This is a genomic window from Mesorhizobium sp. WSM4807 (assembly GCF_055811615.1).
Map to the genome: position 1 here is coordinate 1 of NZ_JBVVQY010000007.1, position 225,669 is coordinate 225,669.

Consider the following 225,669-nt stretch of genomic DNA (forward strand, 5'->3'; position numbering starts at 1 on the left):
CGCCTTCAACAGGAACAGGATCCGCGAAGCGGTCACTGCAAAGGTCTGTTGCGGTCCAATGGAAGGACGGCGTCATTATGCGAAGCGAGCGATACGGCGCGCCGGAACATCTCGATCCGCTCGAGGGATGGATCGCCGATCCATCCCTCCGCGAGATCCAGGAACCCGTCGGTCCGGCTCCAGCCTGAACCCGGCGCCTCATCGGCTCGGCGTCTACTCGGCTGCGCCGCTCTCGGAAGCTAGGGTCGGGCCGGCTTCAGGCCGCCTGCGCCGGAATGTCCTGCGCAGAGCAACGTAGAAGACCGGCGTCAGGAAGAGGCCGAACAACGTCACGCCCAGCATGCCGGAGAACACGGCCGTGCCGAGCGATTGGCGCATTTCCGCGCCAGGCCCGCTGGCGATCACTAGCGGCACCACGCCCAGGATGAAGGCGAATGCCGTCATCAGGATCGGCCGCAGCCGCAGCCGGCAGGCCTCGACAGCCGTCTCGACGGCGTCAAGGCCGCGCTCCTCACCTTGGCGCGCGAACTCGACGATCAGGATCGCGTTCTTCGCCGCCAGGCCGATGAGCACGATCAGCCCGATCTGCACGAGGATGTTGTTGTCGAGACCGCGGAAGGCGACGCCCAAGAGGGCGGCCAGCACGCTGAGCGGGACGATAAGCACGATGGCGAAGGGGGTAATCCAGCTTTCGTATAGCGCGGCGAGCGCCAGAAAGACGAACAGAACCGACAGGCCGAAGATGAAGACCGCCGTGTTGCCGGTCTGCCGCTCCTGGAAGGCGAGTTCAGTCCATTCGAAGGAAGTGCCCTGCGGCAGCGATTCGGCTGCGATCCCCTCCATCAGGTCGAGCGCGGTGCCCGTGGCGACACCCGGCGCTGCATTGCCCTGAAGCGGCACGGAGACGTACATGTTGTAGCGTTGCACGAGCGAGGGACCGGTGACGTCGCGGATCTCGATCAGTGTGCCGAGCGGCACCAGGTCGCCGGCCGCCGAGCGCACCTTCAGCTTCAATATGTCGTCGCGATCGATGCGGAAAGCCTGGTCGGCTTGCGCCCGCACCTGGTAGACGCGACCGAAGGCATTGAAATCGTTGACATAGGCGGTGCCCAGATTGATCGACAGCGTCTCGAAGATGTTGGGGATCGGCACGTTCAGCATGCGCGCCTTGTCGCGGTCGATCGCCAGGAAGAATTGCGGGCTGGAGGCCGAGAAGGTGGTGAAGACGCCCATCAACCCGGGCGTCTGGTTGGCCTTGCCGGCGATTTCGTTGGCCAGCGCCAGAATCGGCCGCATGTCGGCGCTGTTGCGCTCCTGGAGCATCATCTTGAAGCCGCCGGAGTTGCCGATGCCCCGCACTGGCGGCGGCGGCAGCGCGATGATGAAGGCCTCCTGGATGCTTTGCAGGCTGCCAAACAGCGTGCCGATGATCTTGTCGGAAGTATCGCCGCTCTCGAGCCGTTCCTCGAAGCTCTTGAATGGCGCGAAGATCACGCCGGAATTGCTGGCGTTGGTGAATGTCGCACCGTTGAATCCTGCGAAGGCGACGGCGTTGGCGACCCCCGGCGTCTCGCGGATGATATCCGACGCCTTCTGGATAACTGCGTCCGTTCGGGCGAGCGAAGAGCCATCCGGCAATTGCACGACGACGATCGCATAACCCTGGTCCATGTTCGGGATGAAGCCGCGCGGCACCGTCTGCAGCATGTGATAGGTCGCGTAGAGCAGGCCTGCGAAGACGAGCAGCATGGCGGCAAGCGCCAGAGTCGTGCCGACCAGTCTGTGCACCAGCCACGCATAGCCGTCCGCCATCCTGTCGAACCCATTGTTGAACCCGTTTGCCAGAGCGCGGCCGAACCTTGCCAGAAAGAAGTTCGAATGTTGCTCGATGTGCGGCTTGAAAAGCACGCCAGCGAGAGCCGGCGAAAGCGTCAGCGAGTTGAATGCGGAGATCGCGGTGGAGACCGCGATGGTGATGGCGAACTGCAGGTAAAACTGGCCGGAAATCCCGGGAATGAAAGCCGCAGGAACGAAGACGGAGATCAGCACCACCGAGATCGCGAGGACCGCGTTTCCCACTTCATCCATGGTCTTGTGCGCAGCGGCGCGCGGAGCGAGCCCCAGCCGGATGTTCCGCTCGATATTTTCCACAACCACGATGGCGTCGTCGACAACGATGCCGACCGCCAGCACCAGCCCGAACAGAGTGAGCATGTTGAGCGAGAAGCCGAAGGCGAGCAGCACGGCAAGTGTGCCGATCAGCGAGACCGGTATCGCCACGATCGGCACGATGGCCATGCGCCATGACTGCAGGAACACGACGATGACGATCACCACCAGCAGGATCGCCTCGGCGATGGTGACATAGACCTCGTTGATAGATTCGGCGATGAACTCGGTCGGATTGTAGATGATCTCGTAGGCCAGCCCCTCCGGGAAATCCTCCGAAAGCTCCGCGATGGTCTTCTGGATTTCTTCCGCCGAGGCCAAGGCATTGGTGCCCGGCCGCTGGAAGATGCCGAGCGCCACCGCCGCCTTGTTGTTGAGATAGGAATTGGTGATGTAGTCCCTGGCGCCGAGCTCTATGCGCGCCACATCCTGCAGGGAGATCAAGCGGCCGTCCTCGGTCGACTTGACTATGATGTAGCGGAATTCGCGCGCGTCTTCGAAGCGCCCTTGCGTGGTGACCGTATACTGGAAGGCCGAGCCGTCGCCAATCGGCGGCGCGCCGATCGAGCCGCCCGACACCTGGACGTTCTGGTCGCGCAGCGCCTGGACTACGTCGCCTGCGGTCATGCCGTAGGCGGACAGCTTTTCCGGGTCGAGCCAGACGCGCAGCGAATATTCGCGCTCGCCGAAGATCTGCACGTCGCCGACGCCGTCCAGTCTCAGCAGGACGTCGCGCACGCGCGAACGCGCATAATTCGAGACGTAGAGCTGATCATATGTGTCGTCGGGCGACAGCATATGGATGACCATCATCAGGTCGGGCGAACTTTTCGCCGTGGTGATGCCGAGCCGGCGCACCTCTTCCGGCAGGCGCGCTTCGGCGATCGAGACGCGGTTCTGGACCAGCACCTGCGCCGCGTCGAGGTCGGTGCCGGGGCGGAAGGTGATGGTGAGCGACATCGAGCCTTCGCCGGAGGAATAGGACGACATGTAGAGCATGTGCTCGACGCCGTTGATTTCCTGTTCGATCGGCGTCGCCACGGTCGCGGCGACCGTCTCGGCGTCGGCGCCCGGATAGGAGGCGCGCACCACGATGGTCGGTGGCGCGATTTCGGGATATTGCGCGACCGGAAGCTGCGTATAGGCGATGCCGCCGACGAGCACGAGCACGATCGACAGCACCGCCGCGAAGATCGGGCGGTTGACGAAGAAATGGGCGAAGTTCATTGCGTCTGCCCTTCGGCTTCAACCTTGGGCGGCAACGTGGTCATCTCGGACTTGACGGTGACGCCCGGCCGCACTCGCACCAGCCCGTTGATTACCACGGTCTCTTCGCCGGTGAGGCCCTCGCGGATAACGCGATAGCCGTCGATGCGCGGGCCGGTGCGGACCGGCTTGGCCGAGATCAGGCCTGCCTCGTCGACAACGAAGACGATGCGGCGGTTCTGATCGGCGCCGATCGCCTCGTCAGGCAGAAGCACGCCCGGATGCGGCAGCGAGCCGGGCACGTTGATGCGGCCGAACATGCCCGGCTGCAGCACGCCGTCCTTGTTGTCGAAGCGCGCCCTGGCCCGCATCGTGCCGGTAGCTTGGTCCAGACGGTTCTCGGCGAAGTCGAGCTTGCCCTTGAACGTCGCTACATCACGGTCGGCGACACGGACGACAACTTCGACGCCGCCGGCGCCCTCCTGCATGACGCCGCCGCGCTCGCGGGCGTCGCGCGCATAAGCGAAGTAGGTCCGCTCATCGATGTCGAAATAGAAGTCGATCGGGTCGATCGAGACGATGGTGGTCAGCACGGTCTGGTCGGCCTGCACCAGATTGCCCGGCGAGATGAGCCGGCGGTCGACCCGGCCGGAAAACGGCGCCTTGATCTCGGTGAATTCGAGATCGAGACTTGCGTTTTCAAGTGCCGCCTCCGCGCCGTCCAGTTGCGCCTGGGCGGCGAGATATTCGCGGCGGCGGTCGTCCAGTGTCGAAACCGGTATGTTGCCTTCGCGCGACAGGGTCTCGGCGCGCTCGAACTGCATCTTGCTGAATTCGACCAGGGTCTTGGCCGAGTCGACCTGCGCCTGCGCCTGGTTCAGCGCCGCCTTGAACGGCCGCTGGTCGATGGTGAACAGGAGGTCGCCCTGCTTGACCAGCGTACCGTCCTGGAAATGGACCTGGTCGAGATAGCCGCCGACGCGGGAGCGCAGCGAAACCTGGTCGACGGCTTCGAAACGGCCGACGAACTCATCGTCCTCGACGATATCGCGCACCAGCGGCTTGGCTACCGTGACGACGGGCGCGGGAGGCGCTTCCTGCGCCTGTGCGGCCAGGGCCGCGAGCAAGCCGATCGCCGCGAAGGCCGCGGCGGCGAGCCATTTTGCAGGGACGTTTCTCATGGAGGGGGCGGCCAGAGAATCGTGGCGGAGGCGTGCAGTGTGAACCATGGTTACCCCTCGTAATCGGCTCTTCATGCGAAGTCCGTAACATCTAGGCAGCGGGTGTGCCGCACAAATCAATTTTTTGAACTGACCACCACAACCGACAGCTTGCTATAGAACAAACATCATCAACCTTGACAAGGACGCGGCTACCGGGCAGCGCGAACATACATCTCGCGTTTATCCGCTGCGCAGGCATCGCCATGCGCTCGAGCTAAAGCGGATCTGACAAGCCATTGCGCATCCCGACGTGCGGCGGTTCTGTCGGGAGGAACAGGGAAGCTCTCGCATAGAGGCCCGACCTGATTCTCATTCTGACGAGCGGCGAGGTCGCCTGGGTTCTCCGGTCCTAAATGGGGATCATCTATTCGTCGAGCGCGATGCTCGCACCACTATCGTCGATATCTTCAAATCCCGGCATGATGTCACCAGCCAGCAGCTTCTTCTTCGACAGCAGCCCGGCATCTTCAAAGCGCCTCGAAATCCGGCAAATCCCGCAGCGTGTCGAGGCCGAACTCCAGCAGGAATTCTTTTGTCGTAACGTAGGTGTATGGCGCGCCTGGCGTCGGGCTGCGCGGGCCCGAAGCGATCAGCTTCGCCCCGCGCAGATGGCCGATCAGATCGCGAGAAATCTCCTTCCTGAAGAAGGACGACAGTTCGGCGCGCGTAATCGGCTGAAAGTAAGCGATGCACATCAGCACCAGCACGTCCCCACAAGCGGCGTGATGCGAATTCAATGGCAAGACGTCTCATGGTTTCAAGGTCCCACCGGTGTACTATGTCGACCCCAGCTACTTTGCCGATGTCCGTGACCTGATGTACCAAGTCTTGAGGTCGGACTGGACTTCTGTTCTGGCCACCGAACTGCTGAAAACGTCACGCGTCAGGATCATAAAGCAGGCACGCTTCCAACGTGGCCTGATGATGACGGTCGTGTCTTTCATCGTGCTGGGAGGCGAGCAGTTTTTGCGCAGCGTCGCCGTCGTTCAATGAGAAAGTGTAGCGGGACGAAGTCCCAGAGAATGGTGAAGGCCACCCGAGTTTTGTCGGCGGAAAGCCCCCGCTCCTCCATCCAATCAGACAGTTGGGCATGCTCACTCCGCGCCCGAGAAACTGAATTAACCACATTCGAAGAAGGCGGAGGGCGGTTGGGTTTGTCACCGATCCGTCTCGCGTAACATGTTACTGTTGGAATTGGGGCCATCCGCAGCACGTCCAGGCGCAAAGGCAAGGAAGATGCCGACCTTAAGCAATGGCAGTGAACTCATCGTATGGAACGAACCCGAGAATCCCAATCCGACCCCTGACTCGGTCCTTTTCAGCATTACGGAAACAGACGGCGACGTAATCGGACCGATAGGCGCAAAGCCGGATTTCCCTTTCGGTGGGATCGAACTAGCTTCGGTCGATGTCTTCGACGGCTTCTTCACCATCACCAGTTTCACCCACGAGGGCAGGACCGAAACCTGGACAACTGTGGAAACGCAGGTCTTCGACAACGAAGGCAATTTTCTCCGCACCGTGTCCGACCAGGCGGCCTTCCAGTCGGTCCGGATCGTCTCGATCAGCGCCGACAGCCCCGACGACCTCACGGTGACATGGATCGGGGCGAACGAATATTTCGGCGGCGAAAACACCCAATACGGTCAGCACCAGATCATCTTGAAAGGGGGCGTGCTTCAGTCCGACACCTTCGTTAATCACGCGCCCACCGTTGCCGACCTGGAATTGTCGATTTCGCAGGCGCAATCTCTCGACGACGTCAAGTTCAGCGCGACAGATGCCGACTACGATCTCTTGAACTTTATCGTCTTGGACGGGCCGGACAGCGGCACCCTAGAGCAGGAGACGAGTTTCGACGGTAACTACTACCCGTTTCACCAGGGTCATTATGGCACTACCCTGCACTATCATGCGGATTTTCTGAGCGGAAACCTGTTCGACTACACACCGGAGGCCGGCTTCATCGGCACCGACAGCTTTACGGTTTACGCTACGGACGGCCAGGGCAACAGCAATGTGGCGACGATTACGATCACCGTCACTCCGCCGGCCGAATCCATTACCCTGACCGACGCCAAAAACATCGCGAGCTACGCAAGCCATGATCATGCCGTGCTCATCGCCGCGCTGGGCGGGGGCGACCGCATCAGCGGCACCCCGTTCAACGATACGCTCGACGGCGGTGCCGGCCACGACCAGCTGTTCGGCGGCGCCGGCGCCGACGACATCATTGGAGGCGCGGGCACCGATTGGCTGAAGGGCGGCGCTGGCGATGACGAGATCAGCGGTGGTGAGGGCGCAGACGGCGTCCGCGGTGACACTGGCGACGACGTCCTCGACGGCGGCGCCGGCTCCGACGACATGCGAGGTGGTGCTGGCGACGACATCCTCAATGGCGGCGCTGGCCGCGACTGGCTGGCCGGCGACGCGGGCAGGGATGTCTTCGTGTTCGACGCACTTGGGCCGGCGAACTACGACGGGCTAGAAGACTTCAATGCGCTCGACGATGTGTTCTGGCTGGACAGCTCCGCATTCGTCGGGCTGTCGGCCGGCTCGCTTTCCGCTGCGGTTTTCGTTGTCGGCAAGCACGCCATCGATGACAATGACCACATCATTTACGACAAGCAGACCGGCGATCTGCTGTTCGATGTGGACGGGGCAGGAGGAGCGGCGACTGTCAAGTTTGCCGCCCTGGACCCGAGCACATTCCTCACAGTGGACGACTTCTTCGTGTCATAGGCGCGCATGGTGGGGGCGCAGCTACATAGACCGGGCGTGATCGCGCCCATGCGCAGGATTTCCCTTCCCATTGCGCAGTAAGGGGCGTCAGGGCTCATCGGAGCCCTTGATGCTGGTGTCTGCAACGGTGAGGCATGATTTCGACGAACGCGGCTATCTTTTCATCCGCATTGAGAAACCTTGCATTTGACGGATGCAGTGGTGCCACGCGGCAATCCATCGTCGTGAGCCAGCCGATGCTATTGTGCTAGTTTCGCCGCACTGCGGGTGGCTATATCATCCAAGACAGCATGAAGAAGCGTTCCGACTTCCTGTTCGGCCAGCCCGGGTGCAATTCCTGATTCGGATAGTTGAACGAGAATTGCCTTGGCGGTGTTGCGCCAGAAGGCGTTCGCGTCCTCCCCGTTCTTGGTTTCCAGGACCAGGGCGATCCCTTCGACCAATTTCCGCCGCCGATGCAGCGGAAATGCGCTTATGTTTGAATCGCACATCGATCACCTCACCCCTTCAGTCGCGCGAATAAGCATTGGCGGGTTAGAAAATTTGGTTAACAGCGCTCTTTTTGACGGTGGTCAGCAATGGAACTAAGCGTCCGCTGGGCTCGATGGTCGGTGCCGCGAATAGCGGCTGGACGCAGCGGCATGGCGAGTTCGAGTCCCTGTTGAAGTATTACGGCCTAGGCCTGACGGCGCAGGAGTCCGGCATGAGTGCCAGCATGCGGCTCAGCTGGCGGCCGATCGACGCCTGAGGCTTACCGGATCGGCGTCTCGCCGCGAAACAGCGGCTGGTGCGCCCGCATCAAGGCGGTAATCCGGTCGGCGACTTTTCGTACCGGCGGCGAGTGACGTTCCTCGTGATGGGTGACGATCCATTGGTCGGTTTCGAGTTCGGGGATAGGCTGAGCGACGCGAACCAGCCGCGAATCGCTGTCACCGACGAAGCACGGAAAGATCGAAAGGCCGGCGCCGGCGGCCACCAGTTCGCGCACCGAATGGGTGTTGTTGCCGCGCACGGCGATGCGGTCGCCGTGATGGGCACGCAGCCAGCGCGCCGAGGCAATGTTTGCCGCTTCGCCGGTGACGCCGACGAACAACCCGGCGGCGATGCCGTTGATCAGGTGGCGTCCGGAATAAATGGCGTGGGCGACCTTGCCGCTCTGACGGCTGGCCAGCCACTGCTCGGTCGGGCGCTCGCTGCGGATGCCGATGTCGGCGGCACGGCGGCCGATGTCGACTCGGTCGGTGGTGGTGACGAGCTCCACCCTTATGCCGTCATCGACCGTCCAGATCTCGCCGATATGGGCGGAAACGAAGGCTGAGGTCCATGGCCCGGCCGACACGCGGACAATGCGGTCGGGCAGGTTCCCCTCGCGCCAGCGGGTCAGCGACTGCATTGCTGCCTCGACGTCTTCGGCGCGCCGCAGCAGTTCTTCACCGACCGGGGTCAGCCGGTAGCCTGTCTGCTGGCGCACGAACAGCGGTTCGCCGATCTGCTTTTCGAGCGCGGTGACGCGTCGTCCAAGGGTGGCTGCGCTGAGGCGCGTGGTTCCCGTCGCTGCGCTCAAGCCACCCAGCCGCGCAACGTCGAGAAACAACCTCAAATCGTCCCAGTCGATATCCATTTTGCAGAAATGAAAAACTCGTTGCGACCGTGGCTGTAGCGCGAAGCGGGCATCACGCGCAAGTATGCAGGCATTGGAGGCGTTGGACAATCCTGCTTGGAGCGACAGTGACAAGCGCCTCGGCTGGCGAAGAAGCCAGCGCAATCCTTTCGATCGCGCAGCGCTTCGCGCAGATGCTTTGCGCTTTCGATCAACCCAAGCGCGCGGGCATTCTGCGCGCCAAAGGAGACGATCATGTTGTATAAACTTCGACACCGTTTCGCCCGCTGGCTTGCCTATCGCCAGACGCTTGCGAGCTTGAGGCAGGCCCCAGACAGCACACTGGCGGACGCTGGCATTTCTCGCGAGGAGATCCGCGAGCATGCCCGCAACGCCAGCCTGCGTCGTTGAGAGAGGCGGGGCATGCAGATGATGGAGCAGCCCTCGCCACGACTTTGCCCCTCTTACCAACTTAGCGCTGAAGCCGGCCAATCGAGCTTCGCTAGCGCTGCAGCGCCCAGTTTGATTGTTCTCGCACGAACGCGATCCAGGGCAATGCCGGGACGCCCAGTCATCGTCCAACGCCATCCTGGACGGATTAGCCGACTTCTAACTCACAGCGATGCGCACGCCGGTGCTATCGAAAAGATGCAGATGGCTGGTATCGAACTTCAGATCCACCGTATCGCCTGAAGCCACCGGACATTGTCCGGCGACAACCGCGAGCATGGTCTGGCCGCCGCTTGTCTTGGTGTGGACGATTGTCTCGGAGCCGAGGGCTTCGACCAGCGCGACGCGCGCCGCAATGTCTCCCTTGCCGGCGTCGGCGAGGCCGATGTGATGCGGCCGCAGCCCGAGCGTCACGTCGCCATTGGCCGCGCTGACAGTCCCGTCGATCTCGAATCCAGCTGAACCGTCCAGCGTGAGGCTTGACCGGCCAGTGCGCCCGGGTGCCACCTTTACCGGCAGGAGGTTCATACGCGGTGCACCGATGAAACCGGCGACGAACACATTGGCCGGATGATTGTAGAGGTCGAGCGGCGTGCCAATCTGCTCGATGCGGCCGGCGCGCAGCACGACGATGCGGTCGGCAAGCGTCATCGCCTCGATCTGGTCGTGCGTGACATAGACCATCGTCGCCGACAGCCGCTCGTGCAGCGCGGCCAGTTCGGCGCGTGTCGAGATGCGCAGTTCGGCGTCGAGATTGGACAGCGGCTCGTCAAGCAGGAAAGCGGTTGGATTGCGCACGATGGCGCGGCCGATCGCGACGCGCTGGCGCTGGCCGCCGGAGAGCTGGCCGGGGCGCCGGTCGAGATACGGCGCGATTTCCAGCATCCGCGCGGCTTCGGCGATGCGCGCATCGATTTCGGCACGCGCCATACGGGCGTTCTCCAGTCCGAAGGCCAGGTTCTGGCGCACGCTCATGTGCGGATACAGCGCGTAGGATTGGAACACCATCGCCAATCCCCTGTCGGCGGCCGGAACGGTGGTCACATCCTTGCCATCGATCGCGATGGCGCCGCCTGTCGGCCGGTCAAGCCCGGCGATGAGCCGCAGCAATGTGGACTTGCCGCAGCCGGAGGGGCCGACGAAGACGATCAGCTCACCGTCAAGAATATCGAGATTTATGTCGTGCAGCACGCCGATCTTGCCGAATGCCCTCGATACGCCGGTGAGTGTGATCTGGCTCATGCTAGCCTCTATTTCAGACCGGAGCCGGCAATGCCGGTGGTGATGAAGCGCTGAAGGAAAATGAACACCAGCACGACCGGGATCATGGTGACGACAGTCATGGCCAGGATGTAATGCCACTGCACGTTGAGTTCGCCGGCATAGGTGTTGAGACCAACCTGCAGCGTATAGACCTCCTTGCGCGACAAAACGATCAATGGCCAGAGGAAGTCGTTCCAGCGCCAGACGACGGAAAAGATCGCGAGCACCGCCAGCGCTGGGGCGGTCAGCGGCAGGATGATGCGCCAGTAGATCTGCCATTCGGACGCTTTGTCCATGCGCGCTGCCTCGATCAGTTCGTCGGGTATAGTCAGCATGTACTGGCGTAGCATGAAGACGCCCGTGGGCGTCGCCACTGTGGGCAGGATCACGCCCCATAACGAGTTGAACAGTCCCATTGCCGAGATGACCGAATAGAGCGGCACCAGAATGACGGAGAGCGGCACCATCAGCGTCGCGACGATGAGCATCATCACAGCCGAACGTCCCCGAAAATTGTACTTCGACAGTGCGAACGCAGCCATCGAATTGGTCAGGAGCGTAATCAGGGTCGCGACCACGGTGACGAAGACCGAGTTGCGCAGGTAGAGGAAGAAGTCAAAGGCGAGGAAAGGCTGGACATAATTATCGAGCGCGAAGGCGATGCTGCGCTTGGGCGTACGGTTCCGGATGTTGACGCGTATGATCTCGCCCGGGTTGGCGGGATCGACCATCTGCGCGACGGTGCCGAGGCGGCGCACTTCGGCGAGCACGCGCACGCTGCCATCGTCATTGCGCACTTCGAATAGCTGCAGCGGCTTCTCGTAACCCTCCACGATCGCTTCGGCGGTGACATAGGGCAAAATAGTCGGCGGGAACTCCGCCAGCGCCGCAGGCGTCTTGAACGACGAGTTGACCAGCCAGAGCGCCGGGCCGAACATGACAAGCAGCCCGCCGATCAGCCAGAACCAGGTGAAAACGTCCGTCCAGTGCCAGCCGGCGCCGCCGCGCCGGCGGAACAGAAATTCCGCAACCCTGCTCATCGCATTTTGCCCCGCTGCTCGTTGCGCCTTGCGATGCCCAGCTGGATCAAGGTCAGCACGACCAGCACCGCTCCCATGAGGATCGAGGCTGCGGAGGCGAGCCCCGGATTGCGCAGCAGCGAGGCGAAGCCGACCTCGTAGATGTACTGGGTGAGGAACAGCGTGCTGGTGCCGGGACCGCCGCCGGTCAGCACATAGACCTCGTCGAATATCTGCACGGCGCGGATGAGTGTCAGCACCAGCACGACCAGCAGGTTGGGCGCCAGCAAGGGCAGCGTTATGCGCCAGAAGACGCGCATCGGCCGGGTGCCGTCCATCTCGGCGGCTTCATAGAGGTCTTTCGGAATGGCCTGAAGCCCGGCGAGAAGGATCAGCGCATAGAAGCCGACATGGGCCCAGACCGACACCATGATCGTCGCCGTGAAGGCCCAGTTGCGCTCCACCAGCCAGTTGACCGGGGTCCCGCCGGCCTCGAACACCATCAGGTTGAGCAGTCCCTGCCGCTGCAGGATCCAGCGCCAGATGAGACCGACCACGACCGGCGACAAAAGCACCGGGAAGAAGAACACGGCGCGCCAGAAACTGCGCACACGCAACTCACGGTTGAGCACGAGCGCGGTGACAAGCGCTACGGCGACCATCATCGCCACTTGCAGCACGACGAAGGCCAGGGTGTTCCAAACCGCGATCCAGAACAGGTCCTCGGTGCAGCTCTTCGGATCGAGATAGCTGCCGCAACTGAACAGCCGCCCATACTGATCGGCGCCGACGAAGGTGCGGTCGCCGAGGAACAGCGCCCCGCCACCGGTCATCGAATAGAGGATGTTGATGACCAGCGGAAACAGCACGAATATGCCGAACACCAGCATGTTCGGCGCCAGGAAGAACACGGCCATGCCATTGCTGCCCGTGCGCCGCTGCAACATGCGCAGTGGCGCATCGAAAATATTCGCAAGCCAGCCGACCGGCGCCAGGATCATGGCGCCGGCGCGGGTTGCTATGCCGTTTCGGACGTCTGCCATGACACTGCCGCGACGCTACTTCGATGCCTCGGCCACCTGTGACTTGATGTCCTCGTCGATGCGGACGAAAGCCTCGTCGAGCTTCAGCTCGCCGGCCATGACCTGACTGATGCGGGTCACCAGCGCGCCATAAACCGGAGTTCCCCATTTCCATGCCGGCAGGGCGGCGGCATTCGGCGCGATCTTGCCCGACGCCCCCAGGAAGGCTTCGAGCGACGCCTTGACGTTCTCGTCATCGGTCTTGTAATCGATCTTGCCGGCGAGAACGCCCTTGTGTGCGGGCAGGAACAGGGTGCGCTCGGTGAATTCGCGCATGATGTCCTCGCGGCCCAGGAAGTCCATCACCTTGCCGACTTCAGCGGCGTTCTTCGTGTATTTGATGGCGACCAGCGCGGCGCCACCCGGCATGCCGGTGCAGGCGGCGGTGCCGCACGGCGAGCCCGTCGCCACCCAGTCGAAGTTCTTGCCGATCTTGCTGGCGAGGTTGGCGACCTGCCAGCTGCCCGAATAGTAGTAGGCAATCTGCCCATTGATGAAGTCGTCGGCCCCGGCGCGATAGGTGGTGCCCGACGCCGACACCCAGATCTCCTTGTTCATGCGGCCGTCGGCAACCCAATTGACCAGCTTTTCGGCGAACGCTTTCGTGCCGGCGTCGATCGGCGCCGGCAGTCGATCACCGCCGATGTAATTGGCGCCATAAGAAATGTTCGCCGCCGAGATACGATGGCCGCTGCGATCGATGGCAAAGGCAGCATTGAGCTGCTGGCTCTGCTGCACCTTGCCGGCGGCATCGATCCATTCGTCCCAGGTTGCGGTGTCGGCCGGGATCGGCACGCCGGCCTGTTCGAAAAGCGTCTTGTTGACGAAGCCGCCGGTCAGCGTGATCTGGGTCATGAAGCCCGGAATGACCTTGGAACCGTCAGGGCGCATCCAGTCGAACTGGTCGCCGAAATTCGTCTGCCAGTATGCTGGATCGGCAACCACAGGCGTCAGGTCGAGCCAATGATCGGCGAGTTCCTTGATGTTGGTGACGCGGGCGATATCGGGACCCCGTTCTGCCTCGAGTTCGACCGGAAGCTGCTCCTGGACAACCTTGTAGGCGACGTTGTCGAGAATGACGTTGATGTCCGGATTGTCTTTCATGAAGCGGTTGAGCAGGTCCTGTATCACCTCGCCCTCGACACCGTCCGAGTACCACATCACCCGAACGTCGCCTGCGAACGCGGTCGACGACAGAAGGCCAGCCGAAAGGCCCAGGATTATCGAATTCATTCTCATGGTTCACTCCTCCGCTTTTGCGGTCTTCACCGCTTGATTGTCGCTGTCCGAACTGCTTGTCGGGCTCCTTTTGATCCGATCCTCACCTGGTTGCGATGGCGCCGGCTGTGAAGAACGTGGCTTCGCCCGTGACCTGCCAGTCGGCCGGATCGATGACACGATCCTCAGCCTCCATGCGGCCATCCGGATGGAACAGCACGTCGCCGTATTCCGGGTCATTGACATGCAGAAGGTCGTTTTTTCCATGGCCGAGCGCGAGCTGACAAAACTGCGCCTCGAATTCCTCCAGCGACCCATATTGCCGGCGCCGGCCCAAGCGGATGATCCATGCGGCTTGATGGCCCGGCACGCGCAGCTCGTTTCCAGCGGTCGGCCCGCGGCCGACGAGCTCGAAGGCGCTGTCGGCCTTCAGCATCGCGAACCCATCGCCGCCGCGCGCCGAAGCGATATTTTTCTTGACCCACACTTCGTCGAACGCGCTCTGTGGGAACCAGGCATGGGTAAAATCGGGTTGCTCGGCAGCGCAGCTGAACAGCACAACCGCCAAGTCGCGGTATTGATGCACGCGCGGCAGAGATCCGGAGCCGCCCCAGTAGGATGGCCGGCCATAGCCCGAATGAATCGTCTCGCCCGGATGGTTGATCCATATCTGCGCGTCGGGATTGCCGCCGAGGCGCAGGTGCAGCACCGTTTCCTGATAACCCCATTCGTTCCAGCGATAGGCTGCCGCGCTTCCCATGGCGAAATCGCGGGTCTTGTAGTGGTAGAGCTTGGCGATCCGGTTCTGGCCCTGCGCGAAGCACCATTCCTGCGCGTCGTCGCCCGCCATGCAAGCGATTCCGGTCAGTTCTTGCGGGACGTCGAGCCCATGGTCGCGCAGGCAGAGCGCAAGCTGCGGCAGGGCATGGAAGCGCATGCCGTAGAAACCTTTGCCCCACAGCATGCGTGCAATGCCGGAAAGTTCCAGCGAACGGGCGGCGCGCAGCGTGTGTTCGTAGGAGCGTCCCTGCGCGCCGGTAAGCATGCCCTGCTGAGCCGAGCGGGCGACGATCTCGAGCAGGCGGTTGATCGCAGCCCCAGCGCGCCGGCGGACGTCGGCATCTGGCCCAAGCGCGTATAGGATCGTCAACCCCTTGAGATCGATCGGGAAATAAGGGGCGGAGTTGAATTCCGCCATTTCCCATTCCTCGAAATGATCGAGCCAAGCGCGCACGCGCGCAAGGCCCACGGTCGACTGCTCCGCGCCGGTGCGCCCCGGGCGGACAAAGCGGGCATCGGGCAAGAGATGGCCGCCGAGATAAGCCGCGGTGTGAAACAGAAGCGCATGGTTTTCGGAGAAGTACCACTGCACGTCGTTACCCCGCTCATCCATCCAATAGCGGTAATTGAGGATCGCCTGGTCAATGCGGTGACGGAGATCGACCGCGATCGAGTCGCCATAGGCACGACGGCACCAGAGCAGTGGAACCAGGATGAAATCGGCGCAGTCGTGGCAATCCTCGATCGCCGGCAGTGCAGCAGCAATGATGGCGTCGGTTTCGACGCCGCCGCGGCCCGTCGCCAGCCGCGCCAGCGCCCGCACGGTATCGGCCTCCGCGAAATTGGAGACCTGTTCCAGGGCTTCGCCGATCCTGTCGGCAAGGATGGCAGGCGCGCGACCCTGACGCGCCGCATGACAGATCTCCACGCCGAAGACCCGCTGGGCAACAAAGCCTGAAGATGAGAGCGATACGGCAAAATGCCGGAAGTCGGCGGGAAGGTCTTCCGTGGCGGCAATAGTGATGCGTCTTGCCCCCGCTTCGATGCGGCGGCGGAAGATCACGGGCGCTTCGATCGACATGAAGTCGCCCTCGATCACGATCGCTACATCCACGGCAACCGGCAGCGCGACATCCGTCACCAGCGCCACTTCGCCGCCGGAATAAAATGGACGCTCGAAATGCATCGCCTCAAGAGCGGCTTCCATGGCCGCCGCGACGTCGCCCTTGACGGTCGTGGGCAAGACCTGTTCGGCAGTTGGGCCCGACAGATAGTCGAGTTGGAAGAAGTAGCGTGCGTCACGCTCGGCGAGATCGTCGAACCAGATGCTGATCTCGTTGGCGCCGGCGACGAGATCGACCTCGAAATCCTGAGAAGCCTCGAGATTGCGCCCGTAGGGCGCCATCCAGCCGGCTTCTATCCCGTTGACGAACAAAACCGCGCCGCCGCAGGTGCGCAGCCGCAGCCGCGCCCGGCCGTCCGAGCCTGCGTCGAGCACGGTATTTGCCCAGGTGGCGATCACGGTCGGGCGGAACCAGAAGCCCGACAGGTCGACGCGCGGCGAGCCGAACGGAAGCCAAACACGGTCCGGCTCGAACACTCCCTGCGGCTTAGGCCGTTTCCCGCGGCGTTCGGCGGCAAACTCGGTTCGGCAGGGATATTCGTGCGGGATGAAATTCTTGTGCTTGGTCAGGAAGAAGAAGGGATCCATCTCCCCTTGCATCGGCTGATCTGCAACATCGTAGCGCTGCTCAGACGTCGGGCCGATGAGCCAGTAAACGACGGGGCCGCCGAATGCGAGCGGCCGGCGCAGCGTAAGATCGTGCTTGATCGGTTCCACGGTGTTCATCGCAGCGTCTCAACAGGCACGGGCGACACGTCGTTATAGGCCTGGTTCTCGCCCGTCATGCCCCAGACGAAGGCGTAGGGGCCGGTTCCGCTGCCCATATGGATCGACCAGGCCGGCGAGATGACACAGTCGCCATTGGCCACGATCAGATGGCGGGTATTGTCCGGCCGTCCCATCAGATGGACCACCCGATCTTCCGCCGCGAGATCGAAATAGAGATAGGCTTCCATGCGTCGCTCATGCAGGTGAGGGGGCATGGTGTTCCAGACGCTGCCCGCAGCGAGATCCGTGATGCCCATCAGCAGCAGACAGGAAGGCGCGACTTCCGGATGAATGTACATGCGCAGTGTGCGCTTGTTGGCGCGTCGCTCCTCGCCGAGTTCAAGCGGCTTCGCCTCGGATTTCGCGATCAGCCGATGCTTGATGTCTGCGCCGGCCGGAACCGAGTTCATATAGAACCAGGCGGGGTTCGCGGCGCTGTCGCTTTCGAGCGTCACTTGTTTGGCGCCGCGCCCGACATAGAGCACATCGCGGTTGGCCAGCGCGAAGCGCTGCTGGTCGACACTCACCGTTCCTGCGCCGCCGAGATTGGCGATGCCCATCTCGCGCGCGGTGAACAGATGCAGCGTGCGACGTCCGCGCCATCGCCGAAACTCAGCGGCTCTCCGGTTGGGCACGCGCCGCCGACGATCATGCGGTCGACATGGGTGTAAGCGAAGGCGATGCGGCCGGGCTCGAACAGCCGCTCCACCAGAAACTCGGCGCGTAGCCGCTCCGTCCCGTAGCCATCGATTTCGCCCGGACCGGCGCCGTAGAGAACGCGCATCGTCATGCCGCCGCCTCGGCAGCTTCGGCGTGGATCATCCCCTCTGTGAGGCAGAGGATCGCCAGGGCCTGGCCGTAGCCGGTAGGCTGGATCGGGATGTCGCGGTAGAACTGAAGATCATGGCCCATGCGGGTGCCATAGGAAACGTTTCCGAGCACGCCGTTCTCGTCGATGCTGGCCAGCACCGCGTCGAGTGCGCGCCGGCCCGCTGGACCGCACGCCTTGGGTCCGAAGCCTAGGCGCGCAGCTTTCATGAGACCATAGCCGATGCCGGCGGTGGCCGACATCTCCTCATAGGAGGTCGGGTCATCGAGCAAAGTGTGCCATGCTCCCGACGGCGCCTGCAGGCGCAGCAGCGCTTCGATCTGCGCTTCCAGCACGCCGAGCAGATAGGCTTCGACTGGCTTGCCGACACCGCCATTTTCGATCAGGTCGAGGATGCCGACTGTGATCCAGGCGTTGCCGCGGGCCCAGAGAGCGCGGGCAAAATTATGTCGGCCGGCAAATGTCCAGCCATGGAACCACAAGCCCGTTTTCGGGTCGGCGAGATAGCGAGCATGGACGAGGAACTGGCGAACAGCTTCGTCTATGTAAGATTGCCGGTCGGCCGCGCTTCCGTGGAAAGCGAGGAATAGGCCAGCCATGAACAACGTGTCGTCCCACAATTCGTCGTCGTTGATCTTGTCTGAGACATTGTGCTGGAACCCGCCCTCGGGCGTGCGAGGCATGTCGCGCAGCAGCCTTTCGGTCCATTGGCCGAGAGGCGTTTCCCAGCGCGGATCGCGTGTCTCGCCCCAGAGCAATGCCAGCGCCATCATCGGAGCGGTGGTGTTGATGTTCATCGGCGGCAGGCCCGCCCTTAAATGGCGCTCGTACCAGTCTTCGATTGTCTTCAGAAGCTTGGGGTCGCGATTGTGCCGCCAGAGGCAAACGAGGCCGTAGAGCCCCACACCCTGCGGCCATTCCCAGGAATCGAAGCTGATGTAGTCGCCGGCCGTGCCGTCGAGGTTGGGCTCGTCGAAACGGCCGTCATGGCGCAGGCCCGTCATGCCGCGCACGAGCAGGTCGAGCTTTGAGCGCATATCTCTCGTTGACGACGCCACTACTCCTCCCAGGTTTTGCGCGATGCCGGGCAAATGGGTGCCACAGGCATTTCTGTTGCGCAATCTGAAATTTTTTTGCAGCATGAAGGTCTGGTGAGGAAACAGCCGATGGTCGTGAAGGTCGCAAGCGGGAAGCGCGGCACGCTCAGCCGGCGCGTGCGGCTCGAAGACATCGCCGCGCGCTGTGGCGTTTCCGTCAGCACGGCGTCGCGGGCGCTTGCCGGCGGCAAGGGCGTGCGCGGCGACCTCCGGTCGATGATCATCGAAACCGCCAAGAAGCTGAACTACACGGTCGCGACTTCGATCGCCGGCCGCAAGGTGATCCTCGCCGCAAGCAACGCTGCCAGGATCGACTATGGCCGCAACCAGTTCACCTTCTATGTGCTCGACGGACTGAACGAGCGCGCACGAACTCTCGGCGTCGAGCTGGTGTCGCGCTCCATCGCCGACGCCGGTGAGCAGATCGCGCTGCTCAATGAGGCCAGGCAAGACAAGAGCGTCGTCGGCTGCCTGTTTCTGACGCTTGACGACGAGGCGGTGCTGACGCTGACCGGCGGTTTCGGCAAGCCGATCGTGCTCATAAACGGCGACGACCCGGCGATGCACCATTCGAGCCTGACGCCATGCAACCGCTCGGCGGCGCATCTCGCGACGCAGCACCTGCTCGACCTCGGTCACCGGCGCATCCTGTTCCTGATGCGGCGCGGGCGGCGCACGATCGAGCGTCGCTTCGAGGGCTGGCAGGACGCACTGCAAGAGCGCGGCCTGGCGGCCGGCGACCTGGCTGTGGAGGTGGCGGACTGGCTGCCGGAGCTTGCGGCCGAAGCGATCGCGCGGCGCATTGAGGCTCGTGGCCTCGACTTCACAGCTGTGCTCGCCGCGGGCGACAGCCTCGCTATCGGCGCGATGATGGCGATCCGCAAGTCGGGTTACGAGGTGCCTGCCGACGTGTCGGTCATGGGCATGGATGACCTTCCGCAGGCGGCTTTCCAGAACCCGCCCCTCACGACGATGCATATCCCGATGCGCGAGATCGGCGCGGCGTCGCTCGACCTCCTGCTCGCCGATCTCGGCGGGGACCTGCCGCCGCGCCGTATCGAATTCGCCTGCCATATCGTGCAACGCCAGTCGACCGGCCCGGTTCACGCCTGAGACGTATGGTTCACACCGCTGTCCGGGCCAGGCCATCACTACATCGATGGGGTCACGTTCGAACCGTCTTCGAAGCGTCCGTAACCTCCGCCGAAGAAAAGCAGAGGTTCGCCGTCTCGCAAGGTCGCGGCGGTTACGCGGGCAACGACGATCAAATGGTCGCCGCCCTCATGCCCGGAGATCCGCACGCATTCGAACCGCGACAGGCAGCCACCCAGCAGCGGCACGCCGGCATCGTTCAGGTCGTGCGGCAGGCCGTCGAAGGCTTGACCGACGCGAGCGAAGCGCTGGCTCAGCTCCATCTGCTCCGCGCCCAAAACATGAACCGCGAAATGCTCGCAACCTGCGAAGGCGGCAAAGCGCCTCGAATGCCGGCCGATCGACCAGAGCACGATCGGCGGGTCGAGGGACACCGATGCAAAGCTGTTCGCTGTGATGCCGACGGGACCATCAGGCGTCATCGTGGTGACGACGGTGATACCGGTCGCAAACCGGCCGAGCGCGTCGCGGAACTCGCGCTTGCGGTCGGGGCCGGGCACGAAGCTTTTCATCGGTTGCTGCTCGGGGTTGAGGAAGTGGTACATCAGGCGCCCTCCTGGCCAAGGGCTGCGGTGGAAGCTTCAATCTCGTTGAGGCGCATTCGCAGCATCATCATCGCCGCTCCCCGGTTCCGAGCGGAGTCGGCGGGGTGATTTCCGGCACCCGGCCATAGGCATGCGGCAGCGAGCAGGTGTTGATGTTCGGCAGCACGCGCTTGCCGAAGGACAAGGCCTCGTCGATATGCGGATAGCCGGAGAAGATGAAGGCGCGGATGCCCATTTTCCGGTATTCCTCGATCTCGCCCATGACTTGATCGGTCGAGCCGACGATCGCGGCGCCGCAACCGGAGCGTGCGCGGCCAACGCCGGTCCACAAATGCCGTTCGACATAGCCGTGTACGTCGGCGCCGGCGCGGTTCTTTGCCTGGTGCGCGACGCCCAGGGATGTCGCGTCCAGTGCGCGGGCGCGGATAACTCTGCCCTGCTCGTCGTCGAGTTTCGAAACCAACTCCTCGGCATATTCGCGGGCTTCGGCTTCGGTGTCGCGCACAATCACGTGGACGCGCAGGCCATAATCCAATGTGCGGCCATGGGCGGCTGCACGCTCGTGAACATCACGCATGCGGTGCGCCAACACGTCCTTCGCCTCCGGCCACATCAGATACACGTCACACTGTGCGCCGCAGAGTTCGAGCGCGTCGGGCGAATAGCCGCCGAAATAGAGTAGCGGCCCGCCATTCTGTTGGTAGGGCTTTGCCGGGTCGGCGGTTACTTTCCCGAATTGGTAGACTTCGCCCTGATGGTTGATTTCGTCGCGCGTCCAGGCCTGACGCAGGATCTCGATGACCTCGCGCGAACGCTGATAGCGGAAGCGGCTGTCGGCAAGTTCGCCGGGAAAGTCGGAAGAGATGACGTTTACAGTCAATCTACCCTTCAGCATGTGGTCGAGCGTTGCGAGCGTGCGCGCCAGCATGATCGGTTGCATTTCGCCGCAACGCACCGCCGCGAGAAGGTTGATCGAATGGGTTATCGGAGCGCAGCCCGCCACGAAGGACAGAGTATCCTGGCCAACCTGATAGGACGAGGGACACAGGATATTGCGAAAGCCCAGTCCTTCGGCTGTCTTGACGATATCGGAGCAGTGCTCCCAACTCGACCGAAGCGCGCCATCCGGTACGCCGAGATAGCGGAAGTCATCGGAGCACAAAGCGGAAAACCACGACACTTCAGCAGCGTCGAGATCAGCGGACGTCACCGGAACGACCGTCAATGTCCGCACTCCTTTCGTCAATTGCTGCCGCGACTGTCTTTCCCTGTTGAATATCATTCGTTTTTGTGTAGATCAATAGTGTATCAATTTTGCGTTTGGAGACACTTTGAGCACGTCCAGAAACGCCTACGCGCTTCCGATGCATCAGCAGGTCAGCGAAATGCTCATTCGCGAGATCGCGGCTGGGCGGATGATCGAGGGCGAGAAGCTTCCGCCGGAGCGCGACATGGCGGCGGATCTCGGAATAGCGGTCGGTACATTGCGCAAGGCGCTCGGCGATCTCGAGCGCAAGGGCTTGCTCAGTCGCATCCAGGGATCCGGCAACTACGTACGTTCGCAACCCGACGTGGCCAGTGTCTATTCCATGTTCCGGCTGGAACTCCTGGAGGGAGGCGGGCTGCCGACGGCGCGCGTTCTGTCAGTCGATCGGCTGGCGAAACCGATGGACCTGCCGGTGTTCGGGTCGAGCAGCGAGGCCCATAGAATAAGGCGGGTGCGGAGCCTCGGCGGCAAGCCGGCGGCGCTGGAGGAGATCTGGCTCGACGGTTCCCGTGCGGAGACGATTGCTATCGAAGAACTGTCGGATTCGCTCTATCTCTACTACCGCAAGGCGCTCGGCATCTGGATCTTGCGTGCAGAGGACCGCGTCGGGGTCGGCCAGGTGCCGGGATGGGCGCTGCCTGAGTTCGGCCTCGCGCCGGGCGCCGCCGCCGGCTTCATCGAGCGTACCGGCTGGATGCAGGACGGCGCCAGCGCGGAGTTTTCCAGGACCTGGTTTGATCATGGCGTCGCGCGCTATGTCGCGCGGCTGCGATAGGGAACTGATATGGCGAAGCACATTTCCTACGGCATCATCGGCTGCGGCATGATGGGGCAGGAGCATCTTCGCAATATCGCGCTGCTGCCCGATGTCGGCGTCGCGGCGATCTTCGAGCCCGACGCAACGATGCGCGCACGCGCGGCAGGCCTCACCCCGCAAGCGTCGATCGCCGGCTCGGTCGCGGAGGTGGCGGCCGATCCGCGCATCGACTGCTTGCTCATCGCCAGTCCGAACTATGTGCATTTCGCGCAGCTCAAGGAAATCGCTGCTATCCGTGCGCTGCCTATCCTGGTCGAGAAGCCGCTTTTCACCGATCCGGTCGACGCAGCCGCGGTGAAGGCGTTCGCCGCGACCTATGCCGCACCAGTCTGGGTCGCGATGGAATACCGCTATATGCCGCCGGTCGCTCGATTCATCGAGCAGGCGCAGAACGCCACCGGCGGCATCCGGATGCTGACAATCCGCGAACATCGCTACCCGTTCCTGGACAAGGTGGCCCACTGGAACCGCTTCAACCGTCGATCGGGAGGCACCTTCGTCGAAAAATGCTGCCATTTCTTCGATCTCATGCGGCTGATTCTGAAATCGGAACCGGTAAGGATCATGGCGTCGGCCGGACAGGAAGTGAATCATCTCAACGAACGTTATGATGGCGAGACACCCGATATCTGGGATTGCGGCTACGTGCTGGTCGACTTCGCCAGCGGCGCGCGCGCCATGCTGGAACTGTGCATGTATGCAGAGGGCAGCCGCTATCAGGAGGAGATCAGCGCCGTCGGTGCGCAAGGTAAAGTCGAATGCCTGGTGCCGGGTCCCGGCCGCTTCTGGCCAGCTCATCTCGGCGCCGCGCCGACGCCGCAGTTGATCGTCAGCCCGCGCTTTCCGCAGGGACCGTACACCGTCGAGATCCCGGTCGACCCGCAATTGTTGACGGCCGGCGATCACAACGGCTCGACTTTTTATCAGCATCAGCGGTTCTGCGCCGCCGTGCGAGGCGAAGGGCAGGTTGAGGTGACATTGGATGATGGCTGGAAAGCTGTCGCCATGGGTATGGCCGCACAATTGTCGGCAAACCAGGGCACGGCCATTTCCAACCCACTCGATGCCTGCGAGAGCGCAAGATCCACGGCGTGAGCCGCCTGATCAGTCGACCTTGCCTCCGATTGCCGCTATGGTTCGGACCAGCCTGTCCGCGACACAGGTCGATGCTCCAGCCGCCATGAGCATCTGCGGCAAGATCAACCATTCCAGCGTCCAGGCTGCACCAGAGCGCTCTTGCTCATGGATCAGCGCATGATGCATTCCCGACAATTGGACTGCGTTGTAGCGGGCAAGCGTCACCAGCATCTCGGCGTCGATGGGATTGCGCTTGTGCGCCATGGCGGACGATGAACCGCCGTCCGCCCGTTGGAGCTCGTCGCCTGCCTGCGCCATCAGCGCAATGTCCTGCCCGAACTTGCCGAGGCCGCCCGTCACAAGCGACAGCCAGTTGGCCAGCTCAGCGATGCGGTCGCGCTGGCTGTGCCATTGCGGCGCGTCGCCGAGGCTTAGCCGCCGGGCCAGCGCGGCACGGATGGCGGCGCCCTTGTTTGCGAACTTCTCTAGTGTCCCGACGGCGCCGCCGAACTGGATGACGAGAACCGATCCTCGCACCGATTGAAGCCGCTCGTGGTGGCGCACGAGCGGTTCGCGCCAGCTTGTGACGCGGTCGGCTACGGAAATCGGAATCGCTGCCTGCATTCGGGTTCGGCCCATCAGCGGGCGATCGCCAAACCGATGGCCGAGATCGGCGAAGGCGACTATCAGGGCCGAAAGCCGTTCTTCCAATAGGTCGATACAGGCGCGAATTCTCAGGATCATGGCCGTGTCGATCACGTCCTGGCTAGTCGCACCGAAATGCACATGCTCCGAATGCGGCTCTCCCACAGCATGCCTGATCTGCCGCACGAGCTCCGGCACCATGACGCCGTCGCGCTCCGTTCCGTCCTTCAGGGCCTGGATTTCCGGCCGGAAGTTGTCGAGGACGCGTCCGATTGCGCTTGCTGCAGCCGCCGGGACGATGCCGAGTGCACCTTCTGCGTCGGCGAGCGCTTTCTCGAATTGCAGCATCGTCGCAAGTTCGGCCTCGACGCCGAGCAGCGTCGCCATCTTCTCATCGCCGAGAAGCCCGGACAGGAGGGGATTGTCGAACGCTGCGATCATATGTCGAAGAAGACCGTCTCGTTGATTCCCTGGAGATGAATGTCGAACTTATAGATGTCGCCATCGCGCGGCGCGACCAGCGTTGACACGCGCTCTCTTTGCTCAATGCGCATCAGGACGGGATCCTCGGCGATGGCCGTTTCCTCGTCGCTGAAATACATGCGGGTGTGAAGGCCAATGTTGATTCCACGCGCGACGATCCAGACCGTCAAATGCGGCGCCATCTTGCGGCCGTCAAAAAAGGGCACGCGGCCGGGTTTGATGGTTTCGAACATGCATTCGCCCGTCGTCATGTCGGCGGGCAGCCGACCCCAGCCGGTAAAATTCGGGTCGGCGGAGCCGCGCAGATCCGAGGGCGAATTGTAGATGCCGGCGGCGTCCGCCTGCCAGATCTCCACAAGCGCGTCCTTCAGCGGCGAGCCGGCGCCGTCGATCACCCGGATGTTGACCCTGATGCGTTCGCCCCTGGTCTTATCGTTGACCATCGCGGTGCCAAGGTCGCGTTCATAGACGCCCGAGATACCGGCAAAGTTGGGCGTCAGCCCTATATGGACGTAGGGTCCCGCGGTCTGCGAGGCGCTTTCCTTCAGCCGACCGAGAGCCTGGACCATCAGTTGCCCTCGATGCGGTTTTCGAACAGCGTCGAGCGGCGGCCGCGTAGTACAATGTCGAATTTGTATGCCCGCGCATCCATCGGTATCGTTGCCTCCATGTCGAGCGCGGCGGTGAGGCCTTCAATAGCACGGCGATCGTTGATGGTCCGCACGATCGGGCACCTCCAGATCATCGGGTCGCCCTCGAAATACATCTGGGTGATCAAGCGCTGCGCGAAGCCGTGCCCGAAGATCGAGAAATGGATGTGAGCTGGACGCCAGTCGTTGGGTCCGTTTGGCCAGGGATATGGCCCCGGCTGGATCGTGCGGAAACAATAGGAGCCATCCTCGCCGGTGATGGTGCGGCCGCAGCCGCCGAAGTTCGGATCGAGTGGCGCGAGGTAAGTCTCCTTCTTGTGTCGATAGCGTCCGCCGGCGTTGGCTTGCCATACCTCCAGCAACGCACCGGCGACGCCGATGCCGCGCTCGTCGAGCAGGTGGCCATAGACGAGGATGCGCGGCCCGATCGCGCTTTCGCCCGGCCCGGCAAAATTGTGTATGAGGTCATTGTCCAGTTCACCGAGAATATTGTGGCCGAAGACCGGCCCCGTAAGCTCCGACAGGGTGTTGTCGAGGGAAAGAAGCGGCCGTTGCGGCGAGCGCAGCACGGAAGTCTTGTAGGCCGGCGTGAGGGCCGGCGGATGCCAGTTGCGGTCGCGCTGAAAGAAGGCGCCGATTTCCGGCGTGCGGTTGGCGGGAGGGCGCGCGTTGGTCATGATTAGCCGGCTTGAGCGTCGATTTCGTCGAACGTCTTCCTGGCGATCTTCATCGCATGATTTGCCGCCGGCACCCCGGCATAGATTGCCACATGCAGCAGCGCCTCGCGTATGTCGTCGCGCGTCGCCCCGGTATTGACGCTGGCGCGGATATGCATCGCAACCTCTTCGTCCTGCTTCAGCGCGGCGAGCAGCGCGATGGTGATCATAGAACGCTCGCGCTTGGTGATGTTCGGCCGCGACCAGACATGGCTCCATGCAGCCTCCGTGATCAGTTCCTGGAAAGGAATGTCGAATTCGGTCTTGGCCGCCTCTGCGCGGTCGACATGGGCGTCACCCAGCACCGAACGGCGCGTCGCCATCCCTTCGACGTATCGGTCGCCATGTTGTGATTTGCTCATTTACGCTCTCTTTGCATGTCGTTCAGAAAGCCACGGATCAGCTCTGCGAGCCTTTCCGGCTGCTCGACGCATGGGATGTGGCCTGCACCGGCGATGACCTCGAACCGTGCGGCGGGGATTGACCGAGCCAGCGATTCCACCAGTTCAGGCGGCGTCGATCCGTCCTGATCGCCGACAATGCAGAGTGTCGGCACCTTGATCGCGGCGGTCGTCGCGGTGAAATCGGCGTCGCGGATAGCTGCGCAGGCAGCGGCGTAGCCGGCCGGATCCTGGCGCGTCAGCATCGTTTTATAACCCGCCAGTTCCTCGCCGCGATTCTTATGGAAATCCGGCGTGAACCATTTTCGCATCACGTCGTCGGCAAAGCTCGCGATGCCCTCCGACAGGGCCGCGTTGATGCGCCCGTCCCACATCTCGGCCGTACCGATTTTCGCTGCCGTATCGCAAAGGATCAACCCCTCGATCAAATCCGACCGCGTCTTGTAAAGGCATTGCGCAATGACGCCGCCGATCGAAAGCCCGCAGATCACCGCGCGCTTTACGCCAAGATGGTCGAGCAGCCCTGCAAGGTCCGTCGCATGGGTCTCGATTGTTTGCGGCGCACCACCCAGTTCGCTCAGGCCGTGTCCGCGCTTGTCAAACGCAACGAACGTACAGTCGTCGGCGAGCCTTCGCTCGACCTCGTTCCAGATCCGCATATCCGTGCCGAGCGAGTTCGCGAAGACGACCGTCGGCCTGCCAGCTGTGGGACGATGCCGGTAGTGGATCGTCGCGCCATTAATGCGAGCAAAGTTCATACCCGTCATACCTTTGGCATTCCTTTAGGCCGCATCAGCCGTTTTTGCGCGGCGATGCGGAATGGTGCATTCGGCGCACCATATCCTGCATACGCGCCGTTCCGTTCAACGAACTCGATAATGAACCCCTCTCCGAATGTCGGCGCATAGAGCTGGAAAAATTCGCCGTTGTCGTCGCGGTCGTAAAGGATGTTGGCTGAGCGTAGCCGATCGGCGACCTCCGGATCCAAACCGAAGCGCGCTTCTACGTCGTCGTAGTAGTTCATCGATATCTGAAGTGGTTCGAAGCCGTTGGCCTGCAGCTTCGCCGCCGTCGCAAAGATGTCATCCGTCGCGAGTGCCAGATGCTGGACGCCGGAACCAAAGGTTTCTGCGATGAAATGGCCAGCCAGGGTGCGGTGACTCTCGGCGCCGTTCAGCGTGAGGCGGAAGCGTTTGTCCAGACCTTCGATCACCTGGCTACGCACGAGGCCGCCCGGATCGACGATGTCGACCATGGGGGTCTTGGTCGTTCTGAAGATCGAGACATAGAACAGCAGCCAACTCGGCATCTCCTCCTGTGCCATGGTCTGCCCGACATGATCGATACGGGTGAGGCCGACGCCATTGCCGGAACTTGCCGGCGTGACCGGCGTGAACTCTATATCCCAGACCTTCGCCAGGTCGGTCTTGGCATCGAGGAAGTAGATCAGTCCGCCGCCGACGCCGCGGATCGCCGGGATCGACAACTCGCCGGGCCCGACCCGCTGGTGAAAGATCTCCGCGCCCAGTGCCTCGGCGCGCGCAACCGTGGCGGCGGCGTCCTCGACCTTCAGGCCCATCGCGTATGCCGACGTGCCATGGACAACAAAGGAAGAATGGGCAAAGCCCTGCCGCTCGGTATTGATGACAATATTGATCTCGCCCTGGCGGTAGAGCGTGACCTCCTTCGAGACGTGCCGACCGGCCTCGACAAAGCCGAGCATGCGCAACAGCGATCCAAGCTGTCCGGCGTCCTGGCGATCGGCCGCGAACTCGATGAACTCGACCCCTCCAACCCCGATGCGGTCGGGCATGGGCGGGATTGCCATCTCAAGTGCCGGTTCTTCACGCCGCACCTGATCCATCAACCATACGAGCGAACGCCGTCCGTCGACGGAAATCGCCTTTGCCGACCCGCCACGGAACTGGTCGTTGAAAATCTCGAGCGACAGATAGCCGTCATAACCGGTTACCGCGACCGCCTGCATGAACTGTCGCACCGGCAGATCACCTTCGCCTGGCATGTTGCGGAAGTGCCGGCTCCAATAGAGCAAGTCCATTTCGATCAGCGGCGCGTCGGCGAGTTGGACAATGAAGATCTTGTCCGCGGGTATCGAACGGATGGAGCCGAGTTCAATCCTGCGGGCCAGCGTGTGGAAGGAATCGAGAACCAGCCCGACGTTCGGATGGTCAGTCCTGCGCACGATTTCCCACGCATCGCGATGATCGTTGACGTGACGCCCCCAGGCCAATGCCTCGTAGCCGACGCGCAGACCGCGCTTGGCGGCGCGCTCGCCAAGCTCGTGAAAATCCTTGGCCGCCCGGTCGATCCCGCCAAGCGAGACCGGCGACACCGACGAGCATACCAGTATCAGGTCGGTGCCGAGTTCCTGCATGACGTCGAACTTGCGCTCGGCACGATCAAAGGCGCGGTTGCGCTGGGGCTCCGGCAAACCCTCGAAGTCCCTGAACGGCTGGAAGAGCGTTATGGTCAGACCTGCGTCACCAGCCATTCGGCCGACGTCGCGCGGTGAGCCGTCAAAGGCGAGGAAATCGTTCTCGAAGATTTCAACGCCGTCGAAGCCCGCGGCGGAAATTGCCGCGAATTTCTCCGCCAGGTCACCGGCGATCGACACCGTCGCGATCGAAGTCTTCAAACGCGCCTCCTCCCTGGTTTGTTGTGAACGAACCAGTTCGTACATAACTAAGGCAACGCTGGCAGCACCGCAAGTTTCGGCGCGCTCAGCGTTCTGCGGGAGCTTCGTCCTTGGCGACAAAACGCAACAGCATTTCCACGCTGTTGCGTTTGAGCCGCTCGAGTTGTGCCGGCGCGCCGAAGTCGCGTCCGAAGATCATCGAAAAGGTGGTGCGATTGGAAACGTTGAAGAAGCACAGCGCGCTTACCTGCCAATGGAGTTCGACCGCGTCGAGTCCCGGCCGGAAGACCCCCTCTTCGACACCGCGTGAATAGATGCGAGAGATATGGTCGATCGCAGTCACGTTCAGTTCGCGGATAGCATCCGATTGTTCGAGGTATTGGCCGTGATGGATGTTCTCGATCATCACCATGCGGATGAATTCCTCGTGTCGGTGATGGTGGTCGAACGTGAACTCCACTAGGCGTGCCAGTGCCGCCACGGGGGTCAGACCTTCGATATCAAGTTGAGCCTCGCCCTCGCGCACCTGGCGATACGCGTTCTCGAGCGCGCGCAGGTAGAGACCCTCCTTGTCGCCGAAGTAGTAGTAGATCATGCGCTTGCTGAAGCGCGTGCGCGCTGCAATCTCGTCTATGCGCGCGCCCGACAAGCCGTTCAGGGCAAACTCCTTGGAGGCGATCTCCAGGATGTTGCGGCGCGTGCCCTCAGGGTCCTGGATACGCGTCGTGCTCGCGTCCGGCTTCGGCTTTCGTTCTTTCTTGATAACGGCCATGCAGTTTGAGTTCCCGCCCGGCGCAGCCGGCATTTGACTAAACTAACCAGTTAGTACATCATTCGCAAATCGCGACGGACTCATTTACCGGCGCGTTTGGCGTGAACACAAGGGCGATCCAGGAATTGCCGCATTTGGGCTGGGAGGCGGCCCGCCACAGGGAGGAATTTCGGGAGATGGGCGACAGCCTTGTCGACCTCCTTTGCCGTCTCGCGGACGAGCATAAGGGCGCCGCCAGCGGCGACAGCGAAAAGGTCGTGATTGGCCTCGTCGGACGCGGCATTCAGTCCTCGCGCACTCCCGGCATGCACGAGCGTGAAGCCCGGCGCCTTGGCATCGGCTATTCGTACCTTTTGCTCGATTTCGACCGGCTCGGATTTCCGGACGCGGCGATCGGCGACTTGATCGCGGCGGCGGAAATTGCAGGCTTTCACGGCCTCAACGTCACTCATCCGTTTAAACAGGCTGTTATGCCCGTCCTGGATGCGCTGTCGCCGGCAGCGCGCGCAATAGGCGCGGTGAATACGGTCGTCTTCGCTGGCGGACGCAAGGAAGGCCACAACACCGACAGCTGGGGTTTCGCGGAAAGTTTTCGCGAGGCGATGACAGGCGCATCGATGGGCTGCGTCGCAATGTTCGGCGCCGGCGGAGGGGGCGCCGCAGTCGCAAACGCCCTGATGGAAATGGGCGTTGGCCGGCTGTTCGTCCTCGACAGCCAACCCAGCCGCGCCTCGGATCTTGCGTCGCGCATGGGCGCCTTGTTCGGCGGTCGCGTCGAGACGTGGCCGGACCCGGCCGCAGCCGTGCGCATGGCAAACGGGATCGTCAACACAACCCCGGTGGGCATGGCGAAATACCCCGGAACACCGTTCGACACGGCTCTTCTGACAGCCGAAAAATGGGTCGCCGACATAATCTACTTTCCGACCGAAACAGAGTTGTTGGTCGCGGCCCGTACGATCGGCTGCAGAACGCTGCCGGGCATCGGCATGGCGATCTATCAGGCCGTCCGCGCGTTCGAACTCTTCACCGGGCGCAAGGCCGACCGCCGCGCCATGGCAGATCATTTCGAGGCCGCCGCATGAAGGCAGTGACGCCTATAACCATATGAAGACCATAGGGAGGAAATCGACATGAAAGCTGAAATGAACCGACGCCTGTTTATGGTCGCCGCCGGCGCACTCGCCGCCGGGACCGCCGTTCCCGCCTTCGCGCAGGACAAACCGAAGCTGCGTTTCTCGGCCGTGTTCTCGGAACAGGACATCCGGGCCGAGATGATGAAAATGTTCGCCGACGCCATCAAGGACGACTTTGCCTTCGAGGGCTATTACGGGGGGAACCTTTTCAAGCAGGGCACCGAACTTGTCGCCATCCAGCGCGGCAATCTTGAGATGGGCAACGTTGCCCCGCAGGACATCTCCAAGCAGATTCCGGCGTGGTCTATCGTCACCGCCGGCTACCTGTTCCGTGACGCCGCGCACGTGAAGGCCTTCTTTGCCAGCGATGCCGGTGCGGAGCTGAAGAGGATGACCGAGGACCAGCTCGGCGTGAGGGTGCTCGGCCCCACCTATTTCGGCCTGCGCCAGGTCGGTCTGAAGCCGGACAAGGAAATCAAGACTCCCGCCGACATGGCCGGCATCAAGCTGCGTATGCCGGGTGGCGACGCCTGGCAATTCCTCGGCCAGGCGCTCGGCGCGAACCCTACGCCCATGGCATACGCCGAGGTCTATACCGGCCTGCAGACAGGCGCAATCGACGGGCAGGACAACCCGTTGCCCAACGTCGAGAACATGAAGTTCTACGAAGTCATGTCGCAGATCGTACTTACTTCGCACCTTGTCGGTTTCGACCTTCTCAGCATCTCGAAAAAGGTGTGGGACGAGATGGGGGCCGAGAAGCAGGCAAAGGTCCAGGCCGCGGCGGACAAGGCGATCGACTTCTCGACAGAGAAACACCTGACGCGCGAGAAGGAACTCGTTGAAACATTCAAGGGCAAGGGCCTGAAGATCTACGAGCCCGATGTCGCAGCATTCCGCAAGCATGTGCAGGAGCAATATCTTGCCTCCGACCTGGCCAAGGAATGGCCTGCCGGGATGGTCGACAAGATCAACGCGCTTTGACCCGACAAAACTCGCCGGCCGGTCCGCTTGCGACCGGCTGGCCGGTTTGGCCAGGCGCCCGCCAGGGAGGCATCATGAACCCGGGATTGAGAAAGGTCGGCGGCTGGCTCTACCGGCGCGCCGAGAACGCCATCGCAATCGCAATCGGCGCCATGTTCGCCGCGTTTCTGCTCCAGGTTGTTTTTCGCTATCTTCTCAACTGGCCGACGGGCTGGAGCAACGAGCTCACCGTCGTGCTCTGGATCTGGGTTGTGCTGTTCGGCGCAGCGTTCGTCGTTCGTGAAGAAGAGGAAATCCGCTTTGATCTCCTCTACGCCACAGTCGGTCCGGACATTAGGCGGGTAATGACGCTTGCCTTCGCAATCGCTCTCGTCGCGCTCTATGGCTGGTCCTTTCCGGCCGTCTTCGACTACGTGACCTTCATGAAGGTCGAGAGCACCGCCTACCTCAAGATACGCTTCGACTGGCTGTTCTCGATCTATCTCGTCTTCGTGATCGCCGTGATCGCCCGTTACCTGTGGCTGGCGTGGCGTGCTCTCCGCGGCGAAGCACCGGCGGAATTCGACCCCACGAAAGCGAGCTCCGGCGTATGAATCTCGCGAGTCCCTTTTCGCTGTCAGTCGTTGCGATCACAGCGCTGGCGTTGCTTGGCCTGCCGATCGGTCACTCGATGATCGCCGGGTCGATTCTCTATCTCTGGCTTGCAGGGCTGGACATGGGCACCTCCGCCGAGCAGCTGCTCAACGGGCTCTACACAAGCTACATTCTGCTTGCCGTACCGATGTTCATTCTCGCCGCGGAGTTAATGAACGCCGGAACAATGACCGACCGGCTGCTGCAATTCTGCAACGCCGTCGTCGGCCGTTTCCGCGGCGGCCTGGCGCAAGTCAACGTGCTGCAGTCGATCATCTTCGCCGGCATGTCCGGCTCAGCCATCGCCGACGCCGCGGGCACCGGCAAGATGATGCAGCAACTCATGACTAAGGATGGCAAGTACCCGGCGAGCTATGCCGCTGCGCTGACAGCCGTCACCTCCGTCATCGGCCCGATCATTCCTCCGTCAATTCCGCTGGTCATCTACGCGCTAATCTCGGATGCATCCATCGGCTACCTGTTCATTGCTGGTATCGTGCCGGGCCTTCTTCTCGCCCTGACGCAGATGATCATCGTCGCCATCGACGCGCGCCGGAAAAACTTTCCGGTCGAGAAGCCGGTGCCGCTCAGGGAACTTCCGGGGATCACCTCGCGCGCATTTCCGGCGCTGATGCTGCCGGTCGTTCTGCTGGTCGGCATAAGGGGCGGCGTGATGACCCCGACCGAGGCTGCGGCGGTCGCCGCCGGCTACGCGCTGCTCATCTCGGTCGCGATCTATCGCAGCGTGACGCCGGGTCAGCTCTACCATGCGCTTCTCAACAGCGCCCGCACCACGGCCTCGATCGGCATGCTCATCGCCGGCGCCCTGGTGTTCAACTACGTCGTCACTGTTGAGAACATTCCGCAGTCCCTGTCTGTGATCCTGCAGTCCTGGGATCTTTCGCCGATGGGTTTCCTGATCCTCGTCAACATCCTGCTGCTGCTACTGGGCTGCGTGCTGGAGGGGACGACTATCCTGCTGGTAATCGTGCCGGTGCTGATTCCGACGGCGAAGGCGCTCGGCGTCGACATGGTGCATTTCGGCGTGATGGTCGTCGTCAACATCATGCTCGGGCTCGTCACCCCGCCCTACGGGTTGCTGCTGTTCATCATGACCCGCATCGCAGAAGTGCCGCTGCGCGACCTGGTGCACGATGTAATGCCGTTTCTCTACGCCATGATTGCCGCTCTGATGCTGATCACCTTCTTCCCATCGCTGGTGTTGTGGCTGCCGCGCCTGCTGGGCTATCAAGGATAGGACCATGATCAAGCCAATCTTCGTTCTCAACGGCCCAAATCTCAACCGGCTCGGCATGCGTGAGCCGGAGATCTATGGGAGGACGACACTCGCAGAAATCGAGGGGATGTGCCGTGACGCCGCCGGCGACCATCCGATCCGTTTTCACCAGTCGAACATTGAGGGCGAAATCGTCAACTGGGTCCATGAGGCGATCGACGAAGGCGCGGGCATTCTGATCAATCCCGCGGGTTTGAGCTTCATTTCGATCCCGGTGCTCGATGCGCTCAAAATGTTTCCGGGCCCGATCGTCGAACTGCATATCTCGAACATCCATCGCCGCGAGGAGATCTATCATCGGTCGCTGGTATCGAAGGTCGCCACCGGCGTGATCGCTGGGCTTGGCGCCAAGGGATATCCGCTCGCGATCCGGTGGCTCATGGACGAGGTCGACCGATAGTGTATCGCCATGCCTGAACCCTGTATCATCGCTGTTGCGATCACCGGCTCGCTGCCGCGCAAGGAAGACAATCCTGCGGTGCCGATCAGCGTGGCCGAGCAGATCGAGTCGACCCAGGAAGCCTTTGAAGCAGGTGCGTCACTGGTGCACATCCACGTGCGCAATGACGATCAGAGTTCATCGTCTGAACCAACGCGCTTCGCTGCCGTTCAGGCGGGGGTGCGTAGGCACTGCCCCGGCATGATCGTCCAGTTCTCGACCGGCGGGCGCGGTCGTGATCCTGCCGCGCGTGGCTCGGCACTTTATCTGAAGCCGGACATGGCCTCGCTTTCGACCGGTTCGGTCAACTTCCCATCCATAGTCTACGAGAACCATCCCGCCCTGATCGTTGATCTCGCAACCGCGATGAAGGCAAATGGCGTGCTGCCGGAGATCGAAATCTTCGACCTGTCGCACCTTCACACTGCCAGGCGGCTGGCCGACGGCGGACTTATAGGTGAGCGCCCGCACATCCAGTTTGTCATGGGGGTGCAAAACGCACTGCCTGCGGAGGAGAGATTGCTCGACGTGCTCCTCAGGGAAGCGAAACTCCTGTTTCCACAATCCACCTGGACAGCGGCCGGAATAGGCCGCAACCAGACGATCGTAATGCAATGGGCGTTGGCGCGCGGAGCAGACGCAGTGCGTACCGGACTTGAGGATAATATCAGGATCACTAGGGAACGCCTGGCGCGCAGCAACGCCGAGCTCGTCGAACTCGCGGCGGCCTCAGTCGAGAGGCTTGGCCGGCGTGTGGCCACCGTCAACGAGGCGCGCCAAACGCTTGGTCTGGCCTCAGGATCGTAATTCCCGGCCGCAGCTTCGCGCCGCGCTGTCGGAGCTGTTGCGCCTTGGCCACCGTCCTCGTCGATCCTTCGGACATCGCTAACCGCGACAACGAGGAAGCTCGACATCCTGGCGCACTCGGACATCAATAAGGCCGGCTTTTGCCACCGAGCATGGCAAAAAGCGCACTGTCACCGTAATTCCGTAATTCAAACGCATCCGCGAACTGCCCATCACACCGGACAGCTGCTCTGACAGGCACGCTGCCAACTCATCCCAGCCAATACCTCGGCCCCGGCCCCTTGCGACCTGCCATATCGGCAGGGTTCGCAAGGCTGCACCGGTCGATCGACAGGCAGCCGCAACCGATGCACTCGGTAAGCCCGGACCTCAGACGCTGCAACTCGGCGATCCGCTGGTCGATGCGCTTGGTCCACCGGCCCGACAAACGCGACCAATCCCGACGTGACGGCACGCGATCGGCTGGCAACTTGGCGAGCTCGGCGCCAATCTCCTCAAGCGTCAGCCCAATTCGCTGCGCGAAGACGATGAAGGCGATCCGGCGCAGCACCGAGCGCGGATAGCGCCTATGCCCCGAGCCGGCCCGCTCGGAAGCGATCAGCCCGCGCTCCTCGTAGAAACGCAATGCCGATGAGGCGACGCCGCTGCGCCGCGACACGTCGGTGATGGTCAGCATGGATTCCATGCATGAACGAAAGCACAATTCCCGCTTGACTTCAAGTTAACTTGAACTTGTAGCAACGGCAGTACAGATTGAAGGAGCACCGGCAATGCAGACGAATATCGATCTTCAGGGACTTCGCGTGGCGGTCACGGGCGGCACGTCCGGCCTCGGACTGGCGCTTGTGCGGCAGCTAGCCGAGCAGGGTGCGTCCGTCGCCTTCGTTGCCCGCACCACCGCGGACGTCGAACGCATCGCCGACGAGACCGGCGCGCACGGGATTGTCGGCGACGTCGGCAAGAAGGAAGACATCTATCCGATCGCGTTGCAAGTCACCGCCAGCCTCGGCGGGCTCGACGTCCTGATCAACAATGCGTCGAGCCTCGGACCTGTTCCTCTGGCGCTTCTTGCCGATACCGAGTGCGAGGAGTTGGAAAAAGCGCTCGCGGTCAATCTCGTCGGCGCGTTCCGGCTAACGAAAGCCCTGTTCGGTGCGCTTGCCGCGTCCGCACGCGAGGGCCGTGGCGCGCTGGTGATCAACATCTCCAGCGACGCAGCGGTGAACGCCTATCCCGGCTGGGGCGCGTATGGTGCGAGCAAGGCTGCTCTTGCCCATCTCACGGCGATTTGGGACGAGGAGGCGAAAGCCGACGGCATCCGGCTCCTCGCGCTCGACCCCGGCGATATGGACACCCCGCTGCACGCGCTGGCGCTTCCTGACGCCGATCCGTCGACATTGAAGCGCCCCGAAGTGGCTGCTGCCGAAATCATCGAAAAGACGCTCGACGCGCTGCCGGTCCGCGCAACGATTCTCGCCGGGACACACGAATGATTGCCGCCGACCGTCCCGATCGGCGCTCCGCCAGGCTGCTCGTCGTCGAGGCAGGCGGCACGATGCGTGACCTGCCGCGCGCTGGACTCGCGATGCTATTCGATCCCGGCGATCTGGTCGTCGGCAACGACGCCGCGACCTTGCCTGCCAGCTTGCACGGAACGCATGTCCCCAGCGACGAGGCGATCGAGATTCGCCTGGCAGGTTGGCTGTCACTTCCCGATCCAACCCGCTTCGTGGCTATTGCCTTCGGCGCGGGCGATCACCGCACGCGCACCGAAGACCGGCTGCCTCCGCCGCCGCTGTCACCCGGCGATCGCCTCCGGCTCGGACCGCTGGAAGCCGTCGTAGAGCGCCTTATCGACCATCCTCGCCTTCTCGAGCTGCGCTTCCCAGGCAACCGCACAGTGGTGCTTGCAGGCCTGGCGCGGCACGGCCGGCCGATCCAATACGCGCATGTTCCCGAGCCGATGGCACTGTGGGATGTCTGGACGAAGCTTGCCGCCGGGCCGGTCGCGTTCGAGGCGCCATCGGCAGGCTTTGCACTCGATTGGCGCACGCTCCAAGCCTGGCGTCGGCGCGGCGTCGGCTTCGCAACAGTCACGCATGCCGCAGGCGTTTCTTCCACCGGCGATCCCGCGCTCGACCTGCGCCTCCCTTTCGACGAGCCGTACCGCATCCCTGAGCGCACCGCGGCACAGGTTGCGCGGACGAAGCTCGGCGGCGGCCGCATCATCGCGATCGGCACGAGTGTAGTGCGCGCGCTTGAGGCGGCCGCCAACCCCGATGGCAGCGTGCGTGCAGGAAATGGCATTGCGACGGGCCGCGTCGCGCGGGGCACGCCGCATGGCGTGGTCGATGCGATTCTCACAGGCGTCCACCAGCCGGGCGAAAGCCATTTCGAGCTCCTGCGTGCCTTTGCCGACGATGCTCTGCTCGCCAAGGCCTCCGCAGCCTTCGCCGCGCGCCGATACCGCACGCATGAATTCGGCGATTCCATACTGCTCAATCGCCAACCGCTGCATCTATAGCGCGAACAGGACCGGGGCAGGGGTGCTCGAGGCGAAAAGGCGCTGCGCGGGCCGGTGGATCTCGGGCCCATCGAACTGCCCTGATACGGAAGCACGAGCGAAGGTCTGAAGTCCTCTCGGCGTCGCACGCGGTCCGCTCCGGCACGCCGTGCACGATCTGGTGGAGCGTATCGCGGAACTTGTCGGAGGTCGCGAGCATCCAACGGCTTGCAACTTTCACCCGCGTCAGCCTGGCGAGTGGGATCTCACGGCTCGCCCAGCACATCGGCAGCCCAGGCCCGCTCAAACCTGGCTTCAGCCTCGTGCTGGACGTTTCTAACGCTGGCGATATCAGCGGCTTCGTATTCGCAGATCATGCGCAGCCGGTCGGATGACCAGTAGCTACGGATCCAGCGGACATCGTAGAGGTCGAGGCACGGCGCCATCCGCGCCTCTACCGCGTCGAGTTCTTGCTGGGTGAACGGGGCTTCAAACGTCCGCTCGACGATTATGCGAGGCATGGTGCTCTCCTGTTCGATGGCTCGTTCAAGTCTGAAGGCCCGGCGTGGGTGCGGCCGTTGGAACGCTGCGCGCCGGTTCGGCAGGATGGCGCAAAACTGCTCGCGCCCTCGCGCTGAAATCCTCAAGCTCGATCGGTGCCCGACAATCGTCGTCGATTTCCGGTGCCGAAGAACTGTTCGCGGCCGCGCTGAGCAGGGCATTGGCAATGGCGATCTCGCAGCGCCGGCGGATCTTGGAGGCGACTGTCAGTGCCTCGCTGGCGTGGAGTCGGACTTGCTCCATTCGGCCGGCACGACAGTAGAAACTCGCCGCGCTGTTGAGAGCGTAAGCCAGGTAAGACTTGTCGTCGGCGGCACGAAGCCGCGCCAAGGCGCTCTCCAGCGCCTCGTCGGCTGCATCATCCGCCGTCATGAGGGCAGTAAGCGCCTGCAGGGCATCGACGAAAGGCGTCTCCTCCCCAATCCTTGCGGCAACCGACCGTAGCTCCTCACAGCGGGCGTGCATGTCGGCATATCGTCCCATTTCGAAATGAAGCGTCGCCAGCCAGGTCAGGCATTTGTACTCGCGCCAGCGGTCTTCGCTTCGGCGCGCCAGGGCAAGAGAGCGAGCAAGATACACGGCGGCTTGACCCTGCCGACCGTCCCATCGCTCCAGCAGACCGCTGGCCCAATGCAGTTCGCACAACTCTGTGCCAAGCGACTGCGCGATATCGCCGGCCTCCGCGATCAATTCGTGCGCGCGCGCAATTTCTGTCTCCAGCTCAAGCAGGCAGCGAGCCGTATTGGCGAGCTGATGCGCCTGGATTTTGCGGTCAGCGTTGCGCCCTATCTCGGCCGCACGAAGCGTGCTTGCCTCGGCCTGCTCTACTTGTCCGGCCTGCTGATGGAGAATGGAAAGCAGATAGTGCCCTGTCGCCGCGGCAGCCTGCAGCCCCTGTTCCTCCGCTGCGGTGGTCGCGTCGGCGATCGCCTCTTCAATGGGAGGAAGTGATCGCAATCCGGGACCAGTCGCCGCAAGAACGCGGATCTTGAGCAGCGCAATCCGGGAAACCAGCTTCTCCGGCGCTTCCGGCAGCCGCGCGACATGCCGTAGCCCTCGCTCGGCCAAGCCGGCGGCCTCGGCATTGGCGAAGAGCCGAAGGGCCCGCTCGCCGGCGACGATGCAAGCTCGTGCGGCCATCTCGTCATCCTCGGCGAGCACGGCGTGATGAACGAGATCGGCCGCAGCTTCACCGCCGCGCTCCGCCGCCGGTCGAAGCGCGCGCGCGATATGTCGATGCAACAGCTTGCGCCCGGGATGGGACAAGCTGCGGTAGGTGACTTGCCGGACGAGGTCGTGGGTGAAGTCATAGGCGTCGCCGCCTGCCGGCCGCACCAGCCCGCGCCGCTCAAGCTCCCCCAGTGCCATCACAAGCCCCGCAACATCAAACGGCGCCAAGCGCGCGAGATCCTGCGGCGTGAAGGTGCGGCCATGCGCTGCAGCCCAGACCAGCGTTTCGCGCACCTGGTCGGTCAGCCCAGCCAGTTGTCCTTCTATCAGGGCTTTCACGGTACGGCCGGGGCCGGGATCTCCACGCAGGTGAGCGCGGGCAAGTTCAAGCGCAAACAGCGGATTGCCATCGCTCGCGGCGATGATTTGAGCTGCGTCGAGAGCCGGGTCGAGCCGCCGGACGAGCTCTGCCGTGTGCTCGGCGCTCAACGTATCGAGCTCGATCTCCGTCAGTCGGCCATCGCGGGAGAGCGAGCGCAGCACCCGCGATACCGCGATATTGTCTTCGACTTCTCCAGAACGCGCTGCGCAGGCGATGACAAGACCGGGGGCTGCCTCGGTCCGGCGAGCAACATAGTGAAGCAGCGACGCGGACGCGTCGTCGATCCACTGGACGTCGTCGAGGGCAATACCTACCGGCTCGTCGGCGGCGAGCCCGTGAAGCACGTCGACAATGGCGTCGAACAGCTGAGTGCGATCCCCGACCCCGCCTTCGCCGCCTCCAAGCTCGGGGAGCAGCGGGCCGAGAAGCGAAGGCAATCCATGGCGCGGTCGCTCCCGCTGGACCGAGCGCAGGAGATCGATCCAGATGCCATAGGATCGTGCCGTCTCGGCTTCGAATGCGCGCGCGCTGAAGGCGCGCCCGCCGGCAGCGGCCATCCGTTCGCTGAAATAGCCTAGCATGTGGCTCTTGCCGATGCCCGGCTCCCCAGTCACGAGGATGACATCCGGGCTGGTGTCGGCTGCCATCGCGACGAGGCGATCGATGGTTGTGCGCTCGGCGTCGCGCCCAACCATGGGCCCGGAACCCCCAGGCCGCGGAGCGTCATCCAGGGTTCCCCTGGCTGCACCGGAAGGTGCGGCTCGGGCACCTGCGATTGGGCTCGGTCGCAGCGCCTGCCTCGCCGCCTTCAGTCCCTCGCCTGGCGGCGCGCCGAGCTCGGCTTCGAATATGCGATGCGCCCGCTCGTAATGAGCGAGCGCGTCGTTGGTCCGGCCCATCTTCCCAAGCATCCGGACCACCGCAGCATGACCGGCTTCGGATAGTGGGTCGGCCGCAACAAATGCGTAGGCATAGGGCAGGGCATCCGTCGGGACGTCTTCCAGTCGCGCGATAAGCGCGGCGAGAACCCTGAACCGGAGCTGGCTCATCGCCTCCCGCTCCGCTATGCACCATTCCTGGTAGCGGTAACAGAGCGGCAGATCGAGCCCGTCGAGGAACTCGCCTCCAAACAGCGCCACAGTCTCGGTCAGCACCTCGGTGGTCGCGGCGGCGACGCTGCTTGCGGCAAGCGAGCGCACGACCGCATGGTCGACCAGCGCATCGCCAAGCTCGATGCCGACCCGCTCACGATCCGCCACGAGCCGAGCTCTGCTGCCGTCGCCGAGCAGCGCGCGGATCTTGCTGAGGCTCCAGCGCAACTCGGCTCGCGGATCGTCCGGTCCGTCCCAGAACAGATCGCAGAGCCGTTCACGCCGGTGCACCTGACCGGTGGCAATGAGATAGCCAAGAAGCGCGCGCGTTTTGCGAGAGGCGGGTAAAGCAAGGGCCTTCCCGTCGGCGCCGACAAGCTGGAGCTCGCCGAGCAGACGTACCCGGAGCGGGATAGGACGTTGCATTCCTGGCCTGCCTGCTCTGCCTTCGAGATAATTCGACGCCGGTTTCCACGGGCGCTTCCACGATTGTCCGCAAGCTTAGCTGTGAACACGGTCTTGCGAAACAGCCTTGAGGAGCCAGCCGATGACAACGACAACGGCGACGAAACCATTCGATCCTGCCCAATACAAGGAGACGACCCACGACCAATGGCGGGCTGCCGCCGCCGCCAACCGCGAAGCTACCATCAACAAAGCGATCGAAGCCGTGAATGTGGCGCCACACTGGTCGTCTTTCCTGAAGCATGGATACCGGGATGTCCGACTGGGGTGTCGAGGCTGGGGGGACTGAACATGAGATTATTCGCATCCGCCATCGCATTGGCGATTGCAGAAGCTGCTGCCGTCGCTGAAAGCCGGCGGCTATGTCTTCGTGTTACGGCACACCGACACCGACAGAAGTGCTCACAAAAAACCATTGCAGCTGAAGTGTAGTGGGAACATGCATCGGGAGTAGAGGAAACCGCCATGCCCGCAAAAATTGCCGTCGTTCAGAAGCCGCCGGTCTTTCTCGATCGCGAGGCGACCATCGCCAGAGCCGTCGAGGCGATCAACGAAGCCGCCGATGCCGGCGCCACCCTGGTGATCTTCCCTGAAGCCTGGATTCCCGGATATCCGACGTGGGTCTGGCGGCTGAAGCCCGGCACGGATATGGCGTTGTCAAGCGAGCTTCACGCCAGGCTGCGGAGGAACGCCGTCAACATCGAGCGAGATGATCTTGAGCCTCTGCAGCAGGCCGCCAGCCAGCGTGCGGTGACGATTGTCGTCCGCCTGAACGAGATCGACAGTCGATTCTCCGGCACAACGCTGTTTAACACCGTGGTCGTGATTGGACCGGATGGCACACTCCAAGACCGACATCGCAAGTTGATGCCGACCAACCCCGAGCGCATGGTCTGGGGGACGGGCGACGCGAGCGGCCTCAGAGTTGTCGACACGCCGGTCGGCCGCCTGGGGTGCCTGATCTGCTGGGAAAGCTATATGCCGCTTGCGCGCTACGCTCTCTACGCCCAGAACATCGACATTCTCGTCAATCCGACGTGGGACAATGGTGAACTCTGCCTCGCCACATTGCGCCACATCGCCCGCGAGGGCGGATGCTGGGTCATCGGCACGGCGACGGCCATGCAGGGCAGCGATCTGCCGGCCGACTTTCCCGATCGCGACCGACTGTTCAAGGCCGATGAGTGGATCAACGACGGCGACGCCGTCGTCGTGAAGCCGGGCGGCGCAATCGCGGCCGGACCGCTGAACCGCGACAAGGGAATCCTTTTCGCCGAAATTGATCCGGGAGCGGTCGGCCGCGCCCGGCGGTCGCTCGACGTCGCGGGGCACTATTCCCGGCCGGATATTTTCTCGCTGTCGATCAGCCGGAAACCGCTTACACCCGTTGTGTTCACCGACTGAGCCGAGAAGGGCTGACGACCCCGCCGGCGCTGGGCGGAAGCCGGAATGTCGTGGAGCGCGTCCGCCATGACGCCGGTTAGCCCGGCGGGCATTACGGCGGCTGACGCTTCGCTCGTCTGCCCGACCTGGCTCAACGCGGTCGCCGCAGCATCGGGACGAGCGTCGGCGACGAACCGACCTGGATCGCGCCGAGCGGTTCGAAGCCGTGGCGCCGGTAGAAAGGAATGTTGCGCGGGTTCGAGGATTCCAGATAGGCGGGCGCGTGATCGCGATCGCACCGCGCGAGCGCGTACGCCATCAAGGCGTTGCCGTGACCTTCGCTCTGATGCGCCGGGTCGACGCCGATCACGGGCAAGTACCAATGCGGCTCGGTCGGGTGGTACTTGGCCATCTGTTCGAATATAGCGGCGACTTCAGGGGCAAAAGAGGGCGCAACCGTGCTCTCCACAACAGCACCAAGCCCTTCCTCGTCGGGACGCACACCGGGCGACAGCCACAGCGCCGCCCCGGCGTAGCCATCGGTGCAAAAGGCGCTTCCGTTTGAGAATGCCCTGGTCCCGAACGCGCGGACCAGTCGCGGCATGGCCGCAAGGTACTGGTGTGCATGCGGCCAGGTCCATCGCGCCATGGGATCCTCTGCAAACGCCAGCACGATTGTTCCGACCGCCGGATCTTCATCGGCCGCGGCCATAACTCTCACTGTCGGCGATTTCATGCTGCCCTCCAAGTGACGCAGGTGGTTCGACGAGGCGCCCGCGCCCTCAACGGGCTCAGCATCAAGCGGGCAGGAGTCCCCTCAGGCAAATTGCGCCGCTCGCCCTGTGTTCGCTTGATGAACTCCATCATGAGGGAGAGCGCCGGTTCGGCGTGCGTCTCAAGCAGGAAATGCCCGCCGCGAGGGAACATCAGCACCTTCGCCTTGTGACTCCGTCCTTCTTTTTCAGCCCGCGGTCCGCAACGCATCGAGCAGAGGTGTTCGAGCGGGAGCGCTATCCATTTCCAGCTTGTAGTCTTCGAAGGCCAAGGTGACATCATTGGCGACCGTGATCAGGGAATCCATCGGAAACCCGCCCCACATCTGGCTACCATGTTTCGCCTCCGGCGTTAAGTTTATCTCCTGACGCAACAAGTTGATTCGAGAAATGGAAAGGAAACCCCCGAGGAAGGAGACAGGAGCGATGACGAAACACAAGACCGGAACACGCGAGGAATGGCTGGGAGCGCGGCTCGAACTGCTCGAGGCGGAGAATCGGCTCATGCGGCAGAGCGACGAGTTGGCGCGACAGCGACAGGAGTTGCCGTGGGTTCGGATCGATAAGGAGTATCTATTCGAGACCGAGGAGGGAAGCGCCTCGCTCGCCGACCTTTTCCAAGGGCGCTCGCAACTCTTCGTCTATCATTTCATGTTCGGCTACGGATACCGGCTCACCGATGCGCGCCAAGGATGCACCGGATGCTCCTTGATCGCCGATCACTTCGACTGCGTCATCCCCCACTTGAACGGCCGCGACATTACCCTCGTTTGCGAATCGATCGCCCCGTTGCAGGAGCTCCAGGATTACAAGCAACAAATGGGCTGGCGCTTCCCGTGGGTTTCGTCGCTCGGGAGCGATTTCAAATACGACTTCGGCGCCGCCTTCACCGAAGAGCAGCAGAGAGACGGCGCCGACTACAACTATCAGCATGTCGACAGGGCCGAGCCACAGAAGGAGGGAATGAGCGTCTTCGCGCTCCAGGACGGTGCCGTCTACCACACCTACTCGACCTACACACGTGGCACCGAGATGTTTATGGGGGTCTACCGTTTCCTCGACCTGGCTCCGTGGGGAAGGAACGAGAACGGGCTCGAGTTCCCCCAGGCGTGGTGGCGCCGCCATGACGAGTACGGCAATCGCTGAGCGGTGAGGGTCATGGGCACAACCGCGAATTGCGGTGACAGCGCACTATTTTCCTTTCTGCTGCCGTGCCTTCCCGATTTCCCACATAGCGACAGCCAAGCACGGCAAAAAGTGCACTGTCACCATAATGCACGCGAAACCACGTCAGCCGACCCGCGCCCGCGGTGGGCGCAGGTGATCCGCTTCCTGAAGATAGGGAGCGCGTCGGCTATGCCGCCGGGCCGGTCAGCCTGATGGCATCTTCTCGAACGTCTTCAGCCCGGTTTCCATCTTGTCCCAGGTGAGGGCCCGGATACCGTAGGTGACGACGGTCGGATTGAACCGGCCCGGATCGTCGAGACTTCCGGCATAAACCGCGATCGGCTCCGGCATGGCGGCGAATGTCAGGTAGACCGGCGTTCCGCAGACCGGGCAGAACGAATGGATGTTATCGTTGCCGCTGTCACCCGCAATGCGCCAGTCCGTCGCTGTGCCGGTGATCTTCACGTCTGCCCGCGACGGAAACGTCAGATAGGATTGGTGACCGGTGCCGCTTCTTTTCTGGCAATCGCGGCATTGGCAGTGGTTCTCGAAGATCGGGGCTGCCTTTGCCTCGTAGCGGACCGCGCCGCACGCGCATCCGCCGGTGTAGAGAGTGCTCATCTGCTCGGCTCCTAGTTCCCGGGTTCAGGCCGCCAGTTCGGACGCGCGCGGCTTGGCGAAGACATCGATCGCCTGACCCGTTTCGAGGAAGGATTTCAGGCTGGAGAGGACGATCGGCCAACCGCGCTTGATGCCGTTCGCCATGCCGCTGCCGGCTTCGAGTTCGTCATGGGTGACGGTCAGCCGGACCATGGCCTCGTATTCCTCGAGCTCGAAGGTCACCCGGCTGTAGCTCGCCGGATCGGACGCCTGCGAAGCGTTTGCCCAGGTGATGACGAGACGGGTCGGCGGGGAGACCTCGACGACCTTGCCGACGAGTTCGACGGTCCGTTCATCATTGGCGCGGATATGCTCCCAGCTCGAACCGGGCTTCCAGTCGGAGACGTTCTCGTGGCCCCAGTAGCGCCGTGCGAGGTCCGGCTTGGTTATGGCCTCGAACACCTTTCCCGGTGTCGAGACGATATAGGTCGTGTAGATAAAGCTGATCGTTTCCATGGTCATTGCTACGCTCCTTGTTGTTTCGCGAGCATAGGTAGATGGGGAAACCGGACCCGTGTGAGTGACAATCGTGTCGCGAATGGCTTCTGATATGACAAAAGGTTGACGCATGACGCGCTGGCAGCTTGCTCATGGACGGCATCTCGATCTTGGCGCGCAATCGTTGCTGATGGGGATTTTGAACATTACGCCGGACAGTTTTTCCGACGGCGGAGAATTCGATCGGCCGGAGCGGGCGCTCCAGCAGGCGCGGCGCATGATCGGCGAGGGCGCGGCGATCATCGACGTAGGCGGCGAGTCCACCCGGCCCGGCGCCGGCGCCGTTTCGGCGCGCGAGGAACAATCGCGCATCCTGCCGCTGATCGAGGCGCTGTCGTCCGACGGCGGCAGCCTGGTTTCGGTCGACACCTATCGGGCCGAGACGGCGCGTCTGGCGGTCGCGGCGGGCGCACATATCGTCAACGACGTGCATGGCCTGCAGCGCGAACCCGACATCGCCCACGTCGCGGCGGAAACCGGCGCCGGCCTCGTCATCATGCACACCGGGCGCGACCGTGAAAAACTGGCGGATGTGATCGCCGACCAGTTCCTGTTCCTGAACAGATCGCTGGAGATCGCGCGCGACGCCGGCATCCCGGACGACCGGATCGTGCTGGACCCGGGCTTCGCCTTCGCCAAGGACGGAGAGGAAAACCTTGAGCTTATGGCTCGCTTCGGTGAATTGCGCGCTCTCGGTTTTCCATTGCTGGTCGGCACGTCACGTAAGCGTCTTGCCCGTCACCTGGTCGGCGGAACTGACGAGGGGCGGGATGTCGGCACAGCGGCGACCAGCGTCATCCTGCGGTTGAAGGGCGCTTCGATCTTCCGCGTGCATAATGTCGCGGTTAATCGCGATGCACTGGCTTTCGCCGACGCGGTGCGCGAGCGCGAGACCAGGGAATAGAACAACGCGTCAGGCGGGCTCGGTGACGACGCCGATCCGTCGGTAGACGAATTGTTCGTCGTGCGAAGGAACTGCCGCAGCACGCTGGGCTTCGTCGATCAGCATTGCCATGCGCGCATGGATCGGCGATTTCGCGCAAGCCGGGTCCGTGGCGGCGGCATCGCCGGCAATCGCCATCGCCTGGCAGCGGCAGCCGCCCCAGTCGATCTCACGCCGTTCGCAGCTGCGACAGGGCTGCTGCATCCAGTCGGTGCCGCGAAAGGCGTTGAATGCCGGCGAATCCGTCCAGATCTCGGCCAGGGTGCGCGGTCCGAAACGCTCAAAACTGAGCGACGGGATGGTCTGTGCGGCATGGCATGGCAGTACGGTGCCGTCCGGCGTCACCATGAAGGCGTCGCGCGCCCAGCCGCCCATGCACGGCTTGGGATAGATGGCGAAATAATCCGGCGGGACGAAATCGATGTTCATGATGCCGGTGAGCCGTTCGCGCGCCGTCGCGACGATCTCCGCCTGCCGGTCGACCGCAGCACGCTCTGGCATCAGTTGATCGCGATTGGTCAGCGCCCAGCCGGCGTACTGCACGTTGGCGATCTCGAGCCGCTCCGCGCCCAGCGAAAGCGCCAGATCGATGAATTCCGGCACCTCCTCGATGTTGTGGCGATGGATCGGTGCGTTGATGGTAAGCGGCAGGCCGGCCGCGCGCGCGCGGCGTGCCGTCTCCAGCTTCTTTTCGTGACCGCCTTTGTGATTGCCGATGCGGTCGGTGGTCGCCGGACGTGCGCCTTGAAAGCTCAGCTGCAGATGGTCGAGCCCGGCTTCGGCAAACGCCTCGATGCGGCCTTCGGCAATGCCGACGCCGGCGGTGATCAGGTTGGTGTAGACGCCGCGCGCCGAAAGCCCGGCGATCAACTGCTCGAGGTCGCGGCGCAGCGTCGGTTCGCCGCCCGACAGATGCACCTGGAGAACGCCGAGATCGGCAGCCTGCGAGAACAAGTCGAGCCAGGTCTGTGTATCGAGTTCGCGATTGGCCTTCAGCAATTCGAGCGGATTGGAGCAATAAGGGCATTGCAGCGGGCAGCGATGCGTCAGTTCCGCCAGCATGCCGATCGGAGGGAGAAGGGGCTCGCTCATAGCTTCACCAGCAGCTTGTCCGACCATTCCTGCAGGAAGGCGACGACGTCGGTCGCCACCGCCTCCTGTCCGGCGTCATAGTCCGCGGCAAGGTCGGCAATGATGTGGCCGACCGTGGACCGTCCATCGCAGCGGCGCAATATATCGAGGCTGATATCGTTCGGCCAAAATACCTTTTCCGGCGAAAGCACGGCGAACGCCTGCCGCACGGGATCGTACTGTATGCGCACGTGCTTCGGCAGCGACGGCACCGATTGCGGCGACACCAGGGCTCTTTCGCGCAGCGCCATCATCGGGTTGCCTCCGGGCGGAAGGCGCCGGGCGGGATGTTTCCCGGCTCGGCATAGGCGTGTTGAAGCGCGTCGAGCATGGCCCACAGTATATCGCATTTGAATACCAGCGCATCGATCGCCTGCTGCTGGCGTTCCGCCGTGTCGGCATGGCCGAGCACGTAGGCGAGGGCGAAGTCGGCGTCGCGCGAGGCCTGTTCGGGCCGTCGGGTGAAGTAGGCCAGCGTATCCTCGGTGATGTAATCGTATTTGGCCAGCATGGCCGGGACCCGCTCGCCGATGATGAGCGGCGAGAACATTTCGGTCAGCGACGATGCGACCGCCTCGAACAGCGTCCGGTTCGTGCAAAAGGAGAGGTAAGCGCCGACCGCGAAACGTGTCGCCGGCAGCGCCAGCCTTTCGCTCTTCACCGCATCGGCATCGAGACCGAGCGAGGTCGCCAGATGCAGCCAGCGCGCGATACCGCCGCTCCAGCCGTCCTCGCCGTCATGGTCCTCGATGCGTTTGCGCCAGGCGGCGCGAAACGCCGGGTCTTCGGCGTGTGCGAGGATCATGGCATCTTTGCGCGGGATGACGGCCTGGTAGCAATAGCGGTTCAGCGCCCAGGCCTGCATCTCGGTCCGCGACAGCGCACCGCTGGTCATCCTGTGATGGAAAGGATGGCGGTTGTGATAGCGCTCGGCACCGACCTGACGCAGCACGGCTTCGAGCTCGCTGGAGGACAGGCCGTTCCTGGCCGCGTCGTGGAAATCACTCAAAATTCCATCTCCATCCCGTCGCGAGCGACTTCCCAGCCGGCGGCTTTCACCGCTGCGTATTCGGCGGAATTCTCGTCCAGAACAGGGTTGGTGTTGTTGATGTGGACGAAGACACGGCGGCCGATCCTCACATCGGCCAGGCCGGCGATCGAACCTGTGTCGCCCGACATTGCCAGATGCCCCATGCGCGCCCCGGTTTTTTGTCCGACGCCGGCAGCAATCATCTCGTCGTCGGTATAGACCGTGCCGTCGAACAGAAGGCAGGCGGCATCGGCTAGACGCGTGCGCAGGGCCGCATCGATGCGCGCGCAGCCCGGGATATAGAAGACGGAGCTGCGACTGCCGGCACTAGTGATGCGGACGCCGACCGTGTCGCCGGACTCGGAGCTGAAATTGGCATCCGGCTGGCTTCTTTCCTCGAGATAGAGCGCTATCTTTCCGGGCACGGGAAAGCTCTCGACAGTCACGCCGGTGTCGTGGCCGTCTGCATCGCAGATCGCCAGTTCTTCAGCCGGCGGCAAGATGCGCCGCGGCACGAGCGCCGGATCGAGAACGTTGAAAATCGAATTCGCCTCCAGCGTCGCCAGAACCTGTGTCGTTGCATAGATGGCGAAGGGCTGCCGCTCACGCAGGCTGAGCAGGCCGGCGACATGATCGACATCGGCATTGGTCAGCACCACCGCACGGATAGGCGTCGAACGCAGCGGCGCATCGTGTGCGGGCTGCAATTCAGGCGTTTGCGCAATCTGCTGGCGAATATCGGGCGAGGCGTTGAAGAGCACCCAGCCGGCTCCATCCACTGACGCGGCGATGCTTGATTGGGTTCGCGAATGCACGCCAGCCATCCCGGTGCGAGCCGCGCGGCTCAGGCGATAGTTGCAATTCCATTGCGGAAAGCCGCCGCCTGCCGCCGAGCCGATGATTTTCAAGCGCATTGCAATGCCCGCTCTGCGGCTCATTCAACCAACAGCAAGTTTTGGACCGCGAATTGCTTCGCGCCCGTATTGAACGCGCCAAAGCCTTTCCCGAAAACCTCGCGCGGCAAGGCAGTGCGTGCCCCCGTTGCCAGGGACACGCACCTCTGCGGCCTACTTCTTGGGAGGAATTTCAGCAGGCAGATACCGCGAAATTTCGAAGCCCGCAGCAACCTGGCACATGGTCGGTTTCGTCCAGCTCTTCTTCATGGCATTTCTCCTCTTCTACCAGCCCGAAGGGGCCGATCTTTTTCTCAGTCAACCATTGCTGGGCACCATTGCAATGGCTCGTCCATCAGCTCTCAAAATGGACAAATGAAACGGTAGGTTCTGAAAACTCGAAAAACAAGACGATCGAAAATAACAATGCTCATGCTTCAATTGCTGATCACGTAAGGCTTCTTCTCCTCCAGCGGAAGGTTTGCACCTTCCCATCCATCGGCGCCGGGCGGATACCAGATCACCGATCTGTAGCCCCATTCGACGGCCCGTTTCGCGGCATTCCAGGACATCCAGCAATTCGTCATGCAATAGAACAGAATAGCGCGCGACTTGTCGGGACCGGCTTCGGCCGCGAGGCCTTGGCGAAAATAGCTGGCGGTCTCCTCGGAGATGGCGCCGTAACCGACATTGGCGAGCCAGGTGCTGCCTGGGATATCCTTTCTGATCGTGTCTCTCCAGATCGTTCCCGCCGGCAAATTAGCCGGCTTCGGCGTGTTCGGCATGACGTCGAAGAACACCGCCTTCTTCTCCCGCCACAGCGCCTCCGCCTCTGCCGTCGTCACCACGCTTGCGCCCCGCAGCGTCTGCGGCACCGGCGCCCGATAGTCGTCCATCCGGTAGCCGCCGGGCTCGGCGACATCGCCAGCCCACATCGGTTGGGTCAGACCCAGAAGGCCCGCAGCGACCAGCAAAATCGTCTCCTTTCCCGTCATACCGGCATCGTCATTGCGTGATCGGATTATCGTGTTCGTCGATCAGCGGCACATTGTAGTCCAGCAGGATCCTGTTGATCTCCGCCTGGTTTCCCCTGATCACCCGGTTGAGCGTCCGCTTCCATTCCTGGTCGGATGGACGCACGCCCATGGTGATGCGGTAGGACATGCGCGAGCCGGTTTTTTCCTTCACCAGCGGAACGATCGTAAGATCGGCGCCGAGTTCCTTGGCATAGTAGCCTGCCATCGGTCCCCACATGACAGCCGCATCGATCTTGCCGGCCAGCATGTCCTTGATCATGACCTCCCCCATGGAAGGGGTGAGGCGCGTATCCACCGCCAGCGGATAGATCTTTGCCGTTCGCAAGAGCTTGTTGGCGGCCATATTGGCAGTCGGCGGCGTGCTTTCGACGACACCGATCCTCTTGCCGGTGAGTTTCGGATCCTCGATCGTCTCGACGCCTTCCATGCCGTTGCCCTTCGGGTGCACCAGCACATAGGAGGAGCGATAGTAGGCGTTGGTGTTCTGCACCAGCTCATCGCCCTGGGCGTAACCCATGATGATGTCGCATCGGTTGGCCGCCAGCGTGTTGCGCACGAAGCCGGCGACAACAGGAAACCAGGTATAGGCGACGGACTTCCGGCCGGTTTTCGCGGCAACCAGTTCAGCCAGCCTGTTTTCGAAGCCTTCGCCGCTCTTGTCGGTGAAGGGCATGTTTGAAGGATCGGCGCAGACGCGCAGAATGTCAGGGGCGACCAGTTCTCCCGCGGCACCAAGGCCGGCGTCCTGCGCCTGGGCGTTCGGAGGCAGCAAGGCGAGTGCGCCGAGCATCGGCAGGACAAAGCGCAGCTTCAACGCATCACGGCCAATCATATCATCCACCCATACAGGATGCTTCGGCATCCTTCGCTGCCTGTGGCTTGTTTGATTTCTTCGGCGGCCTGCCGCGGGGCGCCGCACCGTCGGCGCGGGCACGCAGATAGACGTAGAGATCATCCATGTAGCAATAGACGTTCTTGTTGTCGCCAAAAGCGGGCATGACGTTCTCCTTGCCGCCGCCGACGTTCTTGCGGCCTTCGGCGACGATCGAGAGGAACGTCGCGTAATCCATGGTTTTCAGGCTGTTGACCAGGGCCGGCGCATAGCTCGAACCTGTGCCGTCCGGTCCGTGACAGACATGGCAATCGGAGTGATACCGGCGGTAACCGCTGAACGTATACCAATCGACGGTTCCTTTTTCGATCTTGTAGGTCGGATTACCCTCCGCATCCAAATGCTTGCCGTCCTCTTCCGTCACCGCCTTGGCTTTTTCCGCGCTGTCCGAGGCCTGCGCGAGACTTGAGCTTGCCAGAGGCAGCAGAGCCAGAGCGAGAGCGGAAATTACAATGCGAACGGACATTCAGACTCTTCCTTCATTTGCCACGGACACGGGTTTGCAGTCGTGAAGCGGCATTGATCGATGTTTTGGGTGCGCGGCGAAATCGAGAGCCCGGTCCTGGCTTCCCGGTGATCCGGGCTCTCGCTTTTCAAGCCTTGGTCTTTTTCACAAGACCCGAGGCGTGCCTAAGGTTCCCGTGTATCAGTCCGGGAGACCGAAGACGGTGAGCTGGCCGCCGAGCGTCGTGTAGTCGGCAAGTGCTGCGTAGCCACCGACCGCTCCCAGACCAGCAGTCCCAACGACCGCGGTCTCGTCGCCTTGCTCACGGCCCTGATCGACGGCGCCATGCCAGGCAGCGGCGTTTTCGGGCGAAAGCAGTCCACCTGCCAGACCGATACCGGCCCATCCGCCGACGCCGGACAGAACGGCGATGTACTGCTTGCCGCCATGCTCGTAGGCCGTGATGTTGCCGATGATGCCGGACGGGGTCTTGAACTTGTAGAGTTCATTCCCGTCATGATCGACCGCCTTGATGTAGCCCTCGAGCGTGCCGTAGAAGACGACGTCGCCGTCGGTCGCCAGCGCGCCCGACCAGACCGAGAACTTCTCAGGCTTAGACCAGACGATCTCGCCCTTGGCAGCATCCCAGGCAATGAAGTTGCCCATGTGGTCGGCTCCAGGGGGAGGATACATCGACACGGTGGCGCCCACGTAAGGCTGACCGGCGGTGTAGCTCACCTTGTAGGGCTCATAGTCCATGCAGACATGGTTTGTCGGCACGTAGAACAGACCGGTCTTCGGCGAATAGGTCGCCGGTTGCTGGTCCTTGGTTCCAAGCGCGGCCGGGCAGATGCCCGTCGAGTTGGTGTCTTCGCCGTTCGCCTGGGTCGAATATTTGGCCACGACCTGCGGGCGGCCATACTGGTCGCTGCTGGGGTCCATGTTGACTTCCGTCGCCCAGTTCACTGCCGGATCGTATTTCTTGGCGACGAGAAGCTCGCCATTGGCGCGATCCATGGTGTAGGCAAAGCCGTTGCGGTCGAAGTGCACCAGCACATCGCGCTTGGCGCCTTTGATGTCCATGCCGTCGACAAGGATCATCTCGTTGACGCCGTCATAATCCCACTCGTCATGCGGGGTCATCTGGTAGAGCCACTTGGCCATCCCCGTATCCGCATCGCGAGCCATGATCGTCATCGACCAGCGATTGTCGCCCGGCCTCTGGACCGGGTTCCAGGTCGAGGGATTGCCGGTGCCGTAGTAGATCAGGTTAAGCTTGGGATCATAGGCGTACCATCCCCAAGTCGTGCCGCCACCGGTCTTCCACTGCTCGCCTTCCCAGGTGTTCGTGCCCGAGTCCGCGCCGACTGGTTTGCCGAGATGGGTGGTCTTTTCGGGATCGATCAGGGTTTCTGCATCGGGTCCCGTCGAATAGGCCCGCCAGGCAAGCTTGCCATCCGTCAGATTGTAGGCCGAGATGTGGCCGCGAACACCATATTCGGCGCCGGAGACGCCGACGATAACCTTGTCCTTGACGACCACAGGCGCTGACGTGCCGGATTCGCCCTTTCCGCCGTCGATCTGATCGCCGTTCTTGACCGACCAGACGACCTTGCCGGACTTGGCATCGAGCGCCACGACGGTGGTGTCGGCCTGGTTGAGAATGATCTTGCCGTCACCATAGGCGACGCCACGATTGACCGTGTCGCAGCACATGATCCCAATGACATTGGGGTCTTGCTTGGGTTCGTATTTCCAGAGGATCTTTCCATCATTGTTGAGATCGAGAGCATAGACGGTGTTCGGGAACGGCGCGTGAACATACATCACATCGCCGATGATCAGCGGCCCGCCTTCATGGCCGCGCAGCACGCCAGTGGAGAAGCTCCACTTGACCTGCAGGTTCTTCACATTGTCCTTGGTGATCTGGTTAAGTTTGGAAAAGCGGGTGTTGGCGTAGTCACCCGTCTGCATCACCCAGTCCTTGGGATTTTCGGCCATTTTCATCAGTTCTTCATTGGCCGACGTCATGTGGACCGCGCCGAACGACATGAGCGCCGCGGTCGTTAGTAGGTAGGCAGTTTTCGCAAGTACACGCATCAAAGTCCTCCCAGGGTTCACAATGACGAATCGTCCGTCGAGCCCACGAGGGCTTGCCCAAGCGATTCATGTGGGGGAAGTATTTCCGGCAGCGTGTCACGACCTAAGCCGAATGAGCAGAGGGCACCGTTACTGCCCATCCCACTTGGCCTACGAAAGACTGTCGCCGCTCCCTAATGACGGTGACGCCCTTGAAGCCGGAAACAGGATGAAGCTATGTCATCCCCAGGCGGAAGGCAAGAAAAATCACTTCCGTCTATGTTGCACTGCAATATAGAGAAATAAATATGAAAAAACCCAGACAGAAAGCTATTCTTCGACTGTGAATGAAGCGAGATTTATATAAGTTGCCAAATTTTGCGTATTTTTTGGGCAAAATGTATTGATTTCTATTTGGAAATATTCCTTAGAGCATATGGGTTTAAGTATGCGCGCGTCGCTCCGGGTGCCGATAGTGAAGGAGACATGAAATGAAGGTCAGCACCAGGTTTCGGAGCGGATGTTCGTGCTGTCGGGGAGGCCTTTTGCCGACCGGTACGGCCTTGCTCCTTTGGTACTATATGGCCTGTATGAGAACTTGACTGGGGTGGTGGCACGAGGCCAACTGGGTGCGGTGATCTGTCTCGATCCATCGGGCTCGATCTGTCACGTCCGCGCCAATCGGAGGGTTCCCCATGCTCAGATATGTCGGCTTTTCGACCTTGCCGCTGTTGCTTGCATCGGCCCTGGCCTTCGCAAATCCGGCCGGCGCCGCCGGAGATTATCCGACGGCTACGATTGTCGACTATGTGCTCGGCTGCATGCAGACGAATGGCCAGACACGTCAGGCGCTGGAGAACTGTTCCTGCTCGATCGACGTCATCGCCTCGATCCTTCCATTCGAGGATTATGAAAGGGCCGAGACCTTCAAGAGCATGTCCCTGACAACAGGGGAGCGTTCGGGACTGTTTCGCGAAAGCGCGCCGGCAAAAGCCGCAAGCACGGAATTGAAGCGCGCGCAGGCGGAAGCCGACGTGCGCTGCTTTTAGGCGATACCCCGCTAAGAGCGCAGACGGCGGCGGTACAACCGCTGCATGCGGTTTCGAGGCTTCAGAGTCCCGTAGCCTCCAGTGGCCATTGATTGTGAAATATCTTGCCATCCGTATCGATCGCTTCGACCTGGATGTCGCCGGTGCCGTGCGCGGTGAAATCGAACCGGAAATTGGGATCTTCCGAAATCGATATTCCACCTTCCATCGAGAGGATCGGCCGGTCTGCCTGCGAGATCGACAGTTTCTGAACAAAATGCGCGGGGATGAAATACTGGGTCAGTGGGTTCCGCTGCAGGCCCGAATTGTTCGGGTGCCGGATCATCAACTGCAATTCCTGCGCCTTTGTCATCGTCTCTTGCGGTGGGAATTGGCGCAGCTTCATCTGCCCCATCGTCGCTCTCGCCTCGTCCTGGTTCTTGACCGCCGGGGCGGAGCATCCGCCTGACGCCTTGACGAAGGTCTGCGCCATGTGGAGTTCGCCGCCCTGCGTCTCTGCTATGGCGCGCAAATAGGAATAGTCGTTGACGCGCACGCGCGTCGACAGATGCGTCACGCCGGCGTCCTTGCCGATCTGGAACGTCGCCGCCACCGGTGCCGGATTGACGTCGATGATCAAGGTGACGGATTTGATGCCGTCGGGCGCCTTGGACGGGTCGATATAGATGTCGACGGGCACGATCGCGGCGTCCTGCGCCCGCTTCGGGGCCTCGACCCTGACGACGCCGGTATCGATCAGAATTGCCCGATCGCCGAACACGTCGCCTTTCAAATCCTGCCAGATGCTGTCCGAAGACGCGGCTGTTTGCTGCGCGTTGGCGGCTCCGGAGGAGCCAAAGAGCGTGCCGACGCCCAGGATGATCGCGGCAAAGATGGCTGCGAGCGGCAAGACGAGCTGCCGGCTCGTGTAAGCGTGGTTCTGCATTTCGATGCCTCCACCAATATCAGAGAGGTGGTGCCCAGGCCGATGTCGAGGATAAGCCTTTGACGATGCGTTTGGCAAATCGGTCCACCTGATCACGTCCAGCGCTTGTCGGTGTGATCTATTCCCATTCGAGTTCGGCAAAGGCGGCCGTTGCATTGCGCTCGTTGTAGTCGTCGAACAGCCGCCAATTGCCCCGTTCGCTTCGGCCGGCGGTCTTGACCGCCTCGCTGAGCGGCACCCCGTCGGTGATCGCCTTGCGAATGTCGCGCGCCAGAACCTCGAAATAGCGCCGCTCCGAAGTCAGCGCCTCCGGCCAGTCGACGGGCACCGGGCCATGACCCGGCACGACGCGCGCGGCGCCGATCGCGGCCAGCGCATCCATCTGGCGCAGCCAGCCGAGCAGCGATCCGTCGAGCGTCGGCAAGGAACCTATGAAAACGAGATCGCCGGCAAACAGCGTGCGGGTCGCGCTGTCGAAGACGGTCAGGTCGTTGTCGGTGTGAGCCGCCTTCCATGCCTGCAATTCGAGCACGCGTCCACCGAGGTCGAGTTGCAGGCGATCATCGACCAGCATCGTCGGCGGGATGATCTCGATCCCTTTCATGAGCGCGTCGCCGATCTGTTCGCGAAAGCTTTGCAGGTAGAACGCGCCGCGTGCCTCGAGCGCGCGCGGCAGATTGTGATGGCCGACGATGGTCGCGCCGATCTCCCGGAATGCCGCGTTGCCGAAGATGTGGTCGGGGTGCATGTGGGTGTTGATCAGGTAGCGAACCGGCTTGGCGCTTATTTTGCCGATCGCGGCGATGAGGGCGTTCGCCTCGATCAGGCTGCCGCCGCTGTCGATGACGGCAACGGCGTCGGTCCCGACGACGACGCCCAGGTTCGAGATCGCGCCCTGGTTGGCGGCACTCATCAATTCATCGACGCCCTCGAAGGCGAAGACGCCGTCGGCGATTTTCCTGAGCTTGAACTCAAGGCCGCCGGCAGCGGCGAGAGCGGCCCGCCCGGGGCAACAAGGCAGCATCGCGGCACTGACCGCCGTGCAGGCGAAGCCATTCACAAGTTTACGTCGTAGCCTATCGATCGGCATGGCTTCCCCCCGATATGCGTTCCGAACTGTAGGGCGATCAGGCCACGCCCGGAAATTTTTGGTGGAACGACCGCAAAAGGTCGCTCATCACCTGTGGATTGCGATATTGCCGCGGCAGCCTTACGTCGAACATGCCGAGCACATGGGCTGGCCGCTGTGCGAGAACGATGATGCGGTCCGACAGCATCAGCGCCTCGCGGAGATTGTGCGTTACCATCAGGGCGGTCGTAGGCCGCGCCGACCACACGGTCAAAAGCAGGTGCCGAAGCCGCTCGGCAGTCCGTTCGTCGAGCGAGGCAAAGGGTTCGTCCAGGAAAAGCACCGCCGGTTCGGTGGCGAAGGCCCTGGCAAGTGCTGCCCTGCGCGCAAGGCCGAGCGAAAGCTCCGCCGGATAGAGCGAGCGCATGCCGGCGAGGCCGAGCGTGTCGAACAGCCCGTCGAGATTCTTCGTTCTCAGGCTTTTCGGCAGCGCCAGCCTGACATTCTGCTCCACCGTCCGCCACGGCAGCAAGATCGGCTCCTGGAACACGGCGGCGATCCGGTTGGAGCCGCCTTCAGGCAGCTGGAAGGAGCCGGAAAAATCTTTGTCCAATCCAAGCAGGATGCGCAGCGTCGTGGTCTTGCCGCAGCCCGACGGTCCCAGCAAGCAGGCGAATTCGCCTTGCCGGACCTCGAAGGAAAGGTCCTGGAGCGCCGCGATCGAGACGCCTTGCGCGGACCTGAAGGTCTTTTCGGCGATGTCGACCCTAAGCGGGACGACGGCGCCAACGGGTTGCATGTCGTTCAATGGGCTGCACCAGAAGGAGTTCGATGACAAGCATCACCGCAACGAAAGCCAGCGTGTAGGCAAGAATGGCGGCGACGTCGAAAAGCTGGAAATAAAGATAGATCTGGAAGCCGACACCGTTGGAGCGGCCGAGCAGTTCGACCACAAGGACGATCTTCCAGATGAGGGCGATGCCGGATCGTGAGGCGGCGGCAAGATAGGGCTGCAATTGCGGCAGCAGGATATGGCGGATGCGTTCGAGGGGACCGAAGCGGTAGACGGCGGCCATTTCGCCGTAACTCGGATCAAGCGCCCTGGCGCCTTCGCGCATCGTCACCACGACATTCGGGATCTTGTTGACGGCAACTGCGCCAATCGCCGCCGCCTCGTTGAGGCCGAACCAGATGTAGGCGAGCACGATGACGACCAGCGCGGGAATGTTGAGAAACAGGACCAGCCAGGGACTGAAGAACCGGTCTGCGCTGCGGTGGCTGCCGAGGAGAACGCCGATGACCGAGCCAACGACCATCGCGACGACATATGCCGCGGCAACCCGGCCGAGGGTCGCGCCGAGATGGTAGAAAAGGTCGCCGTTCGCCGCCTCTGCGAGCAGAACCTGCCAGACCCGTCCCGGCCCAGGAAAGGCACGGCTCGGCCAGGCATTTGCCGCAAGACCCCACAGCAGACAAAGCCCGAGCAGAGAGACCGCGACCGTCAGCACGGGTGTCAGCGCCGCTGCAAGGCCGGATTGGCTGGAGATGTCGGCTGCAGCGCCGGGCGGGCGATCGCCGGTATCAGGTGCGGTCATTTCGGCAGCTCCTGCCAGAACGTGCCGGGCGCCATCTTGGGCGCGCGGCCGACCAGCTTTTCGCCACCGATCTCGGCCAGCACGCGGTAGAGCCTGCCCGCGTCGGCCGCATCCTCGGCGACGGGGCGTCTGGGAATGCCCTCGCGATAGCGGTCACGCAGTTTGGCCATCTCCTTGCCCTGTGCGCGGATAATCGGCGCAAGGCGCAGCCACTCGTCGTCGGATCTGGCCAGCAAGTCCTTGGCCTGCGCCGAAGCCTTGATGAAGCCCCTGATAGCGCCTGGATTTTCGTTCGCCCATTTGTCATGAAAGACATAGCCTAGCGCCGATACGGCGCCCGAGGCCCCGAGCGCTTTCGCCGCATCATCGGCGCCGATCAGCCGACGAAAGCCGTTGGCCTCGAGCCGGGCGCAAAAATGCCAGAAATTGAGCACCGCATCGAGTTCGCCTTGCATCGCCTTTTCCGAAATCAGCGGCGGCGCGCCAAAGACGATGTCGCTGGTTGCCGGCAGGTCGAGGCCGTGATCGCGTCTGGCCAGCGCCTGGATCAGCAGCCAGCTTTTGTCGAGAGGCCCGCCGGCGACGCCGATCTTTTTTCCCTTGAGATCGATGATCGTGCGGATCGGCGCCGCCTCCTTCACCATGATCGCCCCGACGGCGGTCGAATAGGGGACCAATGTAAGGTCGACGCCTTCCGAGCGCTGGCGCGAGACCCACAGCCAGTCGGAGACGATGATGTCGATCGCGCCGGCCAGCATAGCGACGTTGGTTGCATCCTCGCCGGCGAAATCGATGATCTCCAGATCGATGCCGTTGGCTGTGTCGAACTTGTGCTGCTTCAGCGTGTCAAGCGCCCAGCTCACGGTGCCGAACTTCAGCACACCAATGCGAACCCTGGCCGTGGCGAAGGAGGGGGCCGTGGCGAAGGACGGCCTTGGGACAAGAGCCGCGGCTGTTCCAAGAGCTGCCAGCCGGAGCGTTGCTCGACGCGAAATCATCATGATGTCTCCTCCCAGAGCCGTAATAGACCGGGGGCGCCGATCAGATCGCACGGTCCTTGCTGGGAGAAGCGCATCTCCAGCGCTTGACCTTGAGGGTCGGGTGTTGCTGCGACCATTTCGCGATTTCGCTGGGTGCCAGCATCATACATTGGACCAGAGAGCCGCGGCTCTCGAAATAGAGATGTTCGTCTCGGCAGTTGCCCGGATTGGCAATCAGGCAAACCGTCAGTATGAGGTCGACCATATCCATTCAGCACCTCTTGCGCGCTTGAAGACGCCCGCCTCGGCGAGATCCGGCCCGATCTGCGAGCCTGGACAAAATCGCCAACCGCCGGAGTCCCGAGGTGCCCATGGAAAACCGGAATGGTTTGAGGCTACGCGTTCGCCCGATGGCCGTCAACAAAGGCGAATGGATAGGGGCGCCGGAACCGAGCGCGCTCTGAACTTCGGGGGACGTCGCCGATACCTGAAACAAAAAACCCGCCTCGGGGGCGGGTCGTTGGCGCAAATCAGCATAATGAATAAATTCCTAGCATAACTGCCGTCACAGAGCAATGAAAATACGAGCGCAGTCGCTGCGGGTTGCACTGCGCCTTGCCCAGCCTTCCAGCGTTGGTGGTTGGCGAAAGCCGAAACGGCATCCAATCTCCCCCCTTGCGGGGGAGATGTCCGGCAGGACAGAGGGGGTGGGAAGGATCGCCAGCTCTCGATTTAATCCATTCCAACCGAAAACAGCCTGACGGCCTGGCTGTAATTGACTGACAGGCCAGCGGGACAGCACCCCCCTCTGCCCTGCCGGGCATCTCCCCCGCAAGGGGGGAGATCGGCAGCTTCGCCGGCTGCGCCACGAGCGGCGATTTGTCTGAAGCGATTGCCTGTGCGAACCGCTGCATGGTTGACATCGCTCATCTGCCGGGTAGCTTCCAGGATGCAGGCGCCGCAACTCCACTGGGGAGAAGCTTTCGCTCTGCCGTAAACGACGCATGCCGATGATCAAAACAACGGCGTGCGCAAATCGTCCAGGGCACCTTGACGATCAATGAGGAAATGCCATGCGTGCAATCGCATTTTTCGCCGTCGTGTCCGTTGCGACTGCTATCACGAACCAATCTCAGGCACAGGATGCCGCGGCGGGTGAGAAGGTCTTCGCCAAATGCAAGGCCTGCCACGTCGTCGATTCGGACAAGAACAAGATCGGTCCGTCATTGAGCGGCGTTATCGGCCGGACGGCCGGCACGCATCCGGGGTTCAAATATTCCAAGCCCATGACCGAGGCGGGTGCATCCGGCGTCAAATGGGACGAAGCCACGCTGACGACCTATCTTCGCGATCCCAAGGCCATGGTCAAAGGCACGAAGATGGCGTTTCCCGGCCTCAAGAAAGACGAGGATCTCGCCAACGTCATCGCCTATTTGAAGCAATTCTCCAAATAACCGGGTTCTTCCGCAGGCAGTAGCGTTACTTCGCCGGCCGTTCTAACTGCGTTCGGCCGGCGCCCGCCCTGGTGGTTGGCGCCGCCGGTCAAGCGGCGTCTTGCAGCCTCCGCATGGCCGAAGGCAGGTCGAGCAAGCCATCGCAAACGAGGTCGGCGCCGAGCTCTTCAACGGCAATTTGGCTGTAGCCGCCACGCAGCAGAATGACGGGCATGCCGGCGGCGCGGGCGGCGGCCACGTCGGCGCCGCTGTCTCCGACCATCAGCGCGTCGCGAGGCTCGACCTGAAGCTGGTCGAGCGCCAGCAGCAGAGCGTCGGGCGCCGGCTTCAAGGATGTCACCGCGTCTCCGCCGACGATCGCGCCGAGATGTTCCGTCAGCCCGAAATGCAGCAGGATTTCGCGAGCCGCCAACTGCGGCTTGTTGGTCACCACGCCCATCGCTATTCCGCTCAAGTGGAAGTGGGTGAGAACCTCCCTGACGCCAGGCATCAGCCTCGTCAGGCCGGTCAGATGTTTGCGGTAGATCGGCGCCATGGCGCGGTTGGCTTCATCCAGCGCGCTGCCGAGGAGCGGCATACCGGAAGCGGCGAAGACTCGCTCGACCAGTTTCCTGACGCCGCCGCCGATCATCGCCTTGATCTGCTCCAGGCGCAGCGGCGGCAGATCGCGGCCGGCCAGCAACTCGTTGACGGCGGCGGTTATATCCGGCGCCGAATCGACCAGCGTGCCGTCGAGGTCGAACAGGATCGCTTTCGACGATCGAAACGGTCTACTCATGCCGACGTTCATGCGGCGTCCTTCCACTTGATCGAGCAGCCGATCGAAGCGATCTGGTCCAGCGGTCCGTCGCCGGTTCTGGCAATTTGCTTCATCGCCTCGAACAGGTCGCGCCTCAGCCCGGGCGGTCCGGCGTCGCGTCGCGCCGCGTCCAGCCGGCCGCGATATTGCAGCGTCAAGTCGCTGTTGAGCCCGAAGAAATCCGGAGTGCAAACGGCTCCATAGGCACGTGCCACCGTCTGGCGCTCGTCGTGGAGGTAGGGGAAACTGAAGCCGTTCGTCCTGGCGAAGAGCTTCATGTTGTCGAAGGAATCATCCGGATAGGCGTCGGCATCGTTGGAATTGATCGCGACAAAGCCGATGCCTTCGGCCTTGAGGTCGTTGGCATCGCGGACGATGCGTGAAATCGCCGCCTTCACATAAGGGCAGTGGTTGCAGATGAAGGCGACGACCAGCCCGTTCGGGCCGGCGTGGCTGAAGATCGAATGCGATTTGCCGTCGACGCCGGGTAAAACGGCATCGATGGCTTGCCAGCCGAAATCGCAGACTGGTGGGATTGCCGCCAAGATTTCCTCCGATGAATTTGGCCTCCGATGAGACGGTTTACGCGGCTTTCCGGATCGCCCCGTCGGCTGCCTGTCTGATGGCGCCGATATTGGCGCGGTAGGCAGCTTCGGTGCCGCCCTTGAAAATGGCCGAGCCGGCGACCAGCACATTGGCGCCGGCGCCGGTGACCAGCGGAGCGGTCTCGGGCGTGACGCCGCCGTCGATCTCGATGTCGATCGGGCGGCTGCCGATCAGTGCCTTGACCCGCCTGACCTTGTCGACCACAGCCGGAATGAACGCCTGGCCGCCGAAACCCGGATTGACGGTCATCAGAAGCACCAGATCGAGCCGATCGAGCACATACTCGATGACGCTTTCCGGCGTCGACGGGTTCAGCGACACGCCGGCCTTCTTGCCGAGATTCCTGATCGCCTGCAGCGAACGGTCGAGATGCGGCCCGGCCTCGGCATGCACCGTGATGATGTCGCAGCCGGCGTCGGCGAAGGCGGCGAGATAGGCGTCGGCCGGCGCGATCATCAGGTGACAGTCGAAGATCTTGTCCGTTCGATTACGGATCGCCTTGATCACCGGCGGACCGAAGGTGATGTTGGGCACGAAATGGCCGTCCATCACGTCGAGATGAATCCAGTCGGCACCTGCCCGGAAGACCGCTTCGACCTCGTCGCCGAGCCGTGAGAAGTCCGCAGAAAGCACCGAGGGCGCAATGATTGTCTTGGTACCCATGGTCGTCGGCTCCCGTTCTGTTTTCCGTTTCCGGTCGCTGCACACCAACCGGCGCGATCTTGTCAGCGCGCCTTCGTCTCCGGTTCGCCTTCGAGCTTACCTTCCGCGAACACGCGGCTGCCGCGAATATCGGATTCTTCAATGGTGATAAGGTCGGTTTTCGTCAACGCCCGGTCGCGCGAAGCGAAAAGCCGGTTGGCCTGGCGAAGCCGCGCCCGGTCGAGCCCATTGCGAACCGAGCGAGCGTTGGAGAAATGCGGCAGCCGCATGCGGATCGGGAGATACTCTTCGAGCGCCTTGGCCGCCGCCTCGCTGAGACGGTAATTCTGTTCCGCCAGCATAATCTCGGCGATCGATTTGAGTTCGCTGACGCCGTAGTCGGGAAAATCGAGGTGGTGGGCGATGCGCGAGCGCATGCCGGGATTGCTGTCGAAAAAGCGGTCCATCTTGTTCTTGTAGCCGGCAAGAATCACAACCAGATCGTCACGGTTGTTTTCCATGCATTGCAGCAAGATCTCGATCGATTCCTGGCCGTAGTCGCGTTCGTTCTCGGGCTTGTAGAGATAGTAGGCCTCGTCGATGAAAAGCACCCCGCCCATGGCGCGCTTGATCACTTCGCGGGTTTTGGGCGCGGTGTGGCCGACATACTGGCCGACGAGATCGTCTCGCGTCACCGCGACCATGTGGCCTTCGCGAACATAGCCGAGACGATGCAGGATCTCGGCCATCCTCAGCGCCACGGTGGTCTTTCCGGTGCCGGGATTTCCGGTAAAGTTCATGTGCAGCGTCGGCGCGCCCGAGGTCAGGCCGAACTTGCGGCGAAGCCGGTCGACCAGGAGCAGCGCCGCGATCTCTCGGATGCGGGTCTTGATGGGCTTCAGGCCAACGAGTTCGCGGTCGAGCTTGTCCATCACCTCGTCGATGTTGGACGCCTCGAACTCGGCCTGCAGATCGACCGATTCGTCCTGCGCGGCAGTGCCCTTTGCTATCGCGTCCAGCATGGTTTCGGCTAGCTCCGCTCGCCTTCGGGCCTGTCGGTCGCATAAGGCACGATCGAATAGCCCTGGCTGCGGCCGTCGCGCTCCTGGCGCAGCAGCCGGAAACCGGGTTCGTTGGGTGGCCGGTTGACGATGAACGACATGCGCGGCGCTTCCCAGCCCTTGGTCGAATCGAAGGCGGTGACCCGGACATACATGTTGGGCAAGGCATTCCGGCAATTGTTGATTTCAAGCAGGATGCCCGCTGGGTCCTTCAGGTCGAACATCGGGTTGCCATACATTTCCCAATAGGTGTTTCGCGGATGCGGATCGTCCGTGTACTCGACGCTGACCGCCCAGTGGTTTTTCAGCGCGTATTTGATCTGCGCCGAAATCTGCTCATCGGTCAGGTCGGGGAGGAACGAAAACTGTCCCTGTGTGACCTTGTTTCCCGGATTGGTCATCATGGCGACGGTTCCTTTCGTCTAGAAGCTGGGCGTTGCGGTTGGCACGAAGTCGGCCGTGTCGGTCGATTCGTAGTTGAAGGTGACGTCCTTCCAGGTCTCCAGGGCCGCTTTCAGCGGCGTGCACCATCTGGCCGCCTGTTCGAGGATTTTGGTCCCTTCGCGCAGATAGTCGCGGCCCTCGTTGCGGGCAAGGATCATCGCCTCCAACGCGACGCGATTGGCCGTCGCGCCGGCCTGGATGCCGTCCGGATGACCGATCGTGCCGCCGCCGAACTGCAGGACGACGTCCTCGCCGAGATAATGGATCAGCTGGTGCATCTGGCCGGCATGGATGCCGCCCGAGGCGACGGGCATCACCTTGTTGAGCGAGGCCCAGTCCTGATCGAAGAACAGCCCGGTTTCGAGGTTCTGCGGCGTGCGCTCCTCGCGCAGCGTGTCATAAAACCCCTTGATCATCAGCGGGTCGCCTTCCAGCTTGCCGACAACCGTGCCGGCATGGATGTGATCGACGCCAGCCATCCGCATCCATTTGCAGATGACGCGAAAATTCATGCCGTGGTTCTTCTGGCGCGAATAAGTCGAGTTGCCGGCGCGGTGCAGGTGCAGGATCATGTCGTTGCGGCGTGCCCACTTGGCCATCGACTGGATCGCCGTGTAGCCAATGACGAGGTCGATCATGACGATGCAGGAGCCAAGCTGTTTTGCGAATTCGGCGCGCTCGTACATCTCCTCCATCGTGCCGGCGGTGACGTTGAGATAATGGCCCTTGACTTCGCCGGTGGCGGCCGACGCCTTGTTCACAGCCTCCATGCAGTAGAGGAAGCGGTCGCGCCAGTGCATGAAGGGCTGCGAGTTGATGTTCTCGTCGTCCTTGACGAAATCGAGGCCACCCTTCAGCGCCTCGTAGACGACTCGGCCGTAGTTGCGGCCTGACAGGCCAAGCTTCGGCTTCGTCGTCGCGCCGAGCAGCGGCCGGCCGAACTTGTCGAGCCGCTCGCGTTCCACCACGATGCCGGTCGCCGGGCCCTGGAAGGTTTTGAGGTAAGCCACCGGGATGCGCATGTCCTCGAGCCGCAAGGCCTTGACTGCCTTGAAGCCGAACACGTTGCCGATGATCGATGCAGTCAGGTTGGCGATTGAGCCCGGCTCGAACAGGTCGAGGTCGTAGGCGATGTAGGCGAAGTACTGCTGCTCGGTCTTGGTGCCGGGACCTGTGTTCGGCACCGGCTCGGATTTGAACGCCTTGGCGCGGTAGAGCTCGCAGGCGGTCAGCCTGTCGGTCCACACCACGGTCCATGTCGCGGTGGAGGATTCACCGGCGATGGCGGCGGCCGCCTCCTCGTGGTCGACGCCGGGCTGCGGCGTGATCCGAAACATGGCGATCAGGTCGGTCTCCTTGGGCCGGTAGTCCGGCTCCCAGTAGCCCATCTTCTTGTAGGGGATGACGCCCGACTTGTAGCGTTCCTTGCCTTCCTTGAGCGTGCCTGCTGACGGCATGTCGATCTTGTTCATGACAGGTCTCCTGTTTGCCGCTCAAGCGGCTTTCGCGGTTGCGATTTGCGGGTCGAGTTTTCCCGCGGCGTAACGTTTCGCCATCTCGTCCATGGCGACGACCCTGATCTTCGAGGCGTTGCCCGCGGTGCCGAAGCGTTCAAAACGATCGCGGCAAAGATCGCGCAGGGCGTCCATGGCGGGTTTCAGGAATTTGCGCGGATCGAATTCGCGCGGATCCTCCGTCGCGACGCGGCGGAACTGCCCGGCCATGGCCATGCGGCAATCGGTGTCGATGTTGACCTTGCGCACGCCGTAACGGATGCCGCGCTCGATCTCCTCGACCGGAACGCCAAAGGTCTGGGGCATCTCGCCGCCATATCTATTGATGACGTCCTGCAGTTCCTGCGGCACCGAGGAAGAGCCATGCATGACCAGATGCGTGTTGGGCAGCTTTTCGTGGATCGCCTCGATCACCTGCATGGCGAGGATGCCGCCGTCGGGCTTGCGGCTGAATTTGTAGGCGCCATGCGAGGTACCGCAGGCGATCGCCAGCGCGTCGACCCGGGTGGCGGTGACGAAGTCGACCGCCTGATCGGGATCGGTCAAAAGCTGGTCGTGGGAAAGCGCGCCTTCGGCGCCGTGGCCGTCCTCGGCCTCGCCCTGGCCGGTTTCCAGCGAGCCGAGCACGCCGAGCTCGCCTTCGACGGAAGCGCCGACCCAATGCGCCATGCGGGCGACACGTTCGGTGATGGCGACGTTGTAGTCGTAGCTCGCCGGCGTCTTGGCGTCCGCCATCAATGACCCGTCCATCATCACCGAGGTGAAGCCGTGGCGGATCGCCGAAAGGCAGGTGGCTTCGTTGTTGCCGTGGTCCTGATGGATGCAGAGCGGAATGGCCGGATGCATTTCGGTCAACGCCTCCATCATCTTGGCCAGCATGATGTCGTTGGCATAGGAGCGGGCGCCGCGCGAGGCCTGGATGATGACCGGCGCGTCGCAGGCCCTGGCCGCCTCCATGATGGCAAGGCCCTGTTCCATGTTGTTGATGTTGAATGCCGGAACGCCGTAGCCGTGCTCGGCGGCATGGTCGAGAAGCTGGCGAAGGGTAATGCGAGCCATTTTGGGTCCTTCCTAGATGATGAGCTTCAGCGCCGCTGCGGCGACGGCTTCGGGCGTGATGTCGAAATGCCGGTAGAGATCCGGGGCAGGGGCGCTGGCGCCGAAACCGGCCATGCCGACGAAAGCGCCGGTGTCGCCGATCCAGCGGTCCCAGCCGAGCCGAGCCGCGGCTTCGAGGGCAATTCGCGGCGCCGAGCCGAGGATGGCCTTTCGTATACCGGTATCCTGTTCCTCGAAAAGCTCCCAGCACGGCATCGAGACGACCGCGGCTGCGATGCCGTGCCCGGTCTCCAGCCGCTCGGCGGCGGCGACGGCGATCTCGACTTCCGAGCCGGTGGCGATCAGCGTCACGGCGCGGTGCCCGGCCGGCTCGCGCAGGATGTAGGCGCCCTGGCTCGACCGGTTCTCGTTGCTGTGTGCCTCCTCGCTGTGTGCATGGCGCAGCATCGGCAGGTTCTGACGCGAGAGCACCAGCACGCTCGGCCGGTTCTTGCTCTTCAGCGCCAGTTCCCAGCACTCCGCCGTTTCGATGATGTCGGCCGGACGGAAGACGTTGAGGTTCGGCGTCGCCCGCAGCATCGCGAGGTGCTCGATCGGCTGATGGGTCGGGCCGTCCTCGCCGAGACCGATGGAATCATGGGTCATCACATAGATGACGCGCTGGCCCATGAGCGCCGAGAGCCGCATCGCGCCGCGCGCATAGTCGGCGAAGCACAGGAACGTGCCGCCATAAGGCACGAAGCCGCCATGCAGTGCGATGCCGTTCATGGCTGCGGCCATGCCGTGCTCGCGGATGCCGTAGTGAATGTAACGGCCGGCATAGTCGTCCGGCGCTATGCGATTCATGCCCTTGGTGATTGTCAGGTTCGAATGCGTCAGATCGGCGGAGCCACCGACGGTAAGCTCGGTTGCGGCGTTGATTGCGCCGAGCGCCATTTCGGAGGCTTTTCGCGTTGCAACCTTGGTCGCCTTCTCGACATGCTCCTTGCGGAAAGCGCCGAGCGCTTCGAAGACCGCGTCGGGCAGGGCGCCGGCGACTGCACTCTCGAAGGCCTCGCGCTGCGGCGAGGCGGCAAGCCGCTGCTCCCAGGCGCGGCGTGCCGCTTGCCCGCGCTCGGCAATTTCGCGCCAAGCGAACAGGATGTCGTCCGGCACCTCGAACGGCGCGTAGGCCCAGCCGATGTTTTCGCGCGTCGCGGCGATCTCCGCGTCGCCCAGCGGCGCGCCATGCGTCTTTTCCGAGCCGCCCAGATTGGGCGCGCCCTTGCCGATCACCGTGCGGCAGGCAATCAGCGACGGCCGGTCAGACTGCTGCGCCGCTTCGATTGCCGCTGCAACGGCTTCCGTGTCGTGGCCGTCCACCGATTGGACATGCCATCCGGCGGCTTTGAACCGTGCCGGCTGGTCCATCGATGTCGACAGCGAAGTCGGTCCGTCGATCGAGATCGCATTGTCGTCCCAGAAGACGATCAGCCGGGACAGCTTCAGATGGCCAGCAAGGTCGATCGCCTCGTGGCTGATGCCTTCCTGCAGGCAGCCGTCGCCGGCGATCACGTAGGTGAAATGGTCGACGAGATCGGCGCCGTGGCGGGCGGCAAGCATGCGCTCCGCCAGCGCCATGCCGACGGCGGTCGAAATGCCTTGTCCAAGCGGACCGGTCGTCGTCTCGATGCCAAGCGCATGGCCATATTCGGGATGTCCGGCGGTGCGGCTGCCCAGCTGGCGAAACCGCTGCAATTCCTCGATCGGCATGTCTTCAAAGCCGAGCAGGTAATGCAGCGCATATTGCAGCATCGAGCCGTGCCCGGCCGAAAGCACGAAGCGGTCGCGATCGGGCCAGTTGGGCGCCGACGGATCGATATTGATGAAGAGGCTGAACAGCACAGTCGCAACATCGGCCATGCCCATCGGCATGCCCGGATGACCGGAATTGGCCTTTTGGACGCTGTCCATCGCCAATGCGCGAATGGCGTTCGCCATATCGCGCTCCGAGACGGCGGCGACGGGCTTCAGGGCTGCTGCTTGGCTGTTCATGGCGTCCTCCTCACGACACACGGTTCTTGCGTTCGATCAATTGCAGGATGAGCGGCGTCAGGATCAGCTGCATGGCAAGATCGAGCTTGTTGCCTGGAACCACTATGGAATTCGGCCGCGACATGAACGAGTCGTGGATCATCGAAAGCAGGTAGGGGAAATCGATGCCGCGGGGATTGGCGAAGCGGATGACCAGCATCGATTCGTCGGGCGTAGGGATCCAGCGCGCGATGAATGGATTGGACGTGTCGACGATCGGCACGCGCTGGAAGTTGATGGCGGTCTGCGAGAATTGCGGGACGATGTAGCGGACATAGTCCGGCATGCGGCGCAGGATGACGTCCATCACCGCCTCGGTGGAATAGCCGCGCGTTGCGCGGTCGCGGTGGATCTTCTGGATCCATTCGAGATTGATGACCGGCACCACGCCGATCTTGAGGTCCGCGTGCCGGGCCAGGTTGATCTTGTCGGTGACGACGCAGCCATGCAGGCCCTCGTAGAAGAGCAGGTCGCTCGGCGGGAATTCGCGCCATTCGGTAAATTGTCCCGGCGGCGTGCCGTACTGCTTCTCCTCGTCCTCGTCATGGATGTAGGTGCGGGTCTTTCCGGTTCCCCGGCGGCCATATTCTTCAAACACCTCTTCGAGGATTGCGAGTTCGTTGGCTTCGGCATTGAAGTGGGTGAAGTTCGGATTGCCCGCCTTCTCCTCCTCGGCCACCTTTGTCTTCATCGTGGCGCGGTCGTAGCGGTGAAAGGCATCTCCTTCGATGAAGGCGGCCTCGATGTTCTCGCGCCGGAAGATCAGCTCGAAGATGCGCTTGACCGAGGTGGTGCCTGCGCCCGACGACCCGGTGATGGTGATGATGGGGTGCTTCGCCGACATGGTGCTCAGGCCCTGAACAGGCCGCGGCGGCTGAACAGCGGCGCACGCTCGCCGATGGCGCTGGGCTCGATGTGGTAGCGGGTAATGCGCGCGACTTCCCGCGCCGATCCGAACACCATGGGCACGCGCTGGTGCAGGCTCTCGGGTTCGATTTCGAGGATGCGGGTGATCGTGTCGGTAGCGGCGCCGGCGGCCTGTTCGATGAGAAAGGCGATCGGGTTGGCCTCATAGACGAGGCGCAGCCGACCCTGGCGGTAACCCTTGCGCTTGTCGCCTGGATACAGGAATACACCGCCGCGCATCAGTATACGATAGCAGTCGGCGACCAGAGAGGCGATCCAGCGCATGTTGAAGTCCTTTCCGCGTGGGCCTTCGGTGCCTTCGAGGCAGTCGTCGATGTAGAGCCGCACCGCCTCGTCCCAATGCCGGTAGTTGGCGGCGTTGATGGCGAACTCCTGGGTACGCTGCGGGATGATCCGGCTTTCATAGGCTTGGACGAAGGTGCCGAGCCTGGTCGAGAGAACGAAGACATGCGTGCCGCTGCCGAGCGACAGAACCAGCGCCAACTGCGGCCCATAGATGAAGAAACCGGCGCCCAGCTGGTTCACGCCTGGCTGCAAAAAAGAGGCGGCCGGATTTTCGTCCGGCGCGCCAGTTGCAGGGAGGAGCGAGAAAATCGTTCCGATCGACACGTTGGTGTCGATGTTGGAAGAGCCGTCGAGCGGGTCGATGGCGATGGCGAGAGGCGCCTGCCTGTCGAGCAGGACCGGCTGCTCCAGTTCCTCGGAGGCGTAGAGCGCGACCGGAGCGTGGCGCATGGCGTCGAGGAAGATGTCGTCGGCGAAGATGTCGAGATCCTTCTGGATGTCGCCGTCGGCATTGGCGCCGCGGGTCCCGGCAAAGGCGGTGCCGAGCACCCCTTGATTGATGGTGTTGCGGATCTTGGTGGCGGCCTGCGTCAGCTGACGGACGGTCGCGACGACTGCCGAACGCAGTTCGTCGGGCGGGCCGAGATAGGAATTCAGAAATGCGTCGAGCGTTGCCGCTGGCATCGTAACCTCCCGATCCAGCCGCCTCTCCTCGGATCGGCCGGATAGGGGAATGAGAACAAACGAAGCTAGATAAGTAAAATTCAATAACTTTACTTTCGCACTAAAAAAAATTTAGTATGGCGCATGAGAAACCTCACGCTCAAGCAATTCAAGACCGTTCAGGCAATCATCAGCCACGGAAAAATCGTCAGCGCGGCCAAGGTGTTAGGCCTGTCTCCTCCAGCGGTGACGATCCAGTTGCGGCAGGTCGAGGAGGAGTTTCAATTGGCCTTGTTCGACCGGACGTCGGACGGCATGCGTCCGACTGCCGCAGGTCTGGCCTTCGTCGAGACGGCGCAAGCCATCGAGGAGCGGCTTCGCCTGCTCGAAGACAAGATGGACGCGATCAAGGGCGTGCGTATCGGCAGCTTGCGGCTCGGCGTCGTTTCCACCGCCAAATATTTCGCGCCGCGGCTGATGGCCGGCTTCATGAAAGAACATCCCGACATCGACATGCGGCTTGCCATCGGCAACCGCGCCGAAACAATCGACAGTCTGAAGAACCACGACATCGACATCGCCCTGATGGGACGCCCGGCGAAGGAAGTCCCGGTGCGTGCCTCGGTGTTCGGCGATCACCCGCTGGTCATCATCGCGCCGCCCGACCACCCGCTGGCGTCGGCACGCGAGATATCGAAGGAGCGGATCGCCGAGGAGCATTTCCTCATTCGCGAGCCCGGCTCCGGCACGCGCATCTCGCTGGAGATATTCCTGAGCGACGTGCCCGGCCGCATCGACGATCTCGGCGTCGAGATGGGCTCGAACGAGACGATCAAGCAGGCGGTGATGGCCGGGCTCGGCATCGCCTTCATCTCTGCCCACACCATCGCCGCCGAAACCGAGGCCGGCCGGCTGGTCATCCTCGATGTTGTCGGCATGCCGATTCGCCGGCAATGGTTTTCGGTGATGCGCAGCGATCACGCGATCTCGCCGGCGATGGCGACGTTCCACGATTTCCTGATGCGCAAGGGCGCGATGTATCTGCCGCTGTTCGGCAAGCTCTATCCGCACGAAGGACCGGACACTAGAGGTCGCGCCTGAATTGAGGTCGGAATGCCGCTGGCAGCCACCTACCAGGACGCCTAGTCCGATTTGCCGAGAGCTTTCAGGATAAAGCGAATCTGCGCGCGCAGGCCCGCTTCGGTGTCTTCGCCGTGTTGAACGCAGTGCTCGATCAGAATCGGATGGAAGAACGGCGTGAACGCGGCGTTGACCGCACGCGCCGCTTCTGCCGGGTCCTCGACCTTGAGTTCGCCCGCCTCGGTCCCCTCGCGAATGATCGCCTCAAGGATTTTCAACATTCGCTCGACATGCGCCTTAATGACCGCCCGATTCTCGCGCATGGCGGCGACGATCAAGTCGTGCATGCCTCTTTCCTTGATCAATTTTGTCTTGTTGTGCTGGTGAACGGCGGTCAGGAGCCGGTCGAGTTTCTCCAAGGCCGGCGCGTTGGTGCGCGCGATCGCAACGGCGATGTCCGCGACCTCGTTAACGACCTGCCTGCAGATGGACTCGTTGATTGCATCCCTGGAGGAAAAGAAACGGTAGACGTTCGCCCGGCTCATGCCGAGCTCGGAGGCGATGTCGGCTACCGACGTCTTATGGTAGCCGATGCGGCGAAAATGCTCCTCCGCCACCTCCAGGATGCGAGCGCGCACCTCGTCGGGATCCGTTCGCGTTCCGACCGGATGATTCATGACGTCTCCAGAACTGATGATGGATCTCCGGGGCTCGCCCTGAACGATCGTTTGCAAGCGGTAAGGTCGTGCCACTGGCCCTGCGTATGTTCAGGCAAAGCCAGCGGCGAAATCTTGATCCGCCTGCTCGACAACAGGGCCCTATTCAGCAGCAATTGCCGTGTGCATTTCCAGTTCCTCCGCCGCGCCCTCACGGACCTCGTCGGCAGTCGGCTTGATGCCGAACCACGCGGCGTAGAGCGCGGGAAGGAAGAGCAGGATCAGCACCGTGCCGACCGCCGTGCCGCCGATCAGCGTATAGGCCATCGATCCCCAGAAGACGGAGTGTGTGAGCGGGATGAAGGCCAGCACGGCGGCGAGTGCCGTCAGGATCACGGGCCTCGTGCGTTGCACCGTCGCCTCGATCACGGCGTGATAGTCGTCAAGGCCGGCAGCACGGTTCTCCTTGATCTGTTCGGTCAGGATCAGCGTGTTGCGCATCAGGATGCCGGCCAGTCCTATCATGCCCAGAATGGCGTTGAATCCGAAGGGCTGGTTGAAGGTGAGCAGCATCGGCACGACGCCGACAAGTCCAAGCGGTGCCGTCAGCATCACCATGGACATCGTTGAGAAGGATCGTACCTGCAGCATGATAACAATCAGCATGGCGGCTATCATTGCCGGAAAGACTTTGGCCAGAGCGGTGTTGGCCTTTTCAGCCTCCTCGATCGATCCGCCCAATTCGATGCTATAGCCGGCCGGAAGGGATGCAATCAGCGGCTGAAGGGCCTTCGCGATTTCCTTGGAAACCTCTGGAGGCTGAGTCGCTTCGTTGATATCCGAGCGGATCGTGATGACAGGCGTGCGATCACGGCGCTTCAGGATCGGCTCTTCCAGACGGATTTCCGAATGGCCGATCTGGTCGAGCGGAATCGGGCGACCGTCCCGGCTCATCAGTGAGAAATCCGCCAAACGTGTCGGATCCAGCCGCTCGCCGCCGGCGCTGCGTGCGACGATGGGGACGTTGCGGATGTCCTCGCGAACCTGCGTAACGGGGATGCCGGTGAGCAAGAACTGAAGTTGCTGGCCCACCTCCGCCGGCGACAGGCCGATGAGGTTCAGTCGATCCTGATCCGGGACGAAGCGGAGCACGGGTGTGCGATTGCCCCAATCGCGGTTGGCCTGACGCACGTCCGGGACGCCCCGCATGATGTCGAGGGCCTTCTCGGATATGCTGTAGAGTTGCGCGGGATCAGGTCCGATAATCCGAAACTCGACCGGGAATGGCGTGTAGGGGCCGAACACGAGTTGCGTGACGCGGACATTGGCCTCGGGTGCAAGCCCCTCTGCCACCGCCTCGCGGAGGCGGTGCTTCAACACCTCACGCGCCTCGGCGTCCTGGGTCAGCACGACGATCTTGGCGAAGGCGGGATCAGGCAGTTCCGGCGCCATTGCGAAAAAGAAGCGGGGTGCGCCCTGACCGACATAGCTCGTGACGATCTTAGCCTCGGCTTGGTCGTCCAGCCAGCCTTCGAGCTTCTCGACCGTAGCGGTCGTCGTCTCGATGCTGGTGCCTTCAGGCAGGCGAACCTCCACCAGCACTTCGGGGCGGTCGGATGTCGGGAAGAACTGCTGTTTGAGAGAGCCCATGCCGACAACGGAAAGCACGAAGGCGATGCCAACGATACCGCTGATTATGAACTTGTGGCGCACGGCGAAGGTGATGAGCCGCCGCAAGCGCCGATAATTGGGTGTGTCATAGATCGCGTGGTGACCGCCTTCGACCGGTTTGATCGCGGGCAGCATCTTGACGCCGAGGTAAGGTGTGAAGACCACCGCGACGATCCAGGAGACGATGAGGGCGAACCCTACGACCCAAAAGATGTTGCCGGCGTATTCGCCGGCCGTCGAGCGCGCGAAGCCTACCGGCAGGAATCCGGCGATCGTCACGAGCGTTCCGGACAGCATCGGCGCCGCAGTGTGGCTCCACGCATAGGCCGCCGCCTTGATGCGGTCCATGCCTTCTTCCATCTTCACCACCATCACCTCGATGGCAATGATGGCGTCGTCCACGAGAAGACCGAGCGCCAGGATGAGGGCGCCGAGCGTGATGCGGTCGAAGAACCGGCCGGTCTCCAGCATGATGAGGAACACGACGGCAAGCGTCAGAGGGACGGCAGCCGCCACGACGATGCCGACGCGCCAGCCGAGGCTCAACAGGCTCACCAAGAGCACCACACCGAGCGCCATCGCAAACTTCATCATGAATTCGTCGACCGCAGAGGTGATGTTGACGGCCTGGTCAGTCACCTTGTCGAGCGTCATCCCAAGTGGCAGTGTCTGGGCGATGGCTGCTGTCCTGTCCTCCAGCGCCTTGCCGAGCGCGAGACCATCCCAGCCCTCCTGCATGACAGCCGCGAGCATGATGGTGGGCTCACCCTGACGTCGGATGAGGTAGGTGGGCGGATCTTCATAGCCGCGCCGGACTTCGGCGATATCGGAGAGCTTCAGCGTCCGCCCCGCCGCGGCAATCGGCGTGTCGGCGATCGCCTGAACGCTGTCATAAGCGCCGTCGACCCGGATGAAGACCCGCGGCCCCTGGGTGTCGATCGAGCCTGCCGGCGTGAGGGTGTTCTGCCGCTGCAAGGCGGCGACGATGTCCTGTGCCGACACGCCGAGGGTAGCCAGCTTGGCGTAGGAAAATTCGACGAATATTTGTTCGGGACGTTCACCAAGGATGTTGATCTTCTTGACGCCGGGCACGTGCAGGAGGTCCTGGCGGATCGCTTCGGCCTGTCTCGCCAACTCACGCATCGGCATGCCCTTGGCCTTCAGCGCGTAAAGGGCGAAGCTTACATCCGAATATTCGTCGTTGACGAAGGGGCCGAAGACACCGGACGGCAGGTTGCGGGCTTCATCCCCGAGCTTCTTACGAGCCTGGTAGAACTCCTCCTGCACGACAGATGGCGGTGTGCTGTCCTTCAGCGTGACCGTCATATACGCGTAACCCGGCCGTGTGGTCGTCTCGACCCGATCGTACCAGGTCATCTCCTGAAGCCGTTTCTCCAACGGTTCGGCGACGAGGTCCTGCACCTCGCGCGCCGTTGCGCCCGGCCATGCCGTCGTGACCGTCAGGGTCTTGATGGTGAAGTTGGGGTCCTCCGCCCGTCCGAGCATGACGAAAGCGTAGGCGCCGGCGGCCACCAGCAGGAGGATGAAGAACAGGGTAACGGCGCGTTCGCGAACGGCGATCGCGGAGAGATTTAGGTTCATCATCAGTTGCCCCCGCTTTCGGACGCAGCCCTGACGCGAGCGCCCTGCTGCAGGAGATGAGCGCCGAGCGAAACAATCGGATCGCTGGAGTTCAGTCCGGAGACCACAGCGGTTTCGCTGGTCACACGAACAAGCTTGACGGGCTGAAACTGTACGGTCGAGGTGGCGTTGTCCAGGACCCAAACGCCAGTCCTCTCGCCGTCATCGAGCACGGCTCCCAGCGGCACCTGGACCTCCCGCTGGCGTGCCTGGCTTGCAAGCCGAATGGTTACCGTCGCGCCAAGCGGTGCTGCCGCGGCCTCACCGTCGAGCACATAACGGGCCTCATAGGTACGGGTCTGGGCATCGGCGGAGTTCGATAATTGCCGAAGATGTGCCGTATAACGACGCCCATCGCCGCCATACACGCTGGCCTCGGCCGCCGACCCAATCACCGGCCGGATCGTTTCGGGAAGCGCGACCACTGCTTCGCGGGAGCCGGCCTTGGCGATCCGGACCACTGTCTGGCCGGCGGAGACGACCTGCCCCGGCTCGCCAAGCGTTTCGACCACCGTTCCATCCGCGTCCGCCAGCAGGACCGCGTAGATCGCTTCGTTCTCGGCGACCCGTGCATCGGCTTCGGCGGCGGCGAGTTGCGCCTCGGCCGTATCCACCGCGGCCTTCGCCTGCTCGTAGCGCTGTCGGGGGACCCATCCATCCTTGAGCAAACTGGCGTATCGCCGTTCATCCGGTTCCGTCTGAACGACTGTTGCGCGCGCTGCGGCAACGGCGTTGCGCTTCGCCGTGAGCGCGAGGCGAAGGTCGGTGTCGTCGATGCGCATCACTGGCTGACCGGCTTTGACCTCCTGACCCACATCCACGAGCCGCTCCACGATTTTGCCGGGGACGCGAAAGCCGAGGTCGCTCTGCACCCTTGCCCCGACAATACCGGTGAAGCCGCGTTCGGATCCGATCACCGGCGCTGCCGTCACCAGTCTGACGATCGGCGGTTCCTGCCTCGGGTCGCCTACGGCGGAGGCTTCCTGCGTAGGAATGGCAAGTGTGGCGAATGCCGCCGCTCCTGACATCGCGATCAGCACGCCCCCCAGCACAACAGCGGGTCTCTTTTTCACGTTCGTCGCCTCTCAAAAAGATTGCGATTGACCTTTACATCGGCCCCACGGACGCGAGCCCAGCAGCACGCAGGGTGCCGTCGGCAAGGCGGGTCGGTGCATCGGCATCGGCGCGCATGCCGGTCTCGGACGACACCGTCACCTCCTCGCCGGAGCGCGAGAACGCGTAGAGCGGGCCGCGGTGGCCGGGCATCGAAAAGGCAACGGAATCGCCGTCGGCGAGGCCCATGACGACGCGCTGCGGATCGCCGCCGATTTTTGGCGCGAAGGTGGCGGTGACCTCCAGGCGGTCGCCGTCGACCGGGACGTAATAGACGACCATGTCGAGGTGTCCCTCGTGCAGGCTGCCGGCTTCGATCGGGCGTCCAATGGTGGCTTCCTCGGCAAATGCCGGGGCGGCAAGAAACAGCGCGGCCAGAACTGAAGCGCTCAGGGTTTTGCGGATCATCTCGTATCTCCTTGCTTTTTAGATTGCGTTCGAACTCTATATAGGAGATAGATTACGTATGCAATCTAAAAAATGAAAAATTGATGATGCGTGTGAGTCGCAGCAGAAAACCGCGAGACGGCGATCAATGTGGCAGGCCGGCTTTGTCGGGAGCGCCGCTTTGACGGCATCGGCCTTAAGGATTTTGATGGAGGGTGCCTGGGCTCAGGGCGCGTTTTACAAGCAGTTCGCATCCAAGCACGACTTGGCGGCGCAGGCGTCCAGGCGGGCGATGGAGAGCGTCACCCCGGTAGTCGGCCGCGACTGCGGCAAAATCCGAGGACCCGCTTGGCGCGGTGATCGCATGGCTCATTGAGCAGAAGGAAATGACGGCTGCCCGGTCGTTGCGCTCGCGCGGTGCTGCCAGGCCGATGTGAGGCATCATTCAGGCCGGGATCAGGGAATATCCTGGGATGCTAGATAGCTGGGTTGGCGAGGGCCATGGCAAGGAGCCCGACCGCAAGGCCATGGCCATTCTCTCGACAATGGCCGGTGCGGTGCTCCTCTCGCGGGCCGTCAACGACGAGCGGCTGTCGAAGCGGTTCCTGCAAGCGGCCGCCGAGAGCGCGCTGATGGGATCGTCCGCGGGCGATACCACGGGCTAGCGTAGCCGCGGGTCAGGTAACGCTGCGGGCCGCTGACTGCGCTTCTGCTAGCCTACAATTGGTTCGGCGACAGCTTCTTCGAGGCCAGTTGCCGCTTGGGTGGCAAGACCGCGGGCCGCTGCTTGTGAATCGTAGAATTCCTCAAGAGCATAGACCTTGCCCCATCGCAAGGTGAACACGTGGAGACCACTGTTGACGTAGGACGCGTCGCCATTGAGCAGCGTTGCGGTGCCGTCCCACTGGGCAAACACGGTGGTATGCCACGGCCAGCCCTTCACCCAGATGTGGTTGACCGTGAGATGGAGATTGGGCAGGACGCGGCCGAGGCGCTCAAACCAGCGGCGCACGGCTTCCTTGTCGTGGCGCTCACCACCAAGCGCGTGGGCGCCGGAAACGCGGTGATGGACATGCGGCACGAGTGCTTTCACCGCTTCATCCCAGCGATGGTTGTTGACGTGGTCGAAGCTCTGCCGGATCGATTTCTCGACAACATAACTGTATAGCATTTGACCTCTCCTCCAAATTTGTTCGATGCGTGGCCGAGGGCACCGTGCGCAGCCAAATTGGATTGCGTTCGTACTCTATACCTGCTATAGATGTCGAACGCAAGCTAAATCAGGAGGTCGACATGCGTGTGAGTCGCATTCAGGCGGCGGAAAACCGCGAAACCGTGATCAATGTGGCAAGCCGTCTTTTTCGGGAGCGCGGCTTTGACGGCATCGGCCTTAAGGACCTGATGGAGGCTGCCGGGCTGACCCAGGGCGCGTTTTACAAGCAGTTCGCTTCCAAAGACGATCTGGCGGTGCAGGCGTCGAGGCGCGCGATGGAGAGCGCCACCCTCCGGTGGTCGGCCGCGACTGAGGCAAACCCCGAGGATCCGCTTGGCGCGGTGATCGCGTTCTACCTCAGTATGGGCCATCGCGGAGAAAAGATGGACGGCTGCCCGATTGTCGCGCTCGGTTCGGATGCCGCCAGGCAGGGCAGCGACGTCAAAGCGTCGTTCGAAGTCGGGATCAAGGAGCATCTCGAAATCCTCAGCCGTTTCATTGCCGAGGCCAATGGTGAGCAGCCCGATAGAAAGGCCATGGCCATTCTCTCGACGATGGTTGGTGCGCTGACGCTTTCGCGCGTCGTCAACGACCCGGATCTCGCCCAGGCCCTTCTGGACGCGGCGACCCAACAGGTTCGCGAAGCAGCCGCCGCTTGAACGGCGTGCGCAGCGCTGGCGGCGCAGCCAATAGGAAAATAAAATAGATGCGACGGATTGTTGTTACAGGCATGGGAGCGGTCACGCCCCTTGCTGCCGATGTCGAAGCGTCGTGGTCGCGGCTGCTGGCCGGTCGCTCGGGCATCCGCAGGCTTCCGGACGACATGGTGGGAGACCTGCCGGCCAAGATCGGCGGGGTGGTTCCCTCGCTGGAAGACGATCCGGAGGCTGGTTTCGATCCAGATGCCGTCCTGGCTGCGAAGGACCAGCGCAAGGTAGACCGGTTCATCATCTTCGGGCTCGCTGCTGCACAAGAGGCCCTCGCGCAGGCCGGGTGGGCGCCCGCCTCGGAAGCGGATCGCCTGCGCACGGCCACGATCATCGCCTCCGGCATCGGCGGCTTCCCCGCCATAACCGAGGCGGTGCGCACGGTCGACCGGCGCGGTGTCCGCCGCCTGTCGCCGTTTACGGTGCCGTCCTTCCTGGTGAACCTCGCGGCGGGCCACATCTCGATCCGCCATGGCTTCAAGGGGCCACTCGGCGCGCCGGTGACGGCGTGCGCGGCCGGCATCCAGGCGATCGGCGATGCGGCTCGCCTTATCCGCGCCAATGAAGCCGATATCGCCGTGTGCGGCGGAACGGAAGCATGCATGAATATCGTCAGTCTCGGTGGTTTTGCCGCGGCTCGCTCCCTTTCCACCGGCTTCAACGAAACGCCGGCTCAAGCCTCGCGCCCCTTCGATATGTCGCGGGATGGCTTCGTCATGGGCGAAGGGGCCGGCATCCTGGTCATCGAGGAGTTGAGCCACGCGCTGGCGCGCGGCGCGAAGCCGCTCGCCGAGCTCGTCGGTTACGGCACGACGGCGGATGCTCATCACGTCACCTCCGGTCCCGAGGACGGCGACGGGGCACGCCGGGCCATGGAGATCGCGATTGCCCAAGCCGGCATTTCGCCGCGTGAAGTTCGCCACCTCAATGCGCACGCGACATCCACGCCGGTCGGTGATCTCGGGGAAATCGCGGCGATCAAAACACTCTTCGGCGCAGATTCCGCCATCGCCGTCAGCGCAACGAAATCCGCGACTGGACACCTGCTCGGAGCCGCCGGCGGGCTTGGAGCCATCTTCGCAATCCTGGCGCTCAGGGATCAGGTGGCGCCGCCAACCCTCAATTTGAGCGCGCCGGATCCAGCCAGCGACGGGATCGACTTCGTCGCAAACCAGGCCCGCCCGATGGGAATGGACTATGCGATCGCCAACGGCTTCGGTTTCGGAGGCGTCAATGCCAGTGCGCTGTTCAGGCGCTGGACGGACCAACTGGCCGGTGCGAGCATCGGCGGCGGCTAAATGGCGCGCCAGTCAGTCTCCTGCGCTGTTTCGTCCCCGCATCCGCATTCGACAAAAGCCTGCGAAAGCAGAACGGGTTGCCGGTCTGACGACATCGACGACACCCCGTGATGATCCGAATAATCGGCGCTGGAAACATCGGCGCTACGTTGGCGCGGCGCAACCTGACGCGATTGCTCTGGAAAACGCCCGGCGGTCGTTGGAGTTAGATAAGCGACATGTTATGTTGCAGTGCGAAAGAGCGGGGGCACGTGCTTTCACACCCGTAAGCGATCTGTATGTGCGACCCCTGCAGACTGGTCGGTATCACTGAAACCTCCCGGGCATGGGGTTCGGGATTCGATGGGGACAAGGGGTAATGCTTTACACGCTGGTTATGATGGTCTGCCTGACGGATGTGCCGCAGACCTGTGAACAACGCGAACAGATGGTCGACGGCCTGGCAATGAATCCCGGGACCGCCTTCATGCAGGCGCAGCCGCTGGTCGCCCACTGGATCGAGACGCATCCCGGTTATTTCGTGCAGCGCTGGCGCGTGCTGCCCGGCCGGGGATCGTAAGATCCGCCGCGAAGAGCGAATGAGGTTCTACTTCTTCGCGGCGAGCGTTTCCGAGACGACTTTGGATAATTGATAAAGCCGCTGCTCGATGATCGTCGGCACTTCACAGACGTAAGTCAGTGATTGGACGCGTTCGTTGAAAATTCGCGTTGCGAATTTCAGCTGTTCCGTTCGCCGTTCGATCTCGTCTGGATCTGCATCGGGCTTTGCTCGCAACGCATCGACGTCGGACGCTTCCTTGCGCAACGCGGCGGCCATTTCGAGCTGCTTGTGGGCGTAACGGGAAATGCCTGAGATCACGTGAGAACGCTCGGCGTCCATGTGATCGAACATGCCTTGCACCAGCATCGCCATCTTCGGCGCAAGCTGCTCGGCCGGCAGCGAGGCGGCGAAATCCTTGATCTTCTTTTGGGCTTCGGCAATCGGTATCCGCCGGGCTGCCACCTCCTCGACCAGGGCGGAGATACCGGGGTCTTTCGACAAGTCCTTCGCCGCTGGCGGCAACTCCGGCCCGTTCCAGATCTGGCCGAGCGAGAGTTGCGGCACCTTGCGCTGTATGCAAGGCCAGTCCGGATCGGTGTTCGCCGCCATGGCGTTCACGCCCGGCGCGAGCATGGCAACCACAGCCAGGCTGCGAACAAGGCTCATTCGTGCCATCAGGCATTTCCTCCCGTGTCCTGTTTGCGGGTCATCAGGCCGCGCGAAGGGTCATAGGCGATGATTGCGGCGGCAAGGAACAGCAGCGTGCAGCCGGCAACGACGCCCAGCGACAGCCAGTTAATCTGGCCGTAGAAGGCGAAGCGGATCAGTTCGACGGCATAGGTAAACGGGTTGACGAGGCAGATTTTGTAAAGCAGCGGACTTGCCTCCTGGATGCGCCACAAGGGATAGAGCGCTGGAGAAGCGAAATAGCCGGGAAAGATGACGAAGTTCATGATGCCGGCGAAGTTTTCGAGCTGCTTGATCATCGACGACAAAAGCATGCCGAGCGCGCAAAGCATCATGCCCGACAGGAACAGCGCCGGCAGCACCATGAGATAGCCGATCGGCGGCGCCTTGACGCCCCAGAACCAGGCAACGATCAGGAACGCGTAGACCTGCGCGATCGATACGGAGACGCCGGCGAGCATCTTCGACACCAGCAGGAACCAGCGCGGGAAGGGGCTGACCAAAAGGGTGCGCATGTTGCCCATCTCGCGGTCATAAACCATCGACAGCGAAGACTGCATGCCCGAGAACAGCAGGATCATGCCGCACAAACCCGGCGTGATGTAGACCTCGTAGAGGACATAGGTCTTGTAGGGCGGGATGATCGACACGCCGAGCACCTGCCGGAATCCGGCGGCAAAAATGAACAGCCAGATGAGCGGCCGAACCAGCGAGGATATGAAGCGCTCGCGCTGGTGCAGGAAGCGCAGGCACTCCCGCAGGACGACGCCCTTGAGGCAAATGAGATAGTGGCGCAGGCCGAATTTTTCGAACGTCATCGGCACGATGCCGGCGACTTTTTCGGGCATTGCGGGAGCGCTCATGGCGATATCTCCGCGATGCCGGCCGCGTCGATGCGGCTGAGCCTCGAAAAGGCGTCGCGGATCGAACCGGCGCCGCTCGTCCTGACGACATCGGCAACCTTGCCGTTGGCGACCAGTTCGCCCTGCCGCAGCACGACGACATGGTCGCCGTCTTCAACCTCGTCGATCAGATGCGTTGCCCACAGCACGCCAATGCCCTCGGTTTCGACGAGCTTGCGGATGGTGGCGAGAATGCCCGCGCGCGACTGGATGTCGAGACCGACCGTCGCCTCGTCGAGCAGCAGCAGGGACGGGCGGTGGAGCAGCGCCCTGGCGATCTCGATGCGCCGCATCTGGCCGCCGGAAAGGCTGCGTGCCTTGTCATGCTGGCGGCCCTGCATGTCGACCATATCGAGCAGCGCGGCAATGCGCTGCCGGGCTTCGCGTCCGCCGATGCCATGCAGCGCGGCGTGGTAGGAGAGGTTCTGGTGGACGCTGAGGTCGAGGTCGAGCGTGCGTGCCTGGAATACGATGCCGATACGCCTGAGCGCTTCGCCCGATGCGCGGCTGACGTCATGGCCGAAGATGCGGATCGACCCGCGGCGCGTGTCGTAAAGATGGCTAATCAGCGAGAACAGGGTTGTCTTGCCGGCGCCGTTGAGGCCGAGAAGAACGGTGAAGGTCGCCGGCGCGATCGAGAATGAGACGTCGTTGAGCGCCCGCTTCGGACCATAGGAATGGCTGACGCCGGCGACATCGAGCGCCGCCACCTCATCTCCTGGTCCGCTTGTCCTCACATGCTGCACGCCGGCTGGTTCCTTGTCGTCGACAATAGTCTAGCGCACCTAGCGCACCGGGAGTCCAGCGCACCGGGTTCGATCGCGCAGGTCCCGCTTTTTGGTGATTTTATTTGATCGTGATCGTGCCCTTCATGCCCCTGTCGGCGAGGTCGGGCACCGACCATGTGTAGATGCCGGGCCTCACGGTGGTGAACTGTACCTGGATGGTGCCGTCAGCGTCGAATTCGAGCCATGCGGGTGCGCCGTTCATATGCACCTCGAGGTCGTTGATGACGATCTGGTTGTTCCACACATTGCGGAACAGGTCGGTATGGAATTTATACTCCAGCCCGCCCGCCGCGGTGATCTTCCAGCGATAGCCCTGGCCGGCGATCAGCTGGAAGTCCTTTTGGTTGGCGGTGAACTGGTCTTCCTTGCTGCCGAGGACAAGTTCGGGCACGTCCTTGCTGGCCCGGGTTGCCTTTTCGGCTTCGGGACTGGCGTCCGTTTTGGTGACCGCGCCTGCGGCTGCGTCATCGTCGTCGTTGTCCTGCGCCCAGACTTGGCCCTGCGTGAGTGCCATGCCCACCAGCGCAGCGAAAGCGACTGCCCGAAATTTCCGCATGATTTCCTGCCCTTCTGCTGTTTTTCTGCCTGTTTGATTCAATTGGGTATTTAGTTGGGTGAGACGACGACGCCCCACGGCAGCGCGCCGACGGTCACCGACTGCACCGGCTCGTCGCTCTCCACGTCGATGAAGGTGATGTCGTTCGACACGCCGTTGGTCGAGATGATGGTCTTCTGGTCCGGGGTGAAGGCGAGCTGCCAGACGCGTTGGCCGACCAGCACGTATTTCTCGACCTCGTATGTCTGCGTGTTGATCACCGCGACGCGGTTGGCCGGTCCAAGCGCCACATAGGCTTTCTTGCCGTCGGCGGTAATGCGCACACCGACCGGCTGGATGGATTCGGCCCGCAGGCCTGATATCTCGAAGGTGATCTTCTGGACAACTTCGCGCGTTTGATTGTCGATCACCGAAACAGTGCCACCGATCTCGGCACTCACCCAGGCCTGCTTGCCGTCGGGCGTGAACTCGACGAAGCGCGGACGCGTATCCACCAGCACGTTGTCGGTGATCTCGTGGGTCGTCGTGTCGATGAAATGAGCCATATTTGTCGTTTCCGACGTATTGACCATGGTCTTTCCGTCCGGGCTGACGCCCATGCCTTCCGGTTCGACTCCGACCGGGATTTCGGCCAGCACCTTTTTATTCTCTATGTCGATGACGGTGACGAGATTGTCGTCCTCATTGGCGACATAAAGCGTCTTGCCGTCAGGCGAGAGCACGAAGAGCTCCGGGTCCGGCCCGGAGGGCAAGGTATCGACGATCTCCAGGGACGCCGTGTCGATCACCTCGATCGAATCGTCGTCGCTTGCGCAGAGATAAATGTGCTTGCCGTCGTGCGAGATGGTGATGCCGCGCGGACGCTGCCCGACATTGACGGTCTTCACCACCTGCATCGTTGCGGTGTCGACAACGGACATCGTGTTGTCCTTCTCGTTGGAAACATAGGCCATGTAGGCCGACGCTGGGCCGGCCATGAAGCCGGTCGCGAGAATGGCGAGTGCGCAAGCTCGTCTCTGCACTGAAATTCCTCCCAATTGGTTCTACTCAAGCACGCATTTTGTTTCCGGCTCGTCGACCCCGAGCGTATCGAGCTCGGACACCTGGTGCAAAAAACCTTCCTGCGGCGATGTCGAGACGACCGATCGGCCGTCGCCGAGGAAGATCGGCTGCCGCAACTGCTGGTTCCACGTGCGGAAGGTCAGTTTCTGCCCTTTGAAGGCGGCGATCGAAAAATCGTCGGAGCGGATGAAGTCGGCCATCTTGCGCGGGTCGGCGCCCTGCGTGCGGGTCGCCGCCTCGCCGAGGATGCGCACCGCCGTCCACGCCGCCATGTCCTTCGACATCATGCGGCGGCCGTTTGCCTTGGCGAAGCGGTTCTGGATCTGGGTGCCGCCCCATTGCTCGCTGGCCGGATGCCAGGCCGACGGGGTGAGGCCGGCGGTGCCGGCGACCGGCCGCGGAGTCCAGGTGCGGAACGGAACATAGGTGCCGAACACCTCGCTTTCATCGGCGACCAGCAACACATCGTGCTCCGGCAGGTTCTGGGTGAAGACAGGCATCTGCCGCTGGATCTGGACGACGCCGGAATCGGTCCGCCGGGCCGTGCCGGTATCCTCGAACAGCTTTTCGCCGACGATCTCGCCGCCGAAGCGCGTCGCCGCCCGGCGCAGCGCCTCGGCAAAAAGCTGGTCGCGCTCGTGCGAGCCGTAGATCAGCACCCAGCGCCGCCATTGCTTCCAGATGAGATATTGCGCCAGCCCGTCGGCCAGCATGCTGCGCGTCGGAATGGTGTGGAAGATGTTGGCGCGGCATTGCTCCTCGCGAAGACTGTCGTCGGTGGCACCGGCATTGAAGATCAAAACGCCGTTGTCGCGGGCAAGATCGGCGATCGACAGCAATTGCCTGGCCGAGACGTCTGCGACCACATAGCGGTCGCCTCTGGCGATCATTTCCTGGAAAGCCGCAACGACGTCCGCGTCCGGCTTTACCTCGGTCACGTCGAGGCTGAATTTCTGGCCGAGGAAGCTGCCGGTCGTGTTGTTGTCGGCAATCGCCACATTGCCGCCGGCAACGCCTTCGTCTCGCGGCGGGACGTCGAGCACCGACAAGGCCAGCTGCGGCGCATAAGCGCGCAAATAGCCTATCTTGATTTTGGTCAGCTTTTTTTCAGGCTTGGCCGTTGCAGCCGGTTGCTCGCCCGTCGCCTCCTGGGCGAGCGCGCCCGGAACGTTGACGGTCAGGGAAAAAAAGCACAAAAAGGCCGCGAGAGTGCCCGGCACCGCGCTCGTCATCGATAAAAATTACCCGTTCTTGCGCTAAAGTCCGATTGTTGTCGGACCGGCGCGAAGTCAAGGTGCCCGTGATGAGCTTAGCTGACCCGCAAAATTTATCAAACCCTGAAAGTGGACTTCGCGCGTCTGCTTTAGTGGCATGCCTGCTCGCCGGAACGGCAACTGAGCGGATGTCGATATTCGGGCCCGAGAGCGTCCTGTCCTTCATGCCGGAGAAAGTCCAATGACCAGAATGCTGGCCAGTGTCACCGGCGTCGACGAGGCGGAGATCGCGCTTTCGGGCGGCGTCGACATCGTCGACCTGAAGGAGCCGAAGGCGGGAGCACTGGGCGCGGTATCCACACAAACCATTCGCCGGACGATTTCATTCATCGCCGGCAGGGCGCCGGTCAGCGCGGTCTGCGGCGACCTGCCGATGGATCCGGAGACGATCTGCGCCAAGGCCGAAGAGATCGCTGCGACCGGTGTCGATTACGTCAAGATAGGCTTTTTTCCGTCGGCAAATGCCGCCGCCTGCGCGGCAGCGCTCGAACCGCTCGCCGCGCGAACGAAGCTGATCGCCGTGCTTTTCGCCGATCTGGCGCCGGATTTCGAGTTTCTGCCGAAGTTTGCCAAACATCGCTTCTACGGCGCCATGGTCGACACTGCGAACAAGGCAAACGGGCGGCTGCTCGACCATCTGCCGCCCGAGCGTATCCCGGGGTTCATCGATCGAGCGAAATCACTCGGTCTCATGGTTGGGCTGAGCGGATCGCTGGAAGCCCCTGATATTCCGCGCCTGCTGCCCTTCACTCCCGATTTTCTCGGCTTTCGCGGGGCGCTGTGCGGCCACTCCGGCCGTGCCGGTTCGATCAGTGCCGAGGCGGTTGCGCAGATCCGCGAGCTGGTCCCGGAAGCATCCCGGGCGGGCGGCGCGTCGAGCGTCGACTACCGCCTGCTGGCGGCGAGGGGCTATTCGCCGGGCACCGACCCGACACTGGGCACTGACAAGATCTTCGTGCGGGACTTTGTCCTGCCGGTCCAGATCGGCGCTTACAGCTTCGAGCACGGCCATACACAGAAGGTGCGTTTCGACGTGACCGCCGACGTGCTGCAAGTCACCGACCATCCCGAAGACATGCGCCATGTGTTCTCCTACGACATCATCATGGACGGCATTCGCACCATCGTCGCGCGGGGCCACATCCAGCTTAGCGAGGCCTTGGCCGAGCAGGTGGCGACGTACATTCTGGAGAACCCGCGTGTCGTGCGCGTCACGGTAAGGGTGGAAAAACTCGAACTCGGCCCAGGCGGCGTCGGCGTCGAGATCGAACGCAAGCGCCAAGCGGCGGGCCGCGGCGTCGCCTCCGGCCCTGCCGGCCGAAAAGAGCAAAGCGCTGCTTCCCAGCCGCGACAGGAAAGGCCTGAGGTCGTGAGGCGAGCCGCCGTCAAGCCAGCCGTCGTCAAGCTTGGCGGCAGCACGGTCCATGCGGCGGAAATGGAAAGCTGGATCGCGGCGCTGGCGGGTTCCAAGCTGCCGATCGTCATCGTGCCCGGCGGCGGCCTCTTTGCCGACCAGGTGCGCGAGATGCAGTTCCGCATGGACTTTTCCGAGACCGCCGCCCACGCCATGGCGATCCTCGCCATGGAGCAGTTCGGCCAGGTCATCCTCGACCGTGACGAAAGGCTGGCGCCGGCACGGTCGCTGGAAGAAATGCTGCGAGCCCTGGACGCGGGGAAGGTGCCGGTGTGGCTGCCGTCGTCATTGGCGCTGGCGGCGCCGGACATTCCGGCGTCCTGGGATGTTACCTCCGATTCCCTTGCCGCCTGGCTTGCCGGCAAGCTCGGCGCGAATGCGCTGCTGCTGATCAAGCAGACCGGGGCCTTCCTCGGCAGCGACACGATCGACAGCCTGGCAGTCAGAGGAATCATCGACGCCGGCTTCGCCGCCATGCTGCCCGACGGTGTCGATTTCCATCTCGCCGGTCCGAAAGATGCAGCCGAAGCCGGGGCGCTACTCGCGTCGGGCAATCTGCCCGGCATCGCGATCGCGGCTCCGATCCGGCCGGCAAGAAAAGCAGGGTAGGCGATGGCGGAGCTGCATACGCCGCGCTGGGCATGGGTTTTGACCGGTTCCGGTCATTTTTTTACGGAGAGCTTCGCACTCATTCACCAGCTCGAGCATTGTGATGTCTTCGTGTCGAAAGCCGCCAACGAAGTGCTGCGCATGTACAAGCTGAAGCTTGATTTCCCGGAGACGACGCGCGTGCTGCACGACAAGACGGCGAGCGCGATCCCGGTCGGCGAATTCTATCACGGTGTCTATCACACGGTGGTGGTGGCGCCGGCCAGTTCCAACACGGTCGCCAAATGCGTGCACGGCATTTCCGACACGCTCGCCACCAATGTCTTTGCCCAGGCGGGAAAATGCCGGGTGCCGGCCATCGTCTTTGCTTGCGACACCGCGCCGGAACTCGAAACCATGGCGCCGCATGGGCTGGTCAAGGTCTATCCGCGCCGGATCGACCTGGAGAATACCAACCAGCTGAAGAGTTTCGAGCGGACCCAGGTGGTCGAGTCGCTTGCCGATCTCGAAGCCTCGGTCAGACGGCGCCACGCCGAACTTGCAAGCCATGGCTGAGCGGCTGGCCTTTCTTACCGGCCATCTGGCCAAGGTCCGGCTGGAAAGGCTGCTGGCCGGGCTGGGCGAAACTGAATTTGCGTGGGAGATCATCGACATCGGCGTCAAGGTCGCGGCGCTGATGAGCGAAGATATCATCAAGCGGCGGCTCAGCCTGACAGGCGGCGCCGACCGCGTCATCCTGCCCGGCCGCTATCGCGGCGACATCGAGCATCTGTCGAACCATTTCGGCGTGCCCTTCGTCCGCGGTCCCGACGAGATCGCCGATCTGCCGGCCTTTCTCGGCCGGGCGGGCGAGCCGCCTGATCTTTCGCGTCATGACATGCGCATCTTCGCCGAAATCGTCGATGCGCCGATGCTGTCGGTCGAGGCGCTCGTTGCGAGGGCGCAGACGCTGACCGCAGCCGGCGCCGACGTCATCGATCTCGGCTGCCTGCCGGAAACGCCGTTTCCATTGCTCGAACAGGCTGTGGTCGAGCTGAAGGCACAGGGATTTCTGGTCAGTGTCGATTCGGCCAGCACGGACGAACTGTCGATCGGCGCACGCGCCGGTGCGGACTATCTTCTCAGCCTCGATGAGAACACGCTGCCGTTGGCCTTCGATTGCAAGGCCGTACCAGTGCTGATCCCGTCCACCCCCGGCGACCTGGATTCGCTCGGCCGTGCCATCGAAGCGGCGCAAAGGGCCGGCGTCGCCTTCATCGCCGACCCCGTGCTCGACCCAATCCATTTCGGCTTTGCGACGTCACTTGGCCGCTTCATCGAGGCGCGCCGCCGCTGGCCCGAGGTCGAACTGCTGATGGGCACCGGCAATCTCACCGAGTTGACCGACGCCGACAGTTCCGGCGTTACCGCCGTTCTGGCCGGGCTCTGCTCGGAACTTCAGATCCGAAACGTGCTTGCCGTGCATGTCAGCCCGCACACGCTGCGAACGATCGAGGAGCACGATATTGCCCGTCGCATCCTGTTCGCGGCGAAGAACGACGGTGCGCTGCCGCGGAGTTACCATCCAGGGCTCCTGCAGGTTCACGACCGCAAGCCGTTTACGGCCTCGACCGAGGATATCGCAGCACTCGCGGCGGAGGTGCGCGACACCAACTTCCGCATCATGACCGCCGAGGACGGCATCCATGTTTTCAACGGCAAAGGGCATGCGGTTGCCACGGATGCATTCGAACTCTTTGCCGGGCTTGGCGTTGAGGCGGATGGCGCACACGCGTTCTATCTCGGCGCGGAACTGATGAAAGCCGAGATCGCGTGGCGCCTCGGCAAGCGCTATGTGCAGGACGAGCCGCTCGCATGGGGCGTTGCCGCGCCGGGTCCCGAAACCGACCGCACCCGCCTTGCGGAAGCAGGTCACACGCTCCGCGCGAAGAAAGAGCGCTAAACCATGCCCTACATTCGCGAATCGATCATCACCACCGTCAACAAGGCCGGCGATGTCCACATCGCCCCGATCGGCATCATCGCCGAGAAGGACGGCTGGGTCATCGCGCCGTTCCGGCCGTCGATCACGCTCGACAATCTCGCCGAAGTGCCGTTCGCCATCGCCAATTACACCGATGACGTGCGTATCTTTGCCGGCTGCCTGACCGGGCGCAAGCATTGGCCAACCGTTGCCGTCGATGGATCTCCGGTGCCGCGGCTCGAGGCGGCGCTCGCGCATTCGGTCCTCGAAGTCGAAAGTGTCGACGGCGATGCTATGCGACCTCGCCATTTCTGCCGCGTGGTGCAGGAGGAGACGCATGCGCCGTTCACCGGCTTCAACCGCGCCAAGGCGGCGGTGCTGGAATTGGCCATCCTGGTCAGCCGGCTCGGCATGCTGCCGCGCGACAAGATCGAGGCGGAAATCGCCTACCTTTCAATCGCCATCGAAAAGACCGCGGGCGAGGGCGAAAAGGAAGCCTGGGACTGGCTGATGCAGCGTGTCGGCGATCACCTGTCGGTCAAGGGGTCTCCCGGCGAGGAGGCGCGGGGCTGAACCAGGTAGAGCGCCTATGATGGAGATCCCGCCAACAGCGCCACCGCGGACGCAGGCGCCACGCTGCTCGCTTCGCCGCGAATGGCGTCATCTGCGGGGACGATCTCGGCGAAATCGACGAAGCGGCGTTCCATGCGTTCGGCCAGCCGCCTGATCTGCCAGCGGCCGGTTCCGGCGCCGACGATCGGCGCATCCCGGGCCAGGGACCCGGCGACCAGGGACCCGGCAACCAGGGACGCAGCGTCGTGGATCTTGCGCAATTGCCGTTCGCTGAACCAGCGTGCGACTTCATGCCATTCCGGCAGGGTCAGCTCGGCGGCGTCGCGCCCGATCATGCGCGCCAGCCGCGCTATCGAACCATCGACGGTCTTTTCCTTGCCGTCGGCGGACGCGTGCCTGTCGTCCTTCTCGTCGAGCACCCCCAGGATACGGTGCGCATCGGCGATCGAGGCGAAATACTCGTTCATCAGCGGTGTCAGCCTGCCGCGGACGGGGGCCGACGAGGCGACGCCGAACAGGAACGTCCTGGTGAAGCCGGTATAGACCAGTTCGCCGCTCAGAAGCCGTCCGGCATCGGTGTAGCCGTCATTGGCGACGGAGCCATTTTTGATGGCGATAATGTCGGTGGTGGTCGAGCCCATGTCGACGAACAGAGCATCGCCAGCGAGCTTCGCCACCAACGACGCTGTCGCGTGCCAGTTGGCGGAGGCGACATCGCTGCTCAGCCGCGCTGCCTGCTCGACCCCGACAAAGCCGGACGGCCCGGCATAGATCAAGTTTTCGCCTGCGACACGGGTTGAAATCTCATCCAGCAGAGCCGCGACGCCTGCATCGCGGGACGGAAAGACATCCACCAGTTCGCCGGTCATGGTGAATGCGTTGAGGTCGGCGCCGGCATAGATAGGAGCCGTTTCCTCGAATGCCGAGGTCAGGGAATGGAGCCCTTGCCAGAGCGGCGTGGCGATCGTTACTGCCTCGACGATGCGGCCGTCTTGCGCACGCGTCACCTTCAGATGGGCTCCGCCAATATCGAAGCCGGCAACGATGCTCTTTCTTTTTTCCACGGTTCAAGCTTTCATCACAGTTGGTCAGGGGCAGTTGGTCAGCGAGAAAAAGAGCGTTGCGTATCATTCCGGTTCTTGACCTGAAAGGCGGCGAGGTGGTCCGCGCCCAGCAAGGAAAACGCGATCGCTACAGGCCGATCGTCACGCCGCTCAGTCAAAGTTCCGATGCCGTCGCGGTCGCCGAAGGGCTGCGCCGGCTTTATCCTTTTCCGGCCTTCTATATCGCCGATCTCGATGCCATCGAAGGCGGAACGCCAAACAGCGGCGCGCTTGCCCGGCTGAAGGCGATGGCGGAGCCGCCGGAGCTTTGGGTCGATGCCGGCTTCGCCGACAAGAAAACCCTTTCGGCAGCACTTGCCCAGCCCTGGCTTTACCCGGTGCTGGGTTCCGAATCGCAGCAAGACGACGCGTTGTTGCGGCGTTTTTGCAATCATCCGGAGCTTATCCTGTCGCTGGATTTCTTCGACGACGGGTTTCGCGGTCCGGCATCATTTCTCGACGAGCCGGAGCTTTGGCCGCAAAAGGTGATCGTCATGACATTGGCCAAGGTCGGCTCCGCCTCCGGTCCCGATTTCACGCGGCTTGAGGCAATCAAGGCGAAGGCTGGAAGCCGCTCCGTCATCGCGGCCGGCGGGGTGCGCAACGAGGCTGACATTCGCGCCCTTTCGTCACTCGGTATCGCCGCGGCGCTGGTCGCGACCTCGCTGCATGACGGCACGCTCACCCCGGGGCACCTCGCAACGCTTGGCACCTGACATCGCGTGATCTCGAACTTCGGCCTCGGAAACTGCCTTGGATTAGAGCGGCGAACTCTCAAGTCGATCGTCTCGCCGCTCTATCTCTTTGCTGGAGCATCGGATTTCCCAAAACCGGTTCCCAACCCTCGGGTCAATTCCGAGGGCAGGTTTTGGGGTCCGATGCTCTAAAGGCCCAGAAGTTTTTTCAGGCGGCGCAACAGACCATCCGGCTCAGCGGAGGGTTTTGCCTGTGCGGGGCTGTCTCTTGTCTAAGCCGCGAACGGATGCTTCACCTGGTCCCGCTTATCCGTGGCTTCGGCGGCCGTCGGTGTTCCCGCGACCGCGCGTTGGATGGCTTCCTTTGTCGCTTCGTAATTGTACTTCTGGATCTTGGCGTCGTCCGCCGCGTCCCAGTGGATGAAAACGCCGACGCAGATGAACAGATCGTCCGCCTCGCTGGCAGGAATGATCCCCTCGGCGACGCTGTCCTGCACAGCCTTTGCAACCGCATGCTGGGCCGGGCCGAACATCTGCACGGCCTGCTTGGCGCCCTTGATCGTGACCTTGTTGAACATCACGGTGTTGGGCTTGCACTGAAGATTGGGCGCGATCACCGCCAAAAGGGAGGTAAAGCCGTCCTTGTTGTTGGTAAGCGCGTTGCAAAATGCCGTTTCGACCGCGCTCCCCCTTGGGCCGATGAGCAGGTCGACATGCGCCACTTCGTTGCCGTCTCCTACCAGCGATTCACCGACCATTACTTTCGAGATCTTTGCCATGCCAATTTCCTCCAAGACACAGTTATGGTGTCCAAAGACGCCGCAAACCGAGCGAGCGCTCGATGGACAGCTATCCTTGTTGGCAGCGCCCGGACATCCGGACCGGTTGGCTGGATAGCCGCGGAAGCCCAGCTTCCGCTCCTGAAAGTCAACCACCAACGTTGCGATTATGCAAGCTGAACGCCGAGGGTGTGGACTAAAAGAGTAGCCACGGTCAGGTCGGCCGAGGTGCCGGGGTTGACGTTGTCCGCCTTCAGCCGGCGGTCGAGCTCCATGAGCAGACGAATGCGTGACGTCTCGTCATCGTTGGCATGCAGCGCCGCCTCAACGGCAAGGGCTTCTTGCCGCGTCTGATCTGCGACGTCAGTTCCATGATTGCGCACCACATGACTGTCGGGGAAGCCGGCGAGAAACGCCATATAAGCGAACACCGTCGGCCACATGCCGCCTTCGCCGCGTGCCAACGCCGCTTTCAGAGCCGCAAGCCCGACGCCGAACACGTCGCCGAAACAGGTAACATACTGGCGGGCGATCATGTCGCGGTCGGCCGCCTCCTGCATGGCTTCGAGCAGATGAACCTTCGGCTCCTGCCGCACATCGTTCGCGGCCTCTCCGAGCCCGCCCGGCGCGGCCGCGACGATCGCCTCAAACACCGCCCTGGCATCGTCCATGCTCATCGCGCGCAGCACCGCGTCGAGATTGTCGTGGAGTCGATTGTCGTGCAGTCGACTGTCGTGCAGTTGGGCGCCCGCCATTTCGGCGGCGCATAGCAGAGGCCCTGCCAGAAGAATGATACCGAGGTTGGTATTGGTCGCGACCGCCAGACGTGTCGCGCGGACCGCTTCCAGCATGCGCTGTCCGACCGGCAGTCGCGGATCGGTCAGCGGCGCGGACGAGACCTCTGCGCTCGTCATGAACTGGGCGGCGGACATGCCGTGCCCGTCGGCGAACAGATGGACATTGCCCGGTTTCAGCGCCTCGATCTCCATCCGGCAGGCGTCCTTATAGGCAGCCCGGAGGCGTTCTCGCGAAAGCGCCATGCCGTTGGTCACGAATTCGCCGGCGCAGTGAGACGGTAGGGTCGCGCTGCCGCCGCCTCGGTACGATCGGCCAGGAATTTCAGCAGGGCGTCGGCAATCGCATCGGCGATGTTCACCGCGACAACCGATTGAAGCCCGGACCAGGCGGGCATGCTGTTGACCTCAAGCACGAACAGCGTGCCGTCGGCCGACGGCACGATGTCGACGCCGGCGAAATCGGCGCCGATAGCGGCGGCGGCGGCCCGTGCCAGCGCCGCTAATTCGGTTTCGCCGTGCCCCGAAACCAGCTCGGGCACTGCCCCGCGATTGACGTTGGTGATCCAGTCGTCGCCACGGCGGCTCATCATCGCCAGGACTTCGCCGGCGCAGACGAAAACGCGAAAATCGCGGAAAGGAGGGCCGGGGCGCGGCACGTAATGCTGAAGATAGTAGACGCCGTTCACCTCGTCCTCGGCGGGGAGATCGGACAGTGTTTCGATCAGTCTGATGCCGCGGCCCTGTGCGCCGAAAAGCGGTTTTAGCACCAGCGGCGTGAACGGCAGTTCGCGTTCTGCAATCGCTTCGGCCATGGCACGTCCTTCCACCGCGAATGTCGGCGGCGTCGGCAGACCGGCATTCTTCAGGAGGAAGGTCGTCATCGACTTGTCAACGCAGCGTTCTATCGCCTGTGCGGAATTCCACACCGGAATGCAAAGCTTGCCGAATGCGTGCAGCACGCCGAGGCGTCGGGTGACCGCTTCGAACGATCCGGCGGCGATCGAACGGACCAGCACGGCGTCGGGCAGCGCGCCGTCGAAGCTGGGGATCGACAGTCCGCTCGGGCTGCCGGTGTCGAACGCGATCGCCGCCAGCGGCACGGTTGCGACAACGGCGCCGCGCCGGTCCAGCCTTGCCGCCAGGCCCTTGGCGCGGACGTCCGAGACGTCGCTGACGATCAGGATGCGGGGGATCATGTCGCGCCTCGGATACCGGTATACCGAAGGCGCGAGCGGGCGGCCCGGCAAGCGGATGATAGATGAGTCCGTTGCACCGCCATCGTCTAACCGAGGCTCCGTTCGAGCATCTGCAGATCACGTTCGCCGGTGCGAAACGTATCGCCGGTCTCGATCGCTGTCACGATCACTTCGGCCGGGCTGAACAGCAGCGGATCGATGGCATAGAAATCACCCTTGAACCGCTTGAAGATCTCGGCGAAGGGGTGGCCGTGGTCGCGCGAGGCGCGGCTCGGCAGTTGCTCCGCCAGTTCCCTGGCGTCTTTCGACGAGCCTTTGACGAAGAGCTGAACGCTGCCGCCATAGATGATGGCGTCGTTGGTTCTGCCCATCGCGGTCAGGAAATCCGGATGGGGGGCGGGGATAGGCGCCGTGCCGATGCCGTCGACAACGTTCTCCAGCGGAAATTTGAGATCGTTGCTCTTGTGCAAGGCGACCTCGAGCGCGCGCGCGACGATCTGCACGCTGCCTGCAACGCTTTGTGTCGGCGCATAGAGGAAGGTGAGCTTTTCGGTTGGAATTCCTGTGGCGTTGCCGCCTTTCTAAAGGAGCGCGTGGGGGGGGGGTTGGGGGGTCTCCTGTATACCCCCGGCTGATGACGCTGTGTCGCTATAGTAATGTGCTTCTAACCGGGGTTCGACGGGGGCGCGCGCCCGCGCCGGTCCCGATCCCATGGCGAAATAGCCTTGGCTCGACAGGTTCCAGCCCGCATACTGGCTGCCCAGGCAGGCAAGCACCGGCTGCGAAGACCGCACTTCGACGGTGAGCGGCCATTTCCGCGACGCGCGGTCCATGCAGACCGAAACGCTGCCGAGCCCGCCCATCGCGGCTTCCGCCATGTGCAGCCCGGCCTCGACGCCGCCGGCGGCCTTGGCGCCGGCATCGATCAGGCATTCGCCCAATGGCCCCCTGGCAACGGCGATACGCAGGCGTTCGGCGTTGCCGATCATGCCGTCTATGATGCGCTGCGCATTGTCGTTCAGGAATGCCGAACCGTCTTTCATGTCCGGTCTCCTTCCCATTGGTGTTGCAATCGGCTGGCTTGTCCCTTGATAAGCCGCCTGGTCAGATCGGCGCTCGGACCGCGCGCGAAGATGGTGCAGACAGGATCGCCAGCAATCAGACGGGTGCCGGGCGACTGATGGTCGGCGGTCCATTCAGGCCAGGCAATCGATGGAAACCGGGCGATCGGCGCCGCGGCATAGGTCACCATCGACGCCATCGAATCGACGAAGCGCGGCAGACGGTAAGCCTTGCCTGCCGCGGCGCGCAGATGCGCTTCGATCAGTGGCGCGTCGGCATCGTCGAAAATGTCGAGCGTGGCGCCTGGCCTCGGATTGATCTCGATGAGCTTGTAGCCATCCGGCCCACGAATGAGATCGGCGCTGCACAATCCAACCAGGCCGGCGCGGCCCGCCAGACCTGAAAGCCAGCCACGGATCATCGCCGCCTGCCTGCGATCGAAGCGTCTCAACCGCACGGCGCCGCCATAGCGATAGGGCGCTGCCGGGGCGGGGGACGCCCATTGTTGGCTGAAGCCGACGATATCAGCGGTTTGGCCGTCGCCGACGAACAGGGCCGAGATGCTGCGGCCGGCAACGAAACGCTGGAAATAGCGGCCGGTGGCCGGGGTTTCTCCGGCGGCCCGTCTGATATGCGTGCCGCCGGCGCCGCCCGCGGTCTTGACCACCCAGTTCTCCGGATCGGGCGGCCGGTCCCATCGGAATTGCGGATGCGGAATGCCGAGTTCGGCGCAATCGGCGGCCAGCAATTGCGGGTCCTTGATCCTGCGGATCGCGCCGCCGCCATTGCCGGCGAGCGGAAAATGGCGCGCGATCTCATCGACGGTCTCCGTCATCCGCTCGAAGCCCGAGCCTAGGACAATGGCGACCGGCTGGTCGTCTCCTGCCAATTGCTGAAGCGTCTCGATGATGTTCTCGCCGTCGATGCCGCCTTGCAGGTCGCCCGGCAGCATCGTCGCGCGTTCGGCAAGCGCGACCGTGTCGGTGTCGCAAAAGAAATCGGCGACCAGCGGACGATAGCCGGCGCGGCGCGCAGCGGCAGCCAGCGCCCGGCCTGAAATCGCCGCGATCAAGAGAGATCCGGCGTTATTTGGCGATTTCGCGTGCAAGGGAAAATGCTTCCTGGAAATCGAGCGTGATGGTTTTTTCGGCTTCGATCATTCTTTTGAAGAGGCCGAATTCGACCTTGTATTTCACGTTGCCGATAGCAAGCGGACCAATGCCGACAGCTTTTGCCGCTTCGAGGGGATCGCTATTGGCATTGACGGCCACGCCTTCGATGCCGGCCGGCGGGACCGCGTTGACGTCGGCGGCAATGAGCAGACCGTCGCCTTTCAACTGCGCTTTCGAGACCACCTGGACGCCGGCCTTGGCGCACGCCAGGATCACCTCGCTCGCCTCGACCAGCTTCGTCTTGCGGGCGTCGCTCGACCCGTCGGCCGCATCCACGGCGATGTTGAAACGGCCTTTGATCTCGGCCGCGATCTGCTCGACCCTCTCGATGCCGTCATGACCGACAAGCGTGACCCGGGCGCCTTCCCTGGCCGCGATGACGGCAGTGCAGAAGCCGACGACGCCGGTGGCGCCGAAAACAGCGATCCTCGTGTCCCTCAGCCCGCGCTCGAATTTCTTCTCCAGCGCTTTTTCGACCTTGGCCACCATCGCCGCGGCCGTGGTGAACGAGCCGGCCGGATCGGCGAATACCGAAACCTGGAAAGGCGGCACCATCGCTTTTCGCGCTGCGTCGAACATGTCGAGCGCCAGCGAGGCATCCTTGCCGGCGATAAAAATGCCGGTATCGACGCCCGCATCGGGCGGGCGCGAGAAGATCGCGTCCTGCACGAGGCCTGTCACCTCTCCCAGGCTTACATCGACATAGGGGACGACGGCGTCGAAACCTGCATCGAGAGCCATGTTCACGTCGAAAGGGCTCATATGCTTCAACGGCGTCAGCATGTGCAGGATGTGTTTGCGGGCCATTTCTCGCCTTTCTTCTTGAACCTGATCGTGTTGCCCAGCCGTCAGCTGCCGACGAGATCAAGTTTGGTCGAACTGATCTTCGCGCCGGAATTCCTGCCCTTGACGATCCTGATCTCGATGCCGTCTTCAACTGTCTGCTGAACCGCGCTGACGAAGCTGACTGCGGCGTCCTGCGATGGGGCGAAGGCAAACCCTGTTGGTCCCCACGAACTCTGGCCGATGCCGACAGCGCCCGCTTCATTGAGACCGTGTGCCACCCTCTCGACCCGCTTCGAGGTGAACACGCCGCCTTGCGCGGGGGCGAAATGGGTGCCGATCAGCATCTGGATCGCGGCGACGGCAGCGCCGAAGGCTGGAAGGTCGTGTTCGACCAGAGCCGGCATAATGCCCATCAGCACCCGCCGGCAGATCTCGCCGCTGCCGGAAGCAGGGAAGGGCGGCAGCGAACGAAACGCCGCGATCTCGGCATCGCCATGCAGTCCATGCCCGCCATGATCGAGGATCAGGATGACGCGCCACTGTTCCGGAAACGGCAATCGCGCCACGACCGGCGGCGGCCTGCCGCTGTCGTCCTTGCCCGCATCGACAATGACACCACCGCTTTCGAAACTGGCGATGCCGATGCCGGATCGTCCGCCGCGATCGAGCAGGGTCGCGTCGCCGCCGATATCGAGAGGCAGTTTGTGGAGCGTGCGCAGCGCCGAGGCGACGGCAAGGGCGATCTGCGTGCCGGAGCCCAGCCCGGCATGGCTCGGGATCGACTGTTCGACCACCAGACGGTGCTGGCCGCGAATGCCGAGATGCCTGCAGAGCGTCGACAAATGTTCGCCAGCGCGCCGGCTCTCGGTGCCTTCGACGATGGTCTCGCTAGACCGCGACAGGGTGACGACGGTTTCGGGTTCGCTCAGAGGTAACCCGACGCTGCCAAAGCGACGTCCGGTATCGCCATTGAGATCGAGGAAGCCAAGGTGCAGGCGGGCGGGCACTCGTATGGTAACAGAATTCGACATCTACCCCCCGATGGGTGCATCATAGACGCATCATGGAAGTTTAGGTGCCCGTCGCCATGATAGCTGTTTTCGTCGAAGGGGCAAGCCGGAGAGAGTGCATTCGTTTTATCTTCTTTTGGCCCCGGCGCGAAAACGGACCGGGCAAGTCGCGGAGGTCGAGATGAACGAGACGCCTAAGGAAAAAGTCTATTCGGAAGCCGAGATTGCCGACCGGCTCGAGAAGGAACTGCCGAAATGGTATTACGAGAACGGCTGGATCCGGCGCAAATACAAGACCCATAGCTGGAAATCGACACTGATGGTCATCAACACGGTCGGCCATCTCGCCGAGGCGGCGTGGCACCATCCCGACATCACGGCTTCCTACGCCTGGGTCGAAGTGCGTCTGATGAACCACGCAGCGAAGGGCATCACCGACAAAGACTTCGAGCTGGCCAAAAAGATCGAGGATGTCGTCCAGTGGCAGCCGGCCAAGGAAGGCGGCGCGCTGGAAGGCACTCCGCCGACCGATCAGCGCTTCGCTTACATCAAATATGATTAAGCGCGGTCGGAATTTGTTGATAGCGCATGAAAACATTCGCTAATCTGCCAGCTGGCGGGGTTCACGGCCGATCCAGTTTCGTTTAGGATCAGGCCGGCACCAGAAAGTGGCGTAGTGAATGGCGGTTGCTTGGATCGGCAACCGGGAAACGCTGGTCGAGCGCGCGGCTGCACATGCCGCCGCGCTGTTGGGGTCGAGCCGGTGCCCGGTTTTCAGCTTGGATACGGATATACACGGCACCAGGGCGGCGATCGCGCTGGCTGAGCGGGTTGGCGCGGCATACGACCATGTCGACGGCGCGGCAGTTTCCCGGGAGACCGCGCTTTTTACCGACAAAGGCGCGATGACCGTTGCGCCCGGCGAGACGCGCCGGCGCGCCGATGTCGTGGTGATTGTCGGCGAACTCCCGCAAATCCATCATGAATTTGTCTGCGAACTCTCAGCCACGGTTCCCGATCTCTCGGCCCCCGATCTCTCGGCCAAGAATCAACGCGAATTCTTTCTGGTCGGGTCGAACGGGGCGTCTGCGCCGCCGTTGAGCAACAGGCGGACGGCGACGCTCCTGTCCTGCGGCGAGGCAAGCCTCGGCGCGACGCTGGCGGCTCTGAGGACGCAGTGCAGGGGGCGACAGACATCGCAGCCGGTGTCGAATTTCGACGATTTCACCAAAGCCCTGGAGGCTGCGCATTTTCCCGTCTTCCTGTTTTCAGGCGACGCAACCGAAGGGCTGGCGCTTGAGATGCTGCAAGGACTGATCACTGATCTCAACCGCAAATCACGCGCATCCGGCCTGCATCTGCCGGCAAGCGAGAACGGATGGGGTAGCGCGCTCGCCTCGACCTGGATGACGGGTTTTCCGCTGCGCACCGGCTTTGCGCGCGGCGTCCCGGAATTCGATCCCTGGCGTTACGATGTCGCGCGCATGATCGCTGCCGGCGAAGCCGACCTGCACCTGCGGATATCGTCCTCAATTGTCCAGCCGCAGAAGAAAAAGAACCGCATGGCGCTGATTGCGCTGGCGAAAACGGAGGAGCCGATCGCGGGTGCTGCGGTCACCATCGCCATTGGCGAAGCGGGCGTCGATCACGAGGCGGTGGTCTATTCCGGCCGCACCGGTTCGCTGCGGTCGATCGATGCGCGAGCGGCCTCCGAACTGCCCTCCGCTGCGACTGTTATCCGCCTAGTCGCCACTCATGTCTCCGCCGAGGCCGCGTTGCCATGCTGACGAAAATTGCCGGCGGCGACATCATCGATCCCGTCAACGGACGTCTCGGCAAGGGCGACCTCTGGGTCAGGGACGACAAGATCGTTGCGGCGCCGGCGGGTGGCGCTGCCGAGCGGACCATCGACGCTGCCGGCTGCATTGTCATGGCGGGCGCCATCGACATCCATTCCCACATCGGTGGCGGCAACGTGAATACGGCACGGCTGCTCCTGCCCGAACAGCATGCCGCGCACCAGGCGCGACCGGCGACGACGCCGCTCTCCAACGCCGGCTGGTCGACCTTCCAGACCGGCTGCCTCTACGCCAAGATGGGTTTCACCACGGTGGTCGAGCCGGCGATGTCGCCGGGAGCCGCACTTCACACCCATCTCGAACTGGCCGACATCCCGATCATCGACAAGGCGACGCTCGCCATTCTCGGCAACGACGATTTCCTGCTGTCGATGATCCGCGACGACGCTTCGTCTCAAATGATCGAGGACTATGTCGCATGGACGGTCGCCTCGACGCGGGCGCTTGGGGTCAAGGTGATCAACGCCGGTGCGGCGGCCGCCTTCAAGGAAAACGTCCGCACCTTCTCGCTGGACGATGTGGTGCCTTCCTATGGCGTCAGCTCGCGCAAGATCGTCAAGACGCTACAGGCGGCCGTCGACAGCCTTGGCGTCCCGCATCCTCTGCATGTCCATTGCAACAATCTGGGCGGCCCCGGATCGGCGGACACGGCGGCCGCGACGATCGCGGCGGCGGAAGGATTGCCGCTGCACCTCGCCCATCTCCAGTTCTACGGCTACGGCACGGAAGGCAAGCGCAAGTTTTCGTCGGCCGCGGCGCGTCTTGCCGAACTGGTCAATGCGACGCCGGAAGTCACCATCGATATCGGCCAGGTGATGTTCGGCCAGACGGTCACCATCTCCTCCGACGTCATGCGGCAGTTTTCGGCGCGTGGCGGTGCGCAGCCGAAGAAATCCGTCATTCATGACGGCGACGGCAATGGCGGCGGCATCGTGCCCTACAGCTATGGCAAAGATTTCTATGGCACGATGCAGTGGGCGATCGGGCTCGAGCTTTTTCTCCTGATCAACGATCCCTGGCGTGTCTTCTTCACCACCGATCATCCCAACGGCGCGCCCTTTACCGCCTATCCGGCCCTGTTCGAGTTGCTGATGAACCGGGAAGCGCGCACCGAAATGATTGCCGGACTTCCAAAATCCGCCATGGCGCTCTCCACCCTGGCCGCAGTCGACCGCGAATACACGTTCGAGGAAATTGCCGTCATGACGCGCGCGGCCCCAGCCAAGCTGCTCGGGCTGACAGACCGGGGTCATCTCGGCGCCGGCGCCATAGCCGATATCGCTGTCTACCGCAGGGACGGGAATATCGCGAAAATGCTGGGGCAGGCGGCGTACGTCTTCAAGGATGGCGATCTCGTCGTGCAGGATGGGGAGATCACCCATTACCGCTGGGGCAAGGCGCTCAGGCTCAATCCGTCGCCGGACAAGGCGATGGTGCGGCGCCTGGAGGATTATCACCAGCAACGCTATGGCCTGTCGCTGGACTGGTTCAATTTCCCGGATTCCGCGATCGCGCGCGAACAGCCATTCGGCGAGGTTGCATGCCGAACGTGAGCGTAAATGGCATAGTGATCGACGATACCTTTGCCGAGGCCTTCGGCATGCGCGCGACCGCCATCATCATCACCGCGCCGAACCGGAAATGGGCCCGCCAGGCGGCGATCACGATGACCGGCTTTGCCACCTCGGTGATCGGCTGCGGCTGCGAAGCGGCAATCGATGTCGACCTGCCGCCATCGGCCACACCGGATGGCCGGCCCGGCTGCCGCGTGATGATCTTTGCGATGGGAACAGACGAGTTGCAGAAACAACTGCTCAATCGCGTCGGCCAGTGTGTCTTGACCTCGCCGGGTTCCGCCTGCTTCGCCGGACTGGAGGGCAGCGCCGAGTTGAAGCTCGGTTCGGCGCTGCGTTATTTTGGCGACGGCTGGCAGATATCCAAGAAAATCGGCGGCAGGCATTTTTGGCGCGTTCCCGTCATGGATGGCGAATTCCTGTGCGAAGCGACGACCGGGCTGACGAAGGCTGCCGTCGGCGGCGGCAATTTCTTCGTCATGGCTGAAAGCAGCGCTAAGGCCTTGGTTGCCGCCGAAGGCGCGGTTGCCGCGATAGGCCTGGTGCCGGGCGCGATCGTGCCGTTTCCGGGCGGCATCGCCCGTTCGGGTTCCAAGATCGGTGGTAAATACAAGGGCATGATCGCCTCGGCCAACGAAGCCTACGCGCCGACATTGCGCGGTGTTGTCAGGAGTGAGCTCGGTTCCGACATCAACGCTGTCCTGGAAATCGTCATCGATGGCGAGACCAACGATGCCGTTGCCGCCGCGATGAAGGCCGGCATCAAGGCCGTCATCGAGCTTGGGCCGAAGCGAGGCGCGGTTCGCATAAGCGCCGGCAATTACGGCGGCAAGCTCGGCAAGTTCACCTATTCGCTGAAGGATATGCTGCCGTGAAAGCGCTGACCTTCACCCTTGTCGCCGAGCCGCCCGAGCGCCTTGACCTGTCGCCGCTGACGCCGGAGCGGCTTGCCGGGATCGAAAGGCGCGACATCGAAAAAATCCAGATCGGCATGTCGAAGCATGGATCGAAGGTCGGCGATATCTTTCGCGTCGCCGGCAACGATCCGCTGGACATCGTGTTCGAAGGTGGGAGCGCGCGCCTCGACCGCGTGGCGGAAGGCATGCGGGGCGGTTCGGTTCGCGTCGTCGGTAATGCCGGCGCCCAGGCCGGGCGCGTCATGCGCGGCGGCACGCTCACGATCGAAGGCAATGCAGGTCCGCATGCCGGCTCCGGCATGCGCGGCGGCAGGCTTGAAATAACAGGCAACGCCGGTGATCACCTTGGTGCGCCGCTCGCCGGGGAACTGGCCGGCATGAATGGCGGCGTGCTGATCGTCAGAGGCAAAGCCGGCGCTTTTGCAGCCGACCGGATGCGGCGCGGCCTGATCGCGGTGCTGAAAGGCTCAGGCGACAATGCCGGCAGCCGCATGATCGCCGGCACGCTGGTGGTGGCCGGCGGCACCGGCGAGATGCCCGGCTATCTGATGCGTCGCGGTTCGATCCTCCTCGATCGCGCGCCGAAAAGCCTGTCGCCGAGTTTCGTCGAATGCGGTGCGCCGGAGAGCGTTTTCGCCGCCGTCATCGATCGCCATCTGATCGCCGAGGGTATTTTGAAACGGCCGATTCTGGGCATCGCGCCGCAGAAATATGGCGGTGACAACGCGGTGCTTGGAATGGGTGAGGTTCTTTTCCCTCGCTGAGGCGTGCTGCTGATAAAGCAATGCCTTCAGCGCCGTGCTCCGGCCGACATCCGCAAATTGCAGCTGCATGTTCCGGTGAACTGCTGATTTCTTCCCGCGAGACATTTCGCACACTGTTTGGCTTTGCGACGTTTTGGAAGAAACCACACCAATCCAAAAGCCCAATTTCGTGCCGCCTTGTTGGGCAATGCGGGCCGTCTCGCCTTCTCCAGCAGAACGTTTTTGCGCCAATATGCCCAAAATATCAACAAAGTAGGGCGAGTTCGTCTCTCCTTGCGCAGTATCCGCAGCACGCAGCAAGAATCTGTGTTGCCAAGCGGAGAGTTTTGGCTAACGTAAGGAAAACCACAAAACCACATAATGAAAAAGGGGAACGACAGATGAGCGAGTCAAGCAGGCGCGATTTCATGAAAGGCATGGCGGCGTTCGGAGCAGGCGCTGGGCTTATGGTGATCAACCCGGAATTCCTGGTCTCTGGCGCGGCTGCGCAGGCGGGCAAGCAACTGGTCTTCCTGTCGGCCGAGAACATCACCGGCAACTGGGATCCGACGGCGCACACGACGCTGTCGCAGAAGAACATCGAGGGTTTCGTCATGGGGTTCTTGACGCGCACGCCGATGCGCGTCGAAAATCCCGACGAGGTCATCTACGAACTCGCCACAAAGATTACCCTGCTTGAGCCGACCAAGCTTGAGATCAAGCTACGTGAAGGGGTGAAGTTCCACGACGGAAAGCCGTTCAAGGCGGAAGACGTCAAGGCGACCTTCGAATACGGGTCGCAGCCCGACCGGCCGGCGCAATGGTATCCTGGCCCGACTGAGACGCTGACGATCACGACGCCGGACGACTATACGGTGATCGTCGACACATCGAAGGGCGGCTATCCGGCGCACCTGTTCATCTTCCTCGCATCCTACCTGCCGATGCTGTCGGCAACCGACATCGCCGCCGGGCCGAGCGGACCGCTTTCGCAGCGCCTGAACGGCACCGGGCCCTACAAGTTCGTCGAACAGCGAGGCAACGACACGGTGTTGGAGGCCTACCCGGACTATTTCCTCGGGGCCCCGACTATCCCCGGCATCAGCTTCAATTTCGTGGGCGATTCGACCACCCGCATGCTGTCGCTGATGAACGGCCAGGCGTCCATTGTGGAACGGCTCGAACCGGAGCAGGTGGCGACCCTGCAAGGTAACGAGAATGTGGCGATCAGCAGCGTGGTCTCCGTCGAGAACAAATATCTGTGGTTCCGCTGTTCCAAGCCGCCCTTCGACGATCCGCGCGTGCGCATGGCGGCCTGTCACGCGATCGACCGGTCTATGCTGCTCGAAATCCTCGGCGAAGCCGGCCATGCCTCGGCGAACTATGTCTCGCCGGTGAAATTCGGCTATATCGACCTGCCCAACTATCCGGAATATAGCCCGGAGAAGTGCCAGGCCCTGCTCGCCGAAGCAGGCTTCCCGAAGGGGCAGGGGCTGCCCGAACTCGAATACATCACCTCGGTCGGGTTCTATCCCAAGACCAAGGAGTATGGCGAGGTGATCACTGCCATGCTGCAGGAGCAGGGGTTCCCCGTCACGCTGTCGGTGCTGGAGATCGCGGCGTGGAACGAGCGTCTCTACGACCGTCCCGGCGGTGGTCCGGGCCATATGGTCGACTGCGGCTGGTCGACCGGTTCGCCGGAGCCGGACCTCGTGCTGCGTACGCATTTCCATTCCTCATCCAAGCGCATTACCGGCATCGTCGATCCCGAACTGGACGCCTCACTCGACAAGGAGCGCAGCGCGGCGTCGCTCGAGGAGCGCAAGCAGATCCTCCAGACCGAGACCATGCCGATGATTGCCGCGAAGGTGCCGTCGTTCTCCCTGTTCACCTCCGTCATGATCCACGCGATGGACAAGTCTCTCACGGGGCTTTTCATCTATCCAGACGGCTCCATGGACGCGTCGAAGGGGGCGTTCGCCTGATTGGCGCCAGCCGCGGCCCGGGAGAAACAACCCGGGCCGTGACAGTCGTCGACGGCCGGGTGGAACACACGAACTCGGCTGCCGGCAACCAGTCCTCGGGCTTCGTTCGCCGCAGGAGATGGAATGTTCATCATTAGCTTTCTTGTCCGCCGCCTGGCCCAGGGTGCGCTGATCATTTTTCTTGTAACGCTGCTGATTTTCACCCTGCTTCGCGTCGTTCCGGGCGATCCCGTCCGGCTGATGGCGGGCGGAATGGCGCCCGAGGCGCTGATCGAGCAGATCGCCGAGGAGATGGGGCTTCGCGACCCGGTGCTGGTTCAATTCGGGCGCTACATGAGCGGTGTCGTCAGGGGCGACCTCGGCCAGTCGTTCGTTCGGCCGGCCAGCGGCGCTTCGACCGGCGGATCTAGTTTCGGGGATGCCACGCGCGGCGAGCGCGCCGACGTGCTCACCCTTATCGGCGAGACCCTGCCGATGACGCTGCAACTCGCCTTTCTGGCGATCGTGTTCGCGATGCTCTTTTCGTTCCTGGTCGGCATCCCGGCCGGATTGTCTCCTGGACGATGGCCGGACAGGGTCGCTTTTTACGTGTCGTCGATCTTTATATCCCTGCCGGGTTTTTGGCTCGGCATCGTGCTTGCGCTGCTGCTGTCCGTGAAGCTCGGCTGGCTGCCGGCGATCGGCTACAAGGGCTTTGCCTACACTATCCTGCCGGCAATCGTGCTGGCTGTCGAACTTTCGCCGGTTCTTATCCGGACGCTGACCGGCTCGATTTCCTCGGCAATGATGATGCCGTTCATTGCAGTCGGCCGCGTGCGCGGGCTCAGCCAGCGTCGGATCATCTTCGCGCATGCGCTGCGCAACGCCTCGGTTCCGCTGCTCAATCTCCTCGGCATCCAGATCAGCGGCCTGCTCGGCGGCGTGCTCGTCATCGAATTCATCTTCGACTATCCCGGACTGGGCCTTCTGACCATCAACGCCGTGCTGCAGCGCGACTTTCCGCTGATTCAGGGCATCGCGATCGTCACCAGCGCCATCTTCGTCCTGATCAACATCGCGGTCGATCTGATCGCGACCCTGATCGATCCGAGATTGGAATACTGATGAGCGTCGTAGAAACCAGCCTGAGCCTGAAAGCGACGGCGCCGGAAGCGCAGCGCGGCGCTTCGCTGTCCCGGCGGATATGGAAGGCGGCGCTGGCGTCGAACGAGTTCCGGGTCGGGCTCGTGATCTTTGCCGTACTGGGTCTCGCGGCGCTGCTCTACCCGGCCTTGAGCGGGATCGATCCCACCAAGATGAACGTCGCCAGCCGTTTGCAGTCGCCGCCCTTCCTCGGCGACAAATGGAACTGGGCTGCTCCGCTCGGCACCGATCAGATCGGTCGCGACATGCTCGTGCGCAGTCTGGTGGGCTTGCGCTATTCCCTGCTGATCGGCCTGTCCACCGTGGTGGTGGTGCTGATCATCGGCTGCTCGCTCGGCACGCTCGCCGGCTATTATGGCGGCAGGATCGACATGGTGATCATGCGGATCACCGACGCGCAGCTCTCCATCCCGATGATCATCCTCGCGATCACCGTTCTCGGAGTATCGCGGCCGACGATCCCGGCGATCATCCTTGTGCTCGGCCTTTCGAGCTGGCCGGTTTATGCCCGCGTCACGCGCAGCGTCGTGATGACCGAACGCAAGAGCGAATATGTGCGTGCCGCCCAGGTCAGCGGCGCTTCGGATTTTCGCATCATGGTCTGGCTGCTCGCGCCGCTGGTGCTGCCGCCGATCATCTTCGTGTCAGTTCTCGACGTGGCGCGCATGATGATCTTCGAGTCGATCCTCGGCTTCATCGGCCTCGGCGTGCAGCCTCCGACGCCGACCTTCGGCAACATCATCGCCGATGGCAGGAAATACCTGCTCAACGCATGGTGGATCGCCACTATGCCGGGGGTATTCCTGTGCCTTACGTTGACCAGCATCAACCTCATGGGCGCTTCGCTCGAGCGGGCCCGCAACCGGATCTACGGAGGCGTGTCGTGAACAGCAGCCCGGTCCTGTCGGTCAAAAATCTCGGCGTGGAAGTGGGCACGGGCGCGGGCGCCCGGCCGGTCGTCTCCGATGTGAGTTTCGATCTCGCGCCGCGCGAAATCGTCGGCATCATCGGGGCCAGCGGTTCGGGCAAGACCGTTCTGGCGCGAGCCCTGGTCAACTGGATCGACCCGCCGCTGCGCATCTCGTCCGGCTCGGTCGAGTACAAGTCGCAGAACATCCTCGATCTGGCCGGCGGACGGATGCGACTGCTGCGCAGGGAGATCGCCTATGTCGGTGCCAATCCCATGGGAGCGCTGGATCCGACTTTGCCGGTCGGCCGCCAGATCGTCGAGAAGCTCAGCGCCGTAGTGCCCGGCATCGATCCCTCGGAGGCCCGCAAGCGGGTCATCGACCTTCTTGGAGCGGTTCGCATTCCCTCGCCACGACTACGCTTCGACGAGTACCCCTCGCAATTCAGCGGTGGCATGATGCAGCGCGCGCTGATCGTCGACGCTTTGATCAGCAATCCAGCTTTTCTCGTTGCCGACAACGTCACCCAGCCGCTCGACGTGACAGTCGCAGCGCAGGTCCTGCGTCTGATGCGCGAGTTGACGGAGCGTTTCGACACCGCGGTGGTGTTCGTTTCCTCTTCGCTGCCGACGGTCAAGGAGGCGGCCGATCAGGTTCTGGTGCTGTCTGAAGGCAAGATTGTCGAGCGCAACACCCTGCGGCGGCTCATCGACGCGCCGCAGCATCCCTATACGCTGCAGTTGATCAGCCAGATCCCGAAAATCTGGACGAGCGAAGCGGTCGCCGTTCCGCGTACAACAACCGCTGCTGGGCCAACGATCAGCATACGTGACGCCACCCGCACCTACCGCGTTCGCAAGCGGGGAACCTTCGCGGCCCACAGCGAGGTTCGCGCCGTGCGCAACGTCACCTTCGACGTCATGCCGGGCGAGAATTTCGGTGTGGTCGGCGAGTCCGGCTGCGGTAAGTCCACCTTGATGAGGCTTCTCAGCCGCTTGGAGTTTCCTGACAGCGGCAGCGTCATCTGCAATGGCGAGGATCTTTCGAAACTGAGGGGCAAGACGCTGCTGAAGTTCCGGCGCGATTTTCAGCTGGTGCTGCAGGATCCGTTCAACTCTCTGCCGCCGCGGACATCGATCGGCGCGATCCTGGAGGATCCGCTGCGTGTGCACGGCATGCGCAATGCGAAGGAGATACGCGAACGCGTGCTGGCGGTCATGGCCGAGGTCGAGCTTCCCGGGAACTTCTACGATGAGTTGCCGCTTGGGCTCAGCGCCGGCCAACGCCAACGCGTCAATGTCGCCCGCGCCATGGTGCTCGAGCCAAAAGTGCTCATCATGGACGAGACGCTGTCGTCGCTTGACCAGACCGAGCAGTTCCGCTTGCTGGCGCTGTTCGAAAAACTGCAGGCCCAGCACGGCCTGACCTACGTGTTCATTTCGCATGACCTTGCAATGGTCCGCCGCGTCTGTAACCGGGTTGCCGTGATGTATCTCGGCGAGGTGGTCGAGATCGCCCACAATGAGCGTCTTTTCTTCGATCCCGGGCATCCGTACACGAAGGCGCTGTTGAGCGCGGTTCCGACACTGGAGGAGCGCCGCTACAAGCCGGAGGACTGCCTGCTCGAAGGAGAGCCGCCGAGCCCAATCGACCTGCCGCCGGGTTGCAGTTTCGCCAGCCGCTGTCCGCATGCCTTCGACAGGTGCCATGCCGAGAGCCCGACGCTGACGGTGCGAAATCACGGCGAGTTGGCGGCCTGCTTCCTCGTTGAAAGACAGGGGGCCCGCGCCGCCGCATGATGAACAAGAAAAAACGGGGAGGAACATACCGATGGAAGCGAAATCCGCATGAGCGATCCTGAAGATCGCTTGCAATACGCACTTGCCGAACTCGAGAAGCACGGGCGCGTATCGGTGCAGGCACTCGCCGAGCATTTCCATGTCAGCCGGGAAACGGTGCGTCGCGACCTGAAGCAACTGGAACTCGAGGGGCACCTGCGATGCATCTATGGCGGTGGCGTCAAGCCGCGCCCGGACGCCGACGAGCCCATCGCCGACCGGATGCGGCTGAACGCGCGCGAGAAGGCGCGCATCGCCGAATGCGCGGCGACCCTGCTCAGAGACCATATCAAGATCTTCGTCGACACCGGCACGACGACGCTGGCCTTCGCCAAGCATCTGAGGAACTGGCCGGATATCACCGTCTACACCAACTCGCTCGACATCGTCGCGCTGCTCGCCGATGCCGGACATCCCAATCTCGTGGCGGTCGGCGGCGACGTCAGGGCGAGCTACCGGGCCTTCATGGGTCAGGATCCGGTCGATCTCGTCACGCGGCACCTGTTCGACATCGCCTTCGTCAGCATTGCAACCGTCGACAGCAGGTTCGGCTTCATGGACCTCGGACAGGACGAGGCGAACATTCGCCGTGCGCTGCGAAAGCACTCCAAACAGTGTGTCATGCTGGCGGACAGCAGCAAGTTCGGCCGGCAGGGCTCCATCTGTACATACGAATTCCGGGACGTCGACATCCTGATCACCGACGCTCCCCTCAAGGCGGACTTCGCCGCGCAAATGGATCAGGCGCAGGTAAAGGTGCTCTATGCTTGAAATTCGCAAGGACCCGTCGGCTTTCCCCGGCATCGATGCCGAAGCCCTCCATCGGATGATGGATGAGGTTTCCGCCTTCGGCGGTGGTCCAGACGGCTCGATGACGCGACTGACCCTGTCCCACGCGGACGGACTGGCACGCGACTGGTTGGCTGCATGGGTCGCGCAGGAAGGTCTGCGCCTTGAGGTCGACGCGATCGGCAACATGTACGGATTTCTCAACTGGGCCGGCAAGGATGCGCCCTGCATCATGTGCGGGTCGCATCTCGACAGTCAGCCGAATGGTGGCCGTTTCGACGGCGCCTATGGGGTGATCGCCGCCTGCAGCGCGATAGAGGCGATCCGGCGCCGGGTGGCCGAAACCGGCATCACGCCAAAATGCAACTTCGTCATCGTCAATTGGACCAACGAGGAAGGTGCGCGATTCCAGCCCAGCCTGCTTGGCAGCAGCGTCAATTCCGGCGAGATCGATCTGGATTTCGCGCTGGCGCGCCGGGACGGCTCCGGCGTTTCGGTGGCCGAGGCGCTGGCGGAAATTGGCTATGCGGGCAAGGCCGCTCGCGTGGTGCCGGACGCCTTGATCGAGATCCACATCGAGGGTTCAGCCCATCTCGAGAAGGCCGGCCTGCGGATCGGGGCATTCACTCGTTTCTGGGGTGCCGTCAAATATCGCCTCGCCTATCTCGGTCGGCAGGCCCACACCGGCCCGACTCCGATGGCCGAGCGGCAGGACGCGCTGCTCGCTGCCGCCTATCTGATCGCCGAACTCAGGGACATGGCCGACAAGGCCGGCCAGGATCTGCACACCTCGGCGGCGCGGTTGGAAGTCCATCCGAATTCGCCGAACGTGGTGCCGGCAGAGGCGGTGATGTTCATCGAACTGCGGTCGGGAAGCGCCGAGCTTCTGGCGTCGGCCGAAGCGGAACTGAAGGAGAAGATCGCAGCCTGCGCTGCGCGCGCCCACACGTATTTCGAAGTCCGATCCATAGACCGGAGGCGGGCAGGAGAATTCGACGCCGGGCTGATCGATCTCGCCGAACAGACCGCCAAATCGCTCGGGCAGACGGTGCTGCGGCTCGACACGATCGGTGGGCACGATGCCGTCAGCATGTCGGCGGTGACGCCGGCGATCGTTATCGGAGTGCCGAGCGTCGGCGGTGTCATCCACCACCCGACGGAGTTCACCACGCCCGAAGACCGGCTCCTGGGGACGGAACTGCTCGCGGGAATGCTGTGGCGGTTCTGCGTCGACGGCAACGTCCTGAAGAGCTGAAGGGCCAGACGATGAAGACGATCGGCGAAGCCTCCACCCCCGCGGAAGTTCGTGCCGAGGCGGCGCTCACCGCTATTGCCGACTGGACGGGAAAACAGATCGGTTTTGCGCCCGCCTCTCCGGGTATCGCATCGCCCTCGCATCGCGGCGTCGACAGCGAAGCATGGCTAGTGGCGGTCGACCAGCCGTCTCCGGCCTATTTCCTGAAGATTGTGAACTTCGACCAGAAGGCGTTCGTCGATCTGGAAGCCGTATTTGAAGCCGCCTCCATCGCGGCCGGACTGGGCTGCACGCCAAGTCCCCGGTATTTTGCGCGAGACGCCGACGCGATCGTCTTCGATCTCCTGCCGCCCGGTTGGAAGACAGCGCGCATGGACGATCTGCGACGGGCGGACGTGATGGAACAGGTCATCGCGCTCAAAAAGGCGATCCACGGGGCGCGGCCATTCGCTTTGTCCTGGACGGTATTCGATAGGATCCGGGTGCTGGACAACGCCTGCCAAGCCGCTGGCGTCGACCGCCCGGATGAGCTTTGGTGGATGCTCGACGGCGTCCGCGAGATCGAGCGCGCGATTACGGCTGCGGGTTACGATGTCCGGCCGAGCCACGCCGACGGCCTCGCCTCCAACGTCATCATAAGCCAAGACGGGGCGGTTCAGCTCGTCGATTTCGACGACGCCCGTAATGTCGATCCCTTCTACGAGATCGGCATTTTGCTCAACGAGGCCTTTCCCTTCGAAGAAGAGATGCGGCCGGCGCTTGAGGTGTTCGAGGGCTCTTTCCGTCAGGCTTCCCTCGACCGCTGCCGTGCCTATGCGGTTGCGGACGATCTGATGTGGGGGCTCTGGGGGATGCTTATGAACTCGACATCGCCGCGCGGCGACATCGAGTTTCTGAAATACGCACAGTGGCGCCTGCTGCGCTGCCGGATGGCTCTTCGCCATCCTGACTTCGAACTGAAATTGAGACGGCTTTGAGCGGCTGCAAGGAGGCCCTACATGATTGAGAAGCGGCAGGGCGAGGCGGTGAGCGAAGCCGAGCGGGAGATCGAGGCCGTCATCTGTGCCGTCGAACCATGGGCCGGCCGCGATCTCCGCTACGGGCCGGTGCATGGCGGCATCAGCAATTCCAACTGGCGCGTTCGCATCGCGGGACAGCCAGGGAGCTATTTCGTGAAGGTTCCGGGCCGAGGCACCGAGATGTTCATCGACCGAAAAGCGGCGGCGGAGGCGAGCCGGCGCGCGCACTCGCTCGGTATCGGACCCGCGGTCTACGCCTATCTGGACGAACGCGGCGTCGAGATCGCCGATTTCATGGAGGGACGGCGCTCCTGTACCAACCGCGATTTCCTCGACCCGGCTGTACGCCGCTCGGTGCTGGGTCTCTATCGGCGCTTCAACGATTCGGGCCTGCTGTCGCTGACCAAGACCGTCTTCGACATGATCGACGAGCATGTCGATCAGGTGCGTGAGCTCGGAGGCGCACTGCCCGCGGATTTTGCCTGGCTGCATCGCCAGTACAGGCTGGCGCGGGCGGCGCTCGAGGCTTCGGGCATCGACCTTGTGCCGTGCTTCAACGATCCGATGCCGGGAAACTTCATGATCGCGCCCGACCGGTCGATGATGCTGATCGATTACGAGTATGCGGCAAACAACGACCGCTGTTACGAACTCGGCATCTGGTGCGGAGAAATGTTCTTCTCCGATGCGGTCGAGGCCGAGGTCATCGAGGAATATTTCGGCAGGTTCGATCCACGGTTGAAAGCTCGCCTGGTCGTGCACAAGGTGCTCGCCGATGTGAAGTGGGGAACCTGGGCGATGGTGCAAAACGTCGTATCGGCGCTCGATTTCGATTTCTACAAATACGGGGCGTGGAAATATATGCGCGCGCGCTCGGTGATGCAGACCCCGCAATGGGTCGAGTATCTCAGGGCGGTCTGACGGGTGTCACTGGCGGAGCAATTCCGACCAGCGACATATTTTCATATCATGGTGAGCCAAAGGGGGCGCGTCCGTCTCCAGCTACTGCCCGATTGGATGCAGACGGCATTGCGGTTAAGCCGCCATGGCCGGCATGTCTGCGGGGAGGGTTAGCGGCTGTCTTTGGCAATCAGTTTCGTCAGGCAATCCCCCGGCTGGCTCTCAGGCACGCCGAGATCTCTGACACTGTCCATGTGGTTGCGGTTGGTGAGAACAAGCGAAATTACCGGCGAACCATGCTGCAGCAGGTGCTCTTTGAATCGATCTGCTTGCTGATGGAAAGGCGGCGTCTCATTGGCTCCGACCAGAACCGTCGCCCTGGTTTGAGGATCATGCCGATAGGCAAGAGGTGTAAACATGGCGACTTCCGCATCGGTGATTCCAATCTCGTTGGCGAGAAAGGAATTCTGGAGCGGTTTCAAATCGTAGAGCCCGCCAAGCAGAAGGGCGGCCCGCACATTCGATGGGGTATGGTCGCTGTTGAACAGAAACGTTGAAAGATGTGCCCCGGCCGAATGACCGCTGACGGTCAGGTCTGCCGGGTTTCCGCCGTGGTCGGCGATATGGGCCAGAACCCACTGCTTGGCGCGGCGCACCTGGTCGACGATCGTCGCCATTCTGACCTTGGGCATCAGAGCATAGTCGACGATGACGGCAATCGCGCCGGCCTGGGTAATCGTCGCCGCGACGTATGAGTAGTCGCGCTTGGAGAACATTCTCCAGTAGCCGCCATGGATAAACATGTGCACCGGCAGGCCGCTTCTTTTGCCCGGGGGAAAGAACAGGTCGATGGTTTCGGTCTGATCCGGCCCATAGGCGACGTCGGCAGTCATCGGAATGGTTGCGCGAACAGCCTTGCTGCGATGAACGATGTCCTGGACGATTTGATCGAAATCGGCGACATGGTCGCGGATGCGGAACGGATCGCTTTGCACTCTTCCTCCGCTCAGATGCTGATGGCGAGGTACTTCGCCTCCATGAACTCGGCAATGCCGTGATGCTGGCCGCCCTCGCGGCCGAGGCCGCTCTGCTTGACCCCGCCGAACGGTGCTGCCGGATCGGACATCAGGCCGCGGTTGAGTGCGATCATCCCGGCTTCGATCCTGGATGCCACCCGCATTCCACGCGCAAGATCGCGCGTATAGATGTAGGCGGCAAGACCATATTCGGTGGCGTTGGCGCGCGCGATGATTTCGGCTTCCGTTTCGAATCTCGAGATCGGCGCCACCGGCCCAAAAATTTCCTCATGCGCCATCTCCGCCTCGGCCGGGACGTCGCAGAGCACGGTCGGCGGATAGTAGTATCCCGTTCCCGAGCCTGCCTTGCCTCCGCACAGCACCCGCGCGCCACGGGCGACAGCATCGTTGACCAGACGGTCGATCTTGTCGACGGCCTTCCTGGTGATCATCGGCCCGCACTCCGTGGCCGCGTCCGTGCCAGCGCCGATCTTGAGTGCCGACATCCGCCTGGCGAGGCTTTCGCAAAAGGCATCGTAAACGCCGGACTGGACATAGATGCGGTTTGCAGCCGTGCAGGCCTCGCCGGCGTTGCGCATCTTCGCCACCATCGCCCCATCGACCGCCGCGTCGAGATCCGCGTCATCGAACACAAGGAATGGCGCGTTGCCGCCAAGCTCCATCGAACACGAAACCACGTGCTTTGCGGCCTCGGCCAGCAGAACGCGCCCGACACAAGTCGAGCCGGTAAAGGAGAGTTTCCGCACGCGCGGATCGGCCAGCATCGCAGCCGTCACAGGGCCGGGATTGGAGGTTGTCAGAACATTCACCACACCTGGCGGAACGCCTGCTTCCTGGTAGAGCGCGGCAAGCGCGTAGGCCGTGAGCGGGGTCTCGCTGGCTGGCTTCAAAATTACCGTGCATCCGGCAGCCAAGGCGGGCGCGATCTTGCGCGTCGCCATGGCGGCAGGGAAGTTCCAGGGTGTGACAAGGACGCAGATGCCGATGGGCTCGTAGTCGACCACGATCCGGTTCGTGCCGGAAGGCGCAGTCCCGAATTCACCGGTGATGCGAACGGCTTCCTCGGCATTCCAGCGAAAGAATTCCGCAGCATAGGCGATCTCGCCACGCGCGTCCCGCAGTGCCTTGCCGTTTTCCAGCGAGATCAGGGTTGCCAGCGTCTCGGAACGTTGCGTCATCAGCTCGAAGCAACGTCTGAGGATTTCGGAACGCTTGCGGGGTGCCGTTGTGCGCCAGCCATCGGCGGCCCTGGCCGCAGCCTCCACAGCGGCTGCAGCATCTTCGATCGTCGCATCGGGAACCGCGGCGATCACCGCTTCCGTGGAAGGGTCCACGACCTGGATTTCCCTGCCGTCGGCGGATTGCCGCCATTGGCCGCCGATATACAAGCCGTGGGAGAATCTATGGAAGCCGGCAGTGTCCTGCTCGTCCTCCAGCACCTGATGAGATATGTTCATGGCCTGCTCCTCGATTGCTCACATGACACAGGCGGCGAGGTCGCCATCATAGGCGGCCTGGATCAGGCCCCGCATGGCTGCCAGATCGAATGGACGCGGATTGTTCTTGATGAGACGGTCAATGCCGAGCGCCTGTTCGGCCGTCCAATCGAGCTTGTCGGCGGGAAGCCCGAGCTTGGCCAGCGAAGGCGTGATCCCGATCGCTCCAAACAGCCGGCCGACCTCGTCGATCGCCGCGTCGGCCATCTCACCGGTGCTCCGGTCCTTCCCGTCGAGACCAAGGGCGAGGCCGATCTCGGTCATCTCGGCGGCCGCGGCGGCCCGGTTGTACTTCATGACATACGGCAAGATGGTGGCGACACCCAGCCCGTGAGCGGTGTGAGTAAGGGCGCCGACCGGATATTGCACCGCGTGCGCCGCCGCGGTTCCGGCCGTACCGAACGCGCAGCCGGCTGCAAGCGCGCCCATCATCACATCGTCCCGAGCGTCCTCGTCGGCGGGGTCGCGGTATGCCTTCTCGAGACTGCGGCCAAGCAGCTTGATCGCGAGCAGCGCAAAATGATCGGTCAGCGCGCTCTTGCCGATGAAGACATGGCTCTGCGGCAGGCTGGGGTCAGTGCCGCGCCTGACGGCGGTAAAAGCCTCGATCGCATGGGTCAGCGCGTCTGCGCCCGCGATCGCCGTCAGTCCCGGGGGACATGTCATCGTCAGTTCCGGGTCGCAGATGGCGGCTGCCGCGATCAGATGCGGGCTGGAGATGCCTACCTTCAAGGTGCGATCCGGATCGGAGATCACCGCGACAGGGGTCACTTCCGAGCCGGTGCCGGCTGTCGTTGGCACCGCGATCAACGGCAGCGTCGGACCAGGCACCTTGAACTCGCCGTAGTAGTCCTGGAGCAGGCCGCCGTGACTGATGAGCAACGCGGCGCATTTGGCCATGTCGAGACAACTGCCGCCTCCGATGCCGATCACCATGTCCGGCGCAAACTGTCGTGCCACCTCTACGCAGACGGCAACCGTGTCTCGTGGCACATCGGGCAGCACACGGTCGTGCACCAGCACATCGATCGATGCGCTTTCGAGCGCCGCCATGATCTCTGCGAAGGCGACGGTTGCGGCAAAGCGCTCGTCCGTACAGACAAGAGCGCGACCGCCCAGCCTGGCCGCAACGGTTGGAATGACATGGCGCTGGCCCTTCCCGAAGAGGATTTCACGCGGCAACCTTATGGCAGCGAAAAGGCTCATGTTCAGCGTCTCTCGATGAGGTTGGGAGTGGAAAGCGAAAGCTTGTTGCGGCCCTAAAATATCCTCTATTAAATCGTATAGGATATAGGATTGTATTGAACGAAGCATCGTGTTAGCCAGTGATCCTGTCAAGAGGCAAAGATGCAGGTCACGAACGTAAGCAATGCCCGAGAAGTCGGCCCCGCTAGCGGACGCATCCAGCGATCCAACAGCCTGGTGGAGGACGTGTATGAAGCAATTTTCGCGCAACTCATGTCGCTGAAGATCGCGCCTGGCTCACGGATCACCGTCGACAGTCTGGTCAAGGAACTCGAAGTATCCCACACGCCAATCCGTGAAGCGCTTGGCCGCCTCGAAGGCGAAGGCCTTGTGCTGAAGACACATTTGATCGGCTACCGCGCCGCGCCGCAGATAACCAAGCGCCGATTTGACGAACTCTATGAGCTTCGCCTGCTGCTCGAGCCGCATGGGGCGGCCAAAGCAGCCGCATTGATGGATGAGACGAAACTTGCGGTGCTTCGGGAGTCCGCAGGAGGCATGGCGCGCCGCGAAGGCAAGGATGAACGCCTGCGTTACTCCAACTTTGCGCGGCAGGACGCCATTTTCCACGACAGGATCATGGAATTTGCAAACAATGATCTCGTGCGCGAGACTCTCGCGTTCCAGCATACGCACTTCCACATCTTCCGCCTGATGTTCCATTCGCGCGTCACCGAGGAAGCGCTCGACGAGCATGAGGCCATCCTGGCCGCCTTCGCTGCCTCCGATCCCGCTGCGGCGGAACAGGCGATGCGCCGTCATATCGAGCATTCTCGTGATCGTTTGCTGCCGGCCTTCGATTGAGACTGGCACGATGTTCGTCACCGTCGGGAGCGGCGCCGTCAAGCTGAATGCACCGTTGATCACGCAGGCAAACGCCCGGGACATCCCGGATCCCCTTTTCTGAGACCCGCGCCGCCGGACGAGCGCAATGCCCGCCCCCCTTCCATTCACAAAACCCTTCCATTCACAAAACGAGGAACCGACCATGCCAGGCAAGAAAATACTGATGTTGACCGGTGAGTTTACCGAAGAATACGAGATCTTCGTCTATCAGCAGGCGATGGAGGCCGTCGGCCACATCGTCCACGTTGTCTGTCCTGACAAGAACGCTGGAGACCTGATCAAGACGTCGCTTCACGATTTCGAGGGTGACCAGACCTACACCGAAAAACCCGGCCACTATGCTTTGATGAACAAGACCTTTTCGGAGGCTGAAAAACAGCTCGACCAGTATCATGCAGTCTATTGCGCGGGCGGTCGTGGCCCCGAGTACATCCGCACGGATAAGCGCGTGCAGGCGATAGTCCGCCATTTCCACGAAAACGAGAAGCCGATCTTTACGATCTGCCATGGCGTCCAGATCCTGATCGCGGTCGACGGCGTCGTGCGTGGCAAGAAAGTAGGTGCGCTGGCTGCCTGCGAGCCGGAAGTGACCCTCGCCGGTGGAACCTATATCGACCTGTCCCCGACTGAGGCCTATGTCGACGGAACGATGGTCTCGGCAAAGGGCTGGACCGCACTTGCCGCGTTCATCCGCGAGTGCCTGAAGGTGCTGGGAACGGAAATCCGCCACAACTGACTCAATCGTCCGATGCATTCCAGACGGGATGCATCGGATCGCTCCACAGATCGTCCACGGCTCGTGGCAGCTCCTCCGTGCTCACGTGCAAGGCGAGGAACGCGCCGCACCGCCGTTGATCTTGGCGGGATGGCGGCGCTCGCGGGGGGCGACGATGATGTTCGAGCTGCTGTGCGTGATTGCCAAGTCCGTCGCTTCAGGCAGGGTTCGGCAGGCCTGAGGTGCGCGCGTCGCCTCTGTAAGGATTGATGCGACGCGCTTAAAGTTATTGTCGTCATGAAATCCCGCTGTGGATTGGCCGATCGCAGGCGTCACGGCTGCGTCGGCCGCGTGGCGGCCGCCAGGGCGTCAATGTCGTCGTAGAGCGGCTGGCTGTGATGGTAGAGCTTGTCGAAAACGGGTTGGGTGCGCCTGTAGGTCTCGGCCCATCTGGGGTCCGGCAGGATTTCGGCGCCGTAGCTCACGAAGCGCTCGGCCGCCTGTTCGACGCGTGAGAAGCGGCCTGTCGCCGTCGCGGCCATCGCGGCACAGCCGACAATGCCGCATTCGGGCTCCCGCGGAACCAGGATCGGAATGTTGAAGGCGCTTGCCTTGATCTTCAGCCAGAGTTCGGCGCGCGCCCCGCCGCCGGCGGCGATGACCCGCTCCAGCGGCTTGTTTGACGCCTGTTCCATGATGCGGATGTGGCGCGTCATGGCAAAGGCGACGCCTTCCAGGATCGAGCGGTGCAGATGCTCCATGCCATGCCCGGCGCCCAATCCGAAGAACTGTGCGCGGGCGTTGCGATGGCGCCCCAGGCGCTCTCCGGTGAGAAAGGGCATGAAGAGCAGTGCGTCGCAACCGGCAGGCGCCTCGGCGGCGCGGGCGACGATCTCGTCGTAGGACAGCGCGTTTCCGTGGAAGGCACGGCGTGCCCAGCGCATGCCGTCGCCGCCGGTCTCCAGCAGCACGAACTGCGCCCAGTTGCCTTCGATCGTCGCAACGTTCGAGATTTCCGGGTCAAGCAGCGGCTTCTCCGCGATAACAGTGATGATGGCGCCCGTGCCGGTGCTGTCGGAACCCAGTCCCGGCCGACAAGCGCCTGAGCCGAGCAGTGCCACCGGATAGTCGGCGCCGCCGACCAGCACTGGGGTTCCAGAGCGCAGGCCGGTGTCGCGCGCCGCCTGTTTGGTGACGTGGCCGAGGATATCCAGCGGATTGCGGATCGGCGGCAGCTTGGCGGCGTCAAGACCCATGCGTTCGATCATCACCGGCGACCAGTCGAGCCGCTCCGGGTTCATGAGGAAACTGCAGGATGCGTCGCCTGTATCCATAGCGATCTCGCCGGTCAGCCGGTAGTTGATGTAATCTTTCGGCATGATGGCGACTGCGCTGCGGGCGTATGCGGCGGGATCGTTGTCTCGGACCCATTGCAGTTTAAAACCCGGCCATGCGGGGGTCGGCGTGTTGCCGCTTTCGGGCAGATGGCTGTCCGGCTCGTTCGCTTCCTCGAAGCGACGTACGTGATCGATGGTGCGCTTGTCGTTCCAGAGCGGTGCTGTGTCGCGCGTCAGCGCTCCGTGCGCGTCGAGCAGGACCAGCCCGTGCATCTGCCCGCAGACGCAGATGGCGGAGATGTTTTCGCGGGCGCCATCGACGCGGTCCAGCACCGTCTTGACGCTCGCTCGCGCACCCTCCCACCAGTCGACCGGCCGCTGTTCGGCCCAGCCGAATTCCGGCACGATCTGGTCGTGCTCTCGCGACGCAAGTTCGAGGATCTTGCCGGTGACATCGATCAGTGCGGCGCGGACGCTGCCGGTGCCGACATCGATGGCGAGAAAAAGTTCGCCGCTCATTTCGAGAGACTCCTGAGATGGGCAAACATGTGATCCTCTATCTATCGGTCAGAGCGAGCGGCATGACGAGAATGCGTTCCACGGCATTAGGCTTTCGCCGCTTCGATGGCGATGCGCGACATCTCGTCGAAATCCGGCCCCGACACCGGGATCGCGATGTCGAAGACCTCTGCGATCACCTGCGTCCAGCCATGCAGGAAATACGTCCAACCGTCCTCGATCTGCAACTGCTGGCGGGCCTGCTGCCGCCTTGCCTGGTCGAGGAAGATCAGGTCGCCGCGATAATTGAGATCCCAGGCAATGCCGCGCTTAGGGAACACGGCGTCATCGGTGATCGGCGAGCCTGGGGCGTCCTTGCCAAGTCCGGTCGCGTTGATCACCAGCGAGCCTGGTTTCAGCGCCGCCAACGTCTCGTCATTGATCTCGGGCCGGTCTGCCAGGACATACTCGAGCTCGACCGTCGACATCATGTCTCTGTGGATGCGCTCGATTTCGTCGAGACGCGGCTGCGAACGGTCGGTGACAATGATGCGCGAAGGCCCACGTTCCTTGCGCATCAGGTGCCAGGTGATCGCAATCGTCGATCCGCCGGCGCCCATGGACAGGACTTCCGCGCCGGTGGCCGCGAACTGTCCCGCCGGAATGAAACCGTCTATCGCAAGGCCCGACGAGATCGGATCCTTGGCATGGCAGATGAGTTTGCCGCCCCGCTTCGACAGGCAGCTGGTCTCGTGCATCAGGCGGGCGTGCGGATCGATCACGTCGAACAGGTCGCGCGCTGCGTTGAAAAGATCGATCTTGTGCGTGGTGACGAGGGCGCCAAGCGACAGCGGGTCGGATCTTATGAAGGAGACGACCTGACGGTAGGCGTCCGGATCGGCATGGAGCGGAAAGTCGATGCCCTTGAGAACCGCATCCTTCAGTCCGAGGTAGCGTGCCCATGCGGGGAAAACCCGCATGATCGAACTGCTCGTCGTCGTGACGCCGATAAAATAGAATGTCGGCTGGGTAGCCGGCCGATAGCGGCTCATTTGCCGGTCTCCCGGATTTTCTCCGCGCGCAGTGCAGCACTGCGAAGTGAAGCAGCGATCTCGAAGCGAGCCTTCATGCCGGCACCGTGCCGGATTGTTGCCCATAGAGGGCGGAGATCAGCTTTGCGTCACGCGGTCGCCAATCCGGGTTGTCGACTTGCCTCCAGCCTCCATCGTCGGCGACCACGCGCGAGCGCATGCCTCCCGATCTCGCGATGATCTCGTAGTCCTGCCCTGAATCGGCGGGGTAGCAGAACAGCATCACCAGATCGTCGTCCCCGATATTGATCGAGCGGTGGATCCAGAACGGCGGAACATAACAGACGGTCTGGGCATCGATCGGCACGATCCGGACCTCGCCCTCCGGCGATTCCATCAGCATGAGGCCGTGCCCCTTCTGGCCATAGTAGATCTCGGGCCGGTCGGCCTGCTTGTGGGTATGACCGCGCGTCATGAAATACTCGTCGCCGACTTTGCCCGGCGCCATGCGCGTGACGCCGAAAATCAGGTCGCCCGACTGCTCGGTCGGTCGGAACTCGGAGACCTCGTAGACGATGCGCTCGCCCCATGTCGCGCGCATGGCTTCGAAGGCCGCGGCATCGGCGTAGAGCCCGTCCAGATCGCGGAAGCGCTTCTGGTAGCTGCCGGTTGCATTTGCCATCGCACCGGTCGACAGGTCGACCTTGCATCCAATGGGCTCAAACAATCTCGTCAAAGGACTACCTCATACTGCATTGCTGTGGCGTTGGCGCTGATCTGGCCCGCACCTCCTGCTTTCGACAAGAACCACTTGCTTTGCAGGGTACGATTTGCTCTCCCTATGCAGACCAGCTTGGAGTTTGCTGGATTATGGCAGATCTGGACTACGAAGCACACGACAGTGGGTTGGGCGTCATGCCGCATCCGCTGTCTTAAGCAATCCGAGAGAGCCGCCTTGCTCCTCCAAGTCGCCTTAGACAAGCCTGAACACCTGGCTCTGCTCCCGCAGATGAAGGAATTTGCCGACATTATCGAGATCGGGACGCCGTTGCTGAAACACCTCGGCCTCTCGGCCATCACCACGGCGCGCGAGCTCTGCCCTGAAATCATGGTGTTGGCCGATACCAAAACCGTCGACGGCGGCCAGCTCGAGGCTGATATGGTATTCGGCGCCGGTGCCGCGTTCATGACGGTGCTGTCGTGTGCTTCGTCCGCCACACATGAAGCAGTGGGAAGACGTGCCGCCGCCTTCGGCGCGACGGTCGTCGTCGACACCATCACCGAGGCGGACAAGGCAGAATTGCTTCCCTTGAATGCTGTCTTCCCCGAAAGCTTCGGTTACATCGCGGTCCACTCGCCAACCGATGCGCGGCTGGCGGGCAACACCTCCACGTCACATATCGACGCCGTGAGAAAGATGCACGATCGCGGCTTTCTGGTTTCGCTCGCCGGCGGGATCGGCCCCGACACGCTGCAAGCGGTGATCGCAGTCGAGCCCGAAATCCTGGTGGTTGGCAGCGCCATCACAGAATCCGCAAACCCGAAAGAGATAGCCCGATGGATTCGCGACAGATTGCCCAATCCAGGCCGTGGCTGGCCGTGGGACAGGAGATAACCAACCTTCTTGGCCGGGTCGACGCCGACGCGTTCGCAAGGCTGGTGCAGGCGTTCGATGACCCTCACCAGCGATGGTTCTTTTTCGGGCAGGGGCGCTCCGGCCTTGTTGCGCAGATGGGTGCGATGCGCTTCATGCATCTTGGCCGGACGGTGCATTTCGTCGGTGAGGTATCGGCGCCATCGATCCGCAAGGGCGATGCGCTGCTGATCGTCTCCGGCTCTGGAGAGACGCCGGTCAGCACAGGCTTTGCCCGCATCGCCAAGGCGGAGGGCGCCAAGGTCGTTACGCTGACGCATAAGCCAGCCGGGACCCTGGCCGGCATTGCCGATGTCACGCTGCATGTCCCCGTTGGGGAATCGAAACAGTTTGGCGGCAGCCTGTTCGAGCAATCCTGCCTCATCCTGCTCGACAGCGTTGTGTTCGGCCTGGCGCAGCAGATACCCGACGCGCACAGACTGATGTTGCACCGCCACACCAACCTGCAGTGACGCCCATGCCGACGGTGGTGAGCACCGGTGACGGGATTCCCGGCGCCGGCGCTCAAAACCATGCGCACCCTCGGGTCACGGGCATGCTTTTGGGCGTTGCGGCAAGGCACTGGACTCGCTGCGCGATGCCGATATTGTGCTTGAGGAGCGTTGGTGCCGTGCTCTGGCGACGGCAGCCGACGGGGAGATACCGGCGGCTTGGTTTTCGCAGGAACAAGTCCCGGTCAACACGGGAGGAAGTCTGATGAGAATTGGGGTCTTTCTGGCCGGCTTTTCGGCTTTTGCCGCGCTGGTTGGCGCGCCTGCCTTTGCCCAGGACAAGCCGTTTGCGGGGGTTACCGTGAACGTCATTACGCAGACCGGTGCGATTCAGGAGCCGCTGCAGAGGCGCGCGCCCGAGTTCGAAGCGCTCACCGGCGCCAAGATCAATGTCATCGCGGTGCCCTTCTCGGATCTCTATCAAAAGATCCTCACCGACTGGGCGAGCGGCACCAACTCGGTCGACGCCGGCGTGTTCGCCCCGCAGTGGATGGTCGACTACATCGCCGGCGGCTACCTCGAGGACCTGACGCCGCGGGTCGAGGCCGACAAGGACATCCAGCAGGACGATGTGGGCGCGTTCTTCCGGGACTTCTCCGAGAAGTACAGCGGCAAAACCTACATGATCACGCTCGATGGCGACTTCCACATGATGTACTACCGCAAGGACGTGCTGGAAGCGGCCGGCCTGGCGGTGCCGAAAACCTGGGACGAGTATCTCGAAGTCGCCAAGGCCACGCACGGCAAGGACATGAGCGGCGATGGCACGCCGGATTTCGGCTCGTGCATCGCCAAGAAGCGCAACGCGCAGAGCTACTGGTTCGTCACCGATGTGGTCGGCTCGATGACCCAGTCCAAGGGAACCAGCCAGGGCACCTTCTTCAACACCAAGGACATGACGCCGCTCGTCAACAACGACGCCTTCCGCAAGGCGCTCGACTTCCTGTCTGAATCGACCAAGTACGGCCCGCCGGACGAGCTGAACCTCGACGTCAGCGACACAAGGCCGCTCTTCGCTTCCGGCCGCTGCGCGCTGAACCTCGACTGGGGTGATGTGGGCACGATCTCGATCGATCCGGCGCAGTCCAAGGTGATGGGCAAATGGGGCGCGGCGATCATGCCCGGATCCAGGGAGGTCCTGAACTGGGACACCGGCAAGCTTGAGGCCTGCACGGCAGAAAACTGCCCGCACGCGATCGACGGCGTGAACCATGCACCATTCGCCGCCTTTGGCGGCTGGGGCGGCGGCATCAACGCGGCGGCCGATCCGAAGGTAAAGGACGCCGCCTACGCGTACTTCTCATTCATGACGCAGCCGGCACAGTCGAACGCCGACGTGACCGTCGGCGGCACCGGCTTCAACCCGTACCGCACCTCACAGCTCAGCTACAGCGACCTTTGGAAGAAGGCCGGGATGAGCGAGGAGGAGGCTAAAGTGTACCTGGGCGCGATCAACGACAGCATGAGCAGCCCGAACATGATCCTCGACCTGCGCATCCCACAAAATCAGAAATACCAGCAGGTCGTGCTCGACGAAGCGGTCTCGCGCTTCCTCGCCGGCGAAATCGACAAGGAAGCGACCGTCGCGGCGGTCGAGGAAGGCTGGAATGAGCTGAACGAAGAGGTTGGCAAAGACCAGCAGCTCGAACTTTACAAGGCGACCATCGGCGCCAAATAGGCGGCCAAGCAATCGACCCGGCGTGGCATCGATCCGCGCCGGGTCTCATGCCTGCCACACTTTCCCGGGTTATGATGACCGCAACCGACACTATGCCAGAAGCTGCCGACCGCCGCAGCTGGGCCGAATGGCTGGACGGTCACTCGGGCCGGATCATGGTGCTGCCAGCCGTCATCGTGCTTCTCTGCTTCGCGATTTTTCCGCTCATCATCTCGGCCTATCTCGCGCTTTCGCGCTTTGCCCTCGCGTCGGGCGGATTCACGCTGAAATTCATCGGACTTTTGAACTTCCGGAAGCTTCTGGTCGGCTCGCAGCAGTATCACCTGCTCGGCAAGTTCGGCACGTTCGGCTTTGTCCAATCCGCTTTGCTGGCGTTGATCGCGGCAGGGCTGCTTTTTCTTCTCGCCCGCTATCTCCGGCGCGGCAGGCCGACCATCGCCGGCGTGGTTGGTCGGCTTCTCGCGACGGCAACGGCTATGGGCCTGGCGGTGCTTGCGCTGGCCACCATGGCGCCGGGCGGCGTGCCAGGGACTGTCGTCAACACGCTTCTCTACGTGTTCGTCGGCGTATCCGTGCAGTTCGCACTGGGACTGGGCCTCGCGCTCCTCTGCGGCCAGCCTATCCGCGGCCGGAATTTCTTTCGTGTCCTCTTCTTCATCCCGCTGATGGTGACCCCGGTCGGCATCGCCTACACATTTCGCATGCTCGCCGACATGCAGAAGGGACCCTTCGCCCCGCTCGTGCGCGCTTTCGGCATCAGCGAGTGGTCGTGGGCCACAGAGGCCTGGTCGGCGCGACTCATGGTGTTGGTCGGCGACACCTGGCAGTGGACGCCGTTCATGTTCATCGTGCTGCTGGCGGCCATTGAGAACCAGCCGCGCGATCAGGTCGAGGCAGCACGGCTCGACGGGGCCAACGGCTTCCAGATTTTTCGCGACATTACCTGGCCAGCAATCGCGCCGATTGCCGCTACCGTCGTGCTGATCCGGCTTATCGAGGCTTTCAAGATCATCGACCTGCCGAACGTGCTCACCGGCGGCGGCCCTGGCCTGGCGACGGAATCGATGACGCTCCATTCCTTCATTTCCTGGCGCACCCAGGATCTCGGCGGCTCGGCCGCTATCGGCTACATGCTCCTCTTCATCTCGACCATCGTATGCGTCTCGTTCTTCAACTTCGTGGTCCGGCCGGCGCGCCGGTTCGAAGCATGAGCGCCGAGCCGCGCTCACTGGCGCGCCGGCTGTTCGAGCCGGCTTCGATCGACAGCCAGGCGCCGGTCGCCAGGGTCGTGACCTATGCGCTGCTGTTCCTGTGGGCGCTGGTTGTGGTGATTCCGCTCTACTGGGTGTTGATCACCTCCTTCAAGGGGCCTGGCGAGGTCGACAATGGGCCGTTCTATCTCCCGTTCGTCGACTTTGCCCCCTCGCTGCAGGCATGGGATTTCATGCTCGTGCAGAATTACACACTGCGCCCTTATATGAATTCCGTCGTCGTCGCGGTGGCCAGCACGCTCCTCGCAGTCCTGATCGGTTCGCTGGCGGCCTACGCGCTCGTGCGTATCCGCTTCCAGGTGAAGCTCGCCGCCGTCGCAATCTTCCTGATCCTGCTCACCGCAATCATCGTGGCGGTGGCCACTTTCGACGTGCGGTGGGAGATCGCCATTGTCATGGCGGCAGCTCTCTTCGTCATTGCGCTGTTCGCGCTCGTTGGACGCACGCAGCTTGCGGTCGGCAACAACGACATTGAGTTCTGGATCATCTCGAACCGCATCATGCCGCCGATCGTCGCCGTGTTGCCGATCTACGTGATGTTCCAGCAGATGCGTCTGCTTGACACGCAGGTGGCGCTGATCGCCACCTACACCGCCATCAACCTGCCAATCGTGGTGTGGCTGACGCGCGATTTCTTCGCCGGCATCCCGCTCGACCTTGAGGAGAGTGCACAGATAGACGGAGCCTCCAAGTTCCGCGTGTTCTTCACCATCGCGCTGCCGCTGGTGCGTTCCGGCTTGGTCGCGACCTTCCTGCTGGTGCTGATCCTTGCCTGGAACGAGTATCTGCTGGCTCTGTTCCTTTCCAATGTCGACGCGCAGACGATGCCGGTGCTGGTATCGGCACAAAACACGACGCGCGGGCCGCAATGGTGGAACATGTCGGTGTTGATCACCGTGATGATCGCCCCCGTGATCGTCATCTCCAGCATCCTGCAGAAGCACATCGCGCGCGGGCTGCTGGTCGGTGCAGTGAAGGGCTAGTTAGTATGCGGGTCACGCTGTCCGATATCTACAAGGCCTTCGGCGCGGTCGAGGTGGTCAAAGGGCTCGACCTGGAGATCGAGGACGGCGAGTTCCTGGTGCTGCTCGGCCCTTCGGGCTGCGGCAAGACGACGGCGCTGCGCATGATCGCCGGGCTTGAATCGGTGAGTTCCGGTCGCGTCCTCATCGGCGACCGCGACGTCACCCACGTGCTGCCCAAGTATCGCGACGTGGCGATGGTGTTCCAGTCTTACGCGCTCTATCCGCACATGACGGTTGCGGAGAACATCGCATATCCGCTGAAGCTGCGGGGCGTGCCGCGAACCGAACGCGACGCCTCCGTCCGCAGCGCCGCAGTAAAAGTCCACCTTGAGGAGTTCCTCGACCGCTATCCACGGCAGCTTTCCGGCGGTCAGCGGCAACGCATCGCACTCGCCCGCGCCATGGTGCGGCGGCCGAGCGTCTTCCTGATGGACGAGCCGCTCTCCAATCTCGACGCCAAGCTGCGCGGCTACATGCGCTCGGAGCTGAAGCGCCTGCAGGCCGACCTGGGCGTGACGACGATCTACGTCACCCACGATCAGATCGAGGCCATGACCCTGGCTCACCGTGTTGCGATCATGAATCGTGGCGTCGTGCAGCAGATCGCCACGCCCCGACAGATCTACGACGATCCGGCGAACCTGTTCGTCGCCGGCTTCATCGGTTCGCCGCCGATGAATTTTCTCCAGGGCGAACTGGTCGAGGGGACCTTCGCCTGCGCGGAAGGACGATTTGCGACCAGCGTCGCCGAAAGCCGGAACAAGGTCACTGCCGGCCTCCGGCCCGAGGATTGCCGGGTCACCGGCCCGTCGGAGGGCAAGATCGCGGCGCGGGTCTACGCTGTGGAACTGATCGGCGATCATACCTTGATCACCTGCCAGTTCGGTGGCGCCACCGTAACCGTGAAGGCCGACAAATCTGCGCACTACGATATGGATGAGCCGATCGGCATCACCTTCCAGGACGACGCCGTCTTCCTGTTCGATTCGGAAACCGGAGCCCGCATCGGCGGCCGCGCCCATAGCCAGGCGGCCGCGTGACTCTCGCTAATTCTCCTCCACAAACACCTCTTCGCGCTTTTTCTTGACCGCCGGCAGGAAGACGATGACGAGCACGGCGAACGCGATGAAGAGCAGGCCGGCGCTGATCGGCCTCGTCACGAAGGTGGTCGGGTCGCCGCGCGCGAGAATCATGGCGCGGCGCAGGTTTTCTTCGAGCAGCGGCCCGAGCACGAAGCCGAGCAGCAGCGGCGCGGGTTCGCAGCGCAGCTTGGTCAGGAGATAGCCGAGCAAGCCGAAGAAGGCGACGGCGTAAAGGTCGTAGATGTTGGTGTTGACGCTGTAAACGCCGATCGAGCAGAACGCCATGATGATCGGGAAGAGCACGTAATAGGGGATCGTCAGGAGTTTTACCCAAAGCCCGATCAGCGGCAGGTTCAAGATGATCAGCATCAGATTGCCGATCCACATCGAGGCGATGATGCCCCAAAACAGCGCCGGCTGTTCGATCGCGACATTGGGGCCGGGCACGATGCCCTGGATGATCATCGCGCCGATCATCAGCGCCATTACCGGGTTGGCCGGAATGCCGAGCGTCAGCATCGGGATGAAGGAGGTCTGCGCACCGGCATTGTTGGCCGATTCCGGTCCGGCGACGCCTTCGACGGCGCCCTTGCCGAATTCCCCGGGGTTTTTCGATATGCGTTTTTCGACTGTGTAGGAGGCAAAGGCTGCAAGGATCGCGCCGCCTCCCGGCAGGATGCCGAGCGCCGAACCGATGATCGTTCCGCGCACGATGGGCGCCGCCATGCGGCGAAAATCCTCGCGGGTCGGCATCAGGCCGGAGACCCTTCGGATCATCACGGAGCGCTCGTGCTCGTTTTCGAGGTTGCGCAGTATTTCGGCGACGCCGAAGACGCCGACCGCCACCGCGACGAAATTCAGCCCGTCGGCATATTCGCGGATGCCGAGCGTGAAGCGCGGTGTTCCGGTGTAGATGTCGGTGCCGACAATGCCGAGCAGCAGGCCGAGCACGACCATCGCCAGCGCCTTGACAATCGAGCCGTGGGCGAGAGCGACGGACGAGACGAGGCCGACGATCATCAGCGAAAAATATTCGGCTGCGCCGAATTGCAGCGCGATCGCCGTCAGCGGCGGGGCAAAGATGGCGACGAGGAAGGTCGACACCGTGCCGGCGAAGAACGAGCCTATCGCCGCGATGGCGAGGGCCGCCCCGGCGCGGCCGTTCTTGGCCATCTGGTAGCCGTCGATTGCGGTGACTGCTGACGAGGATTCGCCGGGCATGTTGATGAGGATGGCGGTGGTCGAACCGCCATATTGCGCGCCGTAATAGATGCCGGCGAGCATGATCAGGGAGGAGACTGGGTCGCCGATCTGAAAGGTGATCGGCAACAGCATGGCGATGGTCGCGGTGGCGCCGATGCCGGGCAGGACGCCGATCAGCGTGCCGAGAAGGACGCCGATCAGGCAGAAACCGAGGTTTGCCAGCGACGTGGCCGTCGAAAAGCCGAGCGCGAGGTTGTCGAGGAGTTCCATGTTCATCTCCTCAAAACTGCAGCCACGGGCCGAAGCGGCGGAACGGCAGGCCGAGCGCGTAACTGAAGACGAGGAACGCAAACAGCGTCAGGCCGGCGGAGAGTACGAGCGCGGTCAGCGGCCTCATGCGGCCGCTGGCAAAGGATGCGATCAGCGCCGTCAGGAAGATCGAGGGGAGGAAGCCAAGGCCGCGCACGGTCAGGCCGAAGAAGATCGGGGCAGGGAGGATGAACAGCATGCCGCGCCAGGCGATATGCCCGATCGGCTCGCTCTCAAAGCGCACCGCTTCGACGAGGATGACGGCGCCAAGCAGGATCAGCACGATCGCCAGGACCAGGGGGAAATAGCCCGGTCCCATGCGGAAGGCGGTGCCGATTTCGAGGTCGAGCGACTGCAGCGCGAAAAATCCGCCGAGAAAGATGAACAGCGCGGCGCATATGCCGTTGGTCGTGTCTATTGTGAAAGGTTTCATGACGTCCTCCCAGGCCCCGTGCCGCGGGCGCGCCGGTGCAGTGCGAAACGGGGCCGAAGCGAAAACGGGGCGTTGGTGGCGCCCCGTTTCCTAAAACATCAGTCGGCGTACTGGCCGGCGGCTTCGATGATCGGCTTCCAGCGCGCGATCTCGCTTTCCAGCTTGGCCTTCAGCGCGGCCGGTGTCGCGTCTGCGTCGGGCGACGGCTTGGTGCCGAGTTCGGCGAAGCGGGCAGCGACATTCTGGTCCTTCAGCGCGACCTGAAGCGACTTCGACAGGCGCTCGGTGACCTCGGCCGGCGTGCCCTTGGGCGCGTAGAGGCCGTGCCAGATGCCGACCTGCACCTCAGGGAGACCGGCTTCCGTCGTTGTCGGGACGTCCGGCAGAACTTCGAGGCGTTCAGGCGAGGTGACGGCGTAAGCCTTGATCGTGCCGCCCTGGATCTGCTTGGTGGTATTGGTCGTCTGGTCGCACATGATGTCGACCTGACCACCGAGAAGATCGGTCATGGCCGGGCCGGTGCCCTTGTAGGGCACGGTGACCAGCGGCGTGCCGATGGCGCTCATGAACAGCATGCCGCACAGATGCGAGGCCGCGCCTATGCCGGCATTGGCGACGGTGACGGTGTCCTTGTTGGCCTTGGCGTAGTCGACCAGCCCCTTCAGATCTGTCGGCTCGAGGTCCTTGCGGCCGACGATGGTCATCGGCACCTCGGTGACGAGGCCGACATATTCGAAGCTGTTCAGCGTGTCGTATGCGAGCTTTCGGTACAGCGTCGCGCTGGTCGCCATGCCGATGTGATGGAGGAGCAGCGTATAGCCGTCGGGATCGGCTTGCGCGACGCGACCGGCGCCCAGCGTGCCGCCGGCGCCGCCGACATTCTCGACGATGATCTGCTGGCCGAGATCCTTCGACATGGCTTCTGCGACGAGGCGCGTGACCGTGTCGGTCGGGCCGCCGGCCGAAAACGGCACCACGACGGTGATGGTGCGTTCGGGATAGGTTTGCGCGCCCGCGGCGAACGAATACAGCGTAGCGGCGGCGGCCAGGGCGGCGGCGAATTTTCTCATCGTGATTTCCTCCCAGGATATGAATTCCCAACCGCTGCCTAGAGTTTCTCTCAATACCGGCTGTGGATGGACCAATAACTAGCGCATGTTAGCGGATTGCAATCGGACTGAAACCGCAAACTGCGATTATGTACAACCGTCCGCGCAAAATGGGCCGGGGGCGAGGCCGACCCGCGGCGAATTAAGCTGTTGTCGACTTTCGAATGGAATGTTCGACGCCGCGAAGTTCGGCCAATCCCTTGAGCCGACCGATGGCGGGATAGCCGGGCTGGGCCCCACGCGTCAGGTCATCGAGGATATCCTGGCCATGGTCGGGGCGCATCGGGATGACGGCGTCCTGGCGTCCTTCCTTCTTGCGCCGCGCCTCCTCGTGGAGCAGCGCCGCCACCACCGCCACCATGTCGGTGTCGCCGGCAAGATGCTCGTCCTCGTGGAACGAGCAGGGGGTGCCAGCTGCTTCCTTGCGCACATTGCGCAGATGCGCGAAGTGGATTTTTGGCCCCATCCGCCCGATCATGCCAGGCAGATCATTATCGGGTCTTGCGCCGAGCGATCCCGTGCACAGTGTCGCGCCGTTGGCCGGGCTGTCGACTGCGTCCAGAATGTGCCTGTAGTCGGCCTCGGTCGACATGATTCGCGACAGGCCCAGCAGCGGAAACGGCGGATCATCAGGGTGGCAGCAGAGACGCAGACCGAGGCGTTCGGCCGTAGGCACGACCTCTGACAGGAAATCGACGAAATGCCGGCGCAGGGTTGTTGCGTCGATGCGGTCATAGTTTGACAGTTGAGCCTTGAGACCGTCGAGAGACGTGTCTTCGGTCGAGCCGGGCAGACCGGAATTGACGCTTCTTGCCAGGATCTTCCGCGCACGGTCATCCATTTGCGCATATCGGCGCTCCGCCTCGGCGGCGATCTCCGGTGTGTAGTCGCCGAGCGCGCCTTGGCGTTTCAGGATCTGGATGTCGAATGCGGCGAAGTCGATCAGATCGAAGCGCATGGTGGTGCCGCCATGCGGCAGGCGCCAGGCAAGATCGGTGCGGGTCCAATCGAGCACGGGCATGAAATTGTAGCAGATGACCGAAATGCCGGCCCGCGCCAGGTTTTCCAGCGATGTAATGTAGTTGGCAATATGGCTGCGCCACTCGCCGACCTGCGTCTTGATCGCTTCGGAAACCGGCAGGCTCTCGACAATCTCCCAGTTCAGATCGCTTGCGCTTCCATCCGGCAAAGACGCGACTTCGCGCTGACGTCTTTCGATTTCGGCGGGCAGCCAGACGGCGCCGTGAGGAACGTGGTGTAGCGCCGAGACGATGCCTTGCGCCCCGGCTTGACGCGCATCCGCGATCGTCACCTTGTCGACCGGGCCGAACCAACGCCACACATGTCTCATTCGAACACTCCGTTAAAAACGAATCGCCGTGCGGTCCTACGCCCGCGCTTCCTGCCGCGGTGACCGACCCGCTGCTCCCCTCGGCTGCTATCAGATTCCAATGTATCTGGCACCCATCCTGCTCGGCCGGTCAACGGCGATGCACTGATGCTGATCCATCGACGCAAATGGCGATAGCGGCTGCCTCAACGAACGCAGCGCGAAATTCCCTGGCTAGAGCAGCGCTTCGTACAGATCGCCGATCTTTTCAACTTCGAAATCCGCTGCCCTGCTTTTCAGGATGGCGACAGAAGTGGGGTGGTCCAGCATATCAGCCATAGCCTTTGCCAGGGCCGCGGCATCGCCGACCGGCACCAAGGCGCCGAAACGACCGTCACCGAGAATCTCGCGCGGGCCATGTGGCGCATCTGTGGAGACTACCGGGACGCCAGCAGCCATGGCCTCGACCAACACATTGCCGAAGCCCTCGCTCATCGAGGAAAGGACGAACAGATCGGCTGCGGCATAACAGGCCGCGGGGTCGTTGACGTAGCCAGCAAAGAGCACATCGGCGCCGATACCGGATTCCTGGGCATAGGTGCGCAACTCGGCAGCCAGCGGACCTTCGCCGAAGATGACAAGCCGAACGCGGCGGCCGGCGCGCAGGATAGCGAAAGCCCGCAGCAAGGTCCGATGATCCTTGACCGGCACCAAGCGCCCGGCGGTGGCGATGACCGGGCCATCGCCCATCGTCGCCAGCTTCGCCTGCCATGCATAGGAATCTTGCTGGAGCGCCGCAGCCGGCGGCAGCGGATTGTTGATGACGACAACCTTGGATTTGGGAAAGCCGCGGACCGCAATGTCGCGGCCGACACCCACTGAGACGGCGATGGCTTTGGTTGCGCGCGCTGCAACCAGCGCGGAAAGCCAGACCGCTATTCTCGCGCCGAGGCTGCTGGAAGGCAGTGAGGCCGCCGCGTGGAAGCTTGGAAAAAATCTCGCTCGGCTTCGCGCCAGGAGAAGCGCCAGCGCTACGACCAGATTGGCAAATTCCGGGGCGCTATAGACCGCATGGGGACCAAGGCGGTCGAACAAACGTGCGCTTCGCACGATGCCTTTCAGCGTCGCCCACTTGCCGTAACCCTCTCCCCGGATGGGAAGGTCGAAATCGACCAGATGCACGGCAGGGGAGCGCAGCGCGGCGTTTGGCCCTTCCGCGTTCCAGGTAAAGAGTGTGACATCGTGGCCACGCGATGCCAATTCATTCGCCATGAGGACGAAGACACGCTCGGCGCCGCCGCCCCTGAGACTGGCAATGTGAAAAACAATGCGCTTCGCCATGCCTGGATTCAGGCTCGGCGGACGTCGATGCTTGGTCGGTTCGGCGGCTGGCGCACGTCGCGCACTATTCCCATGGCAAGGGCGAGCAGCATGCCTAGAGCGAAGCCTGCGAAAGCTCCCAGGCCTGCCGTCAGCGGGGTGCGGGGCGGCCACGACCGCCCCTTTGGCGGCACCGCAGTGGAAATCACCTGTACATTGGTGGTGTCGATCTGCTCGCGCTCGGTGATTTGGCGCGCGCGAGCCAGGAAGCTTTCATAGATCGTCCTTCTCGAGGCGGCATCGCGTTCAAGCTCACGTAGGGCGACCTGGGACTCGCTGTCGGTGAAAACATTGCTCTTCAGATCGTTCATCTTGGCGCTGAGAGAAGCCAATGAGGCGTTGGCCTTATCCAGGTTGGCTTTTGCCGTGCCGACCGTGCGGGAGAACTCTACCCTGAGTTGAGAACTGACGGTTTCGAATTCTGTCCTCAGCCTGACAATCGTCGGGTGGCGCGGACCAAAGGTCATGGACTGCGAATCGATTTGCTGTCGCAAGCTATTTGCCTTGTCGCGCAGTGCTGCGAGCGCTGCCGAAACCGCGGGGTCAGGATTGGCTCCATTGACACCGGAGGCAACCAAAGCGTCGTAACTTGCCTGCGCAGCGATGACGCGCGATTGCGCCTCTCCAATTTCGCTATTGAGCTGCGTCATTGTCTGCGAACTGACAAGCTGGCCATTGCTGGAGGACAGGTTGCGGCTGCGCCTGTAGCTCTCGACCTTCTCTTCGGCCGCCTGCACGTCGCGCTTGAGTTGGCCGAGCCGGCCCTCAAGAGCAGCTGCGGCACGGCTGGCACCAGCAGCTTCGGCCTTGGCCAGTTCGTCCTGGAAAACCTTGACTATGGCTTGCGAGATCAGGATCGCCTTGCCGGTGGTTTCTGCCGATACCGCGAGGGTTGTGACGAACGACGTTTCGTCTGCAGCGACGCTGACCCGCTCCGCAAGACTTTTTTGAGCAATAAGCTTCGGATCGGACTTGCCGCCATTCGCTGCAACGCCAGACGTGGCGGCGCTCTGGTCCGGGTCGAAAAACTCCGGATCGTTGGTTAGACCGAGTTCGTCGACTACCCGTGCAAGCACGTTGCCAGAGGTCAAGATGCGCTGCTTGCTGCGCGCGTTAAGTATTTGGCTGTCGACCTGGCCCGGCTGCGAGTAGAGATCGTTCTCCACAACCTGCAAATTGGCGGGATTGATGAGGATTTCCGTCGTAACGGTATAGCGCTGTTTGCTCAGCAACCCATAGGCGGCGCCGATGACGCCGCCTGCCACTGCCAGCATCAATGCCACGACGAGCCCGGCACGCAGCCAGACAAACAGGCGTCGAAAATCGAGCTCAAGGAAATCACCGATCTTGTCAAGCGTCACCGTCGGGACAGGCTCGGGTGTCTGCGGAGCGACAGGGGCGGGGGTCCGTGCCATGACTTGGGCATCCTGTTGCAGCCTTGCCCTGCTGGCGCGCCGCGCATTGGCGATCCGCTCGAGTGCGCTGATATCGGAATCCGGCGCAGGGGGAGGGGTTGTGCCGGAAGCGGCGGACATGGTGCTAACTCTGGTTATTCGCTTTGCGGGCCAGCACTACAGAAATATCGTTAACATCTCATTTTCCAAGTTGGCATATTTTCCCGGTTCACGCTCCGCGTTCGTTCGGCGGTCCTTTGAATGGATCTCGTTGGCCAGAATGCCGTTTGAATACCCCGCCTGGATGGGCCATGAGTTATCCCGCTGCCGCATCGGAACGATTGTTGTCCAGCCAGGCGCGCCGCCAGAACGCGCTGTCGCTCCTGTTTTTCCTATGCGCTGCGTTCGCGTTCCTGCTCCGCTTCACTGTGTCACCGCAGATTATGAACATGGTCGTCGACTATACCGCCGACGGTGGCTCATTCTACGAGAAACTGCATTTCGGCACCTATGCTATCTTTTTGCTGCTTCCTTTCGTTCTTTTCAGCCGACCGTTTCTGCTGCAGGGCGACGAAATTGGAATATTCAAGGCATTGATGCTCTATTCCGCGCTGATTTTCGCGCTGGTGCCGTATCTGTTCATCACCGGCCGTGCGGGCTCCTCCGGGTTCATCATCGATACCTATCTGGTGGCGGGCGCCGCAGGCCTGTTGATGCTGGCCTTGAACGCGGAAGTGCGGCGGGCGTTGGGCGACGTCGTGATTGGAATGGTGGTCCTCAGCGCCGTGATGGGCACGATCGAAGCGGTGACTCAACATCGATTTCTGCCTTATGGTCTCAACGAACTGCAGTTCAGGCCAATCGGCCTGTCGGCGCACCCGCTGGCACTAGGCGCGCTCTGCGCCACAGCCATCGGATTCGTGCCGCTGACGCGCTGGCGCATATGGGTGCGGGTGCTGGCGATCTTCGTATTGCTCGTCGGTTGTGCTGCGTCAGGCGCTCGCGCCGCGCTGATGCTCGCTGCCGGAGAAACCCTCATTCTGCTGATGTTCGTGCCTTGGCCGCGCCTGACTCTCAAGCATCAGCGGCAGGCCAAGTCCGTCGTGCTGCTGTTCGCCCTGGCGGGCGGCGCAGTGCTGGTGGCCATACTGTTTTCGGGCGGGCTGCTGAATCGATTCGGCAACACGATCTTTGACGAAAATTTCATGGCGCGGGTGACGATCTACCAGGTGTTCGGACTTGTTAGCTGGAAAGACATCCTGTTTGGCATGAACGTCGACGACCTGCTGGCGATCGTCAACGAGAAGCTGCATCTGCCCTACATCGAGAGCGCGCCGGTGGTGATCATCATGCTCTTCGGCTTGCCCATAGCCGTGCTCTTCATCGTGCTGGTCTTCTGGTTCATTTTTCGGCTGCTGCGCGCGGCGCCGCTGCCGGCATGGATCGGCACCATGACGTTCCTGCTTGCTGCGCTGTCGAACAACGCGCTCTCGTCAAAATCGCCGGAGATCGCGATCATCGTGGTGCTGCTGCTTGCCTATAGAAACGCGCCGTATAGAAAGCAGCCGAAGAGCACATCTTCGGCCGCGCTTGCATCCGAGCCGAAACTGGATCGGCTCGGATAAGCGCAGGCTGCAGGCGCGTCAGCCGGCGCTATCCACAACCTCGACATTGCCTGCGCGATTAAGCGTGTGAATGCCCGTGCGGGCCCATGCCGGCCCCGGGCCGATCGGGCGGGGCGGCGCAAAACGGACATCGAAATCGTCGAGCCGGTCCAGCCGCATCAACCCGAGACCGCCGCCATAGGCTCTCGACCCGTTTTGCACCGGCAGAACTACAGTGTCACCCTGGCGAATAAAGGCGCCGCCGGGCCGAGCGGCCGAGTGATCGACGGCGATGGGATTGAGCGCATGCGCAACCCACGGCCCCCGCAGCGAGGGTGAGGAATAGACCGTCATCGTATCCGACGCGCTGCCGTAACCGAACCGCTCCGTCCCCACCAGCCAGAAGCGTCCATCCGATTCTAGCAGCGTGGCGTCATTGAAATCCTTGTCCGTCATCAGCACGGTATCGCGTACCCAGCGATCGGGAAACTGCGCGGCGCGGTAGAGCACAAGCTCGCGCGCAGCCGCACTTTCAGGAATCATGAAAATCTCGCCGGCCTGAGCGAACACCTGCGGATACGACAGGTGGTGCGCTTCCTCCAGCACCACCCTCGGCACACCGAAGGTGCCGTCGTCACCCAGTTCGGCGACAGAAATCACGCCGCGACCGGTAGCGTAGGGAAATTCCTCGACAAACAGATAGTGGCGGCCATCGCGCTCGATGACGAATGGATCGGCGTAGAATCGCCGGCCGTCGTCCGCGAGGACGGTGAACGGCGTACCGTTGAGTCGCCCGGTTTCGGCGACACCTGGCCCGTCGATCAGCCGATAGGCAACCTGCCAATAGAAGGGACGCCGTCCACGTCCGAGCTTTTGCGCGGCGCGATCGATCAATCCCTTGAAGAAAACGGGCAGGTAATGCCGGACAAAACCGCCGTTCCTGAGGATCGGTGCCGGACTATCAGCAATCGGCACAAGTTCGCCCGCGGAAAAACGGGCGACGCTTTGCGCAACCAGCGAGATGGCCCCGGCGAGCAGGTCGTTGCAGCTGCGAGACAGCCAGAACCGGTCGCTGAGCATCGGTCGCCCGCGGGCGACTGTGATACCGTCGAGGCGAACAGCAAGTTCGGGCAATCGCCCGCTCGCCAGCATCTCGGCCACACCGGCGGGGAAGGTGTTCTGGCCGCAAAATTCGAGCGTCAGAACCGGCGTGCCTCGTCGTGCGGCAGTGCCGGTGAGATCGATTACGAGGTCGGCTGGACCGGAACCGCCAGACGGCAACGGCTCGGAGCGGCTTGCCAATGAGGGACCGAAGCGCCGGCTCTCGATCGCCAGCACAATATCCAGGCCGCGTGCGGTCGGCGCGGGCGTCGGCGCGCGGCTGCTCGAAACCACGTGACCCGCTGCGTTCAACCGCACCAGAAGCTCATTTTCCCAGCGCCGAGATCCGGCAGTGTGGCCGATAATTAAAATATTACTCAATCGAATATGTTCTTTTTCAAGACTACTCTGCCAGGATACCTATCGGCTTAGGCTTTCATAAGAGTTACTGGGGAGAACGCGGGCTTGGCTGTTAATCATATATTAAGATTTAAGGTCACGAAGGCGGCTTCTGCCGCTATTATAGCTCTTGTAGCGAATAATCAGCAGGTCGCGACGCCTTCCGGCGACCAGGATCAGCAATGAACGTCCTTTCACATCCGAAACTGCCATCCAGGCAAAAATTGCTGATCGTGTTCGGCACGAGGCCGGAGGCGCTCAAATGCTTTCCGGTGGTGCGTGCCGCGCTTGCCCATCCGGGTTTTATTACCGAGACATGCATCACCGGCCAGCATCGCGAGATGGTCGACCAGGTCATCGAGTTGACCGGCCTGCCGGTGCATCACGATCTCAACGTCATGCAGCCCGGCCAGACATTGTTCGACGTGACCTCGCGCGTGCTGCTGGGCATGGCCGAAGTGCTGGAGAAGGCGAAGCCCGATATCGTCCTCGTGCAAGGCGACACGACCACGGCGATGACTGCGGCTCTGGCTGCCTTCTACAAGCGCATCCCGGTCGCCCATATCGAGGCAGGTTTACGCAGCCACGACATCAACTCTCCCTTTCCGGAGGAACTGAACCGCAAGATTGCCGGCGACATCGCGACCTGGCATTTCGCGCCGACCATCCAGGCGCGCGACAATCTCATCGCCGAAGGAAAGGCTGCGAGCACCATCTTCGTGACCGGCAACACGGTGATCGACACGCTGTTGCATTTTTCCGGCGCGATCGACGCCGACAAGCTGATGAGCGCAAAACTCGCCGCCCGCTTCCCGTTCCTCGATCCCGCCAAGAAAATGATCCTCGTCACCGGACATCGCCGTGAGAATTTCGACGGCGGGATCCATCGTATCTGTACGGCGGTGAAGGGGCTGGCAATGCGCGAGGACGTGCAGATCGTCTATCCGGTCCATCCCAACCCCAATGTTCGCTCGGTGGTCAACGCAGAACTGGGCGGCGTGTCGAACATCCATCTCGTCGACCCGCAGGATTATCTGCCGTTCCTGTATCTGCAGAAGCAGAGCTATCTGGTGCTGACCGACAGCGGCGGTGTGCAGGAAGAGGCGCCTTCGCTCGGCAAGCCGGTGCTAGTGATGCGTGAGAATACCGAGCGGCCCGAGGGGGTCGCGGCGGGTACCGCCCGTCTCGTCGGCACCGATATCCAAAAAATCCTGTTGAATGCCAACAGCCTGCTCGACGATCAGGCCGCCTATCGCGGCATGGCGGAACGACACAACCCGTATGGCGATGGCCGGGCCGGTAACCGGATCGTTGAGGAATTGCTGCATCATGGCTGAGATCAAGACCGTTTCCGTTATCGGCATGGGCTATATCGGCCTGCCGACCTGTGCCATCTTCGCCAGTCGCGGGCTCGACGTCATTGGCGTCGACGTCAACGAAGCGGTGGTCGAGAAGGTCAATCGCGGCGAAATCCACATCGTCGAGCCGGACCTCGATGGTTTGATCCAGAAGGTTGTAGCCAACGGCAAGCTTAGGGCTTTCAGTATGCCGCAGCCGGCGGACGCCTTTGTCATCGCAGTGCCGACCCCGATGACCGAGGACCACAAGCCTGACGTGAGCTATGTGCTCGCGGCGGCACGAAGCATCGCCTCGGTGCTGAAGCGGGGAGACCTTGTGGTGCTGGAATCGACATCGCCGGTCGGCACGACGCGCATCATGACGGGGCTGCTTGCCGAGTTGCGGCCCGATCTCAAATTTCCTCTGGTGCATGGCGAACAGGCCGATGTCCTGGTCGCCTATTCGCCCGAGCGGGTGTTGCCGGGAAAGGTCCTTACCGAGCTGATCAACAACGATCGCTCGATCGGCGGACTGTCGCGCAAGTCGTCGGAACGCACCGCCGCACTCTATTCAACCTTTGTTGCCGGCGACCTGTTCACGACCCAGGCCGAAAGCGCGGAACTGGTGAAGCTGACCGAGAACGCGTTCCGCGACGTCAATATCGCCTTTGCCAACGAGCTTGCGGCGGTGTGCCAGGATCTGTCGCTCAACGTCTGGGAGGTGATCGATCTCGCTAACCGGCATCCCCGCGTGAACATCCTGCAGCCGAGTCCGGGCGTCGGCGGCCACTGTATTGCGGTCGACCCATATTTTATCATCGACGCCGCGCCTAACAGCACGCGGCTGATGGCTTCGGCACGCCGGATCAATTCCGAGCGTCCCTTGTCGGTGGTCAGGGATATACAAGCCTTGCTCGACCCTTCCCGCAAGCAGACGATCGCTTGCCTTGGCCTCAGCTTCAAAGCCAATATCGATGATATGCGCGAGAGCCCGGCCGTCGAGGTGGTGAAGCTTTTGTCAGATATTCCCAACCTGAAGATCATTGCGGCTGAACCCAACGCACACAGGCTGCCGCATGAGCTCGAGGGCAAAGGCATCGTCTTCACCGATGCGCTTTCCGCGATCGATCAGTGCGATATCGTCGTCCTGCTGGTCGACCATCGGCAGTTTAATCTGGTTGATCCCGAAGCGCTCAAGGACAAGAAGCTGATCGACACAAGGGGTTTGTGGACTTGGCGCAAGGCACGCAAGCCCGACGCCCGCATCGAAGGCAGGAAATCAGCGCTCGAACACCTGGCGCTTCCTGCAGGTGCAGAGGAGGCCGCATGAACGCGCACGACCCGGCATGGGCGCAGCATCGCCTGTTGGCGTCACAGCGCCGGGAATTCCTTGGCGCGCCGATCCATGCGTTGACCATGGCCGAGACGCTGGCCATCGCCGATGAGGCGATGACCCTGCGACGGCCGCTGCATCATGTGGTGGTGAATGTCGCCAAGCTTGTGAACATGCGCAACAATACCGAGCTGCGGGACGATGTCGCGACGGCGGATGTGATTAACGTCGACGGCATCGGCGTGCTTTGGGGCGCGCGTCTTTGCGGGGTCGCGCTGCCGGAGCGGGTAGCCGGCGTCGACATCATGATCAATCTGCTGAGCCTCTGCGCGAATCGTGGCTTCAGGCCCTTCCTCCTGGGCGCCGAACAATCCGTGCTCGATGCGGTTAAGGTGCGACTTGCCAGGGATCATCCGGGTCTCGTCGTCGCCGGCATGCGCAATGGCTATTTCAAGCCGGAAGACGAGGCCGGCATCGTCGAGGCGATCAACGCCTCGGGCGCCGACTGCCTGTTGGTGGCGATGCCGACGCCGCGCAAGGAGCGCTTTCTCAAGCGCTATCGTGACGAACTCACCCCGAGTTTCGTCATGGGCGTGGGCGGCAGTTTCGACGTCTATGGCGGCAAGGTTGCCCGGGCGCCAAAACTGGTTCAAGCGGCCGGTCTGGAGTGGTTGTTTCGCGTGGCACAGGAGCCGCGACGCTTGTGGCGCCGTTACTATGACACCAACACGGCCTACGCAGCGCTGCTGTGCCGGGAGTTATGGGGCCGTCGGGGACGCCGAAAGGTCGATCTTTAAGGAGCGATTGCCCCAGCAAACAGGGCAACCGCCTGGGGCTACAGCATCGGTCCGAAGTCGGAACCGCTTTCCAGGACTACGGCACGGCAATTCAAAATGCCATCGCGGGTCTATGCGAGCCGTAGCCGCGCCCTCAGCTTGGCTACGAGTTGTATCGCGGCGGCAGGGTAGAACAGCCAGGTCAGCCCAAAGAAAACCACTGCGCCAGCGGTGCCGCCGGCGACGAGCGAGAAGATGGCCGGCACATCGCCGAACAGAGCGCTGGCGAGGCTGGCGGCCAGCCCCGTGCTGAGCGAGATGACGGCCGAAACGCCGATGTCGCGCCATGGCACCGGCACCGGCGTGAGCCGTTCGCTGATGATGATGCAGGCTAAAAGGCCTGCCAGCGATCCACCCGCCAGCGCCAATGCAGCGCCGACCTCCGCCATCGGAGGGATCAACAGCACGGACAGTGCGATTGTCGCCACCGAGCCGAAGGAATTGGCGATGATCAGCTGCCATGGACGCTTGTGCGCATGCACCACGGTGCCATAGACGAAGCTCGCCAGATTGGCACACAGCACGCTGAAGGCGATGATCGGAAAGAGCAGGCCGAAACGGCCGTGATATTCGGCGGGCAGCAGGAGCTGCGTGATGTCGCTGCTGAGTGCGACCAGCATCGCTGCGACCGGCAGGCAGAGGCGCATCATCAAGGCCATCAATTGCGACAGCAGCCGGCCCGATGCCGCAGGCCCGTCGTCATCGAACCGGCTGACCACCTCGGGAAAGGCGCCCATGTTGATGGAGTTGGCGACCATATCGATGGGCTGGCGGGCCAGTGCATAGGCTGCGGCGAAGATCGCCACCGCGCCGGCATCGTAATAGATCTTGAGGAACACGCGCTCGGCGCTGTGCAGGCCGAAGCCTACCAGCGCCATGATGACCAGGGGCACACCGAGGACGAAGAACTCCTTTTGGGTGAAACGTGGCGGACCGGCAACGACGCGTCGGGATGCCATTAGGCCCGCCACGATACCGGCGATTAAAACGCCGAGGCTCGAGCCGAGCGATACCGTCAGAAAGGAGTCTTGAAACATGACGATGGCGCCGATCGGCAGCGCGAGTTGCAGCACGGCGCGCAGGAACTCGAGCATCGAATAGACCGAATGACGCTGCTGCATCTGCAGCACCGTCAGCGCGAAGCGGCCGATGGAGCCGGCGATCAGGTAGCTGCAGACGGCGATCGCGAACTCGACCCAGCGCTCCGGCACGATCACTGCGGAGGCGGCCACGGATATAATCAGCGCCAGTGCGGTGCTGGCAAGCAACACCCGCCCGGCCAGCATCAGGCTGCCGCGGCTGACGTCGCCTTTGCCGCCAAGCCTGAGCAAAGCGATGCGCAGCCAGTTGGTGACGGCAATGTCGGTCATTTCGCCGACCGTCACCACCAGGGTCAGCAGGCCATACTCGGTCTGATCGATCAGCCGGGTCACGATGACCAGCAGGAGCAGCGCGGAAATCCGCGTCAGCAGGATCGCCGGGGCATAGATAAGCGTGGAGCGGAGCAGCAAAGGGTTGTCCCCGGGAAATTCATCTTCGAGTAACCGTCGACCGGCGGAAAATCCAGCGCGATGACGGCAAAGGGTGAACAGATTCAGTTTGAACTAACGGATTCGTCGTAAACCTTATTTGAAACCTTTGCCGTGTCGTTCCGAAATGGGCTCATGTTGCAGCGTCTGGTTCACAATCGAAAAGTTCATGTGCTTGTCGCGACGCCTTCGGGCGTTTCGGGGCAGGGAGGCATCGACCGCATCATGGGGGCGCTGAAGCAGGAGTTCGAGCGGCAGGAGATCGCCGACATCGATGTGCGCTTCCTTGCCAGCCGCGGCCCAGGGCATGTCGGGTTTTCGATCTTCTACATGTTTGACTTTTGCTTGCGGATGCTTGCAGCGCGTCTGGCCAAGCGCGCCGATGTCATCCACATCAATATATCGGTCTCCGGCAGCACCTATCGCAAGATGGTGATCGCCGCCTGCGCACGGCTGCTGTCGATACCCTATGTCCTGCATCTGCACGGGGCGCAGTATGAGACATTCTGGAATGATGATCGCAGTTTCATGAGCCGCCGCATCGAAGCTCTGTTCGAGCGTGCCGGTCGGGTGATCGTCTTGGGCGGGCTTTGGCGCGACTTCGTCGCCAGCCGGGCACCTAGGGCGGCCGGCAAAATTGTTATCGTTCCCAACGCCACAGCGGTTCCCTCCTTGGCGCATGTCGGTGGTGGCGACCATGTCCATATCCTGTTCCTTGGCCGCATCGGCGACCGCAAGGGCGTGCCGCAATTGCTGGATGCGCTGCACCGCATGAAACCCATCGAGAGTTGGCGCGCCACGATCGCCGGCGATGGCGACGTCGAGGCGGCGCGGATGAGAACGGCCGATCTGGGCCTTGCCGAGCGCGTTGCCCTTCCTGGCTGGGTCGGGCCCGACGACGTCGCATCGCTGATCGCTTCGGCGGACATTCTGGTGCTGCCCTCCTTTGCCGAAAACCTGCCCGTCTCGGTCATCGAAGGTATGGCCGCAGGCCTCGCGGTAGTGACGACGCCTGTCGGCGCCGTGGAGGACATCATCACCAACGAGCAATCCGGGTTGCTGGTGCCGCCCGGCGATGTTGCGGCGTTGACCGAGGCGCTGACGCGGCTGGTCGAGAATCCGGCATTGAGAGCCAGGCTTGGTGCTGCCGCGATGGCCGTGCATCGGGAGCGGCTTGAGCTCGCACCGTTCGTCGGCGCGATCTGCGACGTCTGGAGGTCGGTCGCGTTAAAGGCTCAATCGGTCAAGCGCTGACGCTGTCCTGTACATGCGGACGCTGAGGTTGCGACGCGCAGCGCGGGTCGAGCGCGACACCGATCCCATTGGCGTCACTGCGGCGCCCCAAGCTCGAACTCGCGATGGAATATCTCCAAATTCAACAGCGCCCATATCAGCTTTTCGTGGTCTGCGGCGCCCTTAGTGTGCTCCGAGACGATTTGATCAAGGTATTTCGCGCTCAAATAGCTGCGAATAACGGATTGAGAGGAGCAAAGATGGTCGTGCACGTAGTTCCTCATCGACCCGCGAAACCATTCGGCGACGGGCACCTTGAACCCGATCTTGCGGCGGTTGAGAATTTCCTCAGGAAGCATGTTGGCCATGCTGTTGCGCAAGATCAGCTTACCCTTCCGCCAACCCACCTTGTAGCGATCCGGCAATTTGCTGACGAACGCAACCAGATCGCGATCGAGGAACGGCATTCTTCCTTCGATTGAACCGGCCATCATCATCCGGTCGCCTCGTTCCAAGAGATTGTCGGGCAACCACGACGTCTGATCGAAAAACAGCGCCCGGCGAAGATGGGATGCCTTCGCGCTTGAGGAGAACGGGAGGTTGTTACGCTGATTGCGGCAATTGGCCGGCGCACCGGTGAGGCGACCGTGTTGCCGCGCTGTCATGGCTCCAAACCAGGAGATCATCCGGGTGGCAAAGTCCCTTTCGCCCGCGCTTCGCGCAAATGTATCGAACTTGGCCGATGCGCCAGGCATGGCGCGTATCAAAGGGGCGAGGAGGTTGTCGTGGAGCAAGGCTGGAACGAGCGACCGGTAGATTCCAGCCAGCGACTCTGCGCGATGTTTGGGATACCCGCCGAGGATCTCGTCTGCCCCTTCCCCTGTGAGCACCATCTTGACGTCCTGCGAGGCTCGCTCCGACATCAGGTAAATTGGAATGTCCGAACTTTGTGAAACGGGCGCCCCCAGATGGCGAATCAACTTGGGCAGGTGGTCAATCAGGTCGTCCGCTTCAATGACCAGTTCGCAATGATCAGTCTTGAAATGATCGGCGACGCGTCGGGCGAATGGGAGTTCGCTATAAGCCGGTTCGCTGAAACCGACCGAAAATGTACGAATGGGCTTGTCGCTATGCTTGGTCATCAGGGCGACGATTGCTGACGAGTCGAGGCCTCCGGAGAGAAAGGCGCCAAAGGGCGCATCGCTGCGCATTCTGATTTCGACGGAATGGTCGAGCAGTTCCAGGAATCGTCGCTTGGCGGTTTCGTCGTCGATCTCTTCGGTCAGATCCGTTTGATCTGGAGGCGTATAATAACGCGTTTCCGTCACTGTCCCTTGCGACCAAACAGCATAGCTTCCGGGGTTGAGTTTGCGGATCTGTTTAAAAAGCGTGCGCGGTCCAGGCACGTAACGCCAGCGCAGATACTCGTGCACAGCGTCCAGATCGAGCTGCTGCGCATTTGGCTGCGATGACAGCAACGCGTTGATCTCCGAGGCGAAGGACAGCAATTTTTCGCTTTGCATGAGGTAAAGGGGCTTTTTGCCGAAGGGATCGCGGCCGAGGATCAATTCGTGCCTCTGAGCATCCCAGAGCGCAAAAGCGAACATGCCGCTCAATCGGTCAAACATGGACAGGTGCCACTGATCATAAGCTCTGAGCAGCACCTCGGTATCGGAGCGCGTTCGAAATTGGTGACCGAGGCCGATCAGTTCCTGGCGCAACTCGATATAGTTGTATATTTCGCCGTTGAAAATAATTCTGAGACGGCCGTCGTCGATATGCATCGGCTGATTTGAATCGGCGTTTAAGTCAATAATCGCCAGGCGGCGATGCACCAGTGCCAACTGGTTGTCGCCGGTGTTCAAGTCCAAGAACTCGGTGCCTTCGGCATCGGGGCCACGATGCCGCAACGCGTTGGACATTCTGGCGGCCCGATCTTGTGGATTCTCGACCCTCGGCCCGATCCAGCCGGCAATTCCACACATTATCTCTTCCCTGGGCGCGCGTATTGGCGTCGCTGTTTACGACGAATGTATTAAACACTTGGTTGCCGACGAAACCGGATCGCGCGGAGAAAGCCGCCAAGGTGATTCAAGGCAGAGGTTGATCGGTTCGATCAGACTCTGCCGGCCTTATTGAAGACGAAGGCAGACCAATCTCGATCCAATGTGGCGGGGACAGGTGGCATTGCCGCCCGGCTGCCCACCCGCACAGGGTAATGGCAGCTATGGCAGGCCCAGTGCCCGCAACATCTCCTGGTCCGGGACCGCAGGCCCTTCGGGCCGGATGACGGTCATTCCATAGGGATTGGAGAATTCCCAGACAGACCATGGTATCGCGAAGCGTTCCGCCTGCTGGCGCACCGCCGTGAGATAGCGCAGACGGTCAGCGTCGAACGCGCCCATTCGGCCGTCCGCCGACATGAGGATGGCGCCGAATTCGCCCATGAACAGCCGCCGGCTTGGAATGCCATGCGCCTCGGCCCAGTCGACCGCCTGACGGAAGCTCGCTTCGAGTTGGCTCGGGCCCCAATTGTGCTCGAAATATCGGGTGATTGCTTCACGCGCCGCGACCATGTTCATCACCTGCTCGACCGGGCTCAAGCCGGCCGCGTCCATCTGCACCTTAAGGGTTTCGGTCACCTTTTCGGGCGTGCTGCTATCGGCCGGCCAGGGCAGGCCCGAGGCGAAGGCACCTGTCCCGTCGGGCCGCTGGTGCGTGAAACTGTGCGGCTCATACATGTGGAAGCTGTAGTAGAGGTTCGGATCGTCAAACCCCGGGGTGAGATTGACCAGTCCGGCAATGCTGCCGCCACAGGCGCCTGTTGCAACGATGGTGAGTTCGCTGCTGACTGCGCGAATATCGCGGACCGTGTCTGCCATGATCCGCTGCCAGTCATTGCTCCCGCTCGAGTCACAAGGGTAATACGCCGGCTCGTTATAAGGCTCGAGGGCTACCTTGTCGGTGCCAACCTTGACCAGCATGGTGGCGACCGCCACAACCATTTCGCGATAGCTGGCAACGCCCTCGCTGTCGGCACCGTCATAGATCGTCTCCATGCTGTAGGCCGGAACCTGGGTGACGCCGTGCAGGTCGAAAACCACCTTAAGGCCGGCCGACGTGACCCGCTCGACCGCGGCGGCAAGTATGTCCAGCGCCTGCTGCCGTTTGGCGCCCTCGCTGGCAAGCAGAGGGCCGGGGTCGACGCTCAGCCGGACGAAGTCGAAGCCCATCGATCGAATGCGCGCAAACGCGTCGCCGCCGGGCCAATCGGCGAGCGGCCTATGTCCAGCGCGCCACTCCTCCTCGCTGCGATAGGGCGGCCAACGGTAGGATCCATCGTCGTCTACCGACGACCAGTTCAGCCATTCATGCACGCCAACGCCGCGCTGGAGCGGGATCGGCGCAGCGTTGGCGGCTATCGCCATGCCGAGCACCCACGCTGCAACACACGCCATCCTTCTCATCGCCACTCTCCGTATCATGGTCGGAGATATTAACCGCAGGATCGGAAAAGGAGGATTGCCGTCGCAAGGCTTTTCGACAGCATGGTATATAACAATCGAAACCTTGGCGGAGCGCGTATGAGAATCGGCTGGTACATCAACCGGTTGCGCAGCATGGAGCCGGCTGAGGTGTTGCACCGGCTGGGCGAGCAGCGTCGAAGGATCGCTTCGCGCCGTCAAGACGATGGCTGGGAGCGCTTTGCTTCGCCCCAGTTGCACCCGGTGCTGCATGGATTGCGCGATGCTGCGCTGGCTGCGATACCGGCACAACGGCAAGCCATAGCGGCGGCGGCGCAAAACACGCTTGCGGGCCAGTTTTCCGCACTTGGGCGGACATGGCCACGGCGCGACAGCGATCGGCTGTTTCCTCCCGAGCTTTGGCGCCTTGATCCGGTGACCGGCAGGCTTTGGCCGGGCCCCGAGACCCATACTTTCGATATCGATTTTCGCCATGGCGGCGGCCGCGGCGATGTAAAATACGTTTGGGAGATCAACCGGCTGCAGCAGCTGCCGCCACTGGCCGCCCACCTGCTTCTCGCCGGCGACGACCGGTCTCGGATGGCCATAGAGGCGGCGATCGGCAGCTGGCATTCAGCCAATCCGCCGTTTCGAGGGGTTGGCTGGGCCTCCGGCATCGAAGTAGCGCTGCGAGCCATCAGCCTGATTGTCACCATGGACCTCGTCGGCGACCGACTGGGCGCGGCGACACGGCAGCAAGTGGGTGAAATACTGGCGGCAAGCGCCTATTGGCTGCCACGGTTCCCTTCTCGATTTTCCTCCGCCAACAACCATCTCGTCGCAGAACTGGCTGGCGAGTATCTGATCGGCCTGGCGTTGGGGACCGCACCCGACGCTGCACGCGGCGCCCTCCTGGCTGAGGCGCGCAAGCAGATTCTCGCCGATGGCGCCGGTGCCGAGCAGACCCCGACATATGCGGCCTTCACCGCCGAACTCATCTTGCTGTGCGCCGCTGCGGCGCGCCAGGCCGGAACGCCGTTTCCCTCGCCCGTCGAAGCGCGTCTGGCCGCATTTGCCAACTTCGTCGCCTGGCTCCCACCAGCCGCCGGCTTTGGCGACAACGATGAAGGTCGCGTGCTGACGCTCGGGGATGAGCCGGACTATGTCCGATCCGTCGCCGCCGCCATCCTTGGCTTTCTACGGATGCCGGGCAACGCGGCGGAGCCAGACGATTTTCGTGCGCTTTTCTTTGGCACGCCGTCGGAACCGGCACCGGCGTCGCATGGGCTGCAAACGTTCACGCAAGGCGGGCTCTCCGTCTGGCGCGGTGAGATGAACGGCCGCAGCATCGATCTGACATTCGACCACGGCCCGCTCGGCTATCTCTCGATAGCGGCTCACGGCCATGCCGACGCGCTGTCGCTCACCTTGTGCGTCGATGGCGAGCCGGTGCTGGTCGACCCCGGCACCTGGCTCTACGGTTCGGGGGGCGTCTGGCGCGACTGGCTCCGCTCTACACCGGCGCATAACACGCTGAATATCGAGGGCAAAAGCCAAAGCATCATCGCCGGGATGTTCAACTGGTCGCACAAAGCGGCTGCGGCATTGGTGGAGAGCGAGCCGGGAACGCACTGGAAGCTGCGCGCCCAGCATGACGGGTATAGAAGCCGCTTCGGCGTTGTGCATCAGCGCACCGTGATGCACCAGGCCGACGGGATCGTCGTGACCGACCAACTACTCGGCGGCAGGCGCGTGGCCGAGGTCGTCTTTCAACTCGCAGCCGGCCTCGGCACCAACCGGGACGGAAGCACGATCATGGTGCTGCGCGGCGATGAGCCGCTGATGGCCATTCGCTTTCCGGACGCAGCGGTCGAGATCCGCGCCGGCGGCGACGCACCGGGGCAAGGCGGCTGGGTTTCACCGCGTTTTGGCGCCAGGCAGCCAGCCGAACGCATCGCCTGGCACGGCGAAGTGGGCGAAGACGGAGTTAAGATCCACCTCGCGGCAATCCCCCCGTCGTAAAGACAGCGCCCGGCGCCGCTGCAGAGCGGCCTATCCGGTGTTCCGGCCGTATTCGAGATTAATTACGCTCGGGCATTTAGCGTTTTGTTACGGTTGATCTGCTAGTTCTGGCACAAATCCGGCGATGCTTTGCTCGTTGCAGCCGCAATAGCCACCTGGTTGCGGGCAACATGCAGTGGATTTGGCAAGTTTTTTGCTTCGCAATTCGCCGGATCGCCATCTCACGGCCCAGGAGCCACTGCACCGATGTTTTCTGAATTCGCCAGAGCGATTGTGGAAAAGCTTGCGAACGTCAATTTGCTGACGCTCGGCCTGCTTTTTTTCACAGCACTGGGCAGCGCGGTCATCGCTTACTGGCGAACCGTCGAGCATAAATCCCTCAGGGACTTTTTCGATTTCGCTTTTCCGGCGGAAGTCATCCTGCACCCGTCGGCGCGAGCGGATGTTCTATTTTGGGTCACCAAACGGGCGATAATGCCTTTCCTGCTCATCCCTGCCGGCGTCACCTTCGTTGCCGCCGTGGGCTATGGGACACACCAGGCAATCGGCTGGCTCTTTGATATCCAGGCGCCGCTCATCGACGGCCCGGCCGGACCGGTGACGATCGTCATCTTCACCGCAACCATGCTGATCGCCTACGATATTTCGTACTATCTCTACCATGTCGCCCAGCACCACTTCCCGTTCCTGTGGGAATTGCACAAAGTGCATCATTCGGCCGAGGTGATGGTGGGAATCACCAAGGATCGGGTTCATCCGCTGGACGACCTGATGAACCGTATCTGGGATGGCGTCATCCCGGGGATCTGCTTCGGCATCTGGAGCCTGATCGCGCTCGATCCAGTAGAGATCGCTATCTTCGGCATCAACGTCTATGTCATCCGTAACATCCTGATGATGGACTTTGTTCGCCATACCCATTTCAAGATTTCCTTCGGCCCGCTGAACAGCATCATCTTGTGTCCGCACTGGCACCAGGTGCACCACAGCATCGACCCTCGCCACTACGACAAAAATTTTGGCCTGCTGTTTTCGTTCTGGGATCGCCTCTTCGGGACGCAGTTTGTCCCGGATCCGGATGAAGACCTCAAATTTGGCCTGATAGATCGCGATGTACGCGACTATCAGTCGCTCTTTGGGCTTTACATCCTGCCGCTCAAGAAGATGGGAGGGCATGTCGTCCGACTGTTCCCGAGGCGTCCCGATGTCATCGCTCAGCCACAGGATCGTTCCCCTTCATGAACACCATTGTTTCGATTGACGCTTCGAGCGCAGAGCGCCTGGAAGTTGTCCGTTCGGCGGATCGCCTGGCCGCGATCGAATCCGATTGGATGCATCTTTGGCATCGCACCGATGGGCTGATCTTTCAGAGTCATGCCTGGATTTCGGCATGGTGGAGTACCGTAGCGGACCGTGACCAGCGCGCGCTGCGGATCGGCCTGGTCTGGAACGGTGACAGGCTGGTTGCCGTCGTTCCCCTGACGATCGGCAAGCGCAAAGGCCTGCGGTTTCTCGAATGGGCGGCCAGCAGCTATACCGATTACGGGGATATCCTCGTTGCTCCGGAATGCTCGTTATCGGCCCTGCAGGACGTATGGGCCCAGATCTGTGACGCCGGTGGCTTCGATATTGCCTTTCTCAATCATCTCTTGCCGGGTGCGGCGGTCCGCAAAATTTTCACTCCGGATACCTCCGGCGGGATCAGGCTTCGCCCCAATCACAGAGAGGAAGTCAGTTATCGCGTGGCCGGACAGTGGGAGAGCGGAGCCGCGTGGTTCGCGGAGCAATCGAAAAAGACGCGGCAGAACTATCGGCGCGGCGTCAAGACGTTGGAAGAAGCGGGGAAAATAAAATTTCGCCTGCTTGCGCCAGACGAGCCATTGCAGCCGGTACTGGACCGGCTCTCTGCCCTGAAGCGCAGATGGCTGGTGGAGCGCAAACGTGAATCCCAACTTTTTGAAGAGGGAGCGCCAGTGCTCGCCGCACTCGTCGACGCGCGGGCGCGCGCCGGCGTGCTGCGCATTTTCGTACTTGAATGCGATGGCGCGATGGTCGCGGTCTCCATCAACTTCGTCCAGCACCACACCATGATGGCGTTCGTGACCACTTTCGATCCGGATTTCAGCCAGGCGTCGCCCGGCATGATCCTGATGATGGACTACATACAGTGGTCGATCGATCACGGCCTGGGCACGGTCGATTTCCTGTGCGGCGCAGAGTCGTTCAAGCACAAATTCGCAACGCAGGGTGTTGTCCTGCAGTCCGTTCTTGGGGCGCGTACGGCGCAAGGCTCGATCGCTTCTCTTGCCGATCGTATGCGTCAGAGGGTCCGGCACGTACGCGGGCGCGGACCGGTGCCGACATCTTGATTTCGGCTTGATCGGCGCCGGAACACCGTGTCCGACAGGCAATGGTGCCTATCGCTTCCTCATCGGGTCGCCGGCAGCACCAACCGCTCAAAGTGTCGATTGTGTCTGAGATGGAACAACCCGCCAGACCTTGTTGCCGACGTCATCCGCCACCAGCAGGGCGCCGCTCCGGTCTATCGCCACCCCCACAGGACGGCCAAAAGCCTTGTTGTCCTCGCTGATGAAGCCGGTGACGATGTCTTGAGGCGGACCGGAGGGCCTGCCGCCGGTAAACGGTACGAAAATCACCTTGTAGCCGCTGTGCGGCTTGCGGTTCCACGAGCCATGCTGCCCGACGAAGGCGCCATTCCTGTATTGAGGACCGAACAGGTCGCCCGTGTTGAAGGTCAGGCCCAATGAAGCCGTGTGCGCCCCGAGCGCATAGTCCGGCTTGATCGCCTCGGCGACGAGGTCGGGCCGCTGCGGCTCGACGCGATCGTCGACATGCTGGCCAAAATAGCTGTAGGGCCAGCCGTAGAAGCCGCCATCCCGCACCGAAGTCATGTAGTCCGGCACGAGATCGCTGCCGATCTCGTCACGCTCATTGACGGCGACCCACAGCTCGCCGCTTTCCGGATTCCAGGACAGGCCGTTCGGATTGCGCAGCCCGGAGGCGAAGAGACGCGTCTCTTTCGAGGCGAGATCGATTTCCAGCACGGCGGCGCGGTTCTCCTCTTCCTCCAAGCCGTTCTCGCCGACATTGGAATTGGATCCGACCGTCGCATAGAGCTTTGTCCCGTCCTGCGAGGCGGTCACGTCCTTGGTCCAGTGGTGGTTCCTCCCCGCAGGCAGGTCGACGATCTTCTCCGCCGGTGCGGTGACCTCGGTCGCGCCCTCCTGGTAGGGAAAGGCCACAATTGCATTGGCGTTGGCGACATAGAGCTTGCCGTTGAGCAGGGTCATGCCGAATGGCGAGAACAGCCCTGTGAGAAAGGCGGTTTTGGTTTCAGCCACCCCGTCGCCATCCTGATCGCGCAGCAGCGAAATGCGATTGGCGCTATGCGTTCCCGCGCCGGCCTGACTCTGGAAGAAATCTACGAAGAAGCGGCGTATGCTGAAGCCCTCGTCCGGCTTGGGCGGCGCATTGCTCTCGGCCACCAGCACGTCGCCGTTTGGCAGCACGTACAGCCAGCGCGGATGGTCGAGCCCGCCGGCAAACTCGTTGACCGCAAATCCCTGGGCCGCCGTCGGCTTCGTGCCCTGCGGCCACGGCCTGGCCTTGGCGACATGGACGGTCGGCAGCCAGGTCGGATTGGGCTCCGGCAGGGTCGGGTTGGGGCCATAGGTCTCCGCGATCGGAACTGTCGCCTCTTCGCGGGACAGGAAGAAGACGGCCCCGCCGGCGACGACAAGAAGAATGATCAGCACGAGAAGGGCGGTAAGCAAGTTTTTCACCAGACCTCGGAAGGTCGAATGAACGCAAAACGCGCTTATCGCGTTCCGGTTGCGGACGGAGCGGCCGATAGGGAGAAGTAGGCCGCAAGCGCACGGACGTCGTCGTCTGTCAGGCCCTTCGCGGCATTGGCCATGAGATGGCCGAAGCGCGTTCCGCCACGCTTTCCCGCCCTGAACAGCCCAAGCTGCGCCTCGATATAGCGCTCCGGCTGGCCGGCAATGGAGGGATAGAGCGGGCTGCGGTCGTGTCTCCGGTGACAGCCGAGACAGGCAGGCACGCCGGCGTCCTTCACCCCTTTCTCGGCGACTTCCCTGCCGCGCCGCACAAGTGCGGGATCGCCCCCGACGCCGGGGTGCATCGTCGGCAGGGCGGCGAAATGCTTGGCCAGGTCCGGCCAGAACTGAGGCTTTGCCTCAGTTGCGGGCAGGCTCATCAACCCGCTTGCCCGGCCTCCCTCGGCATAGGCACGCAGGCTTTCAAGGAGATAGGCCTCGCTCTGCCCGGCGAGAACGGGTATCGCGGGAGCACGCCCGAGCCCGTCCGCACCGTGGCAGCGGGCGCAATCCGCGAGCGCCTGCCTTAGGGCTCCGGCAGCGCCTGCAGGAGGCGCAAGCCTTTCTCCATAGGCGAGATCACGATAGATGACTTCGTCCATCGACGGCAGTTCGCGTAGGAAGGCGACCATCGCCCAGACCTCGTCGTCGCGTTCCTGCGTCGGCCAAGCCGGCATGCCGGTAAAGCGCACGCCGTGCTTGACGATGCGGAAAAGCTCCGCGTCGGACCATTCGCCGACGGTCGCGGCAAGGTCAGGCGGCTGCGGCAGCATCCTCATGACGACAGGAGATCGCGGTTCGCCCGGCGCACCGTGACAGATGGCGCAGCCGCGCGCGAAATGCCCGGCGGCCGGCTGGACCGCATGGCGCGGCAAAGCTTCCGGAACATCGACCGCCAGGGCATAGGTGCGCACAGCCGATCGCATGGCGAAATGGAGAAACCATTCCGTGATCTTCCAATGGCCGCTTGAGGCACCGACATTGAAAAAGCCGATCCAGGCCGCCAGCACCACGACAAAGGGCAGAATGGCAAGCGCGATGGCGAGCTTCTTCCAGCTGATATGCATCAGACCGCCTTCCGCGGCGGGGTGGCGAGCATGCGCGCGAAAAGCGTCACGCCGCCGGTCAGGTAGACCGCGGCGCCGAGCAGAAGCATGATTACGCCGCCAAGCTCCTGATCCTGCTGGGCGGAAAGGGCGACGCCGAAGCAGCTTACCTCGCCCGTCCCATAAAGCGGCCTCGGGGTCAGCGCCAGCAGCGCGCCGAGCAAGGTCATATGGATGGACGTGAGAAGCAGGGCGAAAGCGCCGGCGGCATTGCCTGCGGTATCCGAGTCGCGGCGCGGCAGGCAGGTCAGCCACAAGAACAGCCCGGCGGCGAGGAACGTGGCCTGCTCGATGGCGGTCGCAAACAGCGAACTTTGCGCCAGCGTCCATAAGGCCGGCGCGTGCCAGGACCAGACGACGATGAGTTCGACGAGGGAGGCGGGAAGGGCGAGGGTGAACGCCCGGCTGGCATCTGGTGTCGGGCCGAGCGGGATCCCAATCGCCATCAGCGGCGCAGCGATCGCCACCACTCCCATATGCGCCAGCATGTGCGCCGAAAACGAATCCCGCCAGGCGTCGAGCAGCGGTCCGAACCAGACCAGGGCAAGGACAAAGAGACCGAGGATGAGGCATGCGCGTCTCACCGGATACACTCCGTCAGGAACAACGCGGGCATCGCGGTGAAGATCACGGCGACGAAGCTGAGACCCGAGAGCAGCAGCGTCGCAAAACCCTGGAACAGGGTCCGGTCCCTCCTCGTCGGATCGTCATGCGGCGGATCGTCGGTGCCGAAGCCCCATTGCCGCCAAGCGAGCCATGCGGACAGCGCGATGAGTGAAAGGGCGATCACGGTGGCGGCGGCGATGCCCGCGCGCACAGCGCTGAAACTCAGCCCGACAAGCTCGGGCTTAGCGCAATAGATCGCCGCGCCTATGTAGCAAACGAGGAAATGCACAACCCACACCACGGGCGCGGTAAACAGCGTCCAGAGCGTTTCGATCTCTTTCGGGATGAGCCGCATCGCCGCCTCACATCGCTGCCGGAAAGAGGCCAATAGTGGCGAAGGTGATGACGGCTGTGACCAGCAGGAAATGCCAGTAGAGCACCACGTTGCTTAGATCCATGTCATGCTTCGGCGTCAGTCGGCCCGCCAGCGAGCGGGCCAGGCAATAGGCCTGCATGACTGTGCCGAGCGCGGCATGCGCGAGCACCCAGATCACGAGGATCCAGACGATTGCGGGATAGACGTGGCGCGTCGGGTCCATGCCGGGAGACCACGGCGCGGCCAAGCCTGTGGCGGACGCGGCAACGGTTGTTAGCAGGGACAGCACCAGCAAGCCGCGCATAGCGGCCGTGGCGCCGCGCCTGTTGAACATGCGGGCCGCCACCATCAATCCCCACGCTGCAGCGAACAGGATGGCAGCCGCCAGCGACCAGGCTGCGTCAGGCCCGGCAATCCCCGCGGTGAAGTCGATATGGGTCGTCCAGTAGAAGAAATAGCCGAAGACGAGGCTGGCGAAGGCCGTGCCGTCGCCCACCATGGTGATGAACATCGCCCACCAGCCGACCGAATCGGGGCCGGAGGCATAAAGCGGCAGGCTGAGGCCCAGACCGACATCCTTTTCCGGCTTCTCTGGGATTTCTCCGGTGCCCGTCCAGAGCCAGTAGATGACGGCGCAAAAGCAGGTGATTGCGGCCAGCGCCGTCGCGATCCACCAGTGGAAGGTAAGCGCGATGAAGGCGGCCCCGAGCGAGAGGGCCGAGACGATCGTGACATGGGACGTGCCGCCGACGCGCAGCACCTGGATGGGTTCGGCGTCGAGCACGGTGGTGACCAGTCCCTCGCGCCATCCCTCTTCCGCGTCAGGCAGATAATAGCGGCCGCCATTGACCTTGCGCGCAAGATCCTTCTGGTCCCAGAGGGGGTAGCGGCTGCGCACGATGGGTATCGAGCGGACGCCCCAGTTCTCCTCCGGCTCGGAGATCCATTCCAGCGTGCCGGCGTTCCATGGGTTGAATTCGCCGCGCGGCTCCCTGTGCTTCGGCCTGAGCACGTCGAAGACGACCACCAGCACGCCGGCGGCGAAGATGAAGGCTCCGGCCGTCGAGATCAGGTTCAGCCAGTCCAAGCCGATTTCGGCCGGATAGGTGAAGACGCGCCGGGGCATGCTGCGCAGCCCGCTCAGATGCATCGGAAAGAAGGCGATGTTGAAGCCGCAGAACATCAGCCAGAAGGCGAGCCGCCCGAGACGGTCGGAGAGCTTCTTCGCGTCGATCAGCGGATAGTAGTAATAGAGCCCGGCCACGACCGGAAAAAGCATGCCTCCGATCAGCACATAATGGAGGTGCGCGACGACAAAATACGTGTCGTGCGCCTGCCAGTCGAAGGGTGCGAGCGCCACCATGACGCCCGTCAGGCCACCGATGACGAAGATGGCCAATCCTCCAGTGCCGAACAGCATCGGTGTCGAGAAGATCACCCGGCCGCCGGCCAGCATGGTGGCGATGAAGACGAAGATCTGCACGCCCGTCGGGATCGCCACCGCCTCCGAGGCCGCCGAGAAGAAGGCCAGCGAGATCTGCGGCAGGCCTGTCGCAAACATGTGGTGTACCCACAGGCCAAAAGAAAGGAATCCCGTCCCCACTGCCGCTAGCACGATCCAGGAATAACCGACGATCGGACGCCGGGAAAAAGTCGGGACGATCATCGCCATCAGCGCGATCGCCGGCAGGAAGATGATGTAGACTTCCGGATGGCCGAATATCCAGAACAGATGCTGCCACAGCAGCGGGTCGCCGCCGCGCGCTGCGTCGAAGAACGGCCAATCGAACATCCGTTCCATCTCGAACAGGAGGTCGCCGGCGATCAGCGGCGGGAAGGCGAACAGGATCATTCCAGCAACGATCAGCAGGTACCAGGCGAAGAGCGGCATCAGGTTGATGCGCATGCCCGGCGCGCGGCATTTCATGATGCCGACGATGAGTTCGACGGCGGCCGCGATCGAGGCGACTTCGATGAAGGAAAGGCCGAGCAGCCAGATATCGGCGCCGATGCCGGAGAGCTGCTTGGCGGTGGCGAGCGGCGGATACATGAACCAGCCTGCCGACGGCGCCGCATTGAAGAGGATTGAGCCGCAGACGAAGATACCGCCGAGGAGAAAGCTCCAAAAACTGAACGCCCCGAGGCGCGGGAACGGCATCTCGCGCGCGCCCAGCATCGGCGGCAGCAGGAAGATCGCGACCGCCTCGAAGATCGGCACCGCGAACAGGAACATCATCACCGTGCCATGCAGGGTGAACGCCTGGTTGAAGAAGTCGGCCGACAGGAAGTCGTTGTCGGGCACGGCGAGCTGCAGCCGCATCAGCAGCGCGAGCGCGCCGGCGAACAGCATGAAGGCGAAGGCGGCCGAGCCGTACCAGAGGCCGATCTGGAAATTGTTCACCGAGGTCCAGTAGCGCCAGCCGGCCGGATTGGCCCAGACGGCGCGCAGCCGCTCTTCCTGCGCCTTGTATTCCTCCCGCGAACGCTCCTTGATCGCAGCGCTCATTGCAGGCCTCTCAGCCAGGCGGCTATGGCGCGAATGTCGTCCGGCGGCAACATGTCGAAGGCCGGCATGCTGGAGCCGGGCTTAATCAGGTCGGGCCGGGCGATGAAGCGGGCGACTGCGTCTTCGGTGTTGGGCAGGATGCCGGCTCCGACGGTGAAGCGGGAACCGAGATGCGAAAGATCCGGGCCGATCAGGCCGCGCGCATCGGTGCCCGCGACGAAATGGCAGGACCCGCAGCCATGGCGCAGGAACAGCGCGCCGCCGCTCGCGCCGGGCCCTTCCGCGGGAATTGCCTGGGCGGCGAGCCACGACCGGAATGCTTCGGGCTCCATCGCCACGGCCGAGAACGCCATCAGCGCGTGAGACGTGCCGCAATATTCCGTACAGGGTCCGCGGAAGATACCGGGTTTCGTGGCCATGAGCGAAAGCCTGTTGGTGCGGCCGGGGATCATGTCCATCTTGCCGCCGAGCGGTGGGATCCAGAAGGAATGGATCACATCGGCACTTTTCAGGGTCAATTCGACCCGCTCGCCGACCGGCAGCCTGATCTCGTTGGCGGAAGCGACTGGCGGCCGCTGAGATGGGCGGTAGACAACTTCCCACCAGAACTGCCTGCCGGTGACTTCAATCCGCAGGGCGGCGGAGCTCGCCTGCGCGAAGGGCCGAAGGCCAGGCATCAGCCACAGTGCATAGGCGAGCAGGGCACAAAGCGTGATCGACGGGAAGACCACGCCGCCCCAAAGGATGATGCTGCTGGCAGACTTTTCGGCCAGCCTGCGGCGATTGAATAGGGCTGAATGAAGAAGCAGGCCGACCACGCCCAGCCAGATGACGGCGCCGCCGCTTAGCATTACCCAGAACAATATGGCTATCTGCTGCGCTTCCGCTCCCGCGGGCTCAAGTACCGACCGGGCGCCGGCATAGCCGCTCGCGAGCAATAATGACGCAGCGGACAGGCTGAAATATTGACCCATTTCCAACCCCTCCGCCGTAAACCGGCGAGAGGGGCGGAAGGTTCCGGGCAACTGAGCTTTTGAACCAAGCTGCATTCGCCGCTGCTCTTTGGGCAATTTTTCAATGCGTGACGAAACAATTGCGCTCGATCCCCGTTTGCCCGTCATAGCGAGTGTTGGGGCGAGTGTTGGGGGCGGGTGTTGGGATTGCCCATGCCAAAGGAGGCGACGATGAGCGCAACCGGCTTGGAAGTTTTTGACAAAACCCTGCAGACGACAAACATCTGGCTGGACGAGATCATGGCCGACCACGGGCCTGATAGGCGTGTTGCCTGGCATATGCTGGGAGCCGTTTTACGCACCTTGCGGGATTGGCTGCAGATCGAACTGGCTGCCAATTTGGGAGCGGGACTGCCGCTTCTCGTGCGCGGAGCCTATTATGATCGGTATCGGCCGCGTGATCTGCCGACCACCAGCCGTTCATTGGAGGAATTCCTGCAGCGGGTGGCCGAGGAGATGAAATCCACTCGACCCGTGAATCCCGAGGATGCGACGAGATCCGTGTTCAAGGTACTCGCCAGGCATGTCGACCTCGGCCAGTCGGCCAAGGTGCGGGACGCGTTGCCGAAGCAGATCCGGGCGCTTTGGCCCGAAAGTGTTGGAGTCTAAAGCGCGTCGCGTTCGACCGGCCTCATGCGACGCGCTTTAGGTTGTTTTTTTCATGCATGTCGTTGTCGCAAAACCGCTGCACACTTTTGCGCGACATGCATTAGCAGCAGCAAGACAAAGGTCCGGCTGCCGATACGGTTCTCAGCTGCCTCCGCCCGGCCGGTCTTTTTCCTCGCGATACAGTCGCTCAGTGGCCCGATCGCTTTCTCTGCGCTCTGCAGGCCCCCGATGGCGCCACGTGAGGAGGGCGTAGGCGATCAGGATTGCGAGCAGTAGCGGGCCGCCAGCAACGACGATCAACCACATACTGTTCTCGAACATGGAACATCTCCTTTCCCTCGTTACCGAGAAGGAGCGAAACCGTTGCTCCTGGTGCAGGGTTGGACACCGCAGTGTAGCTCTCTTCGCCGAATCACCTGTTCGCCGCCAATTCAACTGCTGAGCGCAGGCGACATGGTTTTCCTCCAGAAAAACAGCTTGTTCACAGCGGGCTGTTGCACTCGGCACGCGCTGATGGAAGAATGGACATCCCTCGGAAACGTTCCATTGTGCGAGCCATTCGCTGGCTGGCTTTCAGGCGTTCACTATATCTGTCTCGACCCCTAACATCCGGTCGCAGACGCACTACGTGATGATAGGGAACCACAAAGGCTTTCCGATAGTTGAATGAAGGGCGACAGCAACCAGACCGGCCGGGGCGAGGATACCATGCGCGAGAACCAGTCCGACGTCTTCGATCTGTTTTCGGAGATTTACACGAATGTGGCGCAGGAGGAGATAAGCATCCAGCAATATCTCCTTGCCTGCCGCGAGGATAAATCGATGTATGCCTCGGCGCCCGAACGGATGGTCGAGGCGATCGGCGAGCCCACCCTGGTCGACACCAGCATGGATGAGCGGCTCGGCCGCATTTTCGCCAACAGGACAATCAAGATTTATCCCACCTTCTCCGAGTTTTATGGCATGGAGGACACGATCGAGCGCATAGCCGGCTATTTCCGCTATGCCTCTCAAGGGCTCGAGGAACGCAAGCAGATTCTCTATCTGCTTGGCCCTGTCGGCGGCGGCAAGTCCTCGCTCGCCGAACGGCTGAAGAAGCTGATGGAGCAGCGTCCGATCTATACGCTGAAGGTGGGCGGCCAGATCAGCCCGGTTTTCGAATCGCCGCTCGGGCTTTTCAATCCTGACCGCATGGGCGACCTTTTGGAGGACAAATACGGCATCGCGCGGCGCCGGCTGAACGGCCTGATCTCGCCATGGGCGGCCAAGCGCCTCGATGAACTGTCCGGCGACATCTCCAAGTTCAGCGTCGTCAAGCTGATGCCTTCGCGGCTGCGCCAGATCGGCATCGCCAAGACCGAGCCAGGCGATGAGAACAACCAGGACGTTTCGGCCCTGGTCGGCAAGGTCGACATAAGGCAACTCGAGCATTTCAGCCAATCCGATCCGGACGCCTATTCCTACAGCGGCGGCCTGAACCGGACCACGCAAGGGTTGCTTGAGTTCGTCGAGATGTTCAAGGCGCCGATCAAGGTCCTCCATCCGTTGCTGACCGCTACCCAGGAAGGCAGCTACAACGGTACGGAAAACTTCGGATCTTTCCCTTATCAGGGCATCGTCGTAGCCCATTCCAACGAGTCGGAATGGCTGCAGTTCAAGAACAACAAGAACAACGAGGCGTTCCTCGACCGTATCCTGGTGGTCAAGGTGCCGTACTGCCTGCAGGTCACCGAAGAAAGGCAGATCTACGAAAAGCTGCTGCGCGAAAGCGAGTTGGCTTCCAGTCCCTGTGCACCGGAGGTGCTGGACATTCTCAGCCGGTTCACCGTCTCGACCCGTCTGGCCGAGCACGACAATTCGCCGCTTTACACGAAGATGCGCGTTTATGATGGCGAGAACCTCAAGGACATAGATCCCAAGGCGAAGTCGGTTCAGGAATACCGCGATGCCGCTGGAGTCGACGAGGGCATGACCGGCGTCAGCACACGCTTCGCTTTCAAGATCCTGTCGCAGACATTCAACTACGACACCAAGGAAGTGGCCGCCGATCCTGTGCATCTGATGTACATTCTGGAGGAGGCTATCAAGCGCGAGCAGTTCCCGAAGGAAACGGAAGCCTCCTATCTCGACTTCATAAAGTCGGAACTGGCGACGCGTTATGCCGAGTTCATCGGCCATGAGATTCAGAAGGCCTATCTGGAATCCTACAGCGAATACGGCCAGAACCTGTTCGACCGCTACATCGCCTACGCCGATGCCTGGATCGAGGATCAGGACTACAAAGACCCCGATACAGGCCAGATCCTCAATCGCGAGGTGCTGGACAACGAACTGTCGCAAGTCGAAAAGCCGGCCGGCATTGCCAATCCCAAGGACTTCCGCAACGAGGTCGTGAAGTTCACGTTGCGCGCCCGGGCGAGGAACCATGGCCGCAACCCGTCATGGACAAGCTATGAAAAGCTGCGCGAGGTCATCGAGAAGCGGATGTTCGGCCAAGTCGAGGATCTGCTCCCGGTGATCAGCTTCGGCTCCAAGCAGGACAGCGTAACAGAGAAGCGGCATACCGAGTTCGTGCATCGGATGGTCGGACGCGGTTACACCGAACGTCAGGTCCGCCGGCTGGTGGACTGGTACATGCGGGTGAACAAGGCGGGCTGAGCCCGGCCGGGATGGTTCCATGCCGATCTTTGTCGATCGCCGACTGAACCCGAAGGACAAGAGCCTCGGCAACCGCCAGCGCTTCCTGAAGCGTGCGCGCGAAGAGCTGAAGCGAAGCATCCGGGATCGGATCCGTATCGGCAGGATCGCCGACGTGGATGCCGAGCACGCCGTCTCCATGCCGGCGAAGGGCACAGCCGAGCCGAGGTTCAGCGATGCGAAGGACAGCGGCAGGCGGCAGCACATCCTGCCGGGCAACAAGCATTTCGCCCCAGGCGACCGGGTTGCCAAGCCCGGCCAGGGCGGCGGCGGCTCGTCTCCGGGGAAAACGGTCTCGGAAGACGATTTTCGTTTCGTGCTCTCGCGCGAGGAGGTGCTCGACCTCTTTTTCGAGGATCTCGAACTTCCCGACATGGTCAAGCTCAACCTCAAGGAGATACTTGCCTTTAAGCCGCGCCGGGCCGGATTCGCCGCGACCGGTTCCCCGACCAATATCAATGTCGGGCGCACGATGCGACACAGCCATGGTCGCCGGATTGCGCTCAGGCGTCCTAGGCGCGAGGAACTTGATGCGATTGAGAAGGAACTCGCAATCCTGGAGGCAGAGCCCCAGAGCGCGGCGGCACACCAGCGCATTACAGCGTTGCGGGAAGAGCTTGAGCGACTTGAGCGCCGCCGCAAGCGGATCGCCTATGTCGACCCCGTCGACATCCGCTTCAACCGTTTCGACGCCCAGCCCGTGCCGAATGCCAATGCGGTCATGTTCTGTCTCATGGACGTATCCGGCTCGATGGGCGAACGCGAGAAGGATCTGGCCAAGCGCTTCTTCGTGCTGTTGCACCTCTTCCTGAAACGGCGCTACGACCGCACCGAAATCGTCTTCATCCGCCATACGCACGAGGCGCAGGAGGTGGACGAGGAGACCTTCTTCTACAATACCCAAAGCGGCGGTACGGTCGTTTCCACGGCACTCGAGGAGATGCAACGCATCATCGCGCAACGCTATCCCTCCAACGAGTGGAACATCTATGCCGCCCAGGCATCGGACGGCGACAATTTCGTAACCGATTCCGAGCGCTGCATCGGTCTCATGGACGGCCAGATCATGCGCCTGTGCCAGTATTTCGCCTATGTCGAGATCATTGACGAACGCGAGAGCCATATTTTCGGCAGCACCGACAATGGAACCTCGCTCTGGCGCGCCTACAGCGCTGTCAACCAGAGATGGCCGAATTTCCAGATGAGCCGTATCGCCAACGCAGCCGACATCTATCCGGTCTTTCGCCAGCTCTTTGCCAGGCAGCCGGCCTTCCAGAAAAGTGCTTGAGGGGGGAACTGATGGCGAACCAGGCCAGCAAATCCAGCCAAACCAGCAACTCCGGTTTGCTCTTTTCAGGGTCCGACTGGGATTTCAAGACACTGTCGCGCGCCTACGAAGCAATCGAGGCGATCGCGATCGAAGAGCTTCACCTCGACGTCTATCCGGTGCAGATGGAGATCATCTCGTCCCAGCAGATGCTCGACGCCTATTCCTCGGTCGGCATGCCGCTGATGTATCGCCACTGGTCTTTCGGCAAGCATTTCCTCTACCAGGAAATGCTCTATCGCAAAGGCGGACGGGGGCTCGCCTATGAACTGGTCATCAATTCCAATCCTTGCATCGTCTACCTGATGGAGGAAAACACCATGGCCCTGCAGGCCCTGGTGACAGCTCATGCAGCGCTTGGCCATAATCATTTCTTCAAGAACAATCATCTGTTCCGGCAGTGGACGGACGCCAGCGCGATCCTGAGCTATCTCGATTTCGCCAAGGGTTACATTGCCCGTTGCGAGGAGCGGCACGGTGTGGCCGCGGTGGAGGTGATCCTCGACTCGGCCCACGCGCTGATGGAACAGGGCGTGTTCAGATACCATCGGCCGCCGAAGCTGTCGTCGGAGCGGCAGCGTGAAGGCGTTCGCGAGCGCCTGGAGTACGAAGAGCGTTCCTACAATGACCTGTGGCGCACGCTCCCGCGTTCGAAGGACGGGACCAAGGCCAGCGAAACGGACCTCGGCATGGCGGAGCGGAAGAAAACGCTCAACCTGCCAGAGGAAAACCTGCTCTACTTCCTGGAAAAAAACAGCCTGGTCCTGGAGCCTTGGCAACGTGAAATCATCAGGATCGTCCGCGTCGTCGCGCAATACTTCTATCCGCAGCGGCAAACGCAGGTGATGAACGAAGGTTGCGCCACGTTTGTGCACTACACACTCATGAACATGCTGTTCGATCGCGGTCTGATCACCGAAGGCGCGATGCTGGAAATCCTGCGCAACCATTCGAACGTGATCTTTCAGCCGGGCTTCGACGACCCGCGTTTTTCCGGCATCAATCCCTATGCCCTGGGCCTCGACATGATGCAGGACATCCAGCGCATATCGACTGAGCCGACCGCCGAGGATCGTGACTGGTTCCCCGATATCGCCGGCAACGGCAATTGGCGCGAAACCCTGCTCTACGCATGGGCGAACCATCGCGACGAATCTTTCATCCGCCAGTATCTGAGCCCCGCTCTGATGCGGAAGTGGCGGTTCTTTATCCTCGCCGATGCCGCCAGCGAACCGCATTACGAAGTTGCGTCGATACACAATGAGCGTGGCTACGAAAAAATACGCGCCGGGCTCGCCCAAAGCTACGACATCGGCGCGAGCCGGCCGGATATCCAGGTGGTGGATGTCGATCTGCTCGGCGACCGACAGTTGCGACTGGAGCACAAGGTGAAGGACGGCATCGTGCTGGAGGAGGCCAGTCGCGACGCGACACTGCGCCATATCCGTCGCCTGTGGGGCTATGAGGTCAGCCTGGCGGCGATCGATGCACAAACGGGCGGGACGCTCAACGAACGTTCGACCAGCCAAATCGGCGAATGACCAAAACCGGGATGGCCGGCGACGGCCTCCTAGCCGATTTCCGCTTTTGGGTCCAATGCTCTGGCCGTCGGACCCGGGAAGGTCGGTTCCGTGGGAATTTCGGATGGTGTCTCGGGAGGAATTTCGACGGGCTGCCTCTGCGGGCTGGGAACGGGATCAGGAGAAGGCGGAGGAACGCCCGGAGGTTCATCCGGCGGAGTTTCCGGCGGAGCAGGCGGCCGGGCAGGCTCAGGATTGGGATTATCCGGTATCGGCACGGGATTGTTCGGATCAGGATCAGGATCGGTCATGGACACTCCCCGAAGCTTGCTTCACATCTCCTCGGCGCCAATGTGTTTCCAATTCAACAGCACCGGCGCCCATGAGTAGCTCGTTTTTGCTGTCGACCCCGGCGTGGACGTGGGTCGTTCGCAGCGGGATTTCCTCGGAGGAGGATCATCCAAGGTGACAACCATCGCGCCGAACGATGGTTCCCTGCCGTTGCGGTGGGGCTCAATGCCAGCGGTGTTGAAAAATGGAGCGGCGGCTCCACCTTCGTCGCCTTTACCGTGTCGGCGAGCACGCTATCTACGCCGCGTATTACCAGGACGGTTCAGGGAGCAACAGCATGCGCGCGTTCATGATTGTCACCCTTCTTCTGGTCGCAATCACAATGGCGCTCTCGCTCGCGCACGCGTTGGAGTTGCCCGGCAAGTTGCGCCTCAAGGAGGCGACCTACAAATCTGTGCAGGCGATCTACTATCCCGGCTTCACGATCGGCGGGTTTGCCGAGATCGGCGGCATCATTGCACTCGCCATCCTGCTTTACCTCACGCCTTATCCAGGCGCTCGATTCTGGTGGACCTTGGCGGCCCTTGTCTTCTTGGTGGCGGAGCATGCGACCTATTGGCTGGTAACGCATCCCGTCAACAATTTCTGGCTGGAGGATGTCGTTGTGTCGAAACCAGCCGCGACGTTTTTTTCAATGCTCCGTCGGGAGCAAAGCGGCGACTGGCGAGACTTGCGCGACGTCTGGGAAGCCTCGCACGTCGCCAGGGCAGGCCTGGCGATGCTGAGCCTGGTCTCAATTGCTGTCGCCGCGACATTTTTTGCTGGGAGTGAATAGCGGGAGGGGAAGCACAGCGACGCTACTTGTTCGTCCGCATCTTTTGCCTTGGATTGATCCCGCCAAGGGCGTTGGTGTCGTTCTCGACATCGCCTTCGATGGTGTTTTCGCCTTCGAGTACGAGTTCGTCGCCTTCCTTGATCGTGCCCTTCGAGGTCCCGATACCGGGATTGTTCCTCAGATCGGCATCGCTAGGCTTTTTCCACTTTGGATGTTTGGTTCCGCTCATGGCACAACTCCTTCGAAAAGGGTCCTGTTTTAGAAACAGCAGGGCGCGATGAATGTTCCGCCGAAACTCACCTTGACGCGGCCTTGTCCGAGAGGCGGCTAAAGCCCGAACGGATAGGTGTCGGGAATGCCCGTTCCCACATGCTCCGGCCCAAGCGGCGTCACCGCGACGGTTTCGTCAAACCAGACGAACGCGTCAAACTGCTGGGAAAGTGAGGCATCCGCGTAATGGCTGCGCAGTTCGGTTTCCGGCCGATAGATCACGCCGATGAAGCGCTCCAGTCGACGCTCCAGAAGCCGATCGCGAAGATCGTCGTCGCGCTTGATGTCGAGCAGGAAACGCGAGACGCCGCAATCATGGCAAAGCCGTTCGTAGCTATCGCTATGGGAAGGCCGCACCCGCTTGATTTCCATCTCGCTGTCCCAGTCGGAGGCCGCGGCCACTGTCCCGGAATGCGTACTGAGCCCGATCGAGGCTGCCTCGTCGCCGAAGCGTTGGCGGCAGAGCTGGCCGATGTTCACTTCGTCCCTGACAATCCCCATTTCGGTATAGCGGGCATCCCCGATATGGGAATTATGCGCCCACACGACCGCTTTGGCGTTAGGCCCGCGAGCTTCCAGCAGATGCTCGAGTGTCTCGAACATATGGGTGTCGCGCAGGTTCCACGACTGCGCGCCGCCATAGTACATGATCCGGTAGTAGCGTTCCGCGGAAGCGATCAGCCGGGCATTCTGGGTGGCATCCAGAAAATCGACGCCGTCCTGCTGCGCATAGTCGAGCTGCCTGGCAAGCAGTTCGCGGCACTGTTCGAGCACGGCCTGCTCGCATTTCTCGTAGCCGGAGGTGAGCGCGACACGGCCGTAGGTGGATGGTTCATGTTGCCAAGGCGTCAGGCAGCCATAGCGTTCACGTGCGATCTTGGCTGCCTGCGGATCGACCCTGTCGAGATATTGCAGAACCGCGGCGATCGATCCGCTCATATTGTAGATATCGAGGCCATAGAACCCCGCCAGTCGGGACGATATCCTGATGCGCTCATTGTGTTGTCGCATCCAGTCGACGAACGCCGCGACGTCCGTATTGCGCCACATCCAGGTGGGAAACCGCTGGAACGGCGGATCGGCGTTGGCCCGCGGCGGCCGATGGCGGACGTAGCGGTCGATCGCCGCTGCATCGGGCCAGTCGGCCTCGACTGCGACGATGGTGAAGCCGTGCTTCTCGATGAGCCTGCGGGTGATCGCCGCGCGGGCCCGGTAGAACTCCGACGTGCCGTGGCTCGCTTCACCGAGCAGGACGACGCGCCGGTCGCCAAACCGGTCGAACAGTTCGCCGAATGCCGGATCGTCGAAGCCCGGCAGCGGTTCGGCCGCCGCCGCGATCATCTCCGGCAGGCTGCGCGTGCGCGCGCGTCCGGACGGACGATCCGCGATACGGTTGCCGCTCTCGGGCCAGCCCTGCTCGCCGATGAGCGGGACAAACCGCACGCCGCCGAAATCCTCCTCGCTGTAAGTTGCAGCGCCGGTTCGGGTGACCTTGAGAAGGCGCTGATCATGCAGTTCGTCGCCGACCGGGATGACGAGCCTGCCGCCGACGTCGAGCTGTTCCTGAAGGGCAAGCGGCGCACCGGGTCCGCCGGCTGCGACCAGAATGGCATCGAAGGGCGCTGCGTCGGGCCAGCCTTTGGTGCCATCGCCGGTGCGGACTTCGATATTGTCATAGCCAAGCTCTTCGAACCGCTGTCTCGCCGTTTCGGCCAACCCAGCGTGGCGTTCGATCGTGTAGACGCGTTCGACGATGCGGCTCATCACGGCAGCCGCGTAGCCTGAGCCGGTGCCAACCTCCAGGACATGGTCGCCCGGTCCGATCTCTGCCATCTCGATCATCAAGGCGACGATGTAGGGCTGCGATATCGTCTGACCCTCCGCGATCGGCAGCGGCCCATCCTCGTAGGCGAATTCTTCAAAGCCGGGTGCGACGAAAGCCTCGCGCGGAACCTCACGCATCGCTTCCAGCACCTCGCGGTCATGGATGCCACGGCGGCTGAGCTGGACTTCGACCATTCGGTCGCGTGCATCGGGAAGATCGAGCATCTTTTGCTCCTCTTTCGGGCTGGCGGTCCTCCGCACTGATTGTCCCCCAATCGTGCCCAACGGCTCCCCGGCGACAATCCCTCGATCGGCGTGCGCTCGGCTCGGCAGCGCTTGATCTCATTTCGGCGGCTCGTCTCCTTAACCGTTGGCGAGCTTCCAGGTTCCTGCAAAAGAGCGATTGGCGGGCGCAAATGGCGGCTCCAGCCAAACTTATTTCCGTGAAAATCCTTTCTCCGGGGCGATCTCACTCCAGATATCGACGGGCGAACGCATTCTGGAGACTTTTCCATGAACGACGAAGCTCGGACCACCGCGCAGCCAACAGGCCTTGATCAGGTCAATCTCATGGACCGCTATTGGCGCGCCGCGAACTACATTTCGGTTGGCCAGATCTACCTGCTCGACAATCCGCTGTTGCGCGAGCCGCTGAAGGCCGAACACGTCAAGCCGCGGCTGCTCGGCCATTGGGGCACGACACCTGGTCTCAATTTCATCTACGTCCACCTGAACCGCGTTATCCGTGAACGCGGTCTCGAAATTCTGTTTATCTGCGGCCCAGGTCATGGCGGCCCGTCGATGGTCGCAAACACGTGGCTCGAGGGCACCTACAGCGAGATCTATCCCGAAATCGGCCAGGGCGAAGATGGTCTGAGAAAACTCTTCCGGCAATTCTCCTTCCCTGGCGGGGTGCCAAGCCACGCTGCTCCGGAAACGCCCGGCTCGATCCATGAAGGCGGAGAATTGGGATATGCGCTGGTCCATGCTTTCGGCGCGGTTTTCGACAATCCCGATCTGGTGGTTGCCTGCGTCGTCGGCGACGGCGAAGCGGAAACCGGTCCGCTCGCGGCGGCATGGCACTCCAACAAGTTCCTCAACCCAGCATCCGACGGCGCCGTGCTGCCGATCCTGCATCTCAACGGCTACAAGATCGCCAACCCGACGATCCTTGCCCGCATGGATGACGTGGAATTGCGAAGCCTGTTCGCCGGCTATGGCTACGAACCATTTTTCGTCGAAGGTCACGAGCCAGTTCCCATGCATCGGATGATGGCCACGAAGCTGGACACCGCACTCGACAGAATCCGCTCCATCCAGAAGCGAGCCCGTGCTTCGGGCTGGCAGGGAGAGCGTCCGATGTGGCCGATGATCGTGCTGCGCAGCCCGAAGGGGTGGACGGGACCGAAGGAGGTGGACGGCAAGAAGGTCGAGGATTTCTGGCGCTCTCATCAGGTGCCGGTGTCGAACGCCCGCGGCAACGAAGGACACCGCAAGATCCTCGAAGACTGGATGCGGAGCTACGAACCGGAAAAGCTGTTCGACAAAAGCGGGCATCTGCTTCCAGAGCTGGCGGCGCTTGCGCCAACCGGGCCCAAGCGCATGGGCTCAACCCCCTATGCCAATGGCGGATTGCTGAAGCGCGACCTCGTGCTTCCCGATTGGAGAAGCCTGGCGCTCGATGTGCCGCGTCCGGGTGGCGCCAAGGCCGAGGCGACGCGGATTCTCGGAAGCTATCTCCGCGACGTCATGCGCCTGAATGCGGATGCCAGGAATTTCCGGCTGATGGGGCCGGATGAGACATCCTCCAACCGCCTGGACGACGTCTTCGAGGTCACGAACCGGGTCTGGATGCAGCGGATCGAGCCCTATGACGTCCACCTCTCCCGTGACGGCCGCGTCATGGAAGTGCTCAGCGAGCATCTTTGCCAGGGTTGGCTGGAGGGCTACCTGCTGACCGGCCGCCATGGCCTGTTCTCTTGCTACGAGGCGTTCATCCACATCGTCGATTCCATGGTCAACCAGCATGCGAAATGGCTGAAGACATCCCGCGAGCTTGCCTGGCGCAAGCCGATCGCCTCACTCAATTACCTGCTGACCTCCCATGTCTGGCGGCAGGATCACAACGGCTTCAGCCACCAGGATCCGGGCTTTGCCGATTTCGTCGCCAACAAGAAGGCCGATACGGTCAGGCTCTATTTCCCGCCGGATGCCAACACGCTGCTCTGGATCACCGAGCATTGCCTGAAAACCTACAACCGCATCAACGTGATCACCGCCGGCAAGCAGCCAGCGCCGCAATGGCTGTCCGTCGAAGACGCAGAAGCGCACTGCAGGGCGGGGGCGGGGATCTGGGAATGGGCCGGGACGGTTGCGAAGGGCGAGGATCCGGATGTGGTCATGGGCTGCGCCGGCGACGTGCCGACACTGGAGACGCTCGCTGCCACCGACATTTTGCGTTCGGCGCTTCCGGACCTGAAGGTTCGCGTCGTCAACGTGGTCGACCTGATGACGCTGCAGTCGAATTCAAAGCATCCGCATGGTCTCGCCGATGAGGATTTCGACGCACTGTTCACGAAAACCAAGCCAGTCATCTTCGCCTATCACGGCTATCCCTACCTCATCCACCGCCTGACCTACCGACGCGCCAACCATGACAACATGCATGTGCATGGTTTTCGCGAGGAAGGCACCACCACGACGCCGTTCGACATGGTCGTCCTCAATGAACTTGACCGTTTTCACCTGGCGCTCGCCGCGATCAAACACGTACCTGGGCTCGCCGAACGTGCGGAACGCCTTGCTGCCGAACTTCAAGCGAAGCTTGTGGAGCATAGGGCCTATGTCCGCGAATACGGCGAAGACATGCCCGAGATTCAGGAGTGGAACTGGCCCGAGAACAGCGCGACGAAGGCTGGCGATTGATGCGACAGGCAATTCTTGCACTGAACGCCGGCTCCTCCAGCATCAAGTTCGGATTATACGACCTTGAACCCTCCGCGGAACTGCAACTTGTCTCGCGTGGCAAGCTGGATCTGGGCGATGCGCCGAGGCTCAGCGCGAAAGCGGCCGATGGAACAGTGCAGTGTGATCGGCCGCTTGCCGGAGACGCGCGCAACGCGGGAATCGACGCGTTGCTCGACTGGATCGAGAGCGAACTTGGCGGCAGGAAACTAATCGCCGCCGGCCATCGCATCGTGCATGGCGGGCGCGAGTTCGTCGAACCCGTCCGTCTGACGCCTGCCGTGATCGAGGACTTGGACAGGCTGACGCCGCTTGCTCCGCTGCACCAGCCCCGCAGTCTCGCGCCGATCCGGACACTTGCAGCGCTGCGGCCGGATCTGCCGCAGGTCGGCTGCTTCGACACAGCCTACCATCAGACCATCGATCCGATCGTGAGCCGCTTCGCACTGCCGCGCAAATACGATGCGCAAGGGATCCGCCGCTACGGGTTTCACGGTCTTTCCTACGAATATATCGCCGGGCGGCTCAAGGAGATATCGCCCGCTCTTGCAGCGAAGCGCATGATCGTCGCGCATCTCGGCAATGGAGCGAGCCTGTGTGCCATGCGCGACGGGAGAAGCGTCGATACGACGATGGGCTTTTCCGCCCTCGACGGCCTGGTCATGGGCACGCGTTGCGGCGCCATCGATCCGGGCGTGCTTTTGTACTTTGTGCTGGAGAGAGGCATCGCGGGGGAGGCTCTGCAGCACATGCTCTATGAGGAATCCGGGCTGCTCGGAGTATCCGGCATCTCGGGCGACATGCGCACGTTGGAAGCGAGCGACGATCGCCACGCCCGCGAAGCGGTAGACCTTTTTGCTTTCCGGGCCGCAAGGGAGGCTGCCGCGCTCGCCAACACGTTGGGCGGCCTCGAATGCCTCGTGTTCACCGCCGGCATTGGCGAGCACTCGGCGCCGGTCCGCATGGCAATATGCGAAAGGCTTCATTGGCTTGGCGTGGCGATCGACGAGCCATCCAATGCCTCTCATGCCGAGATCATAAGCCGACCGAACAGCAAGGTCGAAATACGCGTCGTCGCGACCGACGAGGAGAGCATCGTTGCCCGCCACGCGCGCGCACAAGTGAATGCTTGATAACGCAATCATCGCGCGGTTTGTCAGGGCAAGGAACCCTGCGCGCCCGCGACCGTTTCCCCTGTCTGATTACCTAAGGGAGATCTGATCACCAAAGGGAGAAATCCAATGGCCGAAACCACCAGTATGGCAGGCGCCTCAAAGGCGGCAAACGAAGCCCAGGAGGCGATGAAGAAGCAGATCGCTGAGCTTCGCCGCGAAATCACCAAGATAAATCGGACCCTTTCCGACCGCGCCGAGGAGGCACAGGGCTGGTATGACAGCGCCGCCGAACGGGCCTCGCGCGCAGCCCGGCAATTGCGTAGCCAGGCGCACACCGTGACTGAAACTGTCCAGCAGAACCCAGGCACAATTTCTTCGGCGATGATGCTTGGCGGCGTGCTCGGTGTTCTCTTGGGGATTGTGATTGCAAAGAGTTCCGAGCCTGAACGGCGGTGGTTCTAGAGGGACAGATCACCACCCTGTGGTGCTGAGGCTTCCTTCGGCATCGAGATACCCAGGAGGTCGCCGACGGCGCCGGCGGCGGTGAGACCCATTGCATCTGTCCCCCAAGGCGGGCCGTAAAGCACCTGGAGCGATTGCCACTCGTCGAAACCAAGCTCAATGGTGTCGATCCACTGGCCTACCTGACCGCAACGCTCACGTCGCAGCAGCTTATTGTGTCCTCGTAAGCGCGTCGAAGGAGCGTTAGTCCTCTGTGGATTTGGCTCTCGGTAAGACTTGCGTATCCCATCACCAGGCCGAGGCACCGCCGATCCAACGTCTGATCGAAATAATGAGGTGATATGGAGTAGATGCCTACTCCGAGCGAGGCGGCTCTCTCGATGAATGATGTCGCCAGAGAGGGCGGCATGTCGCGGAACCAGACGACGACGTGCAGACCGGCCTCCGCGCCTTCGACTCGAACGACATCCCGGAATTCAGCGTGCAGAGCACCGAGGAGCGCTGCACGTCGGCGGGCATTTTGACGACGGGCCTTGCGCACGTGGCTTTCGTAGACGCCGGATTCCACCAGGGTCGCAAGCGCCTCCTGTTCGAGGATGGGGGCATGCCTGTCCGTCAGGCGCTTGGCCTGGGCAAAAACCTCCTGCAACTCGCGCGGGATGACGAGGTAGCCGATCCGGAGCGTCGGCGACAGTGTCTTCGAAACCGTACCAATATAGATGACGTTCGACGCGCCTCCAAGCGCGCGAAGCGGCGGTATGGGGTTCATGTCGAATCGATATTCGCTGTCGTAGTCGTCCTCGACGATGTAGGCCCTCTTCTCTTCCGCCCATCTTAGCAGTTGCTGGCGTCGCCCCATGGACATTACGCTTCCCAAGGGAAACTGATGTGAAGGCGTGACGTAAGCCAGCCGCGCGCCAACATCCGCCAACAAGTCCGCTCTGATGCCTTCGGCGTCAACCTCCACCGGGGCAGCGATGGCCCCTGTCATCTCGAAGACGCTCCGTGCCATCGGATAGCAGGGCTCTTCGATGGCGAACCCGTCGCCCTCATCGAGAAGGAGCCGGGCGCAGAGATCTAGTCCCTGCTGAGAGCCGTTGACGATGACGATCTCGCCCACCTCGCACCTGATGCTCCGCGCTCGCCATAGATAACCCTGCAGGGCGGTACGCAGGCGGATCAAGCCACAGGGCTCGCCATAGGATAACTTGGGCGGCCGTCCCAGCGCAGCATCGTTCATGGCCTTCCGCCAGGCAAGGGTCGGGAAGTCAAAGGCCGACATGTCGCCGTAGCGGAAGTCGGCGACGAGCCTCTCCGACGGAACCCGCATCGGAATGGCTCGGGATCGAAGCCTTTCTCCGAAAGCGGAGAGGCCGTGTGGCTCTGCAGCTGTATGAACGAGGTCTCCCGGCTCGCTGTGCGTGATCTTGATGGCCACCCGTGGCCGAGCGCCATGTCGAATGACCACGAACCCCTCGGCGGCGAGCTGTTCGTAAGCGGACGTCACAGTCGTTCGTGAGACGCCAAGCTCGACCGCCAGTGCACGAGCCGACGGAAGCACGTCTCCGCGGCCGTATACCTCCGCCACGATCTGTTCCCGCAGGTTCTCATAGATCCCGCGCGCGCCCAGTCCAGACGACGAATTTCCCGACGACGAATTCTGCTTGCGGGGCGGTAACTGGACCATCGCGATTACCCAAATGAAGACGTTTCGTTGATCCAAGCATTACCGGGAAGACTCAGTCAGGCAAAGGCCTGAAGGCAACTGGACCAGCGCTTTTTATCAAAAACTGGTTCTAGGCCAGGGCCAGTTGTGCGGGTATTGATGACGCCAGTTTGCACCTCCCGAAGAAGTAAAATGCTGGCCGAAATCCATCAATTCATCATCGTCTTTACCGCATACGTCATCGCTGCCGGTAGTCCCGGCCCGAGCAATATGCGCATCATGGCCGTCGCCATGAACGACGGCCGGAGGGCCGCGCTGGCAATCGCGTCTGGCGTAGTCAGCGGCTCGATCTTTTGGGGCCTGATGGCGGCGACAGGTGTCTCGGCGATCCTCAGTCGATACGCGCAGGCACTCGTGGTCCTGCAGGTGCTCGGAGGCCTATATCTTCTCTATCTCGCCTTCAAAGCGGGCAAGGCTGCGCTTTCTTCAGACAAGGATCAGCTTCGCCCGACTAACGAACGGAAGGCGACGGCGGCCACTCTCTACAAGCGCGGACTGCTAATGCATCTCACCAATCCGAAATCGATCCTGGCATGGATCGCACTGATGACGCTGGGGCTCGGCCCTGGGGCGTCGCCGTATACGGTACTCGTGATCCTCGCAGGCTGCGCGGTCCTGAGCGTCACCATCTTCTGCGGCTACGCGATCGTCTTTTCGACCGCTCCAATGATCCGCCTGTATCGGCGGGCGCGGCACTGGATCGAAGGCACGCTGGCCGTATTCTTCGGATTTGCCGGGCTGAAGCTTCTCCTGACCCGAATCTGAAAGGTTCTTTCATGTCTATTTTCCAAGGCCTTTCGGCATTCCCGATCACCCCGGCGGACGCTTCCGGCAGGCTCGATACCGCCGCCCTCGCGCGCCTTCTGAAGCACATCGAGGAGGCGAGAGCGGACTCCATCGGACTGCTCGGCAGTACCGGAGCCTACGCTTTCCTCACGCGAGAAGAGCGTCGACGCGCGGTCGAAACGGCGATGGACACGGTCGGCGGCAAAATCCCGGTTATGGTCGGCGTCGGAGCGATCCGGACCAGCGATGCGGTGGAGCTTGCCCGTGACGCGAAGGCTGCGGGCGCCGACGGCCTGCTGCTCGCTCCGGTTTCCTATACACCGCTCTTTGACGACGAGGTCTTCGAACACTTCGCCGCAGTCGCCGATGCGGGGCAGCTCCCGCTTTGCATCTACAACAATCCCGGCACGACCAGGTTCACTTTCAGCCTGGACCTCATTTCCCGCTTGTCGAAGGTGGCGAACATCGAAGCCGTGAAGATGCCTTTGCCGTCCGGTGGTGACTTCGCTTCCGAACTCGCCTCCCTCCGGTCTGCGACCGGGTCGGCATTCAAGATCGGCTACAGCGGCGACTGGGGCGGGGCGCCTGCGCTGCTCGCCGCGAGCGACGCCTGGTATTCCGTCGTCGCAGGACTTCTGCCGTCACAGGCTCTGGCCCTGACGCGAGCGGCGCAAGCCGGGGACGCCGCCACCGTCGAGCGATTTGACGCCGCCTTCGGACCGCTTTGGGCGCTGTTCCAGGAATTCGGCAGTTTTAGGGTGATGTACGTCGTCGCCAAGCTTCTGAACCTCTGCGACGTCGATCCGCCACGCCCCGTCCTCCCACTGAGGGACCAGGCACGGCAGCGCGTCGCCGCCGCTCTCGACCATCTCGATGCGGTTTTCTCCACTGGTTCCAACGTTTGTATTGAACTTCGATAGACAGTCTTTCATCAGGACATTTCCATGCTGAATTCCAACGCCTTCACCGTCTACCTGTTCACGGCATTCCTTCTGGCGATTACTCCGGGTTCGGGGATTTTCTATGTCGCCGCCCGAACTCTTTCCGGCGGCCGCTCTGAAGGAATCGCTTCGAGCCTTGGCAATGGTCTCGGCGGGCTGTTTCATGTCTTAGCCGGCAGTCTTGGCGTCTCGGCGATCGTGCTGGCAAGCGCCGAATTATTCACGGCATTCAAAGTGGTCGGCGCGCTCTATCTGGTCTGGATGGGATACCGAACCATTCGCCATGCCAGGCTCGACTACAAGTCGCTGGGTCATTCAGAGCCGCCCGTCGGCGCGATGCGGGCCTTCAGGGATGGCGTTCTTGTGGAAGTGATGAACCCGAAGACGGCCGCATTCTTCCTCGCCTTCATTCCCCAGTTTGTCGTTACATCGTCGGATCACGTTGCCCTGCAGTTCGTGATCCTCGGCGCCGTCTCGGTTGCTCTTAACACGCTCGCCGATATTGTCGTGGCGTTGTAGCCGGAAGACTTCGCGATGGCGCGGCGTCCCGTCCGCATCTCATTCGCCGGCTTCGTGAAGGCTCGGGCGGCGCTATGATCATGCTTGGATGTGGGCTGCTGCTGGCAAAGCGCCCGGTTGCTTGACCGGTTCGGCCGGCCGCACTGCCGCCGAAGGCTCGTTTGGCGATACAACCAACTGACGGAGAAGAACATGCGGCAAGCGTTGATCGTATGGGGCGGCTGGGATGGACACGAGCCGGAAGAAGGTGCGCGCGTCGTCAAGGCGATGCTCGAAGAAGAAGGGTTTGGCGTGCGCGTGGAAACCACGACCGAGATATTCGCCGACCCCGCGATCGCCGATTTGAGTCTGATCGTCCCGATCTACACGATGGCCAAGCTTGCGAAGAACGAGGAGCTCAATCTGACAAAGGCGGTCGAGGGCGGTGTCGGCCTGGGCGGCTATCACGGCGGCATGTGCGATGCCTTTCGTGAAGCCACGGAATACCAGTTCATGTGCGGCGGTCAGTGGGTGGCCCACCCGGGCAACATCATCGACTACCGGGTTGACATCACCAGGCGCGACGATCCGATCATGAACGGCATCGATGATTTCTCGTACCGCTCCGAGCAGTACTACATGCACGTGGACCCATCGAACGAGGTGCTGGCGACCACCACCTTCTCCGGCGAGCACGCCTCCTGGATAGAAGGCGTGGTCATGCCGGTCGTCTGGAAGCGTCGGCACGGCAAGGGAAGAGTGTTCTATTCGGCGCTCGGCCATGTCGCCAAAGAGTTCGCGGTGCCGCAGATGCGAACGATATTTCGCCGCGGCCTGGTCTGGGCGGCGCGTTGAGAGCGCCGACGAGGCAAATGCCGAACGCGCCGCCGCATCACCGAGCAATGCGGCGCAGCGCCAGGGCAGCGACAGTGATGGCCGCTGCCAGAAGCGGCAGCCAGGCTTGTGGATCGCCCATGGCATGAAGCGTCAGGCCGCTGAGCAGCAGCCACAGCAGCGGGATCGCAAACAGCAGCGGCATAAGCCCGCCGCTCGCTGCAAGCAGGACGCCGAGCGCTACGATCGCCGTCGGGTCCGGCGCGATGCCGAAGACCTCGGCGCTCGACCATGGCCGCCCGAAGAGCGGCGGCAGGAGGGGATAAGCGACGAGGCCAGCGACCGCGATCAGCAGCCCGAGCCGCCCTGCGATGTCCCGCCGGTCGAAGGCGAGGCCGCCGCGCGCGGCACCGCCGATCGCCAGCAGCAGCGCCTGCAGGCCGAAGGCCGGCGCGACATAGCCGATCGCCCAGTTGATCGCGGCATAGCGGCTCCACAGGAAGGACCAGCCGACGAAGGCAAAGAGCGCGGCGAGGACGAGCGCAATCCAGAGACCATGGCGACGCGGCCGCCTAAGCACGAGCACGACAATGGCGAGGCCGGCGGCGAGCGTCAGGAGATGCAGCGGCCAGAACGCGGCATTGGCCAACTCAAACATGCGCCAGTAGACGCGCGGCGAGAAGAGCAGGAAATCTTCCAGCCGGTAGGTCCACCATTCCGACATCTAAGCAGGTTCCGCAAAGTGTCCCACGGTTTTGCGACAAGAACCTGCGACAAACAACAGAATCTAAGCAGGCATTCGTGGGCCAGCCCACGAATGCCTGCTTAGAGGTCCTGGACGTAAGCCGCCATCCGCTCGCGCATGGCCGCGTCGGGAAGGGGACCGGTCGCCGCCATCACGTTCTCGCGCACATGGTCGACGCGGGTGGTCGCGGGGATGGCGACCGTGACGGAGGGATGCGAAAGAATGAACTTCAAAATGAACTGCGCCCAGGTCCCGGCACCGATCTCGGCCGCCCAAGCCGGCAGCGTCTCGCCTTGGAGCTGGCGCGTCAGCGCGCCCTGGCGAAACGGCCGGTTGACGATGACGGCCATCCCGCGCTCGGCCGCCAGCGGCAGGAGCCGTTCCTCCGCCTCGCGGTCGACGACGTTATAGGTGAGTTGCACGAAGTCGAGCGGATGCGCGCGCATGATTTGTTCGATCAGGTCGTGCCGCCGTCCTTCGGACGTCGTGATGCCGACATAGCGGATCCGCCCGTCCGCCTTCATGGCGAACAGGGTTTCGAGATGCGTCTCCCAGGCGACGAGGTTATGGATCTGAACGAGGTCGAAGCGCGGCACACCCCAGAAGCTGCGCGACTGCTCGATCTGCGCGGGTCCGTCGGTGGCGGAGGAGGTCCAGACCTTCTCGGCGGAAAACAGCGCTTCGGGCCGGCCGAGCTTCTCGAGGCCATAGCCGATCACGGGCTGCGAAGAGCCGTACATGGGCGAGGAATCGATCATGCGGCCGCCTGCCTCGAAGAAGGCCGCGATCACCTCGGCGCACTCGTCGCGCAGCACCGGATCGTCGCCGACATTGAAGGTGATCCAGGTGCCCAGCCCCACTGCGGGAAGCATCTCTCCCGAGGAGGGCACTGCCCGCATCACCGGCGCAGGCGGCGCGCCGGGCGCGGTTCCCGGCAACACCAGAGCCGCTCCGGAAGCGGCGGCAGCCTTCACGAATGTCCTGCGGGTGATGATCATCGTCTGCCATCCCTGTATTCCCGACTCCTTGTACTCCCGACCACAAGAATGGTTCCGGCTGACCGGCCTTCGCATGGCTGATCGGCGGCAGCCGGCGGTCGGACTCTGGCGACTGTTCGGGAATATAGAACGTCTGCCTGAAATGGGAACGAACGGTGCGGGCCTGGGTTGCGCCAACCAGCCCGATTACCTTGAAATGGCCCCTGTCCTGACTTGATGGCGCTGGCGGGCATATGCCACGCAGCCGTCTACCGTGCTGACGCAGAGCTCATCGCGGTGGTTCGGCGTGTTGTTGTCGCCGGCGTAGGCAACCTCGGCAACACGGCCATCGACCATTCGGATTTGCGTGTTGCAATAGCCGCCAGGATCGACATTGAGCGATCCTCCAACCGTCGGGATCGCACCCACGGCCAAAGTGGGAATCACGACGTTGAGATTGCCGCGTTGAACGGTACGCTGATAGGTCCAGATCTGGCTTCCGCCCGCATCGGCGGTGGCAGTCGGAAAGCCGGCGCACATTCGAACGTCTGCCTCGCTGAGACCGACCATCTCTTTGCGGGCTGCCGCCGTTGTGGCGTCTTCCTTTGGGAGGTTCGACGTGTCGTCAGGGGCGACGCAGGACGACACCATGGAACTGCCGGCCAAGAGAACAACAACAAGGACAAGCGTTCGGATGCGGGAAGATATCATACCGACTGTGGTGATATGCGCTGAGCCCCGAGATCCTAGTTAGGCAAGCAGACACTCGAGTCAACCTGCACGGCATCACGATGTCGTTTGTCGTGCCGCCCGGCCGACCTTGAGCTGACGGCGCCGATGCGATCGTCGCCGCGATCAGATGGGCCACGCGCACGCGCCGCTATCGTGCGCGACGTAGACGAGGCGCGATGCATCTTTTGCACGTCAAGTTTCCGGAACCCGGAACTGACGCGCGACGGGCCGGACACTGCTCATGCCTGCTCTGCGAGCCTCGGCGTTCTGCGATGTAAAATGCGCGCTTTCCTGACATCAAGGCTAAACAAATGCTTTTCAGTTACACAAAATGATGAAACAATGAAGTTGAAATTGGAAAAATTCGATGCGCAACGTCTGCGGACATGGCAAGCGCCTGTCCTATTACGATTTCGGGCACACGACGGTGTACGCTTCCCGCTTCGACCAGCGCTTCCCCTATTGTGCCTATGTGCCCGAGGACTATGACGAGGACGGCGACAAGACCTATCCGCTGGCGGTGATCGTGCATGGCACCGAACGCGGCATGCTCGCCTACCGGGACGCCTTCGCCGACTTCGCGGAACAGAACGGCGTGATCGTATTCGCCCCGCTCTTCCCGGCGAATATCTGTTTTCCGGGCGATCTTTCCTCCTACAAGATGCTGCGCCAGGGCGACCTCCACTACGATGCCGTGCTGCTCGATATGGTCGAGGAGATGCGCGAGCGCTACCGCATCCGCGGCGACCGCGTGCTGATGTACGGCTTCTCCGGCGGCGGCCATTTCACCCATCGTTTCCTGTTCCTCCATCCCGAACGTCTGCTGGCTGCATCGATCGGTGCGCCGGGCGTCGTGACCCTGCTGGACTTCGATCACGATTTCTGGGTCGGGGTGCGCGACTTCGAGAGAGTGTTCGGCAAGAACGTCGACCTCGAGGTCATGCGCAAGGTCGCCGTGCAGATGGTGATCGGTGGTGACGATCTCCAAACCTGGAGATCACCATCAAGCCGGAGGATGACTGGTGGATGCCCGGCGCCGATCTCGCCGGCGCGACCCGCAACGACCGGATCAGATCGTTGAAGCGCAGCCTGGAGAGACACGACGTCGAGGTGCAGCTGGATGTCGTGCCTGGCATCGCTCACAACGACCGCGAGCTCATCGCCAAGGTCAAGGAGTTCTTTGCGCGGACATTGAATGCCGCGCCCGCCTGAAAAACTGCAGTCAACAAACTGGAGATAAAAATGGGAACAGGATTGATAATGGGAAGACGATTGATCCAGGTGCTGGCGGCAATCGCCGTGATGGCGTGTGCGCTGCCGGCGATGGCGCAGGAGCAGCCGAAAACCGGCGGTACGCTCAAGGTCCGCATCAACGCGGATATCCGCGCCACCGACGGTCTCAGCCGAGACGCGAACACCGACACGGTGCTGCACCATATCTTTGAGACGCTAGTGGCTTATCGCGCCGATCTCACCGTGGGCCCGGCACTGGCCGAATCCTGGAAAGTGTCGGACGACGGCAAGACTTATGCCTTCACGCTGCGCGACGGCGCGGCTTTCCACAATGGCGACGCCGTGACCTCATCCGACGTCAAATGGAACTGGGATCGCCGCATGGACGCGGCCAACCAGTGGTTCTGCCTTCCGTTCTTCGACGGCAGCCAGGGCCTCAAGGTCGAGCAAGTGGCGACGCCTGATCCACGCACCGTGGTCTTCACGCTCAACGCGCCGAATGCGCTCTTTCTGGCGCAGCTCGCCAGTGTCCAGTGCAATGGCTGGGTCGCCAGTCCGAAGAATGTCGGCGCTGACGGCAAATGGATCGCCGATTTCGCCATCGGCAGCGGCCCGTTCAAGCTGAAGGAATGGGTCAAGGGCCAGTATTTGGAGCTCGAACGCTTTGCCGACTACAAGCCGGTGAAGGAGGCGCCGAGTGGCTTTGCCGGCAGCCGTGAGGCCTATGTCGACGAGGTGCGCTTCATGGTCATTCCCGACACGGCGGCGGCGGAGACCGCGCTGTTTGCCGGCGAGCTCGACGTCCTTCCCGATCTTGAATCATCGCGTGTCGAGGAAGCCAAGTCGCGGGGCATGACGGTGCTGTCGACGCAAGGCCTGTCGTGGACGGCGATCCTGCTGCAGACCAAGGATCCGCTGCTGTCGAACGCCAAGATGCGCGCGGCGCTGGCGCATGCCACCGACATCAACCAGATCGCCGCCGCCCGCACCAACGGGGTCGCCATGGGAGATCCCTCGGCCGTCGCCCAGGCGAGCTCGTTCTTCGACGACGAATTCCTCAAATGGCCGGAATACGACCCGGTCAAAGCCAAGGCACTGCTGGACGAGGCCGGCTACAAGGGCGAGCCGATCAAGATCCAGACCAACACGCGTTACCAGGGCATGTATGAGAACGCCGTGCTGCTGCAGGCGATGCTGACGGCCGCGGGCTTCAATGCCCAGCTCGAAGTGCTGGATTGGGCGGCACAACTCGACAATTACCTTGCCGGCAAATTCCAGATCCAGTCCTTCGGCTATTCGGCGCGTCTCGATCCATCGCTGATGTATGGCGTCATCCTCGGCGACAAGGCGACCGATCCGACGGCGCAGTGGGACAGCAAGGAGGCCCTCGACCTCTACACGAAGTCGATGGCCACGACCGACCCCCCGCAACGCAAGGCGCTGTTCAAGCAGCTCCACGCCCTCATGGCAAAGGATGTGCCGATCCTTGGCCTCTATTACGAGCCATCCGTCGACGCCGTGTCGCCGAAGGTGAAGGGCTATTCGGTGTGGCCGGCGGCAAACCCCCGCGTATGGGGTGTCTGGAAAAGCGAATAGGAGCTGGCGATTGTCTGTTGCTCGAAAGATCGGAGGCGTGTTGCCTCCGATCTTTCGATTGTGCGCCAGGCATGGCGCGTGGTGCGCAAGCACCGTTTGGCCGGGGTGGTAGCCGGTCGATGACTTGGAGGTGGGAGTCCTCTGCGAGCCCTGGTGATGGGAACCGCTAGCCGAACAGCAAGGGCGTCGTCGCGAGGCGGGGTCTGAAGGAAGCTGCAAGCAAAGTGCCGGCCTGACGAACAGGAAGCGCATATGAGGCGTCCGCATCCGGGCGAGGGAGCAACGAAGCCCGAAGCCCGATATCACCCGGAGGGTGCGGCCGTAGATGCGACAGGTTTATGGCACGAAGGTCACGCGTCTTACCCTGGGAGGTCTGCCGACCTGCCCCCGGAAACGGGTGTGCTACCAGCGTCGTGAGGCGGCGGGATGGGGACGGCAGAAGTCAGCAGAGGCCGTAGTAGCTGGACCAAACGGCGAAGGGCCGAACGTGTCGATGGAGGTCGGATCTTATTTTATTTCCGAGCGCCTTGAGCAGATACCTCGCGAGAGGGCCTTAGCCGGAAGTAGCGGGCGGAACCCGCAAGATAGGGTTGGGCGCTCATAGGGCGACGGGCATTAAGAACCACAAGCCGAGCGCGACACGAACCGCCGTGTACGGAACCGTACGCACGGTGGTGTGGGAGGAGGGACGCCGAAAGGCTCCCTCCTACCCGATTGAAGTACCTGGTGGTGAAAGCCTGGCGCTTGGTTCCGGGGCCGTAAACCCGCTCAGGGCGGGAAGGAGACCTAAACTGCTCTCCGACGGTGCGTGTGCGCCAGGAGCGGCCGTTCGACAGCGATCGGAGCAGCAATGGCCGTTGGGCATGGCCGAAGCGCTTCTGACGTTTAGTATGAGGTGACGGTTGACCGTGGAGGTCTGTGACCTAGCTTTGTGACTAGCTTAAAGCTCAGGCGGACCGTCCAGAACCGGAAATGGCGGAATGGTACGCACCGTGGGAGAACTTTCGGGACGTTGAGATGCAGAGGTGCAGGTCGGGTCTTACAGCCTGTGCGCCCTTGGCGGCCGATAATCGGCGGCCACGGCATCTTCAAATTTCGATTCAAACAAAAGTCATCTGCGCCGGCATGTCTATCAGCGCGCGACAGGCGCTCCGTCATGCAACAACAATTCGAGCACTGGAGGGATCTCGGAGCAAGTGTCGGAGGGACACTGCTCGAAGCAAGTGACAGCTTCGAAAGCGATCAAAGGCTTAGCCAGCACCAAGACGAGGGGGCAAACACCGCTTCACGAACTTGAGAATACACCCAAGACCGCACAGGTACGGCAATGTCAAATCCTCTTGCCGAAATTTACGCAAACGACGCAGATCTCGCTATCCTGGGCGGGATAGCAGCATTTGCCTCGGTGGGCCTCTATCTTGTGCTCCGGCGAATCCTTATCGCGGTGCAACGGCGTCGCCTCAAATCAGATGTGAGCGAAGGCGGATCTGATCCCCCCGATGAGGCATCTTGGGATTGGGAAAGCCCGGTCGACCTTGCAACCGAGCCTGCTTGTTCCTCTCAGGTTGCCATACCCTCAGACCCGGCAGACCTGGATATTCGGCGTCAAGATGCCAATTGCCTTCGGTTCGGTGTGCGAATCGAGTATTTCGACGTAATCTCCGAAACTTGCGAGAGCTCGTCTGTGGCCCAGACCAACGCTTTCGCTTCCGCGACGAACATAGCGCAATCCGGCCGACTTGCGACATCGATCAGGGAAATCGCTGGCTATGTTCATAGGCAGGTGGCGGCTAATCTTGCCGCCCTAACTAGTCCAGCATTGAGGGCTCTGAGCCGTATGCCGACGCAACTCGCCCTTGCGGCGGATCCCGACCCCATCACAGCGACGGACTCACCTCCTCGCGTTCGCAGGCCGATCGGTCTTGTGCCCCGCTTTGGCGTCGCCGCAATCTGTCTGGCCGTGCCGCTTAGCTATGCGATGACGAGACAAAACTGGGTCGAAACCGCCCCCGCCATTTCGCGGGTCCAGGGCAACGCCAATCCGGACCTTTCGCGACCCATCGAGCTTCCGGCGAGTGCTGCATTAGATGTGCGTGGGCCAGTCCAGGGAGACGAGCGCACGAGTGTCGAATTGCTCAGCCCGGATCTCACGGCTGCCCGGGCGCAAGTCGGAGCAGCTGCTGCTCAGGCAACCGCAGCGAGGGAATTGGCCGGCCAGGAGCACCAGGCGGCGGAAGGCGAGCGCGCCAGGAGCGCCGCCCTGCAGCGAGCGCTGCACAAGTCGCGCAAGGAGATCGACGCGCTGAGGACAAGCATGGCAGCCGCCGACAACGCACGCCAGGAGCAACTGCGCAACGAGCTCGCGGCAGCCCGCACAGTTGACGCATTGCGGCGCATTGCGGGAGATACCCGCACGATGCTGCGCGAGTCCACCAACTATGTCTTTACGAAGATGCCCGCTGCTCATCTGGAGCGTCAGCGAGCCGGATGGGTGGCGCGCGATCTATCGCGAGCGCAGGCGCAAATTGAACAGCTTGAGGCCGAGGCCGCCGAGGATCGCGCCAAGGCCAAGGCTTCGCTGGCGCAAGCGACGGGAATTCTCGACGACGAACGCCGGAAATCAGAGGACCTTCGTGGCGACCTCGCCGAAGTGAAACTGTCCAATGCCGCGCTCATGGAGCGCGCTTACGCGGCTGAGCAGGGACGGACCGGTGCAGTCACAGCGAGAGAACGAGTGGAGCAGGCCGCAGCCGAGACGGAGGGCGCGCTGGCTCGAGAACGCGCTGCAGCAGCGTCGATTCATGAGAAGCTGAAAAAAGCTCGCCTCGAGCGCGACGCGGCTGAACAGGAACGAGCCAGAGCGGTGTCTGCGAGAGAGCGTGCCGAGCAGACTGCAACCGAGACGGCACAGGCTCTGGCACGAGAACGTGCTGCAACAGCGTCGACGCGAGAGGAGCTGAAAAAAACTCGCCTCGAGCGCGACGCGGCTGAGCAGGAACGAGCCAGAGCAGTCACAGCGAGAGTACGAGTGGAGCAGACTGCCACCGAGACGGCGCAGGCTCTGGCACGAGAACGCGCTGCGGCAGTCTCGACCCATGAGGACCTCGATAAAGCCCGCCTCGAACGCGACGTCGCCCGAGCACTTTTGGTAGGGGTCGCCAGGCTGAAGGAGGCTCTGGACAAGCAACGTGAAGTCACTGTTTTTCTTGCCCGCGACCTGGCCGCCGCGCGCGCGGACAATGACAGGCTCAGGGCTGAGCGTCGCAGCGCCCAGATTGAGCTGCCGCTGAAGCCGCGCGCTGGCCGCGCAGCAGCCGCTGCCGGCGGGTTGAAGGCCGTCAGCCAGAAGACTGCACGTAGCAAGGTTCGCGCCCCGGCGCGGATTGCCCGGGTGCGTTCTCTCACACTTCCCTATCCCCTCAGGCCAAGACAAGCGACGTTGGAGTGATTTCCAAAACGACTATGCGGTCCTCCTGTCGAAGGCCCAGGGCCTTTGGCAGGCATTGCCTCGCACTCTCTCACGCGCCGCGATGAATCACCCGTTCGAATTCATCCTGCTCTCGTCGGCGAGGAGTCTGCGCGACGCGCTATATCAGCCCGATCACGCCGCCAGTCGCGTTCAATTCGCATCTGATCGGCGCCTGCCGCGTCTCCACCTTGCCTTGCCGTCCATAGTCGATGCTGACCTCAACGGGAGCTGAGATCGTATCCGGGCTCAACCGACGTATGGAACCTGCGCTGCTGACGCGCACACTGGTCGCGCCAAACGGGGCGGCGGCCGACTCGATTGCATCACGGCAGGCGCGAACGACTTCATCCGGGACGCCCGGAAGCGCCTTGATTGGACTGACCGTCGATTGACTGTTGATGTCTCTGGGAGGCTGGAGGCTGGCCGGAAGGCCGAGCGACCGTCCGGCCCCTGCGGACCGGGCGACACTGACGGCAGTGCCGGCCATAGTTGCCGCAACTGCCGCCGTTGCAGTGGTGCTGGTTCCATCGTCGTTCACCGGTGACCTGCTGCTGGAGCCGGCAGGTCCTTTGTGCGCGCCGCCTTTGCGGCCTTCACCGTGATGGCTGCCAGCGCTATTGCCTCCGCCATCATGGTTGCCAGCGCTATTGCCTCCGCCGCGCTCGCCGCCGGCAGCAGCTCCTGCGCAAGCTACCGCGATCGAGCAAACGAATGCGAAATATGCCCAGCTGGATTCAAGGGATTGACGCACGACCACCTCCATAAAGTGCGTCTGTCGAACCGTCTTTCCGCGGCATGCAGTCAGGACGGCGCAACCGCCGCCGCCCCCAGGCAAACTCGCGACTAAGGCGCCCACGGGAGGTAACTAGGGGATGAATCCGGTGTATCAAGGACGCGGGTACCGGGTAGTGGCCTCGCACAGGACGCGAATTGACCGGACGGTCATGGTCAGGACCGGTCTCATGGATTGCCTCTCGATGACCATTCACCATCAAGAAGCCAGGTGCCATCGAACTCGGTAGTCCCGGCAGCCACATCGCACGATGCGATCACCGTCGTATGCGTGGCCTACCGAAGCGCCGATACGCCCGCGCGCCTGTTCGCCATAGGCCATGCCGCGCGCTCTCGGCGCTCATCGATCTCGAAGCCTCAACTCGTCTGAGTCCGGATAATAATGCATTTTGATTGAATGAAAAGCATGAGAATTCGCTAGATTGCCAGTTCGAACTGCGTGGCGCATATCTATAATGCGAACGCTTGAGGAACTGCCTATGAACGAAACGATCATCGACCGGCCGGCACGCAGCGAGGTAGCCAGTCCGCTGCAGATCGATCTGGCGCGGCGGATCCTGGAGCGGATCAGGGATTCGGGCTGGACGGTCGGAACCCGCGTTTCGGTGCCGGACCTTGCCCGCACGTTCGGCGTTTCGCGTTCCCCCGTCAGCGCGGCGCTGGAACTGCTGGTCGCCCAGGGCGTCTTAAGCCCCTTCGAGACGAGGGGGCTGCAATTGGCACGCGATGTCGCCGACCTCGACCCTGAGGATATCCTGCCCAGTTCTCCGCTCGAGGAGCTTTACCGCAGGATGATGCGGGAGCGCGCGCTCGGTCAGTTGCCCCAGGAGGTGTCCGAGGCGGAATTGATGCCGCGCTATCATGTGTCGCGCGGCATCGTGCGCAAGCTATTGCTCCGCTTTGCCGCCGAAGGACTGGTGCAGCGCCTGCCGGGGCATGGCTGGCGTTTTGCCGACACACTTGTCGGCGAGGACGCCTACCGGGAAAGCTATGAATTCCGGATGGCCGTCGAATGTGCGGCGCTGCGGTCGCCCATGTTCAATGCGGATCCCCAGCAGCTGGCGCCGGTCCGGCGCGCTCACGAGCGCATCCTGGCGATCGTGTCGACGGGCAAGACGCTGATCGGCGGCGACGAATGGTTCCGGATCAACGCATCCTTTCACGAAGGGCTTGCGGCCTGTTCCGGCAACCGATTCCTGGCGGATGCGGTGCGCCAGCAGAACAATCTGCGCCGGTTGCAGGAATCGGCAGGTTTCGAGGAACTGCCGGCGGAACGCATCGAGCAGTCATGCCGGGAACATCTGGCCATCCTCGATGCTGTCGAAGCGGGCGAGATCGAATGGGCCGAGGCGCTGCTGCGCCAGCATCTACGGCAGGCCGCCGAGTTCGCTTCGCCGCAGCGCTCGATCTGATGCCTGCGACGGTGAGCATCATTCCATCATCCGCCTGGGCGCACGCGCTCGATGGCCGCGCAATGCGCCGATACCGGGCTCCATGAGGAAGTGGCGATCTGGAGCGAGCGTCCCGCCGATCGCTTCACACCAATCCGCTCCGTCATATGCCGGGATTGGATGTTTTAGGACCGATTTTCAGCGGCGCATCATTTTCGTCCGGATTGGGGACGGGAGCTTCGTCGGGAAGTCTGTCCGGGTCCGGCTCACGCACCGGCTTCGGTTCAGGAAGCGGCGGTGGCGTGGGCGCCGGAGTGGGCGTTGGTTCGGGAGTGGGAAGAATGGCCATGGTGTGATTTCCTTCCTCGCTGCACTCTGCCTTGGCGGGTCACCGACGTCGGCCTTTGACGCCACCCGTTTCGACCGGTTTCGCTCTACGGGCTGGTGCACGCAGAACGACCACGTGTGGCTATGGTTCCGATGGGAACCTGCGATGATCCCGCAGGCATCAGGCACTCGTGGCAAGACGGCCCGCCAGAAAAGTGATCGAATCGTACGCGCATGAGGGCCTTGTCGGCGTCGTGGAGCGCCATAATTTCCATTTCAGGGTGGGACGAACTCACCTACTGAATAGGAGGCGGCCGTGAAGCACCAAACACTTGACCAACTGCATACCGTTGCCGACGTTCACGCTGAAGCAACAGACCTCGTAGCGACCCGAAGCCAGCGTCTCGAACGTTGGGCGAAACTGCTGGAAAAAAATCCCGATCGGCGTCTCGAAGCGTTGACGGGCACCGAATACAAGTCCCCTGAGATACGCGAAAAGATGCGTTACAACGACTCGCCTCTCACGGTTGCCTTCGAGGACCCGATCTTTCGCGCGCAAGGCTTGAGAGACGACACCTACGGTGAAGCCAGGCGCTTCTTCGAACTGACCGACTGGCAGTTGCACGAAATCGTCTGCCATTGCCATGTCGGCGCCACGATACGAGCGCGATGGGCTGCCTCTCGCGTCCGTGCAGCAATGTCCGAGAGATTCGGGTTCTTCGCCTGGCTGCGAGGAACATTCATGCATTGACGCAGCATTGACGCTACGGGCATTGACGCTGCCGGCATTCACGCTAGGGGCCGGCACGTTCGGGTGATGGAGGCGGCGAAGCGATTTCCACGCCTCGCATCAGTGGTCGTTGATGTGCGGATATGCCGTTCGGCGGCGATCCGCCATCGGCGAAGCTCGATACAATCGGCCTCGATACCACAGCGCATGGGCGGATTTCAGTCGGCGGGCGCGGTGTAGCGGCGATGGACCGCTTCCGCGATGGCGGCGCGGCTTCTATGCGGATCGAGACTATCGTCATCCTCGATGACAGCCGCTTCCTCCGCAAGTCCCTGGTCCTTGACCTGGTCGCGGAACCAGGCCGAATAGTCGCCCGCGCGCAAGTGATGCTCCCAGGTGCGGTCGTCGATCCCCTCGGCGATATGGAGGAACATCATGAGATTTTGCGCTTTCAGGTTAGCTTGCCGTCAGCGCCGCGGAAATAGAAACTGTTGTCGCCAAGATCGCCCTCGGCATACTTCCGAATATGGCGCTTGCGTTCCTGCCGGGGACGCTCGATTGAGATCGGCCTTGCGGGATCGGCTGTCGACCGGTTCCAATACAAGACCTTGTTTTCCGGTGGCGGCACGACGCCCGGTGGTACGCCCTCGCCAATTGCGGCACAGAAGCTTTCAACGACCTTGTCGGCTTCCGGGCCAAGAGCCAGTACCGTGTCGACACCTGCCAGCACATCCCGCGAAACCAGATCGGGATGTACTGTGACCAGAATGGTCGCCGAAAGGCTTTTTGGAAGCGCAAAGGATGTGCCATCGCGCGCGTGCGGCAAGAGGTGGTGTGCCTCGTCGATGATCAGCCAGTGCGGGCGTCCGGTGCGGGCGCGAAGCGCGGCAAGCTCCGGCAGCAGCTTGGCGAAGGCGTTTGGCCGCTCCGCAGTCTTGATCCCGAGCATGTTGACGGCGACATTGTTGGACGGCTTGGACAAGAGGTCGAAGATTTCGCGCGAGCTCGGCGGGCTTTTGGCGTCGCCAACCACCAGCACGTCCTGCAGGTCCTCGTAGTCGCCCTCCGGGTCGAGCACGCAAAACTGAAAGCCTTGCTCGACGAAGCGTTCGGTCAGTGCGGTGGCGAGGGTGGATTTTCCGATCCCCGACGTGCCGGTCAGCAGGACACTGCCGCCGCGCGGTGAAAGGTGCATCACTGTGCCCGATCCGTCGTCCGCGCCAATTTCGATGCGTTGCCGTGCTGTGTCCAGCAAGGCGGCGTCATGCGAGATCAGGCCCTCGATCAACTCCCTCACGCCCGCGCCGCGGGCACCATTCGTCACGTGGCCCGCCGTCTCCCTTACCTTCGGCAGTGCATTGGCAACTGCAACTCCGAAACCGACGGCGCGCAGAAAGGCATGGTCGTTCTCCGCATCCCCGATGCCGACGACATTGTGGGCGGACAACTCCATATCCTCAAGGGCAGCCGCAAGACCGGTCGCCTTATTGACCCCGCTTGGCAGCACCATGACGGCGCCCTTGTTGAAGATGATCTCCAGCTCCAGGCCAAGCTCCTTGATCACTTCCAGCACGATGGTCTCGTTAGGTTCCCTGGTGGCGACGACGGAACGTCCCATCGACAGGGGCGCGATCTTGAGCATCATCAGCCTGTCGACGAATTCCGCCGGCGGGGCAGGCGCCAGGACCCGTATCTTCTTCGAAGCCGGCGTGTAGACGAGCGCGCCGTTTTCGGCGACGACCTTGTCGAAAATGCCAAGCTCCGGAAAAACGCTTTCGAGGTCGGCAAGCTCGCGACCGGTCACCATTATCAACTTACGGCCGGTTTCCTTCAACCGCTCGAGCGCAGTACGCGTCGTATCGGAAACGATCCCGTTTTCCGCGAGTGTGCCGTCGTAGTCAGTGGCTAGTGCAAGAGCATACATCGAACTGTCGTCGGCAGTCCGAAAGCCGACCCGAGATGCTTTCTCGCCGAAACTGAACGGAAAGCCATCTGCTCGGGTGACTTCCATAGGCCGAATCCCGTCATTGTTTGTCATGCCCGCCCGCATCGGTTCCAACGGCGCTGGCTGTCGATTGTTCCCGACGGCGCAAGGCAAGAGTCGCGTAGGCCTGGCTTTTTGGTGAGCAATCGGGTTTTCCCAAAGCCGATATACACTTTCTAGCCGATGATCCTGAATCCGTTCGGCTCCTGGCCGGGGTCGACATCTTGGGATGTCACGCGGGACACCGAGGCTCCGGTCGGCCCTTTCCAGAACCGGTTCATCATCGTCGAAACCGCGCCTTCGGCCCCGACGATCAGTGCCGTTACGGATCCGTCATCCTCGTTGCGAACCCATCCGGACAGACCGAGCCTCTCGGCTTCGGTCCGTGTCCACACGCGAAAAGAGACGCCTTGCACCCTTCCCCTGAGCCTGACACGTACCGCCTTGCGCTCGTCCTCCATGGTCACCTCCGTGCTGGTGGTTTTCTCATACCTTCAACTCCTCGGCGGCGAAAAAGGCTCCGCCATCGCATTTTTAACGGATTTGGCGGCCTGGCCGTCCGATGGAGGTGTCCGGCTGCATGATATCGACAACGGAACCATGCGGCGGCGGCTTTGTTAAGGACGGACAGTTGCAGATTTGCTGGGGTTTTGGAGCCACGGTTTCATGACCAATGATTCTACACCGGAAGGCGCCATCCCGGCATCCGTTCCGACGATCAATGCAAAAGCGGCGCCGACGCTTCGCCACGCCGAAGCAGAGGTCTTCTACACCGAGGCGATCCGCGAACTCGCCGCGACGGATATCCCCTTTCTTGTTGCCGGCACCTATGCGGTGAGCGCCTACACAGGCGTCACGCGCCAGACGAAGGACCTCGACATTTTTTGCAAGGCCGGCGACTACGCCCGCATTCTCGCGCATTTCAAGCAGGCCGGCTATGCGGTCGAGATCGTGGACGACCGATGGCTTGGAAAGGTTTTCAAAGGCACGCATTTTTTTGACGTCATATTCGCTTCTGCCAATGGCACCATGCCGGTCGGCGACCAGTGGCTGGAGCATGCACGGCAATTCGAGCTGCTGGGCAGTCAGGTGCGGATCGTAGGTCCGACCGAGCTTATCTGGTCCAAATGCTTCATCCAGGACAGACGCCGCCACGACGGCGCCGACATCGCTCATACCATCCTCAAGGCGCAGGATCAGATCGACTGGCATAGGCTGCTTTCCTACCTCGAAGTTCACTGGGAGGTGCTGTTGATGCAGCTTCTGAATTTCCGATGGATCTATCCGAGCGAGCGCGATCATGTTCCCGCCTGGCTGCTCGACGAATTGCTTGACCGTCTCGCCAAGCAGAGGGAGTTGCCTACCCCCCGGATGAAGATCTGCCGCGGACGACTGCTTTCGCCGACCGACTACGAAATCGACGTCAAGGAATGGGGCTTTGCCGGCGTCGGCGGAACAGGAGAATTTCGCGATGGCTGAGAAGGGCGGAACTGCCACGGCAAGGACCGAGAGAAACCGCACAGTCAAGATTGCGGCCGTCGGCGACCTGCATGTGCGGGAAGACGGCCAGGCCTCCTGCCGTGATCTCTTCGGCGAGGTCTCGCGCGAAGCGGACGTCCTCGTGCTCACTGGCGACCTCACCAATCTCGGCAAGCCCCGAGAGGCCGAAATCCTTGCAGAGGATTTGCGCGCCTGCTCCATCCCGGTCGTCGCCGTGCTCGGCAACCATGACTATGAATCCGGCGCGGTCGAGGACGTCGCCCACATCCTTCGGCAGGCAGGCGTCCATCTTCTCGACGGCCAGACAACGGAAATCAAGGAGGTCGGCTTTGTCGGCGTGAAGGGTTTCATCGGCGGTTTTGGATCACGCATGCTCGGCTCGTTCGGCGAGCCGGCGATCAAGGCGATGGTCGCCGAAAGCGTCAGCGAGTCGATGCGGCTCGAAAACGCGATGCGGCAGGTTCGCACCAACCGTACGCTCGTCGTCCTGCACTACGCTCCGGTGGTCGAGACGGTCGTTGGCGAGCCGCTGGAGATTTTTCCGTTCCTCGGCTCGTCGCGGCTGGCTGAGACGATCGATCGGTTCAAGGTCAGCGCCGTCGTGCATGGCCACGCGCATCGCGGCGTCTATGAAGGTCGCACGCCCGGTGGTGCCCCGGTATACAACGTCGCCATGCACGTGGCGAAGCCGACCGGCCGTCCCTACGCCCTGCTCGAAATCTGAAACACCCCGCGCCTCGTCAGCGATCGATTTCGCCGAACACGATATCGAGCGACCCGATGATCGCGGCGACATCGGCGATCATGTGCCCTCGCGACAGAAAATCCATCGCCTGCAGATGGGCGAAGGACGGCGCCCGGATCTTGCATCGGTACGGAGTATTGCTGCCATTTGACACCAGGTAGACGCCGAACTCGCCCTTCGGCGCCTCGACCGCGGCGTAGACTTCTCCAGCGGGCACGCGAATACCCTCCGTGTAGAGTTTGAAATGGTGGATGGTCGCTTCCATCGAGCGTTTCATCGTCGCCCGCGGCGGCGGCGTGATTTTGTGGTTCGGAATTGCCACCGGCCCTTGGCCCTCGGGCGATCGCAGTTTTTCCAGGCATTGCTTCATGATCCGCACCGACTGGCGCATTTCCTCCATGCGGACGAGGTAGCGGTCATAGCAGTCGCCATTCTTGCCGATCGGAATGTCGAAGTCCATCTCCGGGTAGCATTCATATGGCTGCGCCTTGCGCAAATCCCACGGTGCGCCCGACCCGCGCAGCATGGGGCCGGAGAAGCCCCAGGCCCAGGCGTCGTCGAGGCCGATCACGCCGACATCGACGTTGCGCTGCTTGAAGATACGGTTTTCGGTGAGCAACTCGTCGAGGTTGCCGCAGACCTTGAGGAACGGATCGCAGAAATTCCAGATGTCGTCCAGGAGCTTCTCAGGCAGGTCCTGGTGCACGCCGCCGACCCTGAAATAATTCGCATGCATGCGGGCGCCGGAGGCGCGCTCGTAGAACACCATCAGCTTCTCGCGCTCGGCGAAACCCCAGAGCGGCGGGGTCAGCGCGCCGATATCCATCGCCTGTGTCGTGACGTTGAGGAGATGCGACAAGAGCCGGCCGATTTCGCAAAAGAGCACACGGATAAGTTGTCCGCGCCTCGGGACTGATATTTCGAGCAGCTTCTCGGCGGCGAGGCAGAACGCATGCTCCTGGTTCATCGGCGCGACATAGTCGAGCCGGTCGAAATAGGGCAGGGCCTGCAGATAGTTCTTGTACTCGATGAGTTTTTCCGTGCCGCGGTGGAGCAGGCCGATATGGGGATCGGCGCGGTCGACGATCTCGCCGTCCAGTTCCAGCACCAGCCGCAGGACGCCGTGAGCTGAGGGATGCTGCGGCCCGAAGTTGAGGGTGAAGTTGCGAACTGCGGCTTCGACCATCACGGTGCTCCGCTGTACTGGGTTTTCAGGGCCGAAGCCGGGTGGTCCGGTCCGCCACGCCCGGATCGCCGATCAGGTGGTTGTCTGGATGATCAGCGTCAGCATGCCATCGCCATCGATGTTGGCGGCAACAACTTGCGAGGAATCCAGTCCGCTCGCCGCCAGCGCCGTTGCTGCCTGCGGCGACGCATCGATCGAGCTCTGCAGGGTAAGCAGATCTTCAACGCTGGTCTGGGTGATCACGGCCTCGGCTTGTGTCTTGAGTTCCGGCGGCAGATCCTCGAGGGCGACAATCGCAATGCCAGTAAAATTCTGGTCGGTGAAACCTTGATCCGGCAGGGCTTGGTCAGGCAGGGCCTGGTCAGGCGTTTGGTTAGGCAAGCTTGGATCGGGCAGGGCTTCCGGAGCCGGGGGTGTGATTTGAGGAAGCTGCGGGCCGGTGGATTGCGCGTGGATCGGCTGCGCCAGGGCCAATCCCGAAAGGGCGGCAATTGTCGTCAATATGCGCATGATCGTTCCTTCCGTTTTCCGTTTTGCTCGGGGAGGATCACTTGGTGATCACACAACCATCGTGCCGGATTATGGTTCCCGTCCGCCACTGATATGGCCCGTGGCAGAGCTATCCCGTCGCGCGTGCCCGCTGCGCGTGGTCGAAAGATGGAACAATTTCTAAAGGCGTTCATTCTCCCCTGATCACACCTTCATCACAGGATCGGCGGGGCGCTGCAGCTCGAGGAGAAGGCTATGAGAATCAGCGAGTGCATGACACGGAATGTTCAGGTCGCCAGTCCGGACCAGTCCTTGCGGGATGCCGCACGAGCCATGGCCGATCTTGACGCCGGTGTTCTGCCGGTCGGTGAGAATGACCGGCTGGTCGGCATGATCACGGACCGCGACATTGCCGTGCGTGGCATCGCGGAGGGCAGAGGTCCCGATGCCAAGATCAGGGATGTGATGAGCGCGGAGGTACAATGCTGCTTTGACGACCAGGAAGTCGGTGATGTCCTTCAGAATATGCGCGAACTCAAAGTGCGGCGAATGCCGGTGATCAGCCGCGACCGGCGGCTGGTTGGGATTGTCTCGCTCGGCGACCTAGCCACGAATGGCGAGCCCGCCTGGGCCGGCGAAGCGCTGGGCGGCATTTCGCAGCCGGGCGGCCACCATTCGCAGACGGCGCATTGATGCATCATCATTGAGTTTGAGGTTCCTGCTCCATCGACGGCAGGAACTTCGAACTCCAGACATGCGCTGGGCCGACGCTACGCAACCGAGAATCGATCGATGACCCACAGCCATGTCCCGTCGCCTTGGCGGCGGGCGACCTCGGCGGTTACGGTGCCATCGGGAAGACGGGTTGACGTCAGCGCCAGGTCTCCGTTGACAACGGCCGGGGCCTGATTTCCGGCAGCAAATTTTCGGCCCGTTGCGGTGATGTCGGCGAAGAGTGCCCGGATCGCTTCGCAACCACGCGTCAGTCGCCCTTCACCGCTGTCGACGACGGCATGCGGCTCAAAAAGCGCGGCCATGCCGTCGATGTCTCCCGCCCACTGCCGGGAGATCAGCAGGCGCTCCAAATCCTGGGGATCACGCGCCGGCTCGCGGCCTGTTTCATTTGTCATGGTGAGACTCCCTCCGACGCTCGGTACCAAAGCGTTCGATCCTCGGTCAAGTTTCGTTGCAAGACGATCTGTCGAAGCGCCGCCATGGCCGATCGCGAGGTAGCGCAGCTTGGCGATCATCCTCCCCGGCCAGTATCACAGTCGGCAACAGCGCCATTCGGCGGCGCTTGCGCGGCGCCGGTGCTGCGGCTGTCGTTGAGGAAGTCGGCGATCCTTGCCGCCGACTTCACCGAGGCGAAGGTGAGCAGCCGGTCGTGATGGACGACGGGCTCGCCGGCCTCATTGTCCCAGATCTCGAACCGGCAGCTTGGGTTCGGCATGGCTTCGAAACGGTTCTTCATATCGATGGTCCCGGTGATCGTCGGACCCAGGTTCCGCGACCCCGGCTTACGGATGGCTTACGGGCGCGCTCGCGCGGGTCGCCTTCGGCTAGCTGGCCTTCGGCGCGACGCACTTCGCGACATGGTCGGCGATCGCTAGGCCTGACGTCAGGCCGGGACTCTCGATGCCGAACAGATTGACCAGGCCCTCCACGCCATGCACCGCCGCATCCTGGATGACGAAGTCGGCATTGGCTTCGCCGGGACCGGAGAGCTTCGGCCGGATGCCGCTATAGGCCGGCTGCAGGCTGCCATCGGCCAGGTCCGGCCAGTATTTGCGGATCTCGTCGTAGAAGCGCTCGCCACGCGTTGGATCGACGCGATAGTCGAGTTGATCCGTCCATTCGACGTCAGGTCCGAAGCGGGCGACGCCGTCGAGGTCGAGCGTCAGATGGACGCCGAGCCCGCCGGGTTCGGGCACGGGATAGACCAGCCGTGAGAATGGCGCCCGGCCGGCGACCGAAAAGTAATTGCCCTTGGCATAGCGAAGATCTGGCACGAATTGCGGGTCGAGCCCGTCAAGCGAGCTGGCAAGTGCTGTGGCGCCAAGCCCGGCGGCGTTGATGAAGCGGGTGGTGGCGATTTCAAAGTGCTCGCCGCTTGTGCTGTCGACCGTGTCGAGCGCGATGCGCCCGCCCTCGATGCGGCCGCAGACGATGCGGGTGTTGAGGCTGAGCGCCGCCCCGTGCTCCTCGGCGTCGCCCAGCAGCGCAAGCATCAGGGCATGGCTGTCGATGATGCCGGTGGCGGGAGACAAAAGGGCCGCCGTGCACCGCAGCTTGGGCTCCAGCCTGCGCGCCTCTGCTGCGGTCAAGCGCGTCAAATCGCCCGCGCCGCAAGCAGAGGCGTTGGCCAGGATGGAAGCGAGCACCGGCTCCTGTTCGGCATCCGTGGCGACGATGAGCTTGCCGCAGCGCGCATGCGGCACCGCCCGCTCCTGGCAATAACGGTAGAGCTTTTCCCGGCCTGGCAGGCAGAGCTGGGCCTTCAGCGATCCGGCCGGATAGTAGATTCCGGCATGGATGACCTCGGAATTGCGCGAACTGGTCCCGGTGCCGATGGCGTTCTCGGCCTCGAGGATCAGGGTATCCATGCCACGCCGCGCCATCTCTCGCGCGATCGCAAGGCCAATGACGCCGGCGCCGGCGACGATGCAGTCGACATGGTCCACGATCAGGCCACCTCAGCCTTGTTGTTGTGCCTGCTGGTGACCCGTTCGGGGATCAAGTCTTGGCGACGCGCACCGCCGGCTTGGCGCAGGTTCTCGCGTTCCGCAGCCTCGAAGCTGAAATTCTGCATGTCTTCCGTCCATCCGCCAGCCCTTCCGAAATGGCTTGACACCCTTACAAGAAACGGATGCACCAAACAGCATTAATTCAGAGGCCGATGCGCGAGCCGAACGGCGGCAGGACGCACGTCCCGGCATGCAGGACAGGAGCCATCATGGACGCTCGACCGAATTCTCCCGAAGCCCGCGACATCAGCTACCACATGCACGGCTACACCAATGCCCGCAAGCATGAGGAAGCAGGGCCACTCGTCATCGAGAAGGGCGACGGCATCTATGTCGAGGATCTCGCCGGCAACCGCTATATCGAGGCGATGGCCGGACTTTGGAGCGTCGCGGTCGGCTTTTCGGAGAAGCGGCTGGTCGATGCGGCGGTGCGCCAGATGTCCAAGCTGCCTTACTATCACGACTTCGGCTCTAAATCGCATTCGCCGCTGATCGATCTCGCCGAGAAGCTTGTGCAGATGGCGCCAGTGCCGATGAGCAAGGCGTATTTCACCAATTCCGGCTCCGAGGCCAACGATACGGCCATGAAGATGATCTGGTACCGGTCGAATGCGATCGGCCAACCGGCACGCAAGAAGATCATCAGCCGCAATCGCGGCTATCACGGCGTCACCATTGCCGCGGCAAGCCTGACCGGCCTGCCCAACAACCACACTTCCTTCGACCTGCCGATTGCCAATGTGCTGCATACGGCGACGCCGCACCATTGGCGCGATGGGTTGCCAAATGAAAGCGAAGAGCAGTTTTCGAGCCGGCTTGCCGACGACTTGGAAAAGCTGATCCTGGCCGAAGGACCGGAAACCATCGCCGCCTTCTTCGGCGAACCGATCATGGGCGCCGGCGGCGTCATCGTGCCGCCGGCCGGCTATTGGGAGAAGATCCAGGCGGTCCTGTCGAAATACGACATCCTGCTCGTCGCCGACGAGGTGATCTGCGGTTTTGGCCGAACCGGCGAGATGTTCGGCTCGCAGACCTTCGGCATCAGGCCTGATATCATGGTGCTGTCGAAGCAGATTTCTTCGTCCTACCTGCCGATCTCGGCCTTGCTGATCAACGAAAAGGTTTTCGAGCCGATTGCCGACGAAAGCAATCGCATCGGCACCTTCGGCCACGGCTTCACCGGCGGCGGCCATCCCGTTGCGGCGGCGGTCGCGTTCGAGAACCTGAAGCTGATCGAGGAGCGCGACCTTGTCGGCAATGCGCGCAGGGTCGGCGCGCATATGCAGAAGCGGCTGCGCAAGCTCGCTACGCACCCGCTTGTCGGCGAGGTGCGCGGAGTCGGCCTGATCGCGGCGGTCGAACTGGTCGGCGACAAGGCGAACAAGACGCCGTGGGAGACGGTCGGCGCGCTGGGCGGGCTCGTCAACGGTTTCATGCAGCAGAACGGCGTGATATCCCGCAACATGGCCGACGCGCTGGCTTTCTGTCCGCCGCTGATCATCACCGAGCCACAGGTCGATGAGATGATCGACGCGTTCGAAAGATCGCTTGAAGCCGCGGTCAAGCAGATCCCGCAATTGGCGCGCGCGTAACGGCATGATCTCGAGCGACGCAATCGGCGTTATAAGAAAACTGCGAAAAACTTATAACGCCGCAGGAGAGGATCAGGAATCCTTGTTGCAGTCGTGCAGCCAAATCAGAATGGTTTTGCAGATAAACAAAGCCATCACGAAAAACGCCTCGTGAAAGCCGCCGCGTATTGAGCGTTGAAAGCCAGGTACGCTTTGAGCCTTGCTGCGGCATCCAATCTTCCGCCGGGGGAGATCGGCAGCTTTGCCGGCGGCGCCACGATCGGCAATTGCCCCCGGATCGTACTTGAACATCCACCGCGCCGGTGCTACGTCCACCCAATCGACAGGGGCGCTCCGTATTGCCGGGGCTGAGATGGAAGGTGCCAAGCCTTCGGTCCCTCAAGCTGATCTGGGTAATGCCAGCGGAGCGAGGCGACGATGTTTTCAGGTGCACAGATTTCCCTGTATCCGATGTGCGACGATTTCGTCGGCGTCATCCTCAAAGCACTTTCGGCGATGGATTCCTATCGGCCGAATTTCCGCATCGAGACCGACGACATCTCGACGCTGATCGTCGGCCCGCCGGAACAGCTTTTCCCGGCCATGCGCGATCTGTTCGCCTCGGCGGCGGCAAGTGGCGTGCACTGCGTGTTGTCGGCGACGGTGTCGCGCGGCTGCCCCGGCGAGCCCGACGATCCGATCTGCACACCGATTTCCGGCAGCAGTCACGAGCTCTCCCTGGCCGAGCGCATCGGCGCGGCGCGGTCGTATGTTGACGGTGCGAAAAAGCTCGGCCAAGAGGTCGCCGCGCAGTTCTCGCTCTATCCGCTCGGCGAGGGCCATCACATGGACGAGATCTACGGCTGCATCGACTTTCTCAAGACTTCGGGCGTCTTCGACAGGTCGAAGAATTTCTGCACCAAGCTTAGAGGCGATGCCGGACCGGTGTTCGCGACGCTATCGGAAGCCTTCCTTCGCTTCGGCGCGCCGCAAGGCCATGTCGCGCTCGATTTTACCGTGTCGGCGAACAGCCCGAGCCCTTGTTAGGGCGTGCCGATATTCATCCGGCCTGCGAACGGCGGTCTCCTGCGCTTCCGGTACTCACGTATCCAAAAGTACGCTCCGTTCCGGTTCTCGGACCCCACCATTCTCGGCTCGGCGACGACCTCGATCGGCCGGCCCTGATCGCCGCATTCACGGCGGCCTTGTGCAGTGCCGAGCGCCGTTGATATGCTCGCTCATTCAGTCAGCGGGGAAGGATGTTCGATATCTCGCGTCGTGACCTGCCGATCACGTTTGTCGACGCGGCCTGCGCTCAACAGGCCGTCGCTCAACCTTTCCGAAAATACAAGGTTGGCGACATTGAAGTCTTCTCTCTGATTGATGGCATGCGTGACGTTCCGCTGCGGGAGGGTATGGTCAGGAATGTCAGCGTCGAACAGGTCAAGGCGGCGTTGCGTGGTGCCGGTTTTCCCGACAATCAGGCGCCCCTGCGGTTTATCGTCATGGCCGTCAAGCTGCGCGATCAAGTGGTCCTGATCGACTCGGGCACGGGCGGTCATCCGATTTATGGTGAAGGGAACGGCCGGCTATTCGAGAGCATGGCCGCGGCGGGCCTTGACCCCAAGGCAGTCAAGACGATCCTGATCTCCCATCTGCACGGCGACCACATTTATGGTCTCATGAACAATGAGAGCAATGCCCAGGTCTTCCCGGATGCCGACATCGTGGTGCCCGCCGCGGAATTGAAATGGTGGACGCGCCCGGGGGTCGAGTCGATCGATCTCGGACCGACGCGCAAGGGCCTCGCCCAGCGCATTCAGGCCACCGTGGCGACGTGGAAAAACGTCAGGACCTTTGAGGGAGAACCGGAACTCCTGCCCGGCGTGCACGCCGTTCAGGCGCCGGGTCATAGCCCGGGAATGGTCGCGCATCTGGTCACATCGGGCGGCAAACAGTTCCTGATCAGCGCTGACGTGGTCAATCTTGCGCCCCACATTTCAACAAATCCCGAGTGGCAGCTTGCTATCGACCAGGATCCGCAAATGGCCGTCGAAACGCGAAAGAAGATCTTCGATCGCGCGGTCGCCGACAAGATCACCATTTCGGGTACTCACTGGTTGATGCCGAACGTCGGCACGCTGTCCAAGGATGGCAACAGCTACGTATTCGCAGCCGAGGGGTGATATCCCTGCCACACTACCCGTTGCCAACTAGACGACGACGGCTGCCCGTAGCGGACGAACCGGTCGGCGTCTGAGCCAGCTTTTGGCCCATCATGTCGATCGCAGAACTAAGCGAGAGCAATAATCTTGGCTGTCAACGGGTTGCAGCGAGGTCCGAGACAGCATCAGGCACGACAACTAACTTGCCGACAAAATCCTTGGCGATGAAATCCGCCTGGGCGCGGTGGAAATCGGAGAGCTTGTAGACCCCGCCGACCAGCGGCCGGATCTTCTTCTCCTCGATGTAGCGGACGATACGGCGGAAGTCGTGCCGCGTGCCCTGGCTGGACCCGTGCAGCTGCAATTGCTTGAGATACATGGTGCGCAGATCGAGCTGCACGACCGGGCCGGCAATCGCGCCGGCCGTTGTGTAGCGGCCTTCGGGCCGAAGAATGCGCAGCAGATCATTGAAGATCGCGCCGCCGACGAGGTCGGCAACCACGTCGATCGGCTGGCCGCCGGTCGCCGTGTTCACGGCGGCGGGAAGGTCGGCCACGCCACGGGTGATCACTGCCTCGGCGCCGATGTCGAGCACCGCCTGTTCCTTGCCCTTGCCGACGACGGCATAGGGAATGGCGCCGCGCGCCCGCGCCAATTGCACGATGCCGGAGCCGACGCCGCCCGACGCGCCGGTGACCAGCACGCGCTCTCCGGCCATCAATGCGGCGCGTTCCAGCATCTGTTCGCCGGTAAGGTAAGCGCAGCAGAAAGTGGCGAGTTCGACGTCAGTCAGGTCGGTAGCGACGACATGGACATTTTCGGCCGGCACGGCCTGGTACTCGGCATAGCCGCCGTCGCGGCCGTGGCCCATATAGTCGATGTCGGCGAGTGAATCATCGTCGCGGTTGTAGATGGAAAAATCGACCATCACCCGCTCGCCGATGCGGGCCGAAGAAACACCATCGCCGACGGCAACGATGTTGCCGACGGTGTCGGTGCCCTGGATGCGCGGGAAAGTCAGCGTGTTGCCCTGACGCCGCCAGGTCGACACGGCGGCAGCATCTTCCTCCGTGCCGTAGGCGCCCTGTCGCACCCAGACATCGGTGTTGTTCATGCCGCAAGCGGTGACCTTGACCAGCACCTCGCCCGGGGCGGGCGAGGGCACTTTCACGTCGGTGCGATAGACAAGCTTTTCCGGTCCGCCGTAACCGGTCAGAAGCACGGCGGCCATGGTGGCGGGGAGGGGTTTGGTTATGGCATTCATGTCGGTTCTTCAGAGGTTCGCAAACACGCTCTTCACCGCATCTGCCGTCTTTGAGACGACGATGTCGGCCTCTTCGCGGGTGAGGCACAGCGGCGGCGCAAAGCCGAGAATGTCGCCCTGCGGCATGGCGCGGCCGATGACGCCGCGCTCGGCAAGGGCGGTTGCGACCTGCGGCCCGATCTTTTGCGAGGCATCGAAGAACACGCGATCGTCCCGGTCGGCGACGAATTCGATAGCCGCCAGCATTCCGTCACCGCGCACCTCGCCGACATTCTTGTGGCCGCCGACGGCTTTCGCCAGCTCGGCGCGGAAATAGGCGCCGGTCTCGCCGGCGTTGGTGACCAGGTCCATCTCGTCAATCAGTTCCAGGTTGGCGACGCCGGCGGCAACGCAGATCGGATGCGCCGAATAGGTCCAGCCATGGCCTATGCTGCCGAGCTTGTCGGAGCCCTGCACCAGCACCTGCCAGACCTTGTCCGAGACGATGACACCCGACAGCGGCGCATAGGCCGAGGTCAGGCCCTTGGCGATGGTGATCAGGTCGGGCCTGATGCCGTAATGGTCGGAGCCGAACATCGTGCCCAACCGGCCAAAGCCGGTGACCACTTCGTCGGCGACCAGCAGCACATCATATTTTTTCAGCACCGCCTGGATCTTTTCCCAATAGAGAGCGGGCGGCGGCACGATGCCGCCGGTGCCGAGGATCGGCTCGCCGATGAAGGCGGCAACCGTGTCCGGGCCCTCAGCCAGGATCATCTCTTCGAGCTTGTCGGCGCAGTATTGGGAAAACTGTTCCTCGCTCAGCGAGCGGTCGGCGCGGCGGAAATAGTAGGGCGCTTCGGTGTGCAGGATCGGCGCACGCGGCAGGTCGAAGGCGTTGTGGAACAGGTCGAGCCCAGTCAGCGACCCCGTCATGACGCCGGAGCCGTGATAGCCGCGCCAGCGCGAGATGATCTTCTTCTTCTCGGGACGGCCGAGCACGTTGTTGTAGTACCAGATCAGCTTGATGTTGGTTTCGTTGGCGTCGGAGCCGGAGAGGCCGAAATAGACCCTCGACATGCCTTGCGGCGCCCGGTCGATGATCATCTTGGAAAGCGTGATCGACGCCTCGGTGCCGTGGCCGACATAGGCGTGGTAGTAGGCCAGGTTCTTGGCTTGCGCGGCGATGGCGTCTGATATCTTCTGGCGGCCATAGCCGACATTGACGCAATAGAGGCCGGCGAAGGCATCGATGCTCTTGCGCCCGTTGTTGTCCCAGATGGTGACGCCTTCGCCGCCGGCGATGACGCGGGTCGGCGATTCACCCCGTGCATGCGTGCCCATATGGGTCGAGGGATGGAAGAAGTGGTCGCGGTCCCAGGCGGCGAGTTCGTTGGACTGGTCGAGCATTTTTTTGACTCCTTAGAGAAAGATGGTCCCGACGCGGCGGCCTAAGGTGTGTCGAGATACAGGTCAGGCCGAGTCGAAAATGGTGGCTTCCGAGAACCGGAGCGGAGCGTACTTTTTCGTATGTGAGCACCGGAAGCGCAGGACGCCGCCATTTGCAGACCGGCATCACCTGAATGTCGATACACCTTACGCCACATCCAGGCAGAGATATCTAAGATCGGTAAAGGCTTCGAGCCCGTGGCGCGAGCCCTCGCGGCCGATGCCGGACTGTTTGACGCCGCCGAACGGGATCGGCGCGCCGGTGATCTTGACGCGGTTGATGGCGACCATACCGTAATCGAGCGTACGGCCCACGCGCAATTGGCGGCCGCCGTTCTCGGTGACGACATAGGCGACGAGCCCGTATTCGGAGGCGTTGGCGCGGGCGATGACCTCGTCTTCGCTGTCGAAGGGCGTCACGGCGGCGACCGGACCAAAAGTTTCCTCGCGCATGATCAGCGCGTCGTCGGTGACATCGGCGAGCAGGGTCGGCCGGTAGAACAGCGGTCCTGCAGAATCGCGTTTGCCACCGGTGAGGCAGCGTGCGCCATGGGCGAGCGCATCGGCGACCTGTTCCTCGACCTTCTTGACGCCGCGCTCGTGCATCAACGGCCCAATATCAGTGTCATCAGCCAGGCCATTGCCTGTCCGCAGCGTCTCGATGCGTCTGGCGAAGGCGGCGCAGAAACGATCATAAATCGGGCGCTGGACATAGATGCGGTTGGCGGCGAGGCAATCCTGGCCGGAAGTGGCGAATTTGGCATCGATGGCGACGGTCACAGCCTTGTCGAGATCGGCGTCGGCAAAGACGATCAGCGGCGCATGGCCGCCAAGCTCCATCACCAGCCGCTTCATCGTCGGCGCACTTTGCGCGGCGATAAGCCTGCCGATCTCGGTCGAGCCGGTGAAGCTCATGGCCCGGACGCGAGCGTCTTCGCACATCCGCCCAACGATGATCGAAGCCTTGCCGGTGAGAACGTTGAAGACGCCAGCCGGCAGGCCGGCGCGTTCGCCGAGTTCGGCCAGCGCCAGCGCCGACAGCGGCGTTTCCGAGGAAGGATGCGCCACGATCGTGCAGCCGGCGGCAAGGGCGGCCGCGGCCTTGCGGGTCAGCATGGCCGCGGGAAAATTCCACGGGGTGACGACGCCGACGACGCCGAGCGGTTCGCGCCGCACCATCATTTCGGCGTTCGGCAAATGGCTGGTGACGCTTTCGGCGTTGAGGCGTTTTGCCTCCTCGGCATACCACTCGACGAAGGAGGCGGCATAGTCGATCTCGCCTCGCGCTTCCCTAAGCGGCTTGCCCTGTTCCAGCGTCATCAACAGCGCCAGGTCCTCTTTGGCGCCGATGATCAGGTCGAACCATTTTCGCAGAATTTTCGAGCGCTCCTGCGGCAAAAGTCCTCGCCAGGCGGGAAAGGCACGCGACGCAGCATCGATCGCCTTGCTCGTTTGCCTGCTGTCGAGCGCGGCAACCCAAGCAACGGTGGCGCCTGTAGCAGGGTCGGTCACCTCGAAACTCTCGGCGGCCTCACTCGCAGTCCAGTGGCCGTCGACATAGGCGAGTTCGCGCAGCAGCCGGCGGTCGGTGAGCCGGTCGAGCGCTTCGTGGCGTTGTGGGCGGGCAAAATGCGCGGACATGTTCGAGGTCTCCCGGTTCGGAGTGATACGGAGAGACTATACGCGCCGCGCAGACAGAGAGGCTGTTTGGGTGCCTGCGCGTAGAGAGATTGTCTCTATTCGATCACCCGGGCAGACGATCTCTCTAGCCCTACGGCAGGCTGTAGCAAACCGTGGAGATTGGTGGAACCTCCTTGCTTCGCCCCAGGATGACGAAGCGACAAATGTCTCGGCTAATCTCCTAGGCGTGTGACCCGGGAGATCGACTCACGGTGACACCGGCAGCAGGTCGGCCACTGACAAGACAATCTCCTCCTTCACGGTCTTGGTGACGATGTAGGTGAAATAGCGGTCGATGCCGATCTCGCGTTCGAGCAGGGCGTCGACCAACCGCTGATAGGCGTCGATGTCGCGCGCCATCACTTTCAGCAGATAGTCGACGCCGCCGCCCACCGACCAGCAGGCGACGATTTCGGGGACGTCGCGGATGACGCGCTCGAAACGGTCGAAATCGGCCTGGCGGTGGCTGGCCAGCGTCACCTCCATCAGGACGGTTGCGACCGGCGCGACGGCGCGCATCGCAACCTTGGCGTGATAGCCGGAAACGATGCCGGCCTTTTCCAGCTTGCGCAGCCGCATCCAGCACGGCGTCGGCGACAGGCCGACCTTGTCGGCGAGCGCCAGCTTGGTGATGCGCCCGTCGCGCTGGACCGCGTCGAGGATTTTGAGGTCGATCTGATCGAGTTTCGGTGCGGCCATGAGCGTCCACTTTTTCGTCCCTGACACCATGACGGCGCATTATTTCGATTGTCAATTGCACTGATTTCGATCTCTAATATGTCATGACATTGTGGCGTCCAGATCCCGCGCTCATCCGGCGGCCGGCCTATCAATCGCTCGCCGACCAGTTCGCGCGCGCCATCCATGATGGGCGGCTGGCCAATGGCGCGCGGCTGCCGACGCATCGCCGGCTGGCCGACGAATTGAAGCTTTCGGTGCAGACAGTCAGCCGCGCCTATGAGGAACTGATCCGCCGGGGCCTGGTCTCCGGCGAGATCGGCCGCGGCAGCTTCGTGCAGACGCAGCGCCGCGAGCCGGAGCCGCCCTATCTGCCGGAACGCCTTGGCGAGGTCATCGACCTCTCGATTCTGAAGCCGGTCTGCGAGCCGATGCATCTGGAGCGACTGAAGCAGGCGCTGGGCTGGCTTGCCGAAAACCTGCCGTCGAGCTCTGCCCTGTCGTTCAGGCCGAACATGGTGTTCCCACGCCACCGCGCGGTGGCGGTCGAATGGCTGCGGCACTGCGGTCTCGACGTGTCCGCGCAGAATGTCAGCCTGACCAACGGCGCCACGGCCGGCATGACGGTGGCGCTGATGAGCGTGGCGCCGCCCGGTTCGACCGTCGCCACCGAAGCGATCGGCCATCACACGCTGATCCCGCTGGCGCGCTATCTCGGCTTCAACCTCGAGGGCCTGCCGATCGACGACAACGGCTTGATCCCGGAGGCGCTGGACGAGGCCTGCCGGCTTTCCGACATCCGCGCCGTGTTCGTGCAGCCTTCGGTGATCAACCCGACCGCAACGCTTATGGACGCCGCGCGGCGCGAGCAGATCGCCGCGGTGGCGCGCCGGCACGACATCGCGATCATCGAGAACGACGTGCTCGGCCCGCTGGTCGAGGCCCGTCCGCCGCCGGTCGCCGCCTTCGCACCCGAGCGCACGCTCTACGTCACCTCCTTCACCAAGATCGTCGTGCCGGGCCTGCGCATCGGCTATCTCGCGGCACCCGACCGCTATGCCGCCGCCGTCGCCAACCGCCATCTCGTCTCCAACTGGATGGCGACGCCGATGGTGGCCGAGATCGCGACAAAATGGGTGACCGACGGCACGGCGATGGGGCTTGTCCGCTGGCAGCGTTCGGCGCTGCGGCGGCGGCAGGAGATTGCTGCCCAGGTGCTTGCCGGGGTCGACTATCGTGCCCATCGCGACGGATTGCATCTGTGGCTGCAGCTGCCCGGCGACCGTGCCGAGGAGAGTTTCGTCGCGCAGGCCCGCCTGCAGGGCGTGGCGATCGCACCAGGCACATCGTTCCGTATCTCGGCGGCGCCCTGGCAGCCAGCGGTTCGGATCTCGCTGGGCTCGACCACCGAGGGGGAACTGCGCGCCGGCCTGAGCGTTGTCACCAAACTTCTGCTCGGCGACCCGGAGCATCTCCTGCTGGCGATCTAGGCAGACATTGCCGCGAAATTCTGCGGAGCCAGAAACATTGTCATGAGTTTATTTTCCTGATTGACATGATTTGGCGCGTTCCGCATCGTTAAAGCACAGCTTCTCCAGCACGGGGAAATTCTTTGTCCGCGCCCATCATCAAGATCGACGGCATTTCGAAAAGCTTCGGCACCTTCAAGGTTCTGGACGGCCTGTCGATGCAGGTCATGCCGCGCGAGAAGCTGGCGCTGATCGGCCCATCCGGCTCGGGCAAGACGACGATCCTGCGCATCCTGATGACGCTGGAGCGGATCGACAGCGGTCACATCCAGATCGATGGCGAGCAGCTTTACCACATGGAGCGCAACGGCCAGTTGCTGCCCGCCGACGAACGGCATCTGGCTAGAATGCGCCAGAAGATCGGCATGGTCTTCCAGCTGTTCAACCTGTTTCCGCACAAGAGCGTCATGGACAACGTCACGCTGGCGCCGATCCTGACCAAGGGTATGCCGCGCGCCGCCGCCGAAAAACGGGCGATGGAACTGCTCGACATGGTCGGCATGGCCGACAAGGCTAAAGCCATGCCGGCGCAGCTCTCCGGCGGCCAGAAGCAGCGCGTGGCGATCGCCCGAGCGCTGGCACTGCAGCCCAGGATCATGCTGTTCGACGAAGTGACATCGGCGCTCGATCCGGAACTGGTCGAGGAGGTGCTGAACGTCTTGTGGAGGCTCTGCTCCGAGACCGACATGACCATGCTGCTCGTCACCCACGAAATGGGTTTTGCCCATGATTTCGCCGACCGGGTTTTGTTCTTCGACCGCGGCAAGATTGTCGAAGAAGGCAAGCCCGACGAGATTTTCCGCAATCCCAAGCAGGAGCGCACGCAAGGCTTCCTGAAGAAGATCATCGCGGCCGGACATCGCGTCTGACTGCCATGCCAAGGCGGCAACGCCGTCCCCTCAGGGGCGGCGAAGCCGTCTCGACCAAAGCGAACCAAGAAGAGAAGCAAGGAGTTGGGAACAATGAAGAAACTTGGCATTCTGGCCGGCCTGGCCGGTGTTGCACTGACCGCGATTCTGGCCGCCTCGACCGCGGGATCGGCCGACGACAGCAAGCTCGAAGAGCTCAAGGCACAGGGCTTCGCCCGCGTCGCCATCGCCAATGAACCGCCCTATACGGCGGTTGCGGCCGACGGCAAGGTTTCGGGTGCGGCGCCCGACGTGGCGCGTGAAATCTTCAAGCGCCTCGGCGTCAACGACATCGTCGCCTCGATCTCGGAATATGGCGCGATGATCCCCGGCCTGCAGGCCGGCCGTTTCGACGTCGTCACCGCCGGCCTGTTCATGAAACCGGAGCGCTGCGCGGCGGTCGCTTATTCGGAGCCGGTGCTGTGCGACGCCGAGGCGATGCTGGTCAAGAAGGGCAACCCGAAGGGCTTCAAGAGCTATGAGGATGTCGCCAAGGATGCCACCGCGACGATCGGGGCGCCCGGCGGCGGCACCGAGGAGAAGCTGGCGCTCACTGCCGGCGTGCCGCGTGACCGCGTCATCGTCGTGCCGGATGGCCAGAGCGGCCTGAAGATGCTGCAGGACGGCCGCATCGACGTCTATTCGCTGCCGGTGCTGTCGATCAACGATCTGGTCAAGAAAGCCAACGATCCGAACCTCGAAGTCGTCGCCCCGGTGGTCGGCGCGCCGGTCTATTGCGACGGCGCGGCCTTCAAGAAAGGCGACGAGGCGCTGCGCGACGCCTATGACGTCGAGCTGGCCAAGCTGAAGGAGTCCGGCGAATTCGCCAAGATCATCGAGCCCTACGGCTTCTCGGCGGCGGCAGCGATGTCGACGAGCCGCGACAAGCTCTGCTCGGCAAAATAGGCGCTTTTTTCCTTCTCCCCGTTGACGGGGAGAAGGTGGCCCGAAGGGTCGATGAGGGCAGCGCCATACTTTGGCTGGTTCGCGCTGCCCCTCATCTGCCTGCCGGCATCTTCTCCTCCCCGTGAACGGGGAGAAGGGGCTGTCGCGGCAGTCTCGCATAACCGCAAACGATAGGAAATTTTTGACCGCAATGACCCAATGGTCCGGCTATTTCGGCCTGATATTGCAGGGAGCACTTGTTACCATCGAGCTGACGCTGATGGGGTCGGTGCTTGCCCTGATCATGGCCTTTCTCGCCGGGATGGGGCGGCTGTCGCGTTTTTTCGCCATTCGGGCGCTGGCCACCGCCTATATCGAATTCTTCCGCGGCACCTCGATCTTCGTGCAGCTGTTCTGGGCCTATTTCGTGCTGCCCTTCATCGGCATTTCGCTGACGCCGCTGCAGGCCGGCGTGCTGGCGCTCGGCCTCAATGTCGGCGCCTATGGCGCGGAGGTGGTGCGCGGCGCCATCCAGTCGATCGGCCGCGAACAGTACGAGGCCTGCACCGCGCTCAATCTCGGCCGCTGGCAAGCCATGCGCTACGTCATCCTGCCGCAGGCACTGCTGGTCATGCTGCCGACCTTCGGCAACAACGCCATCGAATTGCTCAAGGCCACCGCCGTGGCTTCGCTGATTTCGCTCACCGACCTGACCTTCCAGGCGCAGGTGGTCCGCTCGCAGACAGGCAACACGATGGTGCCGTTCACCACCATTCTCGTCATCTATTTCGCCCTTGCGCTGATCATTTCCTGGGGCGTGCGTTCGCTGGAACGCCGCATGGCGCGCGGCCTCGATGGGGTGCGCGTCTGATGGATCGGGCCTCATAATGGAGTGGGATTGGAATTTCGTCTGGGAGATCATGCCGACGCTGATCGAGGGCGTGAAGATCACCATCCTGGCGACGCTGCTCGGCTCGGTCCTGGCCGCGATCGTCGGGCTGGCGATCGCCCTGGCGCGGCGCTCGCCGAACAAGGGCTTGTCGCGCACCGTCGGCTTCCTCGCCGAGTTCATTCGCGGCACGCCGCTTTTGGTACAGCTTTACTTCATCTTCTACGTGCTGCCGGACTTCGGTATCCTGCTGCCGCCGCTGGTGGCGGGCGTCATCGGCCTCGGCCTGCATTACGGCACCTACACGGCCGAGGTCTATCGCGCCGGCATCGACAATGTGCCGCGCGGCCAATGGGAAGCCGCCAAGGCCTGTAATCTCAACGCCAGGCAGACCTGGACCCACATCATCATGCCGCAGGCAATTCCGCCGATGATCCCGGCGCTTGCCAACTACTTCATCGCGATGTTCAAGGAGACGCCGCTGCTGTCGGCGATCACCGTGCTGGAACTGATGAACCAGGCCAAGAGCGTCGCCAACACCTATTACCGCTATGTCGAGCCGATGACCTTGGTCGGCGCCTTCTTCCTCGTCATCAGCCTATTTTCGGTCGTGCTGCTGCGCTGGCTGGAACGCCGCTATGGCAAGATCGAGAGATGACTTCGATGCTTTCGCTCTACGGCGCCCCCCCTGTCCTGCCCTCTTTGCCAAAACTTGGCATCTCCCCCACTTGGGGGGAGATCGGCTGTCACGTCTGGTTTCGCCAATTTGCAACATTGGTGAACAGGCGCTGTCAGCGAAGCTGCCGATCTCCCCCCCGTGTGGGGGAGATGTCCGGCAGGACAGAGGGGGGCGCCGTAGAGTGCAGACGTTGGTAAGGAGAGCCTGGTGACTGTCGACATCCGCTTGCATTCGACACGGCCGGCGCTCGACGCGCGTCCGCTGGAAAAGCGCGTCGGCCTGATCATCCTTGCCACCGACCATACGACCGAACCGGATTTTCGCCGCATGGTGGCAAGCGAGCGGATCGGCGTCTATGTCGCGCGCATCCCCTACGCCAATCCGACGACGCCGGACAATTTGCGCAAGATGCAGCCGTCGCTGACGTCGGGCGCAGCGCTCATCCTGCCCGACGAGCCGCTCGACGCGATCTGCTATTCCTGCACCTCGGCCTCGGTCGTCATCGGCGATGCCGAGATCGAGGCGGCGGTGCAGGCGGCCAAGCCCGGCGTACCCGTGGTTACGCCGCCGATGGCAGGGGTGCGCGGCTTGAAGGCGCTGGGCGCCGGAACGATCAGTATTCTTACTCCCTACACGGTCGAGACCAGCCGGCCGATGGCGGCCTATTTCGCGGCGCATGGTTTCGAGATCGCCAGCTTCACCTGTCTCGGCTTCGAGGACGACCGCGAGATGGCGCGGATTGCGCCGGCGGCGCTGGTCGATCTAGCGCGCGAGGCGACCGATGCGCAAGCGGACGCTCTGTTCGTCTCCTGCACGGCGCTGCGGGCCGCACTTGCCGTGGTCGGCTTGGAAGAGGCAATCGGCCGTCCGGTCGTGACCAGCAACCAGGCAACGGCCTGGAACTGCCTGCGGCTTTGCGGCGACGACGAGCCGCGCGCCGAATTCGGCCGTCTGATGACGCTGCCATTGGGACAATGAGGCCATGACACTTGCGCCTATCACCCTCTCCGACATCCGCGCCGCGCGCGAGCGCGTCGCAGGCAAGGTCGAGCGCACGCCGACCGTGCTTTCCCCGAGTCTTTCCGGGCACTTGGGCGCGCCCGTTTATCTCAAGCTCGAACATCGGCAGACCACCGGCAGCTTCAAGCCGCGCGGCGCCTCGAACGCCATTGCTTCGCTGAACGCCGAGGAGAAGGCGCGCGGCGTGGTCGCCGCCTCGACCGGCAATCACGGCCGGGCGCTGGCTCATGCGGCGAAGCTCGAAGGCATGCGTGCGACGATCTGCATGTCGCGACTGGTGCCGCAGAACAAGCTCGACGAAATCCGCCGGCTTGGCGCCGAGATCCGCATCGTCGGCAACAGCCAGGACGATGCCCAGCAAGAGGTCGACCGGCTGGTGGCGGAAGACGGTCTGATCATGCTGCCGCCCTTCGACCATCCTGATATCATCGCCGGGCAAGGCACGCTTGGGCTGGAGCTCATCGAGCAGGTTGCGGACGCCGCTCTCGTGCTGGTGCCTTTGTCAGGCGGCGGGCTGGCGGCTGGTGTCGCCGCTGCCGTGAAGGGCGTCAGCCCCGGCACGAAGGTCATCGGCGTTTCGATGGCGCGGGGTGCGGCGATGAAGGCGAGCCTCGACGCCGGACATCCAGTTTTGGTCGAGGAACTGCCAACGCTGGCGGATTCGCTCGGCGGCGGCGTCGGCCTCGACAACCGGCTGACCTTCTCGATGTGCCGCGACCTGCTCGACGACGTAATCCTGCTCAGCGAGGACGAGATCGCCGCCGGTATCCGCCATGCCTATGAACAGGAGCGCGAGATCGTCGAAGGTGCCGGCGCGGTTTGCATCGCCGCCGTGCTGGCCGGCAAGGTCAGGGCGGGCGGCCCCGCTGTGCTCATTCTGTCGGGCCGCAACATCGACATGACGCTGCACAGGAAAGTCGTTTGTGGCGAAGCAATTGAGGAGAGCGCCGCATGAGCCGGATGACGATACTCACCGAAGCTGAACTGCGCGCGATCGTGAAGCTCGATCTCGATGCCGTCGCCTGCGTCGAAAATGCGTTCCGAGCGCTTGCCACCTTGCCGGTGGCGATGCCGCCGATCCTGCGGCTCGACATTCCCGAGCATCGCGGCGAGGTCGACGTCAAGACCGCCTATGTGCCAGGGATCGACGGTTTTGCCATCAAGATCAGTCCCGGCTTCTTCGACAATCCGAAGCTTGGCCTGCCCAGCGTCAACGGCATGATGGTGCTGCTGTCGTCAAAAACAGGGCTGGTCGAGGCTCTGCTGCTCGACAACGGTTATCTTACCGATGTCCGCACGGCGGCGGCCGGAGCTGTCGCGGCAAAACATCTTTCGCGAACCGACTCCTCTGTCGCCGCGATCTTCGGCGCCGGCGTTCAGGCGGGGCTGCAGCTCGAGGCGCTTTTGCTGGTGCGGCCGATCGCGGAGGCCCGCATCTGGGCGAGGGATGCCGCCAAGGCCGAGGCCGCCGCAGATGCATTCCGCGAGCGGCTGGGCATCGTCGTGCATGCCGAGCCCGATGCGGCAACGGCGGCGGCCGGCGCCGACATCATCGTCACCACGACGCCGTCGACCGAACCGCTGATCAAGGCAGGCTTCATTTCGGCCGGCCAGCACATCACCGCTATGGGCTCGGACGCCGAGCACAAGAACGAGATCGCGCCCGCGATCCTGCGCATGGCCGATCTCTACGTCGCCGACAGCGCGAAACAGACGCGGCTGCTGGGCGAATTGCATCATGCCATCGCGGCGGGCGTGATGGCGGCCGATGCCGAGATTACCGAGCTCGGCCAGATCATCGCCGGCGAAAGACATGGCCGGCGCTCAGCCAGCGACATCACCATCGCCGACCTCACCGGCACCGGCGTGCAGGACACGGCGATCGCCATGCTCGCCCGCGATCGTGCCCGGGCGGCCAAGACGGGTACGATTTTCGAAAGCTGATGCCGGCCGCGAGGCCCAACAAACGAGGACCAAGAACAATGCAGCCCAATTTGAAATTCTCGCGCGGCGAATATGCGGAGCGCCTCGCCAAGACACGGACGGCCATGGAGGCCAAGGGAGTCGATCTCCTTGTTGTCAGCGATCCGTCCAATATGGCCTGGCTGACCGGCTATGACGGCTGGTCGTTCTACGTGCACCAGGCCGTCATCGTGCCGCCGTCGGGCGAACCGGTGTGGTACGGGCGCGGCCAGGACGCCAACGGTGCCAAGCGCACCGCCTATCTCGCCCACGACAACATCGTCGGCTATGCCGACCACTATGTGCAGTCGACCGAGCGCCACCCGATGGATTTTCTCTCGCAGGTACTGGCCGATCGCGGCTGGGGCAAGCTCAGCATCGGCGTCGAGATGGACAATTACTGGTTCTCGGCCGCTGCCTTCGCGTCGCTGCAGAAACACATGCCCAACGCCCGCTTCGTCGACGCCACTGCACTCGTCAACTGGCAGCGCGCGGTGAAGAGCCCGACCGAGATCGATTATATGCGCAAGGCCGCCCGCATCGTGGAAGCGATGCACCAGCGCATCGTCGACAAGATCGAAGTCGGCATGCGCAAATGCGACCTGGTCGCCGAGATCTATGATGCCGGCACCCGCGGCGTCGACGGGCCAGAGGGAAAAATTGGCGGAGACTATCCGGCGATCGTACCGTTGCTGCCGTCGGGCGCCGACGCGGCGGCGCCGCATCTGACCTGGGACGACAGGCCGATGAAATCGGGCGAGGGCACCTTCTTCGAGATCGCCGGCTGCTATAACCGCTACCATTGTCCGCTTTCCCGGACTGTGTTCCTTGGTAAACCCACGCAGGAATTCCTCGATGCCGAAAAGGCGACGCTGGAAGGTATGGAGGCCGGGCTTGCGGCGGCAAAGCCCGGCAATACATGCGAAGACATCGCCAACGCCTTCTTCGCGGTGCTGAAGAGATACGGCATCGTTAAGGACAACCGCACCGGCTATCCGATCGGTCTCAGCTATCCGCCGGACTGGGGCGAACGCACGATGAGCCTGCGTCCCGGCGACCGCACCGAGCTGAAGCCGGGCATGACCTTTCATTTCATGACCGGCCTGTGGCTGGAGACTATGGGGCTCGAGATCACCGAATCCATCCTGATCACCGAGACAGGGGTCGAGTGCCTGGCCAATGTGCCGCGTAAACTGGTGGTGAAGGATTGAGCCCGATGTCCCACCTTCGCCCATCACCGATTACGCCGACCGTCGATTTCGAACGCGACGGCGTGCAGCACGGGTTCCTGCGGCTGCCCTATAGCCGTGACGATTCCGCCTGGGGATCGGTGATGATCCCGATTTGCGTGATCCGCAACGGCAACGGGCCGAGCGCATTGCTCACCGGCGGCAATCATGGCGACGAATATGAGGGGCCGCTGGCGCTTTATGGTCTCGCCCGCACGCTCGATCCGAAGCACGTCAGCGGCACGGTGATCATCGTGCCGGCGATGAACTATCCGGCCTTCCGTGCCGGCACCCGCACCTCGCCGATCGACAAGGGCAATCTCAACCGCAGCTTTCCCGGCCGGCCCGACGGGACGGTGACCGAGAAGATTGCAGATTACTTCCAGCGTGAACTTTTGCCGCGCACCGACATCGCGCTCGACTTCCATTCCGGCGGCAAGACGCTCGACTTCGTGCCGTTCTGCGCCGCCCATATCCGGCCCGACAAGGTTCTGGAGGCGAAGGGGTTCGCGGCGGTCGAAGCGTTCTCGGCGCCGTGGTCGATGAAGATGCTGGAAATCGATGCGGTCGGCATGTTCGACACTGCCGCCGAAGAGATGGGCAAGCTGTTCATCACCACCGAGCTTGGCGGCGGTGGCACATCCCGCGCGGAAACGGTGCGGATCGCGCGTCGCGGCGTGCTCAATGTGCTGCGCCATGCCGGCATTGTCGCCGGTGCGGTCGAGATGCAGCCGACCCGCTGGCTGGACATGCCGTCGGGCGATTGCTTCTCATTCGCCGAGGATGACGGGATGATCGAGACGATGATCGATCTCGGCGAGCCGGTCGAAGAGGGCCAGGTCCTGGCGCGCATCCACTCCATCGGCCGCACTGGTGCCGCACCTCAAGAGATCAGGGCGACGATGTCGGGTCTATTGGCCGCGCGGCATTTCCCCGGACTGGTGAAGGCGGGCGACTGCACCGCCGTGGTCGCTGTGGTCGTCGATTGAAGGCAAGGCAATCGCTTCGGGATACGTGCGAAATTCCTCACGCTCGGCCTCGGCATCCGAACCGAGCGGTACTCCTCGTTGGCGGTCCGTAAAATTGCTTGCGACGGTGCTACTCGATCAGCAGCAAGCCGCGCTTTTTGTCGCCATCAGCGCCGCACCCGGCCAGGCAGCCATCCGGTCCTGCAACAGATCTCGCGGATCGGTCGGCGATCACAGGACCTTCTGCCGGAACTTCGAATGACAGCTTGAGCAATCCTGCAGGATAAGATGCAGGAGGTGCTCGGCTGGAGCCTTGGCAGGATCGGCTTCTGCCGCTGCCGGCCGCTTGCCGAGCAGGCTGCCGCCGCCCATCGCCGGGCCGGAACCCATCCTCATGTCGTCGGTGATGCTGGCGGGCGCCCGCTCGGCCTTGGCGGCCAGCGTGCTGGCCAGCGTCCCGATGTGACGGGCCAGCGCCTCGAATTCCGAACGGGCCTGGTCGATTTCCAACCTGGCGCCCGAAGGCGCACCCAATGTCGCGCTGGGAAATTCCGCAATGAGGGCAGGGCCGGTGCGGGCAGGTAACGTCCCGGCCGCCGCCTTGAACGCCGCGGCGTCATAGGCCAGCTTGCCATCGAACATTCCGGCGATCGTCTTTGCGGCAGCGGCCATCTCCTTCATCGAGGACTGGCGCGTCGCGACGATTGGGTCAGGTCCGGCCGCGGCCACCACCGCGGAGGCGCAGGCAAGCGACAGCATCACCACGGCGGTCCACTTCACTGAACCATGCGCTCTCCCGCCAATTCGTCGATGATCGGGCAGTCCGGCCTCTCGTCGCCATGACAGTGCTCGACCAAATGATGAAGCAGGCCACGCAATCCCACGAGTTCGGCGAGCTTCCTGTCGATCTCCCGCAACTTGGCTTCTGCGATAGATTTGACGTCGGCGCTCTCGCGGTCCTTGTCTTGATAGAGCGACAGCAACTGGCGGCATTCGTCGACCGAAAAACCCAGGCTGCGCGAGCGCTGCAGAAACCGGAGGCGGTGGATGTCGGCTACCGAATAGTCACGATAGCCATTGTCTGTCCGGGCCGGGCGCAAAAGCCCGATGTCCTCGTAGTAGCGTATCGTCTTGGACGGCAGGCCGGATTTCTCGGATGCGATGCCAATGTTCATGAGGAAATCTCTCCGTTTGCACGGAAAATAGACCTTCCATCTGCTGGAAGGTCAACCGCTGTGGTGATTTTCACCTGCCACAGCCCCTCTCAGCCGGGAAAGGGCTCGAGCGGTAGATTGTGACCATGCGGAAGGACCCAAATCGAGCGGATGCGGACGTCACCCGCTCAAGGCAGGAAACGCGGCGTCAGATGAGAGCGCTGGTCTTGGAGGATATTCAAGCCGGCAATTGTTCTTAGGATCGGGGAAGCCCGCGCCTCTGGAGGAGCGCGGGCCGACCGGGGCCCCGATCCAGCAGCCAATATCCGGGAGATACTCGCTGTCATCCTACAACTGTTAGTATTCGCTAATGTTCCATCGATCAGCAAAAAGCCCGCGCCCAGTGAGGGCCGGACGCAATGGCGTCTCGGCCCGAAGCGCGGGCTCTTCGGTGGACGCCTCAGTGATGGAGCCTATGTTCCTAGTGCCGGCGAACCGAAGCATAGCCTGGCAAACAGCACATGCTGAACCTTGGGATGAAATCAGTTCTCTGAAACGTTCATCGAACAACGCTCAAAACCTGATGTCCACATCTGGTGCTGATGACCAAACAACCTCCGGCGGTGGCCCCACAGTATACCGTGCACAACGCGGAGGAGACAGAATATGCCGGCCAAAGCGTATATCAACCGGATCGCAACAGCGGTGCCGGAGCACGAGGTTCATCAATTCTATCTGCGTTTCGCGGCCTCCATGCTTGCGGCCGATCGCCGAAGAATTTTCAAACGCATGGCTGACCTTGCCGGCATCGAGCACCGCTATTCCTGCTTTGCTCCTGCCGGCGACCCCGAAGGACCATCAGCTGATCTGGCCGGGAGGTTCATCCGGGGCGCCTTTCCTGGAACGGCCGAGAGAATGGCAATGTTCTGTCATGCCGCACCTGTTCTGGCGCAAAATGGCGTCGACGGATTGGAGCTTGGTGGCGGCGCTTCCCGCATCACGCACCTCATCGTCACCACCTGCACCGGCTTTACAGCGCCCGGCATCGACCTGGAGCTGGTTGCGCGATGCGGCCTACCGGAAAGGGTCGAACGCACGATGATTGGTTTCATGGGCTGCTACGCGGCGATCAACGGCCTCAAGCTTGCCCGCCATATCGTCCGCTCCGACCCGCAGGCCAGAGTCCTGCTGGTCAATATCGAACTCTGCACAATGCATCTGCGCGAAACGACCGAACTGGAAAAGCTGCTGTCGTTCTGCCTCTGGGGCGACGGCTGTGCGGCTGCGCTCGTCACCGCCGAGCCGCACGGCATCGAGCTCGAAAGCTTTTACTGTATCGTGGCGGACGAGCGGCGGGACCTGATGAGCTGGAGCATTCGCGACCACGGTTTCGAAATGGTTCTTTCCGGCCAGGTGCCGGCAGCGATCCATGAAGCGTTGCGGAGCAACCAGGACGCCATCCTCGGCGACCGGCCGACCGAGGCGATCGACCTCTGGGCCGTGCACCCGGGTGGACGTTCGGTTCTCGACGCCGTCGAACGGGCCCTGAAACTTGCGCCGACCGCGCTTGAGCCGTCGCGCGAGGTGTTGCGCCGATATGGAAACATGTCGTCCGCGACCGTCATGTTCGTGATGAGAGAGATGTTGAAGGCGCCACCAGGCCTGCTCGGCTGCGGCATGTCGTTCGGACCCGGGCTGACGGCCGAAACCATGCTTTTCCGAACGGTGTCATGAGCGGCCTGGAGCACCGTATGCTTGAGCCGGAAATCCTCGACGGACTTGCGGGCGACGATCCGCGAGCGCTTGCCGCGCGCCGCGACCTCCGTCGCATCAACGCGCTGATGTTTCAGGCGAAGATCATGGCGTCGCTGCTCAGGAAATTTGTGCCAAGGCCGCCACGCCGGATTCTGGAGATCGGCGCCGGCGATGGCTCCTTCATGCTGGCGGTAGCGCGGCGCATGGCCGGCCGTTGGCCTGGGGTCGAGCTGATAATGCTCGACCGCGTCGACCTCATCACCGCGCAATTGCGTAGTGATTTCGACAGGCTGGGATGGACGGTCGAAGGCGTCACTGCCGATGTCTTCGACTGGGCAAGAAAGAAGGACGGCACGCGGTTCGACGCGATCACCGTCAATCTGTTTCTGCATCATTTCGACGATGCCGAACTCGTGCGCCTGTTTTCGCTGATGGCGCCGAAGGCCCCGCTGCTGTTGGCGACAGAGCCGTCGCGGACGAAACTGGCGTTGGCCGCGACCCATTTTCTGCCGGCAATCGGCGCCAATGACGTCACACGAAACGATGCGGCTCAAAGTGTGCGTGCCGGCTTTCGCGGCAACGAGCTTTCCGGTCTCTGGCTCGCAGCAAACGGCAAACCGGTCGAGGAACGGCGCGCCGGCCTTTTTTCCCACATTTTCGTCGGCGCCAGCGCCGGTCATGACCTATGACGCGATTGTCGACCCATGACGCGATCATCATAGGCGCCGGCCCGGCGGGCACATCCGTCGCGCTGACGCTGGCCCGGCGCGGATGGGCCGTGGCTATTGTGGAAAAGAGCGTGTTCCCGCGCCGCAAGGTCTGCGGCGAGTATATATCGGCAAGCAATCTTGCGCTTCTGGGGCGGTTGGAGATCGGCGAAGCGTGGCGTGCCAATGCCGGCCCTGAAATCCGCCGTGTCGGCTTCATTTGCGGCGATGCGATTGTCGAGGCGCCAATGCCTCCTGCGAAAGATGGGCCCTGCGAGAAAAGAGATGGTTTCGGCCGGGCGCTTGGCCGGGACATTCTCGACTGTCTGCTTTTGCAGGCGGCGCGATCGGCGGGCGTCGAAATCTTTCAGCCTTACCGCGCCGTCGCCATCGATCGGGATGGCGAGATACAAATGGTGCGAATTCAAGCCGGAAACGAAACTATGATGTTGCGTGCGCCGGTGATTGTCGCCGCACACGGCTCCTGGGAACCAGGGCCGCTGCCCAGTCAGCTCGGAAAGACCAACCGGCCTTCGGACCTGCTCGGCTTCAAGGCGCATTTCACCGGGTCGTCCCTGGCGCCTGATTTGATGCCCCTGCTGGTGTTTCCCGGCGGTTATGGCGGCATGGTCTTGGCGGATCATGGCCGGCTGTCTATCTCGTGCTGCATTCGGCGCGATATGCTTGCACGGTTGCGCAAACAACCCAACCACCAGAGCCATTTGTCGGCCGCCGATGCGGTCTCCCGTCATCTGATGGAATCGTGCCGGGCTGTCAGGGATGCCCTGGAGTCAGCTCGCGCCGACGGTGCATGGCTTGCCGCAGGACCGATCCGGCCGGGAATTCGCTCCTGCTACGAACGGGACATCTTCCGCGTCGGCAATGCAGCCGGAGAGTCTCATCCTATCATCGCCGAGGGCATCTCGATGGCGCTTCAGTCCGGCTGGCTGCTGGCTTCGGAACTCGCATCCGCGCCAAGCGGCAGCGCAGGGCGGCAGGCTGCCGGCAGACGCTATGAGGCGGCCTGGAAAAGCCTGTTTTCGACGCGGGTCTACGCCGCTGCAGCGATTGCCGGCATTGCCCTTCGCCCCGGTAACGCCACCTTGATGGCGGCAATTGTCCGGAATTTTCCGCAGGCACTGACATTGGGCGCGCAACTAAGCGGCAAGACAAAGCCGGCTCCCGGCTTTATCTGACAAGTGGTGCGGCGCATCATGAGCAAACGCAGGCACTACAGCGTGCTCGACCAGCGCCAGCTCCGTCACTTGGGGCAATTCTCCATGTCCGAAGTTGCAGTGCCACTGGCGGCGTTTGTATTCGCATCGGCACCTGCCGTTTCCTTACACCGGTCACCCATGCCGTCGCCGCCATCGGTTGTTGAACCGGTTACGTTTGGATCGGCAGGAGTTGCATTGTCGGTGCCGGGAGCCATGGTGCCGGTCCCAGTCCCGGTGGTTGCTCCCGGATCGCTGGTGCCGGAACCGGTACCGCTAGATTGTGCCATCGCCGATGTGGCAAGGGCGATGCTGAGTACGGTTGCGGAAAGAATTTTCTTCATCATGGTCGGTCTCCATTCGAGTTGCATCGCTGATTGCGATAAATATCCAACGAGCGTTTTTTGCAGTTGTTCCGCCAGACAGAAATCGTGATCGAAGGGTTGAGCCCTATGGCGCTTAAGCAGCAACGCTGGGGAGCAATGCTGGCGAAAACGGCAAACGGGCGCCGTCTTTTTTCGGTTTCGATGGAACAAGATCCGCCGGCCATGGTTGGAAGCGCAGTCGTTCTACTCCAGCGACTATGAAAGCCGTTCGCACGGCGTTCGCACAAAGGCCCCGCGCTTCCTCCCCGCGGGGTCTTTTCTGTCGCTGCAGACTGCGCCGTTCGCTGCCGCCCGGCCTGCAGCGCCAACTCCAACGCTGGCGATTAGCCATGGCCCACCACGCCTTCGTCATCCTACGGCGGAGCAAGGAGCGAAGCGACGCGGCGCAGACCCTGGGATCCATTCCGTCACGTC

213 protein-coding genes, 6 pseudogenes and 1 riboswitch (1 of these 220 only partly in view) are annotated in these 225,669 nt (G+C 62.5%); of the genes and pseudogenes, 101 read left to right on the forward strand and 118 right to left on the reverse strand.

Translation table 11 applies throughout. The features are described 5' to 3' along the window. Positions 1-188: pseudogene (locus AC0L3N_RS10985) on the forward strand (DUF429 domain-containing protein); the annotation flags it as partial. A 25-nt stretch (positions 189-213) separates the two neighbouring features. Here the strand turns inward: AC0L3N_RS10985 and AC0L3N_RS10990 are convergent. The 3 genes and pseudogenes from AC0L3N_RS10990 to scpB all read right to left on the reverse strand — a co-directional run. After that, positions 214-3,396, reverse strand: coding sequence for an efflux RND transporter permease subunit (locus AC0L3N_RS10990; protein ID WP_473547638.1), 3,183 nt, complete (start codon positions 3,394-3,396; stop codon positions 214-216). Then, positions 3,393-4,556 carry an efflux RND transporter periplasmic adaptor subunit gene (locus AC0L3N_RS10995; RefSeq protein WP_473547639.1) on the reverse strand — a complete coding sequence of 388 codons (1,164 nt, stop codon included), beginning with the start codon at positions 4,554-4,556 and terminating at the stop codon, positions 3,393-3,395. The genes AC0L3N_RS10990 and AC0L3N_RS10995 overlap by 4 nt, the downstream gene beginning before the upstream one ends. 406 nt (positions 4,557-4,962) lie before the next feature. Next, positions 4,963-5,308: pseudogene (gene scpB / locus AC0L3N_RS11000) on the reverse strand (SMC-Scp complex subunit ScpB); the annotation flags it as partial. Between the two features lie 61 nt (positions 5,309-5,369). Between scpB and AC0L3N_RS11005 the strand changes: the two are divergent. Together AC0L3N_RS11005 and AC0L3N_RS11010 are read left to right on the forward strand one after the other, a co-directional pair. Next, positions 5,370-5,591, forward strand: a complete 222-nt coding sequence (locus tag AC0L3N_RS11005) for a hypothetical protein (RefSeq protein ID WP_473547640.1) — start codon at positions 5,370-5,372, stop codon at positions 5,589-5,591. Between the two features lie 483 nt (positions 5,592-6,074). Continuing rightward, positions 6,075-7,340: a calcium-binding protein gene (locus tag AC0L3N_RS11010; protein ID WP_473547641.1), complete on the forward strand. Its 1,266-nt coding sequence runs from the start codon at positions 6,075-6,077 to the stop codon at positions 7,338-7,340. A 239-nt stretch (positions 7,341-7,579) separates the two neighbouring features. Here the strand turns inward: AC0L3N_RS11010 and AC0L3N_RS11015 are convergent, their stop codons facing one another. The 3 genes from AC0L3N_RS11015 to AC0L3N_RS11025 form a co-directional block, all read right to left on the reverse strand. Continuing rightward, positions 7,580-7,831: a DUF6074 family protein gene (locus AC0L3N_RS11015; protein WP_473547642.1), complete on the reverse strand. Its 252-nt coding sequence runs from the start codon at positions 7,829-7,831 to the stop codon at positions 7,580-7,582. A 260-nt stretch (positions 7,832-8,091) separates the two neighbouring features. Next, entirely contained in the window at positions 8,092-8,934 is an 843-nt protein-coding gene (locus tag AC0L3N_RS11020; RefSeq protein ID WP_473547643.1) for a LysR family transcriptional regulator, read from the reverse strand. A 2-nt stretch (positions 8,935-8,936) separates the two neighbouring features. After that, positions 8,937-9,197 carry a hypothetical protein gene (locus AC0L3N_RS11025; protein WP_473547644.1) on the reverse strand — a complete coding sequence of 87 codons (261 nt, stop codon included), beginning with the start codon at positions 9,195-9,197 and terminating at the stop codon, positions 8,937-8,939. Between AC0L3N_RS11025 and AC0L3N_RS11030 the strand changes: the two genes are divergently transcribed. Continuing rightward, positions 9,196-9,351, forward strand: coding sequence for a YjiS-like domain-containing protein (locus tag AC0L3N_RS11030; RefSeq protein WP_473547645.1), 156 nt, complete (start codon positions 9,196-9,198; stop codon positions 9,349-9,351). The two genes, AC0L3N_RS11025 and AC0L3N_RS11030, sit on opposite strands and share 2 nt — an antisense overlap. A 198-nt stretch (positions 9,352-9,549) precedes the next feature. Here the strand turns inward: AC0L3N_RS11030 and AC0L3N_RS11035 are convergent, their stop codons facing one another. From AC0L3N_RS11035 to bglB, 8 genes are all read right to left on the reverse strand, one after another. Continuing rightward, on the reverse strand, positions 9,550-10,632 hold the full coding sequence (locus AC0L3N_RS11035) for an ABC transporter ATP-binding protein (RefSeq protein WP_473547646.1): 1,083 nt from the start codon (positions 10,630-10,632) through the stop codon (positions 9,550-9,552). An 8-nt stretch (positions 10,633-10,640) separates the two neighbouring features. Further along, entirely contained in the window at positions 10,641-11,693 is a 1,053-nt protein-coding gene (locus AC0L3N_RS11040) for a carbohydrate ABC transporter permease (protein WP_473547647.1), read from the reverse strand. Next, positions 11,690-12,715, reverse strand: a complete 1,026-nt coding sequence (locus AC0L3N_RS11045; protein ID WP_473547648.1) for a carbohydrate ABC transporter permease — start codon at positions 12,713-12,715, stop codon at positions 11,690-11,692. Before AC0L3N_RS11045 ends, AC0L3N_RS11040 begins: the two co-directional genes overlap by 4 nt. 15 nt (positions 12,716-12,730) lie before the next feature. Next, positions 12,731-13,993 (reverse strand): ABC transporter substrate-binding protein, encoded by a 1,263-nt coding sequence (locus AC0L3N_RS11050; protein WP_473547649.1) that lies wholly within the window; start codon positions 13,991-13,993, stop codon positions 12,731-12,733. A gap of 82 nt (positions 13,994-14,075) precedes the next feature. Beyond that, positions 14,076-16,601 (reverse strand): hypothetical protein, encoded by a 2,526-nt coding sequence (locus AC0L3N_RS11055; RefSeq protein WP_473547650.1) that lies wholly within the window; start codon positions 16,599-16,601, stop codon positions 14,076-14,078. Next, complete coding sequence (gene kduI, locus AC0L3N_RS11060; protein WP_473547651.1) at positions 16,598-17,203, reverse strand: 5-dehydro-4-deoxy-D-glucuronate isomerase; 606 nt, start codon at positions 17,201-17,203, stop codon at positions 16,598-16,600. Before kduI ends, AC0L3N_RS11055 begins: the two co-directional genes overlap by 4 nt. Beyond that, positions 17,167-17,433, reverse strand: coding sequence for a hypothetical protein (locus AC0L3N_RS11065; protein WP_473547652.1), 267 nt, complete (start codon positions 17,431-17,433; stop codon positions 17,167-17,169). The genes kduI and AC0L3N_RS11065 overlap by 37 nt, the downstream gene beginning before the upstream one ends. Beyond that, complete coding sequence (bglB, locus tag AC0L3N_RS11070) at positions 17,430-18,509, reverse strand: beta-galactosidase BglB (protein ID WP_473547653.1); 1,080 nt, start codon at positions 18,507-18,509, stop codon at positions 17,430-17,432. Before bglB ends, AC0L3N_RS11065 begins: the two co-directional genes overlap by 4 nt. A 129-nt stretch (positions 18,510-18,638) precedes the next feature. Between bglB and AC0L3N_RS11075 the strand changes: the two genes are divergently transcribed. Next, positions 18,639-19,682, forward strand: a complete 1,044-nt coding sequence (locus AC0L3N_RS11075) for a LacI family DNA-binding transcriptional regulator (protein WP_473547654.1) — start codon at positions 18,639-18,641, stop codon at positions 19,680-19,682. A 38-nt stretch (positions 19,683-19,720) separates the two neighbouring features. On the opposite strand, the gene AC0L3N_RS11080 is transcribed toward AC0L3N_RS11075, so the two are convergent. Together AC0L3N_RS11080 and AC0L3N_RS11085 are read right to left on the reverse strand one after the other, a co-directional pair. Further along, complete coding sequence (locus tag AC0L3N_RS11080) at positions 19,721-20,266, reverse strand: flavin reductase family protein (protein ID WP_473547655.1); 546 nt, start codon at positions 20,264-20,266, stop codon at positions 19,721-19,723. Positions 20,267-20,333: 67 nt separating this feature from the next. Then, a complete protein-coding gene (locus tag AC0L3N_RS11085; RefSeq protein ID WP_473547656.1) occupies positions 20,334-21,491 on the reverse strand; it encodes an LLM class flavin-dependent oxidoreductase in 1,158 nt (385 codons plus the stop codon). A 139-nt stretch (positions 21,492-21,630) separates the two neighbouring features. Here AC0L3N_RS11085 and AC0L3N_RS11090 point away from each other — a divergent pair, with 139 nt between their 5' ends. Both AC0L3N_RS11090 and AC0L3N_RS11095 read left to right on the forward strand, forming a co-directional pair. Beyond that, positions 21,631-22,308 carry a GntR family transcriptional regulator gene (locus AC0L3N_RS11090; protein WP_473547861.1) on the forward strand — a complete coding sequence of 226 codons (678 nt, stop codon included), beginning with the start codon at positions 21,631-21,633 and terminating at the stop codon, positions 22,306-22,308. Positions 22,309-22,317: 9 nt separating this feature from the next. After that, entirely contained in the window at positions 22,318-23,445 is a 1,128-nt protein-coding gene (locus tag AC0L3N_RS11095; RefSeq protein ID WP_473547657.1) for a Gfo/Idh/MocA family protein, read from the forward strand. Positions 23,446-23,454: 9 nt separating this feature from the next. Here the strand turns inward: AC0L3N_RS11095 and AC0L3N_RS11100 are convergent, their stop codons facing one another. From AC0L3N_RS11100 to AC0L3N_RS11130, 7 genes are all read right to left on the reverse strand, one after another. Next, a complete protein-coding gene (locus AC0L3N_RS11100) occupies positions 23,455-24,513 on the reverse strand; it encodes a 3-carboxy-cis,cis-muconate cycloisomerase (RefSeq protein ID WP_473547658.1) in 1,059 nt (352 codons plus the stop codon). After that, positions 24,510-25,124, reverse strand: a complete 615-nt coding sequence (gene pcaG / locus AC0L3N_RS11105; protein ID WP_473547659.1) for a protocatechuate 3,4-dioxygenase subunit alpha — start codon at positions 25,122-25,124, stop codon at positions 24,510-24,512. The genes AC0L3N_RS11100 and pcaG overlap by 4 nt, the downstream gene beginning before the upstream one ends. After that, positions 25,124-25,882 (reverse strand): protocatechuate 3,4-dioxygenase subunit beta, encoded by a 759-nt coding sequence (pcaH, locus tag AC0L3N_RS11110; RefSeq protein ID WP_473547660.1) that lies wholly within the window; start codon positions 25,880-25,882, stop codon positions 25,124-25,126. The genes pcaG and pcaH overlap by 1 nt, the downstream gene beginning before the upstream one ends. Positions 25,883-25,884: 2 nt before the next feature. Next, positions 25,885-26,283 carry a 4-carboxymuconolactone decarboxylase gene (gene pcaC, locus AC0L3N_RS11115; RefSeq protein WP_287190959.1) on the reverse strand — a complete coding sequence of 133 codons (399 nt, stop codon included), beginning with the start codon at positions 26,281-26,283 and terminating at the stop codon, positions 25,885-25,887. After that, positions 26,280-27,080 carry a 3-oxoadipate enol-lactonase gene (pcaD, locus tag AC0L3N_RS11120; protein ID WP_473547862.1) on the reverse strand — a complete coding sequence of 267 codons (801 nt, stop codon included), beginning with the start codon at positions 27,078-27,080 and terminating at the stop codon, positions 26,280-26,282. Before pcaD ends, pcaC begins: the two co-directional genes overlap by 4 nt. Positions 27,081-27,085: 5 nt before the next feature. After that, entirely contained in the window at positions 27,086-28,978 is a 1,893-nt protein-coding gene (locus AC0L3N_RS11125; RefSeq protein WP_473547661.1) for a bifunctional sugar phosphate isomerase/epimerase/4-hydroxyphenylpyruvate dioxygenase family protein, read from the reverse strand. 85 nt (positions 28,979-29,063) lie between these two features. Further along, the gene (locus tag AC0L3N_RS11130; RefSeq protein ID WP_473547662.1) at positions 29,064-29,750 is read right to left on the reverse strand and encodes a TetR/AcrR family transcriptional regulator; all 687 of its coding nucleotides are present in this window, start codon (positions 29,748-29,750) and stop codon (positions 29,064-29,066) included. 101 nt (positions 29,751-29,851) lie between these two features. Here AC0L3N_RS11130 and AC0L3N_RS11135 point away from each other — a divergent pair, with 101 nt between their 5' ends. The 6 genes from AC0L3N_RS11135 (at position 29,852) to AC0L3N_RS11160 (ending at position 35,046) form a co-directional block, all read left to right on the forward strand. Then, positions 29,852-30,835, forward strand: coding sequence for a shikimate dehydrogenase (locus AC0L3N_RS11135; RefSeq protein ID WP_473547663.1), 984 nt, complete (start codon positions 29,852-29,854; stop codon positions 30,833-30,835). Between the two features lie 48 nt (positions 30,836-30,883). After that, on the forward strand, positions 30,884-31,870 hold the full coding sequence (dctP, locus tag AC0L3N_RS11140) for a TRAP transporter substrate-binding protein DctP (RefSeq protein ID WP_473547664.1): 987 nt from the start codon (positions 30,884-30,886) through the stop codon (positions 31,868-31,870). A 74-nt stretch (positions 31,871-31,944) separates the two neighbouring features. Continuing rightward, entirely contained in the window at positions 31,945-32,463 is a 519-nt protein-coding gene (locus AC0L3N_RS11145; protein ID WP_473547665.1) for a TRAP transporter small permease, read from the forward strand. Further along, entirely contained in the window at positions 32,460-33,761 is a 1,302-nt protein-coding gene (locus AC0L3N_RS11150; RefSeq protein WP_473547666.1) for a TRAP transporter large permease, read from the forward strand. Before AC0L3N_RS11145 ends, AC0L3N_RS11150 begins: the two co-directional genes overlap by 4 nt. 4 nt (positions 33,762-33,765) lie before the next feature. Next, positions 33,766-34,200: a type II 3-dehydroquinate dehydratase gene (locus tag AC0L3N_RS11155; RefSeq protein ID WP_473547667.1), complete on the forward strand. Its 435-nt coding sequence runs from the start codon at positions 33,766-33,768 to the stop codon at positions 34,198-34,200. A gap of 9 nt (positions 34,201-34,209) precedes the next feature. Beyond that, entirely contained in the window at positions 34,210-35,046 is an 837-nt protein-coding gene (locus AC0L3N_RS11160) for a 3-oxoadipate:acetyl-CoA acetyltransferase (protein ID WP_473547668.1), read from the forward strand. 250 nt (positions 35,047-35,296) lie between these two features. Here the strand turns inward: AC0L3N_RS11160 and soxR are convergent, their stop codons facing one another. After that, the gene (gene soxR, locus AC0L3N_RS11165) at positions 35,297-35,731 is read right to left on the reverse strand and encodes a redox-sensitive transcriptional activator SoxR (protein WP_029350281.1); all 435 of its coding nucleotides are present in this window, start codon (positions 35,729-35,731) and stop codon (positions 35,297-35,299) included. A gap of 85 nt (positions 35,732-35,816) precedes the next feature. Between soxR and AC0L3N_RS11170 the strand changes: the two genes are divergently transcribed. After that, the gene (locus AC0L3N_RS11170; RefSeq protein WP_473547669.1) at positions 35,817-36,539 is read left to right on the forward strand and encodes an SDR family NAD(P)-dependent oxidoreductase; all 723 of its coding nucleotides are present in this window, start codon (positions 35,817-35,819) and stop codon (positions 36,537-36,539) included. Next, positions 36,536-37,570 (forward strand): S-adenosylmethionine:tRNA ribosyltransferase-isomerase, encoded by a 1,035-nt coding sequence (locus AC0L3N_RS11175; protein WP_473547670.1) that lies wholly within the window; start codon positions 36,536-36,538, stop codon positions 37,568-37,570. Before AC0L3N_RS11170 ends, AC0L3N_RS11175 begins: the two co-directional genes overlap by 4 nt. A gap of 245 nt (positions 37,571-37,815) precedes the next feature. Here the strand turns inward: AC0L3N_RS11175 and AC0L3N_RS11180 are convergent, their stop codons facing one another. Next, positions 37,816-38,070 (reverse strand): nickel-binding protein, encoded by a 255-nt coding sequence (locus AC0L3N_RS11180; protein WP_128180888.1) that lies wholly within the window; start codon positions 38,068-38,070, stop codon positions 37,816-37,818. A 25-nt stretch (positions 38,071-38,095) separates the two neighbouring features. After that, a complete protein-coding gene (locus AC0L3N_RS11185) occupies positions 38,096-41,179 on the reverse strand; it encodes an ATP-binding protein (protein ID WP_473547671.1) in 3,084 nt (1,027 codons plus the stop codon). Positions 41,180-41,300: 121 nt separating this feature from the next. On the opposite strand from AC0L3N_RS11185, the gene AC0L3N_RS11190 reads away from it, so the two are divergent. After that, positions 41,301-41,507, forward strand: coding sequence for a hypothetical protein (locus AC0L3N_RS11190; protein ID WP_473547672.1), 207 nt, complete (start codon positions 41,301-41,303; stop codon positions 41,505-41,507). A 176-nt stretch (positions 41,508-41,683) separates the two neighbouring features. Further along, positions 41,684-42,622, forward strand: a complete 939-nt coding sequence (locus AC0L3N_RS11195) for a carbon-nitrogen hydrolase family protein (RefSeq protein WP_473547673.1) — start codon at positions 41,684-41,686, stop codon at positions 42,620-42,622. 130 nt (positions 42,623-42,752) lie between these two features. Here AC0L3N_RS11195 and AC0L3N_RS11200 read toward each other — a convergent pair whose 3' ends face one another. After that, a complete protein-coding gene (locus AC0L3N_RS11200) occupies positions 42,753-43,337 on the reverse strand; it encodes a GNAT family N-acetyltransferase (RefSeq protein WP_473547674.1) in 585 nt (194 codons plus the stop codon). A 463-nt stretch (positions 43,338-43,800) separates the two neighbouring features. Here AC0L3N_RS11200 and AC0L3N_RS11205 point away from each other — a divergent pair, with 463 nt between their 5' ends. Beyond that, a complete protein-coding gene (locus AC0L3N_RS11205; RefSeq protein ID WP_473547675.1) occupies positions 43,801-44,520 on the forward strand; it encodes a DUF899 domain-containing protein in 720 nt (239 codons plus the stop codon). A 225-nt stretch (positions 44,521-44,745) separates the two neighbouring features. Here the strand turns inward: AC0L3N_RS11205 and AC0L3N_RS11210 are convergent, their stop codons facing one another. Together AC0L3N_RS11210 and AC0L3N_RS11215 are read right to left on the reverse strand one after the other, a co-directional pair. Further along, positions 44,746-45,162, reverse strand: a complete 417-nt coding sequence (locus tag AC0L3N_RS11210; protein WP_473547676.1) for a GFA family protein — start codon at positions 45,160-45,162, stop codon at positions 44,746-44,748. A 24-nt stretch (positions 45,163-45,186) separates the two neighbouring features. Beyond that, a complete protein-coding gene (locus AC0L3N_RS11215; protein WP_473547677.1) occupies positions 45,187-45,663 on the reverse strand; it encodes an SRPBCC family protein in 477 nt (158 codons plus the stop codon). Positions 45,664-45,769: 106 nt separating this feature from the next. Between AC0L3N_RS11215 and folP the strand changes: the two genes are divergently transcribed. After that, positions 45,770-46,603, forward strand: coding sequence for a dihydropteroate synthase (folP, locus tag AC0L3N_RS11220; protein WP_473547678.1), 834 nt, complete (start codon positions 45,770-45,772; stop codon positions 46,601-46,603). 9 nt (positions 46,604-46,612) lie between these two features. On the opposite strand, the gene pqqE is transcribed toward folP, so the two are convergent. The 4 genes from pqqE to pqqB are packed head-to-tail and all read right to left on the reverse strand — an operon-like array spanning position 46,613 to position 49,717. Then, complete coding sequence (gene pqqE, locus AC0L3N_RS11225) at positions 46,613-47,734, reverse strand: pyrroloquinoline quinone biosynthesis protein PqqE (RefSeq protein WP_473547679.1); 1,122 nt, start codon at positions 47,732-47,734, stop codon at positions 46,613-46,615. Beyond that, positions 47,731-48,027: a pyrroloquinoline quinone biosynthesis peptide chaperone PqqD gene (pqqD, locus tag AC0L3N_RS11230; protein WP_473547680.1), complete on the reverse strand. Its 297-nt coding sequence runs from the start codon at positions 48,025-48,027 to the stop codon at positions 47,731-47,733. Before pqqD ends, pqqE begins: the two co-directional genes overlap by 4 nt. Further along, a complete protein-coding gene (pqqC, locus tag AC0L3N_RS11235) occupies positions 48,024-48,782 on the reverse strand; it encodes a pyrroloquinoline-quinone synthase PqqC (RefSeq protein WP_473547681.1) in 759 nt (252 codons plus the stop codon). The genes pqqD and pqqC overlap by 4 nt, the downstream gene beginning before the upstream one ends. Beyond that, the gene (gene pqqB / locus AC0L3N_RS11240) at positions 48,779-49,717 is read right to left on the reverse strand and encodes a pyrroloquinoline quinone biosynthesis protein PqqB (RefSeq protein ID WP_473547682.1); all 939 of its coding nucleotides are present in this window, start codon (positions 49,715-49,717) and stop codon (positions 48,779-48,781) included. The genes pqqC and pqqB overlap by 4 nt, the downstream gene beginning before the upstream one ends. Positions 49,718-49,937: 220 nt before the next feature. Between pqqB and AC0L3N_RS11245 the strand changes: the two genes are divergently transcribed. Further along, positions 49,938-50,075, forward strand: coding sequence for a hypothetical protein (locus AC0L3N_RS11245; RefSeq protein WP_165848570.1), 138 nt, complete (start codon positions 49,938-49,940; stop codon positions 50,073-50,075). Between the two features lie 58 nt (positions 50,076-50,133). On the opposite strand, the gene AC0L3N_RS11250 is transcribed toward AC0L3N_RS11245, so the two are convergent. The 4 genes from AC0L3N_RS11250 to AC0L3N_RS11265 form a co-directional block, all read right to left on the reverse strand. Then, on the reverse strand, positions 50,134-50,691 hold the full coding sequence (locus AC0L3N_RS11250) for a PQQ-dependent catabolism-associated CXXCW motif protein (RefSeq protein ID WP_473547683.1): 558 nt from the start codon (positions 50,689-50,691) through the stop codon (positions 50,134-50,136). Positions 50,692-50,701: 10 nt separating this feature from the next. Beyond that, complete coding sequence (locus AC0L3N_RS11255; RefSeq protein WP_473547684.1) at positions 50,702-51,565, reverse strand: quinoprotein dehydrogenase-associated putative ABC transporter substrate-binding protein; 864 nt, start codon at positions 51,563-51,565, stop codon at positions 50,702-50,704. Position 51,566: 1 nt separating this feature from the next. Beyond that, positions 51,567-52,091, reverse strand: a complete 525-nt coding sequence (locus tag AC0L3N_RS11260) for a c-type cytochrome, methanol metabolism-related (protein ID WP_473547685.1) — start codon at positions 52,089-52,091, stop codon at positions 51,567-51,569. A 180-nt stretch (positions 52,092-52,271) separates the two neighbouring features. Further along, positions 52,272-54,170: a methanol/ethanol family PQQ-dependent dehydrogenase gene (locus AC0L3N_RS11265; RefSeq protein WP_123148289.1), complete on the reverse strand. Its 1,899-nt coding sequence runs from the start codon at positions 54,168-54,170 to the stop codon at positions 52,272-52,274. Between the two features lie 674 nt (positions 54,171-54,844). Between AC0L3N_RS11265 and AC0L3N_RS11270 the strand changes: the two genes are divergently transcribed. Next, positions 54,845-55,198, forward strand: a complete 354-nt coding sequence (locus AC0L3N_RS11270) for a hypothetical protein (protein WP_123148288.1) — start codon at positions 54,845-54,847, stop codon at positions 55,196-55,198. 61 nt (positions 55,199-55,259) lie between these two features. Here the strand turns inward: AC0L3N_RS11270 and AC0L3N_RS11275 are convergent, their stop codons facing one another. From AC0L3N_RS11275 to AC0L3N_RS11300, 6 genes are all read right to left on the reverse strand, one after another. Further along, positions 55,260-56,123 carry a quinoprotein dehydrogenase-associated SoxYZ-like carrier gene (locus tag AC0L3N_RS11275; RefSeq protein ID WP_473547686.1) on the reverse strand — a complete coding sequence of 288 codons (864 nt, stop codon included), beginning with the start codon at positions 56,121-56,123 and terminating at the stop codon, positions 55,260-55,262. Between the two features lie 118 nt (positions 56,124-56,241). Then, positions 56,242-57,213, reverse strand: a complete 972-nt coding sequence (locus tag AC0L3N_RS11280) for a quinoprotein relay system zinc metallohydrolase 2 (RefSeq protein ID WP_473547687.1) — start codon at positions 57,211-57,213, stop codon at positions 56,242-56,244. 37 nt (positions 57,214-57,250) lie between these two features. Next, on the reverse strand, positions 57,251-57,991 hold the full coding sequence (locus AC0L3N_RS11285; protein WP_473547863.1) for an ABC transporter ATP-binding protein: 741 nt from the start codon (positions 57,989-57,991) through the stop codon (positions 57,251-57,253). Next, positions 57,960-58,787, reverse strand: coding sequence for an ABC transporter permease (locus AC0L3N_RS11290; protein WP_473547688.1), 828 nt, complete (start codon positions 58,785-58,787; stop codon positions 57,960-57,962). Before AC0L3N_RS11290 ends, AC0L3N_RS11285 begins: the two co-directional genes overlap by 32 nt. Continuing rightward, positions 58,784-59,788: an ABC transporter substrate-binding protein gene (locus AC0L3N_RS11295; protein ID WP_473547689.1), complete on the reverse strand. Its 1,005-nt coding sequence runs from the start codon at positions 59,786-59,788 to the stop codon at positions 58,784-58,786. Before AC0L3N_RS11295 ends, AC0L3N_RS11290 begins: the two co-directional genes overlap by 4 nt. Positions 59,789-59,828: 40 nt before the next feature. After that, positions 59,829-60,038 (reverse strand): hypothetical protein, encoded by a 210-nt coding sequence (locus AC0L3N_RS11300; protein ID WP_473547690.1) that lies wholly within the window; start codon positions 60,036-60,038, stop codon positions 59,829-59,831. A gap of 802 nt (positions 60,039-60,840) precedes the next feature. Here AC0L3N_RS11300 and AC0L3N_RS11305 point away from each other — a divergent pair. Further along, entirely contained in the window at positions 60,841-61,221 is a 381-nt protein-coding gene (locus AC0L3N_RS11305) for a c-type cytochrome (RefSeq protein WP_473547691.1), read from the forward strand. A gap of 88 nt (positions 61,222-61,309) precedes the next feature. Here AC0L3N_RS11305 and gph read toward each other — a convergent pair whose 3' ends face one another. From gph to AC0L3N_RS11355, 10 genes are all read right to left on the reverse strand, one after another. After that, a complete protein-coding gene (gph, locus tag AC0L3N_RS11310; RefSeq protein ID WP_473547692.1) occupies positions 61,310-61,999 on the reverse strand; it encodes a phosphoglycolate phosphatase in 690 nt (229 codons plus the stop codon). A gap of 8 nt (positions 62,000-62,007) precedes the next feature. Beyond that, on the reverse strand, positions 62,008-62,565 hold the full coding sequence (locus tag AC0L3N_RS11315; protein WP_473547693.1) for a thioredoxin family protein: 558 nt from the start codon (positions 62,563-62,565) through the stop codon (positions 62,008-62,010). Positions 62,566-62,602: 37 nt separating this feature from the next. Next, positions 62,603-63,289, reverse strand: a complete 687-nt coding sequence (gene rpe / locus AC0L3N_RS11320; protein WP_473547694.1) for a ribulose-phosphate 3-epimerase — start codon at positions 63,287-63,289, stop codon at positions 62,603-62,605. Positions 63,290-63,351: 62 nt separating this feature from the next. Continuing rightward, entirely contained in the window at positions 63,352-64,290 is a 939-nt protein-coding gene (gene cbbX, locus AC0L3N_RS11325; RefSeq protein ID WP_258122932.1) for a CbbX protein, read from the reverse strand. Between the two features lie 8 nt (positions 64,291-64,298). Then, positions 64,299-64,733: a ribulose bisphosphate carboxylase small subunit gene (locus AC0L3N_RS11330; RefSeq protein ID WP_473547695.1), complete on the reverse strand. Its 435-nt coding sequence runs from the start codon at positions 64,731-64,733 to the stop codon at positions 64,299-64,301. A gap of 18 nt (positions 64,734-64,751) precedes the next feature. After that, positions 64,752-66,245: a ribulose-bisphosphate carboxylase large subunit gene (locus AC0L3N_RS11335; RefSeq protein WP_095496323.1), complete on the reverse strand. Its 1,494-nt coding sequence runs from the start codon at positions 66,243-66,245 to the stop codon at positions 64,752-64,754. A gap of 21 nt (positions 66,246-66,266) precedes the next feature. Then, positions 66,267-67,346: a class II fructose-bisphosphate aldolase gene (gene fba / locus AC0L3N_RS11340; protein WP_473547696.1), complete on the reverse strand. Its 1,080-nt coding sequence runs from the start codon at positions 67,344-67,346 to the stop codon at positions 66,267-66,269. Between the two features lie 12 nt (positions 67,347-67,358). Further along, positions 67,359-69,380: a transketolase gene (gene tkt, locus AC0L3N_RS11345; protein WP_473547697.1), complete on the reverse strand. Its 2,022-nt coding sequence runs from the start codon at positions 69,378-69,380 to the stop codon at positions 67,359-67,361. Positions 69,381-69,390: 10 nt separating this feature from the next. Further along, on the reverse strand, positions 69,391-70,263 hold the full coding sequence (locus AC0L3N_RS11350) for a phosphoribulokinase (protein ID WP_473547698.1): 873 nt from the start codon (positions 70,261-70,263) through the stop codon (positions 69,391-69,393). Between the two features lie 5 nt (positions 70,264-70,268). Next, positions 70,269-71,315: a class 1 fructose-bisphosphatase gene (locus AC0L3N_RS11355; protein WP_258122936.1), complete on the reverse strand. Its 1,047-nt coding sequence runs from the start codon at positions 71,313-71,315 to the stop codon at positions 70,269-70,271. 123 nt (positions 71,316-71,438) lie between these two features. Here AC0L3N_RS11355 and AC0L3N_RS11360 point away from each other — a divergent pair, with 123 nt between their 5' ends. Further along, positions 71,439-72,395, forward strand: coding sequence for a LysR family transcriptional regulator (locus tag AC0L3N_RS11360; RefSeq protein WP_473547699.1), 957 nt, complete (start codon positions 71,439-71,441; stop codon positions 72,393-72,395). A gap of 41 nt (positions 72,396-72,436) precedes the next feature. Here the strand turns inward: AC0L3N_RS11360 and AC0L3N_RS11365 are convergent, their stop codons facing one another. The 4 genes from AC0L3N_RS11365 to AC0L3N_RS11380 form a co-directional block, all read right to left on the reverse strand. Beyond that, entirely contained in the window at positions 72,437-73,051 is a 615-nt protein-coding gene (locus AC0L3N_RS11365) for a TetR/AcrR family transcriptional regulator (RefSeq protein WP_473547700.1), read from the reverse strand. Positions 73,052-73,192: 141 nt separating this feature from the next. Further along, positions 73,193-76,303: an efflux RND transporter permease subunit gene (locus AC0L3N_RS11370; RefSeq protein WP_473547865.1), complete on the reverse strand. Its 3,111-nt coding sequence runs from the start codon at positions 76,301-76,303 to the stop codon at positions 73,193-73,195. A 2-nt stretch (positions 76,304-76,305) separates the two neighbouring features. Further along, the gene (locus AC0L3N_RS11375) at positions 76,306-77,370 is read right to left on the reverse strand and encodes an efflux RND transporter periplasmic adaptor subunit (protein WP_473547866.1); all 1,065 of its coding nucleotides are present in this window, start codon (positions 77,368-77,370) and stop codon (positions 76,306-76,308) included. Between the two features lie 79 nt (positions 77,371-77,449). After that, positions 77,450-77,863, reverse strand: a complete 414-nt coding sequence (locus AC0L3N_RS11380) for a hypothetical protein (protein ID WP_473547701.1) — start codon at positions 77,861-77,863, stop codon at positions 77,450-77,452. 123 nt (positions 77,864-77,986) lie between these two features. Here AC0L3N_RS11380 and AC0L3N_RS11385 point away from each other — a divergent pair. Further along, positions 77,987-78,507, forward strand: a pseudogene (locus AC0L3N_RS11385) (TetR/AcrR family transcriptional regulator). A 47-nt stretch (positions 78,508-78,554) separates the two neighbouring features. Here AC0L3N_RS11385 and AC0L3N_RS11390 read toward each other — a convergent pair. Continuing rightward, complete coding sequence (locus AC0L3N_RS11390; protein WP_473547702.1) at positions 78,555-79,013, reverse strand: nuclear transport factor 2 family protein; 459 nt, start codon at positions 79,011-79,013, stop codon at positions 78,555-78,557. 122 nt (positions 79,014-79,135) lie between these two features. Here AC0L3N_RS11390 and AC0L3N_RS11395 point away from each other — a divergent pair, with 122 nt between their 5' ends. From AC0L3N_RS11395 to AC0L3N_RS11405, 3 genes are all read left to right on the forward strand, one after another. Continuing rightward, positions 79,136-79,714, forward strand: coding sequence for a TetR/AcrR family transcriptional regulator (locus tag AC0L3N_RS11395; RefSeq protein WP_473547867.1), 579 nt, complete (start codon positions 79,136-79,138; stop codon positions 79,712-79,714). A 47-nt stretch (positions 79,715-79,761) separates the two neighbouring features. Continuing rightward, positions 79,762-81,060 carry a beta-ketoacyl-ACP synthase II gene (gene fabF, locus AC0L3N_RS11400; protein ID WP_473547703.1) on the forward strand — a complete coding sequence of 433 codons (1,299 nt, stop codon included), beginning with the start codon at positions 79,762-79,764 and terminating at the stop codon, positions 81,058-81,060. Between the two features lie 358 nt (positions 81,061-81,418). Next, positions 81,419-81,619: a hypothetical protein gene (locus AC0L3N_RS11405; RefSeq protein WP_077373897.1), complete on the forward strand. Its 201-nt coding sequence runs from the start codon at positions 81,419-81,421 to the stop codon at positions 81,617-81,619. 27 nt (positions 81,620-81,646) lie between these two features. Here AC0L3N_RS11405 and AC0L3N_RS11410 read toward each other — a convergent pair whose 3' ends face one another. From AC0L3N_RS11410 to AC0L3N_RS11435, 6 genes are all read right to left on the reverse strand, one after another. Next, positions 81,647-82,276 carry a hypothetical protein gene (locus AC0L3N_RS11410; RefSeq protein ID WP_473547704.1) on the reverse strand — a complete coding sequence of 210 codons (630 nt, stop codon included), beginning with the start codon at positions 82,274-82,276 and terminating at the stop codon, positions 81,647-81,649. After that, positions 82,276-83,106, reverse strand: a complete 831-nt coding sequence (locus tag AC0L3N_RS11415; protein ID WP_473547868.1) for an ABC transporter permease — start codon at positions 83,104-83,106, stop codon at positions 82,276-82,278. Before AC0L3N_RS11415 ends, AC0L3N_RS11410 begins: the two co-directional genes overlap by 1 nt. Positions 83,107-83,147: 41 nt before the next feature. Beyond that, entirely contained in the window at positions 83,148-83,936 is a 789-nt protein-coding gene (locus AC0L3N_RS11420) for an ATP-binding cassette domain-containing protein (protein ID WP_473547705.1), read from the reverse strand. Positions 83,937-84,036: 100 nt separating this feature from the next. Next, on the reverse strand, positions 84,037-84,534 hold the full coding sequence (locus AC0L3N_RS11425) for a cupredoxin domain-containing protein (RefSeq protein WP_473547706.1): 498 nt from the start codon (positions 84,532-84,534) through the stop codon (positions 84,037-84,039). Positions 84,535-84,584: 50 nt separating this feature from the next. Next, entirely contained in the window at positions 84,585-85,511 is a 927-nt protein-coding gene (locus AC0L3N_RS11430) for a YVTN family beta-propeller repeat protein (protein ID WP_473547869.1), read from the reverse strand. A 66-nt stretch (positions 85,512-85,577) separates the two neighbouring features. After that, the gene (locus tag AC0L3N_RS11435; protein WP_473547707.1) at positions 85,578-86,828 is read right to left on the reverse strand and encodes an ABC transporter substrate-binding protein; all 1,251 of its coding nucleotides are present in this window, start codon (positions 86,826-86,828) and stop codon (positions 85,578-85,580) included. A gap of 223 nt (positions 86,829-87,051) precedes the next feature. Between AC0L3N_RS11435 and AC0L3N_RS11440 the strand changes: the two genes are divergently transcribed. From AC0L3N_RS11440 to AC0L3N_RS11455, 4 genes are read left to right on the forward strand one after another with little or no spacing between them, the layout of a single operon-like run. Continuing rightward, positions 87,052-88,893: a (5-formylfuran-3-yl)methyl phosphate synthase gene (locus tag AC0L3N_RS11440; RefSeq protein ID WP_473547708.1), complete on the forward strand. Its 1,842-nt coding sequence runs from the start codon at positions 87,052-87,054 to the stop codon at positions 88,891-88,893. A gap of 3 nt (positions 88,894-88,896) precedes the next feature. Further along, entirely contained in the window at positions 88,897-89,448 is a 552-nt protein-coding gene (locus tag AC0L3N_RS11445; RefSeq protein WP_473485499.1) for a flavoprotein, read from the forward strand. Continuing rightward, positions 89,441-90,835 (forward strand): DUF6513 domain-containing protein, encoded by a 1,395-nt coding sequence (locus tag AC0L3N_RS11450; RefSeq protein WP_473526832.1) that lies wholly within the window; start codon positions 89,441-89,443, stop codon positions 90,833-90,835. The genes AC0L3N_RS11445 and AC0L3N_RS11450 overlap by 8 nt, the downstream gene beginning before the upstream one ends. Before the next feature lie 3 nt (positions 90,836-90,838). Continuing rightward, entirely contained in the window at positions 90,839-91,429 is a 591-nt protein-coding gene (locus tag AC0L3N_RS11455; protein WP_473485501.1) for a DUF447 domain-containing protein, read from the forward strand. Between the two features lie 14 nt (positions 91,430-91,443). Here the strand turns inward: AC0L3N_RS11455 and AC0L3N_RS11460 are convergent, their stop codons facing one another. Beyond that, entirely contained in the window at positions 91,444-92,493 is a 1,050-nt protein-coding gene (locus AC0L3N_RS11460; RefSeq protein ID WP_473526833.1) for a hydantoinase/oxoprolinase family protein, read from the reverse strand. Between the two features lie 56 nt (positions 92,494-92,549). Between AC0L3N_RS11460 and AC0L3N_RS11465 the strand changes: the two genes are divergently transcribed. Next, entirely contained in the window at positions 92,550-93,248 is a 699-nt protein-coding gene (locus AC0L3N_RS11465; protein ID WP_473547709.1) for a HisA/HisF-related TIM barrel protein, read from the forward strand. Positions 93,249-93,499: 251 nt separating this feature from the next. On the opposite strand, the gene fae is transcribed toward AC0L3N_RS11465, so the two are convergent. The 7 genes and pseudogenes from fae to AC0L3N_RS11500 all read right to left on the reverse strand — a co-directional run bounded on the left by fae (position 93,500) and on the right by AC0L3N_RS11500 (position 100,050). After that, on the reverse strand, positions 93,500-94,006 hold the full coding sequence (fae, locus tag AC0L3N_RS11470) for a formaldehyde-activating enzyme (RefSeq protein WP_095489033.1): 507 nt from the start codon (positions 94,004-94,006) through the stop codon (positions 93,500-93,502). Between the two features lie 167 nt (positions 94,007-94,173). Beyond that, the gene (locus AC0L3N_RS11475; RefSeq protein WP_473547710.1) at positions 94,174-95,058 is read right to left on the reverse strand and encodes a triphosphoribosyl-dephospho-CoA synthase; all 885 of its coding nucleotides are present in this window, start codon (positions 95,056-95,058) and stop codon (positions 94,174-94,176) included. Then, entirely contained in the window at positions 95,055-95,999 is a 945-nt protein-coding gene (locus AC0L3N_RS11480) for an ATP-grasp domain-containing protein (RefSeq protein ID WP_473547711.1), read from the reverse strand. Before AC0L3N_RS11480 ends, AC0L3N_RS11475 begins: the two co-directional genes overlap by 4 nt. Before the next feature lie 86 nt (positions 96,000-96,085). Then, positions 96,086-97,042: pseudogene (gene mch / locus AC0L3N_RS11485) on the reverse strand (methenyltetrahydromethanopterin cyclohydrolase). Continuing rightward, the gene (locus AC0L3N_RS11490; RefSeq protein WP_473547712.1) at positions 97,039-98,133 is read right to left on the reverse strand and encodes an ATP-grasp domain-containing protein; all 1,095 of its coding nucleotides are present in this window, start codon (positions 98,131-98,133) and stop codon (positions 97,039-97,041) included. Before AC0L3N_RS11490 ends, mch begins: the two are co-directional and overlap by 4 nt. A gap of 13 nt (positions 98,134-98,146) precedes the next feature. Beyond that, entirely contained in the window at positions 98,147-99,040 is an 894-nt protein-coding gene (locus tag AC0L3N_RS11495) for an NAD(P)-dependent methylenetetrahydromethanopterin dehydrogenase (RefSeq protein WP_473547713.1), read from the reverse strand. 41 nt (positions 99,041-99,081) lie between these two features. Continuing rightward, a complete protein-coding gene (locus AC0L3N_RS11500; protein ID WP_473547714.1) occupies positions 99,082-100,050 on the reverse strand; it encodes a beta-ribofuranosylaminobenzene 5'-phosphate synthase family protein in 969 nt (322 codons plus the stop codon). Positions 100,051-100,210: 160 nt separating this feature from the next. Here AC0L3N_RS11500 and AC0L3N_RS11505 point away from each other — a divergent pair, with 160 nt between their 5' ends. The 13 genes from AC0L3N_RS11505 (at position 100,211) to AC0L3N_RS11565 (ending at position 114,980) form a co-directional block, all read left to right on the forward strand. Next, on the forward strand, positions 100,211-100,591 hold the full coding sequence (locus AC0L3N_RS11505; protein WP_473547715.1) for a 4a-hydroxytetrahydrobiopterin dehydratase: 381 nt from the start codon (positions 100,211-100,213) through the stop codon (positions 100,589-100,591). Between the two features lie 118 nt (positions 100,592-100,709). After that, a complete protein-coding gene (locus AC0L3N_RS11510) occupies positions 100,710-101,816 on the forward strand; it encodes a tungsten formylmethanofuran dehydrogenase (RefSeq protein ID WP_473547716.1) in 1,107 nt (368 codons plus the stop codon). Then, positions 101,810-103,441 carry a formylmethanofuran dehydrogenase subunit A gene (locus tag AC0L3N_RS11515; RefSeq protein WP_473547717.1) on the forward strand — a complete coding sequence of 544 codons (1,632 nt, stop codon included), beginning with the start codon at positions 101,810-101,812 and terminating at the stop codon, positions 103,439-103,441. Before AC0L3N_RS11510 ends, AC0L3N_RS11515 begins: the two co-directional genes overlap by 7 nt. Further along, complete coding sequence (gene fhcD, locus AC0L3N_RS11520) at positions 103,429-104,337, forward strand: formylmethanofuran--tetrahydromethanopterin N-formyltransferase (RefSeq protein WP_473547718.1); 909 nt, start codon at positions 103,429-103,431, stop codon at positions 104,335-104,337. The genes AC0L3N_RS11515 and fhcD overlap by 13 nt, the downstream gene beginning before the upstream one ends. Continuing rightward, positions 104,334-105,143, forward strand: a complete 810-nt coding sequence (locus AC0L3N_RS11525) for a formylmethanofuran dehydrogenase subunit C (protein WP_473547719.1) — start codon at positions 104,334-104,336, stop codon at positions 105,141-105,143. Before fhcD ends, AC0L3N_RS11525 begins: the two co-directional genes overlap by 4 nt. A 380-nt stretch (positions 105,144-105,523) precedes the next feature. Then, a complete protein-coding gene (locus tag AC0L3N_RS11530; RefSeq protein WP_473547720.1) occupies positions 105,524-107,107 on the forward strand; it encodes an ABC transporter substrate-binding protein in 1,584 nt (527 codons plus the stop codon). Positions 107,108-107,230: 123 nt separating this feature from the next. Beyond that, positions 107,231-108,211, forward strand: a complete 981-nt coding sequence (locus AC0L3N_RS11535) for an ABC transporter permease (protein WP_473547721.1) — start codon at positions 107,231-107,233, stop codon at positions 108,209-108,211. After that, positions 108,211-109,137 carry an ABC transporter permease gene (locus tag AC0L3N_RS11540; protein WP_473547722.1) on the forward strand — a complete coding sequence of 309 codons (927 nt, stop codon included), beginning with the start codon at positions 108,211-108,213 and terminating at the stop codon, positions 109,135-109,137. The genes AC0L3N_RS11535 and AC0L3N_RS11540 overlap by 1 nt, the downstream gene beginning before the upstream one ends. Beyond that, complete coding sequence (locus AC0L3N_RS11545) at positions 109,134-110,957, forward strand: dipeptide ABC transporter ATP-binding protein (protein WP_473547723.1); 1,824 nt, start codon at positions 109,134-109,136, stop codon at positions 110,955-110,957. The genes AC0L3N_RS11540 and AC0L3N_RS11545 overlap by 4 nt, the downstream gene beginning before the upstream one ends. A 48-nt stretch (positions 110,958-111,005) precedes the next feature. Further along, a complete protein-coding gene (locus AC0L3N_RS11550) occupies positions 111,006-111,767 on the forward strand; it encodes a DeoR/GlpR family DNA-binding transcription regulator (RefSeq protein WP_473547724.1) in 762 nt (253 codons plus the stop codon). Next, positions 111,760-113,040, forward strand: coding sequence for an allantoate amidohydrolase (locus AC0L3N_RS11555; RefSeq protein ID WP_473547725.1), 1,281 nt, complete (start codon positions 111,760-111,762; stop codon positions 113,038-113,040). Before AC0L3N_RS11550 ends, AC0L3N_RS11555 begins: the two co-directional genes overlap by 8 nt. 11 nt (positions 113,041-113,051) lie before the next feature. After that, positions 113,052-114,017, forward strand: coding sequence for a phosphotransferase (locus tag AC0L3N_RS11560; protein WP_473547726.1), 966 nt, complete (start codon positions 113,052-113,054; stop codon positions 114,015-114,017). A gap of 21 nt (positions 114,018-114,038) precedes the next feature. Then, positions 114,039-114,980: a phosphotransferase gene (locus AC0L3N_RS11565; RefSeq protein WP_473547727.1), complete on the forward strand. Its 942-nt coding sequence runs from the start codon at positions 114,039-114,041 to the stop codon at positions 114,978-114,980. A 149-nt stretch (positions 114,981-115,129) separates the two neighbouring features. Here the strand turns inward: AC0L3N_RS11565 and AC0L3N_RS11570 are convergent, their stop codons facing one another. From AC0L3N_RS11570 to AC0L3N_RS11580, 3 genes are read right to left on the reverse strand one after another with little or no spacing between them, the layout of a single operon-like run. Further along, a complete protein-coding gene (locus AC0L3N_RS11570; RefSeq protein WP_473547728.1) occupies positions 115,130-115,954 on the reverse strand; it encodes an alpha/beta hydrolase in 825 nt (274 codons plus the stop codon). A gap of 11 nt (positions 115,955-115,965) precedes the next feature. Then, positions 115,966-117,453 carry an NAD-dependent succinate-semialdehyde dehydrogenase gene (locus AC0L3N_RS11575; protein WP_473547729.1) on the reverse strand — a complete coding sequence of 496 codons (1,488 nt, stop codon included), beginning with the start codon at positions 117,451-117,453 and terminating at the stop codon, positions 115,966-115,968. An 18-nt stretch (positions 117,454-117,471) separates the two neighbouring features. Continuing rightward, positions 117,472-118,698, reverse strand: coding sequence for an iron-containing alcohol dehydrogenase (locus tag AC0L3N_RS11580; RefSeq protein ID WP_473547730.1), 1,227 nt, complete (start codon positions 118,696-118,698; stop codon positions 117,472-117,474). 141 nt (positions 118,699-118,839) lie between these two features. On the opposite strand from AC0L3N_RS11580, the gene AC0L3N_RS11585 reads away from it, so the two are divergent. Further along, complete coding sequence (locus AC0L3N_RS11585; RefSeq protein WP_473547731.1) at positions 118,840-119,541, forward strand: GntR family transcriptional regulator; 702 nt, start codon at positions 118,840-118,842, stop codon at positions 119,539-119,541. A 184-nt stretch (positions 119,542-119,725) separates the two neighbouring features. Further along, positions 119,726-120,319, forward strand: a complete 594-nt coding sequence (locus AC0L3N_RS11590) for a DJ-1/PfpI family protein (RefSeq protein ID WP_473547732.1) — start codon at positions 119,726-119,728, stop codon at positions 120,317-120,319. Between the two features lie 311 nt (positions 120,320-120,630). Here the strand turns inward: AC0L3N_RS11590 and AC0L3N_RS11595 are convergent, their stop codons facing one another. From AC0L3N_RS11595 to AC0L3N_RS11605, 3 genes are all read right to left on the reverse strand, one after another. Next, a complete protein-coding gene (locus AC0L3N_RS11595) occupies positions 120,631-122,154 on the reverse strand; it encodes a xylulokinase (RefSeq protein WP_473547733.1) in 1,524 nt (507 codons plus the stop codon). 86 nt (positions 122,155-122,240) lie between these two features. Continuing rightward, on the reverse strand, positions 122,241-123,185 hold the full coding sequence (locus AC0L3N_RS11600; protein WP_473547734.1) for a shikimate dehydrogenase family protein: 945 nt from the start codon (positions 123,183-123,185) through the stop codon (positions 122,241-122,243). A gap of 73 nt (positions 123,186-123,258) precedes the next feature. Further along, positions 123,259-123,900: a glucose-6-phosphate isomerase gene (locus tag AC0L3N_RS11605; protein WP_473547735.1), complete on the reverse strand. Its 642-nt coding sequence runs from the start codon at positions 123,898-123,900 to the stop codon at positions 123,259-123,261. A gap of 219 nt (positions 123,901-124,119) precedes the next feature. Here AC0L3N_RS11605 and AC0L3N_RS11610 point away from each other — a divergent pair, with 219 nt between their 5' ends. From AC0L3N_RS11610 to AC0L3N_RS11635, 6 genes are all read left to right on the forward strand, one after another. Next, positions 124,120-124,779 carry an orotidine 5'-phosphate decarboxylase / HUMPS family protein gene (locus tag AC0L3N_RS11610; RefSeq protein ID WP_473547736.1) on the forward strand — a complete coding sequence of 220 codons (660 nt, stop codon included), beginning with the start codon at positions 124,120-124,122 and terminating at the stop codon, positions 124,777-124,779. Then, positions 124,722-125,270 carry an SIS domain-containing protein gene (locus AC0L3N_RS11615; RefSeq protein WP_473547737.1) on the forward strand — a complete coding sequence of 183 codons (549 nt, stop codon included), beginning with the start codon at positions 124,722-124,724 and terminating at the stop codon, positions 125,268-125,270. Before AC0L3N_RS11610 ends, AC0L3N_RS11615 begins: the two co-directional genes overlap by 58 nt. Before the next feature lie 244 nt (positions 125,271-125,514). Then, on the forward strand, positions 125,515-126,987 hold the full coding sequence (locus AC0L3N_RS11620; RefSeq protein WP_473547738.1) for an ABC transporter substrate-binding protein: 1,473 nt from the start codon (positions 125,515-125,517) through the stop codon (positions 126,985-126,987). Positions 126,988-127,079: 92 nt separating this feature from the next. Then, positions 127,080-128,198, forward strand: coding sequence for a carbohydrate ABC transporter permease (locus AC0L3N_RS11625; protein WP_473547739.1), 1,119 nt, complete (start codon positions 127,080-127,082; stop codon positions 128,196-128,198). Then, complete coding sequence (locus AC0L3N_RS11630) at positions 128,195-129,241, forward strand: carbohydrate ABC transporter permease (RefSeq protein ID WP_473547740.1); 1,047 nt, start codon at positions 128,195-128,197, stop codon at positions 129,239-129,241. Before AC0L3N_RS11625 ends, AC0L3N_RS11630 begins: the two co-directional genes overlap by 4 nt. A 5-nt stretch (positions 129,242-129,246) precedes the next feature. Next, the gene (locus AC0L3N_RS11635) at positions 129,247-130,323 is read left to right on the forward strand and encodes an ABC transporter ATP-binding protein (protein WP_473547741.1); all 1,077 of its coding nucleotides are present in this window, start codon (positions 129,247-129,249) and stop codon (positions 130,321-130,323) included. Between the two features lie 6 nt (positions 130,324-130,329). On the opposite strand, the gene AC0L3N_RS11640 is transcribed toward AC0L3N_RS11635, so the two are convergent. The 6 genes from AC0L3N_RS11640 to AC0L3N_RS11665 form a co-directional block, all read right to left on the reverse strand. Continuing rightward, a complete protein-coding gene (locus AC0L3N_RS11640; RefSeq protein WP_473547742.1) occupies positions 130,330-131,838 on the reverse strand; it encodes a tripartite tricarboxylate transporter permease in 1,509 nt (502 codons plus the stop codon). A 10-nt stretch (positions 131,839-131,848) separates the two neighbouring features. Then, positions 131,849-132,310, reverse strand: coding sequence for a tripartite tricarboxylate transporter TctB family protein (locus AC0L3N_RS11645; protein ID WP_473547743.1), 462 nt, complete (start codon positions 132,308-132,310; stop codon positions 131,849-131,851). Between the two features lie 98 nt (positions 132,311-132,408). Beyond that, positions 132,409-133,380: a tripartite tricarboxylate transporter substrate-binding protein gene (locus tag AC0L3N_RS11650; RefSeq protein WP_473547744.1), complete on the reverse strand. Its 972-nt coding sequence runs from the start codon at positions 133,378-133,380 to the stop codon at positions 132,409-132,411. Positions 133,381-133,561: 181 nt separating this feature from the next. Then, positions 133,562-134,770: a mannonate dehydratase gene (uxuA, locus tag AC0L3N_RS11655; RefSeq protein ID WP_473547745.1), complete on the reverse strand. Its 1,209-nt coding sequence runs from the start codon at positions 134,768-134,770 to the stop codon at positions 133,562-133,564. Positions 134,771-134,983: 213 nt separating this feature from the next. After that, on the reverse strand, positions 134,984-136,090 hold the full coding sequence (locus tag AC0L3N_RS11660) for a glycosyltransferase (protein WP_473547746.1): 1,107 nt from the start codon (positions 136,088-136,090) through the stop codon (positions 134,984-134,986). Between the two features lie 8 nt (positions 136,091-136,098). Then, on the reverse strand, positions 136,099-137,664 hold the full coding sequence (locus AC0L3N_RS11665) for a GumC family protein (RefSeq protein ID WP_473547747.1): 1,566 nt from the start codon (positions 137,662-137,664) through the stop codon (positions 136,099-136,101). A gap of 23 nt (positions 137,665-137,687) precedes the next feature. Between AC0L3N_RS11665 and AC0L3N_RS11670 the strand changes: the two genes are divergently transcribed. Continuing rightward, positions 137,688-139,148, forward strand: a complete 1,461-nt coding sequence (locus AC0L3N_RS11670) for a VpsF family polysaccharide biosynthesis protein (protein ID WP_473547748.1) — start codon at positions 137,688-137,690, stop codon at positions 139,146-139,148. Between the two features lie 18 nt (positions 139,149-139,166). Here AC0L3N_RS11670 and AC0L3N_RS11675 read toward each other — a convergent pair whose 3' ends face one another. After that, a complete protein-coding gene (locus AC0L3N_RS11675; RefSeq protein ID WP_473547871.1) occupies positions 139,167-140,279 on the reverse strand; it encodes a glucosamine inositolphosphorylceramide transferase family protein in 1,113 nt (370 codons plus the stop codon). A gap of 82 nt (positions 140,280-140,361) precedes the next feature. On the opposite strand from AC0L3N_RS11675, the gene AC0L3N_RS11680 reads away from it, so the two are divergent. The 4 genes from AC0L3N_RS11680 (at position 140,362) to AC0L3N_RS11695 (ending at position 144,094) form a co-directional block, all read left to right on the forward strand. Next, positions 140,362-140,526: a hypothetical protein gene (locus AC0L3N_RS11680; protein WP_473547749.1), complete on the forward strand. Its 165-nt coding sequence runs from the start codon at positions 140,362-140,364 to the stop codon at positions 140,524-140,526. Positions 140,527-140,809: 283 nt separating this feature from the next. Next, the gene (gene wecB, locus AC0L3N_RS11685) at positions 140,810-141,964 is read left to right on the forward strand and encodes a non-hydrolyzing UDP-N-acetylglucosamine 2-epimerase (protein WP_123148209.1); all 1,155 of its coding nucleotides are present in this window, start codon (positions 140,810-140,812) and stop codon (positions 141,962-141,964) included. Next, positions 141,957-143,294: a UDP-N-acetyl-D-mannosamine dehydrogenase gene (gene wecC / locus AC0L3N_RS11690; RefSeq protein WP_123148208.1), complete on the forward strand. Its 1,338-nt coding sequence runs from the start codon at positions 141,957-141,959 to the stop codon at positions 143,292-143,294. The genes wecB and wecC overlap by 8 nt, the downstream gene beginning before the upstream one ends. Next, the gene (locus AC0L3N_RS11695; protein ID WP_123148207.1) at positions 143,291-144,094 is read left to right on the forward strand and encodes a WecB/TagA/CpsF family glycosyltransferase; all 804 of its coding nucleotides are present in this window, start codon (positions 143,291-143,293) and stop codon (positions 144,092-144,094) included. The genes wecC and AC0L3N_RS11695 overlap by 4 nt, the downstream gene beginning before the upstream one ends. Before the next feature lie 110 nt (positions 144,095-144,204). Here AC0L3N_RS11695 and AC0L3N_RS11700 read toward each other — a convergent pair whose 3' ends face one another. Further along, positions 144,205-145,644: a lipopolysaccharide biosynthesis protein gene (locus AC0L3N_RS11700; protein WP_123148206.1), complete on the reverse strand. Its 1,440-nt coding sequence runs from the start codon at positions 145,642-145,644 to the stop codon at positions 144,205-144,207. A gap of 153 nt (positions 145,645-145,797) precedes the next feature. On the opposite strand from AC0L3N_RS11700, the gene AC0L3N_RS11705 reads away from it, so the two are divergent. Continuing rightward, positions 145,798-146,916: a glycosyltransferase family 4 protein gene (locus AC0L3N_RS11705; RefSeq protein WP_473547750.1), complete on the forward strand. Its 1,119-nt coding sequence runs from the start codon at positions 145,798-145,800 to the stop codon at positions 146,914-146,916. Between the two features lie 74 nt (positions 146,917-146,990). Here the strand turns inward: AC0L3N_RS11705 and asnB are convergent, their stop codons facing one another. Continuing rightward, positions 146,991-148,880, reverse strand: coding sequence for an asparagine synthase (glutamine-hydrolyzing) (gene asnB, locus AC0L3N_RS11710; protein ID WP_473547751.1), 1,890 nt, complete (start codon positions 148,878-148,880; stop codon positions 146,991-146,993). 240 nt (positions 148,881-149,120) lie between these two features. Next, positions 149,121-150,362 carry a glycoside hydrolase family 5 protein gene (locus AC0L3N_RS11715; protein ID WP_473547752.1) on the reverse strand — a complete coding sequence of 414 codons (1,242 nt, stop codon included), beginning with the start codon at positions 150,360-150,362 and terminating at the stop codon, positions 149,121-149,123. A gap of 117 nt (positions 150,363-150,479) precedes the next feature. Between AC0L3N_RS11715 and AC0L3N_RS11720 the strand changes: the two genes are divergently transcribed. The 3 genes from AC0L3N_RS11720 (at position 150,480) to AC0L3N_RS11730 (ending at position 154,750) form a co-directional block, all read left to right on the forward strand. After that, the gene (locus tag AC0L3N_RS11720; protein ID WP_473547753.1) at positions 150,480-152,381 is read left to right on the forward strand and encodes a heparinase II/III family protein; all 1,902 of its coding nucleotides are present in this window, start codon (positions 150,480-150,482) and stop codon (positions 152,379-152,381) included. A gap of 246 nt (positions 152,382-152,627) precedes the next feature. Next, positions 152,628-153,623 carry a sterol desaturase family protein gene (locus AC0L3N_RS11725; RefSeq protein ID WP_473547754.1) on the forward strand — a complete coding sequence of 332 codons (996 nt, stop codon included), beginning with the start codon at positions 152,628-152,630 and terminating at the stop codon, positions 153,621-153,623. After that, positions 153,620-154,750, forward strand: coding sequence for a GNAT family N-acetyltransferase (locus AC0L3N_RS11730; protein WP_473547755.1), 1,131 nt, complete (start codon positions 153,620-153,622; stop codon positions 154,748-154,750). Before AC0L3N_RS11725 ends, AC0L3N_RS11730 begins: the two co-directional genes overlap by 4 nt. An 87-nt stretch (positions 154,751-154,837) precedes the next feature. Here the strand turns inward: AC0L3N_RS11730 and AC0L3N_RS11735 are convergent, their stop codons facing one another. The 6 genes from AC0L3N_RS11735 to coxB are packed head-to-tail and all read right to left on the reverse strand — an operon-like array spanning position 154,838 to position 161,806. Then, entirely contained in the window at positions 154,838-156,184 is a 1,347-nt protein-coding gene (locus AC0L3N_RS11735) for a PQQ-dependent sugar dehydrogenase (protein WP_473547756.1), read from the reverse strand. Positions 156,185-156,219: 35 nt separating this feature from the next. Beyond that, positions 156,220-157,305 carry a c-type cytochrome gene (locus tag AC0L3N_RS11740; protein WP_473547757.1) on the reverse strand — a complete coding sequence of 362 codons (1,086 nt, stop codon included), beginning with the start codon at positions 157,303-157,305 and terminating at the stop codon, positions 156,220-156,222. Beyond that, positions 157,305-157,928: a cytochrome c oxidase assembly protein gene (locus tag AC0L3N_RS11745; protein ID WP_473547758.1), complete on the reverse strand. Its 624-nt coding sequence runs from the start codon at positions 157,926-157,928 to the stop codon at positions 157,305-157,307. The genes AC0L3N_RS11740 and AC0L3N_RS11745 overlap by 1 nt, the downstream gene beginning before the upstream one ends. Next, a complete protein-coding gene (locus AC0L3N_RS11750) occupies positions 157,925-158,305 on the reverse strand; it encodes a hypothetical protein (RefSeq protein ID WP_473547759.1) in 381 nt (126 codons plus the stop codon). Before AC0L3N_RS11750 ends, AC0L3N_RS11745 begins: the two co-directional genes overlap by 4 nt. Before the next feature lie 7 nt (positions 158,306-158,312). Next, on the reverse strand, positions 158,313-160,832 hold the full coding sequence (gene ctaD / locus AC0L3N_RS11755; RefSeq protein WP_473547760.1) for a cytochrome c oxidase subunit I: 2,520 nt from the start codon (positions 160,830-160,832) through the stop codon (positions 158,313-158,315). Then, entirely contained in the window at positions 160,829-161,806 is a 978-nt protein-coding gene (gene coxB / locus AC0L3N_RS11760) for a cytochrome c oxidase subunit II (protein ID WP_473547761.1), read from the reverse strand. The genes ctaD and coxB overlap by 4 nt, the downstream gene beginning before the upstream one ends. A gap of 210 nt (positions 161,807-162,016) precedes the next feature. Between coxB and AC0L3N_RS11765 the strand changes: the two genes are divergently transcribed. Continuing rightward, a complete protein-coding gene (locus AC0L3N_RS11765; protein WP_192362770.1) occupies positions 162,017-162,454 on the forward strand; it encodes a DUF2267 domain-containing protein in 438 nt (145 codons plus the stop codon). Between the two features lie 141 nt (positions 162,455-162,595). Here the strand turns inward: AC0L3N_RS11765 and AC0L3N_RS11770 are convergent, their stop codons facing one another. Continuing rightward, a complete protein-coding gene (locus AC0L3N_RS11770) occupies positions 162,596-162,775 on the reverse strand; it encodes a hypothetical protein (RefSeq protein ID WP_473485550.1) in 180 nt (59 codons plus the stop codon). Positions 162,776-163,162: 387 nt separating this feature from the next. Here AC0L3N_RS11770 and AC0L3N_RS11775 point away from each other — a divergent pair, with 387 nt between their 5' ends. The 4 genes from AC0L3N_RS11775 (at position 163,163) to AC0L3N_RS11790 (ending at position 169,124) form a co-directional block, all read left to right on the forward strand. Further along, a complete protein-coding gene (locus AC0L3N_RS11775; protein ID WP_473547872.1) occupies positions 163,163-165,112 on the forward strand; it encodes a PrkA family serine protein kinase in 1,950 nt (649 codons plus the stop codon). A 19-nt stretch (positions 165,113-165,131) separates the two neighbouring features. Beyond that, the gene (locus tag AC0L3N_RS11780; protein ID WP_473547762.1) at positions 165,132-166,439 is read left to right on the forward strand and encodes a YeaH/YhbH family protein; all 1,308 of its coding nucleotides are present in this window, start codon (positions 165,132-165,134) and stop codon (positions 166,437-166,439) included. Between the two features lie 11 nt (positions 166,440-166,450). Further along, a complete protein-coding gene (locus AC0L3N_RS11785) occupies positions 166,451-168,019 on the forward strand; it encodes a SpoVR family protein (RefSeq protein WP_473547763.1) in 1,569 nt (522 codons plus the stop codon). Between the two features lie 514 nt (positions 168,020-168,533). Beyond that, a complete protein-coding gene (locus AC0L3N_RS11790) occupies positions 168,534-169,124 on the forward strand; it encodes a DUF1772 domain-containing protein (RefSeq protein ID WP_473547764.1) in 591 nt (196 codons plus the stop codon). 22 nt (positions 169,125-169,146) lie between these two features. Here the strand turns inward: AC0L3N_RS11790 and AC0L3N_RS11795 are convergent, their stop codons facing one another. Both AC0L3N_RS11795 and AC0L3N_RS11800 read right to left on the reverse strand, forming a co-directional pair. Beyond that, positions 169,147-169,353, reverse strand: a complete 207-nt coding sequence (locus tag AC0L3N_RS11795; RefSeq protein WP_027151394.1) for a hypothetical protein — start codon at positions 169,351-169,353, stop codon at positions 169,147-169,149. A gap of 98 nt (positions 169,354-169,451) precedes the next feature. Beyond that, positions 169,452-171,443: a protein-L-isoaspartate(D-aspartate) O-methyltransferase gene (locus AC0L3N_RS11800; protein ID WP_473547765.1), complete on the reverse strand. Its 1,992-nt coding sequence runs from the start codon at positions 171,441-171,443 to the stop codon at positions 169,452-169,454. Between the two features lie 288 nt (positions 171,444-171,731). On the opposite strand from AC0L3N_RS11800, the gene AC0L3N_RS11805 reads away from it, so the two are divergent. The 3 genes from AC0L3N_RS11805 to AC0L3N_RS11815 all read left to right on the forward strand — a co-directional run bounded on the left by AC0L3N_RS11805 (position 171,732) and on the right by AC0L3N_RS11815 (position 175,759). After that, a complete protein-coding gene (locus AC0L3N_RS11805) occupies positions 171,732-174,143 on the forward strand; it encodes a phosphoketolase family protein (protein ID WP_473547766.1) in 2,412 nt (803 codons plus the stop codon). Beyond that, positions 174,143-175,315, forward strand: a complete 1,173-nt coding sequence (locus tag AC0L3N_RS11810) for an acetate/propionate family kinase (protein ID WP_473547767.1) — start codon at positions 174,143-174,145, stop codon at positions 175,313-175,315. Before AC0L3N_RS11805 ends, AC0L3N_RS11810 begins: the two co-directional genes overlap by 1 nt. Positions 175,316-175,423: 108 nt before the next feature. Further along, positions 175,424-175,759 carry a hypothetical protein gene (locus tag AC0L3N_RS11815; protein WP_258123016.1) on the forward strand — a complete coding sequence of 112 codons (336 nt, stop codon included), beginning with the start codon at positions 175,424-175,426 and terminating at the stop codon, positions 175,757-175,759. Between the two features lie 178 nt (positions 175,760-175,937). On the opposite strand, the gene pdxR is transcribed toward AC0L3N_RS11815, so the two are convergent. Further along, a complete protein-coding gene (gene pdxR, locus AC0L3N_RS11820) occupies positions 175,938-177,446 on the reverse strand; it encodes a MocR-like pyridoxine biosynthesis transcription factor PdxR (protein ID WP_473547768.1) in 1,509 nt (502 codons plus the stop codon). A 171-nt stretch (positions 177,447-177,617) separates the two neighbouring features. Here pdxR and AC0L3N_RS11825 point away from each other — a divergent pair, with 171 nt between their 5' ends. The 4 genes and pseudogenes from AC0L3N_RS11825 to AC0L3N_RS11840 all read left to right on the forward strand — a co-directional run bounded on the left by AC0L3N_RS11825 (position 177,618) and on the right by AC0L3N_RS11840 (position 180,565). Further along, a complete protein-coding gene (locus AC0L3N_RS11825) occupies positions 177,618-178,250 on the forward strand; it encodes a LysE family translocator (RefSeq protein ID WP_473547769.1) in 633 nt (210 codons plus the stop codon). 11 nt (positions 178,251-178,261) lie between these two features. Next, on the forward strand, positions 178,262-179,191 hold the full coding sequence (locus tag AC0L3N_RS11830) for a dihydrodipicolinate synthase family protein (RefSeq protein WP_473547770.1): 930 nt from the start codon (positions 178,262-178,264) through the stop codon (positions 179,189-179,191). Positions 179,192-179,215: 24 nt separating this feature from the next. Then, a pseudogene (locus AC0L3N_RS11835) lies at positions 179,216-179,856 on the forward strand (LysE family translocator). 67 nt (positions 179,857-179,923) lie between these two features. Beyond that, a complete protein-coding gene (locus AC0L3N_RS11840) occupies positions 179,924-180,565 on the forward strand; it encodes a ThuA domain-containing protein (RefSeq protein WP_473547873.1) in 642 nt (213 codons plus the stop codon). A gap of 37 nt (positions 180,566-180,602) precedes the next feature. Here AC0L3N_RS11840 and AC0L3N_RS11845 read toward each other — a convergent pair whose 3' ends face one another. The 3 genes from AC0L3N_RS11845 to AC0L3N_RS11855 form a co-directional block, all read right to left on the reverse strand. Beyond that, on the reverse strand, positions 180,603-181,268 hold the full coding sequence (locus AC0L3N_RS11845) for a DUF6064 family protein (RefSeq protein ID WP_473547771.1): 666 nt from the start codon (positions 181,266-181,268) through the stop codon (positions 180,603-180,605). A 101-nt stretch (positions 181,269-181,369) separates the two neighbouring features. Then, a complete protein-coding gene (locus AC0L3N_RS11850) occupies positions 181,370-182,287 on the reverse strand; it encodes an aldo/keto reductase (protein ID WP_473547772.1) in 918 nt (305 codons plus the stop codon). Between the two features lie 186 nt (positions 182,288-182,473). Continuing rightward, positions 182,474-182,932, reverse strand: coding sequence for a hypothetical protein (locus tag AC0L3N_RS11855; RefSeq protein ID WP_473547773.1), 459 nt, complete (start codon positions 182,930-182,932; stop codon positions 182,474-182,476). A gap of 433 nt (positions 182,933-183,365) precedes the next feature. Here AC0L3N_RS11855 and AC0L3N_RS11860 point away from each other — a divergent pair, with 433 nt between their 5' ends. From AC0L3N_RS11860 to AC0L3N_RS11885, 6 genes are all read left to right on the forward strand, one after another. Then, positions 183,366-184,079 (forward strand): alpha/beta hydrolase, encoded by a 714-nt coding sequence (locus AC0L3N_RS11860; RefSeq protein ID WP_473547774.1) that lies wholly within the window; start codon positions 183,366-183,368, stop codon positions 184,077-184,079. Continuing rightward, positions 184,076-184,210 carry a hypothetical protein gene (locus AC0L3N_RS11865; RefSeq protein WP_473547775.1) on the forward strand — a complete coding sequence of 45 codons (135 nt, stop codon included), beginning with the start codon at positions 184,076-184,078 and terminating at the stop codon, positions 184,208-184,210. Before AC0L3N_RS11860 ends, AC0L3N_RS11865 begins: the two co-directional genes overlap by 4 nt. Positions 184,211-184,258: 48 nt before the next feature. Continuing rightward, the gene (locus AC0L3N_RS11870; protein ID WP_473547776.1) at positions 184,259-185,827 is read left to right on the forward strand and encodes an ABC transporter substrate-binding protein; all 1,569 of its coding nucleotides are present in this window, start codon (positions 184,259-184,261) and stop codon (positions 185,825-185,827) included. 2,206 nt (positions 185,828-188,033) lie between these two features. Next, positions 188,034-189,275, forward strand: a complete 1,242-nt coding sequence (locus tag AC0L3N_RS11875; RefSeq protein WP_473547777.1) for a hypothetical protein — start codon at positions 188,034-188,036, stop codon at positions 189,273-189,275. Between the two features lie 592 nt (positions 189,276-189,867). Continuing rightward, complete coding sequence (locus AC0L3N_RS11880; RefSeq protein ID WP_473547778.1) at positions 189,868-190,143, forward strand: hypothetical protein; 276 nt, start codon at positions 189,868-189,870, stop codon at positions 190,141-190,143. A 424-nt stretch (positions 190,144-190,567) separates the two neighbouring features. After that, positions 190,568-191,500, forward strand: coding sequence for a GntR family transcriptional regulator (locus AC0L3N_RS11885; RefSeq protein ID WP_473547779.1), 933 nt, complete (start codon positions 190,568-190,570; stop codon positions 191,498-191,500). Positions 191,501-191,642: 142 nt separating this feature from the next. Here AC0L3N_RS11885 and AC0L3N_RS11890 read toward each other — a convergent pair whose 3' ends face one another. Beyond that, positions 191,643-191,828 carry a hypothetical protein gene (locus tag AC0L3N_RS11890; RefSeq protein WP_095496439.1) on the reverse strand — a complete coding sequence of 62 codons (186 nt, stop codon included), beginning with the start codon at positions 191,826-191,828 and terminating at the stop codon, positions 191,643-191,645. A gap of 294 nt (positions 191,829-192,122) precedes the next feature. On the opposite strand from AC0L3N_RS11890, the gene AC0L3N_RS11895 reads away from it, so the two are divergent. Then, positions 192,123-192,557 carry a hypothetical protein gene (locus AC0L3N_RS11895; protein ID WP_082982175.1) on the forward strand — a complete coding sequence of 145 codons (435 nt, stop codon included), beginning with the start codon at positions 192,123-192,125 and terminating at the stop codon, positions 192,555-192,557. Positions 192,558-192,754: 197 nt separating this feature from the next. Here AC0L3N_RS11895 and AC0L3N_RS11900 read toward each other — a convergent pair. Continuing rightward, positions 192,755-194,460: pseudogene (locus tag AC0L3N_RS11900) on the reverse strand (HAD-IIB family hydrolase). A 236-nt stretch (positions 194,461-194,696) separates the two neighbouring features. Further along, on the reverse strand, positions 194,697-194,981 hold the full coding sequence (locus tag AC0L3N_RS11905) for an acylphosphatase (RefSeq protein ID WP_473547780.1): 285 nt from the start codon (positions 194,979-194,981) through the stop codon (positions 194,697-194,699). Positions 194,982-195,186: 205 nt separating this feature from the next. On the opposite strand from AC0L3N_RS11905, the gene AC0L3N_RS11910 reads away from it, so the two are divergent. Continuing rightward, positions 195,187-195,999 (forward strand): nucleotidyltransferase family protein, encoded by an 813-nt coding sequence (locus tag AC0L3N_RS11910; RefSeq protein WP_473485577.1) that lies wholly within the window; start codon positions 195,187-195,189, stop codon positions 195,997-195,999. Then, on the forward strand, positions 195,992-196,744 hold the full coding sequence (locus tag AC0L3N_RS11915; RefSeq protein ID WP_473485578.1) for a metallophosphoesterase family protein: 753 nt from the start codon (positions 195,992-195,994) through the stop codon (positions 196,742-196,744). The genes AC0L3N_RS11910 and AC0L3N_RS11915 overlap by 8 nt, the downstream gene beginning before the upstream one ends. Before the next feature lie 16 nt (positions 196,745-196,760). On the opposite strand, the gene AC0L3N_RS11920 is transcribed toward AC0L3N_RS11915, so the two are convergent. Both AC0L3N_RS11920 and AC0L3N_RS11925 read right to left on the reverse strand, forming a co-directional pair. Next, positions 196,761-197,951 (reverse strand): NADH-quinone oxidoreductase subunit D, encoded by a 1,191-nt coding sequence (locus AC0L3N_RS11920; RefSeq protein ID WP_473547781.1) that lies wholly within the window; start codon positions 197,949-197,951, stop codon positions 196,761-196,763. Positions 197,952-198,023: 72 nt separating this feature from the next. Next, positions 198,024-198,461, reverse strand: a complete 438-nt coding sequence (locus tag AC0L3N_RS11925; RefSeq protein WP_473547782.1) for a hypothetical protein — start codon at positions 198,459-198,461, stop codon at positions 198,024-198,026. Positions 198,462-198,695: 234 nt separating this feature from the next. Here AC0L3N_RS11925 and AC0L3N_RS11930 point away from each other — a divergent pair, with 234 nt between their 5' ends. Next, positions 198,696-199,133, forward strand: coding sequence for a CBS domain-containing protein (locus AC0L3N_RS11930; protein WP_473547783.1), 438 nt, complete (start codon positions 198,696-198,698; stop codon positions 199,131-199,133). Between the two features lie 77 nt (positions 199,134-199,210). Here AC0L3N_RS11930 and AC0L3N_RS11935 read toward each other — a convergent pair whose 3' ends face one another. The 4 genes from AC0L3N_RS11935 to AC0L3N_RS11950 form a co-directional block, all read right to left on the reverse strand. Further along, complete coding sequence (locus tag AC0L3N_RS11935) at positions 199,211-199,690, reverse strand: YybH family protein (protein WP_473547784.1); 480 nt, start codon at positions 199,688-199,690, stop codon at positions 199,211-199,213. Beyond that, a complete protein-coding gene (locus AC0L3N_RS11940; protein ID WP_473547785.1) occupies positions 199,687-199,911 on the reverse strand; it encodes a hypothetical protein in 225 nt (74 codons plus the stop codon). The genes AC0L3N_RS11935 and AC0L3N_RS11940 overlap by 4 nt, the downstream gene beginning before the upstream one ends. A gap of 88 nt (positions 199,912-199,999) precedes the next feature. Further along, on the reverse strand, positions 200,000-201,121 hold the full coding sequence (locus AC0L3N_RS11945) for an NAD(P)/FAD-dependent oxidoreductase (protein ID WP_473547786.1): 1,122 nt from the start codon (positions 201,119-201,121) through the stop codon (positions 200,000-200,002). Positions 201,122-201,123: 2 nt separating this feature from the next. Next, positions 201,124-201,249, reverse strand: coding sequence for a hypothetical protein (locus tag AC0L3N_RS11950; protein WP_258123042.1), 126 nt, complete (start codon positions 201,247-201,249; stop codon positions 201,124-201,126). Positions 201,250-201,393: 144 nt separating this feature from the next. Here AC0L3N_RS11950 and AC0L3N_RS11955 point away from each other — a divergent pair, with 144 nt between their 5' ends. Further along, positions 201,394-202,776: an aspartate aminotransferase family protein gene (locus AC0L3N_RS11955; protein ID WP_473547787.1), complete on the forward strand. Its 1,383-nt coding sequence runs from the start codon at positions 201,394-201,396 to the stop codon at positions 202,774-202,776. A 72-nt stretch (positions 202,777-202,848) separates the two neighbouring features. On the opposite strand, the gene AC0L3N_RS11960 is transcribed toward AC0L3N_RS11955, so the two are convergent. Continuing rightward, positions 202,849-203,067: a hypothetical protein gene (locus tag AC0L3N_RS11960; protein ID WP_473547788.1), complete on the reverse strand. Its 219-nt coding sequence runs from the start codon at positions 203,065-203,067 to the stop codon at positions 202,849-202,851. Positions 203,068-203,090: 23 nt separating this feature from the next. Next, positions 203,091-203,203: riboswitch (TPP riboswitch) on the forward strand. Here AC0L3N_RS11960 and AC0L3N_RS11965 point away from each other — a divergent pair. After that, positions 203,194-203,802: a YkoF family thiamine/hydroxymethylpyrimidine-binding protein gene (locus AC0L3N_RS11965; protein WP_473547789.1), complete on the forward strand. Its 609-nt coding sequence runs from the start codon at positions 203,194-203,196 to the stop codon at positions 203,800-203,802. (Overlaps the previous riboswitch by 10 nt.) 212 nt (positions 203,803-204,014) lie before the next feature. Further along, positions 204,015-204,941, forward strand: coding sequence for an MBL fold metallo-hydrolase (locus AC0L3N_RS11970; protein WP_473547790.1), 927 nt, complete (start codon positions 204,015-204,017; stop codon positions 204,939-204,941). A gap of 133 nt (positions 204,942-205,074) precedes the next feature. Here the strand turns inward: AC0L3N_RS11970 and AC0L3N_RS11975 are convergent, their stop codons facing one another. From AC0L3N_RS11975 to AC0L3N_RS11990, 4 genes are all read right to left on the reverse strand, one after another. Beyond that, positions 205,075-206,184, reverse strand: a complete 1,110-nt coding sequence (locus tag AC0L3N_RS11975) for an alcohol dehydrogenase family protein (RefSeq protein ID WP_473547791.1) — start codon at positions 206,182-206,184, stop codon at positions 205,075-205,077. Positions 206,185-206,193: 9 nt separating this feature from the next. Next, on the reverse strand, positions 206,194-207,573 hold the full coding sequence (locus AC0L3N_RS11980; RefSeq protein WP_473547792.1) for an aminotransferase: 1,380 nt from the start codon (positions 207,571-207,573) through the stop codon (positions 206,194-206,196). 186 nt (positions 207,574-207,759) lie between these two features. Then, positions 207,760-209,253, reverse strand: coding sequence for an NAD-dependent succinate-semialdehyde dehydrogenase (locus tag AC0L3N_RS11985; RefSeq protein ID WP_473547793.1), 1,494 nt, complete (start codon positions 209,251-209,253; stop codon positions 207,760-207,762). Positions 209,254-209,499: 246 nt separating this feature from the next. Continuing rightward, entirely contained in the window at positions 209,500-209,991 is a 492-nt protein-coding gene (locus AC0L3N_RS11990; protein ID WP_473547794.1) for an Lrp/AsnC family transcriptional regulator, read from the reverse strand. Between the two features lie 83 nt (positions 209,992-210,074). On the opposite strand from AC0L3N_RS11990, the gene ehuR reads away from it, so the two are divergent. From ehuR to doeB, 10 genes are all read left to right on the forward strand, one after another. Beyond that, positions 210,075-211,460 (forward strand): MocR-like ectoine utilization transcription factor EhuR, encoded by a 1,386-nt coding sequence (gene ehuR, locus AC0L3N_RS11995; protein WP_473547795.1) that lies wholly within the window; start codon positions 210,075-210,077, stop codon positions 211,458-211,460. Between the two features lie 122 nt (positions 211,461-211,582). After that, positions 211,583-212,368 (forward strand): ectoine/hydroxyectoine ABC transporter ATP-binding protein EhuA, encoded by a 786-nt coding sequence (ehuA, locus tag AC0L3N_RS12000; protein WP_473547796.1) that lies wholly within the window; start codon positions 211,583-211,585, stop codon positions 212,366-212,368. Between the two features lie 93 nt (positions 212,369-212,461). Continuing rightward, a complete protein-coding gene (ehuB, locus tag AC0L3N_RS12005; protein WP_473547797.1) occupies positions 212,462-213,313 on the forward strand; it encodes an ectoine/hydroxyectoine ABC transporter substrate-binding protein EhuB in 852 nt (283 codons plus the stop codon). Positions 213,314-213,503: 190 nt separating this feature from the next. Further along, positions 213,504-214,163, forward strand: coding sequence for an ectoine/hydroxyectoine ABC transporter permease subunit EhuC (ehuC, locus tag AC0L3N_RS12010; RefSeq protein ID WP_473547798.1), 660 nt, complete (start codon positions 213,504-213,506; stop codon positions 214,161-214,163). Between the two features lie 16 nt (positions 214,164-214,179). Continuing rightward, positions 214,180-214,839 carry an ectoine/hydroxyectoine ABC transporter permease subunit EhuD gene (gene ehuD / locus AC0L3N_RS12015; protein ID WP_473547799.1) on the forward strand — a complete coding sequence of 220 codons (660 nt, stop codon included), beginning with the start codon at positions 214,180-214,182 and terminating at the stop codon, positions 214,837-214,839. A gap of 228 nt (positions 214,840-215,067) precedes the next feature. After that, a complete protein-coding gene (eutA, locus tag AC0L3N_RS12020) occupies positions 215,068-215,838 on the forward strand; it encodes an ectoine utilization protein EutA (RefSeq protein WP_473547800.1) in 771 nt (256 codons plus the stop codon). Positions 215,839-215,842: 4 nt separating this feature from the next. Then, a complete protein-coding gene (gene eutB / locus AC0L3N_RS12025; RefSeq protein ID WP_473547801.1) occupies positions 215,843-216,835 on the forward strand; it encodes a hydroxyectoine utilization dehydratase EutB in 993 nt (330 codons plus the stop codon). Continuing rightward, positions 216,832-217,824, forward strand: coding sequence for an ectoine utilization protein EutC (eutC, locus tag AC0L3N_RS12030; RefSeq protein ID WP_473547802.1), 993 nt, complete (start codon positions 216,832-216,834; stop codon positions 217,822-217,824). Before eutB ends, eutC begins: the two co-directional genes overlap by 4 nt. A gap of 38 nt (positions 217,825-217,862) precedes the next feature. Then, positions 217,863-219,053, forward strand: a complete 1,191-nt coding sequence (doeA, locus tag AC0L3N_RS12035) for an ectoine hydrolase DoeA (protein ID WP_473547803.1) — start codon at positions 217,863-217,865, stop codon at positions 219,051-219,053. A 5-nt stretch (positions 219,054-219,058) separates the two neighbouring features. Then, on the forward strand, positions 219,059-220,060 hold the full coding sequence (gene doeB / locus AC0L3N_RS12040; RefSeq protein WP_473547804.1) for a N(2)-acetyl-L-2,4-diaminobutanoate deacetylase DoeB: 1,002 nt from the start codon (positions 219,059-219,061) through the stop codon (positions 220,058-220,060). A gap of 210 nt (positions 220,061-220,270) precedes the next feature. Here doeB and AC0L3N_RS12045 read toward each other — a convergent pair whose 3' ends face one another. Together AC0L3N_RS12045 and cueR are read right to left on the reverse strand one after the other, a co-directional pair. Further along, entirely contained in the window at positions 220,271-220,819 is a 549-nt protein-coding gene (locus AC0L3N_RS12045) for a cytochrome c (protein ID WP_473547805.1), read from the reverse strand. Continuing rightward, a complete protein-coding gene (gene cueR, locus AC0L3N_RS12050) occupies positions 220,816-221,214 on the reverse strand; it encodes a Cu(I)-responsive transcriptional regulator (RefSeq protein ID WP_473547806.1) in 399 nt (132 codons plus the stop codon). The genes AC0L3N_RS12045 and cueR overlap by 4 nt, the downstream gene beginning before the upstream one ends. Positions 221,215-221,829: 615 nt before the next feature. Between cueR and AC0L3N_RS12055 the strand changes: the two genes are divergently transcribed. Genes AC0L3N_RS12055 through AC0L3N_RS12065 form a run of 3 tightly spaced genes read left to right on the forward strand, consistent with a single transcriptional unit; the run spans position 221,830 to position 224,851 of the window. Continuing rightward, complete coding sequence (locus AC0L3N_RS12055; protein ID WP_473547874.1) at positions 221,830-222,927, forward strand: type III polyketide synthase; 1,098 nt, start codon at positions 221,830-221,832, stop codon at positions 222,925-222,927. A 17-nt stretch (positions 222,928-222,944) separates the two neighbouring features. Continuing rightward, entirely contained in the window at positions 222,945-223,637 is a 693-nt protein-coding gene (locus tag AC0L3N_RS12060) for a methyltransferase domain-containing protein (protein ID WP_473547807.1), read from the forward strand. After that, positions 223,634-224,851 (forward strand): NAD(P)/FAD-dependent oxidoreductase, encoded by a 1,218-nt coding sequence (locus tag AC0L3N_RS12065; RefSeq protein WP_473547808.1) that lies wholly within the window; start codon positions 223,634-223,636, stop codon positions 224,849-224,851. The genes AC0L3N_RS12060 and AC0L3N_RS12065 overlap by 4 nt, the downstream gene beginning before the upstream one ends. 65 nt (positions 224,852-224,916) lie before the next feature. On the opposite strand, the gene AC0L3N_RS12070 is transcribed toward AC0L3N_RS12065, so the two are convergent. Next, entirely contained in the window at positions 224,917-225,216 is a 300-nt protein-coding gene (locus AC0L3N_RS12070; protein ID WP_473547809.1) for a hypothetical protein, read from the reverse strand. A gap of 368 nt (positions 225,217-225,584) precedes the next feature. On the opposite strand from AC0L3N_RS12070, the gene AC0L3N_RS12075 reads away from it, so the two are divergent. Then, positions 225,585-225,669: the 5' portion of a GIY-YIG nuclease family protein gene (locus AC0L3N_RS12075; RefSeq protein WP_473547810.1), read on the forward strand. 194 nt of this gene lie beyond the right edge of the window; the window shows 85 of its 279 coding nt (coding positions 1-85); it begins with the start codon at positions 225,585-225,587; the stop codon falls past the right edge of the window.

Excerpts from the sequence above, each read along its gene's own strand:
- AC0L3N_RS10990 (WP_473547638.1), bottom strand. The coding sequence starts at position 3,396 with ATGAACTTCGCCCATTTCTTCGTCAACCGCCCGATCTTCGCGGCGGTG.
- AC0L3N_RS10995 (WP_473547639.1), bottom strand. The coding sequence starts at position 4,556 with ATGAGAAACGTCCCTGCAAAATGGCTCGCCGCCGCGGCCTTCGCGGCG.
- AC0L3N_RS11015 (WP_473547642.1), bottom strand. The coding sequence starts at position 7,831 with ATGTGCGATTCAAACATAAGCGCATTTCCGCTGCATCGGCGGCGGAAA.
- AC0L3N_RS11030 (WP_473547645.1), top strand. The coding sequence starts at position 9,196 with ATGTTGTATAAACTTCGACACCGTTTCGCCCGCTGGCTTGCCTATCGC.
- AC0L3N_RS11025 (WP_473547644.1), bottom strand. The coding sequence starts at position 9,197 with ATGATCGTCTCCTTTGGCGCGCAGAATGCCCGCGCGCTTGGGTTGATC.
- AC0L3N_RS11035 (WP_473547646.1), bottom strand. The coding sequence starts at position 10,632 with ATGAGCCAGATCACACTCACCGGCGTATCGAGGGCATTCGGCAAGATC.
- AC0L3N_RS11040 (WP_473547647.1), bottom strand. The coding sequence starts at position 11,693 with ATGAGCAGGGTTGCGGAATTTCTGTTCCGCCGGCGCGGCGGCGCCGGC.
- AC0L3N_RS11045 (WP_473547648.1), bottom strand. The coding sequence starts at position 12,715 with ATGGCAGACGTCCGAAACGGCATAGCAACCCGCGCCGGCGCCATGATC.
- AC0L3N_RS11050 (WP_473547649.1), bottom strand. The coding sequence starts at position 13,993 with ATGAGAATGAATTCGATAATCCTGGGCCTTTCGGCTGGCCTTCTGTCG.
- AC0L3N_RS11055 (WP_473547650.1), bottom strand. The coding sequence starts at position 16,601 with ATGAACACCGTGGAACCGATCAAGCACGATCTTACGCTGCGCCGGCCG.
- kduI (WP_473547651.1), bottom strand. The coding sequence starts at position 17,203 with ATGGGCATCGCCAATCTCGGCGGCGCAGGAACGGTGAGTGTCGACCAG.
- AC0L3N_RS11065 (WP_473547652.1), bottom strand. The coding sequence starts at position 17,433 with ATGACGATGCGCGTTCTCTACGGCGCCGGTCCGGGCGAAATCGATGGC.
- bglB (WP_473547653.1), bottom strand. The coding sequence starts at position 18,509 with ATGCGCTCAAAGCTCGACCTGCTCGTGCGCGGCATGACGGGCCTGCGC.
- AC0L3N_RS11075 (WP_473547654.1), top strand. The coding sequence starts at position 18,639 with ATGGTCGTGAAGGTCGCAAGCGGGAAGCGCGGCACGCTCAGCCGGCGC.
- AC0L3N_RS11080 (WP_473547655.1), bottom strand. The coding sequence starts at position 20,266 with ATGTACCACTTCCTCAACCCCGAGCAGCAACCGATGAAAAGCTTCGTG.
- AC0L3N_RS11090 (WP_473547861.1), top strand. The coding sequence starts at position 21,631 with ATGCATCAGCAGGTCAGCGAAATGCTCATTCGCGAGATCGCGGCTGGG.
- AC0L3N_RS11095 (WP_473547657.1), top strand. The coding sequence starts at position 22,318 with ATGGCGAAGCACATTTCCTACGGCATCATCGGCTGCGGCATGATGGGG.
- AC0L3N_RS11100 (WP_473547658.1), bottom strand. The coding sequence starts at position 24,513 with ATGATCGCAGCGTTCGACAATCCCCTCCTGTCCGGGCTTCTCGGCGAT.
- pcaG (WP_473547659.1), bottom strand. The coding sequence starts at position 25,124 with ATGGTCCAGGCTCTCGGTCGGCTGAAGGAAAGCGCCTCGCAGACCGCG.
- pcaH (WP_473547660.1), bottom strand. The coding sequence starts at position 25,882 with ATGACCAACGCGCGCCCTCCCGCCAACCGCACGCCGGAAATCGGCGCC.
- pcaC (WP_287190959.1), bottom strand. The coding sequence starts at position 26,283 with ATGAGCAAATCACAACATGGCGACCGATACGTCGAAGGGATGGCGACG.
- pcaD (WP_473547862.1), bottom strand. The coding sequence starts at position 27,080 with ATGAACTTTGCTCGCATTAATGGCGCGACGATCCACTACCGGCATCGT.
- AC0L3N_RS11130 (WP_473547662.1), bottom strand. The coding sequence starts at position 29,750 with ATGGCCGTTATCAAGAAAGAACGAAAGCCGAAGCCGGACGCGAGCACG.
- dctP (WP_473547664.1), top strand. The coding sequence starts at position 30,884 with ATGAAAGCTGAAATGAACCGACGCCTGTTTATGGTCGCCGCCGGCGCA.
- AC0L3N_RS11145 (WP_473547665.1), top strand. The coding sequence starts at position 31,945 with ATGAACCCGGGATTGAGAAAGGTCGGCGGCTGGCTCTACCGGCGCGCC.
- AC0L3N_RS11150 (WP_473547666.1), top strand. The coding sequence starts at position 32,460 with ATGAATCTCGCGAGTCCCTTTTCGCTGTCAGTCGTTGCGATCACAGCG.
- AC0L3N_RS11155 (WP_473547667.1), top strand. The coding sequence starts at position 33,766 with ATGATCAAGCCAATCTTCGTTCTCAACGGCCCAAATCTCAACCGGCTC.
- AC0L3N_RS11160 (WP_473547668.1), top strand. The coding sequence starts at position 34,210 with ATGCCTGAACCCTGTATCATCGCTGTTGCGATCACCGGCTCGCTGCCG.
- soxR (WP_029350281.1), bottom strand. The coding sequence starts at position 35,731 with ATGGAATCCATGCTGACCATCACCGACGTGTCGCGGCGCAGCGGCGTC.
- AC0L3N_RS11170 (WP_473547669.1), top strand. The coding sequence starts at position 35,817 with ATGCAGACGAATATCGATCTTCAGGGACTTCGCGTGGCGGTCACGGGC.
- AC0L3N_RS11175 (WP_473547670.1), top strand. The coding sequence starts at position 36,536 with ATGATTGCCGCCGACCGTCCCGATCGGCGCTCCGCCAGGCTGCTCGTC.
- AC0L3N_RS11180 (WP_128180888.1), bottom strand. The coding sequence starts at position 38,070 with ATGCCTCGCATAATCGTCGAGCGGACGTTTGAAGCCCCGTTCACCCAG.
- AC0L3N_RS11185 (WP_473547671.1), bottom strand. The coding sequence starts at position 41,179 with ATGCAACGTCCTATCCCGCTCCGGGTACGTCTGCTCGGCGAGCTCCAG.
- AC0L3N_RS11190 (WP_473547672.1), top strand. The coding sequence starts at position 41,301 with ATGACAACGACAACGGCGACGAAACCATTCGATCCTGCCCAATACAAG.
- AC0L3N_RS11195 (WP_473547673.1), top strand. The coding sequence starts at position 41,684 with ATGCCCGCAAAAATTGCCGTCGTTCAGAAGCCGCCGGTCTTTCTCGAT.
- AC0L3N_RS11200 (WP_473547674.1), bottom strand. The coding sequence starts at position 43,337 with ATGAAATCGCCGACAGTGAGAGTTATGGCCGCGGCCGATGAAGATCCG.
- AC0L3N_RS11205 (WP_473547675.1), top strand. The coding sequence starts at position 43,801 with ATGACGAAACACAAGACCGGAACACGCGAGGAATGGCTGGGAGCGCGG.
- AC0L3N_RS11210 (WP_473547676.1), bottom strand. The coding sequence starts at position 45,162 with ATGAGCACTCTCTACACCGGCGGATGCGCGTGCGGCGCGGTCCGCTAC.
- AC0L3N_RS11215 (WP_473547677.1), bottom strand. The coding sequence starts at position 45,663 with ATGACCATGGAAACGATCAGCTTTATCTACACGACCTATATCGTCTCG.
- folP (WP_473547678.1), top strand. The coding sequence starts at position 45,770 with ATGACGCGCTGGCAGCTTGCTCATGGACGGCATCTCGATCTTGGCGCG.
- pqqE (WP_473547679.1), bottom strand. The coding sequence starts at position 47,734 with ATGAGCGAGCCCCTTCTCCCTCCGATCGGCATGCTGGCGGAACTGACG.
- pqqD (WP_473547680.1), bottom strand. The coding sequence starts at position 48,027 with ATGATGGCGCTGCGCGAAAGAGCCCTGGTGTCGCCGCAATCGGTGCCG.
- pqqB (WP_473547682.1), bottom strand. The coding sequence starts at position 49,717 with ATGCGCTTGAAAATCATCGGCTCGGCGGCAGGCGGCGGCTTTCCGCAA.
- AC0L3N_RS11245 (WP_165848570.1), top strand. The coding sequence starts at position 49,938 with ATGGTCGGTTTCGTCCAGCTCTTCTTCATGGCATTTCTCCTCTTCTAC.
- AC0L3N_RS11250 (WP_473547683.1), bottom strand. The coding sequence starts at position 50,691 with ATGACGGGAAAGGAGACGATTTTGCTGGTCGCTGCGGGCCTTCTGGGT.
- AC0L3N_RS11255 (WP_473547684.1), bottom strand. The coding sequence starts at position 51,565 with ATGATTGGCCGTGATGCGTTGAAGCTGCGCTTTGTCCTGCCGATGCTC.
- AC0L3N_RS11260 (WP_473547685.1), bottom strand. The coding sequence starts at position 52,091 with ATGTCCGTTCGCATTGTAATTTCCGCTCTCGCTCTGGCTCTGCTGCCT.
- AC0L3N_RS11265 (WP_123148289.1), bottom strand. The coding sequence starts at position 54,170 with ATGCGTGTACTTGCGAAAACTGCCTACCTACTAACGACCGCGGCGCTC.
- AC0L3N_RS11270 (WP_123148288.1), top strand. The coding sequence starts at position 54,845 with ATGCTCAGATATGTCGGCTTTTCGACCTTGCCGCTGTTGCTTGCATCG.
- AC0L3N_RS11275 (WP_473547686.1), bottom strand. The coding sequence starts at position 56,123 with ATGCAGAACCACGCTTACACGAGCCGGCAGCTCGTCTTGCCGCTCGCA.
- AC0L3N_RS11280 (WP_473547687.1), bottom strand. The coding sequence starts at position 57,213 with ATGCCGATCGATAGGCTACGACGTAAACTTGTGAATGGCTTCGCCTGC.
- AC0L3N_RS11285 (WP_473547863.1), bottom strand. The coding sequence starts at position 57,991 with ATGCAACCCGTTGGCGCCGTCGTCCCGCTTAGGGTCGACATCGCCGAA.
- AC0L3N_RS11290 (WP_473547688.1), bottom strand. The coding sequence starts at position 58,787 with ATGACCGCACCTGATACCGGCGATCGCCCGCCCGGCGCTGCAGCCGAC.
- AC0L3N_RS11295 (WP_473547689.1), bottom strand. The coding sequence starts at position 59,788 with ATGATGATTTCGCGTCGAGCAACGCTCCGGCTGGCAGCTCTTGGAACA.
- AC0L3N_RS11300 (WP_473547690.1), bottom strand. The coding sequence starts at position 60,038 with ATGGATATGGTCGACCTCATACTGACGGTTTGCCTGATTGCCAATCCG.
- AC0L3N_RS11305 (WP_473547691.1), top strand. The coding sequence starts at position 60,841 with ATGCGTGCAATCGCATTTTTCGCCGTCGTGTCCGTTGCGACTGCTATC.
- gph (WP_473547692.1), bottom strand. The coding sequence starts at position 61,999 with ATGAGTAGACCGTTTCGATCGTCGAAAGCGATCCTGTTCGACCTCGAC.
- rpe (WP_473547694.1), bottom strand. The coding sequence starts at position 63,289 with ATGGGTACCAAGACAATCATTGCGCCCTCGGTGCTTTCTGCGGACTTC.
- cbbX (WP_258122932.1), bottom strand. The coding sequence starts at position 64,290 with ATGCTGGACGCGATAGCAAAGGGCACTGCCGCGCAGGACGAATCGGTC.
- AC0L3N_RS11330 (WP_473547695.1), bottom strand. The coding sequence starts at position 64,733 with ATGATGACCAATCCGGGAAACAAGGTCACACAGGGACAGTTTTCGTTC.
- AC0L3N_RS11335 (WP_095496323.1), bottom strand. The coding sequence starts at position 66,245 with ATGAACAAGATCGACATGCCGTCAGCAGGCACGCTCAAGGAAGGCAAG.
- fba (WP_473547696.1), bottom strand. The coding sequence starts at position 67,346 with ATGGCTCGCATTACCCTTCGCCAGCTTCTCGACCATGCCGCCGAGCAC.
- tkt (WP_473547697.1), bottom strand. The coding sequence starts at position 69,380 with ATGAACAGCCAAGCAGCAGCCCTGAAGCCCGTCGCCGCCGTCTCGGAG.
- AC0L3N_RS11350 (WP_473547698.1), bottom strand. The coding sequence starts at position 70,263 with ATGTCGGCGAAGCACCCCATCATCACCATCACCGGGTCGTCGGGCGCA.
- AC0L3N_RS11355 (WP_258122936.1), bottom strand. The coding sequence starts at position 71,315 with ATGCCAGCGGCAACGCTCGACGCATTTCTGAATTCCTATCTCGGCCCG.
- AC0L3N_RS11360 (WP_473547699.1), top strand. The coding sequence starts at position 71,439 with ATGAGAAACCTCACGCTCAAGCAATTCAAGACCGTTCAGGCAATCATC.
- AC0L3N_RS11365 (WP_473547700.1), bottom strand. The coding sequence starts at position 73,051 with ATGAATCATCCGGTCGGAACGCGAACGGATCCCGACGAGGTGCGCGCT.
- AC0L3N_RS11370 (WP_473547865.1), bottom strand. The coding sequence starts at position 76,303 with ATGAACCTAAATCTCTCCGCGATCGCCGTTCGCGAACGCGCCGTTACC.
- AC0L3N_RS11375 (WP_473547866.1), bottom strand. The coding sequence starts at position 77,370 with ATGTCAGGAGCGGCGGCATTCGCCACACTTGCCATTCCTACGCAGGAA.
- AC0L3N_RS11380 (WP_473547701.1), bottom strand. The coding sequence starts at position 77,863 with ATGATCCGCAAAACCCTGAGCGCTTCAGTTCTGGCCGCGCTGTTTCTT.
- AC0L3N_RS11390 (WP_473547702.1), bottom strand. The coding sequence starts at position 79,013 with ATGCTATACAGTTATGTTGTCGAGAAATCGATCCGGCAGAGCTTCGAC.
- AC0L3N_RS11395 (WP_473547867.1), top strand. The coding sequence starts at position 79,136 with ATGCGTGTGAGTCGCATTCAGGCGGCGGAAAACCGCGAAACCGTGATC.
- fabF (WP_473547703.1), top strand. The coding sequence starts at position 79,762 with ATGCGACGGATTGTTGTTACAGGCATGGGAGCGGTCACGCCCCTTGCT.
- AC0L3N_RS11405 (WP_077373897.1), top strand. The coding sequence starts at position 81,419 with ATGCTTTACACGCTGGTTATGATGGTCTGCCTGACGGATGTGCCGCAG.
- AC0L3N_RS11410 (WP_473547704.1), bottom strand. The coding sequence starts at position 82,276 with ATGGCACGAATGAGCCTTGTTCGCAGCCTGGCTGTGGTTGCCATGCTC.
- AC0L3N_RS11415 (WP_473547868.1), bottom strand. The coding sequence starts at position 83,106 with ATGACGTTCGAAAAATTCGGCCTGCGCCACTATCTCATTTGCCTCAAG.
- AC0L3N_RS11425 (WP_473547706.1), bottom strand. The coding sequence starts at position 84,534 with ATGCGGAAATTTCGGGCAGTCGCTTTCGCTGCGCTGGTGGGCATGGCA.
- AC0L3N_RS11430 (WP_473547869.1), bottom strand. The coding sequence starts at position 85,511 with ATGGCCGGCCCAGCGTCGGCCTACATGGCCTATGTTTCCAACGAGAAG.
- AC0L3N_RS11435 (WP_473547707.1), bottom strand. The coding sequence starts at position 86,828 with ATGACGAGCGCGGTGCCGGGCACTCTCGCGGCCTTTTTGTGCTTTTTT.
- AC0L3N_RS11440 (WP_473547708.1), top strand. The coding sequence starts at position 87,052 with ATGACCAGAATGCTGGCCAGTGTCACCGGCGTCGACGAGGCGGAGATC.
- AC0L3N_RS11445 (WP_473485499.1), top strand. The coding sequence starts at position 88,897 with ATGGCGGAGCTGCATACGCCGCGCTGGGCATGGGTTTTGACCGGTTCC.
- AC0L3N_RS11450 (WP_473526832.1), top strand. The coding sequence starts at position 89,441 with ATGGCTGAGCGGCTGGCCTTTCTTACCGGCCATCTGGCCAAGGTCCGG.
- AC0L3N_RS11455 (WP_473485501.1), top strand. The coding sequence starts at position 90,839 with ATGCCCTACATTCGCGAATCGATCATCACCACCGTCAACAAGGCCGGC.
- fae (WP_095489033.1), bottom strand. The coding sequence starts at position 94,006 with ATGGCAAAGATCTCGAAAGTAATGGTCGGTGAATCGCTGGTAGGAGAC.
- AC0L3N_RS11480 (WP_473547711.1), bottom strand. The coding sequence starts at position 95,999 with ATGATCCCCCGCATCCTGATCGTCAGCGACGTCTCGGACGTCCGCGCC.
- AC0L3N_RS11495 (WP_473547713.1), bottom strand. The coding sequence starts at position 99,040 with ATGGCCCGCAAACACATCCTGCACATGCTGACGCCGTTGAAGCATATG.
- AC0L3N_RS11500 (WP_473547714.1), bottom strand. The coding sequence starts at position 100,050 with ATGTCGAATTCTGTTACCATACGAGTGCCCGCCCGCCTGCACCTTGGC.
- AC0L3N_RS11505 (WP_473547715.1), top strand. The coding sequence starts at position 100,211 with ATGAACGAGACGCCTAAGGAAAAAGTCTATTCGGAAGCCGAGATTGCC.
- AC0L3N_RS11510 (WP_473547716.1), top strand. The coding sequence starts at position 100,710 with ATGGCGGTTGCTTGGATCGGCAACCGGGAAACGCTGGTCGAGCGCGCG.
- AC0L3N_RS11515 (WP_473547717.1), top strand. The coding sequence starts at position 101,810 with ATGCTGACGAAAATTGCCGGCGGCGACATCATCGATCCCGTCAACGGA.
- fhcD (WP_473547718.1), top strand. The coding sequence starts at position 103,429 with ATGCCGAACGTGAGCGTAAATGGCATAGTGATCGACGATACCTTTGCC.
- AC0L3N_RS11530 (WP_473547720.1), top strand. The coding sequence starts at position 105,524 with ATGAGCGAGTCAAGCAGGCGCGATTTCATGAAAGGCATGGCGGCGTTC.
- AC0L3N_RS11535 (WP_473547721.1), top strand. The coding sequence starts at position 107,231 with ATGTTCATCATTAGCTTTCTTGTCCGCCGCCTGGCCCAGGGTGCGCTG.
- AC0L3N_RS11540 (WP_473547722.1), top strand. The coding sequence starts at position 108,211 with ATGAGCGTCGTAGAAACCAGCCTGAGCCTGAAAGCGACGGCGCCGGAA.
- AC0L3N_RS11550 (WP_473547724.1), top strand. The coding sequence starts at position 111,006 with ATGAGCGATCCTGAAGATCGCTTGCAATACGCACTTGCCGAACTCGAG.
- AC0L3N_RS11555 (WP_473547725.1), top strand. The coding sequence starts at position 111,760 with ATGCTTGAAATTCGCAAGGACCCGTCGGCTTTCCCCGGCATCGATGCC.
- AC0L3N_RS11560 (WP_473547726.1), top strand. The coding sequence starts at position 113,052 with ATGAAGACGATCGGCGAAGCCTCCACCCCCGCGGAAGTTCGTGCCGAG.
- AC0L3N_RS11565 (WP_473547727.1), top strand. The coding sequence starts at position 114,039 with ATGATTGAGAAGCGGCAGGGCGAGGCGGTGAGCGAAGCCGAGCGGGAG.
- AC0L3N_RS11575 (WP_473547729.1), bottom strand. The coding sequence starts at position 117,453 with ATGAACATATCTCATCAGGTGCTGGAGGACGAGCAGGACACTGCCGGC.
- AC0L3N_RS11580 (WP_473547730.1), bottom strand. The coding sequence starts at position 118,698 with ATGAGCCTTTTCGCTGCCATAAGGTTGCCGCGTGAAATCCTCTTCGGG.
- AC0L3N_RS11585 (WP_473547731.1), top strand. The coding sequence starts at position 118,840 with ATGCAGGTCACGAACGTAAGCAATGCCCGAGAAGTCGGCCCCGCTAGC.
- AC0L3N_RS11590 (WP_473547732.1), top strand. The coding sequence starts at position 119,726 with ATGCCAGGCAAGAAAATACTGATGTTGACCGGTGAGTTTACCGAAGAA.
- AC0L3N_RS11595 (WP_473547733.1), bottom strand. The coding sequence starts at position 122,154 with ATGAGCGGCGAACTTTTTCTCGCCATCGATGTCGGCACCGGCAGCGTC.
- AC0L3N_RS11600 (WP_473547734.1), bottom strand. The coding sequence starts at position 123,185 with ATGAGCCGCTATCGGCCGGCTACCCAGCCGACATTCTATTTTATCGGC.
- AC0L3N_RS11615 (WP_473547737.1), top strand. The coding sequence starts at position 124,722 with ATGGATTCGCGACAGATTGCCCAATCCAGGCCGTGGCTGGCCGTGGGA.
- AC0L3N_RS11620 (WP_473547738.1), top strand. The coding sequence starts at position 125,515 with ATGAGAATTGGGGTCTTTCTGGCCGGCTTTTCGGCTTTTGCCGCGCTG.
- AC0L3N_RS11625 (WP_473547739.1), top strand. The coding sequence starts at position 127,080 with ATGCCAGAAGCTGCCGACCGCCGCAGCTGGGCCGAATGGCTGGACGGT.
- AC0L3N_RS11630 (WP_473547740.1), top strand. The coding sequence starts at position 128,195 with ATGAGCGCCGAGCCGCGCTCACTGGCGCGCCGGCTGTTCGAGCCGGCT.
- AC0L3N_RS11635 (WP_473547741.1), top strand. The coding sequence starts at position 129,247 with ATGCGGGTCACGCTGTCCGATATCTACAAGGCCTTCGGCGCGGTCGAG.
- AC0L3N_RS11640 (WP_473547742.1), bottom strand. The coding sequence starts at position 131,838 with ATGGAACTCCTCGACAACCTCGCGCTCGGCTTTTCGACGGCCACGTCG.
- AC0L3N_RS11645 (WP_473547743.1), bottom strand. The coding sequence starts at position 132,310 with ATGAAACCTTTCACAATAGACACGACCAACGGCATATGCGCCGCGCTG.
- AC0L3N_RS11650 (WP_473547744.1), bottom strand. The coding sequence starts at position 133,380 with ATGAGAAAATTCGCCGCCGCCCTGGCCGCCGCCGCTACGCTGTATTCG.
- uxuA (WP_473547745.1), bottom strand. The coding sequence starts at position 134,770 with ATGAGACATGTGTGGCGTTGGTTCGGCCCGGTCGACAAGGTGACGATC.
- AC0L3N_RS11660 (WP_473547746.1), bottom strand. The coding sequence starts at position 136,090 with ATGGCGAAGCGCATTGTTTTTCACATTGCCAGTCTCAGGGGCGGCGGC.
- AC0L3N_RS11665 (WP_473547747.1), bottom strand. The coding sequence starts at position 137,664 with ATGTCCGCCGCTTCCGGCACAACCCCTCCCCCTGCGCCGGATTCCGAT.
- AC0L3N_RS11675 (WP_473547871.1), bottom strand. The coding sequence starts at position 140,279 with ATGCTGGCGAGCGGGCGATTGCCCGAACTTGCTGTTCGCCTCGACGGT.
- wecB (WP_123148209.1), top strand. The coding sequence starts at position 140,810 with ATGAACGTCCTTTCACATCCGAAACTGCCATCCAGGCAAAAATTGCTG.
- wecC (WP_123148208.1), top strand. The coding sequence starts at position 141,957 with ATGGCTGAGATCAAGACCGTTTCCGTTATCGGCATGGGCTATATCGGC.
- AC0L3N_RS11695 (WP_123148207.1), top strand. The coding sequence starts at position 143,291 with ATGAACGCGCACGACCCGGCATGGGCGCAGCATCGCCTGTTGGCGTCA.
- AC0L3N_RS11705 (WP_473547750.1), top strand. The coding sequence starts at position 145,798 with ATGTTGCAGCGTCTGGTTCACAATCGAAAAGTTCATGTGCTTGTCGCG.
- asnB (WP_473547751.1), bottom strand. The coding sequence starts at position 148,880 with ATGTGTGGAATTGCCGGCTGGATCGGGCCGAGGGTCGAGAATCCACAA.
- AC0L3N_RS11715 (WP_473547752.1), bottom strand. The coding sequence starts at position 150,362 with ATGAGAAGGATGGCGTGTGTTGCAGCGTGGGTGCTCGGCATGGCGATA.
- AC0L3N_RS11720 (WP_473547753.1), top strand. The coding sequence starts at position 150,480 with ATGAGAATCGGCTGGTACATCAACCGGTTGCGCAGCATGGAGCCGGCT.
- AC0L3N_RS11725 (WP_473547754.1), top strand. The coding sequence starts at position 152,628 with ATGTTTTCTGAATTCGCCAGAGCGATTGTGGAAAAGCTTGCGAACGTC.
- AC0L3N_RS11730 (WP_473547755.1), top strand. The coding sequence starts at position 153,620 with ATGAACACCATTGTTTCGATTGACGCTTCGAGCGCAGAGCGCCTGGAA.
- AC0L3N_RS11740 (WP_473547757.1), bottom strand. The coding sequence starts at position 157,305 with ATGCATATCAGCTGGAAGAAGCTCGCCATCGCGCTTGCCATTCTGCCC.
- AC0L3N_RS11750 (WP_473547759.1), bottom strand. The coding sequence starts at position 158,305 with ATGCGGCTCATCCCGAAAGAGATCGAAACGCTCTGGACGCTGTTTACC.
- ctaD (WP_473547760.1), bottom strand. The coding sequence starts at position 160,832 with ATGAGCGCTGCGATCAAGGAGCGTTCGCGGGAGGAATACAAGGCGCAG.
- coxB (WP_473547761.1), bottom strand. The coding sequence starts at position 161,806 with ATGGGTCAATATTTCAGCCTGTCCGCTGCGTCATTATTGCTCGCGAGC.
- AC0L3N_RS11765 (WP_192362770.1), top strand. The coding sequence starts at position 162,017 with ATGAGCGCAACCGGCTTGGAAGTTTTTGACAAAACCCTGCAGACGACA.
- AC0L3N_RS11770 (WP_473485550.1), bottom strand. The coding sequence starts at position 162,775 with ATGTTCGAGAACAGTATGTGGTTGATCGTCGTTGCTGGCGGCCCGCTA.
- AC0L3N_RS11775 (WP_473547872.1), top strand. The coding sequence starts at position 163,163 with ATGCGCGAGAACCAGTCCGACGTCTTCGATCTGTTTTCGGAGATTTAC.
- AC0L3N_RS11780 (WP_473547762.1), top strand. The coding sequence starts at position 165,132 with ATGCCGATCTTTGTCGATCGCCGACTGAACCCGAAGGACAAGAGCCTC.
- AC0L3N_RS11785 (WP_473547763.1), top strand. The coding sequence starts at position 166,451 with ATGGCGAACCAGGCCAGCAAATCCAGCCAAACCAGCAACTCCGGTTTG.
- AC0L3N_RS11790 (WP_473547764.1), top strand. The coding sequence starts at position 168,534 with ATGGAGCGGCGGCTCCACCTTCGTCGCCTTTACCGTGTCGGCGAGCAC.
- AC0L3N_RS11795 (WP_027151394.1), bottom strand. The coding sequence starts at position 169,353 with ATGAGCGGAACCAAACATCCAAAGTGGAAAAAGCCTAGCGATGCCGAT.
- AC0L3N_RS11800 (WP_473547765.1), bottom strand. The coding sequence starts at position 171,443 with ATGCTCGATCTTCCCGATGCACGCGACCGAATGGTCGAAGTCCAGCTC.
- AC0L3N_RS11805 (WP_473547766.1), top strand. The coding sequence starts at position 171,732 with ATGAACGACGAAGCTCGGACCACCGCGCAGCCAACAGGCCTTGATCAG.
- AC0L3N_RS11810 (WP_473547767.1), top strand. The coding sequence starts at position 174,143 with ATGCGACAGGCAATTCTTGCACTGAACGCCGGCTCCTCCAGCATCAAG.
- AC0L3N_RS11815 (WP_258123016.1), top strand. The coding sequence starts at position 175,424 with ATGGCCGAAACCACCAGTATGGCAGGCGCCTCAAAGGCGGCAAACGAA.
- pdxR (WP_473547768.1), bottom strand. The coding sequence starts at position 177,446 with ATGGTCCAGTTACCGCCCCGCAAGCAGAATTCGTCGTCGGGAAATTCG.
- AC0L3N_RS11825 (WP_473547769.1), top strand. The coding sequence starts at position 177,618 with ATGCTGGCCGAAATCCATCAATTCATCATCGTCTTTACCGCATACGTC.
- AC0L3N_RS11830 (WP_473547770.1), top strand. The coding sequence starts at position 178,262 with ATGTCTATTTTCCAAGGCCTTTCGGCATTCCCGATCACCCCGGCGGAC.
- AC0L3N_RS11840 (WP_473547873.1), top strand. The coding sequence starts at position 179,924 with ATGCGGCAAGCGTTGATCGTATGGGGCGGCTGGGATGGACACGAGCCG.
- AC0L3N_RS11845 (WP_473547771.1), bottom strand. The coding sequence starts at position 181,268 with ATGTCGGAATGGTGGACCTACCGGCTGGAAGATTTCCTGCTCTTCTCG.
- AC0L3N_RS11850 (WP_473547772.1), bottom strand. The coding sequence starts at position 182,287 with ATGATCATCACCCGCAGGACATTCGTGAAGGCTGCCGCCGCTTCCGGA.
- AC0L3N_RS11860 (WP_473547774.1), top strand. The coding sequence starts at position 183,366 with ATGCGCAACGTCTGCGGACATGGCAAGCGCCTGTCCTATTACGATTTC.
- AC0L3N_RS11870 (WP_473547776.1), top strand. The coding sequence starts at position 184,259 with ATGGGAAGACGATTGATCCAGGTGCTGGCGGCAATCGCCGTGATGGCG.
- AC0L3N_RS11885 (WP_473547779.1), top strand. The coding sequence starts at position 190,568 with ATGAACGAAACGATCATCGACCGGCCGGCACGCAGCGAGGTAGCCAGT.
- AC0L3N_RS11890 (WP_095496439.1), bottom strand. The coding sequence starts at position 191,828 with ATGGCCATTCTTCCCACTCCCGAACCAACGCCCACTCCGGCGCCCACG.
- AC0L3N_RS11905 (WP_473547780.1), bottom strand. The coding sequence starts at position 194,981 with ATGGAGGACGAGCGCAAGGCGGTACGTGTCAGGCTCAGGGGAAGGGTG.
- AC0L3N_RS11910 (WP_473485577.1), top strand. The coding sequence starts at position 195,187 with ATGACCAATGATTCTACACCGGAAGGCGCCATCCCGGCATCCGTTCCG.
- AC0L3N_RS11915 (WP_473485578.1), top strand. The coding sequence starts at position 195,992 with ATGGCTGAGAAGGGCGGAACTGCCACGGCAAGGACCGAGAGAAACCGC.
- AC0L3N_RS11920 (WP_473547781.1), bottom strand. The coding sequence starts at position 197,951 with ATGGTCGAAGCCGCAGTTCGCAACTTCACCCTCAACTTCGGGCCGCAG.
- AC0L3N_RS11925 (WP_473547782.1), bottom strand. The coding sequence starts at position 198,461 with ATGCGCATATTGACGACAATTGCCGCCCTTTCGGGATTGGCCCTGGCG.
- AC0L3N_RS11930 (WP_473547783.1), top strand. The coding sequence starts at position 198,696 with ATGAGAATCAGCGAGTGCATGACACGGAATGTTCAGGTCGCCAGTCCG.
- AC0L3N_RS11935 (WP_473547784.1), bottom strand. The coding sequence starts at position 199,690 with ATGATCGCCAAGCTGCGCTACCTCGCGATCGGCCATGGCGGCGCTTCG.
- AC0L3N_RS11940 (WP_473547785.1), bottom strand. The coding sequence starts at position 199,911 with ATGAAGAACCGTTTCGAAGCCATGCCGAACCCAAGCTGCCGGTTCGAG.
- AC0L3N_RS11950 (WP_258123042.1), bottom strand. The coding sequence starts at position 201,249 with ATGCAGAATTTCAGCTTCGAGGCTGCGGAACGCGAGAACCTGCGCCAA.
- AC0L3N_RS11955 (WP_473547787.1), top strand. The coding sequence starts at position 201,394 with ATGGACGCTCGACCGAATTCTCCCGAAGCCCGCGACATCAGCTACCAC.
- AC0L3N_RS11960 (WP_473547788.1), bottom strand. The coding sequence starts at position 203,067 with ATGTTCAAGTACGATCCGGGGGCAATTGCCGATCGTGGCGCCGCCGGC.
- AC0L3N_RS11965 (WP_473547789.1), top strand. The coding sequence starts at position 203,194 with ATGTTTTCAGGTGCACAGATTTCCCTGTATCCGATGTGCGACGATTTC.
- AC0L3N_RS11970 (WP_473547790.1), top strand. The coding sequence starts at position 204,015 with ATGTTCGATATCTCGCGTCGTGACCTGCCGATCACGTTTGTCGACGCG.
- AC0L3N_RS11975 (WP_473547791.1), bottom strand. The coding sequence starts at position 206,184 with ATGAATGCCATAACCAAACCCCTCCCCGCCACCATGGCCGCCGTGCTT.
- AC0L3N_RS11980 (WP_473547792.1), bottom strand. The coding sequence starts at position 207,573 with ATGCTCGACCAGTCCAACGAACTCGCCGCCTGGGACCGCGACCACTTC.
- AC0L3N_RS11985 (WP_473547793.1), bottom strand. The coding sequence starts at position 209,253 with ATGTCCGCGCATTTTGCCCGCCCACAACGCCACGAAGCGCTCGACCGG.
- AC0L3N_RS11990 (WP_473547794.1), bottom strand. The coding sequence starts at position 209,991 with ATGGCCGCACCGAAACTCGATCAGATCGACCTCAAAATCCTCGACGCG.
- ehuR (WP_473547795.1), top strand. The coding sequence starts at position 210,075 with ATGACATTGTGGCGTCCAGATCCCGCGCTCATCCGGCGGCCGGCCTAT.
- ehuB (WP_473547797.1), top strand. The coding sequence starts at position 212,462 with ATGAAGAAACTTGGCATTCTGGCCGGCCTGGCCGGTGTTGCACTGACC.
- ehuC (WP_473547798.1), top strand. The coding sequence starts at position 213,504 with ATGACCCAATGGTCCGGCTATTTCGGCCTGATATTGCAGGGAGCACTT.
- ehuD (WP_473547799.1), top strand. The coding sequence starts at position 214,180 with ATGGAGTGGGATTGGAATTTCGTCTGGGAGATCATGCCGACGCTGATC.
- eutB (WP_473547801.1), top strand. The coding sequence starts at position 215,843 with ATGACACTTGCGCCTATCACCCTCTCCGACATCCGCGCCGCGCGCGAG.
- eutC (WP_473547802.1), top strand. The coding sequence starts at position 216,832 with ATGAGCCGGATGACGATACTCACCGAAGCTGAACTGCGCGCGATCGTG.
- doeA (WP_473547803.1), top strand. The coding sequence starts at position 217,863 with ATGCAGCCCAATTTGAAATTCTCGCGCGGCGAATATGCGGAGCGCCTC.
- doeB (WP_473547804.1), top strand. The coding sequence starts at position 219,059 with ATGTCCCACCTTCGCCCATCACCGATTACGCCGACCGTCGATTTCGAA.
- cueR (WP_473547806.1), bottom strand. The coding sequence starts at position 221,214 with ATGAACATTGGCATCGCATCCGAGAAATCCGGCCTGCCGTCCAAGACG.
- AC0L3N_RS12060 (WP_473547807.1), top strand. The coding sequence starts at position 222,945 with ATGCTTGAGCCGGAAATCCTCGACGGACTTGCGGGCGACGATCCGCGA.
- AC0L3N_RS12065 (WP_473547808.1), top strand. The coding sequence starts at position 223,634 with ATGACGCGATTGTCGACCCATGACGCGATCATCATAGGCGCCGGCCCG.
- AC0L3N_RS12070 (WP_473547809.1), bottom strand. The coding sequence starts at position 225,216 with ATGATGAAGAAAATTCTTTCCGCAACCGTACTCAGCATCGCCCTTGCC.